General features: G+C 59.2%; 215 protein-coding genes, 1 other RNA gene and 3 pseudogenes (2 of these 219 cut by a window edge). 122 read left to right on the top strand and 97 right to left on the bottom strand.

Annotated features, from left to right (window positions below):
- Positions 1-247, bottom strand: the 5' portion of a protein-coding gene (locus H7698_RS06590; RefSeq protein ID WP_235992754.1) for a DUF6124 family protein. It extends 50 nt beyond the left edge of the window; the window shows 247 of its 297 coding nt (coding positions 1-247); it begins with the start codon at positions 245-247; the stop codon falls past the left edge of the window.
- A gap of 352 nt (positions 248-599) precedes the next feature.
- On the opposite strand from H7698_RS06590, the gene H7698_RS06595 reads away from it, so the two are divergent.
- Positions 600-983 (top strand): helicase, encoded by a 384-nt coding sequence (locus H7698_RS06595; protein ID WP_162436642.1) that lies wholly within the window; start codon positions 600-602, stop codon positions 981-983.
- 321 nt (positions 984-1304) lie between these two features.
- Here the strand turns inward: H7698_RS06595 and H7698_RS06600 are convergent, their stop codons facing one another.
- The 7 genes from H7698_RS06600 to exbB form a co-directional block, all read right to left on the bottom strand.
- On the bottom strand, positions 1305-1562 hold the full coding sequence (locus H7698_RS06600) for a hypothetical protein (RefSeq protein ID WP_194690915.1): 258 nt from the start codon (positions 1560-1562) through the stop codon (positions 1305-1307).
- A gap of 116 nt (positions 1563-1678) precedes the next feature.
- Positions 1679-3079, bottom strand: a complete 1401-nt coding sequence (locus tag H7698_RS06605) for an aminoacyl-tRNA deacylase and HDOD domain-containing protein (protein WP_194690916.1) — start codon at positions 3077-3079, stop codon at positions 1679-1681.
- A 78-nt stretch (positions 3080-3157) separates the two neighbouring features.
- Positions 3158-5233 carry an ATP-dependent DNA helicase RecG gene (recG, locus tag H7698_RS06610; RefSeq protein ID WP_162436644.1) on the bottom strand — a complete coding sequence of 692 codons (2076 nt, stop codon included), beginning with the start codon at positions 5231-5233 and terminating at the stop codon, positions 3158-3160.
- Positions 5234-5242: 9 nt separating this feature from the next.
- Entirely contained in the window at positions 5243-6172 is a 930-nt protein-coding gene (locus H7698_RS06615) for a hydrogen peroxide-inducible genes activator (protein WP_162436645.1), read from the bottom strand.
- A 259-nt stretch (positions 6173-6431) separates the two neighbouring features.
- Entirely contained in the window at positions 6432-7181 is a 750-nt protein-coding gene (locus H7698_RS06620; protein WP_162436646.1) for a TonB family protein, read from the bottom strand.
- Positions 7178-7606, bottom strand: coding sequence for a TonB system transport protein ExbD (exbD, locus tag H7698_RS06625; RefSeq protein WP_162436647.1), 429 nt, complete (start codon positions 7604-7606; stop codon positions 7178-7180). Before exbD ends, H7698_RS06620 begins: the two co-directional genes overlap by 4 nt.
- Before the next feature lie 6 nt (positions 7607-7612).
- The gene (gene exbB, locus H7698_RS06630; RefSeq protein ID WP_194690917.1) at positions 7613-8605 is read right to left on the bottom strand and encodes a tonB-system energizer ExbB; all 993 of its coding nucleotides are present in this window, start codon (positions 8603-8605) and stop codon (positions 7613-7615) included.
- Between the two features lie 189 nt (positions 8606-8794).
- Between exbB and H7698_RS06635 the strand changes: the two genes are divergently transcribed.
- Positions 8795-9652 carry an SDR family oxidoreductase gene (locus H7698_RS06635; protein WP_194690918.1) on the top strand — a complete coding sequence of 286 codons (858 nt, stop codon included), beginning with the start codon at positions 8795-8797 and terminating at the stop codon, positions 9650-9652.
- A gap of 76 nt (positions 9653-9728) precedes the next feature.
- Here the strand turns inward: H7698_RS06635 and H7698_RS06640 are convergent, their stop codons facing one another.
- The 6 genes from H7698_RS06640 to H7698_RS06665 form a co-directional block, all read right to left on the bottom strand.
- Positions 9729-10469 (bottom strand): hypothetical protein, encoded by a 741-nt coding sequence (locus tag H7698_RS06640; RefSeq protein WP_194690919.1) that lies wholly within the window; start codon positions 10467-10469, stop codon positions 9729-9731.
- Positions 10470-10524: 55 nt separating this feature from the next.
- Complete coding sequence (locus tag H7698_RS06645; RefSeq protein ID WP_025130815.1) at positions 10525-10905, bottom strand: RidA family protein; 381 nt, start codon at positions 10903-10905, stop codon at positions 10525-10527.
- Between the two features lie 24 nt (positions 10906-10929).
- On the bottom strand, positions 10930-13035 hold the full coding sequence (spoT, locus tag H7698_RS06650) for a bifunctional GTP diphosphokinase/guanosine-3',5'-bis pyrophosphate 3'-pyrophosphohydrolase (protein ID WP_162436651.1): 2106 nt from the start codon (positions 13033-13035) through the stop codon (positions 10930-10932).
- Between the two features lie 57 nt (positions 13036-13092).
- A complete protein-coding gene (rpoZ, locus tag H7698_RS06655) occupies positions 13093-13356 on the bottom strand; it encodes a DNA-directed RNA polymerase subunit omega (protein ID WP_007894670.1) in 264 nt (87 codons plus the stop codon).
- A 167-nt stretch (positions 13357-13523) separates the two neighbouring features.
- Positions 13524-14144: a guanylate kinase gene (gene gmk / locus H7698_RS06660; protein ID WP_194690920.1), complete on the bottom strand. Its 621-nt coding sequence runs from the start codon at positions 14142-14144 to the stop codon at positions 13524-13526.
- Between the two features lie 12 nt (positions 14145-14156).
- Positions 14157-15020 (bottom strand): YicC/YloC family endoribonuclease, encoded by an 864-nt coding sequence (locus H7698_RS06665; RefSeq protein WP_194690921.1) that lies wholly within the window; start codon positions 15018-15020, stop codon positions 14157-14159.
- 260 nt (positions 15021-15280) lie between these two features.
- Between H7698_RS06665 and rph the strand changes: the two genes are divergently transcribed.
- The 3 genes from rph (at position 15281) to gltS (ending at position 18045) form a co-directional block, all read left to right on the top strand.
- Entirely contained in the window at positions 15281-16003 is a 723-nt protein-coding gene (rph, locus tag H7698_RS06670; RefSeq protein ID WP_194690922.1) for a ribonuclease PH, read from the top strand.
- A 28-nt stretch (positions 16004-16031) separates the two neighbouring features.
- Positions 16032-16400 carry a DUF4870 domain-containing protein gene (locus H7698_RS06675; protein ID WP_162436655.1) on the top strand — a complete coding sequence of 123 codons (369 nt, stop codon included), beginning with the start codon at positions 16032-16034 and terminating at the stop codon, positions 16398-16400.
- A 439-nt stretch (positions 16401-16839) separates the two neighbouring features.
- A complete protein-coding gene (gltS, locus tag H7698_RS06680; RefSeq protein WP_194690923.1) occupies positions 16840-18045 on the top strand; it encodes a sodium/glutamate symporter in 1206 nt (401 codons plus the stop codon).
- A gap of 164 nt (positions 18046-18209) precedes the next feature.
- Here gltS and H7698_RS06685 read toward each other — a convergent pair whose 3' ends face one another.
- On the bottom strand, positions 18210-18989 hold the full coding sequence (locus tag H7698_RS06685) for an exodeoxyribonuclease III (RefSeq protein WP_007934608.1): 780 nt from the start codon (positions 18987-18989) through the stop codon (positions 18210-18212).
- A gap of 82 nt (positions 18990-19071) precedes the next feature.
- Between H7698_RS06685 and pyrE the strand changes: the two genes are divergently transcribed.
- Positions 19072-19716 carry an orotate phosphoribosyltransferase gene (gene pyrE, locus H7698_RS06690; protein ID WP_054048446.1) on the top strand — a complete coding sequence of 215 codons (645 nt, stop codon included), beginning with the start codon at positions 19072-19074 and terminating at the stop codon, positions 19714-19716.
- Between the two features lie 202 nt (positions 19717-19918).
- On the opposite strand, the gene argB is transcribed toward pyrE, so the two are convergent.
- The 4 genes and pseudogenes from argB to coaBC form a co-directional block, all read right to left on the bottom strand.
- Positions 19919-20824, bottom strand: coding sequence for an acetylglutamate kinase (gene argB / locus H7698_RS06695; protein ID WP_010465204.1), 906 nt, complete (start codon positions 20822-20824; stop codon positions 19919-19921).
- Between the two features lie 38 nt (positions 20825-20862).
- A pseudogene (locus tag H7698_RS06700) lies at positions 20863-22230 on the bottom strand (phosphomannomutase/phosphoglucomutase); the annotation flags it as partial.
- Between the two features lie 368 nt (positions 22231-22598).
- Positions 22599-23054: a dUTP diphosphatase gene (gene dut / locus H7698_RS06705; protein ID WP_194690925.1), complete on the bottom strand. Its 456-nt coding sequence runs from the start codon at positions 23052-23054 to the stop codon at positions 22599-22601.
- Between the two features lie 5 nt (positions 23055-23059).
- On the bottom strand, positions 23060-24268 hold the full coding sequence (coaBC, locus tag H7698_RS06710) for a bifunctional phosphopantothenoylcysteine decarboxylase/phosphopantothenate--cysteine ligase CoaBC (RefSeq protein WP_162436659.1): 1209 nt from the start codon (positions 24266-24268) through the stop codon (positions 23060-23062).
- A gap of 134 nt (positions 24269-24402) precedes the next feature.
- Here coaBC and radC point away from each other — a divergent pair, with 134 nt between their 5' ends.
- Positions 24403-25077 carry a RadC family protein gene (gene radC / locus H7698_RS06715; RefSeq protein ID WP_194690926.1) on the top strand — a complete coding sequence of 225 codons (675 nt, stop codon included), beginning with the start codon at positions 24403-24405 and terminating at the stop codon, positions 25075-25077.
- 66 nt (positions 25078-25143) lie between these two features.
- Here radC and H7698_RS06720 read toward each other — a convergent pair whose 3' ends face one another.
- Positions 25144-26730: an ABC transporter substrate-binding protein gene (locus H7698_RS06720; protein ID WP_194690927.1), complete on the bottom strand. Its 1587-nt coding sequence runs from the start codon at positions 26728-26730 to the stop codon at positions 25144-25146.
- Between the two features lie 446 nt (positions 26731-27176).
- Between H7698_RS06720 and rpmB the strand changes: the two genes are divergently transcribed.
- Both rpmB and rpmG read left to right on the top strand, forming a co-directional pair.
- Positions 27177-27410 carry a 50S ribosomal protein L28 gene (rpmB, locus tag H7698_RS06725; protein ID WP_007894701.1) on the top strand — a complete coding sequence of 78 codons (234 nt, stop codon included), beginning with the start codon at positions 27177-27179 and terminating at the stop codon, positions 27408-27410.
- Between the two features lie 11 nt (positions 27411-27421).
- Positions 27422-27577: a 50S ribosomal protein L33 gene (gene rpmG, locus H7698_RS06730; protein ID WP_007894709.1), complete on the top strand. Its 156-nt coding sequence runs from the start codon at positions 27422-27424 to the stop codon at positions 27575-27577.
- A gap of 82 nt (positions 27578-27659) precedes the next feature.
- Here the strand turns inward: rpmG and H7698_RS06735 are convergent, their stop codons facing one another.
- Together H7698_RS06735 and H7698_RS06740 are read right to left on the bottom strand one after the other, a co-directional pair.
- Positions 27660-27938, bottom strand: a complete 279-nt coding sequence (locus H7698_RS06735; protein ID WP_194690928.1) for a peptidase inhibitor — start codon at positions 27936-27938, stop codon at positions 27660-27662.
- A 193-nt stretch (positions 27939-28131) separates the two neighbouring features.
- Positions 28132-28494: a cupin domain-containing protein gene (locus H7698_RS06740; protein WP_194690929.1), complete on the bottom strand. Its 363-nt coding sequence runs from the start codon at positions 28492-28494 to the stop codon at positions 28132-28134.
- Between the two features lie 228 nt (positions 28495-28722).
- Between H7698_RS06740 and H7698_RS06745 the strand changes: the two genes are divergently transcribed.
- Together H7698_RS06745 and H7698_RS06750 are read left to right on the top strand one after the other, a co-directional pair.
- Positions 28723-30216, top strand: a complete 1494-nt coding sequence (locus tag H7698_RS06745; protein WP_162436664.1) for an aldehyde dehydrogenase — start codon at positions 28723-28725, stop codon at positions 30214-30216.
- A 262-nt stretch (positions 30217-30478) separates the two neighbouring features.
- Positions 30479-31621, top strand: coding sequence for an MFS transporter (locus H7698_RS06750; protein WP_194690930.1), 1143 nt, complete (start codon positions 30479-30481; stop codon positions 31619-31621).
- Between the two features lie 156 nt (positions 31622-31777).
- On the opposite strand, the gene H7698_RS06755 is transcribed toward H7698_RS06750, so the two are convergent.
- Positions 31778-33349 carry a phospholipase D family protein gene (locus H7698_RS06755; RefSeq protein WP_194690931.1) on the bottom strand — a complete coding sequence of 524 codons (1572 nt, stop codon included), beginning with the start codon at positions 33347-33349 and terminating at the stop codon, positions 31778-31780.
- A 60-nt stretch (positions 33350-33409) separates the two neighbouring features.
- A complete protein-coding gene (locus H7698_RS06760) occupies positions 33410-34843 on the bottom strand; it encodes an aminotransferase-like domain-containing protein (RefSeq protein WP_162436667.1) in 1434 nt (477 codons plus the stop codon).
- Positions 34844-35022: 179 nt separating this feature from the next.
- Between H7698_RS06760 and H7698_RS06765 the strand changes: the two genes are divergently transcribed.
- Positions 35023-35268, top strand: a complete 246-nt coding sequence (locus H7698_RS06765) for a DUF1127 domain-containing protein (protein WP_194690932.1) — start codon at positions 35023-35025, stop codon at positions 35266-35268.
- Positions 35269-35410: 142 nt separating this feature from the next.
- On the opposite strand, the gene H7698_RS06770 is transcribed toward H7698_RS06765, so the two are convergent.
- Positions 35411-36724: an NAD(P)/FAD-dependent oxidoreductase gene (locus H7698_RS06770; protein WP_194690933.1), complete on the bottom strand. Its 1314-nt coding sequence runs from the start codon at positions 36722-36724 to the stop codon at positions 35411-35413.
- A 147-nt stretch (positions 36725-36871) separates the two neighbouring features.
- Between H7698_RS06770 and H7698_RS06775 the strand changes: the two genes are divergently transcribed.
- A complete protein-coding gene (locus tag H7698_RS06775; protein WP_007947437.1) occupies positions 36872-37225 on the top strand; it encodes a YkgJ family cysteine cluster protein in 354 nt (117 codons plus the stop codon).
- A 44-nt stretch (positions 37226-37269) separates the two neighbouring features.
- Here H7698_RS06775 and H7698_RS06780 read toward each other — a convergent pair whose 3' ends face one another.
- Positions 37270-37758 (bottom strand): Lrp/AsnC ligand binding domain-containing protein, encoded by a 489-nt coding sequence (locus tag H7698_RS06780; protein WP_003177284.1) that lies wholly within the window; start codon positions 37756-37758, stop codon positions 37270-37272.
- Between the two features lie 156 nt (positions 37759-37914).
- Here H7698_RS06780 and dadA point away from each other — a divergent pair, with 156 nt between their 5' ends.
- The 6 genes from dadA to H7698_RS06810 all read left to right on the top strand — a co-directional run bounded on the left by dadA (position 37915) and on the right by H7698_RS06810 (position 44036).
- Complete coding sequence (dadA, locus tag H7698_RS06785) at positions 37915-39219, top strand: D-amino acid dehydrogenase (RefSeq protein WP_194690934.1); 1305 nt, start codon at positions 37915-37917, stop codon at positions 39217-39219.
- Positions 39191-39544, top strand: coding sequence for a RidA family protein (locus tag H7698_RS06790; RefSeq protein ID WP_194690935.1), 354 nt, complete (start codon positions 39191-39193; stop codon positions 39542-39544). The genes dadA and H7698_RS06790 overlap by 29 nt, the downstream gene beginning before the upstream one ends.
- 89 nt (positions 39545-39633) lie before the next feature.
- On the top strand, positions 39634-40707 hold the full coding sequence (alr, locus tag H7698_RS06795; RefSeq protein WP_194690936.1) for an alanine racemase: 1074 nt from the start codon (positions 39634-39636) through the stop codon (positions 40705-40707).
- 126 nt (positions 40708-40833) lie between these two features.
- Positions 40834-41382, top strand: a complete 549-nt coding sequence (locus tag H7698_RS06800; RefSeq protein WP_194690937.1) for a cupin domain-containing protein — start codon at positions 40834-40836, stop codon at positions 41380-41382.
- A 182-nt stretch (positions 41383-41564) separates the two neighbouring features.
- A complete protein-coding gene (locus tag H7698_RS06805) occupies positions 41565-41978 on the top strand; it encodes a c-type cytochrome (RefSeq protein ID WP_162436673.1) in 414 nt (137 codons plus the stop codon).
- A 135-nt stretch (positions 41979-42113) separates the two neighbouring features.
- Positions 42114-44036 (top strand): acetyl-CoA hydrolase/transferase family protein, encoded by a 1923-nt coding sequence (locus tag H7698_RS06810; protein WP_194690938.1) that lies wholly within the window; start codon positions 42114-42116, stop codon positions 44034-44036.
- A gap of 128 nt (positions 44037-44164) precedes the next feature.
- On the opposite strand, the gene H7698_RS06815 is transcribed toward H7698_RS06810, so the two are convergent.
- Complete coding sequence (locus H7698_RS06815; RefSeq protein ID WP_150745167.1) at positions 44165-44737, bottom strand: xanthine phosphoribosyltransferase; 573 nt, start codon at positions 44735-44737, stop codon at positions 44165-44167.
- A 69-nt stretch (positions 44738-44806) separates the two neighbouring features.
- On the bottom strand, positions 44807-46816 hold the full coding sequence (rep, locus tag H7698_RS06820; RefSeq protein WP_123367140.1) for a DNA helicase Rep: 2010 nt from the start codon (positions 46814-46816) through the stop codon (positions 44807-44809).
- A gap of 263 nt (positions 46817-47079) precedes the next feature.
- On the opposite strand from rep, the gene H7698_RS06825 reads away from it, so the two are divergent.
- On the top strand, positions 47080-48753 hold the full coding sequence (locus H7698_RS06825; protein WP_194690939.1) for a putative bifunctional diguanylate cyclase/phosphodiesterase: 1674 nt from the start codon (positions 47080-47082) through the stop codon (positions 48751-48753).
- A gap of 108 nt (positions 48754-48861) precedes the next feature.
- Here H7698_RS06825 and H7698_RS06830 read toward each other — a convergent pair whose 3' ends face one another.
- The gene (locus tag H7698_RS06830; protein WP_162436676.1) at positions 48862-50259 is read right to left on the bottom strand and encodes a NorM family multidrug efflux MATE transporter; all 1398 of its coding nucleotides are present in this window, start codon (positions 50257-50259) and stop codon (positions 48862-48864) included.
- Between the two features lie 158 nt (positions 50260-50417).
- On the opposite strand from H7698_RS06830, the gene H7698_RS06835 reads away from it, so the two are divergent.
- On the top strand, positions 50418-51338 hold the full coding sequence (locus H7698_RS06835) for a LysR substrate-binding domain-containing protein (RefSeq protein WP_194690940.1): 921 nt from the start codon (positions 50418-50420) through the stop codon (positions 51336-51338).
- 185 nt (positions 51339-51523) lie between these two features.
- A complete protein-coding gene (locus tag H7698_RS06840) occupies positions 51524-53500 on the top strand; it encodes a methyl-accepting chemotaxis protein (RefSeq protein ID WP_194690941.1) in 1977 nt (658 codons plus the stop codon).
- 129 nt (positions 53501-53629) lie between these two features.
- On the opposite strand, the gene H7698_RS06845 is transcribed toward H7698_RS06840, so the two are convergent.
- From H7698_RS06845 to H7698_RS06860, 4 genes are all read right to left on the bottom strand, one after another.
- Positions 53630-55123, bottom strand: coding sequence for a YifB family Mg chelatase-like AAA ATPase (locus tag H7698_RS06845; protein ID WP_194690942.1), 1494 nt, complete (start codon positions 55121-55123; stop codon positions 53630-53632).
- Positions 55124-55298: 175 nt separating this feature from the next.
- Positions 55299-55469, bottom strand: a complete 171-nt coding sequence (locus H7698_RS06850; protein WP_194690943.1) for a hypothetical protein — start codon at positions 55467-55469, stop codon at positions 55299-55301.
- A 405-nt stretch (positions 55470-55874) separates the two neighbouring features.
- The gene (locus tag H7698_RS06855) at positions 55875-56402 is read right to left on the bottom strand and encodes a BRO-N domain-containing protein (protein WP_194690944.1); all 528 of its coding nucleotides are present in this window, start codon (positions 56400-56402) and stop codon (positions 55875-55877) included.
- Positions 56403-56783: 381 nt separating this feature from the next.
- Entirely contained in the window at positions 56784-57044 is a 261-nt protein-coding gene (locus H7698_RS06860; protein WP_194690945.1) for an accessory factor UbiK family protein, read from the bottom strand.
- 417 nt (positions 57045-57461) lie between these two features.
- On the opposite strand from H7698_RS06860, the gene glnK reads away from it, so the two are divergent.
- The 4 genes from glnK (at position 57462) to sutA (ending at position 60240) form a co-directional block, all read left to right on the top strand.
- Complete coding sequence (gene glnK, locus H7698_RS06865; protein WP_002555808.1) at positions 57462-57800, top strand: P-II family nitrogen regulator; 339 nt, start codon at positions 57462-57464, stop codon at positions 57798-57800.
- Between the two features lie 39 nt (positions 57801-57839).
- The gene (locus H7698_RS06870; RefSeq protein WP_162436682.1) at positions 57840-59177 is read left to right on the top strand and encodes an ammonium transporter; all 1338 of its coding nucleotides are present in this window, start codon (positions 57840-57842) and stop codon (positions 59175-59177) included.
- Between the two features lie 211 nt (positions 59178-59388).
- On the top strand, positions 59389-59814 hold the full coding sequence (locus H7698_RS06875) for a secondary thiamine-phosphate synthase enzyme YjbQ (protein WP_046818495.1): 426 nt from the start codon (positions 59389-59391) through the stop codon (positions 59812-59814).
- A gap of 102 nt (positions 59815-59916) precedes the next feature.
- Positions 59917-60240 carry a transcriptional regulator SutA gene (gene sutA / locus H7698_RS06880; protein ID WP_094470027.1) on the top strand — a complete coding sequence of 108 codons (324 nt, stop codon included), beginning with the start codon at positions 59917-59919 and terminating at the stop codon, positions 60238-60240.
- A gap of 178 nt (positions 60241-60418) precedes the next feature.
- On the opposite strand, the gene H7698_RS06885 is transcribed toward sutA, so the two are convergent.
- The 6 genes from H7698_RS06885 to lptM are packed head-to-tail and all read right to left on the bottom strand — an operon-like array spanning position 60419 to position 65032.
- Positions 60419-61129, bottom strand: coding sequence for an HAD family hydrolase (locus H7698_RS06885; protein ID WP_194690946.1), 711 nt, complete (start codon positions 61127-61129; stop codon positions 60419-60421).
- Positions 61126-62025: a tyrosine recombinase XerC gene (gene xerC / locus H7698_RS06890; RefSeq protein WP_194690947.1), complete on the bottom strand. Its 900-nt coding sequence runs from the start codon at positions 62023-62025 to the stop codon at positions 61126-61128. Before xerC ends, H7698_RS06885 begins: the two co-directional genes overlap by 4 nt.
- A 2-nt stretch (positions 62026-62027) precedes the next feature.
- Complete coding sequence (locus H7698_RS06895) at positions 62028-62753, bottom strand: DUF484 family protein (RefSeq protein WP_162436685.1); 726 nt, start codon at positions 62751-62753, stop codon at positions 62028-62030.
- Between the two features lie 13 nt (positions 62754-62766).
- Positions 62767-63597 (bottom strand): diaminopimelate epimerase, encoded by an 831-nt coding sequence (dapF, locus tag H7698_RS06900; RefSeq protein ID WP_194690948.1) that lies wholly within the window; start codon positions 63595-63597, stop codon positions 62767-62769.
- A gap of 4 nt (positions 63598-63601) precedes the next feature.
- Positions 63602-64849 (bottom strand): diaminopimelate decarboxylase, encoded by a 1248-nt coding sequence (gene lysA / locus H7698_RS06905; RefSeq protein WP_052964521.1) that lies wholly within the window; start codon positions 64847-64849, stop codon positions 63602-63604.
- Between the two features lie 9 nt (positions 64850-64858).
- Positions 64859-65032, bottom strand: coding sequence for an LPS translocon maturation chaperone LptM (lptM, locus tag H7698_RS06910; protein ID WP_162436687.1), 174 nt, complete (start codon positions 65030-65032; stop codon positions 64859-64861).
- 387 nt (positions 65033-65419) lie between these two features.
- On the opposite strand from lptM, the gene cyaY reads away from it, so the two are divergent.
- The 3 genes from cyaY (at position 65420) to rnk (ending at position 66542) form a co-directional block, all read left to right on the top strand.
- On the top strand, positions 65420-65752 hold the full coding sequence (gene cyaY / locus H7698_RS06915) for an iron donor protein CyaY (RefSeq protein WP_194690949.1): 333 nt from the start codon (positions 65420-65422) through the stop codon (positions 65750-65752).
- Positions 65753-65756: 4 nt separating this feature from the next.
- Entirely contained in the window at positions 65757-65975 is a 219-nt protein-coding gene (locus tag H7698_RS06920) for a DUF1289 domain-containing protein (RefSeq protein WP_194690950.1), read from the top strand.
- Between the two features lie 156 nt (positions 65976-66131).
- On the top strand, positions 66132-66542 hold the full coding sequence (gene rnk / locus H7698_RS06925) for a nucleoside diphosphate kinase regulator (RefSeq protein WP_162436690.1): 411 nt from the start codon (positions 66132-66134) through the stop codon (positions 66540-66542).
- A gap of 6 nt (positions 66543-66548) precedes the next feature.
- Here the strand turns inward: rnk and H7698_RS06930 are convergent, their stop codons facing one another.
- From H7698_RS06930 to H7698_RS06940, 3 genes are all read right to left on the bottom strand, one after another.
- On the bottom strand, positions 66549-69386 hold the full coding sequence (locus H7698_RS06930) for a class I adenylate cyclase (RefSeq protein ID WP_194690951.1): 2838 nt from the start codon (positions 69384-69386) through the stop codon (positions 66549-66551).
- A gap of 207 nt (positions 69387-69593) precedes the next feature.
- Entirely contained in the window at positions 69594-69839 is a 246-nt protein-coding gene (locus H7698_RS06935) for a TIGR02647 family protein (protein ID WP_162436692.1), read from the bottom strand.
- A gap of 228 nt (positions 69840-70067) precedes the next feature.
- Entirely contained in the window at positions 70068-70352 is a 285-nt protein-coding gene (locus H7698_RS06940) for a hypothetical protein (RefSeq protein ID WP_008150274.1), read from the bottom strand.
- Between the two features lie 125 nt (positions 70353-70477).
- Here H7698_RS06940 and H7698_RS06945 point away from each other — a divergent pair, with 125 nt between their 5' ends.
- Positions 70478-71137, top strand: a complete 660-nt coding sequence (locus tag H7698_RS06945; RefSeq protein ID WP_194690952.1) for a glutathione S-transferase family protein — start codon at positions 70478-70480, stop codon at positions 71135-71137.
- Between the two features lie 107 nt (positions 71138-71244).
- Here H7698_RS06945 and argH read toward each other — a convergent pair whose 3' ends face one another.
- A complete protein-coding gene (gene argH / locus H7698_RS06950) occupies positions 71245-72639 on the bottom strand; it encodes an argininosuccinate lyase (RefSeq protein ID WP_194690953.1) in 1395 nt (464 codons plus the stop codon).
- Between the two features lie 461 nt (positions 72640-73100).
- On the opposite strand from argH, the gene H7698_RS06955 reads away from it, so the two are divergent.
- The 7 genes from H7698_RS06955 (at position 73101) to rsd (ending at position 79515) form a co-directional block, all read left to right on the top strand.
- Positions 73101-73847, top strand: a complete 747-nt coding sequence (locus tag H7698_RS06955; protein ID WP_162436695.1) for a LytR/AlgR family response regulator transcription factor — start codon at positions 73101-73103, stop codon at positions 73845-73847.
- Positions 73848-73985: 138 nt separating this feature from the next.
- Positions 73986-74927, top strand: a complete 942-nt coding sequence (gene hemC / locus H7698_RS06960; RefSeq protein ID WP_162436696.1) for a hydroxymethylbilane synthase — start codon at positions 73986-73988, stop codon at positions 74925-74927.
- Positions 74924-75691 (top strand): uroporphyrinogen-III synthase, encoded by a 768-nt coding sequence (locus tag H7698_RS06965; RefSeq protein ID WP_194690954.1) that lies wholly within the window; start codon positions 74924-74926, stop codon positions 75689-75691. The genes hemC and H7698_RS06965 overlap by 4 nt, the downstream gene beginning before the upstream one ends.
- 16 nt (positions 75692-75707) lie before the next feature.
- The gene (locus tag H7698_RS06970) at positions 75708-76862 is read left to right on the top strand and encodes a uroporphyrinogen-III C-methyltransferase (protein ID WP_162436698.1); all 1155 of its coding nucleotides are present in this window, start codon (positions 75708-75710) and stop codon (positions 76860-76862) included.
- Entirely contained in the window at positions 76859-78097 is a 1239-nt protein-coding gene (locus H7698_RS06975; RefSeq protein WP_194690955.1) for a heme biosynthesis protein HemY, read from the top strand. Before H7698_RS06970 ends, H7698_RS06975 begins: the two co-directional genes overlap by 4 nt.
- Positions 78098-78326: 229 nt before the next feature.
- Entirely contained in the window at positions 78327-78878 is a 552-nt protein-coding gene (locus H7698_RS06980) for a disulfide bond formation protein B (RefSeq protein ID WP_194690956.1), read from the top strand.
- 178 nt (positions 78879-79056) lie between these two features.
- On the top strand, positions 79057-79515 hold the full coding sequence (gene rsd, locus H7698_RS06985; RefSeq protein WP_162436706.1) for a sigma D regulator: 459 nt from the start codon (positions 79057-79059) through the stop codon (positions 79513-79515).
- 58 nt (positions 79516-79573) lie between these two features.
- Here the strand turns inward: rsd and H7698_RS06990 are convergent, their stop codons facing one another.
- A complete protein-coding gene (locus H7698_RS06990) occupies positions 79574-80239 on the bottom strand; it encodes an FKBP-type peptidyl-prolyl cis-trans isomerase (RefSeq protein ID WP_194690957.1) in 666 nt (221 codons plus the stop codon).
- Between the two features lie 192 nt (positions 80240-80431).
- On the opposite strand from H7698_RS06990, the gene H7698_RS06995 reads away from it, so the two are divergent.
- On the top strand, positions 80432-81532 hold the full coding sequence (locus tag H7698_RS06995; protein WP_194690958.1) for an AlgP family protein: 1101 nt from the start codon (positions 80432-80434) through the stop codon (positions 81530-81532).
- Here the strand turns inward: H7698_RS06995 and H7698_RS07000 are convergent.
- Entirely contained in the window at positions 81529-81993 is a 465-nt protein-coding gene (locus tag H7698_RS07000) for a TIGR02444 family protein (protein ID WP_194690959.1), read from the bottom strand. The genes H7698_RS06995 and H7698_RS07000 overlap by 4 nt on opposite strands.
- 50 nt (positions 81994-82043) lie before the next feature.
- Here H7698_RS07000 and H7698_RS07005 point away from each other — a divergent pair, with 50 nt between their 5' ends.
- The 5 genes from H7698_RS07005 to H7698_RS07025 all read left to right on the top strand — a co-directional run bounded on the left by H7698_RS07005 (position 82044) and on the right by H7698_RS07025 (position 88043).
- Positions 82044-83954 carry an ATP-binding cassette domain-containing protein gene (locus H7698_RS07005; protein WP_194690960.1) on the top strand — a complete coding sequence of 637 codons (1911 nt, stop codon included), beginning with the start codon at positions 82044-82046 and terminating at the stop codon, positions 83952-83954.
- Complete coding sequence (locus tag H7698_RS07010; protein ID WP_162440478.1) at positions 83954-84535, top strand: mechanosensitive ion channel family protein; 582 nt, start codon at positions 83954-83956, stop codon at positions 84533-84535. Before H7698_RS07005 ends, H7698_RS07010 begins: the two co-directional genes overlap by 1 nt.
- 239 nt (positions 84536-84774) lie before the next feature.
- On the top strand, positions 84775-85407 hold the full coding sequence (locus H7698_RS07015) for a LysE family transporter (protein WP_162440477.1): 633 nt from the start codon (positions 84775-84777) through the stop codon (positions 85405-85407).
- A gap of 252 nt (positions 85408-85659) precedes the next feature.
- On the top strand, positions 85660-87558 hold the full coding sequence (locus tag H7698_RS07020; protein ID WP_194690961.1) for an FTR1 family protein: 1899 nt from the start codon (positions 85660-85662) through the stop codon (positions 87556-87558).
- Between the two features lie 29 nt (positions 87559-87587).
- Positions 87588-88043 (top strand): YaiI/YqxD family protein, encoded by a 456-nt coding sequence (locus H7698_RS07025; RefSeq protein ID WP_075946435.1) that lies wholly within the window; start codon positions 87588-87590, stop codon positions 88041-88043.
- A 79-nt stretch (positions 88044-88122) separates the two neighbouring features.
- Here the strand turns inward: H7698_RS07025 and elbB are convergent, their stop codons facing one another.
- The gene (elbB, locus tag H7698_RS07030; protein WP_194690962.1) at positions 88123-88791 is read right to left on the bottom strand and encodes an isoprenoid biosynthesis glyoxalase ElbB; all 669 of its coding nucleotides are present in this window, start codon (positions 88789-88791) and stop codon (positions 88123-88125) included.
- A gap of 115 nt (positions 88792-88906) precedes the next feature.
- Between elbB and H7698_RS07035 the strand changes: the two genes are divergently transcribed.
- Positions 88907-90142 carry a sterol desaturase family protein gene (locus tag H7698_RS07035; RefSeq protein ID WP_194690963.1) on the top strand — a complete coding sequence of 412 codons (1236 nt, stop codon included), beginning with the start codon at positions 88907-88909 and terminating at the stop codon, positions 90140-90142.
- Here the strand turns inward: H7698_RS07035 and H7698_RS07040 are convergent.
- On the bottom strand, positions 90123-90755 hold the full coding sequence (locus H7698_RS07040; protein ID WP_194690964.1) for a DedA family protein: 633 nt from the start codon (positions 90753-90755) through the stop codon (positions 90123-90125). The two genes, H7698_RS07035 and H7698_RS07040, sit on opposite strands and share 20 nt — an antisense overlap.
- 208 nt (positions 90756-90963) lie before the next feature.
- Between H7698_RS07040 and hemB the strand changes: the two genes are divergently transcribed.
- Together hemB and ppk1 are read left to right on the top strand one after the other, a co-directional pair.
- Positions 90964-91977, top strand: a complete 1014-nt coding sequence (gene hemB, locus H7698_RS07045; RefSeq protein ID WP_194690965.1) for a porphobilinogen synthase — start codon at positions 90964-90966, stop codon at positions 91975-91977.
- A gap of 17 nt (positions 91978-91994) precedes the next feature.
- Positions 91995-94217 (top strand): polyphosphate kinase 1, encoded by a 2223-nt coding sequence (gene ppk1 / locus H7698_RS07050; RefSeq protein ID WP_194690966.1) that lies wholly within the window; start codon positions 91995-91997, stop codon positions 94215-94217.
- A 246-nt stretch (positions 94218-94463) separates the two neighbouring features.
- Here ppk1 and ppx read toward each other — a convergent pair whose 3' ends face one another.
- Positions 94464-95966, bottom strand: coding sequence for an exopolyphosphatase (gene ppx, locus H7698_RS07055; RefSeq protein ID WP_194690967.1), 1503 nt, complete (start codon positions 95964-95966; stop codon positions 94464-94466).
- A gap of 304 nt (positions 95967-96270) precedes the next feature.
- Here ppx and trxA point away from each other — a divergent pair, with 304 nt between their 5' ends.
- From trxA to H7698_RS07080, 5 genes are all read left to right on the top strand, one after another.
- Positions 96271-96600 carry a thioredoxin TrxA gene (gene trxA, locus H7698_RS07060; protein ID WP_003177349.1) on the top strand — a complete coding sequence of 110 codons (330 nt, stop codon included), beginning with the start codon at positions 96271-96273 and terminating at the stop codon, positions 96598-96600.
- A gap of 248 nt (positions 96601-96848) precedes the next feature.
- Complete coding sequence (rho, locus tag H7698_RS07065; protein WP_007942421.1) at positions 96849-98108, top strand: transcription termination factor Rho; 1260 nt, start codon at positions 96849-96851, stop codon at positions 98106-98108.
- A 138-nt stretch (positions 98109-98246) separates the two neighbouring features.
- Positions 98247-99713 (top strand): 4-hydroxy-3-polyprenylbenzoate decarboxylase, encoded by a 1467-nt coding sequence (gene ubiD, locus H7698_RS07070; protein ID WP_162440469.1) that lies wholly within the window; start codon positions 98247-98249, stop codon positions 99711-99713.
- Positions 99713-100681: a CDP-6-deoxy-delta-3,4-glucoseen reductase gene (locus tag H7698_RS07075; RefSeq protein ID WP_162440468.1), complete on the top strand. Its 969-nt coding sequence runs from the start codon at positions 99713-99715 to the stop codon at positions 100679-100681. Before ubiD ends, H7698_RS07075 begins: the two co-directional genes overlap by 1 nt.
- A 233-nt stretch (positions 100682-100914) precedes the next feature.
- Positions 100915-101583, top strand: coding sequence for a gamma-glutamylcyclotransferase (locus H7698_RS07080; RefSeq protein ID WP_162440467.1), 669 nt, complete (start codon positions 100915-100917; stop codon positions 101581-101583).
- Here H7698_RS07080 and glpT read toward each other — a convergent pair.
- Positions 101559-102908 (bottom strand): glycerol-3-phosphate transporter, encoded by a 1350-nt coding sequence (gene glpT, locus H7698_RS07085; RefSeq protein ID WP_162440466.1) that lies wholly within the window; start codon positions 102906-102908, stop codon positions 101559-101561. The genes H7698_RS07080 and glpT overlap by 25 nt on opposite strands.
- Before the next feature lie 324 nt (positions 102909-103232).
- On the opposite strand from glpT, the gene H7698_RS07090 reads away from it, so the two are divergent.
- The gene (locus H7698_RS07090) at positions 103233-103847 is read left to right on the top strand and encodes an energy transducer TonB (protein WP_194690968.1); all 615 of its coding nucleotides are present in this window, start codon (positions 103233-103235) and stop codon (positions 103845-103847) included.
- A 61-nt stretch (positions 103848-103908) separates the two neighbouring features.
- Here the strand turns inward: H7698_RS07090 and H7698_RS07095 are convergent, their stop codons facing one another.
- Complete coding sequence (locus H7698_RS07095) at positions 103909-104886, bottom strand: NADPH:quinone oxidoreductase family protein (RefSeq protein ID WP_162440464.1); 978 nt, start codon at positions 104884-104886, stop codon at positions 103909-103911.
- Between the two features lie 150 nt (positions 104887-105036).
- On the opposite strand from H7698_RS07095, the gene H7698_RS07100 reads away from it, so the two are divergent.
- A complete protein-coding gene (locus H7698_RS07100) occupies positions 105037-105444 on the top strand; it encodes a flagellar basal body-associated protein FliL (protein ID WP_162440463.1) in 408 nt (135 codons plus the stop codon).
- A gap of 59 nt (positions 105445-105503) precedes the next feature.
- On the opposite strand, the gene H7698_RS07105 is transcribed toward H7698_RS07100, so the two are convergent.
- From H7698_RS07105 to H7698_RS07120, 4 genes are all read right to left on the bottom strand, one after another.
- A complete protein-coding gene (locus H7698_RS07105) occupies positions 105504-106622 on the bottom strand; it encodes an ABC transporter permease (RefSeq protein WP_194690969.1) in 1119 nt (372 codons plus the stop codon).
- Positions 106622-109351 (bottom strand): ribosome-associated ATPase/putative transporter RbbA, encoded by a 2730-nt coding sequence (rbbA, locus tag H7698_RS07110; RefSeq protein ID WP_194690970.1) that lies wholly within the window; start codon positions 109349-109351, stop codon positions 106622-106624. The genes H7698_RS07105 and rbbA overlap by 1 nt, the downstream gene beginning before the upstream one ends.
- On the bottom strand, positions 109348-110313 hold the full coding sequence (locus H7698_RS07115; RefSeq protein WP_194690971.1) for an HlyD family secretion protein: 966 nt from the start codon (positions 110311-110313) through the stop codon (positions 109348-109350). Before H7698_RS07115 ends, rbbA begins: the two co-directional genes overlap by 4 nt.
- Before the next feature lie 132 nt (positions 110314-110445).
- On the bottom strand, positions 110446-110895 hold the full coding sequence (locus H7698_RS07120) for an EVE domain-containing protein (protein ID WP_194690972.1): 450 nt from the start codon (positions 110893-110895) through the stop codon (positions 110446-110448).
- Between the two features lie 194 nt (positions 110896-111089).
- Here H7698_RS07120 and H7698_RS07125 point away from each other — a divergent pair, with 194 nt between their 5' ends.
- A complete protein-coding gene (locus H7698_RS07125) occupies positions 111090-111242 on the top strand; it encodes a hypothetical protein (RefSeq protein WP_178114307.1) in 153 nt (50 codons plus the stop codon).
- 116 nt (positions 111243-111358) lie between these two features.
- Here the strand turns inward: H7698_RS07125 and H7698_RS07130 are convergent, their stop codons facing one another.
- From H7698_RS07130 to H7698_RS07145, 4 genes are all read right to left on the bottom strand, one after another.
- Positions 111359-111964 (bottom strand): 5-formyltetrahydrofolate cyclo-ligase, encoded by a 606-nt coding sequence (locus H7698_RS07130; RefSeq protein WP_194690973.1) that lies wholly within the window; start codon positions 111962-111964, stop codon positions 111359-111361.
- 85 nt (positions 111965-112049) lie between these two features.
- A non-coding RNA gene (gene ssrS / locus H7698_RS07135) (6S RNA) lies at positions 112050-112228 on the bottom strand.
- 30 nt (positions 112229-112258) lie between these two features.
- Positions 112259-112576 carry a cell division protein ZapA gene (locus H7698_RS07140; RefSeq protein WP_007942435.1) on the bottom strand — a complete coding sequence of 106 codons (318 nt, stop codon included), beginning with the start codon at positions 112574-112576 and terminating at the stop codon, positions 112259-112261.
- A complete protein-coding gene (locus tag H7698_RS07145; protein WP_003177365.1) occupies positions 112573-112782 on the bottom strand; it encodes a TIGR02449 family protein in 210 nt (69 codons plus the stop codon). Before H7698_RS07145 ends, H7698_RS07140 begins: the two co-directional genes overlap by 4 nt.
- Before the next feature lie 128 nt (positions 112783-112910).
- Here H7698_RS07145 and H7698_RS07150 point away from each other — a divergent pair, with 128 nt between their 5' ends.
- The 10 genes from H7698_RS07150 to gcvP all read left to right on the top strand — a co-directional run bounded on the left by H7698_RS07150 (position 112911) and on the right by gcvP (position 125310).
- Positions 112911-113471: a YecA/YgfB family protein gene (locus tag H7698_RS07150; RefSeq protein WP_162438430.1), complete on the top strand. Its 561-nt coding sequence runs from the start codon at positions 112911-112913 to the stop codon at positions 113469-113471.
- Positions 113472-113498: 27 nt separating this feature from the next.
- The gene (gene pepP, locus H7698_RS07155) at positions 113499-114833 is read left to right on the top strand and encodes a Xaa-Pro aminopeptidase (protein WP_162438429.1); all 1335 of its coding nucleotides are present in this window, start codon (positions 113499-113501) and stop codon (positions 114831-114833) included.
- On the top strand, positions 114830-116017 hold the full coding sequence (ubiH, locus tag H7698_RS07160; RefSeq protein ID WP_162438428.1) for a 2-octaprenyl-6-methoxyphenyl hydroxylase: 1188 nt from the start codon (positions 114830-114832) through the stop codon (positions 116015-116017). Before pepP ends, ubiH begins: the two co-directional genes overlap by 4 nt.
- Positions 116010-116495 (top strand): DUF4442 domain-containing protein, encoded by a 486-nt coding sequence (locus H7698_RS07165; protein ID WP_162438427.1) that lies wholly within the window; start codon positions 116010-116012, stop codon positions 116493-116495. The genes ubiH and H7698_RS07165 overlap by 8 nt, the downstream gene beginning before the upstream one ends.
- A 9-nt stretch (positions 116496-116504) precedes the next feature.
- Positions 116505-117722 (top strand): 2-octaprenyl-3-methyl-6-methoxy-1,4-benzoquinol hydroxylase, encoded by a 1218-nt coding sequence (locus H7698_RS07170; protein ID WP_194691117.1) that lies wholly within the window; start codon positions 116505-116507, stop codon positions 117720-117722.
- Positions 117723-117851: 129 nt separating this feature from the next.
- A complete protein-coding gene (locus H7698_RS07175) occupies positions 117852-118856 on the top strand; it encodes an extracellular solute-binding protein (RefSeq protein WP_162438425.1) in 1005 nt (334 codons plus the stop codon).
- Positions 118857-118996: 140 nt separating this feature from the next.
- The gene (locus H7698_RS07180) at positions 118997-120613 is read left to right on the top strand and encodes an ABC transporter permease (protein ID WP_162438424.1); all 1617 of its coding nucleotides are present in this window, start codon (positions 118997-118999) and stop codon (positions 120611-120613) included.
- A gap of 156 nt (positions 120614-120769) precedes the next feature.
- Positions 120770-121852, top strand: coding sequence for a glycine cleavage system aminomethyltransferase GcvT (gcvT, locus tag H7698_RS07185; protein WP_162438423.1), 1083 nt, complete (start codon positions 120770-120772; stop codon positions 121850-121852).
- 48 nt (positions 121853-121900) lie between these two features.
- A complete protein-coding gene (gene gcvH / locus H7698_RS07190) occupies positions 121901-122284 on the top strand; it encodes a glycine cleavage system protein GcvH (protein ID WP_162438422.1) in 384 nt (127 codons plus the stop codon).
- Positions 122285-122436: 152 nt separating this feature from the next.
- A complete protein-coding gene (gene gcvP / locus H7698_RS07195; protein WP_194690974.1) occupies positions 122437-125310 on the top strand; it encodes an aminomethyl-transferring glycine dehydrogenase in 2874 nt (957 codons plus the stop codon).
- Positions 125311-125386: 76 nt separating this feature from the next.
- Here gcvP and H7698_RS07200 read toward each other — a convergent pair whose 3' ends face one another.
- From H7698_RS07200 to H7698_RS07220, 5 genes are all read right to left on the bottom strand, one after another.
- Complete coding sequence (locus tag H7698_RS07200; protein ID WP_150712997.1) at positions 125387-125704, bottom strand: DUF2388 domain-containing protein; 318 nt, start codon at positions 125702-125704, stop codon at positions 125387-125389.
- 71 nt (positions 125705-125775) lie between these two features.
- Positions 125776-126222 carry an NfeD family protein gene (locus H7698_RS07205; protein WP_162438420.1) on the bottom strand — a complete coding sequence of 149 codons (447 nt, stop codon included), beginning with the start codon at positions 126220-126222 and terminating at the stop codon, positions 125776-125778.
- An 8-nt stretch (positions 126223-126230) separates the two neighbouring features.
- On the bottom strand, positions 126231-127151 hold the full coding sequence (locus H7698_RS07210; protein ID WP_008150402.1) for an SPFH domain-containing protein: 921 nt from the start codon (positions 127149-127151) through the stop codon (positions 126231-126233).
- Positions 127152-127261: 110 nt separating this feature from the next.
- A complete protein-coding gene (locus H7698_RS07215) occupies positions 127262-129046 on the bottom strand; it encodes a GspE/PulE family protein (protein WP_162438419.1) in 1785 nt (594 codons plus the stop codon).
- A 90-nt stretch (positions 129047-129136) separates the two neighbouring features.
- A complete protein-coding gene (locus tag H7698_RS07220; protein ID WP_194690975.1) occupies positions 129137-129475 on the bottom strand; it encodes a hypothetical protein in 339 nt (112 codons plus the stop codon).
- Between the two features lie 126 nt (positions 129476-129601).
- On the opposite strand from H7698_RS07220, the gene H7698_RS07225 reads away from it, so the two are divergent.
- The gene (locus tag H7698_RS07225; protein ID WP_162438417.1) at positions 129602-130066 is read left to right on the top strand and encodes an Lrp/AsnC family transcriptional regulator; all 465 of its coding nucleotides are present in this window, start codon (positions 129602-129604) and stop codon (positions 130064-130066) included.
- A gap of 52 nt (positions 130067-130118) precedes the next feature.
- On the opposite strand, the gene H7698_RS07230 is transcribed toward H7698_RS07225, so the two are convergent.
- Complete coding sequence (locus tag H7698_RS07230; protein WP_194690976.1) at positions 130119-131486, bottom strand: CYTH domain-containing protein; 1368 nt, start codon at positions 131484-131486, stop codon at positions 130119-130121.
- A 156-nt stretch (positions 131487-131642) separates the two neighbouring features.
- Between H7698_RS07230 and argE the strand changes: the two genes are divergently transcribed.
- Both argE and argA read left to right on the top strand, forming a co-directional pair.
- Positions 131643-132806 carry an acetylornithine deacetylase gene (gene argE, locus H7698_RS07235; RefSeq protein WP_194690977.1) on the top strand — a complete coding sequence of 388 codons (1164 nt, stop codon included), beginning with the start codon at positions 131643-131645 and terminating at the stop codon, positions 132804-132806.
- A 265-nt stretch (positions 132807-133071) separates the two neighbouring features.
- Entirely contained in the window at positions 133072-134370 is a 1299-nt protein-coding gene (argA, locus tag H7698_RS07240) for an amino-acid N-acetyltransferase (RefSeq protein ID WP_162438414.1), read from the top strand.
- Between the two features lie 123 nt (positions 134371-134493).
- Here argA and tauA read toward each other — a convergent pair whose 3' ends face one another.
- A complete protein-coding gene (tauA, locus tag H7698_RS07245) occupies positions 134494-135483 on the bottom strand; it encodes a taurine ABC transporter substrate-binding protein (protein WP_194690978.1) in 990 nt (329 codons plus the stop codon).
- A gap of 352 nt (positions 135484-135835) precedes the next feature.
- Here tauA and H7698_RS07250 point away from each other — a divergent pair, with 352 nt between their 5' ends.
- From H7698_RS07250 to H7698_RS07290, 9 genes are all read left to right on the top strand, one after another.
- Positions 135836-137164, top strand: coding sequence for an OprD family porin (locus H7698_RS07250; protein WP_194690979.1), 1329 nt, complete (start codon positions 135836-135838; stop codon positions 137162-137164).
- A 372-nt stretch (positions 137165-137536) separates the two neighbouring features.
- The gene (locus tag H7698_RS07255; RefSeq protein ID WP_194690980.1) at positions 137537-138898 is read left to right on the top strand and encodes an OprD family porin; all 1362 of its coding nucleotides are present in this window, start codon (positions 137537-137539) and stop codon (positions 138896-138898) included.
- Between the two features lie 184 nt (positions 138899-139082).
- Positions 139083-139721 carry a peroxiredoxin gene (locus H7698_RS07260; protein WP_162438410.1) on the top strand — a complete coding sequence of 213 codons (639 nt, stop codon included), beginning with the start codon at positions 139083-139085 and terminating at the stop codon, positions 139719-139721.
- 354 nt (positions 139722-140075) lie between these two features.
- Positions 140076-140669 carry an NADPH-dependent FMN reductase gene (gene ssuE, locus H7698_RS07265; protein ID WP_194690981.1) on the top strand — a complete coding sequence of 198 codons (594 nt, stop codon included), beginning with the start codon at positions 140076-140078 and terminating at the stop codon, positions 140667-140669.
- Positions 140670-140758: 89 nt separating this feature from the next.
- Positions 140759-141724 (top strand): sulfonate ABC transporter substrate-binding protein, encoded by a 966-nt coding sequence (locus tag H7698_RS07270; protein ID WP_194690982.1) that lies wholly within the window; start codon positions 140759-140761, stop codon positions 141722-141724.
- A 44-nt stretch (positions 141725-141768) separates the two neighbouring features.
- Positions 141769-142917, top strand: a complete 1149-nt coding sequence (ssuD, locus tag H7698_RS07275) for an FMNH2-dependent alkanesulfonate monooxygenase (RefSeq protein WP_194690983.1) — start codon at positions 141769-141771, stop codon at positions 142915-142917.
- An 8-nt stretch (positions 142918-142925) separates the two neighbouring features.
- A complete protein-coding gene (ssuC, locus tag H7698_RS07280; RefSeq protein WP_194690984.1) occupies positions 142926-143708 on the top strand; it encodes an aliphatic sulfonate ABC transporter permease SsuC in 783 nt (260 codons plus the stop codon).
- Positions 143705-144511, top strand: a complete 807-nt coding sequence (gene ssuB / locus H7698_RS07285) for an aliphatic sulfonates ABC transporter ATP-binding protein (protein WP_194690985.1) — start codon at positions 143705-143707, stop codon at positions 144509-144511. Before ssuC ends, ssuB begins: the two co-directional genes overlap by 4 nt.
- A gap of 35 nt (positions 144512-144546) precedes the next feature.
- Positions 144547-144762, top strand: a complete 216-nt coding sequence (locus H7698_RS07290; protein WP_003229256.1) for a TOBE domain-containing protein — start codon at positions 144547-144549, stop codon at positions 144760-144762.
- Between the two features lie 150 nt (positions 144763-144912).
- On the opposite strand, the gene H7698_RS07295 is transcribed toward H7698_RS07290, so the two are convergent.
- The 4 genes and pseudogenes from H7698_RS07295 to H7698_RS07310 form a co-directional block, all read right to left on the bottom strand.
- On the bottom strand, positions 144913-145551 hold the full coding sequence (locus H7698_RS07295; RefSeq protein ID WP_162438404.1) for a TetR/AcrR family transcriptional regulator: 639 nt from the start codon (positions 145549-145551) through the stop codon (positions 144913-144915).
- Between the two features lie 235 nt (positions 145552-145786).
- A pseudogene (locus tag H7698_RS07300) lies at positions 145787-146014 on the bottom strand (glutamine synthetase); the annotation flags it as partial.
- 181 nt (positions 146015-146195) lie between these two features.
- The gene (locus H7698_RS07305; protein ID WP_194690986.1) at positions 146196-147677 is read right to left on the bottom strand and encodes a hypothetical protein; all 1482 of its coding nucleotides are present in this window, start codon (positions 147675-147677) and stop codon (positions 146196-146198) included.
- 470 nt (positions 147678-148147) lie between these two features.
- Positions 148148-149524, bottom strand: coding sequence for a glutamine synthetase family protein (locus H7698_RS07310; RefSeq protein WP_194690987.1), 1377 nt, complete (start codon positions 149522-149524; stop codon positions 148148-148150).
- 278 nt (positions 149525-149802) lie between these two features.
- On the opposite strand from H7698_RS07310, the pseudogene H7698_RS07315 reads away from it, so the two are divergent.
- From H7698_RS07315 to H7698_RS07350, 8 genes and pseudogenes are all read left to right on the top strand, one after another.
- Positions 149803-150075 (top strand): annotated as a pseudogene (locus H7698_RS07315) (gamma-glutamyl-gamma-aminobutyrate hydrolase family protein); the annotation flags it as partial.
- Between the two features lie 127 nt (positions 150076-150202).
- Positions 150203-151561, top strand: coding sequence for a glutamine synthetase family protein (locus H7698_RS07320; RefSeq protein ID WP_162438403.1), 1359 nt, complete (start codon positions 150203-150205; stop codon positions 151559-151561).
- 58 nt (positions 151562-151619) lie between these two features.
- Positions 151620-152984 (top strand): aspartate aminotransferase family protein, encoded by a 1365-nt coding sequence (locus H7698_RS07325; protein WP_194690989.1) that lies wholly within the window; start codon positions 151620-151622, stop codon positions 152982-152984.
- Between the two features lie 196 nt (positions 152985-153180).
- Positions 153181-154278 (top strand): polyamine ABC transporter substrate-binding protein, encoded by a 1098-nt coding sequence (locus tag H7698_RS07330; RefSeq protein ID WP_162438434.1) that lies wholly within the window; start codon positions 153181-153183, stop codon positions 154276-154278.
- Between the two features lie 167 nt (positions 154279-154445).
- Positions 154446-155543 (top strand): polyamine ABC transporter substrate-binding protein, encoded by a 1098-nt coding sequence (locus tag H7698_RS07335; RefSeq protein WP_194690990.1) that lies wholly within the window; start codon positions 154446-154448, stop codon positions 155541-155543.
- Positions 155544-155616: 73 nt separating this feature from the next.
- Positions 155617-156759: an ABC transporter ATP-binding protein gene (locus tag H7698_RS07340; protein WP_162438400.1), complete on the top strand. Its 1143-nt coding sequence runs from the start codon at positions 155617-155619 to the stop codon at positions 156757-156759.
- Positions 156760-156794: 35 nt separating this feature from the next.
- Positions 156795-157676, top strand: a complete 882-nt coding sequence (locus H7698_RS07345) for an ABC transporter permease subunit (protein ID WP_178114308.1) — start codon at positions 156795-156797, stop codon at positions 157674-157676.
- Positions 157673-158563, top strand: a complete 891-nt coding sequence (locus tag H7698_RS07350; protein ID WP_194690991.1) for an ABC transporter permease subunit — start codon at positions 157673-157675, stop codon at positions 158561-158563. The genes H7698_RS07345 and H7698_RS07350 overlap by 4 nt, the downstream gene beginning before the upstream one ends.
- A gap of 149 nt (positions 158564-158712) precedes the next feature.
- Here the strand turns inward: H7698_RS07350 and H7698_RS07355 are convergent, their stop codons facing one another.
- Complete coding sequence (locus H7698_RS07355; RefSeq protein WP_194690992.1) at positions 158713-159354, bottom strand: HD domain-containing protein; 642 nt, start codon at positions 159352-159354, stop codon at positions 158713-158715.
- 321 nt (positions 159355-159675) lie between these two features.
- On the opposite strand from H7698_RS07355, the gene H7698_RS07360 reads away from it, so the two are divergent.
- Positions 159676-160641, top strand: coding sequence for a GlxA family transcriptional regulator (locus H7698_RS07360; protein WP_194690993.1), 966 nt, complete (start codon positions 159676-159678; stop codon positions 160639-160641).
- Positions 160642-160767: 126 nt separating this feature from the next.
- On the opposite strand, the gene H7698_RS07365 is transcribed toward H7698_RS07360, so the two are convergent.
- Positions 160768-163179, bottom strand: a complete 2412-nt coding sequence (locus H7698_RS07365) for a penicillin acylase family protein (RefSeq protein WP_194690994.1) — start codon at positions 163177-163179, stop codon at positions 160768-160770.
- A 114-nt stretch (positions 163180-163293) separates the two neighbouring features.
- Positions 163294-163875 carry a DUF6436 domain-containing protein gene (locus tag H7698_RS07370; RefSeq protein WP_194690995.1) on the bottom strand — a complete coding sequence of 194 codons (582 nt, stop codon included), beginning with the start codon at positions 163873-163875 and terminating at the stop codon, positions 163294-163296.
- Positions 163876-163971: 96 nt separating this feature from the next.
- On the opposite strand from H7698_RS07370, the gene H7698_RS07375 reads away from it, so the two are divergent.
- A complete protein-coding gene (locus H7698_RS07375; RefSeq protein ID WP_194690996.1) occupies positions 163972-164919 on the top strand; it encodes an alpha/beta hydrolase in 948 nt (315 codons plus the stop codon).
- A gap of 11 nt (positions 164920-164930) precedes the next feature.
- Here the strand turns inward: H7698_RS07375 and H7698_RS07380 are convergent, their stop codons facing one another.
- Positions 164931-165668, bottom strand: coding sequence for a DUF2059 domain-containing protein (locus H7698_RS07380; RefSeq protein ID WP_162438392.1), 738 nt, complete (start codon positions 165666-165668; stop codon positions 164931-164933).
- Positions 165669-165776: 108 nt separating this feature from the next.
- Between H7698_RS07380 and H7698_RS07385 the strand changes: the two genes are divergently transcribed.
- Together H7698_RS07385 and H7698_RS07390 are read left to right on the top strand one after the other, a co-directional pair.
- Positions 165777-166409, top strand: coding sequence for a 2OG-Fe(II) oxygenase (locus tag H7698_RS07385; RefSeq protein WP_162438391.1), 633 nt, complete (start codon positions 165777-165779; stop codon positions 166407-166409).
- A gap of 2 nt (positions 166410-166411) precedes the next feature.
- The gene (locus H7698_RS07390; RefSeq protein ID WP_194690997.1) at positions 166412-166900 is read left to right on the top strand and encodes a DUF523 domain-containing protein; all 489 of its coding nucleotides are present in this window, start codon (positions 166412-166414) and stop codon (positions 166898-166900) included.
- 124 nt (positions 166901-167024) lie between these two features.
- Here H7698_RS07390 and H7698_RS07395 read toward each other — a convergent pair whose 3' ends face one another.
- Positions 167025-167612 (bottom strand): transporter substrate-binding domain-containing protein, encoded by a 588-nt coding sequence (locus H7698_RS07395; protein WP_194690998.1) that lies wholly within the window; start codon positions 167610-167612, stop codon positions 167025-167027.
- A 133-nt stretch (positions 167613-167745) separates the two neighbouring features.
- On the opposite strand from H7698_RS07395, the gene H7698_RS07400 reads away from it, so the two are divergent.
- On the top strand, positions 167746-168171 hold the full coding sequence (locus tag H7698_RS07400) for a DUF4399 domain-containing protein (RefSeq protein ID WP_162438388.1): 426 nt from the start codon (positions 167746-167748) through the stop codon (positions 168169-168171).
- 63 nt (positions 168172-168234) lie between these two features.
- Here the strand turns inward: H7698_RS07400 and serA are convergent, their stop codons facing one another.
- Positions 168235-169464 carry a phosphoglycerate dehydrogenase gene (gene serA / locus H7698_RS07405; protein WP_162438387.1) on the bottom strand — a complete coding sequence of 410 codons (1230 nt, stop codon included), beginning with the start codon at positions 169462-169464 and terminating at the stop codon, positions 168235-168237.
- A 204-nt stretch (positions 169465-169668) separates the two neighbouring features.
- On the opposite strand from serA, the gene H7698_RS07410 reads away from it, so the two are divergent.
- The 4 genes from H7698_RS07410 to H7698_RS07425 all read left to right on the top strand — a co-directional run bounded on the left by H7698_RS07410 (position 169669) and on the right by H7698_RS07425 (position 173914).
- Complete coding sequence (locus tag H7698_RS07410; RefSeq protein WP_162438386.1) at positions 169669-171063, top strand: FAD-binding oxidoreductase; 1395 nt, start codon at positions 169669-169671, stop codon at positions 171061-171063.
- A 37-nt stretch (positions 171064-171100) separates the two neighbouring features.
- Complete coding sequence (locus H7698_RS07415) at positions 171101-171766, top strand: fumarylacetoacetate hydrolase family protein (RefSeq protein ID WP_162438385.1); 666 nt, start codon at positions 171101-171103, stop codon at positions 171764-171766.
- A gap of 180 nt (positions 171767-171946) precedes the next feature.
- Complete coding sequence (locus H7698_RS07420; RefSeq protein ID WP_194690999.1) at positions 171947-172879, top strand: SdiA-regulated domain-containing protein; 933 nt, start codon at positions 171947-171949, stop codon at positions 172877-172879.
- A 117-nt stretch (positions 172880-172996) separates the two neighbouring features.
- Complete coding sequence (locus tag H7698_RS07425; protein WP_194691000.1) at positions 172997-173914, top strand: SdiA-regulated domain-containing protein; 918 nt, start codon at positions 172997-172999, stop codon at positions 173912-173914.
- A 210-nt stretch (positions 173915-174124) separates the two neighbouring features.
- Here the strand turns inward: H7698_RS07425 and rpiA are convergent, their stop codons facing one another.
- Positions 174125-174799, bottom strand: a complete 675-nt coding sequence (gene rpiA, locus H7698_RS07430) for a ribose-5-phosphate isomerase RpiA (protein WP_162438382.1) — start codon at positions 174797-174799, stop codon at positions 174125-174127.
- 325 nt (positions 174800-175124) lie between these two features.
- Here rpiA and ilvA point away from each other — a divergent pair, with 325 nt between their 5' ends.
- Positions 175125-176639: a threonine ammonia-lyase, biosynthetic gene (gene ilvA, locus H7698_RS07435; protein WP_162438381.1), complete on the top strand. Its 1515-nt coding sequence runs from the start codon at positions 175125-175127 to the stop codon at positions 176637-176639.
- Between the two features lie 39 nt (positions 176640-176678).
- A complete protein-coding gene (locus H7698_RS07440) occupies positions 176679-177104 on the top strand; it encodes a DUF2269 domain-containing protein (protein ID WP_194691001.1) in 426 nt (141 codons plus the stop codon).
- 118 nt (positions 177105-177222) lie between these two features.
- Here H7698_RS07440 and H7698_RS07445 read toward each other — a convergent pair whose 3' ends face one another.
- Positions 177223-177879 carry an HAD family hydrolase gene (locus tag H7698_RS07445; RefSeq protein ID WP_194691002.1) on the bottom strand — a complete coding sequence of 219 codons (657 nt, stop codon included), beginning with the start codon at positions 177877-177879 and terminating at the stop codon, positions 177223-177225.
- Positions 177880-178022: 143 nt separating this feature from the next.
- Here H7698_RS07445 and H7698_RS07450 point away from each other — a divergent pair, with 143 nt between their 5' ends.
- Both H7698_RS07450 and ptsP read left to right on the top strand, forming a co-directional pair.
- Positions 178023-178502, top strand: coding sequence for an RNA pyrophosphohydrolase (locus tag H7698_RS07450; RefSeq protein WP_007945562.1), 480 nt, complete (start codon positions 178023-178025; stop codon positions 178500-178502).
- A 22-nt stretch (positions 178503-178524) separates the two neighbouring features.
- On the top strand, positions 178525-180804 hold the full coding sequence (ptsP, locus tag H7698_RS07455) for a phosphoenolpyruvate--protein phosphotransferase (protein ID WP_194691003.1): 2280 nt from the start codon (positions 178525-178527) through the stop codon (positions 180802-180804).
- A gap of 133 nt (positions 180805-180937) precedes the next feature.
- Here the strand turns inward: ptsP and H7698_RS07460 are convergent, their stop codons facing one another.
- Positions 180938-181684, bottom strand: coding sequence for an NRDE family protein (locus H7698_RS07460; protein WP_194691004.1), 747 nt, complete (start codon positions 181682-181684; stop codon positions 180938-180940).
- 134 nt (positions 181685-181818) lie between these two features.
- Here H7698_RS07460 and H7698_RS07465 point away from each other — a divergent pair, with 134 nt between their 5' ends.
- From H7698_RS07465 to H7698_RS07475, 3 genes are all read left to right on the top strand, one after another.
- Positions 181819-182601: a sulfite exporter TauE/SafE family protein gene (locus tag H7698_RS07465; RefSeq protein ID WP_194691005.1), complete on the top strand. Its 783-nt coding sequence runs from the start codon at positions 181819-181821 to the stop codon at positions 182599-182601.
- A gap of 83 nt (positions 182602-182684) precedes the next feature.
- The gene (lgt, locus tag H7698_RS07470) at positions 182685-183491 is read left to right on the top strand and encodes a prolipoprotein diacylglyceryl transferase (RefSeq protein WP_162438375.1); all 807 of its coding nucleotides are present in this window, start codon (positions 182685-182687) and stop codon (positions 183489-183491) included.
- A 48-nt stretch (positions 183492-183539) separates the two neighbouring features.
- Positions 183540-184511, top strand: coding sequence for a thymidylate synthase (locus H7698_RS07475; RefSeq protein ID WP_194691006.1), 972 nt, complete (start codon positions 183540-183542; stop codon positions 184509-184511).
- 126 nt (positions 184512-184637) lie between these two features.
- Here the strand turns inward: H7698_RS07475 and cadR are convergent, their stop codons facing one another.
- Entirely contained in the window at positions 184638-185087 is a 450-nt protein-coding gene (gene cadR, locus H7698_RS07480) for a Cd(II)/Pb(II)-responsive transcriptional regulator (protein WP_162438373.1), read from the bottom strand.
- 85 nt (positions 185088-185172) lie between these two features.
- Here cadR and H7698_RS07485 point away from each other — a divergent pair, with 85 nt between their 5' ends.
- From H7698_RS07485 to H7698_RS07515, 7 genes are all read left to right on the top strand, one after another.
- Positions 185173-187470, top strand: coding sequence for a heavy metal translocating P-type ATPase (locus tag H7698_RS07485; RefSeq protein ID WP_194691007.1), 2298 nt, complete (start codon positions 185173-185175; stop codon positions 187468-187470).
- 16 nt (positions 187471-187486) lie between these two features.
- Positions 187487-188350: a LysR family transcriptional regulator gene (locus tag H7698_RS07490; protein ID WP_194691008.1), complete on the top strand. Its 864-nt coding sequence runs from the start codon at positions 187487-187489 to the stop codon at positions 188348-188350.
- A 222-nt stretch (positions 188351-188572) separates the two neighbouring features.
- Positions 188573-189649 (top strand): putative 2-aminoethylphosphonate ABC transporter ATP-binding protein, encoded by a 1077-nt coding sequence (locus tag H7698_RS07495; RefSeq protein WP_194691009.1) that lies wholly within the window; start codon positions 188573-188575, stop codon positions 189647-189649.
- Positions 189649-191373, top strand: coding sequence for a putative 2-aminoethylphosphonate ABC transporter permease subunit (locus H7698_RS07500; RefSeq protein WP_162438369.1), 1725 nt, complete (start codon positions 189649-189651; stop codon positions 191371-191373). Before H7698_RS07495 ends, H7698_RS07500 begins: the two co-directional genes overlap by 1 nt.
- A 32-nt stretch (positions 191374-191405) precedes the next feature.
- Positions 191406-192431, top strand: coding sequence for a putative 2-aminoethylphosphonate ABC transporter substrate-binding protein (locus H7698_RS07505; RefSeq protein ID WP_162438368.1), 1026 nt, complete (start codon positions 191406-191408; stop codon positions 192429-192431).
- 124 nt (positions 192432-192555) lie between these two features.
- Positions 192556-193689 carry a TIGR03364 family FAD-dependent oxidoreductase gene (locus H7698_RS07510; protein ID WP_194691010.1) on the top strand — a complete coding sequence of 378 codons (1134 nt, stop codon included), beginning with the start codon at positions 192556-192558 and terminating at the stop codon, positions 193687-193689.
- Entirely contained in the window at positions 193689-194249 is a 561-nt protein-coding gene (locus H7698_RS07515) for a phosphonate degradation HD-domain oxygenase (protein ID WP_194691011.1), read from the top strand. Before H7698_RS07510 ends, H7698_RS07515 begins: the two co-directional genes overlap by 1 nt.
- Before the next feature lie 130 nt (positions 194250-194379).
- Here the strand turns inward: H7698_RS07515 and H7698_RS07520 are convergent, their stop codons facing one another.
- Positions 194380-195744, bottom strand: a complete 1365-nt coding sequence (locus H7698_RS07520) for a GTPase/DUF3482 domain-containing protein (protein WP_194691012.1) — start codon at positions 195742-195744, stop codon at positions 194380-194382.
- Positions 195737-197107 (bottom strand): DUF2868 domain-containing protein, encoded by a 1371-nt coding sequence (locus H7698_RS07525; RefSeq protein WP_194691013.1) that lies wholly within the window; start codon positions 197105-197107, stop codon positions 195737-195739. Before H7698_RS07525 ends, H7698_RS07520 begins: the two co-directional genes overlap by 8 nt.
- Positions 197108-197192: 85 nt before the next feature.
- Here H7698_RS07525 and H7698_RS07530 point away from each other — a divergent pair, with 85 nt between their 5' ends.
- Positions 197193-197705: a dihydrofolate reductase gene (locus H7698_RS07530; RefSeq protein ID WP_194691014.1), complete on the top strand. Its 513-nt coding sequence runs from the start codon at positions 197193-197195 to the stop codon at positions 197703-197705.
- A gap of 120 nt (positions 197706-197825) precedes the next feature.
- Here the strand turns inward: H7698_RS07530 and H7698_RS07535 are convergent, their stop codons facing one another.
- Positions 197826-199217 (bottom strand): L-cystine transporter, encoded by a 1392-nt coding sequence (locus tag H7698_RS07535; protein WP_194691015.1) that lies wholly within the window; start codon positions 199215-199217, stop codon positions 197826-197828.
- Positions 199218-199472: 255 nt separating this feature from the next.
- Here H7698_RS07535 and H7698_RS07540 point away from each other — a divergent pair, with 255 nt between their 5' ends.
- Positions 199473-200528, top strand: coding sequence for a haloacid dehalogenase-like hydrolase (locus tag H7698_RS07540; protein WP_162439385.1), 1056 nt, complete (start codon positions 199473-199475; stop codon positions 200526-200528).
- 187 nt (positions 200529-200715) lie between these two features.
- Here H7698_RS07540 and ilvD read toward each other — a convergent pair whose 3' ends face one another.
- From ilvD to H7698_RS07560, 4 genes are all read right to left on the bottom strand, one after another.
- Complete coding sequence (gene ilvD / locus H7698_RS07545) at positions 200716-202557, bottom strand: dihydroxy-acid dehydratase (RefSeq protein WP_162439384.1); 1842 nt, start codon at positions 202555-202557, stop codon at positions 200716-200718.
- 258 nt (positions 202558-202815) lie between these two features.
- Positions 202816-204015 carry an MFS transporter gene (locus H7698_RS07550; RefSeq protein ID WP_194691016.1) on the bottom strand — a complete coding sequence of 400 codons (1200 nt, stop codon included), beginning with the start codon at positions 204013-204015 and terminating at the stop codon, positions 202816-202818.
- Positions 204016-204321: 306 nt separating this feature from the next.
- Positions 204322-205518: a class I SAM-dependent rRNA methyltransferase gene (locus tag H7698_RS07555; protein WP_157712544.1), complete on the bottom strand. Its 1197-nt coding sequence runs from the start codon at positions 205516-205518 to the stop codon at positions 204322-204324.
- A 203-nt stretch (positions 205519-205721) separates the two neighbouring features.
- Positions 205722-206261, bottom strand: coding sequence for a type 1 glutamine amidotransferase domain-containing protein (locus H7698_RS07560; RefSeq protein WP_194691017.1), 540 nt, complete (start codon positions 206259-206261; stop codon positions 205722-205724).
- A gap of 207 nt (positions 206262-206468) precedes the next feature.
- Here H7698_RS07560 and H7698_RS07565 point away from each other — a divergent pair, with 207 nt between their 5' ends.
- From H7698_RS07565 to H7698_RS07575, 3 genes are read left to right on the top strand one after another with little or no spacing between them, the layout of a single operon-like run.
- Entirely contained in the window at positions 206469-207284 is an 816-nt protein-coding gene (locus tag H7698_RS07565; RefSeq protein WP_194691118.1) for an HDOD domain-containing protein, read from the top strand.
- 42 nt (positions 207285-207326) lie between these two features.
- A complete protein-coding gene (mutM, locus tag H7698_RS07570) occupies positions 207327-208139 on the top strand; it encodes a bifunctional DNA-formamidopyrimidine glycosylase/DNA-(apurinic or apyrimidinic site) lyase (protein ID WP_194691018.1) in 813 nt (270 codons plus the stop codon).
- A gap of 54 nt (positions 208140-208193) precedes the next feature.
- Positions 208194-208517 (top strand): multidrug transporter, encoded by a 324-nt coding sequence (locus H7698_RS07575; RefSeq protein ID WP_162439379.1) that lies wholly within the window; start codon positions 208194-208196, stop codon positions 208515-208517.
- 133 nt (positions 208518-208650) lie between these two features.
- Here H7698_RS07575 and H7698_RS07580 read toward each other — a convergent pair whose 3' ends face one another.
- The 5 genes from H7698_RS07580 to H7698_RS07600 form a co-directional block, all read right to left on the bottom strand.
- The gene (locus H7698_RS07580; RefSeq protein ID WP_162439378.1) at positions 208651-208902 is read right to left on the bottom strand and encodes a YfhL family 4Fe-4S dicluster ferredoxin; all 252 of its coding nucleotides are present in this window, start codon (positions 208900-208902) and stop codon (positions 208651-208653) included.
- 102 nt (positions 208903-209004) lie between these two features.
- Complete coding sequence (gene coaD / locus H7698_RS07585) at positions 209005-209484, bottom strand: pantetheine-phosphate adenylyltransferase (RefSeq protein ID WP_045059801.1); 480 nt, start codon at positions 209482-209484, stop codon at positions 209005-209007.
- A 115-nt stretch (positions 209485-209599) separates the two neighbouring features.
- Entirely contained in the window at positions 209600-211195 is a 1596-nt protein-coding gene (locus tag H7698_RS07590) for a GMC family oxidoreductase (RefSeq protein WP_194691019.1), read from the bottom strand.
- Between the two features lie 99 nt (positions 211196-211294).
- Complete coding sequence (locus H7698_RS07595; protein WP_194691020.1) at positions 211295-211840, bottom strand: twin-arginine translocation pathway signal protein; 546 nt, start codon at positions 211838-211840, stop codon at positions 211295-211297.
- Between the two features lie 28 nt (positions 211841-211868).
- The gene (locus H7698_RS07600; RefSeq protein WP_194691021.1) at positions 211869-213299 is read right to left on the bottom strand and encodes a coniferyl aldehyde dehydrogenase; all 1431 of its coding nucleotides are present in this window, start codon (positions 213297-213299) and stop codon (positions 211869-211871) included.
- A 148-nt stretch (positions 213300-213447) separates the two neighbouring features.
- On the opposite strand from H7698_RS07600, the gene H7698_RS07605 reads away from it, so the two are divergent.
- Positions 213448-214137 carry a TetR/AcrR family transcriptional regulator gene (locus tag H7698_RS07605; RefSeq protein WP_162439374.1) on the top strand — a complete coding sequence of 230 codons (690 nt, stop codon included), beginning with the start codon at positions 213448-213450 and terminating at the stop codon, positions 214135-214137.
- Between the two features lie 15 nt (positions 214138-214152).
- Positions 214153-215007 (top strand): sulfurtransferase, encoded by an 855-nt coding sequence (locus H7698_RS07610; protein ID WP_194691022.1) that lies wholly within the window; start codon positions 214153-214155, stop codon positions 215005-215007.
- A gap of 29 nt (positions 215008-215036) precedes the next feature.
- On the opposite strand, the gene H7698_RS07615 is transcribed toward H7698_RS07610, so the two are convergent.
- The 4 genes from H7698_RS07615 to H7698_RS07630 form a co-directional block, all read right to left on the bottom strand.
- Positions 215037-216026, bottom strand: coding sequence for a hydrolase (locus H7698_RS07615; RefSeq protein ID WP_194691023.1), 990 nt, complete (start codon positions 216024-216026; stop codon positions 215037-215039).
- A gap of 63 nt (positions 216027-216089) precedes the next feature.
- Positions 216090-216701: a 16S rRNA (guanine(966)-N(2))-methyltransferase RsmD gene (gene rsmD, locus H7698_RS07620; RefSeq protein WP_162439371.1), complete on the bottom strand. Its 612-nt coding sequence runs from the start codon at positions 216699-216701 to the stop codon at positions 216090-216092.
- Complete coding sequence (locus H7698_RS07625; protein ID WP_194691024.1) at positions 216701-218191, bottom strand: M16 family metallopeptidase; 1491 nt, start codon at positions 218189-218191, stop codon at positions 216701-216703. The genes rsmD and H7698_RS07625 overlap by 1 nt, the downstream gene beginning before the upstream one ends.
- Positions 218184-219539 (bottom strand): M16 family metallopeptidase, encoded by a 1356-nt coding sequence (locus tag H7698_RS07630; protein WP_162439369.1) that lies wholly within the window; start codon positions 219537-219539, stop codon positions 218184-218186. Before H7698_RS07630 ends, H7698_RS07625 begins: the two co-directional genes overlap by 8 nt.
- 344 nt (positions 219540-219883) lie before the next feature.
- On the opposite strand from H7698_RS07630, the gene ftsY reads away from it, so the two are divergent.
- The 4 genes from ftsY to rpoH all read left to right on the top strand — a co-directional run bounded on the left by ftsY (position 219884) and on the right by rpoH (position 224052).
- Positions 219884-221398, top strand: coding sequence for a signal recognition particle-docking protein FtsY (gene ftsY / locus H7698_RS07635; RefSeq protein ID WP_194691025.1), 1515 nt, complete (start codon positions 219884-219886; stop codon positions 221396-221398).
- Entirely contained in the window at positions 221395-222066 is a 672-nt protein-coding gene (gene ftsE, locus H7698_RS07640) for a cell division ATP-binding protein FtsE (protein WP_095164552.1), read from the top strand. Before ftsY ends, ftsE begins: the two co-directional genes overlap by 4 nt.
- Positions 222063-223085, top strand: coding sequence for a permease-like cell division protein FtsX (gene ftsX, locus H7698_RS07645; RefSeq protein ID WP_194691026.1), 1023 nt, complete (start codon positions 222063-222065; stop codon positions 223083-223085). The genes ftsE and ftsX overlap by 4 nt, the downstream gene beginning before the upstream one ends.
- Before the next feature lie 112 nt (positions 223086-223197).
- On the top strand, positions 223198-224052 hold the full coding sequence (gene rpoH, locus H7698_RS07650; RefSeq protein ID WP_007897890.1) for an RNA polymerase sigma factor RpoH: 855 nt from the start codon (positions 223198-223200) through the stop codon (positions 224050-224052).
- Positions 224053-224146: 94 nt separating this feature from the next.
- Here the strand turns inward: rpoH and mtgA are convergent, their stop codons facing one another.
- Complete coding sequence (mtgA, locus tag H7698_RS07655; RefSeq protein WP_162439366.1) at positions 224147-224869, bottom strand: monofunctional biosynthetic peptidoglycan transglycosylase; 723 nt, start codon at positions 224867-224869, stop codon at positions 224147-224149.
- A gap of 74 nt (positions 224870-224943) precedes the next feature.
- On the opposite strand from mtgA, the gene H7698_RS07660 reads away from it, so the two are divergent.
- The 4 genes from H7698_RS07660 (at position 224944) to trmB (ending at position 227321) form a co-directional block, all read left to right on the top strand.
- Positions 224944-225315, top strand: a complete 372-nt coding sequence (locus H7698_RS07660) for a DUF423 domain-containing protein (protein ID WP_162439365.1) — start codon at positions 224944-224946, stop codon at positions 225313-225315.
- A 215-nt stretch (positions 225316-225530) separates the two neighbouring features.
- Positions 225531-225731 (top strand): sulfur carrier protein ThiS, encoded by a 201-nt coding sequence (gene thiS / locus H7698_RS07665; protein WP_162439364.1) that lies wholly within the window; start codon positions 225531-225533, stop codon positions 225729-225731.
- Positions 225732-225791: 60 nt separating this feature from the next.
- Complete coding sequence (locus H7698_RS07670) at positions 225792-226586, top strand: thiazole synthase (RefSeq protein ID WP_162439363.1); 795 nt, start codon at positions 225792-225794, stop codon at positions 226584-226586.
- 9 nt (positions 226587-226595) lie between these two features.
- Positions 226596-227321: a tRNA (guanosine(46)-N7)-methyltransferase TrmB gene (gene trmB, locus H7698_RS07675; RefSeq protein WP_162439362.1), complete on the top strand. Its 726-nt coding sequence runs from the start codon at positions 226596-226598 to the stop codon at positions 227319-227321.
- Positions 227322-227451: 130 nt separating this feature from the next.
- Here trmB and H7698_RS07680 read toward each other — a convergent pair whose 3' ends face one another.
- Positions 227452-227500: the final stretch of a DUF3392 domain-containing protein gene (locus H7698_RS07680; RefSeq protein WP_162439361.1), read on the bottom strand. 275 nt of this gene lie beyond the right edge of the window; 49 of the gene's 324 nt are visible here — the last part of the coding sequence; its start codon lies off the right edge, out of view; its stop codon occupies positions 227452-227454.

A 227500-nucleotide genomic window follows, 5' to 3' on the forward strand; every position in this document is an offset into this window, starting at 1 on the left:
GTGTGCGTTCCACGAGTAGATATACCCCGTCGGCCATTCTGCTGATGGCCAAGGCCACAGAGCGGCTTCGTCCTTCCACATCGTCGGCCAGGTTGGCGGCGATGGCGCTTATGGACAGCAGGTCTTCGGAGGCGTTGGCGAGGAGGGCTTCGATGTTGATGTCGGGGGAGACGGTGAAAAGCTGGTCATTTCGGGTTTTGGGCTTGAATGACTTACGGTCGGGAGAATGCGGGTGTGATTTTTTCAAAGTGGTAAACCTCGTGGATTGACAAGTTTTCTCCCGATTTACGGACTTGCACATCCGGTCTTCGATTTCGCGATGACGGCCAAAGGTTAACGGCGAAGTAGAGGTGCGGACAGTTCATGGACACCGCCGCGTGTTGCGGGAAATGTCCGAGAGAGTGGAAGGGATCAGGTCAAAAGATCGCACCCTGCGACAGTTCCTACAGAAGGATCTGACGTTCTCGTCTCGCCAATGACTTGGTAGTCATCAGCGTCAAAAACAACGCCATCTTCCTCTAACGCTACGCGATGGTGGCGTTCCTGGATGAAGCCGCTACACTGCGCCGGCCGTTCATTTTTCTCTTGAGGCTGTGCGCATGAAATTTCGTTTTCTTCTGTGGATGCTGGGTTTGTTGATGGGTAAAGCCAGTCGGACTAATCCTGCGTTTCAGCAGCAGTTGGGTGACAAGGAGTTGGTGTTTCAGCTACAGACTCTGGATGGGAAAGTGGCGCGGCATTTCCGTGTGAAAGATCAACGCATCACTAGCAAGTCCGGCATGTATGCCGAGCCGGCGTTTGCGATTGCCTTTAAAGATGCCGCGTATGGCTTCGCCACAATGCAGGCGAAGAACAAGCAGTTGGCATTCATGACGGGGATTCAGGACAAGTCGATTCAGATCAAGGGCAACCCGGCGCTGGTGATCTGGTTCCAGGGGTTGACCAAGTATTTGAAGCCGAGGAAGGCCAAGCCTAAGGCTTGAAATCGGTTCTTAAATAGAAGCGCTATTGTGGCGAGGGAGCTTGCTCCCGCTGGGATGCGCAGCGTCCCCAAAGACCTTGATTATATCTCACGCACCTTGTTGGCTGATTTGCGGCTGCTGCGCAGCCGAGCGGGAGCGAGCTCCCTCGCCACAGGGTTTCGTATGTTTTTTAGTTGGCCTTATTGGAATGCTCTCAGTGCGAACTGAATTGCGAAGCGGAATCGCGGAGCAGCATTTCGGCTTCGAGCACTTTGCTGACCTCGTCATTGACTTAGTCGCGGCTCAGGCCAGGACGTTTTGACATCGCCGAACAGGTCAAAGTCATGTGCTGCGTTTCTGCGCACGCCTCTCCTGAAGGTAGCGTCCTTGGAGCACTAGAATCTCCGACTTGCTCAGAACGCCTTTTTTCTTGAGATTGACGAGCAACTGTTCGATGCCATCCAGCTCGACGACATCGCCAGCCAAACGGGTAATGCCTAAGGACATACGACTCATGCGGTCACGTTTAGCCGTGACATTGTGGTCTTTCGCAAGTTTGCGGACTTGGCTTGCAACACTGACTTCAGCTGTTTCGATCATCGGAACGTCCTTACTTGCCTTTGCCGTCAAATCATAACTGGGCCATGGTTCATGTTGTCGCGAGCTCGTAGCCGATGATCAGGGATAGAGCCTGCTTCTCGCACCGGTGTGTGCCGTTAGTGCGAACTGAATTGCGAAGCCAGTTCGCGCAGCAGCACTTCGGCTTCGAGGACTTTGCTGGCGACGTCGTTGGCTTTGTCGCGGCTCAGGCCGAGGCGTTCAAGCAGAGCGTCAGGGATGTCTTCGATCGGACCGGAGCCGATACCGCGGCTGCGCAGCAGGCGTACGGCCAGACACACAAGGTTCGGGTACTCGGCGTAATCGCCGTCGTAGGTCGGGTCGTGCTGGAAGCGCAGGGCAGTGGCCAGTTCATCGGGCATGTCCCAATAGCGCATCAGCCATGAGCCGATTTGCTCGCGGCTGATGCCCAGCAGGTGTTGCTCGACATAGCTGTGGCACAGGTGCGGGTTGACCTCCAGGTGGCGGCAGATCAGCGAAAAGTGCGGCGGGAATACGTGGGCCAGCAGCAGATAGCCAAAGTTGTGCAGCAGGCCGGCAAGGTAGGTCAGGCCAGCTTCGGGGCGCTGTGCGCGGGGCATGGCGCGGGTCAGGCCTTCGATGACGGCGGCGGTGTAGATCGACTGCTGCCAGTAAGGCGTCGTGTGTTGAGGGCGATCCTTGGGCAGGCTCAGGGTTTTGCCGAGGGCCAGGCCCAGGGCCAGGTTAATAACCAGGTCGAAACCCAGGACCCGGACGATGGCGTCTTCCACTGAACGAATCTTGCCCGGCGAGGCGTAATACGGCGAGGCCGCCCAGCTGACGACCTGTGCGGCCAGGGCGGGGTCGGTTTCGACGACGCCGGTGATGTCATCGATGGTGGCGTTGGGATCGACCCGCAGCTTGATGATTTTCTGCGCGGTGGCGGCCAGTGGTGGAATTTCGATGGTCGCTTCCAGACGTTGCTGAATGCGTCGCGCGGTGAAGGCCTGGACCGCCTGGGTGATTTCCTCGCGGTCATCGTCGGGGCGGTCGAGGTTCGGGCGAATGCTGGTCAGCGCTTCACCAAAGTTGGCGGCGCTGGCTTTGGTCAGCAGGTTCTTGAAGTCTTCGCGGGTAACTTCCAGCAACACCCCAAGCGTGTCTGAGTTGATCAGCAGCTTGGGCTCACGCAGCAGGCTCTCTTCGTAAAGGCAGGGTGCGGTGGTGAGCGATGGCAAACCCGGCAGCATGCTCAGATTGTGTTTGCCGAGCAGGCGCTCAAGGCGTTCCGTCGACACGGCCGTGAGGCGTCGACCGGTCAGTTCGGCGAGGCGATTGAGGTCCAGCAATTGGCTCTGCGGGAACAACACCATGAGTGAGCCGACGGCATCGTCCACCAGGACGGCCTGCACTTTGCGCGCAGCGTTTAAACCGTGGTGGTCGACGACTTCATCAAAGGCAATGCCCACCTTTTCCAGCAGCAGCCGAACGGCAGACGGAGCAGGCGTGGTTTCGGGAGCGAGGGCAGCGTCAGTCATGGGTTGGATCCGTTCTCGAACAGTTGCAGGAGTATAACCATCATGTTTAACACGGTGGTCCGGAAACTGCGACGGTGCTCACACTTGGCCGTATTGCTGCCCATGGCGAAGCCAGCGGTCGAGCAGCGGGCTGACATGATCCGGCCAGCGCTCGAGCAAGGCCTGGGCGGCGTCGCGCACGGCGGGCAACAAGTCGGCATCGCGCATCAGGTCGGCGACCTTGAATTGCAGCAGGCCGGTCTGACGGGTGCCGAGCATTTCGCCGGGGCCGCGCAGTTCAAGATCCTTTTCGGCGATGACAAAACCGTCGTTGGTTTCACGCATGATGCCCAGGCGCTGACGTCCAATCTGTGACAGTGGCGGATGGTAGAGCAGCACGCAATGACTGGCGGCACTGCCTCGGCCGACACGACCGCGCAATTGATGGAGTTGCGCGAGCCCAAGGCGTTCGGGGTTTTCGATGATCATCAGGCTGGCGTTCGGTACGTCGACGCCCACTTCGATCACGGTGGTGGCGACCAGCAATTGCAGGTTGCCGGCTTTGAATTCGGCCATTACCGCCGCTTTCTCGACAGGCTTCATGCGGCCATGAATCAGCCCGACTTTCAGTTCACCAAGGGCGGCAGTGAGGTCTTCATAAGTGGTCTCGGCAGCCTGGCAGGTGAGCTCCTCAGACTCTTCGATCAGCGTACAAACCCAGTAGGCCTGACGACCTTCAGCGCAGGCTCCGCGCACGCGTTCGATGACCTCGACGCGCCGGGTGTCGGTGATCAACACAGTGTTTACCGGTGTACGACCAGGCGGCAGTTCGTCGAGGATCGAGGTGTCGAGGTCGGCGTAGGCGCTCATGGCCAGCGTCCGGGGGATGGGGGTCGCGGTCATGATCAGTTGATGCGGACACATCCGCCCACCGACGCCTTTCTGCCTTAATGCCAGGCGCTGCTGCACACCAAAACGGTGTTGTTCGTCGATGATCACCAGCGCCAGATTCTTGAACTTCACTTCGTCCTGAAACAGCGCGTGCGTACCCACCACCATCGGTGTACCCCCGGCGATTTGCTCCAGGGCTGCCACGCGGTTCTTGCCCTTGAGTTTGCCCGCCAGCCAGGCGACTTCGATGCCCAAGGGTTCGAGCCAGCGCTTGAAGGTGATGAAATGTTGCTCGGCGAGGATCTCGGTGGGCGCCATCAACGCAACTTGATAGCCGGCCTCCAGCGCCTGTAACGCAGCCAGGGCTGCGACCACGGTTTTGCCCGCACCGACATCGCCCTGAATCAGCCGCAGCATGGGCTCGCGCTGACTGAGGTCGTAGGCGATTTCGTTGCCCACGCGTTGCTGGGCGCCAGTCGGTGCGAAGCCGAGATTGGCCAGGTATTTGGCTGGCAGTTTTGTCGCCTTGGGCATCGCCGGCGCGCGCAAGGAGCGCATGCTCTCGCGTAAACGCTGCTGGGACAGTTGATGCGTCAACAGCTCTTCGAAGGCCAGCCGGTGTTGCGCCCAGTGATGCCCGAGGGCGAGCTCGTCAACATCGGCATCGGCTGGCGGGTGATGCAGGTAACGGATCGCATCAGCCAGCGGCGCGAGTTGATAGTCGCGGGCCAGTTCGGTCGGCAACCAGTCGGGCAGGCTGGTGGGGCCGAGCAACGTCAGGGTCTGCATGCACAACTGACGCAAGCGCTGTTGGGTCAGGCCTTCGGTAAGCGGGTATACCGGGGTCAGGGTCTCATCCACCGGCGGCGGTTCGTCGCCTGTAATGGCGCGATATTCCGGGTGATAAATCTCAAGACCCGACGCGCCGGGCCGCGCTTCGCCGTAGCAGCGAATCCGCGTGCCGCGCTTAAGGCCTTCTTTCTGGGCGTTGCTGAAATGGTAGAAGCGCAGGCTGAGCCCGCCGGTTCCGTCCTGCAGGCGCACGACAAGGCTGCGGCGACGGCCCATGACCACGTCGGCGCCACTGACGGTGCCTTCGATCACGGCATCCTGGCCCGGTCGCAAATGACCGATCGGGACCACGCGTGTGCGGTCCTGATAACGCAACGGCAGGTGGAACAGCACGTCCTGGAGATTCTCCAGGCCGACCTTGGCCAGCTTCTCGGCCATGGCTTCGCCGACACCCTTGAGTGCCGTCACCGACACTTGCGACAACTCGGTCATGGCCGCAACTTAACCGGCAACCACCGGCGCTGGCGGCTTGGCCACCGAGCACAGGCGAATCGAGTCGGCGAGGATTTCAATGGCCTTGGGACGCGGAAAGCTGGCGCGCCAGGCGATGGCCACGGTGCGGAAGGGGACGGGCGGCGTCAGTGGACGCACTTCGAGCACGCCGGGGGCGTAGTGGTGACTGTCCACCGCCGAGAGCGGCAGGATCGAAATTCCGAGGCCGGAGGCGACCATGTGGCGAATGGTTTCCAGCGAACTGGATTCCACCGTGGTGTGCTTGGCGCCGTCCTTGCCGTTGGCCAGGGTCGGGCAGGCTTCCAGCACCTGATCGCGGAAGCAGTGACCTTCGCCGAGCAGCAGCAGGCTCTTGTCGTTGAGCAGGCTGGCGTCGATGGACTCTTTCTGTGTCCACGAATGTTGGGCCGGCATCAGGACGTAGAACGGCTCGTCATAGAGCTGCAACGTCAGCACGTCGGCTTCGTTGAACGGCAAAGCGATGATGATCGCGTCGAGCTCGCCGTTGCGTAGCTTGTCGCGCAGGATGTGGGTGAAGTTTTCTTCGATGTACAACGGCATCTGCGGGGCAACCCGGTGCAGTTGCGGGATCAGGTGCGGGAACAAGTAAGGGCCGACGGTGTAGATCGCGCCGACTTTCAGCGGGGCGGTCAGCTGGTTCTTGCCGGCCTGGGCCAGTTCACGGATGCCTTGGGCTTGCTCCAGGACTTTTTGTGCCTGGGCAACAATGCCTTCGCCGACCGGCGTCAGGCGCACGGCGCTCTTGCTGCGCTCGAAAATCAGCACACCGAGTTCGTCTTCAAGCTTTTTCACGCCCACCGACAGGGTCGGTTGACTGACGTGGCAACGCTCGGCCGCATGGCCGAAATGCTGCTCTTGGGCGAGGGTAACGATGTAGCGTAATTCTGTGAGAGTCATAGCGAGCGTCCATGAAGTTGCGAGCCAAGCATAACGGCTGCAATCGATAGACGCACGTTATCAGACTGAGTGTGCTGAGTGACACAGGGCAATGCAGTTTGCGGGTGGCGGATACGCAAAAGGCACCTTTCGGTGCCTTTATGGCTGGTGCATGACCTGTGGGAGCCGAGCGTGCTCGCGATAGTGGTATCACCGTCAACAAAGATGTTGAAATTGATGGCCTCATCGCGAGCAAGATCGGCTCCTGCAAGGGCAGTGTTTAACGCCGGCGTTTCTCCAGCGAGTAAACAAACGGTGCAACGATTTCGATGGAGCCGTTGTTCAGCATATCGGCCGGTGGCTTGGGCAGCGGCTGGGCGCGGCGGATCATTTCCATGGTCGCTCGGTCCAGATCGGCATTGCCGGAACCACCCACGAGTTCGAACGACAGCACGTTGCCTTCAGCATCGACCACGAAGCGCAGACGGTTCATGCCTTCCTTGCCCCGTGCCTGCGCACTGGCCGGGTACTTTTTGTACTTGGCCAAGTGAGCGAGCAGGGTGCCCTGCCAGCTGGCTTTCGCCGCCTGTTGCGCGGGCGATGGGCCGGGTGCCGGCTGAGCGGATTTATCCGTCGGTGCCTGGGTCGGTTGCGCGTCGCTTGGCTTCTCTTCCGACGGCTTCTCTTTCGGCGGCTCCGGTTTTTTCTCCACAGGCTTGGGCGGTTGAGGCTTTGGCTTGGGTTTGACCGGTTTCGGTACGGAGATCGTCGGTTTCGGCGCTTCAGCGAGTTTCGGCAACGGCAGTTCTTCCACCGGGGCCGGTGGCTGTGGCGGCGTTATCACCTTCGGCGGTGCCGGTGGTGGCGGGGCTGGAACGGGCGCCAACTCGACCATCATTGCCTGCGGTGGCAACTCGATCGGTGGGCGCGCGGTCCAGTTCAGCGCCAGCGCAATGGCCAGCGCATGGACGCCCAGCACCACGGCCAGGCTCCCGCTGTAACGCGTCAGCTTATGGCGCGTTGTGATCATTTTTTGGCTGCCGTCTCGAGTCCGACCAGGCCAACCTTCAGGTAACCGGCAGCACGCAGAGCATCCATCACGCTCATCAGGTCGCCGTAGTCCACGCCTTTATCGGCCTGGAAGAAGATCGTCGTGTCTTTCTTGCCTTGGGTCTTGGCGTCCAGCGTGGCGCCGAGTGATTCGGCTTTCACTTCGTCGTCACCAAGGAACAGACGCTGATCGGCTTTCACGCTGAGGAACACCGGCTTCTCTGGCCGCGGCGCCGGTTTGGCGCTCGAGGCCGGCAGGTCAACCTTGATGTCCACGGTTGCCAACGGAGCGGCCACCATGAAGATGATCAGCAGTACCAACATCACGTCGATGAACGGCGTGACGTTGATTTCGTGGTTCTCGGCGAGATCGTCGTCTGCGCCTTCTTTCAAATGCAAGCCCATGGCTGATTACCCTACTTTGACCACGTGGGGTTGCGCGGAGCGCTCGGTGGTCGGCAGGTGATCGAGGTCACGGCTAACCAGCAGCAGGACTTCGGCCGAGGCATCGGATACTTGCGCCTTGTAACCGGCGATGGAGCGGGCAAAGACGTTGTAGATCACAACGGCCGGAATCGCCGCCACCAGGCCCAGGGCAGTTGCCAGCAGCGCTTCGGCGATGCCGGGTGCCACGACTGCCAGGTTGGTGGTCTGGGTTTTAGCGATGCCGATAAAGCTGTTCATGATGCCCCACACGGTACCGAACAGGCCCACGAACGGCGCGGTGGAACCGATCGTTGCGAGAACGCCGGTGCCGCTGCTCATGTTGCGACCGCAGGCTGCAACCAGGCGCTCAAGGCGGAAGGCGACGCGTTCCTTGATGCCTTCTTTTTCGCGGCTGTTGACCGAAAGGCGCATTTCTTCCAGGGCGTCGTGCACCAGCACGTTGGCGAGTGTGCCTGGCTTGGTTGCCGTTGCGCTGGCTTCTTTAAGGGTTCTGGCTTTTTTCAGGTGGACGATTTCAGTGCGCAGACGACGCTTGGCGCCCATCAGCTCAAAGCCCTTGGCGATCCAGATCGTCCAGGTGATGATCGACGCGATGGCCAAACCGATCATCACGATTTTTACGATGATGTCGGCGTTCTGGTACATGCCCCAAGGCGACAGGTCATGGGCCATGCCCAGGGTGTTGTCGGCTTCGAGTGCTTCCGGCACGTCTTCGGCGTTGGTGTCGACTGCCTGGGCCGGGTCCGTTGCAACCGGCGTCACTGCAGGCGCCGCATTATCAGCTGGTGCTGGTGCTGGTGCTGGTGCTGGAGCTTCAGCAGCGGCCGGTGTGGCAGGTGCCTGTGCGTCGGCGAATGCGGAGGTCGGCGTCAGCATCAAGCTGAGCAGCAAGGCAGCCACAGCGCTCCAGGCGCGAGGTCGTTTGGTTGGCGAAGCGGGGGATTGATTGCGTGTCATGCTGGCCGGACCTGAGAGAAAAAGAAGGTAAATGTTCTTCCAGGCCTCGCAAGGCCGAGAACAAAAGTGGCGGGCATTATTGCAAGTAATTCTTGTTAACAAAAGTAATAGAGTATCTTTTTTTCCTTCATTGCTAGCCGCTCGTCCTTTGTCGACGCTAGTCTGTGCCTTTGCGAGAGGAGTTTTCTGATGTCCGCACCTTCTGTTTTGATTGCCGGTTGCGGCGATGTCGGCAGCCGTTTGGCCAAGCAACTATTGGCAAAAGGATGGCAGGTTCATGGCCTGCGTCGGGACGTTTCACGTTTGCCTGACGGTGTGATCGGTGTTGCCGGCGACTTGTTCAATGAAGACTGCCCTGAGACATGGCCGGTGGGTGCGGTGGATTACCTGGTGTATTGCGCGGCGGCCACCGATCACGATGAAGCCGGTTACCGCGCTGCTTATGTGCAGGGTTTGCAGCATGTGCTGGAGTGGCTGAGCGACTATGGGCAGGTGCCTGATCGGCTGCTGTTTGTTTCCAGCAGCAGTGTGTATGGACAGCAGGACGGTGAGTGGGTCGACGAGACTTCGCCGACCCTTGCAACAGGCTATTCGGGTCGACTGATGCTGGAGGCAGAGCAAGTAGCGCTGCAGAGCGGTATCCCGGCCAGCATCGTGCGCCTGACCGGCATTTACGGTCCGGGTCGTGAATGGCTGCTAACTCAGGTTCGTCGCGGTTATCGTGTGGCAGTCGATCCGCCGTTGTACGGCAATCGTATTCATGCGGATGACGCTGCAGGGCTGCTGGCGTACTTGCTGGACGCGGATAGCCGTGGTGTGGCGCTGGATGATGTTTACATCGGTGTGGACGACGCGCCTGCACCGCTGGCGGAAGTGGTGGGCTGGTTGCGTGAGTATCTGGGTGTGACTGAGTGGAGTGAGGAGGAGAGCGTGCGTCGCACTGGCAGTAAGCAGTGCAGTAATGCGCGGGCTAAAGCCTTGGGGTGGGAGCCGAAGTACCCAAGTTATCGCGAAGGTTACGCCGCCATTCTTGAAGGCCGCTGCTGAAATCCAGTAACACACGGACACTGTGGGAGCGGGCAAGCCCGCTCCCACAAAGATATCTGTCGGACTCAAATCCGGATTACTGTTTTTCCAGCAACCATTTACGATCGCCCGGCGTGAACTGCGGCATTTCGTCTGCCTGCGCGGTATTGGCGGCCTGGAAAATTTCCAGCTCCTTGCCCTTGCGCGCAAAAATCCAGGTATTGCCCTGGCCGTTCAGTTGCAGCCACATATTGTCGTTGCCGCCACTCATCGAGGCGCAATCGCCGGCCAGACACAGGGCATAGCGATCCGCTCCGGGCAGTCCGGCAACCTGGCCATCGGCCTGGAACTGTACGGTATTGCCTTCACCGGGGCCGCTGAGCACTTTCCAGCTACCGCCCATATAGGCCGAATACAGTGCGCGTTCGAAGCTGGCGCCCATCGGTGCGCCTTCCGGCACAGGGATCACTGCGCGGTCGAAAACCTGCTCGGGCTCATTGTCGCTGGCGGCCTGGGTCATTTGCTTGCCGTCACGCTTGAGCTCGCTGGCAGAACTGCCATAAAAGTCGACTTTCCAGGCGCCGGACTCTTCGCCCAGCAGCTTGCCTTCGACGTTTTCGAAACCGTTGGTGTAGCGGGCCTGCAGGGCCTTGGTATTGACGTCCCATTCCAGGTTCGGGCCATAGGCCTGGAGTGCTTCACGCAGGGGAGTGCCTTTGGAGGCAGCGTCGATCGCCACCTGATTGATCCAGGTGCCGCTGACGTCACGGTCGGCAGGGTTGCTGGCACATCCGCCCAAGAGTAGGGCGACCAGCGAAAGAGCTAGCGCGTGGCGCATTGTGAAATCCTTTCAGAACGAAGACGGCGCAGCCCTTGGGGCTGCGCCGGACGCATTACTCGATGACCAGAATGGCATCCATTTCAACCTGCGAACCCTTTGGCAGGGCGGCCACGCCGATGGCGGCGCGAGCAGGGTAAGGCTGTTCAAAGTACTTGCCCATGATCTCGTTGACCTTGGCGAAGTGGCTCAGATCGGTGAGGAAGATGTTCAGTTTGACGATGTCCTTGAAGGAGCCGCCGGCTGCTTCAGCCACGGACTTCAGGTTCTCGAATACCTGAACGGTCTGGGCTTCGAAGCCTTCAACCAGTTCCATGGTTTTTGGGTCCAGAGGGATTTGACCGGACATGTAGACGGTGTTGCCAGCCTTGATCGCCTGGGAGTAAGTGCCGATGGCGGCCGGGGCCTTGTCGCTGGTGATAACAGTCTTGGTCATGAATGACTCCTTGTAATGGGTGGGCTATGCACGCATGCGGGTGATGCGAATCACCCCGGTTAACGCGCGCAGTTTCTTGATCACACGGGCCAGATGCACGCGGTCGTGCACGCTGACCACCAGTTGGACCACGCTGATACGACCGTCGCGTTCGTCCATGCTGATTTTTTCAATATTGCCATCGGCCGCGTTGACGCTGCTGGCGAGCAGAGCGATCAGGCCGCGCTGGTGTTCCAGCTCGACGCGCAACTCGACGTTGAATTCGCCGGTGACATCCTTGGCCCAGGAGAGCTGGATGCATTTTTCCGGGTTGTGGCGGATTTCGCTGATATTGCGGCAGTTGTCCAGGTGCACAACCATGCCCTTGCCCGCGGACAGGTGACCGACAATCGGGTCGCCCGGGATCGGTGTGCAACACTTGGCGTAGCTGAGCACCAGTCCTTCGGTGCCGCGAATGGCCAGTGGGCCTTCCGCACTCGGCAACTGTTCGCCTTCGCCGAGCAAGCGTCGCGCGACCACGTAGGCCATCCGGTTGCCCAGGCCGATGTCTTCCAGAAGGTCTTCGATCAGTTCGAGGCGGTATTCGGCAAGCATTGCTTTGACGCGCTCGTCTGGAATTTTTTCCAGCGAGCTGTCGAAGCCGTTAAGGACCTTGTTCAGCAGGCGTTCGCCCAGGCTGATGGATTCTGAGCGACGTTGCAGTTTCAGCGCGTGACGAATGTGGGTACGCGCCTTGCCGGTGACCACGAAGTTGAGCCATGCCGGATTCGGTCGTGCGCCGGGAGCACTGACGATCTCGACCGTGGAGCCGCTTTGCAGCGGTTCGGACAGCGGTGCGAGGCGACGGTTGATCCGACAGGCAATGCAGCTGTTGCCGACGTCGGTGTGCACCGCGTACGCGAAGTCGACCGCCGTGGAGCCTTTTGGCAGCTCCATGATCCGGCCTTTTGGCGTGAAGACGTAGACCTCGTCCGGGAACAGGTCGATCTTGACGCTTTCGATGAATTCCAGCGAGTTGCCAGCCCGTTGCTGCATCTCCAGCACGCCTTTGACCCACTGGCGGGCGCGAGCGTGAGTGCCTTTGGGTTGCTCGTCGCCACTGGATTTGTACAGCCAGTGAGCCGCGATGCCGTTGTTGGCCATCTCTTCCATTTCACGGGTACGGATCTGAATCTCGATCGGAACACCGTGCATGCCGAACAGCGTGGTGTGCAGCGACTGATAGCCGTTGGCCTTGGGGATCGCGATGTAATCCTTGAATCGCCCTGGCAACGGTTTGTACAAATTATGCACAGCGCCTAGCACGCGGTAGCAGGTATCGACCTTGTCGACGATGATCCGGAACGCATAGACGTCCATGATCTCGTTGAAGGCCCGACGCTTGCCGCGCATTTTCTTGTAGATGCCGTAGAGGTGTTTCTGGCGACCGCTGACTTCGCCCTGAATCTCGTCGATGGCCAGGCAGTGGCTCAAGGACTCTTCGATCTTGTTGACGATTTCCTTGCGGTTGCCCCGGGCGCGCTTGACGGCCTGGTAGATCCGCGCGGAACGCATCGGGTGCATCGCTTTGAAACCCAGGTCTTCGAATTCTATGCGGATGGCGTGCATGCCCAGCCGGTTGGCGATGGGCGCATAGATTTCGAGGGTTTCTTTCGCAATCCGGCGGCGTTTTTCGCCGGACAGGACTTCCAGGGTGCGCATGTTGTGCAGGCGGTCGGCGAGTTTCACCAGGATCACGCGAATATCGCGCGCCATGGCCATCGCCATCTTCTGGAAGTTTTCAGCCTGGGCTTCGGCCTTGGTCTCGAAGTTCATCTGGGTCAGTTTGCTGACCCCATCGACCAGTTCGGCCACGGTTTCGCCGAATTGCGCTTGAAGCGCTTCCTTGGCAATACCGGTGTCTTCGATCACGTCATGCAGCATGGCCGCCATCAGGCTCTGATGGTCCATATGCATGTCGGCAAGAATATTTGCAACCGCGAGTGGGTGCGTGACATACGCCTCGCCACTGCGGCGGCGCTGGCCGTCGTGGGCTTGTTCGGCGTAGAAATACGCTCGGCGGACCAGGTTCACCTGGTCCTTGCCGAGGTAGGTCGATAAGCGATCGGCGAGGGCGTCTATGCTCGGCATGATGACTCCTGCCGTTCGCTGTGACCCCGCGCCGTGCTACGTCGACCAGGCATAGGCTTAGACGGCCTCGTTGGACTCGTCCTCGAACGCTGCGAACAGCGGTTCGTCTTCGACGATTTCAGCGTTGGCGATGAACTCGTAGCTCATCAGGCCTTCAGCGATTTCACGCAGGGCTACAACGGTAGGCTTGTCGTTTTCCCACTGGACCAGTGGCTCTTTGCCGCCGGTGGCCAGTTGACGGGCACGCTTGGTGGACAGCATGACCAGCTCAAAGCGGTTTTCCACGTGGTTCAGGCAGTCTTCAACGGTTACGCGGGCCATGGTATTCCTCGGAGCGAATGCAATATGCGCGCTGCCCGGTTGGGCGAGCGGACTCAACAGTTTAAAAAATCACCAGCGTTTAGGGAAGCGCTGATTTTTTGATCAGGCTCTTCAACGCGCTGCAAGTGCCAATGTAAAGCCCTTGCAGCTGTTTTGGGAAGAGCTGTTCAACCCAGTAATTCAGCCAGCAATTTGCCGTTAAGTTGCTGCTGGCGTTTCTGCTGGAGCTGATTTGCGCGGAAAATCGCCTGCAAATCGGCCAGCGCATGGGCGAAATTGTCGTTGATGATCAGGTAGTCGTAGTCGACATAGTGGCTCATCTCGCTGACGGCTTCACGCATGCGGCCATCAATGATCTCGTCGCTGTCCTGGCCGCGATGGGTCAGGCGCTGGTGCAAGGCCTGCAAAGACGGCGGCAAAATGAAGATCGAGCGGGCCTGGGGCATCAGTTTGCGCACCTGTTCGGCGCCCTGCCAGTCGATTTCCAGAATCAGGTCGTGGCCCTCATCGAGGGTCTGCTGCAGATGACTTTGCGAGGTGCCGTAGAGATTACCGAACACTTCGGCGCGCTCAAGGAAATCCCCGTGCTCGATCATCTTCACGAACTCGCTGCGTTCGACGAAGTGATAATTCACGCCGTTCGATTCGCCGGGGCGCATGGCGCGAGTCGTGTGTGAGACGGAGACGCGGATCTCCGGATCAGCGTCGGTCAGGGCTTTGACCAGGCTGCTCTTGCCCGCGCCAGAAGGCGCAGAAATGATATACAGGGTGCCGGTGCTGTGGGTCATGTCGGGTTTGCCTTACTCAATATTCTGCACTTGTTCGCGCATCTGCTCGATCAACACTTTGAGGTTGACCGCTGCTTGGGTGCTGCGTGGATCGAAAGCTTTGGAGCCTAATGTGTTGGCTTCGCGGTTGAGCTCCTGCATCAGGAAATCCAGACGCCGACCAGCAGCACCGCCGGATTTGAGCACCCGGCGAACTTCAATGATGTGCGTGCTCAGGCGATCCAGTTCTTCGGCAACGTCGCTTTTTTGGGCGAGCATGACCATTTCCTGCTCCAGACGCTGAGGGTCCATCTCGGCCTTCATATCGGCAAAGCGGTCGAGGACTTTCTGGCGCTGGGTCGCGAGCATCTGCGGAACCAGTTCACGCAGGGTGACCACGTCTGTTTCGATAGAGGTCAGGCGATCGTTGATCAATCGGGCCAGCTCTGCACCTTCGCGCTCGCGGCCGGCTTTGAGTTCTTTCAGGCCCTCGTTGAACAGCGCCAGCGCTTCGGCATTCAAGGCTTGCGGGTCGGACGCGTCGCCCACCAGTACACCGGGCCAGGCCAGAACTTCAAGCGGGTTCAGTGCCGCCGGGTTTTTGATCAGGCTGGCGATGGTCTCCGCGGCGGCGACCAATTGAGCGGCACGTGCGCGGTCGACTTGCAGGGCTTTGTCAGTGTTTTCTTCGGTGAAGCGCAGGGTGCATTCGAGCTTGCCCCGGGACAAGCCCTGGCGCAGCGCTTCGCGGACCGCGCCTTCTAGATCTCGAAAGGATTCCGGCAGGCGCAGGTGAGGCTCGAGGTAGCGGCTGTTGACCGAGCGCAGTTCCCAGCTCAGGGTGCCCTGGGTGCCGGCTTTTTCGACGCGGGCGAAGGCGGTCATGCTGTGCACCATGGAGGTACCTCGCAATGCAGATCCAGGCGTTACCCAAAATCCGCTATCTATAAATTTAAGCCCAGAGGCAGCAAAGGCGCAGGATTGTAGCTCAGTGGGGCGGATGCGCCCAAACACACGGCGTGACAAAGAGCTGCAGGCCGTCGGTAAAGCGGGTTTTAGCGGTCTCAGTCGTCGGGCGGATTTTTTAGAAGTGCCCAGTCCGGGCGTGCGGCTCTATAATGCTCGGCAGATTTCCGTCCTCCGTACAGGTATTCCCTATGAAACGTCCAAGTGGTCGCGCTGCCGATCAGCTCCGCTCGATCCGCATTACCCGCAACTACACCAAACATGCCGAGGGATCTGTACTGGTCGAGTTCGGTGATACCAAAGTCATCTGCACCGTCAGTGTCGAAAACGGCGTGCCGCGTTTCCTCAAAGGTCAGGGCCAGGGTTGGTTGACTGCCGAATACGGCATGCTGCCGCGCGCGACCGGTGAGCGTAACCAGCGTGAAGCGAGCCGTGGCAAACAAGGCGGGCGTACGCTGGAAATCCAGCGCCTGATCGGTCGTTCCCTGCGCGCTTCGCTGGACATGTCCAAGCTGGGCGACGTTACCCTCTACGTCGACTGCGACGTGATTCAGGCTGACGGTGGAACCCGCACCGCGTCCATCACCGGTGCGATGGTCGCGCTGGTCGATGCCTTGAAAGTGATCAAAAAGCGCGGCGGCCTCAAAGGCGGCGACCCGCTCAAGCAAATGATCGCTGCTGTCTCGGTCGGCATGTATCAGGGCGAACCTGTACTCGACCTCGATTACCCGGAAGACTCGGCTGCCGAAACCGACCTGAACGTGGTGATGACAAGCACTGGCGGATTCATTGAAGTTCAGGGTACTGCCGAAGGCTCGCCGTTCCAGCCTGAAGAGCTGAACGCCATGCTTGAGTTGGCGAAGAAGGGCATGACCGAAATCTTCGAATTGCAAAAGGCTGCACTGGCCGACTGATCGCAATCGCTCCAGCAAGGAGAACGCCATGAGTGACGAGCAACAGCTACTTCCCATCCCGAGCAAAGAGGTTCGACAGTGGGCGATGTTTTGTCATCTCTCGGCCTTGCTGGGGATCTGGATTCCGTTCGGTACGCTGATCGGCCCGCTGATTCTCTGGCAGATGAAACGCGAGATGGACCCGTTCGTCGATGCGCAGGGCAAGGAAGCGCTGAACTTTCAGATCACTGTCGCCATTGCTTCTGCCATTTGCTTCCTGCTTATGGTGGTGATCATCGGGTTCTTCATGTTGGGTCTGGTGGCGATTGGGGCGTTGGTGTTGACGATCATTGCGGGCGTCAAGGCTAATGAAGGAGTTCCTTATCGTTATCCCTTTACGTGGCGATTGATTAAGTAAGATTTCGTGTACTGGTGAGGCACGGTTCACCAGCCTTTCAAACAAATGCCCCGAATTTCACGGGGCATTTGTTTTTTTGAAATTGAATAAAATTCCGCAGTCAACTACAGCACCCGTTACTGGCGGTATTCGGTTATTGCAGATGTTTTCGGATTAGTCTTACAAGGCATTACCGTTAATTCCTCATATTAGAGCTGTTTTCGTTGTTCTTACACTTTTAGTCACAACTACGGCCCGCAGGTAGCCCCATAGGCTTGGCAATGAGACTGGGCGATTGATAAAGTTGCTCGACGTAATATTTATCAGCGGTATTACGCCTTGTTCACACCATTGACGGTCCCTGAATCTAAAATCAACCCGTGTTGATACGTCTCAACCAGTTCAACAGGCGTGCCCAGGTAAAAAGTTCGCCTCTGAATGTGCATGTAAGAATTTCTCAATGATTGAACTCGATTTTTACGGAACACTTGTGGCCGCCTCTTTAGTACTTTTACTGGGGAGAGGACTTGTTACTCGTGTCGGATTTTTACGCGCCTACAATATTCCTGAGCCTGTAGCCGGCGGGCTGGTGGTCGCTTTGGTTCTCTTGATTCTACGAGCCATCGAAGTTGAGGTCCGTTTCGATACATCGCTGCAGGCACCCTTGATGTTGGCGTTTTTTGCCACCATTGGCTTGAGCGCGGACTTCGCCAGCCTGAAGAAAGGCGGTCGTGTAGTAGGGATTTTCGTACTGGCAGTTACGGGACTCTTGGTGGTTCAGAACGCCATGGGTATCGGGCTCGCCACCCTGTTAGGGCTCGATCCATTGATGGGACTGTTGACCGGCTCAGTGACGTTGGCGGGTGGGCACGGTACCGGCGCTGCATGGAGTTCGACTTTCAGCGAGAAGTACGGCTTGGCTTCCGCCTCTGAACTGGCCATGGCTTCTGCAACGTTCGGTTTGGTGCTGGGTGGTTTGATTGGTGGTCCGGTTGCTCGCCTGCTCATCAAGCGTGTTCAAACCCCGGGTCTCGAACACGGAAAGCCTCAGTGTCCCAAAGGCTTTGAGCAGCCTAACAAGGAGCGCTCGATCACGCCTTTCTCGTTCATCGAGACGCTTGCTCTGATCGCCGTCAGCTTGCTGGCGGGTAATCTCTTGAATGGCCTGTTGCACGGAACTGCGTTTGAACTGCCGACCTTCGTTTGCGTTTTGTTTGTGGGAGTTCTGCTACGAAATGGCCTTTCAGCACTGGGTCTGTATCAGGTGTTTGAGCGTGAAGTGTCTGTGCTGGGGAATGTCAGCTTGTCGCTATTCCTCGCTATCGCTCTGATGTCACTCAAGCTGTGGGATCTGGCCGCACTGGCTTTGCCGATCTTTCTGATCCTGGCTGTGCAGACTTTAGTCATGGCGCTGTTTGCGATTTTCGTGACGTTCAGGGTTATGGGCAGGAACTACGACGCGGCCGTGCTGGCAGCGGGGCATTGTGGTTTTGGTCTGGGCGCGACGCCAACGGCCATTGCTAACATGCAGGCAGTGACACAGCGCTATGGACCTTCGCAAATTGCGTTTCTGGTGGTGCCAATGGTGGGGGCGTTCTTCATCGACATCATCAATGTGGTCGTGATCAAGTTGTACCTGGCGTTGCCGTTTTTCGCCGCGGGTTGACGCTCATGTCACGTGACCTTGTTGTGAAAGGGTCGAGCGCTCCAGCGCAAAAAAGCGTAAAAAAATGCCCGTATCATGCGATACGGGCATTTTTTCGTCCGGCAAACAGGCTGCTGAGTGTTCATGCAATCTGAGTAACGCCAGCTCTTGCGTTCGAATCGACGCTAGATGGTCAGCGTCCAGTCGTAGTCGACGATCAGCGGTGCGTGTTGCGAGAACCGTGGCTGACGTGGCAAGCGTGCACTGCGTACGAAGCGGCGCAGACCTGGCGTCAGCAACTGGTAGTCGAAACGCCAGCCGAGGTTAAGCATTTCAGCCTGTTCGTTGTCCGGCCACCAGCTGTACTGATCGCCCTCACGACTGACTTCGCGCAAGGCATCAACATAGCCCATGTTGCCGACAATCTCGTCCATCCAGGCACGTTCAGGTGCCAGGAAGCCCGGAGATTGCTGGCTGTCGCGCCAGTTCTTGATATCCAGCTTCTGTTGCGCCACGTACAGCGAGCCACAGTAAATGTACTCGCGACGTTTGCGTCGCTGTTTATCCAGATAACGGGCGAAATCGTCCATTAGCTTGAACTTCTGGTTCAAGTCTTCATCGCCGTTCTGCCCCGAAGGAAGCAGCAAGGTCGCGATGCTGACCTTATCGAAATCGGCTTGCAGGTAGCGCCCGTAGCGGTCGGCCGTCTCGAAGCCGAGACCGCTGATGACAGCCTTCGGTTGCAACCGCGAATACAAAGCCACGCCACCCTGGGCGGGAACTTCGGCTTCGCAGGCATAAAGGAAGTAGCCATCCAGTTGGAAGGCTGGATCGTCCAGTTCAAAGGCGGAGGCGCGGGTGTCCTGCAGGCAGATGACGTCGGCATTCTGTGCTTGCAGCCAACTGAGCAAACCTCGCTCCACTGCAGCCTGAATACCATTGACGTTCACACTGATGATCCGCATAAATGGCCCCAAAAATCGCGTGCGTGTATGATACACGGCGTCAACCTAATTAGCTAAATCCGTGGTATTTGGGGTTTTTTTCATGCAAGCGTATCAGCGCGATTTCATTCGTTTTGCCATCGATCGCGGCGTTTTGCGCTTCGGTGAGTTCACCCTGAAGTCCGGACGCACCAGTCCCTACTTCTTCAATGCCGGCTTGTTCAACTCGGGTTCGGCGCTGGCGCAACTGGGTCGTTTCTATGCGGCAGCCATCGTCGAGAGCGGTATTTCCTTCGACGTGCTGTTCGGCCCGGCCTACAAAGGCATTCCGTTGGCAGCGACTACAGCGGTAGCCCTGGCTGAGCACCATGAGCGTGATTTGCCATGGTGCTTCAATCGCAAAGAGGCCAAGGCCCACGGCGAAGGCGGCAGCCTGGTCGGCGCGCCATTGACTGGCGATGTGTTGATCATCGACGACGTGATCACCGCCGGCACCGCGATTCGTGAAGTGATGCAGATTATCGCTTCTCAGGACGGCGCCAAGGCGGCAGGCGTGCTGATCGCCCTGAACCGACAAGAGCGCGGCAACGGCGAGCTGTCGGCGATCCAGGAAGTGGAGCGTGATTTCGGTATCCCGGTCATCAGCATCGTTTCCCTGAACCAGGTACTCGAGTTCCTGGCAGACGATCCGCAGCTCAAGCAACACCTGCCGGCGGTTGAAGCCTACCGCGCCCAGTTCGGCGTATAGCACCGATCTCCCTGTGTGGAGGGCTTGTGTGGCGAGGGAGCTTGCTCCCGCTTGAGTGCGTAGCGCTCACAGCTCTTGGGACTGCTGCGCTGCCCAGCGGGAGCAAGCTCCCTCGCCACAAATAGATGGGCTCCCCGCAGGAATCGCAGACAAAAAAGACCCCGCTCAGCCAGGCTGAGCGGGGTCTTTTTACATCCAGTGCTTAGTGGCGCTTGCGGTTGCTGATCAGTGTACCCACACCGGTATCGGTGAAGATTTCCAGCAAAATCGCATTCGGCACGCGCCCGTCAATGATCAACGAGCTGCCCACGCCGCCCTGTACCGCTTCCAGCGCGCAACGGATCTTCGGCAGCATTCCGCCGTAGATGGTGCCGTCGGCGATCAGTTCGTCGACCTGCTGAGTGGTCAGGCCCGTCAAGACGGTGCCCGACTTGTCCATCAGGCCGGCGATGTTCGTCAGCAGCATCAGCTTTTCAGCCTTCAATGCTTCGGCAACTTTGCCGGCGACCAGGTCGGCATTGATGTTGTACGACTCACCATTGGCGCCGACGCCAATCGGCGCGATCACCGGAATGAAATCGCCTTTTACCAGCAGGTTCAGCAGGTCGGTGTTGATCCCGACCACTTCGCCGACCTGGCCGATGTCGATGATTTCCGGTTGGGTCATCTCCGGCGTCTGGCGCGTGACGGTGAGCTTTTTCGCGCGAATCAACTCGGCGTCTTTACCGGTCAGGCCGATGGCGCTGCCGCCATGACGGTTGATCAGGTTAACAATGTCCTTGTTCACTTGGCCACCCAGGACCATTTCCACCACGTCCATGGTCTGTGCGTCAGTGACACGCATGCCATCAATGAAGTGGCTCTCGATCGACAGTCGCTTGAGCAGGTCGCCGATTTGCGGGCCGCCGCCGTGCACCACCACCGGGTTGATACCCACGGCTTTCATCAGGACGATGTCGCGGGCGAAGCCGGTTTTCAGCTCCTCGCTTTCCATCGCGTTGCCGCCGTATTTGATCACCAGCGTCTTGCCGACATAGCGGCGAATGTAAGGCAGCGCTTCGGACAGGACCTTGGCGGTGTTGGCGGCGGCTTCGCGTTCGAGGGTCATTCAGGGCTCCGGCACTTCAATAAAGGCGCTTCGTTAAATCAAAACGGTAGTTGGAGATCAGGTGCAACACGCTTCAACTGGACTTTGAATACATCCTTGATGCGCTGCAACTCAGCCTCGTCATCGGCCTCGAAACGCAGTACCAGCACCGGTGTGGTGTTGGACGCGCGAACCAGGCCCCAGCCTTTGGCGTAATCGACTCGCACGCCGTCAATGGTGGTCAGGTCAGCGCCTTCGCCCCACTTGGCATCGTGCAGAGCATCAATGATGCTGAATTTGCTCTCTTCGGTCACATGGATATTGATTTCCGGCGTAGAAATATCATTCGGGAAGGTCGCAAACAGCTCTTCCGCGGTGGATTTTTCTTTGCTGAGGATCTCCAGCAACCGCGCGGCGCTGTAAATGCCGTCGTCGAAACCGAACCAGCGCTCCTTGAAGAAGATATGGCCGCTCATTTCGCCGGCCAGCAGGGCGCCGGTTTGTTTCATTTTCTTTTTGATCAACGAGTGACCGGTCTTCCACATTAGCGGGCGACCGCCATATTCCTTGATCAGTGGCGTCAGGCGACGGGTGCACTTAACGTCGAAGATGATTTCTGCATCCGGGTTGCGCGCCACGACGTCGCGGGCGAAGAGCATCAGCAAGCGGTCCGGGTAGACGATGCTGCCGGTGTTGGTCACGACGCCCACGCGGTCACCGTCACCGTCGAACGCCAGGCCCAAGTCAGCGTTGGTTTCCTTGACCTTGGCGATCAGGTCGACAAGGTTTTCGGGTTTGCCCGGGTCCGGGTGATGGTTCGGGAAGTTGCCGTCGACTTCGCAGAACAGCGGAATGACTTCGCAGTTCAGCGCTTCGATCAGTTGTGGGGCAATCACGCCGGCAGCGCCGTTGCCACAGTCAACGACGACTTTGAGGCGGCGAGCCAGTTTGACGTCCTGAACGATTTCAGTGTTGTAGCGGTCGAGAATCTCGACCTTGGTGATGCTGCCCTTGCCGCTGCTCAAGTTGTTGGTCTTGAGGCGTTCGTGCAGGGCCTGAATTTGTTCGTTGGCCAAGGTGTCGCCAGCGATAACGATCTTGAAACCGTTGTAGTTTGCAGGATTATGGCTGCCGGTCAGCATCACGCCGGATTTACCGGCCAGGACGTTGGCGGCGTAGTAAAGCGCAGGCGTTGGCACCAGGCCGACGTCGCTGACGTGGCAACCGCTGTCGGCCAGGCCTTTGATCAGTTGCTCGACCAGCTCGGGGCCTGACAGGCGACCGTCACGGCCGACGGAAACATTCGGTTCATCCTGTGCCAGGCTCTGGGAGCCAATGGCGCGACCGAGCCAATAAGCGGTCTCAGCATTCAAGAATTCCGGGACGGTGCCGCGAATGTCATAGGCGCGGAAAATGCTGTCGGGGAACTTGGGTGGGACTTGGGCTGGGTTGCTCATTACTGGAAATGCTCCATCTTGAAAGTGATTGGGCTTGCCGGCGAAGAACTCGCCGGCAGTCTCAAACTGAAGGGTATGACGGCGTTTTCCACAGAGAGTTCGTGGTGCGAAAAGGCCATGACGCCGGTTTTGCTGAGCATTTGGCCGTCCATTGCCTTGATTTCCAGTGTTAAAACTGTCGCCGATCCTGATGCAATCTTTGTGGCAAGCCAGCTCTACTGTAGGAGCTGCCGCAGGCTGCGATCCTTTGATCCTGTTCTTGATCTTGAGAAAACTAGATCAAGAGATCGCAGCCTCGTTTCACTCGACAGCTCCTACAGGAATGTGGCGTTTATCGATCAATGGCTGCCTGAATGCCCAAAACCACCCGCGCCGCGCTCGGTTTCGACAAATTCTTGGACCATCTCGAAATGCGCCTGCACGACTGGTACCAGAACCAGTTGAGCCAGACGTTCGCCGACAACCATATTGAAGTCGGTCTGGCCGCGGTTCCAGCAGGACACCATCAGCGGGCCCTGGTAGTCGGAGTCGATCAGGCCAACCAGGTTGCCCAGCACGATGCCGTGTTTATGACCCAGGCCCGAACGCGGCAGAATCAATGCGGCGAGGCCAGGATCGCCGATGTACACCGACAGTCCGGTGGGGATCAGCAACGTTTCACCTGGTTTGATGACGGTGTCTTTTTCCAGCATGGCGCGCAGGTCCAGGCCGGCGGAACCTGGGGTGGCGTACTGTGGCAGCGGGAATTCGCTGCCGATGCGTGGGTCGAGGATCTTGGCTTGCAAAGCGTGCATGTAAATTAAACCTGGTTCAGACGTTCGGCGATAAAAGTGATCAGCTGGCGGGCAATTTTGCTCTTGCTGGTCTGGGCGAAAAGTGTGGCGTGGAGTTCACGGTCGATCACGCTGCAGGCGTTTTCTTCGCTGTTGAAACCAATACTCGGGTTGGCGACGTCGTTGGCGACGATCAAATCGAGATTCTTGTCTTTCAGCTTGCGTGCGGCGTAATCGAGCAGGTGTTCGGTTTCGGCGGCGAAACCGACACTGAACGGACGGTCGGGACGGGTAGCGATGGTGGCCAGGATGTCCGGGTTACGCACCATTTGTAGCAACAAGCCGTCGCCGCTCGTAGGATCTTTCTTGAGTTTCTGTGGCGCGACGACTTCCGGGCGGTAGTCGGCAACTGCGGCGGAGGCAATAAACAGATCGCACGGGATTGCGGCTTCGCAGGCGGAGAGCATATCGCGGGCGCTGACCACGTCGATTCGCGTCACGCGATCCGGCGTTGGCAGGTGGACCGGGCCCGTAATCAGGGTCACTCGGGCACCCGCTTCAACCGCTGCTTCGGCCAGGGCAAAGCCCATTTTCCCCGAACTATGGTTGGTGATGTAGCGAACCGGATCAATGTTTTCCTGGGTTGGGCCGGCCGTAATAAGCACGTGCTTGCCGGTCAACGCCTGACGCTGGAAGCAGTCCGCCGCGCACTGGGCGAGGTCGTTGGCTTCGAGCATGCGACCCATGCCGACATCGCCGCAAGCCTGACTGCCGGAGGCAGGGCCGAAGACTTTCAGGTCGCGACTTTCGAGGGTCTGCAGGTTGGATTGGGTTGCCGGGTCGCGCCACATGGCTTGATTCATGGCGGGCGCCACAGCAACAACCGCGTCAGTGGCCAGCACCAACGTGGTCAGCAGGTCGTCGGCAATCCCCTGTGCCAAGCGGGCGATCAGGTCTGCGGTAGCGGGGGCGATCAACACCAGATCGGCCCATTTCGCCAGCTCGATGTGGCCCATTGCGGCTTCGGCTGCCGGGTCCAGCAGGTCCAGATGCACCGGGTGTCCGGACAATGCCTGCATGGTCAGCGGCGTGATGAATTCGCTGCCACCCCGGGTCATGACCACGCGCACTTCGGCGCCCTGGTCGATCAGTCGGCGAACCAGCTCAGCGCTCTTGTAGGCCGCGATGCCGCCGCCGACGCCCAGAACAATGCGTTTCCGATACAGCCGCTGCATAGGTCTGCCTTTCAATTCGTTGGTGACTGCATGGCGAAACCCCCTCCCCAGGGTGAATTCGCCTGCAAAAAAGATGGGCTAAGATATCACAGCGACCGCTATGGAGCAGCGGCGCCCACAGACAGGGAGGTGCTATGAGTATTCGCGATTGGCCGGCGGCCGAGCGACCGCGGGAAAAGCTTCTTGAACAGGGCTCGGCGAGCCTTTCAGACGCAGAGTTGCTGGCAATTTTTCTACGAACCGGTGTCTCCGGCAGGAGTGCAGTGGACGTTGCGCGTCACTTGCTGAGCAAGTTTGGCAGCCTGCGTGCGTTGCTGGAGGCGGATCAGTCGACGTTCAGCAGGGAGTTGGGGCTCGGTCCCGCCAAGTTCGCACAGCTGCAAGCGGTTCAGGAAATGGGTCGACGGCACATGGCCGAGCGTTTGCGCAACAAGTCGGTGCTGGAAAATCCTCAAGCTGTTCGTGAGTACCTCAAAGCCTTGCTGCGCCATGAGCTGCATGAGGTATTCGGTTGTCTGTTTCTGGACTCCAGGCATCAGGTGCTGACCTTTGAAGCGCTGTTTCACGGCTCCATCGACAACACCAGCGTGCATCCCCGGCAGGTGGTCAAGCGTGCGTTGGCCAACAATGCCGCAGCACTGATCCTCTGCCACAACCACCCATCGGGTAACTCCACTCCCAGCCAGGCCGACCGAAAATTGACCAAACGTCTGCAAGAGGCGTTGCTGCTGGTGGATGTGCGAGTTCTTGACCACTTCATCGTCGGTGACGGCGACCCGCTGTCCATGGCCGAGTACGGCTGGATGTGACTGTGGCGAAAATGAGATTCCTGTAGGAGGGAGCGCGCTCGCTCCCACAGGTCGTCTCGAAGTGGATTACTTCAGATTGACCTTCGAGTAGTCCTGGCGACCAAACGGGCTGACAGCGTATCCCTCGACTTGCTTGCGCATCAGGGCGAATGCAGTGGGGTGCGCCAGCGGCAGCCATAGCGCTTGTTGCTGGATCTGCGCCTGAGCCTGCTCGTAGAGCTTGGTGCGCACGCCTTGCTCCCCGGTGGTCTTGCCGGCGCTGATCAGCTTGTCCAGATCCTGGTTGCAGTAGCGCGCAAAGTTGGTGCCCGACTTGACCGCGGCGCAGGAAAACTGCGGGGTGAGGAAGTTATCGGGGTCACCGTTGTCGCCGGCCCAGCCCATGAACAGCAGGTCATGTTCGCCCGCTTTGGCGCGGCGGATCACTTCACCCCATTCGATCACGCGGATCTCGGCCTGAATGCCGATTTGAGCCAGGTCGGATTGCAGCATTTGCGCGCCGAGACTTGGGTTCGGGTTAAGCAAGCTGCCGGAAGGGCGGGTCCAGATCGTGGTCTGGAAACCGTCCTTGAGACCTGCCTTGGCCATCAGGGCGCGGGCTTTTTCAACGTCGTGAGCGTAGCCGGGCAAGCCTTTGGCGTAGCTCCAGGTGTTGGGCGGGTAAGGCCCGCTGGCAGGCTCGGCAGTGTCTTCGAACACCGCTTTGATGTAGTTGGCCTTATCGAAGGCCAGGTTGATTGCCTGGCGTACTTCCGGCTTGTCCAGCGGGGGATGCTGGCTGTTGATAGCGACGAACGCGGTCATGAACGCGTCAGTCTTTTCGACTTTCAGTGTCGGCTCTTTCAGCGCTGCCTGTACGTCCAGAGGCTTGGGCGACAGGGCGATCTGGCATTCGTTGCGACGCAATTTCTGCAGGCGCACGTTGGCATCCGGGGTAATGGCGAAGATCAGCGGGTCGACCGCAGGCTTGCCGCCGAAGTAGTCCGGATTGGCCTTGTAGCGAATTGACGCATCTTTCTGAAAGCGCGTGAAAATGAACGGCCCCGTGCCGACTGGCTGACTGTTGAGCTTTTCCGGGGTGCCGGCCTTCATCAGTTTGTCAGCGTATTCAGCGGGATAGATCGAAGCGAAGCCCATGCTCAAGGTCGGCAGGAAGGTCGAGTCAGGGTGATCAAGCGTGAAGCGCACCGTCAGTGGGTCCAGCGCATCGATCTTCTTGATCAGCGCAGGCAGCTGCATCGACTGAGCATGCGGGAAGCCGCTCTGGGCAACTTTGTGCCAAGGGTTGGCCGGGTCGAGCATGCGGTCGAAGCTGAACTTCACGTCCTCTGCGGTCAGGTCGCGGGTAGGGGTGAAGTAGTCCGTTCGATGGAATTTCACATTGGGGTGCAATTTGAAGACGTAGGTCAGACCGTCGGGTGTGACTTCCCAGCTGTCCGCCAGGCTGGCGACCACTTTGCCGCTGGCTGTATCGAAGTCCACCAGCCGGTTCATCAGCACATCAGCGGAAGCGTTGGTGGTGGTCAGCGAGTTGTACTGCACCACGTCAAACCCTTCAGGGCTGGCCTCGGTGCAGACGCTCAGGGCTGCGGCCATTGCCTGCGGGCTGAGCAGAAGCGGGGCGAGTAACAGGGGTAGGGCAGCGAGGCGCATGGTCGGATTCCTTTACAGATCGAAGGCCCATCTGCAAGTGCAGTCTGGAAAAGGCTTACCCTAGATGGCTCTTTTGCAAATGACTATCCCCTTTTTCATTTTGGGGGGACTATGTGCGACTGATTTCCGTGTGCACAGATCGAGAAAATGTGGAATTGGCCCATTGGCCGATTCTCTGCGACGAGCGGTCGATATCGGTCACAGCCTTTATCCAAAGCGCTCACCGCCCGAAAAATGGGGTTTTTATCAACTCAACGCACACAGAATGTTGTTGCTCTGTGGTCTTTCTGGTATAAAGCAGCGCTCTTTTCTAGGGGCCCGGTTCCTTCACCTGGAGGTGTAGCCGGTAAGACCTCTAAAGAAACGCGGCGCCTGGCGCCAAATGACTGAGAGATTAAGCGGCCAACCCATGCCGGGTTGGGCATGTGGTTTTAGAGGGCTGAGGCATGTCGAGAGTATGTCAAGTTACCGGTAAGGGTCCGGTGACTGGGAATAACATTTCCCACGCAAATAACAAAACCCGTCGTCGTTTCCTGCCGAACCTGCAGCATCACCGCTTCTGGGTTGAAGAAGAGAAACGTTTCGTGCGTCTGCGCGTATCTGCCAAAGGCATGCGTATCATCGACAAGCGTGGCATCACTGTCGTGCTGGCCGAAATCCGCAAAGCTGGCAAGATCTAAGGGAGCTAATCATGCGTGAATTGATTCGTTTGATTTCGAGCGCCGGTACTGGTCATTTCTACACTACCGACAAGAACAAGCGCACTACTCCGGACAAAATCGAGATCAAGAAATTTGATCCGGTTGTTCGCAAGCACGTGATCTACAAAGAAGGCAAAATCAAGTAATTGATTTTTCTCTCTTACGAAAAAGGCCCGTATCGCGAGATACGGGCCTTTTTTGTTGCCAGTTTTCCGGTGTTACGCCGAATCAGCCGCAGTACATCCGGATGACCACGCCGTTGATATCGGTGAAAATTCGCAAGCGTGTGGGCTCGAATTCCGGAGTATTACGATTGACCACGACACTGGCCGCGCGCGAATCCACGCGGGCCTTCTCCTTGTTTTGCTGAGTGAGGTACTGGCCGATCAGGTCTTCTTGCGCCCACCGTGTATTGCATTGCTGCGGTGAAGCATCGGCCTGAGCCGACGTCAGGGTGGCTGCAAAAGTGAATCCAGCCAGCAGGCTCGCAGTGAAAAATGTGCTCATGTTAATTCGCTTCCCTGTGAATAATGAGGTTCTGGCTACTGGTGCCAGTAGCTGAAACAGCATCCGGTATGGTCCGTAACCGAGTGCAGTAACTATGTATGCCACTCGACGCAGGCCGGTCCGGATTCACGCGACAGGTTCACGAAAAAAGCCCGTCGCGACGGACGGGCTTTTTGGGAAAGCGGGGCTGGTGTCAGGCTTTTGGTTCAAACGCCACATAGATCTTGCGGCACGGCTCCAGCACTTCCCAAGTGCCGCGGAATCCGGCCGGAATGACAAAGCGATCACCCGCCCGCACCGTTTTGCTGTTGCCGTCGTTGTCGCGCAACACTGAAACACCCTGAACAATTTCGCAGTACTCATGCTCGGTGAAATTCACATGCCACTGGCCAACCGCGCCTTCCCAAACACCCGCATTCAGCTGGCCACAGGGACTGTTGTAGTGGTTGTACACCGCTTGCTCAGGATCGCCCTTGAGGATTTTTGCCGGGTCTGGCCGGTAACGATCGGGCTGAGTGTTGGCTTGGCTGAAATCGACGATGTCCTGGATGCTCATTGTTGTAATCCCCAGTGATTGCGTTGGAAAGCGCAAAGTCTATGTTTATTAAAATGAACATCGCAAGGCCGTTTGCCGGCCTTATGTCAAATATATTGAAACTTCACCTGTCGCTGGTTTAGGGTGGCGGTTGCCTTTGGCCGAACACGCTGGCTGGCCGGGCAGAATTCCTGTGAGCGTCTGCGAAGAACGCTGGGCGCTCGTATTCAACAAGAGGAGGACACTCGTATGACCACCCTGACTCGTGCCGATTGGGAACAACGTGCTCGCGATCTGAAGATCGAAGGCCGCGCCTACATCAATGGCGAATACACCGATGCTGTCTCCGCCGAAACCTTCGAGTGCATCAGCCCGGTCGATGGTCGTCTGCTGGGCAAGATCGCCAGCTGTGACGCCGCCGATGCCCAGCGCGCTGTTGAAAACGCCCGCGCCACGTTCAATTCCGGCGTCTGGTCGCGCCTGGCGCCGACCAAACGCAAAGCCACGATGATTCGTTTCGCCGGCCTGTTGAAACAGCACGCCGAAGAGTTGGCGCTGCTTGAAACGCTGGACATGGGCAAGCCCATCAGTGATTCCCTGTACATCGACGTTCCAGGCGCGGCGCAAGCCCTGAGCTGGAGCGGTGAAGCCATCGACAAAATCTACGACGAAGTTGCCGCTACCCCCCATGATCAGTTGGGTCTGGTTACGCGCGAGCCGGTCGGTGTTGTGGGCGCGATCGTGCCGTGGAACTTCCCGTTGATGATGGCCTGCTGGAAACTCGGCCCGGCCCTGTCCACCGGTAACTCGGTGATCCTCAAGCCGTCCGAAAAATCCCCTCTGACTGCCATTCGCATCGCTGCGCTGGCCGTGGAAGCCGGTATTCCAAAAGGCGTGCTGAACGTCCTGCCAGGCTACGGTCACACCGTCGGCAAGGCCTTGGCCCTGCATAACGATGTCGACACGCTGGTGTTCACCGGCTCGACCAAGATTGCCAAGCAACTGTTGATCTACTCCGGCGAGTCGAACATGAAGCGCGTCTGGCTGGAAGCCGGCGGCAAGAGCCCGAACATCGTGTTCGCCGATGCCCCGGACCTGCAAGCGGCCGCCGAATCGGCTGCCGGCGCCATCGCCTTCAACCAGGGTGAGGTCTGCACCGCCGGTTCCCGTCTGTTGGTCGAGCGTTCGATCAAGGACAAATTCCTGCCGCTGGTGATCGAGGCACTGAAAACCTGGAAGCCGGGCAATCCTCTGGACCCAGCGACCAACGTTGGCGCGCTGGTGGATACCCAGCAGATGAACACCGTGCTGTCGTACATCGAATCCGGTCATGCCGACGGCGCCAAACTGGTCGCCGGTGGCAAGCGCATTCTTCAGGAAACCGGTGGCACCTACGTTGAACCCACGATTTTCGATGGCGTCAGCAATGCGATGAAGATCGCCCAGGAAGAGATTTTCGGCCCGGTACTGTCGGTGATCACCTTCGACAGCGCTGAAGAAGCGGTCCAGATTGCCAACGACACGCCGTACGGTTTGGCCGCTGCCGTGTGGACTGCCGACATCTCCAAGGCGCACCTGACCGCCAAGGCGCTGCGCGCCGGTAGCGTCTGGGTCAACCAATACGATGGCGGCGACATGACCGCGCCGTTCGGTGGCTTCAAGCAGTCGGGCAACGGTCGCGACAAATCGCTGCACGCCTTCGACAAATACACCGAACTGAAGGCGACCTGGATCAAGTTGTAAGCCAGTTGGGGAGTCTGCACTAAAGCAGACTCCCCTCAGGACGCGAATCCCCTGTGGGAGCGAGCCTTTGTGGTGAGGGGATTTAGCCCCGTTCGGCTGCGAAGCAGTCGCAAAACCAGTGCACGCGGTGTAATTGACACTGCGTTGTTAAAGGTTTTGGGGTCGCTGCGCGACCCAGCGGGGGATAAATCCCCTTGCCACAAAGGCTCGCTCCCACAGTGTTTTGTGGTCTGTGAAAATATTATCCACAGGAGCGTGGAGCATGCGTTGGGCGACGTATTTCGCCGTGTTGGCGTCTGTCTTGAGTGTTGGCCTGGCCTTGGGCGTCAGTATGCCGTTGGTGTCGTTTCGCCTGGAAAACTGGGGTTACGGCTCGTTCGCGATCGGTGTCATGGCAGCAATGCCGGCGATTGGCGTATTGCTGGGGGCGAAGATTTCCAGCCATCTGGCGGCGCGTCTGGGTACGGCCAATCTGATGCGTCTTTGCCTTTGGGCCGGTGCGCTGTCCATCGGTTTGCTGGCGGTATTGCCCAGTTATCCCGTCTGGCTGGTGCTGCGGCTGATGATCGGGGTGATCCTGACCCTCGTGTTCATCCTTGGCGAAAGCTGGATCAATCAACTCGTGGTCGAGCAATGGCGTGGACGTCTGGTGGCGCTCTATGGCAGCGCCTACGCACTAAGTCAGCTGGCAGGGCCGTTGTTGCTGGGCGCTGTGGGGACTGATCACGATTATGGTTTCTGGGTCGGCGTCGGCCTGCTGACAGCGGCACCGTTCCTGTTGCTGGGCCGTAGCGGGGCGCCCACCAGCGAAGCATGCAGCGTGACCTTCAAGGATTTGCTCGGCTTCTGTCGCGGATTGCCTGCGATCGCCTGGGCGGTTTCACTGTTTGCGGCGTTCGAAGCGATGATCCTGACCTTGTTGCCGGTTTATTGCCTGCGGCAGGGGTTCACAACCGAAATCGCCCTGGCGATGGTCAGCACCGTGGTCGTGGGCGATGCCCTGCTGCAGTTGCCGATTGGCGCGCTGGCGGATCGCTTGTCGAGGCGCACGTTGTTCACCGGTTGTGCGGTGATTCTGTTGGTGTCCAGCCTGGCGATCCCGCTGTTGATCGATACGCTGCTGATCTGGCCGTTATGGGTACTGTTTGGTGCCAGCGCGGGCGGTCTGTTCACCCTGTCGCTGATTCTCATCGGTGAACGCTATCGTGATGATGCGCTGGTCCGCGCTAACGCCCATATCGCGCAATTGTGGGGGATCGGTTGCCTGATCGGGCCACTGGCCGCGGGTGCGGGCAGCCAGTGGATCAGCGGCCACGCGCTGCCGTTGTTAATGGCGGCGGGGGCTTTCGGATTAGTGATTCTACTGTTGCGACAAGGTGCATTTGGCGCCGTACAGCCCGCGTAAACCCGTACCAGCTGGCGTCCGGCTGCTATGTGGTGAGGGGATTTATCCCCGTTCGGCTGCGCAGCAGTCGTAAGATTTTGGGGCCGCTGCGCGACCCAACGGGGATGAATCCCCTCGCCACATAGCGGCCAAGCGCAGGCTGTTACAGGGCTGCGGTCACAACATCCGCTCAAGGCCGACTGCCGTACTGAACCAGGCGTTGAAGCGGCGCCACCAACTGCCCGGTTCCTTGGTCAGGACGTGCATCTTGCCATCGTCTTCTGTCACCCAGACGAGATGATCATCGACCAGTTTCACCTGATAACTCAGGGGCGGCGCCATCCCTTCCAGTGCTGATTTGCGCACATGTGCGGCGAGCTCGGGGCTGTCCACCAACACCCCGACTTCGGTGTTCCATAACACCGAGCGCGGATCGAAGTTGAACGAGCCGATAAAGGATTTCTGCTGATCGAAAATCATCGCCTTGCTGTGCAGGCTGGAGTCAGAGCCCCGATAGGATTTGCTGTAGAAAATATGCGGTCCGCTGCCGCCACCTTCGCCAGGCTGGCGGCGCAATTCATACAGCTTCACGCCGTGCTCCAGCAGCGCCTTGCGATAAGGCGCATAACCGCCATGCACCGCCGGTACGTCAGTGGCCTCCAATGAGTTGGTCAGCAGGCTCACCGAGACGCCGGCATCGGCACGGCCGGTCAGGTACACCAATCCAGGCTGGCCCGGAACGAAGTAAGCCGAAATCATGATCAGTTCTTTGCTCACACCCCTGAGCTCGGGTGCCAACTGAGTGGTCAGCAGCAGATGCGGGTCGGGGTCTCCCTTGGCCAGGACCTTGCTTGGTGCGTCCCACAATGCCTGGTTCCAGGCCCAGATCAGCTCCCGACGCCAGATATCCAGACGCGGATGGGTGGTGTAGGTCATCAGTTGCTGATACAGCGCATGGTTCTGCTTGCGGGTTTCCTGCAGCGATGCTTCCAGTTGCATCCGGGTATCTTGCAGGTCTTTCTGCGTCGGTTTGCTGGACAGGAATGCCTCGATGGGTTTGCTCAGCGCGCTGTTCCAGTATTGATCGAAGCTGTGACCGAGCTGTTCGGCAACCGGGCCGACGCTGAGCATGTCGATGTCGGTGAAATTCAGATTGGGCTCGGCGTCGAAATACTCGTCACCCAGATTGCGACCGCCAACGATGGCCACGCTGTTGTCCGCCAGCCACAATTTGTTGTGCATGCGTCGGTGTTGCTGCGACAGATTGAGCAGCCGGCCCATGGCCCGCGTGACGCCTGTTGCACGCCCCAGGTGCAGCGGATTGAACAGGCGGATCTGGATGTGTGGATGCGCTGCCAACGTGGCAATAGTCCAGTCCAGACCATCGCTGGTGGTGTCGTCGAGCAGGATTCTCACCCGCACGCCACGGTCGGCCGCCTTCAACAATTCCTCCACCTGCATGCGGGTGCTGATGCCGTCATGGACGATGTAGTACTGCAGATCAAGACTGCTCTGGGCGTTGCGGATCAGCTCGGCGCGGGCCATGAAGGCTTCGCTGCTATTGGTGAGCAAACGAAAGCCCGACTTCCCTTCGTAGGGCGCGGCCTGAGCCTGAATTGAACGACCAAACGACGAATCGCTTGCGGGCAGCGCCTGGCTTGGTTCGCGTTGAACATCGAAGCTGGTACAGCCGCTCAGGAGCAGCAAGGCGAATATCAGAAAAGCGAGCAGAGGCTGTCTGGCTCTCACGTAGGGTCGTTCCGTTTGGCGGCTGGGGTCGGCATATGGACGCTGGTTTCCGGATAAAGGTCAGTCGTTGTTGCCGTCAGTTTCTGCCAGCAGCTTGATGGCCGCCGCGCCCACCTTGCGAACAGCTTCTTCGATCAGGGGCGTCGGTTTGGCAGCGTAGTTCATCCGCAAACAATTGCGGTATTTGCCCGAGGCGGAAAAAATGCTTCCGACGGCAATCTGTACGCCTTCATCGTGCAGCGCGCGATTCAGTTTCAGGGTGTCGAACCCCTCCGGCAATTCGACCCAGAGCATGAAGCTGCCCTGGGGCCGACTGGCGCGTGTACCGGCCGGGAAATAGCGTGTGACCCAGTCAATCATCAAGTCGCGATTGCGTTGATATTGGGTGCGCATCCGCCGCAAATGCGGCTCGAAGTGTCCAGCCTTGAGGAATTCTGCTATCGCGATTTGCGGCTGCGGAGCCGTGGAACCGGTGCTGATGTATTTCATGTGCAGCACGCGTTCCAGATAGCGGCCCGGCGCCACCCAGCCGATGCGCAATCCGGGTGCCAGGGTTTTGGAAAACGAACTGCACAGCAGGACGCGGCCGTCTTCGTCGAAGGATTTGATCGTGCGCGGACGTGGATAGGTGTAGGCCAGTTCGCCATACACATCGTCCTCGATGATTGCCACGTCGAAACGCTGTGCGAGGGTCAACAACGCCCGTTTGCGTGACTCCGGCATGATGTAGCCCAGCGGGTTGTTGCAGTTGGGGGTCAGCTGTATGACCTTGATCGGCCATTGTTCCAAAGCCAGTTCGAGCGCATCGAGGCTGATCCCGGTGAGCGGATCCGTGGGAATCTCCAGGGCCTTCATGCCCAGACCCTTGAGGGTTTGCATGGCGCCATGAAAGCTCGGCGAATCCACCGCCACGATGTCACCCGGCTCGCAAATCGCGCGAATGCTGGTGGACAGGGCTTCGTGGCAGCCAGTTGTCACTACCAGCTCGGCGGCACTTAACTGGCAGCCGGAGTCGAGCATCAGGCGTGCAATCTGCTCGCGCAATTCGAGCGTGCCGTGAATGTTGTCGTAGTACAGGCCGGGCATGTCCTGTCGACGGCTGATTCGGGCGAGGCTGCGCAGCAAGGGTTTCATGGTCGGGGTGGTGATATCGGGCATGCCCCGGCCCAGTTGCACCACATCCTTTCGCGGTACTGCGCGAATGAGCTCCAGCACCTGATCCCACTGGGAGATATCCACCGGGCGCTGAGCAGGTCGGCCAATCGCCGGCAGCTCCGGCAGGTCACGACTGACTGGGACGAAGTAGCCGGATTTGGGTTTGGGCATTGCCAATCCGCTGTCTTCCAGCACCCGATAGGCTTGCTGCACCGTGCTCAAGCTCACGCCGTGCTCGACACTCAATGCCCGCACCGACGGCAGCCGGTCACCGGGGCGATAGAAGCCCTGTTCAATACGCGTGCCGAGCAATTCGGCGAGGTTGACGTAAAGGGTCATGGCGCAGTCTCGGTGTGGGTGATTCGGTTAACCAGTACAGATGAGACGAAAATATTGGATTCAGACGCTTAAATGCGAAATCTGTATGGAGTTAATACAGGGTCGCTGAATCTGTATTGCTTTTCGCCTCCCGCGCATCATGAAAGCTCTGGCTACCCAAGTAAACAGGAGCAATCAAAATGAACGGCTTGAGCGATGTGCGGCTGACGTTACACAGTCAGGAACTGGCGGCAGGGCAAAAAAACGGCACACGCGAGGCGATGATGCGCAATGCGCCGTCCTGCCTGAGTCGCTGGAACTTGTTCTGGCACCGTTTGCACACGCGCAAGGCGTTGCTGGACTTGACGCCGGAGCAGTTGAAGGATGTCGGGCTGAGTCGGGAGCAGGCGCGGGAGGAGGGGCTTAAACCCTTCTGGCGGATCTGAGTTTTGTGCTGTTCTTCCGGTCGCCATCGCGGGCAAGCCCGCTCCCACAAGAATTTGCGGCGTACACATATTATGTGAACAGCTCTGAAGCTGTGGGAGCGGGCTTGCCCGCGATGAGGCCGGTAAGTCTGCAGCTAACCAATCAAACCAACTCTTTAAGTCGATGCCATATCATTCCCAGCGCCAACAACGGTGAGCGCAAATGCTTACCGCCCGGGAACGTGATATGCGGCACCTTGGCAAACAGATCGAACCCACCACCCTGTTGACCACTGATCGCCTCAGCCAACAACTTGCCCGCCAGGTGCGTGGCATTCACTCCATGCCCCGAGTAAGCCTGGGCGTAATACACATTCGGCTGCTCCTTGAGCCGGCCGATCTGCGGCAGGCGGTTGGCGCCGATGCCAATCATGCCCCCCCATTGAAAGTCGATCTTCACATCGCCCAATTGTGGAAACACCTCGAGCATCTTCGGTCGCATGTACGCGGCGATGTCCTTCGGATCGCGTCCTGAATAGTGGCAGGCGCCGCCAAACAGCAAGCGCCTGTCCGCCGAGAGTCGGTAGTAATCCAGCGCCACCCGCTGATCACACACCGCCATGTTTTGCGGCAGCAGCGCATGGGCCTGTGCTTCGCTCAAGGGTTCAGTGGCGATGATGTAGCTACCGGCGGGCAACACTTTGCCGCTGAGATCGGGACTCAAATCATTGAGGTAGGCATTGCAGCCCAGCACTAGCGTTTTGGCGCGGACTGAGCCGTGGGCGGTATGGACCTTCACTTGCGGACCGTACTCGATGCGCGTCACCGTCGATTGCTCGAACAGCTTCACTCCGAGTTGCTGTGCGGCCGCCGCTTCGCCAAGCGCCAGATTGAGTGGATGCAAATGCCCGGAGCCCATGTCGATCAGGCCGCCGACGTAGCGGTCCGACCCTACCACCGAGTGCATTTCATTGGCTTGCAGCAGGCGGGTTTCGTAGCGATAGCCGAGGCTGCGCAATTCCGCGGCGTCTTCAGCGAAACCTTCCAGATCACCTGGCTTGTTCGCCAGATCGCAATAGCCCCAGGTCAGGTCACACGGAATCTGGAAGCGCTCGACGCGTTGACGGACGATTTCCACGGCTTCCAGCCCCATGAGCTTCATCTGGCGCACACCGTCCGCGCCGATTACGTTGGTAAATTGATCGAGGCCGTGGCCGACGCCGCGAATCAATTGCCCACCGTTGCGTCCGCTGGCACCCCAGCCAATCTTGCGGGCTTCAAGCAGCACCACATTGAAGCCCCGATCTGCCAGTTCAAGCGCGGTGTTCAACCCGGAAAACCCGCCGCCGACCACGCACACATCGGTGACCACTTCGCCTTCGAGCATCGGTAGATCAGGCTGCGGCAGGCTGCTGGCGGCGTAGTAAGAGGCCGTGTGCTGATGGCCAGGAGCAGGTTGCTGGGCACGGGCATTCATGTGCGTGTTCCTGATTCTTGTGTTTGGAAAATTTGACGGAGCATAAGCCGGACCTTCAAGCACGGGCAACACTGGTCGGTTGCTGCTGTCTGGATCGGGGTTTTTGCGTCAGAATTGCGCTCTATTTCGCAATCGGTCATCGCTTCGATGAGCTGCAACAGTCAGAAAATTCGCACCCTGCGACAGCAGATACCCTCTTTCGAGTGCGTGCCCGGCTGTCATGATTGCTGCGGTCCGGTGACTACTTCGCCGGAAGAAATGTCCCGCCTGCCGCGCAAGACCCGTGCGGAGCAGGATGCGGCGATGGATGAGCTCAACTGTGTGCACCTCGGTCCGAATGGCTGCACGGTGTATGACGAGCGTCCGTTGATTTGCCGACTGTTTGGTACTACCAAAACCTTGCCGTGCCCCAATGGGCGCGGGCCGGTGGAGCTGATTCATCCGCGGGTCGAGAAGCAGATTCATGAATACATGGCGTCGACCCGGCAGGTCTTGGTTTAGGCATTGATCGTCCCACGCAGAGCGTTGGAACGAACAGTGGGAGCTCAATCCGGAATCGGCAAACTCAAGCTCTCTTTAACCTCTTCCATCACGATATAACTCTTGGACTCGCGCACATGCGGCAGTTTGAGCAGGATGTCGCCCAGCAATTTGCGGTACGAGGCCATCTCGGAAATTCGCGCCTTCACCAGATAGTCGAAATCCCCTGACACCAGGTGGCACTCCAATACGTGGGGCAGCTTCAGCACCGCACGCCGGAATTCTTCGAACGTATCGCCGGATTTGTAATCGAGGCTGATCTCTACGAACACCAGAAGACTCCCCTTGAGGTGTTGCGGATTGAGTCGGGCGTTGTAGCCCATGATGATCCCTTCGCGCTCCAGCCGCCGGACCCGCTCGGTACAGGGCGTGGTCGAGAGCCCGACCTTTTCCCCAAGCTCCGTAAACGAGATGCGTCCGTCCGCTTGCAGGATCCGCAGGATGTTGCGATCTATCTTGTCCAGCTCACGTTTGGTCTGAGTGTTGGTACGCATAGGGGATGCGCCTCCGTGAAAAGGGTTTTTGCCGAGAATTGTCGCCAAATATAGGCACTTATATAGTGAAATGCACTGCCTAAACTTTTTTACACTGCGCACATCAATGCTGAATACAACAAACGTCAGCGGTAAACCGCGATGAGGGATATGAAAATGCGCGTTATGGTCTTGGGTAGCGGCGTCATCGGTACAGCCAGTGCTTATTATCTGGCCCGTGCCGGGTTTGAAGTGGTGGTGGTGGACCGTCAGCCGGCCGCTGCGATGGAGACCAGTTTCGCCAACGCCGGGCAGGTATCGCCAGGTTATGCCTCGCCGTGGGCTGCACCAGGCGTTCCGCTCAAGGCCATCAAGTGGCTGTTGGAGCGTCACGCACCGCTGGCGATCAAAGCCACCGCCGACATCGATCAGTACCTGTGGATGGCGCAAATGCTGCGCAACTGCACCGCCAGCCGTTACGCGGTGAACAAGGAGCGCATGGTTCGCCTGTCCGAGTACAGCCGTGACTGCCTCGACGAATTGCGCGCCGAAACCGGCATCGCCTACGAAGGCCGCAGCCTGGGTACGACCCAACTGTTCCGCACCCAGGCCCAGCTCGATGGCGCCGCAAAAGACATCGCCGTGTTGAAAGAGTCCGGCGTGCCGTTCGAATTGCTCGATCGCGCCGGTATTGCTCGGGTCGAACCGGCCCTGGCCAGCGTCACCGACATCCTTGCCGGTGCACTGCGCCTGCCGAATGACCAGACCGGCGACTGCCAGATCTTCACCACCCGCCTGGCTGAGATGGCCGTGAAATTGGGTGTGGAATTCCGCTTTGGCCAGGACATCCAGAAGCTCGACCACGCCGGTGATCGCATCAACGGCGTATGGATCGACGGCAAGCTGGAAACTGCTGACCGCTACGTGCTGGCCCTCGGCAGCTACTCGCCACAACTGCTCAAGCCGCTGGGCATCAAAGCCCCGGTGTATCCGCTCAAGGGTTACTCCCTGACTGTGCCGATCACCAACCCGGCGATGGCCCCGACCTCGACCATTCTCGACGAGACCTACAAGGTCGCGATCACCCGTTTCGACAACCGCATCCGCGTGGGCGGTATGGCTGAAATAGCCGGTTTTGACCTGTCGCTGAACCCGCGTCGACGCGAAACCCTGGAGATGATCGTCAACGACCTCTATCCTCAGGGCGGTGATCTGGCCCAGGCGAGCTTCTGGACCGGCTTGCGTCCAACCACGCCGGACGGAACGCCAATCGTGGGTGCCACCCCTTTCAGCAATCTGTTCTTGAACACCGGTCACGGCACGCTTGGCTGGACCATGGCGTGTGGTTCCGGTCGCTTGTTGGCCGACCTGATGGCAAAGAAAACGCCGCAGATCAGCGCCGAAGGTCTCGATATTTCCCGTTACGGCAAAAAAATTCAGGAGTCCGCAAAACATGGCAATCCAGCGCCAGCTCACCAATGAGCGCATGAGTCAGATCGTCGCTCATAACGGCACCGTGTATCTGTCGGGGCAGGTCGGCGACGATTTAAACGCCGGGATTGAACAGCAAACCCGTGAAATACTCGCCAACATCGAGCGTCTGCTGGATCTGGCCGGGACCGACAAGGGCAACCTGCTGTCGGTGACGATTTACCTGAAAGACATTGATGCGCACTTCCAGGGCATGAATGCGGTGTGGGACACGTGGCTGCCAAAAGGCGTCGCTCCGGCCCGTGCCACCGTCGAATCGAAGCTGTGCAACCCGCAAATCCTGGTTGAGCTCTCGGTTGTAGCCGCTCTGCCATAAGCAAGATCCCTCTCCCGGTGCTACTGGCGGTTTACGCCGTCAGCCAGCGCCGGTTTTTTATTCCATTGACCGACCAGAAGTCTGCCGCCATGCGACCTGCCCGTGCCCTGATCGACCTTCAAGCCCTGCGTCACAATTACCAGATTGCCCGCGAAATCACCGGGGCCAAGGCCCTTGCCGTGATCAAGGCCGATGCCTACGGTCATGGCGCGGTGCGTTGTGCCCAGGCGTTGGAGGCCGAGGCGGACGGGTTTGCCGTGGCCTGTATCGAAGAAGCGCTCGAACTGCGTGCTGCGGGTATTCGTGCCCCGGTGTTGCTGCTGGAAGGTTTTTTCGAGGCTGATGAGCTGGCGTTGATCGTCGAGCATGATTTCTGGTGTGTCGTGCATTCGTTGTGGCAGCTTGAAGCCATCGAAAAAGCGGCACTGGGCAAGCCCATCACCGTCTGGCTCAAGCTTGATTCGGGCATGCACCGGGTCGGCCTGCATCCGGCGGATTATCAGGCGGCGTATCAACGGCTCCTGGCCAGTGGCAAAGTCGCGAAGATTGTCCTGATGAGCCACTTCGCCCGTGCCGATGAGTTGCACGATCAAAGCAGCGCTGACCAGGTCGCTGTATTTGAAGCCGCGCGCAAAGGGTTGTCGGCCGAAATCAGCTTGCGTAACTCGCCGGCGGTGATGGGTTGGCCTCAGGTGCCAAGCGATTGGGTACGCCCCGGCATCATGCTCTACGGAGCGACGCCGTTCGAAGAAGCCAACACCGTAGCTTCGCGCCTGCAACCGGTCATGACGCTCGAATCCAAGGTGATCTGCGTACGTGAGCTTCCCGCTGGCGAACCGATTGGTTACGGCGCCAAATTCATCACGCCAAAACCGATGCGTGTGGGCGTGGTTGCCATGGGTTATGCCGATGGTTATCCACGTCAGGCGCCCACCGGCACGCCGGTGATGGTTGCCGGGCAGCGCAGCCAATTGATCGGCCGGGTTTCGATGGACATGCTGTGCATCGATTTGACCGATGCGCCGCAAGCCGGGCTGGGTTCGACTGTCGAGTTGTGGGGGAAAAACATCCTCGCCAGTGAAGTGGCCGCAGCCGCCGACACTATTCCTTACCAGATATTCTGCAACCTGCGCCGAGTGCCGAAGCTCTATTCCGCGGTTTAAAGCGCCAACAGGCCTGCCAGGAATGACGTCGTCGAACCGGATTCAGGACCAAGTGTTGTAAATACTGAACGCTGTCGCCATGATAACGCTCAATATTTCAACAACCTGAATTCTGGAGGCGCAAGCTTGGACGTCGGTGAACGACTGCAATCTATCCGAAAGCTCAAAGGCCTTTCCCAGCGTGAGCTCGCCAAACGTGCGGGCGTCACTAACAGCACCATTTCGATGATCGAGAAGAACAGCGTCAGCCCCTCGATCAGTTCGCTGAGGAAAGTACTGGGCGGAATTCCCATGTCCATGGTCGAGTTCTTTTCCGAAGAAATCCTGCAGGAAAAACCGACTCAGATCGTTTACAAAGCCAACGAGCTGATCGATATCTCCGATGGTGCAGTGACCATGAAACTCGTCGGCCGGGCTCACCCGAGTCGCGCCATCGCCTTCCTTAATGAAATCTATCCACCAGGCGCCGATACCGGTGAAGAGATGCTCACCCATGAGGGCGAGGAAACCGGAATTTTGCTGGAGGGGCGGCTGGAACTGGTGGTCGGGCTTGAAACTTTTTTGCTCGAAGCTGGCGACAGCTACTACTTTGAAAGTACCAAGCCGCACCGTTTCCGTAATCCGTTCGATGCGCCGGCGCGACTAATCAGCGCAGCGACACCCGCGAACTTTTAAGAGAAGAGGCGCCCTGCCAGCATCGCCGAGGCGCCCGAACTGTTTTAACGCCGTGCGACAAGACCCCTTCGACTTTGGGGTTGTTTCAGTGTGACGGGCTTACCGTTATACTTGCGCCCGCCTGCGAACCGTGGCCGTAGGCGTGACTAGCCACCATTGAGGGTGAACGCGTGAATCTAATTATGAAAATGCTGGCTGCACCAGCAACTGTATTGGCCCTATGGGCTGTCAGCGCTCAAGCTGCGACCTCCGACGATATTGCCAAGCGCCTTGCGCCAGTTGGCCAGGTCTGTGTAGCAGGTCAAGAATGTAAGGGTATGGAAGTTGCGGTTTCTGCCGGCGGCGGTGATGCCAAGACCCCTGACTCGATCATTGCAAAGCATTGCAATGCTTGCCACGGCACCGGTCTGCTGGGCGCGCCAAAAATTGGTGACACTGCAGCCTGGAAAGAACGTGCTGATCACCAGGGCGGCCTCGACGGTATCCTGGCCAAAGCGATCACCGGGATCAATGCAATGCCGCCAAAAGGCACCTGTGCCGATTGCTCGGATGCGGATCTCAAAGGCGCCATCGAGAAAATGTCCGGCTTGAAATAAGCGTTCATTTTTCAGCAAAAAGCCGCTTTCGAGCGGTTTTTTTGTGACTGCGATTTACGTTCCGAGACTGTTCATTGCAGCAAAGACGCGGCAAGCTCGGTCCAACCCAATTCACGGAATGTAAGGGAGGATCAGATGGTGCAGCTGTGTTCTATCGAGCAAGCGGTCGATGATGTCCTGGCGCGGTTGCCGGCACATATCCACATGGGCCTGCCTTTGGGGTTGGGTAAGCCCAACCACTTCGTGAACGCGCTGTATCGGCGCGTCGCGCAACTGCCTGAGCGCCAGCTGACGATCTATACCGCGCTGTGCCTGGGTCGGCCTTCTTTGGGCGACGGCTTGCAAAAGCGTTTCCTTGAACCCTTTATCGAACGGGTTTTCGGGGACTATCCGGAATTGGCATTTCTCCCTGACCTGCAAAAAGACAACTTGCCGCCCAACATTCATATCCAGCAATTCTTCATGCAACCCGGCAGCCTGCTTCACAGTGCATCGGCGCAACAGGACTATGTCAGTAGCAATTACAGCCACGCAGCGCGCGACATCAATGCCGCCGGGTTGAATCTGATCGCCCAGCTGGTGGCCAGCCACAGCGAACACCCTGATCGTATGAGCCTGAGCTGCAACCCGGATATCACCCTCGACTTGTTTCCGATGATCGCCAAGCGCCGAGACGCCGGAGAGACGATCCTGATGGTAGGTCAGGTGCACAACGACTTGCCCTACATGCCCGGCGACGCAGAAATCGGCATCGATGCGTTCGACTTTTTGATCGACGCAAAGGACAGCACTACCCTGTTCTCGACGCCCAACATGCCGGTGGGTTTTCAGGATCACTTCATCGGGTTGCATGCCAGCACGCTGGTGCGCGATGGCGGTACCTTGCAGATTGGTATCGGCTCCATGGGGGACGCGCTGACCGCCGCACTGCTGGCGCGGCAAGCCGACAACGACGGTTACAAGGCACTGCTGGCGGATATCAATCTCAGCCAGTGGGCGCAACTCATCGACCGCGAAGGGGGTGTCGAGCCATTCGCGAAAGGGCTGTACGGTTGCAGTGAAATGTTCGTGAACGGCTTGCTGGTATTGGCCGACGCCGGGATCGTACGGCGCAAGGTGTATCCCGACGTACCGACGCAGCAACAGGCCAATGCCGGCACCCTGGATGAGGCCGCACAGAGTGACGGTATCTCGGTGCATGGCGGATTTTTCCTCGGGCCGCGCAGCTTCTACGAGCGTTTGCGTGAATTGCCGCAAAGTAAACGGCTCGAATTCAACATGACCCGCATCAGCTACATCAACGAACTCTACGGCCAGGAAGAACTCAAGCGCTTGCAGCGCCTGGACGCGCGTTTCATCAACACGGTGTTCACCATGACCCTGATGGGCGCCGGTGTAGCCGATCAGCTGGAAGACGGGCGGGTGCTCAGCGGGGTGGGCGGGCAATACAACTTCGTCGCCCAGGGCCATGCGCTGGAAGGGGCGCGTTCGGTGCTGATTTTGCGCAGCTGGCGGGAGGCGGGCGGAGAGGTCAGCTCAAACATCGTCTGGGAGTACGGCCATTGCACCATCCCACGGCATCTGCGCGACATCGTGGTCACCGAGTACGGCATCGCTGATCTGCGCGGCAAAACGGATGCGGCGGTCATCGAGTCGCTGCTGAACATCTGCGATTCTCGCTTTCAGGCGGACTTGATCGAGCAAGCGCAGAAGGTCGGGAAATTGCCCAAGGATTTCCGCATGGATCCGCGATTCACCGACAACACTGCGCAGCGTTTGCAGGACATTCAGGCACGGCATCCGCAGCTGTTTCCCGAATATCCGCTGGGGTGTGATTTCACCGCGCAGGAACGGGATGTGTTGCGGGCGCTGAACTGGTTGAAGAGCAAGTTCAAGCTCACGGAGATACTGGAACTGGGCAAGGCTGCGCTGGATGCGCCGCCAGCGTCGGAATTTCCCGCGCATCTGGAGCGGATGCAGCTGACGAGTCCGGAGGGGTTGAAAGAGGATCTGTTTCAGCGGCTATTGCTCACCGGCCTGAAAGCCACCGCTATCTAAAAGCCAACAAAAAACCTGTGGGAGCCGGGCTATCCCGCGATGAGGCCGTAACATTCACCACAGATGTTGAATGTTCAGCCGCCATCGCGGGCAAGCCCGGCTCCCACAGGCTCGGTGGTGCAACGGATTTATTCGATGAACGTTACAACGCCATCTTTCAACGACAGCACCCGGGCCAGGGATTCAACGCGATACCCCTGCGCATCCAGCTCGGCACGGCCACCCTGGAACGACTTCTCGATCACGATCCCCAAACCGGCCACGGTCGCGCCGGCCTGTTTGATGATCGAGATCAGCGCCTGGGACGCCTTACCGTTGGCCAAAAAGTCATCGATGATCAGTACGCGGTCGCTGCTGGTCAGGTGACGCGGCGAGATCGCTACCGTGCTTTCGGTCTGCTTGGTGAACGAGTACACGGTCGCCGACAGCAGGTTTTCGGTCAGGGTCAGGGACTGATGTTTGCGCGCAAAGATCACCGGCACGCCAAGGTTCAGGCCCGTCATGATGGCCGGAGCAATGCCCGAGGCCTCGATGGTCACGATCTTGGTGATGCCCGAGTCCTTGAACAGCGTGGCGAACTCGTCGCCAATCAGCTTCATCAGGGCCGGGTCGATCTGGTGGTTCAAAAAGGCGTCGACCTTCAGGACCTGATCGGAAAGCACGATGCCTTCTTCGCGAATTTTCTTGTGCAGTGCTTCCATGAAGCTTTCCTCTACTGACGCGGTATGCGCCTAGCTTGTAAAAAGTGTTTGGTTAAAAAGTGCTCAATTCTAGCGCTTTAACATCGCGCGTATATCCGCCAGTGCGGTATTACCGCGAACGGCTTTGACTTCAACGGGCGTGTCGTCGTTGCCTTCCCACGCCAGGTCGTCCGGCGGCAGTTCATCGAGGAAGCGGCTCGGTGCGCAATCGATGATCTCGCCGTACTGCTTACGCTTGGCCGCGAAGGTGAAGGCCAGAGTCTGACGCGCGCGGGTAATGCCAACGTAGGCCAGGCGGCGTTCTTCTTCGATGGTGTCGGCTTCGATGCTGGAGCGGTGCGGAAGGATTTCCTCCTCCATGCCCATGATGAATACGTAGGGAAATTCCAGGCCCTTGGAGGCGTGCAAGGTCATCATCTGCACACCTTCGGCACCGTCTTCCTCTTCCTGCTGCCGTTCCAGCATGTCGCGCAGCACCAGTTTGCCGATGGCATCCTCGACGGTCATTTCGCCTTCCTCGTCCTTCTCGAGGGTGTTTTTCAACGCCTCGATCAGGAACCAGACGTTACCCATGCGGTAATCGGCGGCCTTGTCGCTGGAACTGTTGGTGCGCAGCCAGTTCTCGTAGTCGATGTCCATGACCATGCTGCGCAGCGCGGAGATCGGGTCTTCGCCCGCGCACTGCTCGCGGACCTTGTCCATGAAGCGCTTGAATCGCGACAGGCGATCGGTGAAACGGGTGTCCAGATGCTCGCCCAGGCCGATTTCATCGGTGGCGGCGTACATCGAGATCTTTCGCTCGGTGGCGTAGTTACCCAGCTTCTCCAGCGTGGTCGAACCGATTTCCCGGCGCGGGACGTTGATCACCCGCAAGAAGGCGTTGTCGTCGTCCGGGTTCACGATCAGGCGGAAGTAGGCCATCAGGTCTTTCACTTCCTGACGTCCGAAGAAGCTGTTGCCGCCAGACAGACGATAGGGAATCTGGTGGTGCTGCAGCTTCAGTTCGATCAACTTGGCCTGGTAGTTACCGCGGTACAGGATCGCAAAGTCGCTGTAAGGCCGGTCGGTGCGCAAGTGCAGGGTCAACAGCTCAACGGCCACACGCTCGGCTTCGGCGTCTTCGTTGCGGCAACGGATCACGCGGATTTCATCGCCGTGACCCATCTCGCTCCACAGCTGCTTTTCGAATTCGTGCGGGTTATTGGAGATCAGCACGTTCGCGCAACGCAGGATGCGGCTGGTGGAGCGATAGTTCTGCTCCAGCATTACCACTTTCAGGGACGGGTAATCGTCCTTGAGCAGCATCAGGTTTTCCGGACGCGCGCCACGCCAGGCATAAATCGACTGGTCATCGTCGCCCACCACGGTGAACTGGTTGCGCGTGCCGATGAGCAGTTTCACCAGCAAATACTGGCTGGCGTTGGTGTCCTGGTATTCGTCCACCAGCAGGTAGCGGACCTTGTTCTGCCACTTTTCGAGAATGTCGGCGTGTTCCTGGAACAGCTTTACCGGCAGCAGGATCAGGTCGTCGAAGTCCACCGCATTGAACGCCTTGAGCGTGCGCTGATAGTGGGTATAGACGATGGCGGCGGTCTGCTCCTTGGGGTTGCGCGCGTTTTCCAGGGCTTCGGGCGGCAGGATCAGGTCGTTTTTCCACGAGCCGATCATGTTCTTGATCTCGTCGACGCCGTCGTCGCCCGAGTATTCCTTCTGCATGATGTCGGTCATCAAGGCTTTGACGTCGGTCTCGTCAAAGATCGAAAAACCCGGCTTGTAGCCCAGGCGAACGTGTTCCTTGCGGATGATGTTCAAGCCCAGGTTGTGGAAGGTACACACCGTCAGGCCGCGGCCTTCGCCGCCCTTGAGCAGGGTGCCGACCCGTTCCTTCATCTCGCGCGCGGCCTTGTTGGTAAAGGTCATGGCGACGATGTACTGGGCGCGAATGCCGCAGTTCTGGATCAAATGCGCGATTTTGCGCGTGATCACACTCGTCTTGCCGGAGCCAGCGCCGGCGAGCACCAAAAGAGGGCCGCCGACGTAGCTCACGGCTTCTTGCTGCCGGGGATTGAGTCGGGACATACGGAATCAGGGAGTCGTTTGCGAAATGGGCCGGCATTTTAACAGGCTCAGCGAATTGTGCTGCTCTCTCCGACTTGTGACGTAACACGCGATCTCTATTTGCCGGTTTTGATACTTTCACGCAGGATGCATGATTAATTTGCGTCTAATGTTCGTAATTCCTGATACAAAAGCCTCGTTTGATAACTGATGTCATTTGGTCATTGGTTATCGGCGCGGCATAATGCCCGTCGCCACCTCTTTGCAGAGTCTAGGGAGCTAGCTTGTCTACGCCTGTCGAACCCTTGCGTTTGCTGCTACTGGCCGAAGAGCCAGCGTGGGCAGCGTTGTTGCGCGAGTGTCTGGCTCCGATGGGGAGCTCGGCCGTGCTGATCAGCGCGCCGAGCTGGGAGTCGGTCAGCAGTCTGTTCGATGACAACCGCAATGCGGTGTTGTTGACGATTCCTGCACTGGCGCCGCTGCCTGGCCAATGCACTCTGCCGACTGTATTGCTGCTCGAACACGAACCCGTTTCGCCACCCGATGGTGTGAGTGACTGGTTGGTGCGCGACGTGCTGGATTCGGGCATGTTGCGTCGCTGCCTGCGCCATGTGCGCGAACGCGGTCTGCTGGAAAACACCCTGCAGCGCCTGGCCGAGCAAGACCCGCTGACCGGTATCGCCAACCGGCAGGGGTTCCAGACGTTGCTGGCGGCGCGGCTGGTGGAAAACGACGGCCGTGGCCTGGCGCTCGGTCACCTGGATCTCGACAACTTTCGCCATGCCAACGACGCCCTTGGCCATCAGGCTGGCGACCGGTTGATCCTGCAAGTCGTCGCGCGATTGAAAAGCCAGCTTGAAGCCGGTGATCAGCTGGCGCGGCTGGGCAGCGATGAATTTGCCTTGCTGATCGACACCCGTCGCGCCCCTCAACGCGCGGAATGGATGGCGGAACGAATCACTGAAGCCCTGGCCGAGCCCTATTGGGTTGACGGCGAAAGCCTGTTGATCGGTTCCAGCCTGGGCATTGCCCACGCCCGGGCCCAGGCCGGCGCCGATCCGCTGATGTGGCATGCCCACATCGCGATGCAGCAGGCCAAGAGCACGCAGGGCTGCACCTTCCACATCTTCAACGAACGCATCAACCGCAATGCTCGCAGCATGGCCGACCTCGAAAGCGAGCTGCGCCGGGCGTTGCGTCGGGATGAACTGGAGCTGCATTACCAACCCAGGCTGAATCTCGAAGACGGGCAAATCGTCGGCCTCGAAGCCTTGGTGCGCTGGCGGCATGCCGAGCGTGGCTTATTGCCTCCGAGCGAATTTGTCCCGCTGGCCGAGCAAAGCGGTTTGATTGTGCCGCTGGGTTACTGGGTTATTTCCCGTGCGTTGCGTGACATGCAGGCGCTGCGCGAGCGCGGTCTGCCGGCGTTGCACATGGCGATCAACCTGTCATTCCGGCAGTTTCAGGACAGCCAGCTGCTGCCGACATTGAGTCGCTTGATCGTCGAGCGCGGCGTCGAGGCGCAGTGGCTGGAGTTCGAGTTGACCGAAACGGCAGTCATGCGCCGCAGCGATCTGGTGAAGCAGACCATGGATGCCCTCGGGCGCCTGGGTGTGCGCTTCTCACTGGATGATTTCGGGACCGGATTTTCGTCGTTCGTGCACCTCAACAGCCTGCCGATTGCCTTGCTGAAGGTCGACAAAAGCTTTGTCGGTGGAATGGAAGAGCGTGAGGAAAATCGCAAACTGGTCCACGCGATGATCAACCTCGCGCATAACCTCAACCTGGAAGTGGTTGCAGAAGGGGTGGAAACCGCGGCACAGCTGGATCTGTTGCGCGGGTTTGGTTGCGATCAGGTGCAGGGATACCTGATCAGCAAGCCGCTGCCGTTGGCGGAACTGGTTGAGTATTTGACGTTTGGTTCGAGCCAGCAGCCTGCATTGGAAGTCGTGAGTTAGCCGATAATCAACTGTGGGGGCGAGCCTGCTCGCGATAGCGATGTATCAGTGGCATTGATGTTAACTGATACGACCTCATCGCGAGCAGGCTCGCTCCTACAGGAAACTTCAGTCAGGCTGGGCGATCTGGAAACTTTCCGCCGAAGACGGCTCCCGCCGGATCATCCGCTTCATCTTCCATTCAAACGCCAGCGTCAGACCCACCGCCGCGCAAGCCAGGCCCAGCGCCAAACCCCACCAGACTCCCGTCGGCCCCCAGTCCAAATGGAAGGCCATCCACCAAGCGGCCGGTGCACCGATCAGCCAATAGCAACCCAGTCCGACAAGGAATGTAGTCTTGGCGTCCTTGAGCCCACGGATGCAGCCCATGGCAATGGTTTGCGTACCGTCGAACAGCTCGAACCACGCCGCCACCGCCAGCAGACTCACGGCGAGCTCAATGACCGGGCGAAACGCCGGGTCGTTGTGGTCCAGAAACAAACCAATCAACTGATTTGGCAGTAGCCAGAACACCATCGCGAAACCCAGCATCGCTATCGCTCCGAAGGCCAGGCCGACCCTGCCTGCCAACCGCGCATCCAGCAGTTGCCCCGCGCCGTAATGCTGGCCGATGCGCATGGTGATCGCATAGGAGAGTCCCGCCGGAATCATGAACGCCACCGAAACGATTTGCAGCGCGATCTGATGCGCCCCCAATTGCGTGCTTCCCATCGTGCCCATGCACAGCGCGGCAAAGGCAAATAGCCCGACTTCCACCGCATAGGTGCCGCCAATGGGCAGGCCCAGGCGCCAAAGCTCTTTGAGGTACTGACGATTGGGCCGCGACAGGCCCGCGCGCAACGGATAAGCGTCGTACGCGGGATGCCGGCGGATGTGCAACGCGAGTGCCACTGCCATGAGGTTGGCGACAATGGCCGTGACCAGTCCGATCCCGACCAGGCCCAATTTCGGCAAGCCAAACATGCCGGTGATCAACGCATAGTTGAGCAGGAAGTTAGCGACCGTACCGGCGAGGCTGATGACCATGACGGGCGTCGCCCGGCCGATCGCACTGGTGAAACCGCGCAGGGCCATGAAGCTCAGATAGCCGGGCAGGGCGAACGGCAGGATCAACAGAAACTGCCCAGCCATCTGGACGTTGGTTTCGGTCTGACCGAACAGCAACAACACCGGCTTGAGGTTCCACAACAGCAAGCCCGCCACCAGCGCCATCAACCACGCCAGCCACAACCCCGCCTGGGTCAGTCGCGCCGCCCCAACGGTATCGCCTGCACCTTTGCGGATAGATACCAGGGTGCCGACCGCAGCAATTACACCGATGCAGAAAAACGCCACGAAGGAATAGGCCGCCGCCCCCAGACCGCCGCCGGCCAGCGCCTCGGGGCTGAGGCGGGCCATCATCAACGTATCGGTAAGAACCATCAGCATGTGCGCCAACTGTGAGGCAATCAACGGCCCCGCCAGCCGCAGAATGGCCCAGAGTTCAACACGTGCTGGATGCTTCATGATCATCACGCTCAATTTTCAAGGGGAACAGTAGACCGTCGATTCTCGGCGCTCTCAGGGGATTGCACAAAGGGATAAAAAGGATGGGTCGCATGATTCAAACTCATGCAGAATAGTTTGCGTCTGGTTCATGTTGCGCAGTTGCAGGAGCGTTCCCGATGTCCCGTCGTCTTCCTCCCTTGTATGCCCTTCGCGCATTCGAAGCAGCAGCGCGCCACAGTTCGTTCACCCGAGCCGCAGAAGAGCTGTCGATCACGCAGAGCGCTGTCAGTCGGCACATTCGTACGCTCGAAGAGCATTTTGCCTGTCGACTGTTTCACCGCAGTGGCCGAAACCTGCAGTTGACCGAATCAGCCCGTTTGCTATTGCCGGGGATTCGCGAAGGCTTCACTGCGCTTGAACGGGCGTGCAATACCTTGCGCGCGGAAGACGACGTCTTGCGCATGAAGGCCCCCTCGACCTTGACGATGCGCTGGCTGTTGGCACGACTGAGTCGCTTCCGTCACCTGCAACCGGGCAATGAAGTGCAGCTGACCAGCGCCTGGATGGACGTCGACTCGGTGGATTTCAACGACGAGCCCTTCGACTGCGCCGTATTGCTGAGCAACGGGCATTTCCCGCCTGACTGGGAGGCGAGCTACCTGTTTCCGGAAGAGTTGATCCCGGTCGGCGCGCCGAACCTTTTGAACGATCAACCCTGGGATGTCACGCGCCTGGCCAACACTGAATTGCTGCACCCGACCCCGGATCGTCGCGACTGGCGCAACTGGCTGGAACGCATGGATATGGCCGATCAGGTGTCGCTCAAGGGTGGGCAGGTGTTCGATACGCTGGAGCTGGGCATGATCGCCGCTGCGCGCGGGTACGGTGTGTCGATGGGCGATCTGCTGATGGTGGCCGAGGATGTGGCGCAAGGGCGCCTGAGTTTGCCGTGGCCGACGGCTGTCGCCAGCGGTGAGAAATATTACCTGGTCTGGCCGAAAACCCGCCCCGGCGGCGAACGAATGCGCCGACTCAGTGATTTCCTGCAAGGCGAAGTTCGGGCAATGGAGTTGCCCGATGTCGAGCATTTGAGCTGAATCGATAGAGCCGTCGCAATGACGGCTTTGAGCTATCTCCCGGTGAATCACTCAAGTATTCAGCTTTGCCGCCGAAAGTCTGCAGGTGGAACCTTCGTGCAGGTTCGACCGAATTCCCATTATTAGAAATTTTGCTGAGTGTGCGTCGCGATCAGGATGATCCGGTCACTCGGCCAGGAGCAGTCATGTCTCAACCTCGTGCCCGGATCGCCTCACAACTGGGGCTAGCGCTGGCCGTGATACTGGCGGTGGTCATCAGCGGCAGTACGCTGTTCGCGTTGCGCTCGCTGGATACAGCCAACCTCGCCACCCGCGAAGAACATCTGGCCAGTGAAGCCCGGCTGCTGGCCGATCAGTTGAGCACCTTCCACGGTACGTTGCGCGAAAGCACCCAGCGCCTCAGCGGATTGTTCGAAAAGCGTTTCAGCGTCGGCCTTAGCCTGCATCCTGATGAGCCGGTGACAGTGGCCGGCGTACAGACTCCCGGCCTGCACCTGGGCAGCGAAGTGCTGAACAACAACTTCAGCGAAGTGGACGAGTTCAAGCAAATGACCGCCGGCGTCGCCACGTTGTTCGTGCGCAACGGCGATGACTTTATCCGCGTCAGTACGTCCCTGAGCAAACAGGACGGCACGCGGGCCATCGGTACGCTGCTCGATCACGCGCATCCGGCTTATGCACGCCTGATGGCGGGGCAGAGCTACGTCGGTCGTGCCTTGCTCTTCGAACGGTCCTACATGACGCAGTACACCCCCGTACGTGACAGTGGCGGCAAGGTCATCGCCGTGCTGTTTGTAGGATTCGATTACACCGATGCGCAGAATGCGCAATTTGCCAACCTCAAGCGTTTCCGTATTGGTCAAACCGGCTCGTTGGCGTTGCTGGATGAGCAGGGCAAGTGGCTGGTGCCGATCGCTGGCGTGCAAGCGCTGGATCAGGCCGTTCCGGCCATCCTTGCACTGTCCAAGACACCGGGAACGGGCGATTTCTGGAGCGACAAGTCCGAAGCGTTCTACAGCGTGGCGGTGCCGTTTGAGGGCGGCCCCTGGTCGGTGGTCGCGAGCATGCCGAAAGCTGAAATCAACGCGGTGACCTGGAGCGTCGGGATTCGATTGGCAATTGGCAGCCTGCTGGCCATGTTGATTGCGGTGGGTTCGGCAGTCTGGCTGTTGCGTAGCAAGCTCGCGCCGCTGGGCGATCTGGTGCGTCAGGCCGAAGCCTTGGGTGCAGGTGACTTGAGCGTGCGCCTGAACGTGTCGAGCCACGACGAAATCGGTCAGTTGGCCCGGGCTTTCAATCAGATGAGTCAGGCACTGTCGACCATGGTGGAACACATCCGCAAAGCCTCGGAAGAGGTCAACAGGCGCGCACAGGCGTTGTCCGGGTTATCTGGCGGCGCATACGAAGGAATGGAGCAGCAGTCGGGTGAAATCACCAGCATGGCCGGTGCTGTGGAGGAGTTCAGTGCGACCTCGTTGAACATTGCCGACAACATGGGCAGCACCGAGCGCCTGGCTCAAGAGAACGCACAACAAACGCGGATCGGTCGTACATCGATGGAGGAAGCGTCCTCGTCTCTGGAACAGATCGCTGGCGCACTGAACAGCACCGCGACCGTGATCAACACCCTGGGTCAGCGTTCGCAGGAAATCGGCGGCATCGTCGGGGTAATTACTTCGATTGCCGAACAGACCAACCTGCTGGCGCTGAACGCGGCGATCGAAGCTGCCCGTGCCGGTGAGCAGGGCCGTGGATTCGCGGTGGTGGCGGATGAGGTTCGCAATCTGGCTTCGCGTACGCGTCAGGCCACGGATGAAATATCGGTGATGATCCAAAGCATCCAGCAAGAGACGGGCAACGCCATCAGCACCATGGAGCAGGGCAATGTGCTGATGCAGGAGGGCTTGTCACGTAACGCCAATGTCGCCACGGCGCTGGCGCGGATCGATGAGCAGAGCCGCTCGGCGGGTCAGCAGTTTGCCGCCATCACGACGGCGACCCAGGAGCAGAGCAGCACGGCAACGTTGCTGAGTAGCAATTTGCAAAGCATTGCGTTGGCGAACAGTGAGCAGCGCGAAGTGGTGTCGAACCTGGCTGTGACGGCTAAAGAGTTGGAAAGCCTGGCAGCGGAGTTGCGTTCCGAGGTTGACCGGTTTCGGTGAGTCGTCTCTGAGATCGCCATCGCGAGCAGGCTCACTCCCACAAGGTGTGCGCCGTTCGCAAATCTTGCAAACAACACAAACCCTGTGGGAGTGAGCCTGCTCGCGATGGGGACGACTCGGTTTCGGCATTTACTGAGTGGCCGGCCGATACTGCAACGCTTCCGCCAAATGCCCCCGTGTAATCTCATCGACCTGCTCAAGGTCCGCCAACGTGCGCGCTACCTTCAACAACCGATGGGCCGAACGCAGCGACAATGTCAGCCGTTCGCAGGCAGATTCCAGCCAGTGTTCATCCGCTGTGGATAACGTGCAGTGAGCGCGCAAACCCGGCAGATCGAGGAACGCATTCGCGCAGCCCTGACGCTTGTGCTGTCGCTCCCGAGCTTCGGCAACCAGAGCGGCCGCCGTTGCGGTGTCATCGCCTGGTTTAGGTGCTGGATTCAGCGCGGTGGCTTCCCGGGCGACGGTCAGGTGCAGGTCGATACGATCCAGCAGCGGGCCTGACAATTTGTTGCGATAGCGTTGAATCATGTCCGGCGTGCAGGAGCAGCGGCCCGTGGGCTCGCCAAGATATCCACAGGGGCAAGGATTCATCGCCGCCACCAATTGGAAGCGAGCCGGAAACCTCACCCGGTCTTTGGCCCGGGAGATCACGATATGTCCCGACTCCAGCGGCTCCCTCAGCACTTCCAATACTTTGCGATCAAACTCGGGAAGTTCGTCCAGAAACAGTACGCCGTGATGGGCGAGGGTGATTTCGCCGGGTTGCGGTTTCGAGCCGCCGCCGACCAATGCAGGGCCGGAAGCCGAGTGATGGGGCTGCCGGAACGGGCGCTGTGGCCAGTGACTCAAGGGGACGCAACTGACCACCGACTTGATGGCCGCGACTTCCAGTGCTTCGCTCTCGGCCAGCGGTGGCAGCAAGCCTGGCAGGCGGCTCGCGAGCAACGTCTTCCCCGTCCCCGGAGGTCCGCTGAATAACAGGTTATGCGCACCCGCCGCGGCAATCAGCAAGGCACGCTTGGCCGCCATTTGGCCCTGCACCTCGTTTAAATCCGGGTAGGGCCTGCTGGCATGCATTAAGCCATCTGAAACGTAAGGCGCAATGGGCAGGTGCCCATTGAAATGCGAAACGGCTTCCAGCAGGTGATCCACCGCGATCACCTTCAACCCTGACGCCAGACAGGCCTCCTCGGCATTCGCCCGCGGCACCATCAACGAACGACCGGCCTTGCGCGCCGCCAGTGCTGCCGGTAGCACGCCTCGCACGGCCCTTACTGCCCCCGACAGCGCCAACTCTCCCAGACACTCGATGTCATCCAGTGTGAGCGCCGGCACCTGGACACTGGCCGAAAGAATCCCCAAGGCAATCGCCAGATCAAACCGTCCGCCATCTTTGGGAAGATCCGCCGGCGCGAGATTCAGCGTGATGCGCCGCGCCGGAAATTGCAGCCCTGAATTGATGATCGCGCTGCGTACACGGTCCTTGCTTTCCTTCACCGCTGCCTCAGGCAAGCCGACCATTGTCAGTGATGGCAAGCCATTGGCGAGGTGGACTTCGACGGTAACGGCAGGTGCTTCCACGCCAACCTGGGCACGGCTGTGGACGATGGAGAGGGACATGGTCGTTCCTTGAGCTGACAGAGGACCGCTTCCTGCGGCTTTTCAAGGGTAGTCGCGAGTAGATGGTTTAGCCTGTTGGCGCAGGCGTCAAACTTTCGCAGGATGTTGCGATTGTTGGTGAGCTATGTGGATCCGAAAAAAAACCGCCTCTCGGCGGTTTATTTAGGTATCACGGTCAGGCTCGTGCACCTGCCAGCAAGCCATCAGGTTCAAGCTCTTTGCCATACATTGCTGCTACTTTGAAAAAGCGATGTTGGCTGGTAGAAACGCTCCCGGCCAAACGGAGCGCCTCGGCATGATAGTCAGCAATCATTAGCGGCTTCGCTTTTTGCTTTTTACGTTTCATAGACATCTCGCATGCCTGGATGAGTAGATTGATCTTATTGGTCGTCTATAGAAATGACAAGGCGGTTGGTCTTGTCAAAAATGATTCCAAGTTTTTGATAATAGGAGATGGCACCCGGGTCGGGTTCTTGCACCTCGATCTCAACGCAACCGAGCATCAGACTTGAATATCTGATTGCGGAGTTCTGTGCCTTTTCCCTTTCTTCTCATCGCGTTTGTACTATTAAGGTCGAGCCAAAAAAGGTAGCGGACGTAGGTATGGTCACGTAATCAGTTGCAGGAGTTGGCTAATGTAGGACCGTGCCGAGATCAATGAAGGGCGTCAGAGCGTGGCGGGTGAACTTGGGTTTGGTTATGGAAAAGGACTACGTCTTTTACGGGAAAACGTAGTCGTTGAAAGTGAGTGTCAAAACGATTGCAGCGCCCGCGAAGCTCGCTTCCACCACGGCGTAAGGAGTGCCGGCCTTGGTGCCGTGCGATCAGGCAGTACGTGCGGCACGTCTTGTAATCGAATCCACGGCTGGTTGTTCCAGTGCAGCAGGCTCAATGACATCCCCGGCCAATTGATCAGGCTTAGTTGCGGGCGTTCTGTTGAGGTCGGTTGCTCTGCGTCTCGGAGTGCTGGCACCACGTCGTGGGTGAGCCATTCGCGCAGGCTTCGGTATTCGGGGCAGTAGTGGTAGACGAGCAGTGCGTAGACGCCGGATTCGCTGATCAGCAGGGTGTTTTCCAGGCTGCCGTGGATGAGCGTTCGAGCGGATTGGTGTTGGTCCGGGTCGAGTTTTCGAAGGGTGCGCTCGTCGATGTAGAGGCGGATGAGGCGGCCCAAGTCGCGGGCGCTGAACCAGGGTTGGTTTTCGAGTAGAAGGGCGTGGAGGTGGAGTTTGTGGCGGGTGAAGACGTGCGGGGTTAGATAATCGTCATTGCAATTCATTGATACAGCTCCTTTTGCCTAAAGGGCTGCCAGTAATTGTCGCCAAACAATTGGGTGGCAGTTGTGCGCGGGTTGGCGAGCCGGAGCAAAAGGAACCCGGCAGACCCGAAGGTCTCCCACGCACAACCGCCATGACTCGAGTCGATGGTCGTCGCGCTCCTTAAACTTCCAGGTCGCCAAACCCAGTGCTGAACATTCAGCAGTGGGTGAGCTTAGGAACCGGAGTTGTGCGGCGCAATCGGACGGCGGATGAGAATTTTGTAGGACGTTGCCGGGATGTTTGCAGGCTTCAAGATCAAAAGATCGCAGCCTGCGGCAGCTCCTACAGGTCGTGCTGACCTTCAATCGCGGGCAAGCCCGCTCCCACAGGGTTTGAAGCGTTTATTCGGCTGGCGGGGTTAGCTTCGCTTCCATCTCGGCGACTTTCGCCTCAAGGCTTTCCAGCCGTGCACGGGTGCGTGCGAGTACGACCATCTGACTATCAAACTCTTCCCGGCTCACCAGGTCCAGCTTGCTGAAGCCGCTCTGCAACAACGCCTTGAACTGGCTTTCGATTTCGCTTTTCGGCAGCGGGGTGTCGCCGCTGAAGAGGCGGGAGGCGGTGCCTGTCAGGGCGTCGAGGAAGTCTTTAGGCGCGAGCATGGGAAAGGTCCTGGAAACAATGGCGGGCAGTGTATCACGCAGTGTCTATAGTCAATCTCGATGGCAGGGATGCACGCTTTTCGCGCATGCGGACGGACGGCAGCGCACCGTTGTTGTGCGTATACAGCGGGCCATTCGGGTGAAGTGGTCGGTCGTCGAGGCCAATGGATTGAATTCAGTGGTTTTTGTGGAGATGGCAAGCTTTCTGCTTAGTGCCTAGTGACCCATGCACTGATGCAGTCGCTGTGACGAATGCAGTGCGCCGAGCGGAACGGGGAAGTGTTTCGTCAGGAGCGGTTAACTGGCGTCGGACGGGCAGGTAAGGCCGACGATGCGTTACAAAGCCAGGCACTGCGCTTAGACTTGAGTCGGGTTTGTTTTCCTGGGGCAAGTCCACCAATTCGGGAGAGAGTTTTCATGAAGCTAGTCACTGCCATCATCAAGCCGTTCAAACTGGACGACGTGCGCGAGTCGCTGTCCGAGATCGGCGTGCAGGGCATTACCGTTACTGAAGTCAAAGGCTTCGGTCGGCAGAAGGGTCACACCGAGCTGTATCGCGGCGCGGAATACGTGGTCGATTTCCTGCCAAAGGTGAAGATCGACGTCGCCATTGACGACAAGGATCTTGATCGGGTTATCGAAGCGATAACCAAGGCAGCCAACACCGGCAAGATCGGTGACGGCAAGATCTTCGTGGTTAATCTGGAACAGGCGATTCGCATCCGTACCGGCGAAACCGATACCGACGCAATCTAAAAAAGCCGCCACAAACCCAACGCCCCAGGAGAAAACAATATGACTCTGCGTAAATTCGCAGGGCTAGGAGCCCTGTTGTCCCTCGTAATGCCCAGCCTGGCTATGGCGGCAGACGAAGTGGCGGCCCCAGTCCTCAACTCCGGCGACACCGCCTGGATGTTGACCTCGACAGCCCTCGTGCTGTTCATGACCATTCCCGGCCTCGCGCTGTTCTACGGTGGCATGGTTCGGTCCAAAAACATTCTTTCCGTGATGATGCAGTGCTTCGCCATTACCGGTCTGATCAGCATTCTGTGGGTCATTTATGGCTACAGCATTGCGTTCGACACTACCGGCATGGAGCAGGGCGTCGTCAACTTCAACTCGTTCTTTGGCGGCATGGGCAAGGCGTTCCTCGCCGGTGTCACGCCATCGAGCCTGACCGGTCCTGCGGCACTGTTTCCTGAGGCGGTGTTCATCACCTTCCAGATGACCTTCGCCATCATTACCCCTGCGTTGATCGTCGGTGCTTTCGCCGAGCGGATGAAGTTCTCCGCCATGCTGATCTTCATGGGCATCTGGTTCACCCTGGTTTATGCGCCGATCGCGCACATGGTCTGGTCCGGTAACGGTGGCCTGATGTGGGACTGGGGCGTGCTGGACTTCGCTGGCGGCACCGTTGTGCACATCAACGCCGGTGTGGCTGGTCTGATTTGCTGCCTGGTACTGGGCAAGCGCAAAGGCTTCCCGACCACGCCAATGGCTCCGCACAACCTCGGTTACACGCTGATGGGTGCTGCAATGCTGTGGGTAGGCTGGTTCGGTTTCAACGCCGGCTCTGCTGCTGCAGCAAACGGCACTGCAGGTATGGCGATGCTGGTCACCCAGATCGCAACCGCTGCCGCTGCATTGGGCTGGATGTTCGCTGAGTGGATTACTCACGGCAAACCAAGTGCTCTGGGTATTGCATCGGGTGTTGTGGCCGGTCTGGTTGCAATTACCCCTGCCGCTGGCACCGTGGGCCCGATGGGTGCACTGGTGATTGGTCTGGCAGCGGGCGTCGTGTGCTTCTTCTGCGCGACCACGCTGAAACGCAAACTCGGTTATGACGATTCCCTGGACGCATTTGGCGTACACGGCATCGGCGGTATCCTCGGCGCGATCCTGACCGGTGTGTTTGCCGCACCGTCCCTGGGTGGTTTCGGCACTGTGACCGACATTGCCGCACAAGTCTGGATTCAGTGCAAAGGCGTCGGCTTCACGGTGATCTACACCGCGATCGTCACCTTCATCATCCTCAAGGTCCTGGATGCCGTCATGGGTCTGCGCGTGACCGAGGAAGAGGAAGCGGTCGGTCTCGATCTGGCACTTCACAACGAACGCGGCTACAACTTGTAAGTACGCGCAAAAAAATGCCCGGTTCGCCGGGCATTTTTTTGTCCGGGATTTGTCATTGAAGGTGAGGCTGAAAGGTTTTTTCTGTCAGCTTTCGACACCTTTTCAACAGGCAATTTTGTACGGCCAATCGCTTACAACGTTGAAGGAATATTAGGGCCTTTGTTTTTTCCCAGAGCGCGCTAGAATGCGCCCCGAACGTGCGGAGAACTGTATGTGGCAACAGACTCTGATTACCTTGCGGGCAAGGCCCCGAGGCTTTCATCTGGTAACGGACGAGTTACTCGCCGGCTTGCCTGAACTCAAGGCATGTCGGGTCGGTCTGTTGCACTTGTGGCTGCAGCATACCTCGGCGTCGTTGACCATCAACGAGAACGCCGATCCGGCGGTACGTCGCGACTTCGAACGATTTTTCAATCGTCTGATCCCACAAGGAACAGACGGCTATGAGCATAACGACGAAGGCCTGGACGACCTCCCGGCGCACTTCAAGGCCAGCGTACTTGGCTGTCAGCTCAGTTTGCCGATTTCGGCAGGCCGACTGGCGTTGGGCACCTGGCAAGGCGTTTATCTGGGCGAGCACCGTGATCATGGCGGTGCCCGTAAAGTCCTTGCCACCTTGCACGGTGAAGGGGCATAAGCCGTTGGTCACCAATGGCGGTGGAATTTTTTCTGGCAGCCGTCGACAGACGGTGAAGCTGGGCTATAACTAATCTGCTTTTCGCAAGTCATGAGGTAGAACATGAGCGACGATGATCTGGAAAACGACGACCTCGAAGTAGGCGACGACGACGAAACCGAAGAAGGTCTGGAAGCAGCGGCGGAAGACGTCGCTGAAGACGATGGCGGTGAAACGCCCGTTCCGACCGCCAAAGGCAAAGCCAAGGCTGCGGTTTCGGTCGATGAGCTGCCGAGCGTCGAAGCGAAGAATAAAGAGCGCGATGCGCTTGCGCGGGCAATGGAAGAGTTCCTGGCCAAGGGCGGCAAGGTGCAGGAAGTGGAGGCCAATGTGGTCGCCGATCCTCCCAAGAAGCCTGATAACAAGTACGGCAGCCGGCCTATCTAAGCGTCTGCCCTTGCTTGCTGAAAAAGCCCGCCGTCGCTGCGGGCTTTTTCATGGGTTAAACAAAGATCCCCTGTAGGAGTGAGCCTGCTCGCGATTGCGGTGTGTCAGGCAACATAAATGCTGAATGTCACACCGCAATCGCGAGCAGGCTCACTCCTACAAGGGGATATCGGTGATATCAGGACGGGTGTCGGGAGTTCCAGCGAGCCAGCAACGCCGGCAATTCGGTCAGGCTGCGAATTTCGGCATCAGGCGAGTGATCGGCCTCCCAGATTTTACCCGCCGGATTAAACCAGATCGCCCGCAAGCCAGCCCGCTGTGCCCCCGCGATGTCATCACCCGGATGATCACCGATGTGCACCGCCGTCTCAGCCGTGGCGCCACCGCGCTGCAAGGCTTCATGAAATAACCGGGCATCGGGTTTGGCGATGCCGATGTCTTCGGCGCACAACGCGAACTTGAAGTAGTCCGCCAGCCCTAAACGACGCACGTCAGCGTTGCCATTGGTGACCACGCCGAGAGCGTAATGGTTGGCCAGCAGTTCCAGGGTGGGTTGCACCTCAGGGAAGATTTCCAGCTGGTGCCGGGCATGCAGGAACACTTCAAAACTCTGATCGGCCAGTTCAGACGCCTCTGCGTGAGGGTAGCCGGCTTCTTCCAGCGCCTGGAACAACACGCGTCGACGCAGGGCACTGATGCGGTGCTTGAGGTTTGGCTCGATGCTCAGGATGCGTTCGCGAATGGCCCACAGATGTTCCACCGGCACCGCGCCCAGGTTGGGCGCATGATCGGTGAGCCAGGTGCGCAGTATCGCTTCAGCGCTGATGATCACCGGGGCGGTGTCCCAGAGCGTGTCGTCGAGGTCGAAGGTGATCAGTTGGAGAGTCATGAATCATCGCCCTTAATGCGTTTGGCCCGTGGATGGGCACTGTCGTAGACCGTCGCCAGGTGCTGGAAGTCCAGGTGGGTGTAGATCTGCGTCGTCTTGATGTCCGAATGGCCGAGCAATTCCTGCACCGCGCGCAAGTCCTGGGAGGACTCCAGCAAGTGGCTGGCAAAGGAATGTCGAAGCATGTGTGGGTGCAGGTTCTGCCCCAGCTCGCGTTCACCGGCGGCCTTGACCCGTACCTGAATCGCGCGCGGACCCAGGCGCCGACCTTGCTGGCTGACAAACACCGCATCGTCCGCCGGGTTGGTCATGGCCCGCAACGGGAGCCACAGCTCCAAGGCTTCGCGGGCTTTTTTACCCACTGGCAACAATCGCGTCTTGCTGCCCTTGCCCAGGACCTGAACCATGCCGTCAGCGAGGTCCAGCTGATCGAGATTGAGGCCGGTCAGCTCCGAAAGTCGCAGCCCGGAAGAATAGAACAGCTCCAGAATGGCCTGATCCCGACGCGCCAGGAAATCATCCTCCACCGCGCCTTCAAGCAGCTGTAGCGCGCGGTCAGTATCGAGGGTTTTGGGCAGACGGCGTTCACCCTTGGGCGGTGCCAGGCCGTTGGCCGGATCGTGGTCGCACAAGCCTTCGCGATTCAGATAATGGTACAGCCCGCGCACTGCGGACAGCAGTCGCGCCAGGCTGCGGGACGATTGGCCCTGAGCGTGCAAACGAGCGATCAAGCCGCGCAGGCGCTGGATGTCCAGGGCCGCCCAGCTGCCGATGTTCTGTTTGATGCACCAGCCCAGAACCTTGTCGAGGTCGCGGCGATAGGCATACAGCGTGTGAGGCGACACCTGCCGCTCACTGCGCAGGTGTTCGCAGTAAGCGTCCAGTTGCCGTTCCATGGTTAACGTACCGAGCGCAGGGAGTTGTTGACCCGTGGCAGCACGCGACCCATGACTTCAGCGATGTAGCTCAGGAACAGCGTACCCACGGAGCTCTTGTAGTGCTGTGGGTCGCGGCTGGCAATCGCGAGCACACCGTGGATGCCTTGATAGCTGATGGCGACGACGGCGGTGGAGCCGATCTGCTTGCGCTGTTCTTCACCGAACAGGAAGTCCAGCTCATGCTCGCGCAGGCTGCCGCTGACACTTTTGTCTTCCGAGAGCAGGCCGCCAATGGCTGTCTGCGCGTCGGCATGAGTGACCCAGCGGCCGACCGGCATCGGGTTGTCACCGAGCAGGATCAGGCTGACAAAGGGCACCTGGAAGTCCTGGCGCAAGCTGTCTTCGACGCTGATCACCACGTCTTCAAGGCTGTTGGCGTCCATCAGCGCGAGTATCAGGCGGCGGGTCTTGTCGAAGAGGCGATCGTTGTCGCGGGCGACGTCCATCAAATGCGAGAGGCGGTGACGCAACTCGATGTTGCGGTCGCGCAGGATGGTCATCTGGCGTTCGACCAGCGAGATGGTGTCCCCTCGCTGATGCGGAATGCGCAAGGACGGTAGCAGTTCTTCGTGCGCGACAAAAAAGTCCGGATGAGCCTCCAGGTACGCGGCAATCGCCGCCGCCTCAAGGCTTTCGGAAGGGGATTCGTCGGGCTGTAGGGCGGGAACCTGGGGTTTGTCGGTCATGGGTTTGACTCACTCAAAGACGTACTTGTCCTTCATAAACACGAACTGCCGGGCCGGTCATCATCACCGGTTGGCCAGGGCCTGCCCATTCAATGGACAGACGCCCGCCGGGCAGGTCGATCAATAGCGGCGAATCCATCCACCCCTGGCTGATCGCGGCCACTGCGGCCGCACACGCGCCGGTTCCGCAAGCCTGGGTTTCCCCGGCGCCACGTTCCCAGACACGCAGTTGTGCGCGGTTGCGGTCGATGACCTGGAGAAAACCGACATTGACCCGTGCCGGGAAGCGCGGGTGGTGTTCGATTTTCGGTCCCAGCTCATGCACCGGCGCATTGTTGATGTCGCTGACCCGCAGCACCGCATGGGGGTTACCCATGGACACGGCGGCCAGTTCGACCGGCGTGCCATCGACATCGATCTGGTAGCTCACGGCCTGTTCTGGCGCATCGAACGGGATGTCGGCCGGCACCAGGCGTGGCGCACCCATGTTCACACCAATCTGGCCGTCGCTGCGGATATCCAGTTCGATGATGCCGCTTTTGGTCTCGACGCGGATCTGCCGTTTCGCGGTCAGGCGCTTGTCGAGTACGAAGCGGGCGAAACAGCGCGCGCCGTTGCCGCACTGTTCCACTTCGGAGCCGTCTGAATTGAAGATCCGATAACGGAAATCCACATCCGGATTGCTCGGTGCTTCGACAATCAGCAATTGGTCAAAACCGATACCGGTGTGCCGATCGCCCCATTGCTTGGCATGCTTGGGCAGGATGTGCGCGTGCTGGCTGACCAGGTCGAGGACCATGAAGTCATTACCCAAGCCGTGCATCTTGGTAAAACGCAGCAGCATGGTTTTACTCCGGCAGCAGGCTTTCGCCAGCAAACAACTCGGCTACCGTCTCACGGCGACGCACTTCGAATGCCTGATCACCGTCCACCAGCACTTCTGCGGCGCGGCCGCGAGTGTTGTAGTTGGAACTCATGACAAACCCATAGGCGCCGGCCGAATGCACAGCCAGCAGATCGCCTTCCTCCAGCGCAAGCTGACGGTCCTTGGCCAGGAAATCGCCGGTCTCGCAGATCGGGCCAACGATGTCGTAGGCACGCGCAGCGGAGTCGCGAGGGCGCACGGCGGTGACGTCCATCCAGGCCTGATACAGCGCCGGGCGGATCAGGTCGTTCATGGCCGCATCGACGATGGCGAAGTCTTTGTGTTCGGTGTGCTTGAGGTACTCGACCTGGGTCAGCAGCACGCCGGCGTTGGCGACGATGAAGCGGCCCGGCTCGAACACCAGCGCCAGGTCACGACCGTCAAGACGCTCGCGCACGGCTTTGATGTAGTCGGCAGCCAATGGCGGCTCTTCATCGCGATAACGCACGCCCAGTCCACCACCGAGGTCGATGTGGCGCAGGTAGATGCCGCAATCGCCGAGACGGTCGACCAGGCCCAGCAGGCGGTCGAGTGCATCGATGAACGGCGGCAGGGTGGTCAGTTGCGAACCGATGTGGCAATCGACGCCGACCACTTCCAGGTTAGGCAGTTGCGCGGCGCGGATGTACACGTCTTCGGCGTCGGCGATGGCGATGCCGAACTTGTTTTCTTTAAGACCGGTAGAGATGTACGGGTGAGTGCCGGCATCGACGTCCGGGTTGACGCGCAGCGAGATCGGCGCGCGAACGCCCAGCTCGGCGGCCACGACCTGAAGGCGTTCCAGTTCGTCGGTGGATTCGACGTTGAAGCAATGCACGCCGACTTCCAGGGCGCGACGCATGTCGTCACGGGTCTTGCCGACGCCGGAAAACACGATCTTGTCAGCGCTGCCGCCAGCGGCCAGCACACGTTCCAGCTCGCCACGGGAGACGATGTCAAAACCGGCGCCGAGGCGCGCCAGGACATTCAGTACCCCCAGGTTGGAGTTGGCTTTGACTGCAAAGCAGACTAGGTGCGGCATGCCGGCCAGTGCATCGGCGTAAGCCAGGTACTGGGCTTCGATGTGTGCGCGCGAGTAAACGTAGGTCGGTGTGCCAAAGCGCTCGGCGATGGCGGACAGGGCAACACCTTCCGCGAACAGTTCACCGTCACGGTAGTTAAAAGCGTCCATGGCGTTCCCTTAGTAGACGTCGTGCTTGTGTGCTTTGGATGCAGGCTGCTGCTGCGACGACTTGGCCTGCTCGACCGGGTCCTGGCTATCGTCAGGCAGGTACAACGGGCCTTTTTGACCGCAGGCCGATACCAGGCAGGCAACCGCGAGGAGCGCAGCAAGGGAAGAGATCAGGCGCTTCATGGCGAAATCCTTGAAAATGCTTTAATTGCGCCGGAGTATACCGGCCACCCGTCAGCTTGCCTATGCGACGGGGCTCCCGTCCGGCGGGGCTTGTGCTTGGTGCCTGTCAGTTATGCGCAACCCCGTTGGAGCGGGCCTGTGGCGAGGGGATTTATCCCCGTTCGGCTGCGAAGCAGTCGCAAAACCGGTGAGTGCGATTTTTCTGATACACACCGGAGCCCGAAAATCAGGGCCGCTTCGCGACCCAACGGGGCGGTGCGACGTTTCGTTAAATCCCCTCGCCACAGGCTCGTTCCCACAAGTTCCGCGTTATCCTTTGCATTCACCGGGGCTCGGCCGTATCGTGCGGCGCTTGAGCCTGATCAGACACTTTTTGAGGTTGCCGTAATGAGTTTGACCGAAGCCCGTTTCCACGATCTGGTCGATGCTACCCAGCAAACGCTGGAGGATATTTTCGACGAGAGCGACCTGGATATCGACCTGGAAAGTTCGGCCGGTGTACTGACCGTGAAGTTCGAAAATGGCAGCCAGTTGATCTTCAGCCGTCAGGAACCTTTGCGTCAGTTGTGGGTGGCGGCCGTGTCGGGTGGTTTTCACTTTGACTACGACGCCGAGAGCGAGCGCTGGATGTGCGACAAGAGCGAAGAGCAGCTAGGCGAAATGCTGGAGCGCATCGTGGTCCAGCAGGCCGGTGTCGAACTTGATTTCGAAGGCTTGTGAGATCGTGACCCAACCCGCCCCTGTTCGTCCGCCCAAGCCGCTTTACAGCAATGTCAGCCCGGCGGTGGCTTCGCCGTGCAGCGGTGTCTGTCGGCTGGACGAGCAAAAGGTCTGCCTGGGATGTTTTCGCCATGTCGAAGACATTCGCGAATGGCGCTCGGCAGACGACGACCGTCGCCGTGTCATTTGCGCCCAGGCGGCACAGCGCAAAACCTTGGCGTAATGATCCGCGTCGGGCCGTGGTCGCCCCTGGCTTGTATATTTATTGAGCTGTGATAGTGTCCGGATACACCTCAACTCATCGAGGTTCGTGAAAACCCCGCCTTTTTCTGGCGGGGTTTTGCTTTTTTCGTGCAGAAGAAAGGAGTCTGCCCTGATCATGACCGCACCTTCCATCACCCTTACCCGACTGGACGTACAACGTCTGGAGCGCCTGATCGACAGCCTGGATGACTCGCTGCCGGGCGTTATCGCGCTGCAAACCGAGCTGGATCGCGCCGATACTCTGGTCGGCCACGAAGATGTGCCCGCCGATGTCGTGACCATGAACTCCAAAGTCCATTGCCGTGAAGAAAGCAGCGGCAAGGACTATCACCTGACGTTGGTCTATCCCAAGGATGCCAATGCCGACGAAGGCAAGATCTCCATTCTGGCGCCTGTTGGCAGCGCGTTGCTCGGCCTCAAGGTCGGGCAGCACATCGATTGGCCAGCGCCTGGTGGCAAAACGCTGAAACTGACACTGCTTGAAGTCGAATCTCAGCCTGCCAATGGCGGCGACTTCCCGGAGTAAAACCGTTCAAAACTGCTCGAGCGCCTCGTTCAATGCGCGCTCCAGGTCAGACTTGTAGCGCAGATACACATTGCTTGAGCTCTGCCCGTCACCGAGCAGGCCCGTCAGGTCCAGATCGGTGATGTAGCAGCGATAGCGCTCCGTTTCGCGTCGCTGCTCGACAATCTCTCGGGCGACCACTTTGAACAATTGGTCGCCATGTTCCAGCTCTGAAAACTCCCGCTGATTGCAATACAAGGTGATGTGCACTTTCCCCGGCGCAGCTTTGCCGACGATGGCCTGCACGTCGTAGAACGGTTTGTTGGCGGGGGTTTGTGGGGCGGGTCGTGCTTCAACACGGCGAGCCCTGACCGGGCCCGATGGCAGCAATTGGTAATAAATGATATCCATCGGTTGAACGGTGTTCAGTGGCTGCAACGCGTCACGTCGATACAGAATCGCCTGCAAGAACCGTTGCACCGGCACCAGCAAGCTTTGGTCGTCGTGATAGGGCAATCGCTGTTGCCACAGGGCATCGAATTCATCCAGCACGTACACATCGGCCTGATCGTCGTGAACCCGGTAAAACACCTGGATACAATCCGGCTGACCCATCGGCAGAATCAAGGCCAGATCCTGGTCTTCCAGCGCCATCGGATCCAGGTGCAGCGGGCTGTAGCGAGTTCGCTCGGCACCCAGGTAGTCGACCAGTGCCGGTAGCGTAGCGAGGGCGATGTGCTTGACCTGGCCGGGCACCAGTTCCATGACGTGGTAATGCTGCTGCACCTGAATCAGGTAACGATGATTGAGCTGGCTCAGCAGCAGGTTCTGCGCAGTGTCGAGGATGTCCTCAACCCGCTGCGCAATGAACTGCGCGCGGTTATGGCAGAAACAGCGTACGCGCAACTTCGGTTGTCGCGGCCCGTTCGGCAAGTTGTTGAGGTAATCGCGCAGGCAGTCGAGCAGCGCGTGGGGGCCATCGAAGCGGTTGACCAGCACTTCATTCCAGCTGTTCAGCGTGATCTGGTCCAGGGTTAACACCAGGTTTTCCCGGACACCGGCGTAACTCAGTGAGTCGGTGCGTTCGGTGGTCATCAGAATGTTCAGGTCGCGATGGTGCTTGAGCGGGTCAACGCCGACGTTGACCAGAATCAGCACCTCGCTGGGCACGCTGGCGCGCAGCAGCGGTTCTTCGGCGACGGTGGTCAGGGGCAGGGCGATGCTCTGTTGAAGGCTGCCAAGCAGGTTGAACAACTCGAACTCGCTCATATCGCTGCTGCCCGGATGCAAGGCCAGACGGGTGCTGCTGTCGATCACGCCGTTACGGTGACACCAGGTCAACAGTTCCAGCAATTGGCGGCTGCGCTTGATCGGGGCGAAATGCTCCCACTCATGGGCAGTCAGGCTGCCGTTGTACAAGCCCCATTGGGTTTGTCCTGGTTCTTTCTTGTTCGCCGCGTACACCAGGGTGAGCGTGTCTTCGGCCAGGTCCGGTGCGATGCCCGGGTTGACGAATTCGACCTTGTTCGCCTTGCGCTCAAACGCTGCGTACAACCGTCGTCCCAGTACGTTAAGGTCACGCTTGTTGATCAGGCTGACGGTTTGTTCAGTGCGCGCGAATTGGGTCAGAAAGCGGTAGCTGTAATTCAACTCGCTCACCAGCGCCCGCCGCTCAGCGCTGACCTGGCGGACTTTCCACTGGCTACGGCTATCGAGCAAGGCCAGCTGGCGAGCGTCCCATTGCCATTCACGGGCCAGGCGTTCGAGCAGGGAACGCTGCCAGCTCGGGGTGCGGCTGCTGCCGGTGAGCTTGCGATTGACCTTCAAATACAGCGCACGGCGCACCAATTCCAGGCGTTCCAGCTCGCCACGGGCTGTAAGGTATTCCTCGATGCGTCGGTAGACCACGACATAAGGGTCCAGCTCGTCCAGGTCGAGCTGATTGGCGAAAACCGCTTGCTTGAAACGCAGGCTGAGGCAATGAACCCTGGGGTGTTCGCTGGCGTAGACCTCGATCAACAGCAGCTTGAGCACTGATTTGTAGGGCGATTCGATGCCCTTGAACAGCTGCCAGAGCCCGGCACCGATGAATTCGCCGGGAGGGATGTAGGCCAAGTGCCCGAGGTCCAACGTTTCATCGGCGCGAATGAATCGCTTCGACATCAGCGTGCGGGTATACCGGTCGTAACTCGCTTCTTCGTAGACCGGCACCAGCCACCAGATCGGCGTACGTCCGGCCAGCCAGATCGCGGTGCGGTAAAACTCGTCGAGCAACAGGTAGTGCTGGCTTGTGCCGCAATCCTCGGAGCTGAGTTGTGTGTCACGCTCGCCGCGAACAAAGCGCGCCGCGTCGATTAAAAAGAAGTGCGCCTCGGCACCCTGGCTGGCTGCCCAGACCTCCAGGAGTTGGCATTTTTTGCGCAGCTCGTTGAGTTCGTTCTCGCCGAGATCCGTTGCGTGGCAGACCCAGACGTCCATATCGCTCTGATCAGCCTGAGCCAGCGTGCCGAGGCTGCCCATCAGGAACAGGCCGTGAATCGGTCGCGGCGGGTTGCTGCCATGACGCGGCTTGTAGGAAAACGATCGGGTCAGGCGCTGGGCTTCTGCGAGGGTATTGGCCTCAGGTTCGTAGTTCGATAAACCGGCCGGTGTACTGCTGGAGACATAACCGGGCAGCAGCGGATGATTAACGTGGAAGAACAGCGGCAGGAGTGCCAGCACGGTTTGTTGGCGGGTCGACAAACCTTCCATGGCGCGGGCCATGCGGCCTTCGTTGAGCTTCAGAAAACGGGCGCGCAGCTGGCTCAATACCTTGCGGTCGATTCCTTCGTCCAGGTCGGGGCGGATTTCATGGTTGCGGGTCATGTCAGCTCAAACCGGCTCGCGAGGCACGGACGTAGGTGGTCTCAAGGATGAGGGGCAGTTTAGCGCCTCGGTCCCGGGACTTTTTAGCTGATTTTGTATTTCTGGCGTCAGATTTTTATCGCAGGGCGACGGCAAATAACAGGGCAGGTACGAAACAGGCCCGCGGAAATCCCGTGACAGGGGTTCCCGTGGGCGATGCAGTGCGTATCAGGCAGTTTCTTCTACGTTCAAAATCGTCAGTACGGTTTGCACATTTTGCGCAGCGTCACGACCCAGGCTGGTCAGATAACCGCCATCGGGTTGGTCGATCAGGTCTTTTTCATACAGGCGTCGAGCAGCGGCGATGGCTTTCGGGGCAGCGGTCTGATGGATTTTCAAACCTTCCTGGGAGCTGTCCAGGGGGAAGAGTGCGAGGATTTCCAGTTCGGCAACCAACTCAGGGGTAAACGACATAAGGACTCCAGACTTTCTAGGAATTGGACGACAGCGCCCCTAAGGTGATCCCACTCGTGCGGCATGTCCAGTGCTCGCGACAGGGTTTTTCACCTGGGGCAGCATTCCCCGGCAGGTAGGGCGGCAGCGGGGTGCGTACCAGTGTAGTCAGGGTCTTGGGGAAGGCAGGTTTGATTGGTGACAATCTGTGTGGGAGCGGGCATTTGCCGCGCCCACACGGGGATTGGCTTACTTCTTTTCTGGCGGCAATTCCGGCAATGCACGCAACGCTGCTTCGTACCATTCGGTATTGAACGCGCGGTCTTCTTCGAGGATTGCGTCGATTTCTACCGCCAATACGTGGGCCATCAAGTTCAGGATTTCTTCACGCTCGTAACCCACCAGGGTCAGTTTGTTGAAGGTTGCTTTGGCCGCCGGCGGGTTGTCGCTTTCGATCTGGTTTTCGATTGCTTCAACCAGGGTGTTCTCGGCGAACTCTTCTTCGTCAATCTCGATATCAGTTGGCTCGCTCATGGCAGGCTCCTCAAGTTAAGACGGGCAGTTTACCTGCATTCAGCGTCGTGATGCTGCTGGCAGAAACAGCTTCGGCGTTCTATAAAACAGGCACTGCCAACCCCGCACGGCCTGGAGGCTTTGTGATGCTCAAGCTTTATGGATTTTCCGTCAGCAACTACTACAACATGGTCAAACTGGCACTGCTGGAAAAAGGGCTGCCGTTTGAAGAAGTACCGTTCTATGCGGGCACCAGCCCCGAAGCGCTGGCGATCAGCCCGCGTGGCAAGGTACCTGTTCTGGAGGTCGAGCAAGGTTTCATCAATGAAACCAGTGTGATTCTCGAATACATCGAGCAAAGCCAGGCAGGCGTGCCGCTGTTACCGACCGATCCTTTTGAGCGGGCGCAGGTGCTGGCCCTGGCCAAGGAAATCGAGCTGTACATCGAACTCCCGGGGCGAGCCTCCTACGGCGAGGCATTTTTTGGCATGCCCCTGCCGGATGCGATCAAGGAGAAGACCAAGGCTGAGCTACTGCTGGGATTCGCCTCGTTGGGCAGGCATGGCAAGTTCGCCCCTTATGTCGCAGGGGAAAGCTTGAGTGTGGCGGATTTGTATTTTCTGTACAGCGTGCCGCTGGCTTGCGCGGTTGCGAAGAAGCTGTTTGATCTGGATCTGCTGGCTGAGATGCCGGCGGCGAAAGCGCTGCTGGAGCGTTTGGAGCAGAACCCGAACGTGCAGCGGATCGCGAAAGACAAGGAAGCGGCGATGCCGGCGTTTATGGCGATGGTTGCGTCCAAGAAATGAGTTTTGCCGTGTTGTGAAGTCAGCCATCGCGAGCAGGCTCACTCCCACACTGGATTCAAGGTGTTCACCATCAATCCAATGTGGGAGTGAGCTTGTCCGCGATGCTTTTAGCGGCTGGCGAGTAGTGCCTGACCGCGTGCCACAGCCTTCTTGACCTGCGCCGGCGCAGTACCGCCGATATGGTCACGGGCATTCACCGAGCCTTCCAGGGTCAGCACCGCGAACACGTCCTGGTCAATCTGGTCGCTGAACTTGCGCAGTTCTTCCAGGCTCATTTCCGCCAGGTCTTTCCCGCTTTCCACGCCGTACTTCACGGCATGGCCAACGATTTCGTGGCAATCGCGGAACGGCAGGCCACGGCGAACCAGGTAGTCGGCGAGGTCGGTCGCGGTGGAGAAACCGCGCAACGCCGCTTCACGCATGATGGCGTGTTTCGGTTTGATCGCCGGGATCATGTCGGCAAACGCCCGCAGCGAGTCGCGCAACGTGTCGGCGGCATCGAACAGCGGCTCTTTATCTTCCTGGTTGTCCTTGTTGTAGGCCAATGGCTGGCCTTTCATCAGGGTCAGCAAGCCCATCAGGGCGCCGAATACGCGGCCAGTCTTGCCTCGCACCAGCTCAGGAACGTCCGGGTTTTTCTTTTGCGGCATGATCGAGCTGCCGGTGCAGAAGCGGTCTGGCAGATCGATGAACTGGAACTGGGCGCTGGTCCACAGGACCAGTTCTTCGGAGAATCGCGACAAGTGCATCATCGCGATACTCGCAGCCGAGCAGAATTCGATGGCGAAGTCGCGATCCGACACGTTGTCCAGAGAATTGCCGCCGACCGCGTCGAAGCCCAACAGCTGAGCCGTGTACTCACGGTCGATCGGGTAGGTGGTGCCCGCGAGTGCAGCGCTGCCCAGCGGCATGCGGTTGGTGCGTTTGCGGCAGTCCACCAGGCGCTCATAGTCGCGGCTGAGCATTTCGAACCAGGCCAGCATGTGGTGCCCGAAGGTCACTGGCTGGGCGGTTTGCAGGTGAGTGAAGCCCGGCATGATGCTGCCGGCTTCGCGTTCGGCTTGTTCCAGCAAACCTTGCTGCAGGCGAGTGATCTCGGCCAGGATCAGGTCGATTTCATCCCGCAGCCACAGGCGGATATCGGTAGCGACCTGGTCGTTACGGCTGCGGCCGGTGTGCAGTTTTTTACCCGTCACGCCGATCCGGTCGGTCAGGCGCGCTTCGATGTTCATGTGCACGTCTTCGAGGTCGATGCGCCAGTCGAACTGGCCGGCCTCGATTTCACCCTGAATGGTTTTCAGGCCATCGGTGATGCTGTCGCGCTCGGCATCGGTCAGCACGCCGACTTTGGCCAGCATGGTTGCGTGGGCGATCGAGCCCATGATGTCGTGGCGATACAGGCGCTGGTCGAAGGTGACGGAGGCGGTGAAGCGGGCGACGAAGGCGTCGACGGGTTCACTGAAGCGGCCGCCCCAGGACTGATTGGTCTTGTCAGTGCTCATGAATTCGCTCGTATCGGCTGGAAAAAAGTGACGTTGAAAGCTGTCGCGGATAATAACAGGGTTGCCAATCCTGTCGTTGACGCTGGTCGACAGGTTTTTTTCTCTCAGAGCGGTCCATACTCGGATCAGGGGTTGTCGTGATTTGCGCAACGATATTTTTCGATTGAGCAATATCGTCCCGGCAACCGTCTACAGTTGGACAGAAGGATCAGCGCACTTCCGGGCGCTGGAAAACGACTATAAGAAGAGGGGGTGTTCGTATTGTGTATCAGCAAACCCTACGGCGATGCCTCGCCAACGCGGGCCTGGGCCGCCAAACGCCCGGCAGATGAAAATTTAGCCGTCGTTCCAGCGGCACTTTTTGGCCCTCGCGCTAGTCTTAGCGTGGATCGCGGTGACGGACGTCACTTCACCTGTCTACGCTATCCTTGTGCGAGACTCACGCAGGAATCCAGCGCAATATGAATGTCCTGATCGTTGATGACGAACCCTTGGCCCGCGAGCGCCTGAGCCGAATGGTCGGCGAACTCGAGGGATACAGCGTCCTGGAGCCCAGCGCCACGAACGGCGAAGAGGCGTTGGCACTGATTGACAGCCATAAACCGGATATCGTGTTGCTCGATATCCGGATGCCAGGCCTCGATGGCCTGCAAGTGGCTGCGCGATTGTGCGAACGCGAAACCCCGCCCGCCGTGGTGTTTTGCACAGGGCCCGATGAATTTGCCGTGGAAGCCTTACAGGCCAGCGCCGTAGGCTATGTGGTGAAACCTGTGCGCACAGAACAACTTCATGAAGCATTAAAAAAAGCCGAGCGACCCAATCGCGTTCAGCTTGCAGCATTGACCCGTCCCGCCGCCGAAACTGGCAGTGGTCCACGCAGCCATATCAGCGCTCGCACTCGAAAGGGCATCGAGCTGATTCCGCTGGACCAGGTGGTTTATTTTATTGCGGATCACAAGTACGTGACCTTGCGCCACGAAGGCGGCGAGGTGTTGCTGGATGAGCCGCTCAAAGCGCTCGAGGATGAGTTTGGCGACCGATTTGTGCGTATTCATCGCAACGCACTGGTTGCCCGTGAACGCATCGAGCGTTTGCAGCGGACACCTCTGGGGCATTTTCAGCTGTTCCTCAAAGGCTTGAACGGTGATGCCTTGATCGTCAGTCGCCGCCATGTGGCAGGCGTTCGAAAGATGATGCAACAGCTTTAATCCGCTGCTCGCCGGCGTGTTGTGTACCCCATTGCAGGACATCCAGGGCCAGGGAGGCCACGCTGTTTCTGATACAAGTCAAAGCGGATTTGGCTGAGCTGTTATTATCCGCCGTATCTATTCAGTACGGATTGATCCATGTCCTCTCGCGAAATCCGCATCGCCACCCGCAAAAGTGCTCTCGCCCTGTGGCAGGCCGAATACGTCAAAGCCCGTCTGGAAGAAGCCCATCCGGGTCTGCTTGTGACGTTGGTACCCATGGTCAGTCGCGGCGACAAGCTGCTCGACTCGCCACTGTCGAAGATCGGTGGCAAAGGCCTGTTCGTCAAAGAACTGGAAACCGCGCTGCTGGAAAACGAAGCCGATATTGCCGTGCACTCCATGAAGGATGTGCCAATGGACTTCCCGGAAGGTCTTGGGCTGTTCTGCATTTGCGAGCGTGAAGATCCACGCGACGCATTCGTTTCCAACACTTTCGCCAGCCTTGAAGAACTCCCGCCAGGCAGCATCGTCGGTACGTCCAGCCTACGCCGCCAGGCTCAATTGCTGACCCGTCGCCCGGACCTGGAAATCCGTTTCCTTCGTGGCAACGTCAACACTCGGTTGGCCAAGCTCGATGCGGGTGAATACGACGCCATCATCCTTGCCGCTGCCGGCCTGATTCGCCTGGGCTTCGAAGACCGCATCACCTCAGCGATCAGTGTCGACGACAGCCTGCCCGCCGGTGGCCAGGGCGCAGTGGGCATTGAATGCCGCAGCGTCGATAGTGAGATTCACGCGCTGCTGGCCCCGCTGCATCATCTGGACACCGCCACCCGCGTGACCGCGGAACGAGCTCTCAACAAACATCTGAATGGCGGCTGCCAGGTGCCGATCGCCTGCTACGCCGTGCTTGAAGGCGAGCAGATCTGGTTGCGTGGCCTGGTGGGTGATCCGAGCGGCGGGCTGCTGCTCAGTGCCGAAGGCCGTGCACCGCGCAGTGATGCCGAGAACCTGGGCGTACGAGTCGCTGAAGACCTCTTGAGTCAGGGCGCCAACGACATTCTCAAGGCAGTCTACGGCGAGGCAGGTCACGAGTGACTGGCTGGCGCCTGCTGCTGACGCGTCCGGCGGATGAGTCGGCGGCGCTGAGCAGCGTTCTTGCCGACGCGGGGATTTTCAGCAGCAGCTTGCCGCTTCTGGACATAGCGCCGATGCCGGTCTCGGACACAATGCGCGAAGTGATTCAGGATCTGGATCGCTTCTGCGCAGTGATCGTAGTCAGCAAGCCCGCAGCCCGGATCGCGGTGAATCTGGTCAACCAGTGTTGTCCACAGACGCCCGCCTCGAAGTGGTTCAGCGTGGGGGCCGCGACTGCCCGGATTCTGGAAGACCATGGACTGGACGTCAGCTTCCCGCAGGAAGGTGATGACAGTGAAGCCTTGCTCGGGCTGGCCTCGTTGTCCGAGGCAATCACCCGGAACAATCCTCGTGTGTTGATCATGCGCGGGGAGGGCGGTCGGGAGTTGCTGGCTGAGCGTTTGCGCGAGCTTGGTGCTAGTGTCGAGTATCTGGAGTTGTACCGCCGCGAGCTGCCTCACTACCCACCGGGAACGCTTGCCGACCGGATTCAGGCGGAACGCTTGAACGGGCTGGTGGTCAGCAGTGGACAGGGTTTTGAGCACCTGCACCAATTGGCTGGCGATGCATGGCCGCAATTGGCGAGGTTGCCGTTGTTTGTTCCAAGCCCCAGGGTCGCCGAGCTGGCGTGCGCCGCCGGGGCCCAAATAGTTGTGGATTGTCGTGGCGCCAGTGCCGCGGCTTTGCTGACGGCGTTGCGGGAGCATCCCGAACCCGTTCTCTAATGCAAAGGATGGACACGTGAGCGAAACAGCCTTGCCAAAAGATGACGTCCTGCCGGTGCTCGACGCGCCAGGAGAAGCACCGGTTCAAACTGAACCACCCGCGCCAGTGGAGCGCCGTAGCAATGGGTTGGCAATCGTCGCTCTGCTGTTGGGCGCCGCCGGTGTCGCCGTCGGCGGCTGGGGAGTCTGGCAGGTGCGTCACCTGCAAGCCAACAACCAGCAGCAGCTTAGTCAGGTGCAGGCGTTGAACGATCAGGCCCAGAGCCTGAAACTCAATGAGCAGCGTCTGAGCGCCCGGCTTGAGCAGCTTCCCCCTGCTGACGAACTTGAAGCTCGCAACCGGCTGGTGACTCAGCTGCAAGGCGATCAGCAACGCCTGAACCAGCGCCTGGAAACAGTGCTCGGTGCCAGTCGCAAGGATTGGCGTCTGGCGGAGGCGGAGCACTTGCTGCGCCTGGCCAGCCTGCGTCTTTCTGCACTGCAAGACATCAGCAGCGCCCAGGCCCTGGTCCAGGGAGCGGATGAGATTTTGCGCGAGCAGAACGATCCGGGTTCCTTTGCAGCTCGTGAGCAAGTGGCCAAAACGCTGGTGGCGCTGCGCAGTACCGAGCAGCCTGATCGCACCGGTTTGTTCCTGCGCCTGGGGGCTCTGCGTGACCAGGTCATCAGCCTTACCGAGCTGGCGCCCGAGTACAAGGACCGTGGCGAATCGCTGCTGGGGCTGACCGCCGATGGCGATGGCGCCAGTCGCTGGGCTCAATGGTGGGACCAGATTTCGCGTTACATTCGCATCGATTTCAATGCCGACAAAAATGTCCGGCCGTTACTCGCAGGTCAGAGCCTGAGCCAGGTTCGCCTGGCGTTGAGCCTGGCGCTGGAGCAGGCACAATGGGCGGCGCTCAATGGTCAGGCGGCGGTTTACACTCAGGCGCTGGCCGAAGCGCGGGATGTCCTCAAGGGTAATTTCAACCCGGATAATCCCCAGAGCAAAGTGATGCTTGAGCAGGTTGGCGAACTGAGCAAGCAACCTGTCACTGTCGTCACACCGGACCTGACCGGCACACTGAGCGCAGTCCAGGGGTATCTGGAGCGGCGTAATGTGAACGCGGAGGACTCGATCAAACCGATGCCCAAGCCTGCCGCAGACACCGCGCAGGAGGCCACACCATGAAACGCCTCTATGTGATCGTGTTTCTGGTGATCGCTGCGGCGGCGGCACTTGGGTTGGCCATTGCCGAGCATTCCGGCTATGTCCTGATCGCCTACAAAAGCTTTCGTTTCGAGTCGAGCCTGTGGGCGACCCTGGCGCTGGTTGCGGTGCTCTGGCTGGTGTTCTGGGGCATCAAGGCGTTGATCGAGCTCGTGATGACCTCCAGTGGCGTGGTCAACCCGTGGTCGCGGCGTAATCGCAGCCGTCGGGTTCAGGTGGCCATCGAACACGGTCAACTTGATCTGGCGGAGGGTCGCTGGGCCAGCGCGCAGCGTCACCTTCATCGCGCTGCGGAAGCTGAGCGTCAACCGCTTCTTTACTACCTCGGCGCTGCCCGCGCCGCGAACGAGCAGGGCAAGTACGAAGAGAGCGATAACCTGCTCGAGCGCGCGCTGGAGCGTCAGCCTCAGGCAGAGTTGGCAATTGCCCTGAACCATGCGCAACTGCAAACCGACCGTGGAGACACCGAAGGCGCACTCGCCACCCTGCAAGCCATGCACGAACGCCATCCGCATAACGTCCAGACTTTGCGTCAGTTGCAACGCCTGCATCAACAGCGCGGCGATTGGTCCGCAGTAATTCGTCTGTTGCCAGAGCTGCGCAAGGACAAGGTTCTGCCCCCCCCCGAACTCGCAGAACTGGAGCGCCGAGCCTGGGGAGAAAATCTCTCGCTGGCCGCGCATCGGGAGGAAGACGGAACCGTCGGCTTGCAGTCACTCAATCGCGCCTGGCAGCAACTGACCTCGGCTCAGCGTCAGGAGCCGCAGTTGGTGCTCGCCTACGCAGAGCAATTGCGTCAACTGGGTGCTCAGGCTGAAGCCGAAGAAGTTTTGCGTACAGCGCTCAAGCGTAGCTATGACAGCCATTTGGCCAGATTGTATGGACTTGTTCGAGGCAATGATCCGGCGCGTCAACTGCAAACAGCCGAGGGCTGGCTGAAGGACCATCCGGCTGACCCGAGCCTGCTCCTGACGCTGGGACGCCTGTGTCTGCAAAGCAGTCTGTGGGGTAAGGCCCGGGACTATCTTGAGAGCAGTTTGCGAGTGCAGCGCAACCCTGAGGCCTGCGCTGAACTGGCGCGGCTGCTGGCACAGTTGGGCGATACCGAACGCAGCAATCAACTGTTCCAGGAAGGTTTGGGTTTACTGGATGAACGCTTGCTGGCAGCACCGCTCCCGGTACCAGTACACGCATGATTTTGTGATGAGGGAGTCCGCTCCTTCTCCGAAAAAGTACCCTCAGCTGTCAGATTTATTCCCTTGTAGCCCTTTGTAGGAAGCATCCTACAAAGGGCTACACCTGATCCTCCAGATCCTGTCGGCAATTCCCTCGACCTCTATAGACCTCTCCCTGCTGGCATCCCTTGAAAGGCCGGCTCGCTTTCCCTTAACGTAAACGCTTGTCTCTTACTGTTACGGAAATGCCATGTCTTTGGCCTGCTCACGATCCTTGTTCTTCATGGCGTTTATCGCAGGTGCTCTGGCCTTGGGCGTTTCCTATTACCTGGAATATGCGGTCGGCCTCAAGCCTTGCGGTTTGTGCCTCTTGCAGCGAGGCAGCCTGGCGTTACTGACCGGCTTTTGTCTGCTGGCTGCGGTGCAGGGTCCCGGGCGCCTCGGCACTTTCCTGTATTGGCTGCTTGTATCTATCTGCAGCTTGGGGGGGATGGTCACGGCTTGGCGGCAAGTGGTTTTGCAGAGTGATCCGCTGCGTTACTTGTCCGATTGCTCGACCGGTCTGTCTGAGGTTTTCAAGGACGCGTCCTGGTTGAGCAGGGTGGAGCAATTGTTCAAAGGCACCGCCGAGTGCGCGCAAATGTCCTGGACATTGTTCGACTTGAGCATCCCGGAATGGAGTTTATTGTTCTTCGTCGCCGTGATGGTTTTAGCGGGCGCGCAGATGCAGCGGCTGCTCTGGATCGCGTTTCGTCGACCACTCAGCGGCGAGTCGTCGCACCGGGCCCTGGCGGGCGATTAAACACTTGTATGAACTTTCTCTCCTGCGTACCTTGAAGCGATAGTCGCGCGGGCATAATCTGGCCCGCACGTGTCATTGGAATTATGTTGCTCGAATGACGCTCTGCCTGGCCGATCCTTGATCTTCAAGTGTGCGACAGGTGTAGGGCAGCATGACCCACAAGGGAAGAGAGATCACCATGCTCGAAAGTTGTCAGAATGCTCAAGAACGATGGGGTGGAGTGCATCTGCTGATCGATCGCTGGTTGCAGGAGCGTCACGAACTGGTTCGGGCCTATGATGCTCTCGGCGCCAAGCCAGAGGCTCTGGGCGAGAACCGAAAGCCGTTGCAGGAGTTCTGCGGAGTGCTGGTCGATTACGTATCGGCGGGGCATTTCGAGATCTACGAACAGTTGACCGGTGAGGCCAAGGCATTTGGCGATACTCGTGGGCTGGAGTTGGCCGAGACCCTCTACCCTCGTATCGACGTCATCACCGAGAAGCTGCTCGCGTTCAACGACCTGTGTGATGCCGGTCAATGTGTCGCTGAGAAATTCAAAGAGCTGGGTGGCTTGTTGCATGAACGCTTCGAACTGGAAGACTGCCTGATCGAAGTGCTGCACACCGCTCACAAGGAAGAGGATTCGGTTCAGGCCTGAATCTCTTCCCGCAAGATAAAACGGTGCGCTTTGCGCGCCGTTTTTTTGTGCCCGCCGTTTAACCCGTGGCGCCGCGTAATTCTACTTCGAACACCAAAGGAGTGAACGGCGCGATCAAGTCGCCGGCACCGTCCGCGCCATAGGCTTGGGCCGACGGAATCACCAGACGCCATTTCGCGCCCACCGGCATATTCTGCAGGGCAGTGCGCCAACCGGTGATCACGCTGTCGAGACTGAACCATTGCGGCTGACTGTTCTGATCGAACACCGAGCCGTCTGGAAGGCGTCCGATATACAGCACCTGAACTTTGCCATTCGGTCCGGCTTTGGCGCCGGTGCCGGATGTCAGCTCCGTCAGCAAAATTCCGTTCGCCAGCTCACGAACACCCGGCTTGGCTTTTTCTTCGGTGAGAAATCGCTGCTCACTTTCCAGTGCGACTTCGTTTTGCGGTATGGCCGGTTGCTCCGCGATCTGCGCTTCGTGCTCGGCCAGAATCTGATCGATCTGCTCGTCTTTCAATGCCAGCGGCTTGCCTTGATACGCTTGCTGCAAGCCTTCCAGCAGCGCCTGCAACTGCAAGTCCGGAACCTCTTGGCGAAGGCGTTCACCGAGGCTCGCACCCAGGCTGTACGCGAGATCATGGGCGTCATTTCCTGCGGGTTTTTCGGCAGCTTGCGCGACGGAAAAAAACACGCACAACGATAAAAAAAGGTGACGCGACATGGGCACTCTCCGGCCTGAGATGCGGCAGATTATGCCAGCGTAAATACGCTTAACGGTGAACTGGTTTTGCGTGGGCGCAGAAGATTTTCGATCCTTTGCAACGTAGTGCTTTCGATACTGTCAAGATGACCTAGCGGCGGTGTCTGCAGAGGTCTAGTATGAGCCGCACCCACGTCAGCCAGGAGGTAAACCATGTCGGCCACCAAGAAGCCAGTAAATACCCCGTTGCACTTACTCCAACAACTCTCGGGCAGCCTGCTCGAACATTTGGAAACCGCTTGTTCACAAGCCTTGGCTGATGCTGAAAAACTGCTCGCCAAACTGGAAAAGCAGCGCGGAAAAGCGCAGGAAAAACTGCACAAGTCCCGCACCAAATTGCAAGATGCGGCGTCCGCCGGAAAGGCCAAGGCACAGACCAAAGCCAAGGGTGCGGTGAAAGAACTTGAGGACCTGCTCGATGCTCTCAAGGATCGTCAATCCGAAACGCGCACCTACATTCTGCAACTCAAGCGCGATGCTCAAGAAAGCCTGAAACTGGCCCAGGGCGTCGGTCGTGTGCAAGAGGCTGTCGGCAAGGCGTTGTCCCTGCGTTCAGCCAAGCCTGCTTCTGCACCTGCCAAGAAAGCCGCTGCCAAACCAGCTGCTGCAAAAGCACCGGTTAAAGCTGCCGCGAAAGCACCAGTGAAAGCTGCAACAAAACCTGCCGCCAAAACTGCTGCCGCCAAACCAGCTGCAAGAACTGCCGCTGCCAAACCTGCTGTGGCGAAAACAGCTGCTGCCAAACCAGCGGCCAAGCCAGCTGCAAAACCTGCTGCCAAACCAGCGGCTAAAACCGCTGCTGCGAAGCCGGCTGCCAAGGCCGCTGCAAAACCGGTAGCCGCAAAAACCGCTGCCAAGCCAGCGGCGAAACCGGCCGCTAAAACTGCTGCTGCGAAACCGGCTGCCAAGCCTGCCGCGAAACCTGTAGCGGCAAAAACCGCAGCCAAGCCGGCGGCAAAACCAGCTGCTAAACCTGCTGCAAAAGCTGCGGCCAAGCCTGCCGCCAAGCCGGCTGCAAAAACTGCTGCTGCGAAACCGGCCGCCAAACCGGCCGCCGCCAAACCGGCTGCAAAACCTGCAGTGAAAAAACCGGCTGCTGTGAAACCGACCGTTGCTCCTGCTGCCAAACCAGCAGCTGCAGCACCGTCTGCTTCGGCTTCGACTGCTCCAGCCGCCACTACCTCGACTACCTCGCCGGCGCCAACGCCAGCCGCTTCGTCGAGCACCAGCACCACGCCGACCAGCGCTTCCTAAGTGCCGGTCGCCGCGACGCGCAGCTGATGCAGCGCGTCGCGGTCCAGGTTGGCGGTGTCCGCCGCGACACCTTCCAGCCAGGCCGATAAATCGGTCACCTCATCTTGCGGCCATCGCTGCGCCGTTTGCTCCAATCGCAGCAACAGGCGTCGCTCGGCTTCCAGTTCCAGCGCCTTCACTTTCTCGCGTAACGCATCCAGATCGGCATCTTCGGCCGCGGCGGCCTTCCATTGAGTACGCAAAGCACGAAGTGGCTGCACGACATCTGCGTCCCAATCCTCGGCTACGCGTCCAAGCTGCTGCAATCGCTGCTCACTGCATGCGACTTTCCGTTGATCCAGCCACAGCCCACAAAGCAGCAGGCACACGTTCGCACCCGCCGCCTGCAATTGCAGGCATGCCTGTTCAACGCCGGGTCGGGCGTACGTGGTAAGGGAAAAGCTCCACAGGTCAGAGGACATAGTGCTACTCGCGCCAGTTGCGAGCGAAGCTGGTAGACTCCGCCGCCATTATGATTCGACTTCAGAACCTGACTTTACAGCGTGGCCCTCAACGTCTGCTAGAAGACGCCGAGCTGACCCTGCACGCCGGCCACAAAGCCGGCCTCATCGGTGCCAACGGCGCCGGCAAATCGAGCCTGTTCGCCTTGCTACTGGGCGACCTGCACCCGGATTCGGGTGATTGCTTCTTGCCGGCGGACTGGCGCATCGCCCACATGCGCCAGGAGATCGACACCCTCGATCGCATCGCGGTCGACTACGTGCTCGATGGTGACCTGCGCCTGCGTGAGGTGCAACGTGACCTCGCTGCGGCCGAAGCGGCCCATGACGGTGCCGCTCAGGCCCGCCTGCACGCTGAACTCGACAGCGCCGACGGTTACACCGCCGACGCCCGGGCGCGCAAGCTGCTGGCCGGTCTGGGGTTCACCAACGATCAGATGGATCGTCAGGTTGGGGATTTCTCCGGTGGCTGGCGGATGCGTCTGAACCTGGCGCAGGCATTGATGTGCCCATCGGACCTGTTGTTGCTCGACGAACCAACCAACCACTTGGACCTCGACGCCATTATCTGGCTCGAAGAATGGCTGAAAAGCTATCCAGGCACCTTGATGCTGATTTCCCACGACCGGGATTTCCTCGATGCCGTGGTCGATCACGTGGCGCACGTCGATCAGCGCAAGATCACCTTGTATCGCGGTGGCTACAGCGCCTTCGAACGCGCCCGTGCCGAGCGTCTGGCTCAGCAGCAGCAGGCGTACGAGAAGCAGCAGGCGCAACGTGCGCACATGGAAAGCTACATCGCCCGCTTCAAGGCCCAGGCCACCAAGGCCCGTCAGGCGCAGAGCCGGATCAAGGCGCTGGAGCGGATGGAGGAATTGTCCGCCGCACACGTTGATTCGCCGTTCGACTTCGTTTTCCGCGAGTCGCACAAGATTTCCAGCCCGTTGATTGACATCTCCGACGCTCGATTGGGTTACGGCGAGCGAGCCGTGCTGGAGAAGGTCAAGCTGCAACTGACCCCCGGTGCGCGTATCGGTTTGCTCGGTCCCAACGGTGCCGGTAAATCGACCCTGATCAAAAACCTTGCCGGTGAGCTCGAGCCGTTGTCCGGGCGCCTGACCCGTGGCGAGAACACCGTGGTTGGTTATTTTGCCCAGCATCAGCTGGACTCGCTCGACTCCAAGGCCAGCCCATTGCTGCACATGCAGCGACTGGCGCCGACCGAGCGCGAACAGACCCTGCGCGATTTCCTCGGTGGTTTCGACTTCCGTGGGGCGCGTATCGACGAGCCCGTCCTGAATTTCTCCGGTGGTGAGAAAGCCCGTCTGGCTTTGGCGTTGATCGCCTGGGGCCGGCCGAACCTGCTTCTGCTCGACGAACCCACCAACCACCTCGATCTGGAAATGCGTCTGGCACTGACCATGGCGCTGCAAGAGTTCTCGGGCGCGGTACTGGTGGTCTCCCACGATCGTCATCTGCTCAAAAGCACCACCGACAATTTCTACTTGGTGGCGGATGGCAAGGTCGAGGAGTTCGACGGCGACCTTGAGGACTACACCCGTTGGCTGGTGGATTATCGTCAGCGCAATGCGCCGGTCAGCAACACACCGGTCAATCCGGACAAGACCGACAAGAAGGCCCAACGTCAGGCTGCCGCCGCATTGCGTCAGCAACTGGCGCCGCACAAGCGCGAAGCGGACAAGCTTGAAGTCGAGCTGGGCAAACTTCACGAGAAACTGGCGAAGATCGATACCAGCCTTGGTGACAGTGATATTTACGAGCCGGCGCGCAAGAACGAATTGCGAGATCTGCTGGCTGAACAAGCCAGGCTGAAGGTGCGTGAAGCCGAGCTGGAGGAAGCCTGGATGGAAGCCCTCGAATTGCTCGAAAGCATGCAGGCGGAGCTGGAGGCGCTGTCCTGATGGAAGCGTTCAGGGTACCGCTGTCGGCTGTGTGGATCGAACCGATCTGGCTGGTTGTGCAGATTCTTCTGATCCTGTTGGCGGGTTACATCGCCCAGCGTTTTGTCGCCAAATGCCTGAACCGTCTGGGCGAGCGTTATCCGTTTCCACCACAGTTGCTGTTGCCGCTGCGGGGCGGTCTGCGCTGGCTGATCATGGGCAGTGCGCTGATCTTCGTGCTGGAACGACTCGGGGTATCGGCCACGGTGCTCTGGACGGCATTGTCCGGTTTCGTTGCCGTAGCAGCTGTGGCGTTCTTTGCCATGTGGAGCGTGCTCTCCAATCTGCTTTGCGCCATTTTGATCTTTACGGTCGGCCCGTTTCGCATCGGTGATGTGGTCGAGTTGGTGGACACCACCGACAAGCCGGGCGTCAAAGGTCGGGTGGTGGCAATCAACCTGCTCTACACCACGCTGATCGAGGCCGAAGAACTCGGTACCGGCAGCGCAATGGTGCAAGTACCCAATAGCCTGTTCTTCCAGCGCTCGGTTCGACGCTGGCGCGGAAGCGATGTGTTCCCTTCGAGCGGGTTTGAAAAATAGCTTTTCCGTTGCATGACATTTCGTCATCGCGAGCAGGCTCGCTCCCTCAAAGGGAGCGCGTCGATCACACATCCGCAATCCAACCGCAAACCTTCGCGATCACGGTCTTTCAGACGACGCCCGCTCCAGGCCCTCAGCACGTCCCGTAGTCGCAACATCCTTCAAAAAAAATCATTAGTCATCGGCCCAGCGCCGCATTAGCTTAGACGTCTGTCAACGAGTTCAAGTCGAGGTGCGCAATGGAGCTTCAAACATGGCTGGCGTTCTTTGCCGCCTGCTGGGTGATCAGCCTGTCCCCCGGTGCCGGCGCTATTGCGTCGATGTCCAGTGGTCTGCAATACGGTTTCTGGCGCGGTTACTGGAACGCACTCGGCTTGCAGCTGGGCCTGGCGGTGCAGATTGCAATCGTCGGTGCGGGTGTAGGCGCGATCCTCACCGCATCAGCCACGGCGTTCTATGCCATCAAATGGTTCGGCGTTGCCTACCTGGTTTACCTCGCGATCAAGCAATGGCGCGCGCTTCCCAGTGACATGAGCGACGATGCGGCGATACGTCAGATCGGCAAGCCGATGGCTCTGGTGTTCCGCGGCTTCCTGGTCAACATCAGCAACCCCAAGGCACTGGTATTCATGCTGGCGGTGCTGCCGCAGTTCATTGACCCGCATGCGCCGCTGTTGGCTCAATACCTGATCATCGGCGTCACCATGGTCTGTGTGGATCTGATTGTCATGGCCGGCTACACAGGCCTGGCATCGAAGGTGCTGCGTCTGCTGCGCACACCCACGCAGCAAAAACGCATGAACCGTACGTTTGCCGGACTGTTCATCGGTGCGGCGGCGTTTATGGCGACATTGCGCAAGGCGGCGGTGTAAATCATCCAACATCCAGGAATACGGGGTCCATGTAGCAGCTGCCGAGGCACGAGGCTGCGTCGGGCTGCGTAGCGGCCCCTGAGGGCGGTTCTGCGGACACGCAACGCAGCCTCGTACCTCGGCAGCTGCTACAGAGGACTCAACAGGGTTCCGTCATCTGCGCAGAACGTCCGGTATCAGCGAACAAAGCTTGAGTGAATGGGATTCGAAGTGAACAATGTGTAACTTCGTATTTCCAATTGAGATTCATTCATGATTGCCCCGTCACGACTACTGGCTTGGCTCGTGTTGCCGCTCGCTGCGCTCGGCAGTTTCCAACTGCTGGCCGACACGGTGGAAGGCGCGCCACAAGCGCTGCACATGCTTGATTACATTGGCGCCGACTATCCGCAAGCGGTCCAGGCGGGCAAGGTCATCAATGAATCCAAATACCAGGCGCAGCTGGATTCCATAAAAGCGCTACAAGGCCTGATCGTCGCGATGCCCGCCAAGCCGGAGCAAGTCGGGCTGGAGCAGGGCGTCAGCGCATTGCGCAGTGCCGTTACCGAACACCGGAACGGCGCGGACGTCACCCGTCAGGCGCGGCAGCTCGGTGCAAAACTCGCCGTCGCTTACGAAGTCAGTCAGGCGCCGATCATTACGCCCGACCCGACCCGGGGTGCGCCGCTGTATGCACAGCATTGTTCGGTCTGCCACGGTGATGCGGGCGCAGGCGACGGCCCGGCTGGCGTTGGCCTGACGCCGCCGCCATCCAATTTGCGCGACAGCGCACGCATGGATCACCTGAGTCTCTACGCGATCTACAGCACGCTGGGCCTGGGTATCGAAGGCACCGATATGCCAGCCTTTGCAGATCAACTGGACGATCGTCAGCGCTGGGACCTGGCGACCTATATCGCCAGCTTCAGCGCCGATCCGGCTGCTGCGGCATCTGAGAAAACCTACAACATTGCGGACCTGTCCCGACAAACGCCTGCTGAAGTGCAGGCCGCCGAAGGACAGCAAGCCGCCGGGGTCTATCGTGCGCAGCGAGCTCAGCCACCCCAGGCCAAGCGCGGCCCGGCGCAACTGCTCGACTACACGGCAGCGACTCTGGACAAGAGCATCGCGGCCTATCGAGCCGGCGATCACGATCAGGCATATGACTTGTCGGTAGCGGCTTACCTGGAGGGCTTCGAACTGGTCGAGAGCTCCCTGGACAACGTCGACGCCAACGTCCGCAAGGACACTGAAAAATCGCTGATGGCGTACCGTCAGGCATTGCAGGATGGTCTGCCAGTAGCCCAGGTTCAGCAACGACTGGACACGGCGAAAACCAAATTGAAGGAATCGGCCGGTCTGTTGGGCAGTGACGGCCTGAGTTGGTCCCTGAGTTATATTTCCGGTCTGTTGATTCTGTTGCGTGAAGGCCTGGAAGCGATTCTGGTGCTGGCGGCGATCCTTGCGTTCCTGCGTAACACCGGCCAGCAATCCGCCGTGCGCAGCGTCAACGCGGGTTGGGGCCTGGCGCTGCTGGCAGGTCTGGCCACCTGGGCGCTGGCGGCGTATGTGATCGATGTCAGCGGTTCCCAGCGCGAATTGCTCGAAGGCGCGACGGCACTGTTTGCCAGCGTCATGGTGCTATGGCTCGGCGTCTGGATGCACGATCGCCGTCATGCGGCGGCCTGGCAGGATTACATCAAGAGCAGCCTGGTGGGCGGTGGTGGGCGTTTCGGGTTCGCGACGCTGGCATTTTTCTCCGTCTACCGCGAGTTGTTCGAGGTCATCCTGTTCTACGAAACCTTGTGGTTGCAGGCGGGCCCGGCCGGTCATAACGCGGTGTTGGCCGGCGGAGCAACGGCGTTGGTGCTGCTGGTCGGTTTGGCCTGGGTGATCCTGCGAGGCTCGGCAAAACTACCGTTGTCGTTGTTCTTCGGCATCAACGCTGGACTGCTGTGCGCGTTGTCGGTCGTGTTCGCCGGGCATGGCGTGAAGGCATTGCAGGAAGCCGGCATCTTTGGCACCCATCCCGTGCCGTTCTTTGACTTCGACTGGCTGGGCATCCACGCTGATGCCTATTCGCTGAGTGCGCAGGCGGCGGCGATCATTGCGATCATTGTCTTGTATGGCCGTAGCCGGTTGGCGGAGAAGCGGCGGGTTCAGGTTTCCTGACCTGATTGGTGTTTAAAGAGGAAACATTCATGCGTGTGTGGATCGATGCCGATGCCTGCCCTCGGGCGGCGAAGGACCTGGTCGTGAAGTTCGCCCTCAAGCGCCAGTTCGAAGTGGTGCTGGTGGCCGGGCAGCCGCAAATCAAACCGGGTCTGGCCCTGGTGAAATTGATTGTGGTGCCCAGCGGGCCGGACGCGGCAGACGACTATTTGGTGGAACACGCGGTGCCTGGCGAGCTGGTGATCTGCAGTGATGTACCGCTGGCCGATCGTCTGGTGAAGAAGGGCGTTGCTGCGCTGGATCCCCGTGGCAAGGAGTTCGATGCACAGAACATGGGCGATCGACTGGCGGTGCGTAACCTGTTCACCGATCTGCGTGAGCAGGGTCAGATGAGCGGTGGTCCAGCGCCGTTTGGCGAGCGCGAGAAGCAAGCGTTTGCCAATGCGCTGGACCGGATACTCACACGGCTTTCCCGCAAGCCCTGAAACGATCGCAGGCTCTTAAAAAGGTGCGCATCCAGTCCACGTAGGAGCTGGCGCAGCCTGCGATCTTTTGATCTTTACTTTACACGTCGTTTTCGTGGGTCAGTTCGAGCACGCGGTCGACCAGTTTATTGATCCCCGATGCCGCCTCACCGATGCTCTGAGCAAGCATGTAAGCCGGGGTGCTCACCAATTTGCGCGCCTTGTCTTCAACGATGTCAGTCACCGCGCAATCCGCATGAGTAGCCCCCATTTTGTTCATGGCGGCAGCTGTCTCGGCATCGTTGCCGATGGTGCAGGTCACGCCAGGACCATAGATTTTCGCCGCAAGTGCCGGAGAAATGCAGATCAGCCCGACCGGCTTACCCGCTTCGGCGAAGGCTTCGGTCAGCGCCAGAACGTCCGGATGCACCGAGCAGCCGGCGCCTTCGATGGCAAAGTTCGACAGATTCTTCGCCGCGCCGAAACCGCCCGGCACGATCAGTGCGTCGAAGTCATCGACACTGGCTTCGCGAATGTCCTTGATATTGCCCCGTGCGATTCGCGCGGACTCCACCAGCACATTGCGCGACTCGGGCATTTCTTCCCCCGTCAGATGGTTGATCACATGCAGCTGCGCGATGTTTGGGGCAAAGCACTGCACCTGAGCGCCGCGCTGGTCCAATCGCAGTAGAGTGATCACGCTCTCGTGGATTTCGGCGCCGTCGTAAACGCCACAGCCGGAAAGGATCACTGCAATTTTTTTGCTCATGGGCTTTTCTCCTTATTTATGGCGCTAAATGTCCACTAATTTGTCATCGGTTGCCATAGGGATAATGGGCGGCTACACCTAGGATCTGTGTTCAAGATCCCGATCAGGACGCGTCATGGACCTCATTCTGTATGCCGTTCCGTTTTTCCTGGTGCTGATCGCTGTAGAGCTGTTGGCTGACCGTTGGCGCGGGATGAGCAATTACCGGATCGCCGACGCGATCAACAGCATCAGCACCGGTGTCTTGTCGACCACCACGGGACTGCTGACCAAAGGTGTCGGGTTGCTGACCTATGCCTATGCGCTCAAGCATCTGGCGCTGTTCGAGCTGTCTGCCGACAGCGTCTGGGTCTGGGTGTTTGCCTTTGTCCTTTACGATTTCTGCTACTACTGGCTGCATCGTATGGGCCATGAACGCAACATTCTCTGGGCCGCGCATTCGGTGCATCACCAGAGCGAGGACTACAACCTCTCCACGGCTTTGCGCCAAACCAGCACCGGCTTCTTGCTGAGCTGGATTTTCTACCTGCCCATGGCCGTGCTGGGTGTACCGCTGCTGGTGTTCATCAGCGTCGCGGCGCTGAACCTGCTTTACCAATTCTGGGTGCATACCCGACACATTCCCAAACTTGGCTGGTACGAGTGGTTTTTTGTCACGCCATCCAATCATCGGGCTCACCATGCACAGAACGCTCTCTACATGGATCGCAACTATGGCGGTGTGTTCATTATTTGGGACCGTCTGTTTGGCTCGTTCCAGGAAGAAGACGACAACGAGCCGGTTATCTTCGGCGTGACCACACCGCTCGCGAGCTGGAACCCACTGTGGGCGAACGTGCAGTTTTACGTGCAGTTGTGGGATGACGCGCGACGGACGCAGAGCAGATGGGACAAGCTGCGCATCTGGTTCATGCGCACCGGATGGCGCCCGGCAGATGTCGCGGCAAGCTACCCGATGAGCAAGCCGGACCTGAGTCAGTTCCGCAAGTTTGAAGTGCCTCTGGACGGGCGTCAGCAGGTGTATGTGGCGCTGCAGTTTTGCGTCTACATCGCGCTTGGCAGCTATTTGATGAATATGGAGCGAAGCCTGTCGAGCGCCGCACTGGTGCTCGGCTGGGGCGCGGTGGCGTTGGGATTGTTCACGTTGGGCGTCGCCCTGGAGAATCGGCCGTGGGCGGTGAAGCTCGAGCTGCTGAGGCTGGCTTCGAACGTGCCGCTCGTATGGCTGGCGCCGATGGTCGGGCTGTGGCCTGCCAGTGCGGTGGGCTGGATCGCGTTGCTGAGTTACAGCCTGCTGAGCGGGATCGGCCTCTACTGCTGCAGAGACCGGGTTACTCGGTTGGCGTCTTAGTCGCGTCAGCTTTGGCCTGTTCGGCCTTCAGGGCTTGCTCGTCAGCGTAGACTTTCCTGGCCAGGCGAGCGTTCTTGAAGCGCCGGCGCAGCCACAGGCCGACACCCAGCACCAGCAGGGCGCCGAGCACCCATAGCTCGTATTTCTTGACGCTGCCGAGCATGCCTTCAAGCACCGCGCCAAAGTGATAAGCCGCCGCTGCCAGCGCGCTTGCCCAGATCGCCGCGCCAATGCCGTTCAGCAACAGATAGCGTCCCGGCGGATAGCCCGACAGGCCAATCGCCACGGGCATGACGGTGCGCAAACCGTAGACAAACCGAAAACTCAGGACCCAGATGTCAGGGTGCTTGCGGATATGCTCCAGCGCCCGATCACCCATCAACTGCCAGCGTGGTTTGCGCGCGAGCAACTTGCGCCCGTGCTTGCGACCCAGGAAGTACCACAGCTGGTCACCCGCGTAACTGCCACAGAACGCCACGATGGTGACGATCTTGATGTCCATGTATCCGCGAAACGCGAGGAAGCCCGCGAGCACCAGAATGGTTTCGCCTTCGAAGAACGTGCCGAGAAAGAGGGCGAAATACCCGAATTCCTGAAGAAATTGCTGGAGCATTGTCTGGGTGCTGGCGAAATGAACGCGCAGCCTAACCCTTCGTGCACATTCATGAAAGTGTCCAAATGTGTCTCGACGTGAACATTTCCTACAAGGACAATGGAATGTGGCTACAGAATATGGGAGTGCACATAACTGTCACACGACGGTCATAATGCCCGCTTATAACTGTCACGCTCGCCCGTCAGCACGGGCTCAGGAGTCTGCCGTGAGTTTCACCCCCGCCAATCGTTTGTTTCCTGCAACCCGCCTGCGTCGCAACCGTCGTGATGATTTTTCGCGTCGACTGGTCCGTGAAAACGTTCTGACCGTCGATGACCTGATCCTGCCGGTGTTTGTGCTGGACGGTGAAAACCGTCGTGAAGCGGTGGCCTCGATGCCGGGTGTCGAACGCCTGACCATCGACTTGTTGCTGGAAGAAGCGGCGAAGTGGGTCGAGCTGGGCATTCCGGCCCTGGCACTGTTTCCGGTGACCCCGCCGGAACTCAAGTCCCTGGACGCCGCCGAAGCCTGGAACCCCAACGGTATTGCCCAGCGCGCCACGCGAGCGCTGCGAGCGCAGTTCCCCGAGCTTGGCGTGATCACCGACGTCGCCCTGGACCCGTTCACCACCCACGGGCAGGACGGTATCCTCGACGAAGAAGGCTACGTGCAGAACGACATCACCGTCGATGCGCTGGTCAAGCAGGCCTTGTCCCATGCCGAAGCAGGCGCTCAGGTGGTGGCCCCCTCGGACATGATGGACGGTCGGATCCAGGCGATCCGCGAAGCACTGGAACTGGCCGATCACGTCAACGTGCGGATCATGGCCTACTCGGCGAAGTACGCCAGTGCGTACTACGGGCCGTTCCGCGATGCGGTCGGTTCGGCGCTGAACCTGGGCAAGGCCAACAAGGCCTCCTATCAGATGGACCCGGCGAACAGCAACGAAGCCCTGCACGAAGTGGCGGCAGACTTGTCAGAAGGCGCGGACATGGTCATGGTCAAGCCAGGCATGCCGTACCTGGACATCCTTTGCCGGGTCAAAGAAGAATTCAAAGTGCCGACGTTTGTTTACCAAGTCAGCGGCGAATACGCCATGCACATGGCGGCAATCCAGAATGGCTGGTTGAGCGAAGGGGTTATCCTCGAATCCCTGACCGCTTTTAAACGTGCAGGCGCCGATGGCATCCTGACTTACTTTGCCGTCCGTGCCGCTCAATTGCTACGAGAGCAAAAATAGCCCTCCAGGAAAAGGTCATGAATACCGAAGGACTCACTGAAGTTGCCGTAAAAGAAGCTCAACCCGTGGTGGAGCAAATCGCCGAAACGCCACCGGAACTTGAGCCTGCTCCCCCCACGGTAGTGGCCGAGCCCGTTTCGGCGGCGCCGGCGATTGCCATTCCCGGCCTGGATGACAGCAGCCTGTACATCCACCGCGAGCTCTCGCAACTGCAGTTCAACATCCGCGTGCTGGAGCAGGCGCTGGATGAGTCCTACCCCTTGCTGGAGCGGCTGAAGTTCCTGCTGATCTTCTCCAGCAACCTGGACGAGTTCTTCGAGATTCGTGTGGCTGGCCTGAAGAAGCAGATCACCTTCGCCCGTGAACAAGCCGGTGCCGACGGCCTGCAACCGCATCAGGCTCTGGCGCGCATCAGTGAGCTGGTACACGGCCACGTCGACCGCCAGTACGCGATCCTCAACGACATTCTGTTGCCGGAACTGGAAAAGCATCAGGTCCGCTTCATCCGTCGGCGTCACTGGACTACCAAGATCAAAACCTGGGTGCGCCGTTATTTCCGCGACGAGATCGCGCCGATCATCACCCCGATCGGCCTCGACCCGACGCACCCGTTTCCACTGTTGGTGAACAAGAGCCTGAACTTCATCGTCGAGCTCGAAGGCATCGACGCTTTCGGTCGCGATTCCGGTCTGGCGATCATTCCGGCCCCGCGTCTACTCCCGCGCGTTATCAAGTTGCCGGAAGAAGTGGGCGGCTCTGGCGACAATTATGTGTTCCTGTCGTCAATGATCCACGCGCACGCCGATGACCTGTTCCAGGGCATGAAGGTCAAGGGCTGCTACCAGTTCCGCCTGACCCGAAACGCCGACCTCGCGGTGGATACCGAAGACGTGGAAGACCTGGCCCGCGCCCTGCGCGGCGAGCTGTTTTCCCGTCGCTACGGTGACGCGGTGCGTCTGGAAGTGGCTGACACTTGCCCTAAACACCTGTCCGACTACTTGCTCAAGCAGTTCAACCTGCACGAAACCGAGCTGTATCAGGTCAACGGCCCGGTGAACCTGACCCGTCTGTTCAGCATCACCGGCCTGGACAGTCAGCGCGAGCTGCAATACATGCCGTTCACGCCGCAGATCCCGAAGCTGCTGCAGAACAGCGAGAACATCTTCAGCGTGATCAGCAAGCAGGACATCCTGCTGCTGCACCCGTTCGAGTCCTTCACCCCGGTCGTCGACCTGCTGCGTCAGGCCGCGAAGGACCCGCATGTACTGGCGGTCCGTCAGACGCTGTACCGCTCCGGCGCCAACTCGGAAATCGTCGATGCACTGGTCGATGCCGCGCGCAACGGCAAGGAAGTCACTGCGGTAATCGAATTGCGTGCGCGGTTCGATGAAGAGTCCAACCTGCAACTCGCCAGCCGTCTGCAGGCAGCCGGCGCAGTGGTGATCTACGGTGTGGTCGGCTTCAAGACGCACGCCAAGATGATGCTGATCCTGCGCCGCGAAGCCGGTGAGATCGTGCGTTACGCGCACTTGGGCACCGGTAACTACCACGCGGCCAACGCCCGTCTGTACACCGACTACAGCCTGCTGACGTCGGACGACGCCTTGTGCGAAGACGTCGGCAAGTTGTTCAGTCAGTTGATCGGCATGGGTAAAACCCTGCGCATGAAGAAGCTGCTGCACGCACCCTTCACGCTGAAGAAGGGCATGCTCGACATGATTGTCCGGGAGACCCAGTTCGCCCTCGACGGCAAACCGGCGCACATCATCGCCAAGTTCAACTCGCTGACCGATCCGAAGATCATTCGCGCGTTGTACAAGGCCAGCCAGTCCGGGGTGCGTATCGATCTGGTGGTGCGCGGCATGTGCTGCCTGCGTCCTGGTATCGCCGGGGTTTCGCACAACATTCACGTGCGCTCGATCATCGGTCGCTTCCTGGAGCACACCCGGGTCTTCTACTTCCTCAATGGCGGCGAAGAACAGATGTTCCTGTCCAGCGCCGACTGGATGGAACGCAACCTCGACAAGCGCGTCGAGACCTGTTTCCCGGTGGAGGGCAAGAAGCTGGTCATGCGGGTCAAGAAAGAGCTGGAGCTTTATCTCACCGATAACACTCACAGCTGGAGCCTGCAGTCTGACGGTCGCTACATCCGCAACACGCCGACCGGCAACCAGAACCCACGCAGTGCCCAGGCCACGCTGCTGGAGCGGTTGGGCAGTCCGATTCTGGCAGTGCGTTAAGCAGCATTAGTCGAAGCAAAAAAATGGCGATCCCTGCGGATCGCCATTTTTTTTCGCCTCAGCTAAATATCCTGTGGCGAGGGGATTTATCGGAATGCCGCACCACCCCGTTCGGCTGCGAAGCAGTCGTGAAATCACTGCATGGGATCTGCCTGATACACCACGGTGGCAGATTTGGGGCCACTTCGCGCCCAACGGGGATAAATCCCCTCACTACAGACAAACCCATTCACCACAGAGTTGGTGTTAGCGGACGTTTAGGATGAACCCTACTCGCGTCAGCCATTCCGCTTCCAGCGCGAAATCAGCCTGGGTCAGCTGGTTTTCGTCCAGCCAGTTGGCCGGGAACAACACATCCAGACTGTCGCGATTGGCGCGCAGTATCACCTGAGGCATTTCCTGTGTGCCGCGGATGTGATGGAACAGGATTGCAAAGCGCAACAGAACGCACAGGCGAATCAGCTTGATGCCGTCATCACCAAACTCGGCAAACTTGTCTTTTGGAATGTTGCGTCGATGACCACGCACCAGCAAAGCGAGCATTTGCTGGTCTTCTCGGGAGAATCCGGCAAGGTCGGAGTGCTCGATCAGGTAGGCGCCGTGCTTGTGGTAATGATAGTGAGCAATGTCCAGGCCCACTTCATGGACCTTGGCTGCCCAGCCGAGCAATTCACGCCAGACGCCCTCGTCCAGGTCCCAATCTTCGGCAACTTGATCGAACGCGTGCAGCGCTTTGCGTTCAACCCGTGCAGCCTGTTCCAGATCGACGTGATAACGCTCCATCAACGAGCTGAGCGTACGCTCGCGGACGTCTTCGTGATGATGACGGCCCAGCAGGTCGTACAGCACGCCTTCGCGAAGGGCGCCTTCACAGTGGTCCATGCGCTGCAGTTCGAGGGCATCGAAGATTGCTTCAAGAATCGCCAGGCCGGCCGGGAAAATCGCCCGACGATCAGGCTTGATGCCTTCGAAATCGATTTTCTCGACGTCGCCCAGTTTGAACAGCTTGCGCTTGAGCCAGGCGAGGCCTTCGGCATTCACCTCGCCGGTACCATGACCGCCAGCCTTCAGCGCTAGGCCGATGGCGCGGATGGTGCCCGAGGAGCCGATGGCTTCATCCCAGGTCAGGCGGTGCAGGGCGTGTTCGATGCTCATGATTTCCAGGCGTGCCGCCGTGTACGCCTGGGCGTAGCGGGCCGGAGTGATCTTGCCGTCCTTGAAATAGCGCTGGGTGAAGCTCACGCAGCCCATTTGCAGGCTTTCGCGCAGCAGCGGTTCGAAACGCTGGCCGATGATGAATTCAGTACTGCCGCCGCCGATGTCCGCCACCAGACGTTTGCCCGGGGTGTCGGCGAGGGTGTGGGAAACGCCGAGGTAAATCAGGCGCGCTTCTTCGCGGCCGGAGATGACTTCCACGGGGTGTCCGAGAATGGCTTCGGCGCGGCGGATGAATTCGCCGCGGTTGCGGGCTTCACGCAGGGCGTTGGTGCCAACGATTCGCACGGCACCCAAAGGCATACCGTTGATCAGTTGGGCAAAGCGCTTCAGGCAGTCCAGGCCGCGTTGCATGGATTCTTCGTTGAGCTGGCGTTCATCGTCGATGCCGGCGGCCAGCTGAACCTTCTCCCCGAGACGTTCGAGAATACGGATTTCGCCGTTCTGGGCTTTGGCCACGACCATGTGAAAGCTGTTAGAGCCCAGGTCGATTGCGGCGATCAGGGACAGATTCTTGGCTTGGGATTGCGGCATGGTCAGGGGGTCTCGGTCGATAACCTCGACATCGTGCCACGATCAAACGCTGCCGCCAACGCGCAGTGTTCAAAGCATTGATCCGGCGCAGGAAAGCCGGTGACTGCTCGCGATGGCTGCGTTGAAAGCACCCAATGTCGGATTACGCACCGAATTTCTCTCCTCCAGCCCCGTCACTCCTTGACTTGAGCTATACCCAAACTCATGCAGCACCATAGCGAGACTCAATCATCTGCACCTTCCTGAACGAGGGAAGGGCAGCTATGATGGGCCACGTTTTTTTGCTTACAACCTGGAGACTTCCATGAGCAGCGATCTTATCAAACACGTTAGCGACGCTAGCTTCGAGGCCGATGTACTCAAGGCCGAAGGCGCTGTACTGGTCGACTACTGGGCTGAATGGTGCGGCCCTTGCAAAATGATCGCTCCTGTTCTGGACGAGATTGCAGAAACCTACAAAGGCAAGCTGACTATTGCCAAGCTGAACATCGACGAGAACCAGGAAACTCCGGCCAAGCACGGCGTGCGTGGTATCCCTACGCTGATGCTGTTCAAGAACGGAAACGTTGAAGCGACCAAGGTCGGCGCGCTGTCGAAGTCGCAACTGGCTGCTTTCCTCGACGCCAACATCTAAGTGTCGATGTAAAGTGTCCGAAAAAAGGCCCCGCTAATTGCGGGGCTTTTTCGTTATTGAGGGCTAGACGCTCCGAAACTCAGGTGGTACATTCGGCCCCGCACTGGTTTCTCCATTGCCCCCTGCTAGCCGTCGCCGACGCACTCCTTTTCGAATAAGTACGCGATCCTGTCGCCTTCTCTGCGGCGCGGCCTCATTAAGCCAAAAGCTTAATTTCCCCCCTCCATAAATGATTACGTCATTCCTATATGAATCTGACTGAACTCAAGCAAAAGCCGATTACCGAACTGCTCGAATTGGCCGAACAGATGGGCATAGAAAATATGGCCCGTTCGCGCAAGCAGGACGTGATTTTCTCCCTGCTCAAAAAGCACGCTAAAAGCGGCGAGGAAATCTCCGGTGATGGCGTGCTGGAGATTCTCCAGGACGGCTTCGGCTTCCTTCGCTCCGCTGACGCTTCCTATCTCGCTGGCCCTGACGATATCTACGTCTCGCCAAGCCAGATTCGTCGTTTCAACTTGCGCACCGGTGACACCATCGTTGGCAAGATCCGCCCTCCAAAGGAAGGCGAGCGTTATTTCGCGCTGCTCAAGGTCGACACGATCAACTACGATCGTCCCGAGAACGCGAAAAACAAGATTCTCTTCGAGAACCTGACCCCGCTGTTCCCGACTGTGCGCATGAAGATGGAAGCCGGCAACGGTTCCACCGAAGATTTGACCGGTCGTGTGATCGACCTGTGCGCCCCGATCGGCAAAGGCCAGCGCGGTCTGATTGTTGCACCGCCGAAAGCCGGTAAGACGATCATGCTGCAGAACATCGCGGCGAACATCGCTCGTAACAACCCTGAAGTTCACCTGATCGTCTTGCTGATCGATGAGCGTCCGGAAGAAGTAACCGAAATGCAGCGCACCGTGCGTGGCGAAGTGGTTGCCTCGACGTTCGACGAGCCACCAACCCGCCACGTGCAGGTTGCCGAAATGGTGATCGAAAAGGCCAAGCGCCTGGTCGAACACAAGAAAGACGTGGTGATCCTGCTTGACTCCATCACCCGTCTGGCTCGCGCCTACAACACCGTGATCCCGAGCTCCGGCAAGGTACTCACCGGTGGTGTCGATGCCCACGCCCTGGAGAAACCGAAACGTTTCTTCGGTGCCGCGCGGAACATCGAAGAAGGCGGTTCGCTGACCATCATCGCCACGGCGCTGGTTGAAACCGGCTCGAAGATGGACGAAGTGATCTACGAAGAATTCAAAGGCACCGGCAACATGGAATTGCCTCTGGACCGTCGTATCGCTGAAAAACGCGTTTTCCCGGCCATCAACATCAACCGTTCCGGCACCCGCCGTGAAGAGTTGCTGACGGCCGACGACGAGTTGCAACGCATGTGGATTCTGCGCAAGCTGCTGCACCCGATGGACGAAATCGCTGCCATCGAGTTCCTGGTCGACAAGTTGAAGACGACCAAGACCAATGATGAGTTCTTCCTGTCGATGAAACGCAAGTAAGTCGATAGACCAGCAAAAGCCGGGGAAACCCGGCTTTTTGCTATCTGATTTTTGATGAACGGCAGTTCGTTGTTCTGAACAGAAGGGTTCGGCGCTAAACTGCCAACCCCGAACGCCACGGCAATACGAGGCTCACGCATGCAGTATCGCGACTTGCGCGACTTTATCAGCGGTCTGGAAAAGCGCGGCGAACTCAAGCGCATCCAGGTTCCGGTGTCCCCAGTACTCGAAATGACCGAAGTGTGCGATCGCACCTTGCGCGCCAAAGGCCCGGCCCTGCTTTTCGAAAACCCGACGGGCTACGACATTCCTGTACTCGGTAACCTGTTCGGCACACCTGAGCGCGTCGCGCTGGGTATGGGCGCCGAAGCGGTCAGCGAGTTGCGCGAAATCGGTAAGCTGCTGGCGTTCCTCAAGGAACCCGAGCCACCGAAGGGCCTGAAAGACGCCTGGTCCAAACTGCCGATTTTTCGCAAGATCATCGCCATGGCACCCAAAGTCGTCAAAGACGCGGTGTGCCAGGAAGTGGTCATCGAAGGCGACGACGTCGACCTTGCGATGCTGCCCGTGCAGACCTGCTGGCCCGGCGACGTCGGTCCGCTGATCACGTGGGGCCTGACGGTTACCAAAGGTCCGAACAAAGATCGCCAGAACCTGGGTATCTACCGTCAGCAAGTAATCGGCCGCAACAAGGTCATCATGCGCTGGTTGAGCCACCGTGGCGGCGCGCTGGATTATCGTGAGTGGTGCGAGAAGCATCCTGGTCAGCCGTTCCCGGTGTCTGTGGCCCTGGGCGCTGATCCGGCAACCATCCTCGGTGCCGTGACGCCTGTCCCTGACAGCCTCTCCGAATACGCCTTCGCCGGTCTGCTGCGGGGCAACCGCACCGAACTGGTGAAATGCCGCGGCAACGATCTGCAAGTACCGGCCACCGCCGAGATCATTCTTGAAGGCGTGATTCATCCGGGTGAAATGGCCGACGAAGGTCCGTATGGCGACCACACCGGTTACTACAACGAAGTCGACAGCTTCCCGGTGTTCACCGTCGAGCGCATCACCCACCGGATCAAACCGATCTACCACAGCACTTACACCGGCCGTCCGCCAGATGAGCCGGCGATTCTGGGTGTCGCCCTGAACGAAGTGTTCGTGCCGATCCTGCAGAAGCAGTTCCCGGAGATCACCGACTTCTACCTGCCGCCTGAAGGCTGCTCGTACCGCATGGCCATTGTGACCATGAAGAAGTCCTATCCCGGCCATGCGAAGCGGGTAATGCTGGGTGTCTGGTCGTTTTTGCGACAGTTCATGTACACCAAGTTCGTTATCGTCTGTGACGACGATATCAACGCCCGTGACTGGAACGACGTGATCTGGGCCATCACCACGCGCATGGACCCCAAGCGCGACACGGTGATGATCGATAACACGCCGATCGACTACCTCGACTTCGCCTCGCCGGTATCCGGCCTGGGATCGAAGATGGGGCTCGATGCCACGCATAAATGGCCGGGCGAAACCACCCGCGAGTGGGGCCGGGTCATCGTCAAGGACGAAGCCGTGACCCAACGGATCGATGCCATCTGGAATCAGTTAGGAATAGATTGATGCGTGTAACCTTGCAGCCTTCCGGAGCAGTGCTTGAGATTCTGCCCGGCGAGCGGATTCTTGATGGAGCGCGGCGCCTGGGCTATGAGTGCCCGCAGAGCTGCCGCAACGGCAATTGCCATGTGTGCGCTGCACTGTTGGTGGAAGGTCGGGTCGAGCAGGCCGGCAATGTGCGCGACCACGGCGAGTTCTACACTTGCATAGCAGAGCCGCTGGAAGACTGCATCGTGCTGTGGGATGGCGTGCTCGCGCTGGGAGAATTGCCGGTGCGCAGTTTGGCGTGTCAGGTCATTGAATGCAGGGACGTCGGCGGTGACACCTGGCGAGTCAGCCTGCGAGCGCCCGCTGGTAAACCACCTCGCTATCATGCCGGTCAGTATTTGATGATCGAGCGCGAGAACGGCGAAAAATCCGCATTTTCCCTGGCCTCGGCACCCCACGCGGGACGAGACCTGCAAATCCATGTGCTGGCGCGCGAAAGTAGTGCGCTCAGCCTGATCGAACAGCTGCAACGCAACCCGTTAGTGCGCATCGAGATGCCGTTCGGCGATACCCATCTGGCGGAATTGCCGGACGGTCCACTGGTGCTGATTGCCGCTGGCACGGGCATGGGTCAGATCCATAGCCTGATCGAGCATTGCCGGGCTGCGGGTTTCAAACATCCGGTCCATCTGTATTGGGGTGTGCGTCGTCCTGAAGATTTCTATGAAATCGAGCATTGGGATGAATGGCGGAAGCTGCCTAACCTGTTTTTGCATAAAGTCGTAAGCGATCAATGTGGCTGGGAAGGGCGTTGCGGCATGTTGCATGAGGCGGTATGCGAGGACTTTCAGGACCTGAAGCCACTTCATGTGTACGCGAGCGGCTCTCCGGCGATGGTCTACGGCACGCTGGATGCGCTGGTCGAAGCGGGTATGGATGCTCATCAGATGCGTGCCGACGTATTTGCGTACGCGCCGCGATCTTGATCCGCGATCTTGATCCACGATCTTGATCCTCGCTCTATTCGTTATAACTCTCCATATAGCCGATCGGTATTTATAGAATCTTATAAATACCGGTAGGTTATATCTCTCAAAGGCAACTTTTAAAGAACTGTGCCATGGCACTTAAATTGCCTTGAAACTTATGTGCCTTATTGTTACAGCGGTGCGTTCTATTAAGTAATTCTTCACTCGCGGGGAGCTGAACGCTAATCGCCATGAGCGCCATTGAATCTGCTTTTTTGAATCTGGCTTACCCTCCGCGGCTCGATCTGGGGCCGCAGCTCACTCACGAACAATTGCTTAGCTCGATGCAGTCGACCATGGCGCGCCACAAAGGTGGGCCGGTCTGGTTGTTCGCTTATGGTTCGTTGATCTGGCGCCCTGAATGCCCGGCCGTTGAACGTGTGCGCGGCCGAGTGCATGGCTATCACCGCGGCCTGTACCTGTGGTCCCACGAACATCGCGGCACACCGGAAGTGCCGGGTCTGGTCTTTGGTCTGGATCGTGGCGGCTCTTGCAGCGGTTTTGCCTATCGCTTGCCCGAAGAGCAACTTGATGCCTCGCTTTACGCCCTGTGGCAACGCGAAATGCCATTCCCGTCCTATCGCCCGCACTGGCTCAACTGCCGTCTCGAAGACGGCAGTCAGGTTCAGGCATTGGGCTTTGTGTTGGAGCGACACCTGCCCAGCTACGCCGGCAACTTGCCGGATCATGTGCTGAGCCAGGTGTTCGAAAGCGCTTGCGGGCGTTACGGCACGACTCGCGATTATGTCGAGCAAACCGCACACGCCCTGCGCAGCCACGCCATGCCAGACCGAAATCTGGAGGCGCGGCTCAAGCGCTGCAGGTCATCGGGCGATCAGGCAACCGCTTCACGGCCCTGACTGGCCACTTGTTTGTGCCACAGCGTGGGGGCGAGGAACGCCATTGCCAGCAGACACGAGCCGATCAGCAGCACGAAGCCGCCATCCCAACCGAAGTGGTCCACGGTGTAGCCCATCGCTGCACTGGCCGCGACCGAACCGCCCAGATAGCCGAACAGCCCCGTGAAACCTGCCGCAGTACCCGCCGCTTTTTTCGGCGCGAGTTCCAGTGCCTGCAAACCGATCAGCATGACCGGGCCGTAGATCAGGAAGCCAATCGAAACCAATGCGATCATATCCACCGTCGGGTTGCCGGCCGGATTCAGCCAGTACACCAGTGTCGCCACGGTCACCAGGGCCATGAACACCATGCCGGTCAGGCCACGGTTGCCACGGAAGATCTTGTCCGACATCCAGCCGCACAGCAGCGTGCCCGGAATACCGGCCCACTCGTAGAAGAAATAGGCCCAGGAGGTTTTATCCACGGAGAAGCCCTTGGCTTCCTTCAGATAGGTCGGCGCCCAGTCCAGTACGCCGTAGCGCAACAGGTAAACAAAAACGTTGGCCAAGGCGATGTACCAGAGCATTTTGTTACGCAGCACGTACTTGACGAAGATTTCCTTGGCGCTGAATTCTTCTTCGTGGCTGGCATCGTAGCCTTCCGGGTAATCGTTCTTGTACTTCTCAATGGGCGGCAGGCCGACCGATTGCGGGGTATCGCGCATCGTAGCGAAGGCAAATACCGCTACCGCCAATGCGACCGCGGCGGGCACATAGAATGCAGCGTGCCAGTCATTGAACAGGCCCATGCCGAGCAGGAACAGCGGGCCAATCAGGCCTCCGCCAACGTTATGCGCCACGTTCCACAGTGACACCACGCCACCGCGTTCCTTCTGCGACCACCAATGAACCATGGTTCGTCCGCTCGGCGGCCAGCCCATGCCCTGCGCCCATCCATTGATGAAGAGCAGGATGAACATGATGGTCACGCTCGACGTCGCCCACGGAGCGAAACCGAAAATGAACATGACCCCCGCCGACACCAGCAGGCCGAACGGCAGGAAAAAGCGCGGGTTGGAGCGGTCGGAAACGATGCCCATCAGGAACTTGGACAAGCCGTAAGCGATGGCAATGGCCGACAACGCCAGGCCCAATTCACCGCGGGTGTAACCCTCTTCGATGAGATAGGGCATGGCCAGGGAGAAGTTTTTACGCAGCAGGTAATAACCTGCATAGCCGATGAAAATCCCGGCAAAAATTTGCCAGCGATGACGTCGGTACGTGCTGTCTATTTTTTCGTCAGGCAATGGAGCCTGATGTGCGGCAGGACGAAAGAAAGCAAACATTCAAGAGCTCCAGTTTTCTTGTTTTGACTGCGGATGCGAATGTTACAGTTTCGTTACCGAAAATAGCACCGGTTCGCATCGGTCAAACAGCGGAAATATTGAAGATCGCATGTTCTTTTACGAACATGTCGCTCAGACGTAAGTACAGGACGTTGTGGGAAACGTTACCTTGGCGTCATTCAGTGCTGCATCTTCTCGTTTTAACGGAAGGCTCTCGGAAGGATCCTTCGTTCAAACAGGAAGTCGTGACGTTCTGTTTCAGGGCGTTGAGCCGTAACCTTTGCAGGAAGCAGTGTTGGAGTTTTGTTCATGGAGGAGAGCGGTATGCGGCGGTTAGCCATTTTGCTTTTGCTGGTGTTGGCAGTAGAGGTCAAGGCGCAGGAAGTGCTTCTGATACCGGAGGATAATCCCCGGCCGACGTACCCCAGGAACCTCCAGCGGGCCGGGTTCACCGGTGATGTTCGGGTCAGCTTCTATGTCAATGCCGATGGATCGGTTAACCGGGTGAAGATTCTGGAGTCCGACCACCCGGACCTGGCTGAAGCTTCTAGAGTGACGATTGAGAAGTGGCGGTTCAAACCGTGGGTTGTCAAAGACGATCGACCATCTGAGCTGGAAGTGGTCGCGCCGCTGGTATTCCGACTGGATCTGACTTCGCCCATTCATACCAATCAGTGGATCAAAGGACTGAAGTGCCGTGACATTAACGAAGAGTTGCTCCATGCACCGGAGTACGCCTGGATTGATGCCAGACCGTTTCATTACACCCGCGCATATCTGTCGAACGTCTTTCACACCACCCAGTTGCCGAAGGAACAACGGCTGGAATGGATCGCAAAGCTGAACAAGCGTGTGCCGACGATTGTCCAGCAGTGCAGGGCGAGCCCTGTGCGCAAGTACATGAGTTTGCTGCCGGAGGAGATTCGACAGTTGCTTTAATCACGTCGAAGGCGTGATCTGGACAGCGTTGCTGGAGCCCGGATCACCGCCTTCGAGTCACTCAGCGAACCTGCACCACCACTTTCCCGACGGCCTTGCGCTGGCCGAGATCATTGATTGCCTGCGCGGCATTGCTCAGTGGGTAAACCTGCGACACCAACGGCTTTAACTTGCCTTCCGCGAACCAGCCGAACAACTGCTGGAAGTTCGCCGCGTTGTCCTGTGGCTGACGTTGCGCGAACGAACCCCAGAATACGCCGACGACCGCGGCGCCCTTGAGCAATGCCAGATTCACAGGCAATTCCGGAATGCGTCCGCTGGCGAAGCCGACTACCAGCAGACGGCCGTTCCAGGCGATGGCGCGCACAGCCTGGTCAAACAGGTCGCCGCCGACCGGGTCGTAGATCACGTCGGCGCCCTGGCCATCGGTCAGGCGCTTGATTTCGTCCTTGAGGCTGGTTTCACTGTAATTGATCAGTTCATCGGCACCGGCCGCCTTGGCCACGGCCAGTTTCTCCGCGCTGCTGGCGGCGGCAATCACACGAGCGCCCATGGCTTTACCGATTTCCACAGCGGCCAGCCCGACACCGCCGGATGCGCCTAGCACCAGCAGGGTTTCACCCGGTTGCAGGTTGCCTCGTTGTTTGAGCGCATGCATCGACGTGCCGTAGGTCATGCTGAAGGCGGCGGCGGTGTTGAAGTCCATGGACGGTGGAATCGGTAGCACGTTGTAGCCGGGAACGGCCACCTGTTCGGCGAAGCTGCCCCAGCCGGTCAGGGCCATGACGCGATCACCGACCTTGAGGTGGCTGACCTTTTCGCCCACCGCGCTGACCACACCTGCTGCTTCACCGCCCGGGGAAAACGGGAAGGGCGGCTTGAACTGGTATTTGCCCTCAATGATCAGCGTGTCGGGAAAATTCACCCCGGCGGCATGTACATCCAGCAGGATTTCATTCTTCTTCGCGACAGGACTGGCGACGTCTTCCAGCACCAGCGATTCGGCAGGGCCGAAGGCTTTGCACAGTACGGCTTTCATCAGGGCTATTCCTTTGGGAGTGATGGCCGATAAGTGTAGGTGTGTGAGTCGATGGGTCAACGAGCATGCCCGACCCTGATAGTCAGCCATAAGCTTGTGCTTGAGGAGGGGGTCGTTATGCTAGGCCGCAAACCGGATAAGGAGCGAATTGTGAAAGCGTGGATCATGTTGATGTTGGCCTTGTCGCTGCCTGTTGCAGCCATTGCCGAAGAAGCCAAGGAAGAGGCAGCGCCGAAGGTTAACTACATCACCCTCAGCCCGCCGTTCGTGGGCAATTATGGGTTGGACGGGACGCCGAAGCTCAAGGTTTACAAGGCTGATGTAGCGTTACGCGTGACCGGTGATGAGGCGACCAAGCTGGTCAAGGCCAATGAACCGTTGATTCGTAATCAACTGGTGGCGTTGTTTGCCCAGCAAACGACTGAGGCGATGAACAATGTGGATGCCAAGGAAAAGCTTCGTCAGGAAGCCTTGAGACAGACCCAGCAAATCATGAATGACGAGACCGGCAAGCCGGTGGTCGAGGATTTGTTGTTCAATAACCTCATCATTCAGTAAGTCATTGTTGTCCGGGCTGGCCTCATCGTCGGAACGCCGCCCGTAGCAAGCTCGCTCCATCAGGACGCCAGGCTCTTGCGAAACCGCATCAGCGCTATCGCAAAGAACACCAGCCCAATGGCGGTCAGCGCGAGCAAGTCCGGCCAGACAACGCTCAGTCCGGCGTCGCGAAACAGAATCGCGGCGCTCAGGCTGACAAAATGTGTCGACGGTGAGCCCTGCATGACCCATTGCAGCCATTGCGGCATGCTATCCAGTGGCGTGCTGCCGCCGGACAGCAGCAACATCGGGATGATCACCGGAATCGCTAACAGACCGAACTGCGGCGTCGAGCGGGCCAGCGTCGCGAGAAAAATCCCCAGCGCCGTACTGGCGAACAGATACACCGCAGTCACCAGCAAAAACAACGTCATCGATCCCGCCAACGGCACGCCCAGTGCACCTTTGACGATGACTTCCAGCGAGATCCAGGTGCAAAGCACCACCACCAGCATGTTGCTCCAGATTTTCGCCAACATGATTTCCAGCGCGGTCAGTGGTAGCACCAAGAGATGGTCGAGGGTGCCGTGTTCCCGTTCCCGCAGCAGCGCCGTACCGGTGAGGATGATGGCGAGGATGGTGATGTTGTTGACGATCTGAATCACCGCCAGGAACCAGCCTCCTTCCAGATTGGTATTGAACAGCGAGCGAGTGGTCAGCAGCGCTGGCGCCTTGCTGGCTGGATCGGTCTGGCCGCTGTAGGTCAGCAGTTCGCGCTGGAATATCCGTCCGATGTAGCCCGCGCCCATGAATGCCTGGCTCATTGCCGTGGCATCGACGTTGACCTGCACCGCCGGTTGGCGACCGGCCAGCAGATCTGTCTGGAAATTCGCTGGCACGTTGATCACGAACGTGTACTGGCCGCTGTCCATGACCTGATCGAGTTGCCCGTAAGGCAGCAATACCGGGTGCTGGAACTCTGGGGGTTGCAGGGCCTGGGCCAGCTCCCGCGAGAGTTGGCTGTGATCTTCATCGACGATGGCCACGCTGGCGTTGTGCACGCCAATAACGGAGCCGGCGGCGGGCATGTAGATCGCCACGGTAAAGGCGTAGAACAGAAACAGCAGTAACACACTGTCGTGGCGCAGGCTGGTCAGTTCCTTTAGGCCCAGCCGCAAAATATGCGCAAGCTTATGCATCAGGCCTCCTGCTTTTTCAGCATGACCAGGCTGAGCCCGGTGAACCCGAGAAAGAACCCGAACAGCGCCAGGCATTGTGGCCATAACTGTCGCAGGTCCAGCGCTTTGGTGAAGGTGCCAACGGCGATGTCGAGGAAGTAACCAGCCGGGAACAGCATGCCCATCACGGCCGCTGCGCCTTCGAGGGATGAGCGCGGTACTATCAGCCCGGAAAACTGGATGGTCGGCAGGCTGGTGATGATCATGGTGCCGAGGATCGCGGCGATCTGGGTGCGGGTGAACGCCGAAATCAACAAGCCCATGCTGGTGGTGGCCAGCACGTAAAGCAAACCGCCGAAGGCCAGGGTCACGCCGCTGCCCTTGAACGGCACGCCAAACAGCCAACGGTTCATCGCCACCAGCACCGCCAGATTGACCAGGCTAATCGCCAGATACGGCGCCTGTTTGCCCAACAGGAATTCCAGCCGGGTTAACGGTGTGGCGTAGAAATTGGTGATCGAGCCCAACTCTTTCTCACGCACGATCCCCAGCGCGGTGAGCATCGCCGGGATGAAGGCGAGGATCAGCGCCATCACCCCAGGGCCGATGGCGTTAACGCTGACCACGTCCTGGTTGTAGCGGAAACGGGTTTCCAGTTTCGCCGCTGGCGGCCGGTTCAGCGCAGGGCTGCTTTGCTCGGCTAACTGCTCGATGTTCGCTTGGTGCACCGCTTCCACATAGTTGCGGCTGGTCTCGGCGCGAAACGGCATGCCGCCATCCAGCCACGCAGCCACGGTCGGTTGGAGTCCGGCGTACAAGTCGCGGCCAAAGCCTGGTGGAATCTCCAGCGCCAGTTTGATTTCCGAGCGTTGCAGGCGTCGGTGCAGTTCTTTGCTGTCGCGAATCAGTGCCTGTTCGGCGAAGTAGCGTGAGCTGCGGAACGCCTCCAGGTAGGTGCGACTTTGCGGCGTCTGGTCTTGATCGAACACAGCGAAGGCGAGTTTTTCCACGTCGAGGGAAATCCCGTAGCCGAAGATCACCATCATGAAAATGGCCCCCAGCAGGGCGAAGGCCATTCGCACTTTATCGCGTAGCAGTTCCTTGCCTTCGCGACTGGCCACCGCCACCAGGCGCCCGACACTGAAACCACGTTCCTTCATCGGCGCGGCGGGCGTGACAAGTGCGTCGGCGGACGCTGCGGGCGTGGGCGTGGGCGTTTCTGCCGGGCCCTGGGCTTGCTCCAGGCAGATAACAAACGCCGCCTCCAGAGTCTCACCCTTGAACTGCTCTTGCAGCGCCGCCGGGGTATCACAGGCCAGCACCTTGCCGGCGTGCATCAGCGAGATGCGGTCGCAGCGCTGGGCCTCGTTCATGAAGTGGGTGGAGAGAAAAATCGTCACGCCTTGCTCGCGGGACAACTCGATCAGCAATCGCCAGAAGTCATCCCGCGCGGCGGGGTCGACGCCGGAGGTCGGTTCATCGAGGATCAGCACTTCCGGGCGATGCAGCACCGCGACTGCCAAGGATAGGCGTTGACGCAAACCCAAGGGCAGGCCGCCGGCCTGTTGATCGGCAACGTTGACCAGGTTGAAGCGCTGGATCAGTTCATCGATGCGCTGGTCACTGTGGGCCTTGGGCAAATCGAACAGTCGCGCGTGCAAATCCAGGTTTTGCCGCACGCTCAACTCGCCATACAGCGAGAAGCTCTGCGACATGAAACCGACCCGTTTGCGGGTGGTCAGGTCCTTGGCGTTCACCGGTTTGCCGAGCAGCGTGGCGGAACCTTCGCTGGCCGGTATCAGTCCGGTGAGGACTTTCATGGTGGTGGTCTTGCCGCAGCCGTTGGAGCCGAGAAAGCCGAAAATTTCCCCGCGACCGATGGCGAAGCTGACTTTGTCCACTGCCGTGAAGTCGCCGAAGCGGAGTGTAAGGTCGTGGGCTTCGATGGCGATGTCGGTATTGGCGCCGGTTCGCGGCGGGATCACCAAGGCTTGGTTGTCGTGTCCGCTGTCGCCCTGGAAATGGGTAAAAGCTTCGTCGAGTTTAGCGCTGGGGGTCACCGCGGCCAGTTCGCTGCTCAGGCCTGTGGCGATTAGTTTGCCACCGTCGAGCATCAGACAATGTTCGAACTGCTCGGCTTCTTCCATGTATGCCGTGGCAACCAGCAGCGTCAGTTGCGGGCGCTGGCGGCGCACATCGTCCACCAGTTCCCAGAAGCGCCGCCGGGACAACGGATCGACGCCGGTGGTCGGCTCATCGAGGATCAGCAGGTCCGGCTCATGGATCAGCGCACAGCAAAGCCCGAGCTTCTGCTTCATGCCGCCCGAAAGCTTGCCGGCCGGGCGATCGGCGAAGTGCAGCAGATCGGTGGCCAGCAGCAGGCTGTGCATGCGCTGATCGCACTCGGCTCTCGACAGGCCGAACAAGGTGGCGAAAAAGTGGATGTTCTCGCTGATCGACAACTCGGGATACAGGTTGCCGCCCAAACCCTGAGGCATGAAGGCGATACGCGGGTAGAGGCTGTTGCGATGGCGGCGATCCTGGATTGAGCCGCCCAACACGTCCAGTTGACCTTGTTGCAGGCTTTTCACCCCGGCGATCAGCCCCAGCAAGCTCGACTTGCCGGCGCCGTCCGGGCCAATCAATCCGCAACGGGTGCCGGCGGGAAGGCTGAAAGTGATGTCGGCCAGGGCCTGTTGTTTTCCGTAACGGTGATTGACGCCGGTGGCTTGCAGCGCCAGGCCAGTCATTGCAGATTGGCCGGCCAGCTAACAGGCGCGGTGCGCACGTAACCGGCGCCAGGCATGCCCGGTTTTGCCTGGGGCAGAGCGCTGGGGTCGGTCAGGCGCAGTTTGACGCGGAACACCAGTTTCTGCCGCTCATCGCGGGTCTCGACTTCTTTCGGCGTGAATTGCGACTTGCCGGCGACGAAAGTGATTTTGGCGGGTAATGGCTTGTCGGGCAGGGCATCGAGCAGGATACGTGCTTCATCGCCAACGGCTACGCGCCCGGTGACGGAGGCCGGGAGGTAGAGGTTCATGTATTGGTCGTTGGGGTCGATCAGCAACAAAACCCGTCCGCCTGCACCGAGCACTTCGCCGGGTTCGGCCATGCGCAACTGGATCACTCCTTCGATGGGCGCCCGCAGGCTGCTGTCGTCGATTTCACTGGCCAACATCGCGACTTGGGCCTGTGCCGCACCAATCGCTGCGCCGACTGCCGAGACCTGGGCTCGGGCCGCGGCGACCGCTGCGCCGCCGGTGTCCCGCCGCGCCTGCTGTTGATCGATGATCTGGCCACTGACGAAACCGTGCTTGAACAGTTCCTGGGAACGCTTGAGCTCTTGTTGCGCGAGCAGTTGTTCGCTCTGGCGCAATTGCACGTTGGCCTGGGCGGCGGCGAGATTCTCCCGGGCGCGCAATACTTCGGCTTCGGCCTGATTGCGTTGGGCTTCAAGGGTGCGGGTGTCCATGCGGGCCAGGAGTTGGCCTTTGCTGACCTTGTCGCCTTCATCGACGAGTACTTCGGCCAGTCGCCCGGGTGTTTTACTGGCGATCTGTACTTCGGTGGCTTCGAGGCGGCCATTGCCGACGTACAAACCTTCGGGCAAGCGGTCATGCGTCGACTTCCAGTAGCCAAAGCCCCCGGCACCCAGCAGCAGTATCACTAAAGCACTGACAAACAATATTGAAGAGCGACTGTGCGTAGACATGCGGGCATCCTGCGGCTGTTGCGTCCTAGTCTGGTTGATCTAACGCCGGGGCGAGTTGATACCAGTCAACTGAGGGGGCAAGCCTAACTCTATTGAGCGCAGAAAAGAGGATGACCGGGTGGTTCTGCCTATTTAACGTAAATCGAGTACCGCCGCCCATTGCTCGGCCGTCACCGGCATCACCGACAATCTCGAACCCTTCTGCACCAGCGGCATCTGCGCCAACGCTGTCTGCTGCTTCAGGTAATCCAGCTTAAGCACCTTGGGAAACGTCTCGACATGCGCGACATCAATCGCACTCCAGGCGTTTTTCTCAGGCGTGGCCTTCGGATCGTAATAATGACTCTCTGGCTCCAGCGCCGTCGGGTCCGGATACGCCGCTTCGACAATCTTTCCGATCCCGGCAATACCGGGCTCAGGGCAACTGGAGTGATAAAAGAAAAACTCGTCACCCACCGCCATGGCTCGCAGGAAATTGCGCGCCTGGTAGTTGCGAACACCATCCCAGCGCGCGCTGCCAAGCTTCTCCAGATCTTTGATCGAGAGCTCGTCGGGCTCGGATTTCATCAGCCAATAGGCCATGGTTTTGCTCCTTGCGGGTTGAGTGGGCAAGTTGTCAGGCAATTTTATGACAAACCGACAGTCGGTTGACGCCAGCGTTTGCGTGTAGGGTCACGTTGTCGCAAAATGCCGGCCTTCTTAGCTTGACGCTGCTGCACGGCCTACAACGGAAACCGCTGCTGTCATCGTGTTGATGTGCCTTTGGGGGGCAATCGATGAAACGCAAACCGGATTTACTATGGATATTGGTTATTTTGTTCGGTCTCGGCGTCGTGACCACCGGCTATGCCCAAAGCCTGTGGAACAACAACCCCGATGCGCCGATTGAAATCGCTCAGCAACAACAGCCGTCGGCTTACAAACGCTAAACCTGTCTTTCGACGCCGCACCTGTAGGAGCAAAGCTTGCTCGCGATGACGGCGTCACATTCAACATCGATGTGCCTGAAAACCCCCTGCCGCGAGCAAGCTTTTCCTTTGCAGGGCTAACCTGCGAAATACCACGCCTTGTCTGTCACCGTTCCTTGCAACGGCACATCCCAGCTCGCCTGAGCCAGCCGCTCGACCTTCTGACATTCATGGGCCAGTCCCAACAGCGTCGGCTTGCGCCAGTTTTTGCGTCGGGCCATGTACGCCAGGCTTCGATCGTAGAAGCCGCCACCCATCCCCAGTCGTCCACCGACATCGTCAAACCCCACCAAGGGCAACAGCACAAGGTCCAGCGTCCAGACTTTTCGTTGGCGGGCAACGTTGTGCCGGGGTTCAAGGATGCGGAAGCGGTTGGGTATGAGCTTTTCGCCCGGACGGATCCGCTGGAACACCATTTTGGTTCGCGGCCAGGCACTGAGCACCGGCAGGTACGTCGCTTTGCCCCGACGTTGAGCGGCACGCAGCAGCAGGCGCGGGTCTATTTCACCGTCGGTGGGCAAATAAAAGGAGAGGTGTCTGGCGCGGCGAAACAGCGGGTGCTGGGCCAATTGCTTATACAGCCCGCGAGCGGCCTGGCGTTGCTGACTGGGTGTGAGTGCGCGGCGGGCCTTGCGCAGCATGCGTCGAAGTTGCGGGCGGGGAAGCAGCGCAGGTTCGGTCATGAATTCGGGCTCGGGAGGGCGGGTACTCAAATCGTACCCGTAAAAAAGCCGATGCCGGTATTTAAACCGGCATCGGACTGGAATCAGGCTCCCCGGATGAACCGCTGCTGACTTAGCCCTTGAACCCGAAAGTTCAAGGTGGAAGATGCAGTAGGCTTTAAGGCTTTCCGTCTAGCGGACATGCACACCAGCCCAACGTGCAACCTCCAGGGTAGTGCGAATCGGCTCAGGGACGTGGTCAACTGGCAAGCACCCCAGGGAGTGATGCGAGTATACCTCAAGCTGTTTCGCGTTTCAGCCCTTGGTGACGTCCGGATCGGTCGCGAGCACCAGATCGACACGATCCAGAAGGTCGCGAACTTGCTCTCGCGTCGAGCCGCTGGCCTGCACATCCGGGCGTTCTTCCTTGTGCAGAAGATCGTGGGTGATGTTCAGCGCAGCCATCACGGCAATGCGGTCGGCGCCGATGACTTTGCCGCTGCTGCGGATTTCGCGCATCTTGCCGTCCAGGTAACGGGCGGCGCTCACCAGATTGCTGCGCTCTTCCTGGGGGCAGATGATCGAATATTCTTTATCGAGGATCTGCACGGTAACGCTATTGCTTGAACTCATGAGTCTTGCTCCAGGGCCTTGAGGCGCGAAATCATCGATTCGACCTTACGCCGGGCGATTTCGTTTTTTTCAATGAGGTGCGCGCGTTCTTCGCGCCAGGTCTTTTCCTGAGCTAATAGGAGTCCGTTTTGGCTCTTTAGTTGCTCGACTCGGTCAATTAGCAACTCGAGTCTCGCCATCAGCGCTTGCAGGTCTGTGTCTTCCATTGTGTCCACTGAGATTGTGTCTAGTGTGTGGTAGCTGGCGGACAGCCTTTAATAGTCTTGGCGAGTCTGTCGATGTAGGATACAAGGCCTTCATTCTAGACATAGCGCCGTCTGGCGCCTAGCTGCCCATGCCCATTCAGAATTCCCCGTACCAAGCCTTCACCACCCTGCTGACTTCCAGCGGTCATAACGTCTCGCCTGCCGAACTGCATGGCCTGTTGCTCGGGCGCAGTTGCGCCGGTGCCGGCTTCGATGCCGAGGGCTGGCTGGTCGATGCCGCCGAGCTGCTCGAAAGCGAGCCGCAGGATAACGTCCGCAATGCCTTGATCGGCTTGCAGGAGATGGTCAAGGGCGAGCTTACCGGTGACGACGTGACCGTCGTACTGTTGCTGCCCACCGATGACGAGCCTCTGGCTGACCGTGCCGCTGCACTGGGCCAATGGTGCCAGGGCTTCCTCAGCGGTTTCGGCCTGAACTGCCGTGACAGCAGCATGTTGAGCCCCGAAGCCACGGAAGTCCTGCAGGATCTGGCGGCCATTTCCCAGGTGCAAGACGCCCTGGAAGAGTCCGACGACGGTGAAAGCGACTACATGGAAGTGATGGAGTACCTGCGCGTTGCACCGCTGCTGCTGTTCAGCGAAACCAAAAAGCCGGATGCGCCTGCTGCTGCCAAGCCGTCACTGCATTAATCGACTGCCAGGGAACGCCATCTGCCCATGATTCATATCCCGAAATCGGAATACAGCCGTCGCCGCAAGGCCTTGATGGCGCAGATGGAACCCAACAGCATCGCCATTCTGCCCGCCGCCGCGGTTGCTATCCGCAATCGCGACGTCGAGCACGTCTACCGTCAGGACAGCGATTTTCAGTACCTGAGCGGTTTTCCCGAACCCCAGGCTGTTCTCGTGTTGATGCCCGGACGCCTGCATGGCGAATACATCCTGTTCTGCCGTGAGCGCAATGCCGAACGCGAGTTGTGGGACGGTCTGCGTGCCGGTCAGGAAGGCGCCATTCGCGACTTCGGTGCTGACGATGCCTTTCCCATCACCGACATCGACGACATCCTGCCGGGCCTGATCGAAGGCCGCGACCGGGTCTATTCGGCCATGGGCAGTAACCCTGAGTTTGATCGGCACCTGATGGACTGGATCAACGTGATCCGCTCCAAAGCGCACCTTGGCGCCCAGCCGCCGAACGAATACGTTGCCCTGGATCATCTGCTGCACGACATGCGCCTGTATAAATCGGCGGCAGAAGTGAAGGTGATGCGCGAGGCCGCGCGGATTTCCGCCCAGGCGCACATCCGCGCGATGCAGGCCAGCCGGGCAGGGTTGTATGAGTTCAGTCTCGAAGCCGAGCTTGACTACGAGTTCCGCAAAGGCGGGGCCAAGATGCCGGCCTATGGTTCGATTGTCGCGGCGGGGCGCAATAGCTGCATCCTGCATTACCAGCAAAACGACGCGGTGCTCAAGGATGGTGACCTGGTGCTGATCGATGCAGGTTGTGAAATCGATTGCTACGCCAGCGATATCACCCGCACCTGGCCGGTCAACGGCAAGTATTCAGCGGAACAGAAGGCAATCTACGAGTTGGTGCTGGCCTCACAAGAAGCCGCATTTGCCGAAATTGCCCCGAACAAGCACTGGAACCAGGCCCATGAAGCAACGGTCCGGGTGATTACTTCGGGCCTGGTTGAACTGGGTCTGTTGCAGGGTGACGTAGACGAGCTGATCGCCAGCGAGGCGTACAAGGCGTTCTACATGCACCGCGCCGGTCACTGGCTGGGCATGGATGTGCATGACGTGGGCGAGTACCGGGTCGGCGGTGAATGGCGGGTGCTTGAGGTCGGTATGGCGTTGACGGTGGAGCCGGGTATCTACATCGCTCCGAACAACCAGAACGTAGCGAAAAAATGGCGTGGCATTGGCGTGCGCATCGAGGACGACGTAGTGGTGACCAAAACCGGTTGTGAAATCCTGACCCAAGGCGTACCGAAAACAGTCGCCGAGATCGAGGCCCTGATGGCCGCAGCAAGGACACAGGCGGCATGAGTCGGGTCAATCTGGCAATCATCGGGGGCGGTCTGGTCGGCGCCAGTCTGGCGTTGGCATTGCAGGCCGGGGCCAAGGCGCGAGGCTGGAAGATCGTGCTGATCGAGCCATTCGCTCCAGGTGACACCTACCAACCGAGCTATGACGCCCGTTCTTCGGCGCTGTCCTTCGGCGCCCGACAAATTTATCAACGGCTGGGCGTGTGGCAGGAAATCTCCCGCCGCGCCGAGCCGATCAAACAGATTCATGTTTCCGATCGCGGGCGTTTTTCCACCGCGCGGCTGTCGGCGATGGAAGAGGGCGTTCCGGCGCTCGGGTATGTGGTGGAAAACGCCTGGCTCGGTCAATGCCTCTGGCAAGGTCTGGACAAGGACGTGATCAGTTGGCGTTGCCCAGCGGAAGTCACCCGGATGGAACCGCTGACTGACGGCTACCGCCTGACCCTCAACGATGAAACCACCCTGGAATGTGACCTTGCGGTGCTGGCCGATGGCGGTCGTTCCGGGCTGCGCGAGCAACTGGGCATCGGCATCAAGAAGCGTCCGTACAACCAGAGTGCGCTGATCGCCAACATCACCCCGAGCGAATCCCACAACGGCGTGGCCTTCGAACGTTTTACCGACGATGGCCCGATGGCGTTGCTGCCGCTGCCGGACAATCGCTGCGCCCTGGTCTGGACCCGTCTGGGCATGGATGCGCAACGGCTGGCGGCGCTGGACGATCGTGACTTCCTCAGCGAATTGCAGGGTGTGTTCGGTTATCGTCTCGGCACCCTGAAACAAGTCGGCGCACGGCATTTGTACCCGCTGGCGTTGATCGAAGCCGAAGAACAGGTGCGCCCGCATCTGGCGATTCTCGGCAACGCCGCTCACAGCCTGCACCCGATTGCCGGACAAGGCTTCAACCTGTCGCTGCGTGATGCCCAGGCGCTGGCCGATGCGTTGCTGGCGAGCGAGACAGCGCCTGGCGACTTCGCGACGTTGCAGGCATACCGCGAGCGCCAGCGTCTGGATCAAAACCTGACCGTAGGCTTCTCCGATCAAGTGACCCGTCTTTTCGGCAGCACCCAGCCACTGGTTTCCCTGGGCCGTAACCTCGGCCTGCTCGGTCTCGATCTGTTGCCGCCAGCCAAGCGCTGGTTTGCCCGGCAGGCCATGGGTTTGGGTACCCGTCCCGATGCTTAAGTGGCTCACCAGCAGGTTCGCAAAAGCGCGGTTGATGCGTTGGGCCATGACTTTCTACCCGCCGTATCTCGGCGCCGGTGTGCGGGTGCAGCACATCAGCGAAGATTTTCGCGATGTCCGGGTGTCCATGGGTCTGAGCTGGTACAACCGCAATTACGTTGGCACCCAGTTCGGCGGCAGCCTGTACTCGATGGTCGACCCGTTTTTCATGCTGATGCTGATGGAAAACCTGGGCCACCGTTACATCGTTTGGGACAAGGCCGCCGACATCGATTTCATTTCGCCGGGCAAAGGTCCGGTGTTCGCCCGCTTCACCATCGACGACACCTTGCTCGATGAGATCCGCCGGCAGACCGCCGATGGCGAAAAATACCTGCCGCAGTTGCAGGTCGATATTCACGACGGCGCGGGTCACTTGGTGGCGCGCGTCGGGAAAACCCTTTACGTGCGGCTCAAGCCGCAAGCGAGACAGGCTTAAAGCATGGACATGCGCGCAGATCTGCTGATTGTCGGGGCCGGAATGGTCGGCAGCGCCCTGGCGCTCGCGTTGCAGGACAGCGGGCTGCAAGTGCTGCTGCTGGACGGCAGCCCCATGAGCGTCAAACCGTTCGATAGCGAGACACCGTTCGAGCCGCGAGTGAGTGCCTTGTCGACGGCCAGCCAGCGGATTCTGCAGCGTTTGGGTGTCTGGGAAGGCATCGAAAACCGACGCAGCAGTCCTTACTCCGACATGCATGTCTGGGACGGCAGCGGGACCGGGCAAATTCACTTCTCGGCCGCCAGTGTGCATGCCGAAGTACTCGGGCACATTGTCGAGAACCGCGTGGTTCAGGACGCTTTGCTCGATCGCTTGCATGACTGCGACCTGGGCATGCTGGCCAATGCTCGCCTGGAACAGATGCGTCGCTCCGGGGATGACTGGTTGCTGACCCTTGCTGATGGCCGCACGTTGCGGGCTCCCCTGGTAATCGCTGCCGATGGTGCCAACTCGGCCGTGCGGCGCCTGACCGGCATGGCGACGCGGGAATGGGATTATATGCACCACGCCATCGTCACCAGCGTACGCAGTACCCAGCCTCATCAGATGACCGCCTGGCAGCGCTTCACCGATAACGGGCCGCTGGCGTTTCTGCCGCTGGAGCGCGATGGACAGCAGGGCTGGTGCTCGATCGTCTGGTCGACCACCCCAAGTGAAGCCGAACGCTTGATGGCGCTGGATGAAGAAGTCTTTTGCCGGGAGCTCGAGCGGGCCTTTGAAGGCCGGCTTGGCAAGGTGATAAGCGCTGATCCGCGTCTGTGCGTTCCGCTGCGCCAGCGCCATGCCAAGCGTTATGTCCAGCAAGGCCTGGCGCTGATCGGCGATGCGGCCCACACCATTCACCCGCTGGCGGGGCAGGGCGTGAACCTTGGGTTCCTTGATGCCGCCGTGCTGGCCGAAGTACTGCTGCAAGCGGCCGCTCGCGGCGAACAACTGGCGGATGTCAAAGTGCTGAGCCGATACGAGCGTCGACGCATGCCTCATAACCTGGCGCTGATGGCGGCGATGGAAGGTTTCGAGCGATTGTTCCAGGCCGACCCGTTGCCGATGCGCTGGCTGCGCAACGCCGGGTTGAAGCTGGTTGATCAAATGCCCGAGGCCAAGGCGCTTTTTGTGCGTGAAGCGCTGGGCTTGACCGGGGACCTTCCGGCCTTAGCCAAACCCTAAGATCTACACAACCTTGGGGCGATTTCCGTCTGTGCAACATCTGGTAACGCCTCCGCGAACTGATCGATTGAGATGGTAAATGTGAGTCCTTATCATTTGCCCTCACTTTTCTATCGAGGGATCGCTCCCATGTTGGCACCGAAGCGTCTACTGACCGCAATCGCCCTGACCCTGATTGGCAGCACTGCCGCCCAGGCCGCCGACGAAGTGGTGGTTTACTCCTCCCGGATCGACGAGCTGATCAAGCCGGTCTTCGATGCCTACACCGCCAAAACCGGGGTGAAAATCAAATTCATCACCGACAAGGAAGCGCCGCTGATGCAGCGCATCAAGGCCGAAGGCGAGAACGCAACCGCCGACCTGCTGCTCACCGTCGATGCCGGGAACCTCTGGCAGGCCGAGCAGATGGGCATCCTCCAACCGTTCACCTCCAAGGTGATCGACGCCAATATTCCGCTGCAATACCGCTCTTCCGCCCATGCCTGGACCGGCCTGAGCCTGCGCGCCCGGACCATCGCCTATTCCACCGACCGCGTGAAACCGGGCGAGTTGACCACGTACGAGGGCCTGGCCGACAAAAACTGGGAAGGTCGCTTGTGCTTGCGTACAGCGAAGAAGGTCTACAACCAGTCCCTGACCGCCACCATGATCGAAGTCCACGGTGCCGACAAAACCGAGAAAATTCTCAAAGGCTGGGTGAATAACCTGTCCACCGACGTGTTCTCCGACGACATCGCGGTGCTGGAAGCGATCAACGCTGGCCAATGCGACGTCGGCATCGTCAACACTTACTACTACGGCCGCCTGCACAAGCAGAAGCCGGATCTGGCGGTGAAGCTGTTCTGGCCAAACCAGGGTGACCGTGGTGTGCACGTCAACTTGTCGGGCATCGGCCTGACCAAGCATGCGCCGCATCCAGAAGCAGCCAAGGCGTTGGTTGAGTGGATGACCACACCTGAAGCGCAGAAGATCTTTGCCGACGTAAACCAGGAATTCCCGGCCAACCCGGCTGTTCAGCCCTCCGCTGAAGTGGCGAGTTGGGGCAAGTTTGTCGCGGACACCTTGCCGGTGGAAATCGCGGGCAAGCGTCAGGCTGAAGCGATTCGCATGATGGATCGCGCTGGCTGGAACTGAGTCGCAACGTTCGAAGATCAAAAGATCGCAGCCTTCGGCAGCTCCTACAGGGTGATGAGTTTCAATGTAGGAGCGGCCGCAGGCTGCGATCTTTTTGCGTTTCACGTACATTTCGTTGATTTACCTCAGAGAGCTTTTCCTTGGCCCACCCCGCCCAACGCCGCTGGTATCCCCTGGTCTTCGCCATCGCTGCGCTGGTCCTGCTGCCACTAAGCGTCCTGTTTCTCTCCTGGCAAACCCTCGACACTCAAATCTGGTCCCACCTCTGGGAAACCCAGATGCCACGGCTGCTGGCCAACACATTAACCCTGGTGGTCGGTGTGGGTGTCGGCGTGACCTTGCTCGGTGTCAGCCTCGCCTGGCTCACCAGTCTTTGCGAATTCCCCGGTCGGCGCTGGCTGGATTGGGCATTGATGCTGCCGTTCGCGATTCCCGCGTATGTTCTGGCATTTGTCTTTGTTGGCTTGCTGGATTTCGCAGGCCCTGTGCAAACCCTGCTGCGCGAATGGTTCGGCACGGGGCTGCGGTTGCCTCGAGTTCGTTCGACCGGTGGCGTGATTCTGGTGCTGGTGCTGGTTTTCTATCCTTACGTTTATCTGTTGGCGCGCACGGCGTTCCTCGCCCAAGGTAAAGGCCTGATGGAAGCGGCCCGTGTCCTCGGACAATCGCCGTGGCAGGCGTTCTGGCGAGTCGCGTTGCCGATGGCGCGACCTGCCATCGGAGCAGGCGTGGCGTTGGCGTTGATGGAAACCCTAGCGGATTTCGGTGCGGTGTCGGTGTTTAACTTCGATACGTTTACCACCGCCATCTACAAAACCTGGTACGGGTTCTTCAGCCTTTCCACGGCGGCGCAACTCGCCAGTCTGTTGCTGCTGGTGGTGATGGTCGTGCTGTACGGCGAGCGTCGTGCACGCGGGGCGAACAGGGCGAGCAACGAACGACCACGCGTCAAAGCGCTGTACCACCTGCGCGGATTCAAAGCCGTGGCGGCCATGAGCTGGTGCGGTCTGGTGTTCGCGTGCGCCTTTGTCATTCCTATGCTGCAACTGGTCGTGTGGTTCTGGCAGCGCGGACGCTTTGACCTGGATGAGCGATATGCCGGGCTGATCCTTCATACCCTCTACCTGGGCGGCATCGCTGCATTGATCACCGTCAGCGTGGCCCTGGTGTTGGCATTTGCCCGTCGACTGGCACCCACGCAGGCGATCCGTTCCGGTGTCAGCCTGGCCAACCTCGGCTATGCGCTGCCAGGTTCGGTATTGGCCGTCTCGATCATGCTGGCATTCAGTTACCTGGATCGTGAACTGGTGATTCCGTTGTCAGGCTGGTTGGGAGGCGCTGGCAAGCCTTTGCTGCTGGGCAGCCTGTCGGCACTGTTGCTGGCCTATCTGGTGCGGTTCATCGCGGTGGCCTACGGACCGCTTGAAAGCAGCCTGGCGCGAATACGGCCATCTTTGCCCGAAGCGGCACGTAGCCTGGGCGTCAGTGGACCTCGACTGTTTTTCAAAGTGTATCTGCCGTTGCTGCTGCCCGGAACGTTGAGTGCTGCGTTGCTGGTGTTCGTCGATGTGCTCAAGGAGATGCCCGCAACCCTGCTGATGCGCCCGTTTGGCTGGGATACGCTGGCGGTTCGCATCTTTGAAATGACCAGCGAGGGTGAGTGGGCGCGTGCGTCGTTGCCGGCACTGACCCTGGTTTTGGTCGGGTTGTTACCGGTCATCGGATTGATCCGACGTTCAGCGCATCGAAACGCCTAGGTGTCAGTCCTACACCTTGCAGCTACAATGCGCGGCATTCGGTGCGGCACGTCCTACAGACCAGGTCGCTGAAATCGGCTGAAAGCCCTCTATTTCAAGGCTTTCACTCCGTGCAGTACTTGCCCGCACCTTCGCCACGCCCGGAAGGAGAAACCCATGGGACAGCGTACGCCTCTGTATGACCTTCATCTCGCCCTCGGCGCGAAGATGGTCGATTTTGGCGGTTGGGATATGCCTCTGCATTACGGCTCGCAGGTCGAGGAACACCATCAGGTGCGCCGCGATTGCGGGGTTTTCGATGTATCCCACATGACCGTGATCGATATCGGCGGCCCCCAGGCCAAAGCCTGGCTCCAGCATTTGCTGAGCAATGACGTCGGACGACTGCACAGCCCGGGACGTGCGCTGTACAGCACTATGCTCAATGAGCATGGCGGTATCGTCGACGACATGATCGTCTACCGTCTTGAAGACGGTTATCGTCTGGTGGTCAATGCGTCCACTCGCGATCAGGACCTGGCCTGGATGCAGTCACATCTCGGCAGCTTCGATGTCACGCTCAATGAGCGCGCGGAGCTGGCGATGCTGGCCATTCAGGGACCCCAGGCCCGACACAAGATCTCTGAACTCGTCACCCAGTCTCGCGGCAACCTGATCCAGATGCTCAAGCCATTCGAAGGTTTGCCGGACGGTGACTGGTTCATCGCGCGCACCGGCTACACCGGCGAAGACGGTCTGGAAATCATCCTGCCAGCGCATCAGGCCCCCGGATTCTTCAACGATCTGGTTGGCGCGGGGATTTCGCCGATCGGCCTTGGCGCGCGGGATACCCTGCGGGTCGAAGCCGGGATGAACCTGTATGGCCAGGACATTCACCAGGATGTTTCGCCGCTGGCGTCCAATATGGCCTGGAGCATTGCCTGGGAGCCGGCCACGCGCCAGTTCATCGGCCGTACTGCTCTGGAAGCCGAGCGAGCGGGTGGTATTCAGCACAAATTGGTCGGTCTGGTGCTTGAAGAACGCGGGGTATTGCGCGCTCATCAAGTGGTTCGGATCGCAGATGTTGGCGAAGGAGAGATCACCAGTGGTAGTTTCTCTCCTACGCTAAGCAAGTCTATTGCACTGGCGCGCGTGCCGATGGCGACAGCCGACCGCGCAGAAGTGGAAATCCGTGGCAAGTGGTACCCGGTCCGAGTGGTCAAACCGACCTTCGTACGCCACGGCAAAACCTTGATTTAACCTTTTCCGGCGGGCATGACCGCTGACCATTTTTTGAGGACACAGAACATGAGCGATATTCCTGCCGACCTGCGTTTTGCCGAAAGTCACGAATGGGCCCGTCTTGAAGCCGATGGTACTGTCACCGTGGGCATCAGCGATCACGCGCAGGAAGCGCTGGGCGATGTGGTGTTTGTAGAGCTAACCGAAGTCGGAACCGTCTTCGCTGCGGGTGATCAATCCGGTGTCGTTGAGTCGGTAAAAGCCGCCTCCGACATTTACTCCCCGGTGGCCGGTGAAGTGGTCGCAGTCAACGAAGAGCTGAGCGCCAACCCGGAGCTGCTGAACTCCGACCCGTACGGCGCCTGGATCTTCAAGCTCAAGCCAAGCAACGCTGCCGACCTGGACAAGCTGCTCGACGCGGCTGGCTACAAGGCTGCCATCGGCGAGTAAGCGTTTAGCGTCACCCCCAAAGCCCCGACCTGTCGGGGCTTTTTTGTGTCAGGCTGCGATCTTTTTGATCTTCAAGGCCCCCCGACTTCGGCTGCTATGCTGGTTTGACCGTGTTGCATCGACGCAGAGCGCCAGTCAAGAGAGAGCCCGTCATGTCCCAGTTGCCGTCCTTGAGCCAGTTACGCGATCCCAATGCCTTTCTTCGTCGCCACTTAGGGCCCGATGCCGCCGAGCAGCAGGCGATGCTCGACAGTCTGGGCGTGGGCAGTCGGATTGAGCTCATCGAACAGACGGTGCCACCGGGAATTCGCCTGAACCGTGAGCTCGATCTGCCGCCTGCCCTCGACGAAGAGGCCGCCCTGGCCAAGCTTCGGGGTTACGCCGAACAGAACCAGGTCTGGACCAGCCTGATCGGCATGGGCTACCACGGCACCCTCACGCCGGCCGTGATTTTGCGAAACGTGCTGGAAAATCCTGGCTGGTACACCGCCTACACGCCGTATCAGCCAGAGATTGCCCAAGGACGTCTGGAGGCGCTGCTTAATTTCCAGCAATTGATCATCGACCTCACGGGTCTGGAGCTGGCCAACGCTTCACTACTGGATGAAGCAACCGCCGCAGCAGAAGCCATGGCGCTGGCCAAACGCGTGGCCAAGTCCAAAAGCAATCTGTTCTTCGTTGACGAAAACTGCCATCCGCAGACCATTTCTGTGGTGCAGACCCGTGCAGAAGGCTTCGGTTTCGAGCTGATCATCGACGCGGTGGACAACTTGAAGCAGCACCAGGTGTTTGGCGCGCTGCTGCAGTATCCCGACACCCATGGCGAAATTCGCGATCTGCGGCCGGTGATCGACCAGTTGCATGCCCAGCAAGCGCTGGCTTGCGTCGCAACCGACCTGCTAAGCCTGCTGCTGCTGACGCCGCCAGGGGAATTGGGTGCAGACGTGGTCTTCGGCTCCTCCCAGCGATTCGGCGTGCCCATGGGGTACGGCGGACCACACGCGGCGTTCTTCGCCAGTCGTGATGAATACAAGCGCGCAATTCCGGGGCGGATCATCGGTGTCTCCAAAGACGCTCGCGGCAACGTCGCGTTGCGCATGGCCCTGCAAACCCGCGAACAACATATCCGACGAGAAAAAGCCAACTCGAACATCTGCACTGCCCAAGTGTTACTCGCCAATATCGCCAGCTTTTACGCGGTCTACCATGGTCCGGAAGGCCTTAAACGAATTGCCCAGCGAGTTCATCGGCTGACCGGCCTCCTGGCGACGGGGCTTGAGCGAAATGGAATCACGAGAATCAATCAACACTTCTTCGACACTCTGACGTTGGAAGTCGGTGGCACTCAAACCGCGATCATTGAAAGTGCCAACGCCGCCCGGATCAATTTGCGCATTCTGGGGCGAGGGAAACTGGGCCTGAGCCTGGACGAAACTTGCGACGAATCCACCGTGGCCAAACTGTTTGACGTGTTTCTAGGTGCCGATCATGGGCTCAAGGTCGACGAACTGGATGCTGAAACGCTCTCGGTCGGCATTCCGGACGCATTGCTGCGCACTTCGCCTTATCTGCGCCACCCGGTGTTCAGCGCCCATCACAGCGAAACCGAGATGCTGCGCTATCTCAAACAGCTGGAAAACAAGGACCTGGCGCTCAACCAATCGATGATTCCGCTGGGTTCCTGCACCATGAAACTCAATGCCACCAGCGAGATGATCCCGATCACCTGGCCGCAGTTCGCCAATCTGCACCCCTTTGCGCCCAAAGAGCAGGCCGTCGGTTATTCGCTGATGATCGAGGAGCTGGAGCGCTGGCTCTGCGCAATTACCGGTTTCGATGCGATTTGCATGCAGCCCAACTCCGGCGCTCAGGGCGAGTACGCAGGCTTGCTGGCGATTCGCAAATACCACGAGAGCCGCCATGAGGGCGCACGGGATATTTGCCTGATTCCTTCCTCGGCACACGGCACCAACCCCGCGTCGGCGCAAATGGCCGGCATGCGTGTGGTGATCGTCGAGTGTGACCAGGCGGGCAACATCGATCTGGATGACCTGAAGGACAAAGCAGCGACCGCCGGCGATAAACTCGCCTGCCTGATGGCGACTTATCCGTCGACCCACGGCGTGTATGAGGAGGGCATCAGCGAGATCTGCGAGGTTGTCCACAGCCAGGGTGGCCAGGTGTACATGGATGGCGCCAACCTGAACGCTCAGGTCGGGCTGGCACGGCCGGCGGACATTGGCGCTGATGTTTCTCACATGAATTTGCACAAAACCTTTTGCATCCCGCACGGCGGTGGCGGCCCGGGCATGGGGCCGATTGGTGTGCGGGCGCATCTGGCGCCGTTCGTGGCCAACCATCCGGTGATACCAATTGACGGTCCTCTGCCGCAGAACGGCGCGGTAAGTGCCGCGCCGTGGGGCAGCGCAAGCATTCTGCCCATCAGCTGGATGTACATCGCCATGATGGGGCCGCAACTGGCGGATGCCAGCGAGGTGGCGATTCTCGCGGCCAATTACCTGGCTCGGCATCTGTCCGGTGCCTTTCCAGTGCTTTACACCGGACGCAATGAGCGTGTGGCTCACGAATGCATCCTCGATTTACGACCACTCAAGGCGCTGACCGGGATCACCGAAGAGGACGTCGCCAAGCGGCTGATGGACTATGGCTTCCATGCGCCGACCATGTCGTTTCCGGTCCCGGGGACCTTGATGGTCGAACCGACCGAAAGCGAGTCGAAAGCCGAGCTGGACCGGTTTATCGGCGCGATGTTGAGCATTCGCGCGGAAATCACCGAAGTGCAGAACGGCAACTGGCCGGCCGAAGACAACCCACTCAAAGGTGCGCCGCATACGTTGGCGGATGTCACAGGGGTGTGGGAACGGCCCTATACCATTGAGCAGGCAGTAACGCCGGATGCACACACCAAGGCTCACAAGTATTGGCCGGCAGTGAACCGGGTGGACAACGTCTATGGCGATCGAAACCTGTTCTGCGCCTGCGTTCCGGTGGATGAATACCGCTGAATTTGCAGCCCGCAGGGGTTTATGGCAGGCAAAAAAATGCCGCTCACTGAGCGGCATTTTTTATTGGGACATTTACTTATTCTGAAGCTACGGCATTTTTCGCCAGGATCGCATTGGCCAGTTCCATGTCCGTGGCCTGGAGGCCAGGGTTGTCGGCCCGGACTTTTTGCATGGCGGCTTCCAGGTACGGGCCGCGGATGCCGCCGTCGCTGGCGACGAAGCTGCCAGCATCGTCCTGGGCTGCAATGATCAGCTTGTGATCCTTGAACGTCAGGTAGGTCGAGCCGGTGGTGGCACCGGACGAGAGAACGTTACGCCAAAAGCTGTCAGCCATCGCTGAACCGACTGGAAGGGACAACAAAGCGATGGTAGCGACAGCAAGTTTGAGACGCATGATGGGTGACTCCACAGGATTAACTACGGCGTTGGATTGCCATTTAGGCAATCGAGTTCCATAGCGGCCTATTACTCCGGTTCGACCAGCAAAATGGCGCCTTGCTGGCCGATCACCCGAACACGGCTGCCGAGAGCGGCGTCTGCCCCGCTGGCCATCCACACGCCATCGGCAACCTTGATCTTGCCGCGTCCGTCGACAATCGCCTCATGCACCACAAAGGTTTTACCGATCAGTTCCTGACCCCGCAGATTCAGATTTGGCTGATCACTCTGGCGCACTGCGCTGCGCTGGCGGTGCCACCAATACAGTGCCGTGGCGATCGAGAGCAGCCCAAACAGCAAAAACTGCATTTCCCAGGTCATCCCCGGCAATAGAAAGGTCAGTACACCGACTGCGGCTGCGGCCATACCGATCCACAGCAGGTAGCCACCCGCGCCGAACACTTCAAGAATCAGCAGCAACGTGCCTAATGCCAGCCAGTCCCAGAACGATAGATGTTGCAGGAATGCCCACATAGCGCGCCTCAGGCTTTCTTGTTGTCGAACGTGGCCTTGACGATTTCGCCGATGCCGCCGACTGCGCCGATCATCGAGCTGGCCTCGAGTGGCATCAGGATCACTTTGCTGTTGTTGGCCGAGGCCAGTTTACCCAGCGCATCGATGTACTTCTGAGCGACGAAATAGTTGACCGCTTGCACGTTCCCACCGGCGATGGCTTCCGAAACGACTTTAGTGGCCTGGGCTTCGGCTTCGGCTTGACGTTCGCGGGCTTCGGCTTCGAGGAATGCGGCCTGACGACCCCCTTCGGCTTCCAGGATCTGCGCCTGCTTCTTGCCTTCTGCAGTCAGGATCGCCGCGGCGCGCAGGCCTTCGGCTTCAAGAATCTGCGCACGCTTGATTCGTTCAGCTTTCATCTGCCCCGACATTGCCGCCATCAGGTCCGCAGGTGGACTGATGTCCTTGATCTCGATCCGGGTGATCTTGATGCCCCACGGCGCAGTGGCTTCATCGACGGTGCGCAGCAGCTTTTCATTAATGCCATCACGTTGGCTGAGCATCGCGTCCAGCTCCATGGAACCCAGCACGGTACGGATGTTGGTTTGCAGCAGGTTGCGAATCGCGTGTTCGAGGTTGTTCACCTCGTAGGCGGCCTGGGCGGTGTTGACCACCTGAAAGAAGCACACCGCATCGATTTGCACCGTGGCGTTGTCGGCGGTGATGACTTCCTGGGGCGGGATATCCAGCACGCTTTCCATCACGTTGATCTTGCGACCGATGCGGTCCATGACCGGGATGATGATGTTCAGGCCGGGTTTGAGGGTGTTGGTGTAACGGCCGAAACGCTCGACCGTCCATTGATAACCCTGGGGCACGACCTTGAAACCCATGAACAGAATGGCGACCACCAGGCCGACAAAAAGTAAAAGCACGCTACCGATCTGCATAACGATTCCCTGTTGAGTGAAGCAACGAAGTTACGATCGCAGAAGTGTAGCGGTGCCGGGTCGGGATAAGTACCGTAAGTCGGCCGTTGCATCATCAAGCGACAAAGGATTTATTTTTGCTCGCTCTGCGGGGTGACTCGAAGCACTTCCTCGATGGTCGTCAAGCCTGCTGCCACCTTCTGCGCGCCCGACAGTCGCAAGCTGCGCATCCCTTCCTTGAAGGCCTGGCGCCGAATGGCCAGCAAATCTGTGTCGGGGTTGATGAGGGCTTTGACGCCGTCGGTCAATTGCATGATTTCATACACCCCGGCACGCCCGCGGTAACCGGTGTCGCGACATTCGAGGCAGCCGATGGCGCGCTGCGCATTCCCCGGTAACGGCGCCTGCCAGGGTTTGGTCAAGGTCTGCCAGTCTTCTTCACTGAGGGTCAGCGGTGCCTTGCAGTGCGAGCACAAGGTTCGCACCAGGCGCTGGGCCATGACGCCAAGCACCGTGGCTTTGATCAGGTAGTGCGGCACACCGAGTTCAAGCAGGCGGCTGATGGCGCTGGGTGCATCGTTAGTGTGCAGCGTCGACAGCACCAGGTGGCCGGTGAGGGCGGCCTGGATCGCCATTTCTGCGGTTTCGAGGTCGCGGATCTCGCCGATCATGATGATGTCCGGGTCTTGCCGCATCAGCGCACGAACACCGGCGGCGAAGGTCAGGTCGATGTTGTGTTGGACCTGCATCTGGTTGAACGCCGGCTCGACCATCTCAATCGGGTCCTCGATGGTGCAGAGGTTGACCTCGGGCGTCGCCAGTTTCTTGAGGGTGGTGTAGAGCGTCGTGGTCTTGCCGGAACCGGTCGGACCGGTCACGAGGATGATGCCGTTGGGCTGGCGGGTCATGTCCTGCCAGCGGCGCAAGTCCTCGGCGGAAAACCCCAGCTGGTCGAAATCCTTGAGCAGTACTTCGGGGTCGAAGATTCGCATGACCATCTTTTCGCCGAACGCCGTCGGCAACGTCGACAAGCGCAGTTCGACTTCGCCGCCGTCCGGCGTCTTCGTCTTCACTCGCCCGTCCTGGGGTTTGCGTTTTTCCGCAACGTTCATCCGCCCGAGGCTTTTCAGCCGGCTGACGATCGCCATGGTCACCTGCGGCGGGAATTGATAGACGTTGTGCAGTACGCCGTCGATGCGGAAACGTACCGTGCCTTGCTCGCGCCGGGGTTCGATGTGGATATCGCTGGCGCGCTGCTGGAAAGCGTACTGGAACAGCCAGTCGACGATGTTGACGATGTGCGCGTCATTGGCATCCGGTTCCTGATCGCTGGCACCGAGATTGAGCAACTGTTCGAAGTTGCCCAGGGTGTTTGACTGTGCATCGCCTGTGCTCGCGCCGCTGACTGATTTGGCCAGGCGGAAAAACTCCACGCTGAAGCGCTGGATGTCGACCGGGTTGGCGACAACACGCTTGATCGGCAATTTCAGCACATGGGTCAGGTCGGCTTCCCAGCCATTGACGTAAGGCTGGGCGCTGGCCACGGTCACGGCGTCGCGGTCGATGGAAACCGCAAGGATCTTGTGGCGTTGGGCGAAGGCATAGGACATCAGCGGTGTAATGGCCGCGACATTGATTTTCAGCGGGTCGATGCGCAGGTAAGGCTGGCCGGCCTGCTGCGACAACCAAAGGGTCAGGCCTTCCAGATCGAGGTGTTTGCCGGGACGGCTGAGATCGTCGAGGTGTTGGCTGGCGATGAATTCCAATGGATGCAGTTGACCATTGGCAGCATGGCGACGTCGGGCATTGAGCGCGTGCTCGGCCGAGTCCTGGCTGATAAAGCCTTGGGCGACCAGTTCGCGCAGCAAATCATTGAGATCCAGCCAGCGGTCCTGAATGGCGAGTTGAACGGACATGCGGGCTCCTCATGAACAACAGTGCGCAAAGGATAGTCGCGCTGCCGCCGACCGTTGGGCCACTACCCGACGAAGCCGTATCGAGTTCTTTCAACCTGTCGCTTGAGCCGGCGCTTCCCAGACCGAATCAGCCCTTTGCAGATCGACCGAACACACACTGATCAGGTTGCGTAATTTTTCCGCAATTACCTGGGCGCGATGCCAGCTGAGACCTTCCATGACGATGTCGATGGACAGCAGGTCGTCGGTCCGTTGCACATTGACCTGTTCAGGCGTCAGAAACTGCAAGGCGAACAGATTCAGCGCGCGACACAGCAAATCCGGTTCGGCCTCGGCCAGCAGTTGGTAGTGGACGCGGCAATGAGCGTTGCCGACGTTCCAGACATCGGCTCGAGCGCAAGGGGTGTTGACGGCTTCCAGATGCGGCATGTTATTTCTCCAAAATCACTGGGGAAATTTTTACATTCGAAGCGGGGCATTTCTTATCTATGATGGGGCTTATTTGAGAATGATCGAATCGAACAATTCAAGAACATAGTGAGATCAGGTTTTTTTATGCACAGCGATCTGGATGGGTACGACCGCAAGATTCTCGCGTTGCTGCAAGAAGACGCCTCCCTGTCGAGTGCGCAGATCGCCGAGCAGGTGGGGCTGTCGCAATCGCCGTGCTGGCGGCGGATACAGCGGATGAAAGAGGAGGGGATCATTCGGGGGCAGGTGACGCTGCTTGATCGAAAGAAGATCGGGCTGAATACGCAGATTTTTGCCGAGATCAAACTCAACGCCCATGGGCGTTCGAACTTCACTGAGTTCACTGAAGCGATTCGGGGCTTTCCCGAGGTGCTGGAATGTTATGTGCTAATGGGGTCGGTGGATTTTTTGCTGAGGATCGTCACGGCGGACATTGAAGCGTACGAGCGTTTCTTCTTCGAAAAACTATCGATGGTGCCGGGGATACAGGAGGTGAACTCGATTGTGGCGTTGTCGGAGATCAAGTCGACTACCAGCCTGCCAGTTTAAGACTGGCAGAGCGCTTATGTGGCGAGGGAGCTTGCTCCCTCGCCACAAAGTATTACACCCGCAACAGCATCTTCCAGGCACGGTTCTGATACACCGCAATCGCCTGCTGCTTGCGCGCATCCAGCGATTCATCGGTAATCGGCTCGTTAGCCAGTTGCGCGAGTTTGTTCAGTTCACCGTACAGACGATCCATTTCCGGGATCTCCAGCACACCGCGGGCATGGTGCATCCAGGCCTGGATACGTTCGATGCGCGGCAATTGTTCGGCCAGGTCTTCCGGTTGTTGCTGGTAGCGCTGCAACTGGAGGGAGGTTGCCTCTTCACCTAACAAGCGCGGCAGCCAGCTACCCAGTTGCGCAGCGCCCTGGCGATTGCCGCGAACATTGCGATCAGTCGTCCAGGTACGCGCAAGCAACCATCGCGACGTGTTCAGCGAGAACAAGCCCCAACGCGGATCTTCCAGTTCTTCGAGGAACTGCTCCGGAGCCGCTTTGCGCACGTCTTTGTCATCCTGACCTGCTTGTACCAGCGGACGCCAGTCTTCCAGCAAGGCATCCAGGGCCACGCGCAGATCGTGAGTCGACTGACGCGGAGCGGCTTGGCCCAGGCTGCTGAGCAACGCGCGCATTTCAGCGAGGTTCTCGACCCAGTCCTGCAGCAGTCGCCAATGACCATTGAAGCGATACTGCTCAGCCAGGCGCTGGCTGCTGCTCAGCAAATGCCAGCTCAGGGCGGCAAACGCGTCATCCAGCGGAGTTTCGGCAGTGATCTGCGGTGCCGGCAGGCTCAGCGAATAGCTGTTGGCATCGTACAAACGATAACCACGCTCGGCCTTGCTGATGTCACACGGCATCAGTGCCAGGGTGGCGGCCAGCTCGGCGGCCAGTTCCAGCAGGGCAGCCGGTTCGCCTTCGCGCAATTCAAGTTCCAGCTCGCAGATTTCTTCTTTCTGCTTGCCGACAACCACATGGCCCAGGTCCAGTGCGGCTTCGATGACCACTTTGGTCTTGCCACGGCCCCACGCAATCTCGGCGCGCTCGCGGACGAAATCGGTGGTGAAAATCGGCTTCAGGGTTTTCTTGTCCAGCTCGGCCAGTTCCTCGGGCCAGCATTCGCCGTCGAGTTTCTTCACGTCGAGCTTGGCTTTGGGCAGGTTCCAGTCGTACTCGTTGCGCTCGGACAGGCCGGCAACGCTTTGGCCGCGAGTCTTGAGCGTCTGAATCACTTCTTCGCCATCGCGGCGCAGGCGCAGGGCAACCTTGGCACGGGCCAGGTCGCGCTCAGGCGTGTCGAAGTACTGGTTCATCAGTTCACGGCGTTCCCAGCCACTTTTGTTGCGTTTTTTCAGTAGCGGGTGCTCGCGCAGAGCAGCGAGGGTTTCGCGGCTGACGCGGAGTTTGATTTCGGTTTCTTTCTGCATGGCCGGAAAATCCAGGATCGGGAGCGCAGCCGGGGGAATGTGTGGCTGCCAAGGCCGTGCAGTGTACAGGAGTGAGAGTTGGTACGTGCCGCGACGGTTTATTCCTGTCGCCGGATGGTTCTATGATGGATATCAATTCGGGAGTTGGAGTCAGCGATGCCTTTGCCGTCCATGAAAGATCAATTCGCCGCGTTGATCGCTGCACCGTCTGTCAGCTGCACCCAGCCCAGGCTCGATCAAACCAACCGCCCGGTGATCGATTTGCTCGCGACATGGCTGGGCGACCTGGGTTTCGCCTGCGACATTCAACAGGTCAGCCCCGGTAAATTCAATTTGCTCGCCAGTTTTGGCTCCGGCCCCGGTGGGTTGGTATTGGCCGGGCACAGTGACACCGTGCCGTACGACGAGGCGCTATGGCAGACCGATCCGTTGAAGCTGACCGAAGTCGATGGCCGCTGGGTCGGACTTGGCAGTTGCGACATGAAAGGGTTTTTCGCTTTGGCCATCGAGGCGGTCCTGCCGTTGCTCGACCAGCCATTCAAGCAACCGCTGCTGATTCTTGCCACGTGCGATGAAGAAAGCTCGATGTCTGGCGCTCGCGCCCTGGCAGCAGCCGGACGCCCATTGGGTCGTGCCGCGGTTATTGGCGAGCCGACCGGGCTGAAGCCGATCCGGATGCACAAAGGCATCATGATGGAGCGCATCGATATCCTCGGCCAGAGCGGCCACTCCTCCGACCCGCGTCTGGGTCACAGTGCCCTTGAAGCCATGCACGATGCGATTGGCGAACTGCGTGGCCTGCGCCTGCTGTGGCAGCGTGAGTTCCGTAATCCGCAATTTGGCGTGCCAACCCCGACGATGAATTTCGGCTGCATTCATGGCGGCGACAACCCGAACCGTATTTGCGGCCAATGTTCGCTGGAATTTGATCTGCGACCGCTGCCGGGCATGGACCCCAAAGCCCTGCGTGCTGAAATCCTGGCGAGGCTCAAACCGGTCGCCGAACGCCATCAGGTGAAGATCGACTACGCACCGCTGTTCCCTGAAGTGCCGCCCTTTGAGCAGGACGAGGACGCCGAGTTGGTCCGGATTGCACAAAAGCTCACCGGTCATCAGGCCGAAGCAGTAGCGTTCGGCACCGAAGCGCCTTATCTTCAGCGCCTTGGCTGCGAAACATTGGTGCTGGGCCCGGGTGATATCGCCTGCGCACACCAGCCGGGGGAATACCTCGAAATGTCACGTTTGCAGCCTACGGTGCATCTATTACGTCAACTGATTGAACATTACTGCCTGACACCGGCCAAAACGCCAGTCAGTTGAGCGCAATCCCTGTAGGAGTGAGCCTGCTCGCGATAGCGGTACATCAGTCGTCATTTCAGTGGCTGTTACACCGCTATCGCGAGCAGGCTCACTCCTGCAGGTTTTGTGTTTTGGCGGACTAACCGTATAAATTGCCAGTGTCCCAACCCGTATTTTTGAGGAGAGCGCGCGTGTCGCCAAGCCTGTTCCGACGATAACCACCAGCCCGCTGTGCGTTTTCAGTTTCGCCCATTTTTTGGCTGCTATTTATTACAGGCCCAGGTTCATGCCCGAATACGTTAATTGGCTCCGTCACGCTTCGCCTTACATCAATGCCCACCGCGATTGCACCTTTGTCGTCATGCTGCCCGGCGATGGCGTTGAACACCCCAACTTCGGCAACATCGTCCACGACCTGGTGCTGTTGCACAGCCTGGGCGTGCGATTGGTGCTGGTCCACGGTTCCCGCCCACAGATCGAAACCCGCCTTGCCGCGCGTGGCCTGACGCCGCATTACCACCATGGGATGCGCATCACCGATGCCGCGACCCTTGAGTGTGTGATCGATGCCGTTGGTCAATTGCGCATCGCCATCGAGGCGCGGTTGTCCATGGACATGGCCTCATCGCCGATGCAGGGTTCACGTCTGCGGGTCGCCAGCGGGAATCTCGTCACGGCACGGCCGATCGGTGTACTGGAAGGCGTGGACTATCACCACACCGGCGAAGTGCGCCGGGTCGACCGCAAAGGCATCAATCGTCTGCTGGACGAGCGCTCCATCGTGCTGCTGTCGCCGCTGGGCTACTCGCCGACTGGCGAGATTTTCAACCTCGCTTGCGAAGACGTCGCGACGCGCGCGGCTATTGAGCTGGCCGCAGACAAGCTGCTGCTGTTCGGCGCCGATCTGGGCTTGATCGATGAAAACGGTCGTCTGGTGCGTGAATTGCGTCCACAACAAGTGCCGGCGCATCTGCAGCGTCTGGGCAGCAACTATCAGGCTGAGTTGCTCGATGCCGCCGCCGAGGCTTGCCGTGGCGGCGTGGCGCGCAGTCATATCGTCAGCTACGCCGAAGACGGTGCGCTGCTGACCGAACTGTTTACCCGGGACGGCGGCGGTACGCTGGTGGCCCAGGAGCAATTCGAGATCGTGCGCGAAGCGGCGATTGAAGACGTTGGCGGTTTGCTGGACCTGATCAGTCCGCTGGAAGAGCAGGGGATTCTGGTGCGTCGTTCCCGCGAGGTGCTGGAGCGCGAGATCGAGCAATTCAGCGTGGTCGAGCGCGAAGGCATGATCATCGCGTGCGCGGCGCTGTATCAGATTGCCGATTCGGATGCGGGAGAGTTGGCGTGTCTGGCGGTGAACCCGGAGTACCGTCATGGCGGTCGCGGTGATGAACTGCTGGAACGCATCGAAACCCGTGCCCGGGACCAGGGACTGAAAACCTTGTTCGTTCTCACGACCCGGACCGCTCACTGGTTCCGTGAACGGGGCTTTGTACCGAGCAGCGTAGAGCGCCTGCCCTCGGCGCGGGCGTCGCTGTACAACTATCAGCGTAATTCGAAGATCTTCGAAAAAACCCTCTGACGAAGTCGTGGAGGCAAGACTTGCTGTGGGAGCAAGGCTTGCCCGCGATGCAGGCGCCGGGATCTTCCGGTCGTACTGTATGGCGCAATCGCGAGCAAGCTTTGCTCCTACGGGTCGAGGGGGTTACTCGGTAACGTACTTCGAGCTGACGTATCCGGAGTAATCCGGCAGTACCGTTTCAACCTTTCCTTGTTCCTTCAAAAACTTCGCCGTCTCGCCAATTGCCTTGGCTGTGCCGCCATCCAGCAGCGCAGTGGTTTGTTGAGCCTTGGCGTCCGGGAACGCCGAGCCGGCCAGCAACTCCGGAACGTCGGCGGCATTGGCACCGGTCAGTTTGGCGATTTTTTGTACAGGCACCGAGTCAACCGTCCAGCTGTCTTTGTGCGCGGCATAATCAGCGAACGCGTCCAGGGTGACCTTGGCGAATTTCGCGATGACGTCAGGATGCTTCTCCGCGTAGTCCTTGCGTGCAACCCACACTTCGAAGGTCGGCGCGCCCCATTGGCCGACCTGTGCCGCATCCGTCAACGTCTTGCCGGTCTTGCGGATTTCACCCAAGGCCGGCGACCAGACGAACGCGCCGTCGATGTCACCCCGTTTCCAGGCGGCGGCGATTTCCGCGGGTTGCAGGTTCACCACTTTGACCTGCGATGTGTTCAGCCCCCAGTGTTTCAACGCGCCGAGCAAGCTGTAGTGGGATGTGGAAACGAATGGCGTGGCGATGGTCTTGCCGATCAAATCTTCCGGTTTGTTGATGCCGCTGCCGTTGCGTACGACCAACGCCTCAGCCGCATTGATCTGGGCAGAAACAATGAACGCCACGATCGGCAGGTTGCGCGAAGCAGCGGCCGCCAGCGGACTGGAGCCGAGGTTGCCGATCTGCACGTCACCGGACGCAATGGCGGTGACGACTTCAGGGCCGCTGTTGAAACGACGCCAGTCGATTTTCTGGCCGATGGTCTTCTCATAAACGCCATCCGCCTGAGGCACTTTGCTTGGGTCGATACCGGTCTGGTAGCCGACCGTGAGGTCCGCAGCCAAGGCGCTGAAAGAAAACAGCGTCGATACACAAACTGTAACAATTCGATTGGATAGTGCGCGCTTGATGGTCATGGCCGGGTCTTCGATGAGAGGAAATACGGATTTCCGTTAAATCTAATCGATCTAAAAAACAGCCAATAAATATCATTTAGGAATTAGCTTATAGGCTTGCTTTCACTGAGCCGCGCGCACTGCGCTCAATTCCTAAAAGATATAAAAAACCATCAGATGCTTCCTGTTGGATTTATGCACGACGCATCAATTAGCAGACACCGGATTTACGGGGATTAGACCATGGTCGTAGTCACATACGGTTACGATTGACTTGCAGGTCACGGTCTGGCGCTAATCGCAAATCCTAGGATCTCGGGCAATTGACCCAGGGCCAGGAATACAACAATTAGAAACGAGAGGAGCTTAAAAAATGAACAAGTCCACCTTGGCCCTGGCCGTGGCCGTAGGGGTAATGGCGCAGCAGGCAGGCGCCGCCGGTTTCATTGAGGACAGCAAGGCTTCCGTCAGTTCTCGCACCATGTATTACAACGCTGACACCCGCGAAGGCACTGCCAACGACCAACGTGAAACTGCTCAGGGCTTCAAATTCGATTACCAGTCGGGTTTCACTCAAGGCTCGGTCGGCTTCGGCTTTGACGCTCAGGCATTGGTGGGCATCCATCTGGACGGTGGTCGCGGCCATCACCCGGATAACAACTCATTCTTCCCCAGTGACACTGACGGTTCGGCATCCGATCCGTGGAGTCGCGTAGCCGGTAACGTCAAGGCACGCATCTCGAAAACCGAGGCCCACCTCGGTGGCGCCCTGCAACCGAACATGCCGGTACTGATCGCGAACGACAGTCGTCTGCTGCCACAGACCTTCGAAGGCGGCACCATCACCTCGAAGGAAATCGACAACGTCACGTTCAACGTCGGCCAGCTTGAGCATGCGGCGGGTCGCGCGTCGTCGAATACCACTGGCCTGGCGGTGGCTGGTGGTACAGAAGAAAGCAACAAATTCCAGTACGGCGGTGCGGACTGGAAGGTCACCAAAGACCTGATGCTGCAGTACTACTACGCGAATCTGGAAGACTACTACAAGCAGCACTTCCTGGGTCTGGTACACGTCTACCCAATCAGCGCCAACCAGTCGTTCAAGACTGACCTGCGTTATTTCGACAGCAGCTCCGACGGCAAGAACGGTGATGCGGGTTACCGCTTCAACAATAACGGCGGTTACGCGAAGAACCCGGGCGAGGTGGATAACCAGACCTGGAGTGCCATGTTCACCTATACCCTGGGTCCGAACGCTTTCTTGCTGGGTCATCAGCGTGTCAGCGATGACGGTGGTTTCGTCTACCTGAACCAGGGCAACGTAGTCGACGGCAACGGTCGCAACGAAGGCGCCGGCGGTGCCAGCTTCTACTCGTTCACCGACGCTATGATCAACGGCTTCGTGCGTGCAGGCGAGAACACGACATTCGGCCAGTACACCTTTGACTTCGCTTCCCTGGGTGTTCCAGGCCTGAAGGCCTCGGCGGCTTATCTGCGTGGTGAGGACATCAAGGCCACCAACGGCGTTGGCAAAGACCAGACCGAGTGGGAACGTGACCTGCGGGTGGATTATGTGATCCAGACCGGTGCACTCAAAGGATTTGGTACTACCCTGCGTCACGGGACCTACCGCGGCGATACCAATATTTCCGCACAAGACCAGACTCGTCTGATCTTCAACTACACGTATAGCTTCCTGTAATCGAATACGGGAAAAGCCCTGCCTCACGGCGGGGTTTTTTTCGGCTTTTTTTTATTATTCCAATTTGATCTTGTTATGGAATTTATTATTCTTTTTAGCTTTTAGTGCAAACCCCTAAAGTGCATCCCTCCGGGGCCGATAGAGGGTGTCCTGACGCTATTAAATGCCATGCTTTAATTCCGAAATGGCATGAAAAAGAATGAAATAAATTATTATCCGTTTACCATGCGGGCCCATTTTCCTTGGGCGAACGCCCGAGTTAGACGCATCAGAGCGTTGACCTGTGTTTTTGCGGTTTGCGGTCACCGTGCACTTCAGGATTCAGAGCATTCGATTCTGGACCGAAAAAATTAGAACGAGAGGAGCGAAACAATGAACAAGTCGACCTTGGCCCTGGCCGTGGCCGTAGGGGTTGTGGCGCAGCACGCAGGCGCCGCTGGTTTCATCGAAGACAGCAAGGCCACCTTGGGGCTGCGTAACTTCTACATCAACACGGATAACCGTGATTCTGCTGCCAGAACTGCTGCGGGCGTCCAGAGCAAGAACGAAGAGTGGGGCCAAGGCTTTGACCTGCGCTTCATCTCCGGCTACACCCAAGGTACTGTTGGTTTCGGTCTCGACGCTATCGGCCTGCTGGGTATCAAGCTGGATTCCGGTGGTGGTACCAACGGCGCGACGGCTACCTCTTATGGCGGCACCGTATTTCCAAGCAAGTCCAACGGCGAAGCGGTTGATAACTTCTCCAGCCTGGGCCTGACTGCCAAAGCCAAGATTTCCCAGACCGAACTGAAGCTGGGTACCTTGCAGCCGAAGAACCCGGTGATCGCGACCAACGACGGTCGTCTGTTGCCACAAACCTGGCAGGGCGGTCAGCTCACTTCCGCCGAGATCAAAGACCTGACGCTGGTTGGCGGTCAGATCGAAGCGGTGAAGGGTCGTAACTCGAGCAACAATGAGCAACTGTCGATTGGCGGCGCGAACAGCCCGACCATCAGCGGTCGCGACAGCAACAAGTTCATCTACGCCGGTGGTGACTACAAAATCACCAAAGACCTGACTGCCCAGTACTACTACGGCAACCTGGAAGACTTCTACAAGCAGCACTTCCTGGGTCTGGTCCACAACTGGGCAATCGGCCCGGGCGTTCTGAAGTCGGATTTCCGTTACTTCAACAGCTCTGATGATGGTGCCAATGGTAATACCCCTGCTTACTACAGCAGCGGTAACTACACCGGCTCCGCCAGCGGTCGCGGTAAAGTCGACAACAACCTGTACAGCGGCCTGTTCCTGTACACCGTTGCCGGCCATACATTCGGCGGCGGTTACCAGGTCAGCAACGGCAGCAGCGACTTCCCTTGGCTGAACCAGGGTGACGGTTCGTCGAACTACACCATCACCGACTCGCAGATCCAGAAGTTTGGCCGTGCCGGTGAGAAAACCTGGCAAGCACGCTACTCGTATGACTTCGCCAAGGTTGGCCTGCCAGGCGCAACTGCCGGCATCGTTTACCTGCGTGGCGACAACATCGACACCGTGGGTAGCAACGGCGCTGAAAACGGTTCGGGTCGCTCCGAGTGGGAACGCGACCTGACCCTGGCTTACGTAGTGCCAGAAGGTCCGCTGAAAAACCTCGGCCTGATGTGGAAAAACGCCAGCTGGCGCAACGACATCCCGGGTCAACGCGACCAGGATGAAAACCGCTTGATCGTCAGCTACTCGATCCCGCTGCTGTAATAGCGCTCGCGTTTCCTGACGAATAAAAAGCCCTGCCTGGCATTACGCCGGGCGGGGCTTTTTGCGTTTTTCAAACGGGAATTTATATGCTTTCAAGATCTAAACAAATCGATATTTATTCTTTTTAATGAATAAAAAACCCAGGCACAGTTGAGCTCATCAAGCACTCACCAGGAGCAGCACCATGAGCCTCAGACTTGGCGACATCGCCCCCGATTTCGAACAGGATTCCAGCGCCGGCACCATTCGCTTCCACGAATGGCTGGGTGATAGTTGGGGCGTGCTGTTCTCCCATCCGGCGGACTTCACCCCGGTGTGCACGACCGAGCTGGGCTTCACCGCCAAGTTGAAAGACGAGTTCGCCCAGCGCGGCGTCAAGGCCATCGCGCTGTCAGTGGACCCTGTGGACTCACACCACAAATGGATCGAGGACATCAACGAGACCCAAAATACCCTCGTGAACTTCCCGATTCTTGCCGACGCGGACCGCAAGGTGTCGGACCTTTACGACCTGATCCATCCGAATGCCAACGACACACTGACCGTGCGCTCGCTGTTCGTGATCGACCCGAACAAAAAAGTGCGACTGACCATCACCTACCCGGCGAGCACCGGTCGCAACTTCCATGAAATCCTGCGGGTCATCGACTCGCTGCAACTCACCGATAACTACAAAGTCGCGACCCCGGCCAACTGGCAGGACGGTGATGAAGTGGTGATCGTGCCGTCGCTCAAGGACGAAGATGAGATCAGGAAACGCTTTCCCAAGGGCTATCGCGCGGTGAAGCCGTACCTGCGACTGACGCCGCAACCGAACAGGTAAATATCTGCAGCGCTGCTGATATCGGCATCGCGGGCAAGCCCGCTCCCACAGTGGATTGGGGTGAATCACAGATATTTGGCAATCCACACACCTCTGTGGGAGCGGGCTTGCCCGCGAAGGCGATCTACCAGACGCCACAGCACCAGGATTGAACAGCATCCATCAAGCAGGGGATTTCGGGCCGTTTCGACGGCCTTTTTTTTCGTCTGGCTTTAGTGTTTCTGTATATCTCTTAATAGCATAACCAAATGAATAAATATGATTTATAGATATAACAATCGCCTGTTAAGGTCACCCCCATCAAAGCGAGATCGCACACTGTGAATCGCCAATAACGCTCAAGGAATCATCCGAATGCTGGTCGTCTCACTCGGTGGCAGTCCGAGCCAACGCTCCCGTTCCGGGGTGCTGCTGAACCGCTCTCAACGTTGGTTGCAGGAGCAGGGTGTGGAAGTGGTGAGTTACCAGGTACGGGACTTCCCGGCCGAAGACTTGCTGCACGCACGCTTCGACAGCCCGAAGGTGATCGACCTGCTGCAACAGATTGAAAACGCCGACGGCCTGTGGATCGCCACACCGGTCTACAAGGCATCGTTTTCCGGTGCGTTGAAGACCGTATTGGATCTGCTGCCCGAACGCGCCCTGGCCCATAAAGTGGTGTTGCCGATGGCCACGGGCGGCAGCATCGCTCACATGCTGGCGGTGGACTACGCGCTCAAGCCGGTGCTTTCCGCGTTGAAAGCCCAGGAAATGCCCCACGGAATTTTCGCCGAAGACAGCCAGATCGCTTACGGCGAAGGCAGCGCTCAGGCGCAGCTGGCACCGGAACTGGAACAGCGCCTGAATGAGTCGCTGGAACTGTTTTTCAGCGCCATGGCGCGACGCCCGAAGCCCATTGATCCGAACTTGCTGAATGAACGTTTGTTGAGTGCTCGCTGGAGCATTTAAGCCCCATCTGAATTTGATGTACTCACCTTACTCAGCCGCTAACGGCCAAGCAGGTGCAGCCAAAACCCAACTGCAAAAAGGAGAGCGCTATGCGCACTGTCATTTTGCGTCGTGGTCTGGTCGCTCTGTTTGCTGCGGCTGTTACCTTCGGCGCCATTACTCAAGCTCAGGCCGAGACGCTTCGCATCGGTTATCAGAAGTACGGCACCCTGGTGCTGCTCAAAGCCAAAGGCACGCTTGAAAAACGCCTCGCGGCCCAAGGTGTGGACGTGCAATGGACTGAATTTCCCGGCGGCCCGCAGCTGCTTGAAGGGCTGAACGTCGGCTCCATCGACTTCGGCGTGACGGGCGAAACCCCGCCGGTTTTCGCCCAGGCTGCCGGTGCTGATCTGCTCTACGTCGCCTATGAACCACCAGCGCCGCACAGTGAAGCGATCCTGGTGCCGAAAGATTCGCCGATCAAATCGGTGCAGGACCTCAAGGGTAAGAAAGTCGTCCTGAACAAAGGCTCCAACGTCCACTACCTGCTGGTTCGTGCACTCGAAGACGCCGGCCTCAAATACACCGACATCCAGACCGTATTCCTGCCGCCTGCCGACGCCCGCGCTGCGTTCGAGCGTGGCAGTGTCGATGCCTGGGTGATCTGGGACCCGTACCAGGCCGCTGCTGAACAGCAACTGCAAGCGCGCACCCTGCGTGATGGTCAAGGCATCGTCGACAACCATCAGTTCTACCTCGCGACCAAGCCTTATGCACAGAAAAATCCTGAGGTGATCAAGACCCTCGTGGAAGAAGTGCGCGCCGTCGGCGAGTGGTCCAAAGCCAATCCTGAAGACGTGACCAAACAGGTTTCGCCACTGCTCGGCTTGCCGGCAGACATCACCCTGACCTCGGTGAAACGCCAGGGCTACGGCGCCTTGTTCCTGACCCCGGAAGTGGTCGCGGCTCAACAGAAAATCGCCGACAGCTTCTATCAGCTCAAGCTGATTCCCAAGCCGTTGAGCATCAAAGACGTGATCTGGACGCCACCGGCGGCCGTTGCCAAAGCCCAGTAACCCACGCACAGAAACTTAAGCCGATTCCCCAAGGAGACCACTCCATGAGCCTCAATATCTTCTGGTTCCTGCCTACCCACGGCGACGGCCATTACCTTGGCACCGCTGAAGGCGCTCGCGCCGTTGACCACGGTTACCTGCAGCAAGTCGCTCAGGCGGCGGACCGGCTGGGCTTCGGCGGGGTGCTGATTCCTACCGGTCGCTCCTGCGAAGATTCGTGGCTGGTGGCCGCGTCGCTGATTCCGGTGACCCAGCGTCTGAAATTCCTCGTCGCCCTGCGCCCCGGGATCATTTCCCCGACGGTGGCGGCGCGACAGGCTGCCACGCTGGATCGCCTGTCCGGCGGTCGTGCGCTGTTCAACCTGGTGACTGGCGGCGATCCGGAAGAATTGGCCGGCGATGGTCTGTTCCTCAGCCATGAAGAGCGTTATCAGGCTTCGGTGGAATTCACCCGTATCTGGCGTCGAGTGCTGGAAGGCGAAACCGTCGATTACGACGGTCAGCACATCAGCGTGAAAGGCGCCAAATTGCTCTATCCGCCGATCCAGCAACCGCGTCCACCGCTGTACTTCGGTGGCTCGTCGGAAGCGGCACAAGACCTCGCCGCAGAACAGGTCGAAATGGTGCTGACCTGGGGCGAGCCACCGGCCGCCGTTGCCGAGAAGATCGAACAGGTGCGCGCCAAAGCCGCCAGGCTCGGTCGGACCGTGCGCTTCGGTATTCGTCTGCATGTGATTGTTCGTGAAACCAATGCCCAAGCCTGGCAAGCAGCTGACCGCCTGATCTCACACCTGGATGACGAAACCATTGCCCGCGCTCAGGCTTCGCTCTCGCGTTTTGATTCGGTCGGCCAGCAGCGCATGGCCGCCCTGCACGGCGGCAGTCGCGACAACCTGGAAGTCAGCCCTAACCTCTGGGCCGGTGTTGGCCTGGTGCGTGGCGGGGCCGGCACGGCGCTGGTCGGTGATGGTCCGACCGTGGCCGCTCGCGTGAAGGAATACGCGGACCTGGGCATCGATACGTTCATCTTCTCCGGTTATCCACACCTGGAAGAATCCTACCGGGTCGCGGAATTGTTATTCCCGCACCTGGACATCGAGCGTCCGCAGGCGCCTCAGGGTGCCAACTACGTCAGCCCGTTTGGCGAGATGGTGGCCAACGATATCCTCCCTAAAGCCGCGTCCCAGAGCTGAGGCGCGCCATGAAGAAAATTATCCACAACCTGGCGCCCTGGGCGTTGCCGGTGTTGCTGCTGGCGGTATGGCAGTTGTCGGTGTCGGCGGGCTGGTTATCGACGCGGATTCTGCCGGCGCCCATTGCCGTCATCGAAGCCGGCGTGAGCCTGGTTCGCAGTGGCGAAATCTGGACGCATCTGGCGATCAGCGGCTGGCGTGCGGCGCTGGGCTTCACCATTGGCGGCAGCATCGGCCTGGTGCTGGGTTTCATCACCGGCCTGTCGAAATGGGGTGAGCGCCTGCTCGACAGTTCGGTGCAGATGATCCGCAACGTGCCACATCTGGCGCTGATTCCGCTGGTGATCCTGTGGTTCGGCATTGACGAGTCGGCGAAGATTTTCCTGGTGGCGTTGGGCACGTTGTTCCCGATCTACCTCAACACCTATCACGGTATCCGCAACGTCGACCCGGCGCTGGTGGAGATGGCGCGCAGTTATGGCTTGTCGGGTTTCAGCCTGTTCCGCCAGGTGATCCTGCCGGGCGCATTGCCTTCGATTCTGGTCGGCGTGCGCTTCGCCCTGGGCTTCATGTGGTTGACGTTGATCGTGGCAGAAACCATTTCCGCCAGCTCCGGTATTGGCTACCTGGCCATGAATGCCCGGGAATTCTTGCAGACTGACGTGGTGGTGCTGGCGATTCTGTTGTACGCGGTGCTTGGCAAACTCGCTGACCTCGCGGCCCGTGGACTTGAACGTGTCTGGCTGCGCTGGCACCCGGCCTATCAGGTCCATAAAGGAGGCGCCGCATGACTGCTCAACAACCACCACGCCTGCTGCGCGGTATTCCGCTGGCGGTGCGCAAGCTGCAGAAAACCTTCGGTTCGCGGCAAGTATTGCGCGAGATCGACCTGCACATACCGGCAGGTCAGTTTGTGGCCGTGGTCGGTCGCAGCGGCTGCGGTAAAAGCACCTTGCTGCGACTGCTCGCCGGTCTCGACAAGCCTACCGGTGGTGAGCTGCTGGCAGGCTCCGCACCGCTGAGCGATGCACGGGAAGACACTCGATTGATGTTCCAGGAAGCGCGTCTGCTGCCATGGAGGAAGGTGATTGATAACGTCGGCCTCGGGCTGAGAGGCAACTGGCGGCCGCAGGCACTGGAAGCCCTGGAGTCGGTGGGCCTGGCGGACCGCGCCAATGAGTGGCCGGCGGCCCTGTCCGGTGGTCAGAAGCAACGTGTGGCACTGGCCCGTGCGCTGATCCATCAACCGCGTTTGCTGTTGCTGGACGAACCCTTGGGCGCACTGGATGCGCTGACGCGAATTGAAATGCAGCAACTGATCGAGCGGCTCTGGCAGAAGCATGGATTCACTGTGCTGCTCGTCACCCATGACGTCAGTGAAGCGGTGGCGATTGCCGAACGGGTGATCCTGATCGAAGACGGTGAAGTCGGCCTCGACCTGCATGTGGAACTGCCGCGACCTCGCGTCCGCGGCTCCCATCGGCTGGCGGCGCTGGAAACCGAAGTCCTCAATCGTGTGCTCGCACTGCCCGGCGAACCGCCGGAACCGGAACCCGTTTCACCATTGCCCACGCAACTGCGCTGGGCGCAATAACTCACATTTCACCTCAACTGACAGGAATCAACATCATGACTATTAAAGCCATCAACGTTCGTAACCAGTTCAAAGGCTCGATCAAGGAAATCGTGCTGGGTGACGTGCTGTCGGAAATCGACGTGCAGACAGCGTCGGGCATTGTCACGTCGGTGATCACCACGCGCTCCGTGAAAGAGCTGGAGCTGGTGGTCGGCAGCGAAGTGATCGCGTTCGTTAAATCCACCGAGGTGTCGATCGCCAAGTTGTAAGGGTGTCGGCAGTCAGTGAGATCGGCAGCGCGGCCATCGCGAGCAGGCTCACTCCTACAGGGGATTTTGTCGAGCACAAATGTTGTGTTCGCCTCAGATCAAATGTAGAAGTGAGCCTGCTCGCGATGGGGTCAGTGAGGCGGATGAATTTCAGGCAAGTACAGCGCGCTTGTGCAGATACGGCGGCAAATACAGCCCCAGATACGCATCAAACACCCGCATCCCTTCCTCAGCCATGCGCGGGGTGATCTGCCCATGCTGCTGCACCGAGCGGGCATACACCCGATCCCCCAGCTCCATCGCCAGTGCAAACACATCGACATCGGTGGGCAACTTCGGCAGCTCGAAGTGATGGTCGAACAGCTTGTGCATCAGGTCGCCGAGTTCGATGTCGTGCTGACGGTCAGCCTGGGTGACTTCGGTCAAGCCGTGTTGCGCGAGGATCAACTGGCGCGCGGCGGCGTCTTCGTCGTAGATCGCGAGCATGCGTTGTTCCACCAGCCGTGACAGGTCCCGCCAGCCGTTGAGGGCCTGGTGGTCGATGGGCTCCTGCAGGCAGGCTCGGAAGGCGGCGTGAACGTCCGCGGTCAACGCTTCGAGCAGGGCCGGGACGCTGGCGAAGAAGTGGTACACGGAAGAGGGCGGGATTTCTGCGCGATCGGCAACGCTGTAAATCGACAAGCTGGCCACGCCCTCGGCGGCCAGCAGCGTACGTGCGGCATCGAGGATCGAATCGATCCGCGCCTGGCTGCGTGCGCGGGGTTTGCGGATGGTGGCGGGGCGCGTCATTGAAGTCCTCCTGCGGGGCAGCGGGCATTGTACGCAGAGCGGGCAGATGTTCCATATCCCCTGTGGCGAGGGGATTTATCCCCGTTGGGTCGCGAAGCGGCCCCGAAGTCTGTATTACGTCATGAGGTTTTGCGACTGCTTCGCAGCCGAACGGGGATAAATCCCCTCGCCACAGGGCCATAAAAAAAACGCCGCTGGCTGTGAGACCGGCGGCGTTCTTGTTTGCTGCAACCACTTAAACGGTATGCAGGTACCAGTTGTACTCAAGGTCGGAGATGGAGTGTTCGAACTCCTCCAGCTCACTTTCCTTACAAGCCACGAAGATATCGATGTATTTCGGATCGATGTACTTGGCCATGACTTCGCTGTCGTCCAGCTCGCGCAGGGCATCACGCAGGTTGTTCGGCATGCTTTGCTCGTTCTGCTCGTAGGAGTTGCCTTCCACCGGCGCGCCAGTTTGGATATTGGCAAACTTAATCATTTGCCTGAATAAATCGACGTCAGCGCTTCTCTCAAGTAGCTCGCTCAGTGTGATAGCAGGGTGGGTCATCGTGGTTCTATCGGTTCCGGTAAGTCTTCGCAAACTTGAACTTAACCAAAAAACACAGTGACCCACCTTCGTCGCAAAACGCCTTCGGCTGGCCTCACGCGACCGGGGAAGTCCCGTTTCGCCTACTTTCAGTTACAATACGCATAGTTATAAGGTCAGTTGCCTCATTTTCAAAGCTCTTCCACAAAACATCATCGTTCAGTAGCTCTGTCTTGAGCTTGCTCATTTTTTCATAGTAGTTCATGTTTTGGCCCCCTATATGTATGTCGAAGAACTCCTCCAAAGCGAACTCAAATGGCGTCGGAACGTTATCAAGGTGGGTGGCAATGTTTTGCCTGAATTCATAATAGGTTTTGTCGTAAATCCTGATCTGATCTTCAAGTGCGGTGTTGTTAGAGTTAAGGATATTACTGTCTACACCGGTGTAAAGTGGATCACCGAATCCGGCAGAGTGTATTAGTTCGTGAACTATCATGTGTGTCAATAGAAGCGGATAGCGGATCAGGTTTGTCAAGTGGGTAGTAAATACTAATGGTACTTGTGGGCTTTCTATCAAAGCAGGCAGAGGGGGCGGATTTATTGCGTAAGTTGTTGGGCGATTTGCAGCCTTGTCCTTGTCTAATCCTGCCTCGCTTTGCTCCATTAGTACGTATTGGATGCATTGTCGAGAAAAACTATTTGCATGGCATGGATTTTCTGCCAGTTCAATCAAGAAATCTATTAATGTCAGATTGCCGATATACGAATCTCTACTTTCAAAGTCAGCCTGATTGACATTCATTTCAGAGAGTAGGTTAGTGTATACGGTGTCGGTTGCAAGACCGCGTTCCGAGGACGTTAAATTGGTTGTTTGTTCAAGCATCCATCCGGTGAAAGCTTTCAGGTATTCCCCCGATCCGCCTTCGCTCACTGGCGGCAAGGGGATGTCGCAATTTTCTACGCACTCATCCCGAAAGCTTTTCAAATAGGAAACTGCGTCTTTACGACCTTGCTCGAGAGCATTGAATATCTCTGGAAATTTTATTTGTATCTCGCTGTCACGGGCCACCTCATGCCCGTCTATGTCATCTACTGCAAGTTGGATAAAAAATTCATTAATAGACTCTCGAGTGATGTTCGATGCAGCACCTACATTAATTTCTTGACCAAGCCAATTCTTTAAGTTTAATACTGGACCCACCCAATCATCATGACCGATCAGCGGTTCAGCCCTCGGAAATTGAGCGAGATTGTTCTCGCGTATAGCTCCAGGGTTGGTTGTCCCTGAGCCAGATAAATATCGGATCGCAATCGGGATGCCCAGAAGCATTCCTATCCCTGCCACGATGCCAGTCGCTTTGGCGCACGTTATAAGCCTGCTCTTAATCGAGGATTCAGCGGTGCTGTTGGTTCTCGGCTCCTCCACATTTTGAATGTCTCTCGTCCGAGATGTTCCCATCGGCTGCAATTCGAACTCAGTTGGCGTGTTGCGGGCGTCATTGAGTGAAGACGCAGTTCTTGAAGGGGGTCTATTTGTCTCGTCAACAATGTGGTATTTGCAACTTTGCAGTGCTGGTGAGTTGACTGCGATTGGCATGCTTGCTCCTTTAACCTTTTACATGTGGAAATTCACCGAGTTACTTCACAATATTTAAGTAACCGTCTGCTGCGTCGATCAAGTATCGCGCACCGCTAGCAGCATGCTGCTCAATTCGACACCGAAGCCCTGAACAGCAGAAATAGCCGTAGAATTGTTCATAATCACTGACATCAAATAACCATTCGCGCACTCCACAAGAGTACCGGCCACACCCAGTGACACTCGCCGCGCCAGCTTTTGAGTGTGACATCAACGCGATAACTGGTTTTTCAAATTCCGCTCATCGAGAGGGATAACTTGCTGCCCCACTTCTTCAGCAGGGCCTGTCGCAACAACCGCTGGTCGGCGCTTTTACCGCAAAGGCGTCGCCATGGCCGGGTTTTGTCTGTCTCGGCCGGCAGAACAAACCGCATAAAAAAAACGCCGCAGGCTGTGAGGCCGGCGGCGTTTTTGTTTGCTGCAACCACTTAAACGGTATGCAGGTACCAGTTGTATTCAAGGTCGGAGATGGAGTGTTCGAACTCCTCCAGCTCACTTTCCTTACAGGCCACGAAGATATCGATGTATTTCGGATCGATGTACTTGGCCATGACTTCGCTGTCGTCCAGCTCGCGCAGGGCATCACGCAGGTTGTTCGGCAGGCTTTGCTCGTTCTGCTCGTAGGAGTTGCCTTCTACGGGCGCGCCCGGCTCGATCTTGTTGGTCAGGCCGTGATGCACGCCTGCCAGAACCGAAGCCATCAACAGATACGGATTGGCATCGGCGCCCGCAACGCGGTGTTCGATACGTACGGCATCGGAAGAGCCGGTCGGTACGCGAATCGCTACGGTACGGTTGTCCAGGCCCCAGCACGGCGAGTTCGGCACGTAGAACTGTGCGCCGAAACGACGGTAGGAGTTGACGTTCGGGCAGAGGAAAGCCATCTGCGCCGGCAGGGTCTCGAGCACACCGCCGATCGCGTGACGCAGTGCGGCGTTCTGCTCGGGATCCTCGCTGGCAAAAATATTCTTGCCATCTTTATCAAGAATCGAGATGTGGACGTGCAGACCATTGCCCGCCTGGCCTGGATAAGGCTTGGCCATGAACGTGGTATCCATCTCATGGTCGTAGGCGATGTTCTTGATCAGGCGCTTGAGCAATACAGCGTAATCGCACGCTTTGATCGGGTCAGCCACGTGGTGCAGGTTCACTTCGAACTGCGCCGGAGCACTTTCCTTGACGATGGCGTCGGCAGGGATGCCTTGCTCTTTCGCACCTTCCAGAATGTCCTGGAGGCAGTCGACGTATTCGTCGAGGTCGTCGATCAGGTAGACCTGTGTCGAGTGCGGACGTTTGCCGGAGATCGGCGAACGAGGAGGCTGTGGGCGACCGTTAACGTTTTCCTGGTCGATCAGGTAGAACTCAAGCTCGAATGCGGCACAGATCGTCAGACCCATCTCGTTAAACTTGGTAACAACCTGGCGCAGGACTTCACGGGGATCCGCGAAAAAAGGTTCACCTTCGAGTTCGTGCATGGTCATTAACAGTTGCGCGGTAGGGCGCTTCTGCCAAGGCTCGTTGCACAGGGTGTCAGGGATTGGATAGCAGATTCGGTCAGCATCGCCGATGTCCAGACCCAGACCGGTGCTTTCCACCGTCGAGCCATTGATATCCAGAGCAAATAGAGAGGCCGGCAGGTTGATGCCTTTCTCGTAAACCTTGTGGAGACTGGTGCGTTCAATGCGCTTGCCGCGCACCACACCATTCATATCTGCAATCAGAAGGTCAACGTACAGAACCTCAGGATGTTCCTTAAGGAACGCGTTCGCTTCGTTAAGCTGAACGGCACGCGGGGGTACCGACATGATGCAACACCTTTGTTGTTAAAAATATCAATCATTGATCTCTTCGGGTTTCAGTCAACCCGAACGGCATGCCGAAGTCAAGCGAGGCCTTTTTTGCCCTAAAAAAGCGCTCGAAAGGCATTTTTGAGGCACTTTGGGGCGTTTTTTGGCCTTTGGACGTCTTGGCGTCCGCAGGCTTGAGCGGGCCGTGTTGTATTTTTTACGGGGGTGTTGTGTAAAAAAATGAACAAGGCTAAGCTCGAATCAAACCCATAACAGCAATAATACCGGGGTGCTTCATGTCTCGCCTGCCGTTAATCGGCGTCACCGACTGCTCTGCGCATATCGGTCTGCATGCTTATCACATCAGTGGCGATATTAACGTCCGCGCCGTAGCCCCAGCGGCTTCAGGTCTGCCGATGATTCTTGCGTCCATGGCGAACCGGCTGTTCCCGTCCGATATTCTGGACAGCCTTGATGGCACCCCCATTACGGTTACTTCATTCAATATAGATCCGATTCACAATAGCGGCCCGGCTTTCATGCAGGGCACCGCTGGCGATTCTGCACGCCTGGTATTTGCCGCGCGATACGGAAAAGCACGATAGCCTGTCGCAGACACACATTTCAACGCGACGCCGATGCGTCAAACATCGCCTGACTTACAAGAGTCAGGAAACTCAAAGCCTAGAGGCATTTATGAGTAACAACCTCGACCAGCTCACCGATTGGTTGAAAGACCACAAGATCACAGAAGTCGAATGCATGATCGCCGACTTGACCGGGATCACCCGGGGCAAGATTTCGCCGACCAACAAGTTCATTGCTGAAAAAGGCATGCGACTGCCCGAGAGCGTTCTATTGCAGACCGTGACCGGTGACTATGTCGAAGACGACATCTATTACGAACTGCTCGACCCGGCGGACATCGACATGATCTGCCGCCCCGATCAGAACGCGGTGTTCCTGGTGCCTTGGGCCGTCGAGCCGACCGCCCAGGTGATCCACGACACCTATGACAAGCAAGGCAATCCGATCGAGCTGTCGCCGCGCAACGTGCTCAAGAAGGTCCTCAAACTCTATTCCGACAGAGGCTGGCAGCCGATTGTGGCGCCGGAGATGGAGTTCTACCTGACCAAGCGCAGTGACGACCCGGACTACCCGTTGCAACCGCCTATCGGGCGTTCAGGTCGCCCGGAAATCGGCCGTCAGTCGTTCTCTATTGAAGCCGCCAACGAATTCGATCCGCTGTTCGAAGATGTCTACGACTGGTGCGAACTGCAGGAGCTGGACCTCGACACGCTGATCCACGAGGACGGCACGGCGCAGATGGAAATCAACTTCCGTCACGGTGATGCCCTGTCTCTGGCTGACCAGATTCTGGTGTTCAAACGCACCATGCGCGAAGCCGCGCTCAAGCATGACGTGGCCGCGACTTTCATGGCCAAGCCCATGACCGGCGAGCCAGGCAGTGCGATGCACTTGCACCAGAGCATCATCGACATCGAGACCGGCAAGAACGTCTTCTCCAATGAAGACGGGACCATGAGCCAGTTGTTCCTGCACCACATCGGAGGCTTGCAGAAGCTGATCCCCGAGTTGTTGCCGCTGTTCGCGCCGAACGTCAACTCGTTCCGCCGCTTCCTGCCGGACACTTCGGCACCGGTGAACGTGGAGTGGGGCGAAGAGAACCGTACCGTGGGCCTGCGGGTTCCGGATGCCGGTCCGCAGAACCGTCGGGTGGAGAACCGCCTGCCGGGCGCTGACGCCAACCCGTACCTGGCGATCGCCGCGAGCCTGCTCTGCGGTTATATCGGCATGGTCGAGGGGCTGAACCCGAGTGCGCCGGTGGTAGGACGTGGCTATGAACGCCGCAACTTGCGCCTGCCGCTGACCATCGAAGACGCGCTGGAACGCATGGAAAACAGCGCGACTGTCGAGAAGTACCTGGGCAAAAAATTCATCACTGGCTACGTCGCGGTCAAGCGGGCCGAGCATGAAAACTTCAAGCGCGTGATCAGTTCGTGGGAACGGGAATTCCTGCTCTTCGCCGTCTGATGCGCTGCGGCGCGACAGGAAATAGTCGCGCCTTCACTGCAAACTTAGGAGAATTCGCATGACCAATAACAATCCGCAAACCCGTGAGTGGCAAGCACTGAGCAACGACCACCACCTGGCCCCGTTCAGTGACTTCAAGCAACTGAAAGAGAAAGGCCCGCGCATCATCACCAGCGCGAAGGGCGTTTACCTCTGGGACAGTGAAGGCAACAAGATCCTCGACGGCATGGCCGGCCTGTGGTGTGTAGCCATCGGTTACGGTCGCGATGAACTGGCCGATGCCGCCAGCAAGCAAATGCGTGAACTGCCTTACTACAACCTGTTTTTCCAGACCGCTCACCCGCCTGTGCTGGAGCTGGCCAAAGCCATCGCCGACATCGCGCCTGAAGGCATGAATCACGTGTTCTTCACCGGTTCCGGGTCCGAAGGTAACGACACCATGCTGCGTATGGTTCGTCACTACTGGGCGATCAAGGGGCAGCCGCAAAAGAAAGTCATCATCAGCCGCAAGAACGGTTATCACGGTTCCACCGTGGCCGGCGCGAGCCTGGGTGGCATGACCTACATGCACGAACAAGGCGACTTGCCGATCCCGGGCATTGTCCACATCGCCCAGCCTTACTGGTTCACTGAAGGCGGGGACATGACGCCGGAAGAGTTTGGTGTATGGGCCGCCAATCAGCTGGAAGAAAAGATTCTGGAAATCGGCGTTGATAACGTCGGTGCCTTTATTGCCGAGCCGATCCAGGGTGCCGGTGGCGTGATCATTCCGCCAGACACCTACTGGCCGCGCATCAAGGAAATCCTCGCCAAGTACGACATCCTGTTCGTGGCGGACGAAGTGATCTGTGGTTTCGGCCGCACGGGTGAGTGGTTCGGTTCCGATTTCTACGACCTCAAACCGGACATGATGACCATCGCCAAAGGCCTGACGTCGGGCTATATCCCGATGGGTGGCCTGATCGTGCGCGACGACGTGGTCGCGGTGCTCAACGAGGGTGGCGATTTCAACCACGGTTTCACCTATTCCGGTCACCCGGTGGCCGCTGCGGTGGCGCTGGAAAACATCCGCATCATGCGCGACGAAAAAATTATCGACCGCGTTCGCGAAGAAACGGCACCTTACTTGCAGAGTCGCCTACGGGAATTGAGCGATCACCCGTTGGTGGGTGAAGTGCGCGGTGTAGGGCTGTTGGGGGCAATCGAACTGGTTCAGGACAAGGCCACTCGCAAGCGTTACGAAGGCCGTGGCGTCGGCATGATTTGCCGGACATTCTGTTTTGAAAATGGCCTGATCATGCGCGCCGTGGGCGACACCATGATCATTGCTCCGCCGCTGGTCATTACCAAGGCGGAAATCGATGAGCTGGTGACCAAGGCTCGCAAGTGTCTGGACCTGACCCTGAGTGCGTTGCAAGCCTAAGTGCTAGGCTCTGAGCGGGGTGTGAAATTCGCATTTCGCTCAGAGCAAACAAAGGATGGGTCTTTCCTTGAAAGCCTGCCTTGTATCTTGCCAGACTACCCGTTGTTTTAGTTGCCCAGGAAAGGCCGCTGGCTCTTGGTTAACAAGAACGTGGTTAAAAAGAATAATTGGAGCATTACCCATGAAGGCATTAGGTATGAAGATAGCTGGCAAGACCCTCCTCGCCATGTCCCTGATGGGCGTGATGGCAGGCGCAGTTCAGGCGGACGACAAGGTTCTGCACGTGTACAACTGGTCCGATTACATCGCACCGGATACCGTCAAGAAGTTCGAAGCCGAGTCGGGGATCAAAGTGGTCTACGACGTATTCGACAGTAACGAAACCCTTGAAGCCAAGTTGCTGGCAGGCAAGTCCGGCTACGACATCGTCGTACCGTCGAACAACTTCCTGGCCAAGCAAATCAAGGCCGGCGTCTATCAGACACTCGACAAATCCAAACTGCCTCTGTGGAAAAACCTGAACCCGGATCTGCTCAAAGCGGTATCGGTCAGTGACCCGGGCAACGAACACGCGTTCCCGTACATGTGGGGTTCGATCGGTATCGGTTTCAACGCCGAGAAGGTCAAGGCTGCACTGGGGGCTGATGCACCTACAAATTCCTGGGACCTGATTTTCAAACCTGAAAACGCCGCCAAGTTGAAAGCGTGCGGGATCAGCGTCCTCGATTCGCCAACCGAGATGATTCCGGTGGCGCTGCACTACCTGGGCTATCCGACCGACAGCCAGGACAAGAAGCAATTGGCTGAAGCCGAAGCACTGTTCCTTAAAGTCCGTCCTTCGATTGGCTACTTCCACTCGTCCAAGTACATCTCTGACCTGGCCAACGGCAACATCTGCGTAGCCATCGGTTACTCGGGTGATATCTACCAGGCCAAGTCCCGCGCAGCTGAAGCCGGTGACAAGGTGAAAGTCAGCTACAACATTCCGAAAGAAGGTGCCGGCAGCTTCTATGACATGGTCGCCATCCCTAAAGATGCCGAGAACGTCGAAGGTGCCTACAAGTTCATGACCTTCCTGATGAAGCCGGAAATCATGGCTGAAATCACTAACGCCGTACGCTTCCCGAACGGTAACTCCGCGGCAACACCGTTGGTTGATAAAGACATCACCAGCGACCCGGGCGTTTATCCGCCAGCGGATGTTCTGGCCAAGTTGTACGCGATTGCCGACTTGCCGGCCGCCACGCAGCGGATCCTGACCCGCAGCTGGACCAAGATCAAATCGGGTAAATAAGTAATAACCCTGTAGCAGCTGCCGCAGGCTGCTACAGGTATCTGCATAAAAGTTTTGCTGGAACGGTTTTTCGAGGGTAAGTTGCGCGCCGGTTTTGTTGCAGGGCTGCTAATGCTGTCATGTAACACGGGGCAACTTGGGCCCAACTAATTTTAGAGGACCTCCACTTGCCTATTTTTTCTTTGTTGCGCAATGCCCTGCTGGTTGGTGCCGGACTGACACTCGCTGTCAGTGTCCAGGCTGCCGGTACGGTGCATATTTATAACTGGTCGGACTATATCGGTCAGACCACCCTGGCGGACTTCCAGAAAGAAACCGGCATCAAACCGGTGTATGACGTCTTCGATTCCAACGAAACCCTGGAAGGCAAATTGCTGGCCGGGCGTACCGGTTACGACGTCGTTGTGCCGTCCAACCACTTCCTCGGCAAGCAGATCAAGGCCGGCGCTTTCCAGAAGCTCGACAAGTCCCAACTGCCCAATTATTCGAACCTCGACCCGGTGCTGCTCAAGCGCCTGGAACAGAACGATCCGGGCAACCTGTATGCCGTGCCGTACCTGTGGGGCACTAACGGCATCGGTTACAACGTCGACAAGATCAAGGCAGTGCTGGGCGTCGACACGATCGATTCGTGGGGCGTGCTGTTCGAACCGGAGAACATCAAGAAGCTGCAAAGCTGCGGTGTAGCCTTCCTGGATTCCGCCGATGAAATGATGCCGACGGTCCTCAACTACATGGGTCTGAACGCCAACAGCACTAACCCCGAAGATTACAAAAAGGCTGAAGCCAAGTTGCTGGCTGTGCGGCCGTACGTCACGTACTTCCATTCTTCCAAATACATTGGGGACCTCGCCAACGGCGACATCTGCATCGCGATCGGTTTCTCCGGCGACATGTTCCAGGCCAAGAACCGCGCCGACGAAGCGAAGAAAGGCGTGAACATCGCCTACTCGATTCCGAAGGAAGGTGGCGCGCTGTGGTTCGACATGCTGGCGATTCCAAAGGACTCGTCCAACGTCAAGGAAGCTCACGCATTCATCAACTATCTGCTGAAACCTGAGGTGATCGCCCAGGTCAGTGATTACGTCGGCTACGCCAACCCTAACCCGGGGTCGGACAAGCTGATGGAGCAATCCATTCGCACCGACGAAGCGGTTTATCCACCGCAAGCCGTCCTCGACAAGACCTATGTGTCCATCGAGTTACCACCAAACATTCAACGTTTGATGACCCGCAGCTGGACCAAGGTCAAGTCGGGTAAATAGCTTCAAGGCTCAAACTATCCAAGGTTGGCTCACCTTGAGCGAACTGCACTCTTTTTTTCTGGGAGTTTCGTAAATGGCAGTTGCCTCCGGCGCCTATAAGAAAGCCCTCGAGGGCGACCAGACACCTAAACAGGTGTTGGTCAAAATCGACCGGGTCACGAAGAAGTTCGACGAGACGATTGCCGTGGACGATGTGTCCCTGGAGATCAAGAAAGGCGAGATTTTCGCCTTGCTCGGCGGTTCGGGATCGGGCAAATCCACGTTACTGCGCATGCTCGCGGGTTTCGAGCGGCCTACGGAGGGGCGCATTTTCCTCGATGGCGTAGACATCACCGACATGCCGCCTTACGAGCGGCCGATCAACATGATGTTCCAGTCCTACGCCTTGTTCCCGCACATGACCGTGGCGCAGAACATCGCCTTCGGCCTCAAGCAGGACAAGATTCCCGCCGCTGAAGTCGATGCTCGCGTGGCTGAAATGCTCAAGCTGGTACAGATGAGCCAGTACGCCAAGCGCAAGCCGCACCAATTGTCCGGCGGTCAGCGTCAGCGTGTGGCACTCGCCCGTTCCCTGGCCAAGCGCCCGAAACTGTTGCTGCTCGACGAACCGATGGGTGCGCTGGACAAGAAGCTGCGTTCGCAAATGCAGCTGGAGCTGGTCGAGATCATCGAGCGCGTCGGCGTAACCTGCGTCATGGTGACCCACGACCAGGAAGAGGCCATGACCATGGCCGAGCGTATCGCGATCATGCACCTGGGCTGGATCGCCCAGATCGGCAGCCCGATCGACATCTATGAAACCCCGACCAGCCGCCTGGTCTGCGAATTCATCGGCAACGTCAACATCTTCGAAGGCGAAGTGATCGACGACGCGGAAGGTCACGCGATCATTACCTGCAAGGACCTGGACCGGAAAATCTACGTCGGCCACGGCATCAGCACCTCGGTGCAGGACAAGTCGGTCACCTACGCAATCCGTCCGGAAAAACTGCTGGTCACTGCAGACATGCCGACTTGCGAATACAACTGGTCCAGCGGCAAGGTCCACGACATCGCCTACCTCGGCGGTCACTCGGTGTTCTACGTCGAATTGCCAAGCGGCAAGCTGGTGCAGTCCTTCGTGGCGAATGCTGAGCGCCGTGGCCAGCGTCCGACCTGGGGTGATCAGGTCTACGTGTACTGGGAAGACGACAGCGGCGTGGTGCTTCGCTCATGAACATGCGCAAATTCAAACGCCGCCTCAATCGAATAATTCCCGGTGGCCGCCAGTTGGTCATCGGGGTTCCGTTCATTTGGCTGTTCCTGTTCTTCATGCTGCCGTTCTTCATCGTTCTGAAGATCAGCTTCGCCGAAGCCGACGTGGCCATCCCGCCGTACACCGAGATCTACAACTTCGTTGACCAAAAGCTGCAGGTGCTGCTCAACCTGGGCAACTACGCGATGCTCGGCGACGACGAGTTGTACATCGCCGCGTACCTGGGCTCGTTGAAGATGGCGCTGATCAGCACCGTCCTCTGCCTGCTGATCGGTTATCCAATGGCCTACGCCATCGCCAGTGCCCGCAAAGAAATGCAAACGGTGCTGGTGCTGCTGATCATGATGCCGACTTGGACCGCGATCCTGATTCGCGTGTATGCGTGGATGGGCATCCTCAGCAACAACGGTCTGCTCAACGGTTTCCTGATGACCATGGGCTGGATCAATGAACCGCTGCAGATCCTCAATACCAATCTCGCGGTGTATATCGGCGTGGTGTATTCCTATCTGCCGTTCATGATCCTGCCGCTCTACGCCAACCTGGTGAAGCACGACAACAGCCTGCTGGAAGCCGCGTCCGACCTCGGTTCGAGCACCTTCAACAGCTTCTGGAAAATCACCATTCCCCTGTCCAAGAACGGCATTGTCGCTGGCTGCATGCTGGTGTTCATTCCCGTCGTGGGCGAGTTCGTGATCCCGGAACTGCTGGGCGGTCCGGAAACCCTGATGATCGGTAAAGTGCTCTGGCAAGAGTTCTTCAATAACCGTGACTGGCCGGTGGCGTCTGCCCTGGCGGTGGTGATGCTGGCGATCCTGATTGTGCCGATCATTCTGTTCAACCGTAGCCAGGCCAAAGAAATGGAGGGCAAAGAATGAAGCGCTTCCGTTTCTCAAGCTTCATGTTGGTAGTGGGTCTGCTGTTCATCTACGCGCCGATGCTGATCCTGGTGATCTACTCGTTCAACGCTTCCAAACTGGTAACGGTGTGGGGCGGCTGGTCGATCAAGTGGTACGTCGGCCTGATGGATAACACCCAACTGATGGGCTCGGTGGTGCGCTCGCTGGAAATCGCCTGCTACACGGCGATTGCGGCAGTCGCGCTGGGTACACTGGCAGCTTTCGTGCTGACCCGTATCACCCACTTCAAGGGTCGCACGCTGTTCGGTGGCCTGGTCACCGCGCCGCTGGTAATGCCTGAGGTGATCACCGGTCTGTCGCTGTTGCTGCTGTTCGTGGCGATGGCGCAGATGATCGGCTGGCCGCAGGAACGCGGCATCGTCACCATCTGGATTGCCCACACGACGTTCTGTGCGGCGTACGTGGCGGTCGTGGTGTCGGCGCGCTTGCGTGAGCTGGACCTGTCCATCGAAGAGGCAGCCATGGACCTGGGGGCGCGGCCATGGAAGGTGTTCTTCCTGATCACCATCCCTATGATCGCGCCTTCGCTGGCGGCGGGCGGCATGATGTCCTTCGCGTTGTCGCTGGATGACCTGGTGTTGGCGAGCTTCGTGTCCGGCCCGGGCTCGACGACCTTGCCGATGGAAGTGTTCTCGGCGGTGCGTCTGGGCGTGAAGCCTGAGATCAACGCCGTGGCCAGCCTGATTCTGCTGGCGGTGTCGCTGGTGACGTTCCTGGTCTGGTTCTTCAGCCGCCGTGCCGAAGAGTCGCGCAAGAAGGCGATTCAGCAAGCGATCGAAGAAAGTGCTGCGGATTCGTGGAAGCAACCGGACGTGCGTCGCGCGCAGGCACCGGAAGCGGTTTGAGTCTGACGTCGGGTTGACCACGATCTTGTGGTTAACCCTAAAACCATGTGGGAGCGGGCTTGCCCGCGATGACGTCAGCACATTCAACTTCATAGTTGTGTGTTATTCCGCCATCGCGGGCAAGCCCGCTCCCACAGGTTTTTCAACAGTCAGGAAACCCAAGGCGACTTGCGAATAATCTCGACAAAGTTCATCGGCTTGAAGCCCGGCTCACTGTCCACCAGCACGTCCGCGTTCACGGTGCCGAACGTCGTGTCCGGTTTGTGTTTGAAGCCGTTGGCGAAGGCGCACAGGATGCACTCCTTGAACCCGTCACCCCGTGGATGCGCATGCACCACTGCCTCTCGCTGCACGTTGGAAAACGCCGCGTAGTCGATACCCAGCACATCCATCTCGACCCCGGCAGTGACCAGCGCCACGTTGGGCCGCAAGTGTTGCGGCACGCCCGGTGTGGTGTGCAGGGCAATCGACAGCCACACTTGTTGGATATCGTCATCCGAAAGACCGTAAGGTTTCAGGAATGCCTTGGCGGCGTTGGCGCTGTCGACTTCAAAGCGTTCATCGTCAGTGCGATGACCTTCCACCAACCCCAGATCATGGAACATCGCGCCGACGTAAAGCAGCTCGGGATTGTATTCAAGCTGCTTGCGTTCACCGCTAAGGGCGCCAAATAAAAACACCCGGCGGGAGTGGTGGTACAGCAAGTCGGATTCGACGTCGCGGATGTACTCGGTAGTGGCCCTGGCCAATGCGCTGTCGGGGATTTTGATACCGGCGATGATGCTGCTCATGGGTGCTTTCCTCGTGGGGAACGCCGTGGCGGCGCTGATGGAACAAGTCTGTTCCCGCCACCCTGAGCGGACAATCGATGCATGGCTGCGATCCTTGCCAATGAGCATGCATATCGCGCCAACCTCGCTTGTCAGGTCGGGATTGGCTAACGTGGAAGCCAGATCACGCACACATCCCTGTCGCAGCTGCCGAGGCACGAGGCTGCGTTGGGCTGCGTAGCGGCCCCGAAGGCGCTCCTGCGGACACGCAACGCAGCCTCGTGCCTCGGCAGCTGCTACAGGTATTACGTGCAATCAGGGCCTTTGAGGGCGTTTCCCGCCATGAGTAAAACCGTTGCCATCGTGGTATTCGCCGGTGTTCAGTCGCTGGACGTTACCGGCCCCATGGATGTGTTTTCCGAGGCCAATCGCTTCCTGCCTCCTCAGGATCACTATCGGCTGGATGTCATCGGCGTCGAGCGCGGGATGATGCCTTGTTCCAATGGCTTGTCGCTCAATGCCCATCGCCATTTCAGCGAGGCGCTGGAAGCTTACGACCTGTTGCTGGTGGCCGGTGGGCCGCAGTTGCCCTTCATGAATTTCAGCCCGACTTTCGATGCCTGGCTGCGTGACGCCTGCGCGCGGGCGAAACGCTTTGGTTCGATCTGCAACGGCGCCTTCATGCTCGCCCGGGCAGGGTTGCTGGAGAGGCGGACCGTGACGACGCATTGGGGCGATGCGGCGGCATTGGCTGCGTTGTATCCGTCGACACAGGTGGACGCCGATCGTCTTTACGTGCAGGACGCCGAGCTCTTTACGTCGGCAGGGGTCACGGCAGGGATCGATTTGTCGCTGTATCTGCTGGCCCAGGATCACGGCCCGGAAATCGCGTTGAGTGTGGCGAAGCGACTGGTGGTGTTCACGCAGCGCTCGGGCGGGCAATCGCAATTCAGCCCGTTCCTGACCCCGCACGCTGAACCGACGTCGGCGGTGGCGTTGGTTCAGCTTTACGTCCTGGCGAATCTCAATGGCGATCTGACCCTCGCCGACCTGGCCAATGCAGCCAACATGAGCGCCCGCAACTTTTCCCGGGTGTTTGCCAAGGAAGCAAAAATCACCCCGGCGGAGTTTGTCGAGCGGGCGAGGGTGGATGCAGCACGGGTGATGCTCGAAAGCACCGCTTCGCCACTCAAGACAGTGGCGTATCAGTGCGGTTTCCGCGATGCGCAACACATGCGCAGTGTGTTCAATCGTCGGCTTGGGGTAACGCCGCAGCAGTTCAGGTTGAATTTTGCGGCGATGGTTTGATCCGGAATGTGTGTTGTTCTTATGGGCCCCATCGCTAGCAGGCTAGCCCCCACATTTGGTTCGGTGCGCGCAGTTCCATTGTGGGAGCTAGCCTGCTAGCGATGGGGCCAGTCCAGTCCGAAGATTTTACTGGGCACCCCGCGCCGGCAACAGCTTCAGCGTACTGCGCGTATTCGCCGTCACTTCCTCATCACTGAGATGGGCCTGGAAGTAGAGCCCTTCGATGTACGCCTCAGCCTGATCCTCATAATGACCATCGAACGGCACGCCGCTCTGGCCGACCGGGTTGATGGTCAGGCTGTGGGCCGGGTCGGCGAAGTCGATCAGCCGGCGGGTCGAGGGACCATAAGTGACCGGCCACGGCGCCGGCCCGATCTTGGCGGAAAGATTGTTCGGTACTTCATGGCTGCCCGGTGCTGCGAACGGGCCGACATTGAAGATCCGGTCCAGTGGTTTCTGCTGCCCCAGCGGATGCCCGTGAGTCAGCGTGTGCGCCTTGCCCCACTGCCATTGCGTGACATCCGTGCCGAGGGTTGTGTTGAGGTGAGCAAGGCTCGCCTGCCACGCCGTCTTGACCGTGTCGGCGCGGGTTTCCTTGCCAAGGGTGGTGCGGTTGTCCCACCACGGCGAGTCGGCAGTCGCGGCCAGGCGCGGCAGTGCGGCATCGATCACCCGAGTCGAGAGTAGAGTTTCGAAGAAAGCATCTCCCAGCTCGTCGTGCATCGCCGCGTCAGCGAGGTTGAACAGGAACTGGTTGAACAGCGTGGCACTGGTGGAATCGAGCGGGTAATCGCCTTTCCACTGCGCCAGTTGCTCCACCAACTTGAGTTCGGCGGGACTACTCACGACTTCACGCAACACCGGCAGCAACGGCGCCAACAGTCGCGGACCGTAGCCGGTGGTGGTGCCCAGCTGCAGCTTCTGGCTGGTGTCCAGATCCCACTTGATGGCTTTGTCGCTGAGCTGGCGATTGAGCTGCTGCCCACGGTCGGGCAGGTTGTAGTAGCCGGGAATCTCCATGCCGGTCGGTGATACGGGCTGGAAGTTGGCGGAGACGATGTAGCCGCGCGCCGGGTTTTCTTCCTGCGGGTTGGCGCTGAACGGGTAAAAACCATCCTTGTCCGACTCGACGGTGCTGCCGTCGAGAATGAAATTTCCGTTGACGCCGGCAGGTCGCTTGGGCAGTTGCGCCGCTGCCCACCAACCGATGTCGCCCTTGGCATTGGCCCACACAACGTTCAGGCCCGGTGCCTGGATCTTGGCAGCGGCACTGCGTGCCTTGGCCAGGGTGTCGGCGCGGTTGAGCTGGTAGAAGCCTTCGAGGATCGGGTTCTGGCTTTCCAGGAATCCCCACCACATGGCGATCGGGGTTTTGCCGACGCTGGCGCCCAGGGCATCGTTGACGATCGGACCGTGGGGCGACTGGCGCAGCACCAGGGTAACCGGCGCCTGACCCTTCACGGCGATCTGTTGTTCGCTGGTCACCATGTCGACCCATTTGCCGCGATACCAGACCTGATTGGGATTGTCCGGATTGACCTTCTCGGCGATCAGGTCCATGTCATCGTTCTGGAACATGGTGATGCTCCAGCCGAAATCGCGGTTCATCCCCAGCGAGGCAAATGGCATCAAGGCCTGATAGTGACCGTAGAGGTCGAAACCGGGGGCCGAGAGTTGCGCCTCATACCACACCGACGGCGCGGAGAAGCGGATGTGCGGATCACCTGCCAGTAATGGCTTGCCACTTTTGGTGCGGTTGCCGGCGACGACCCAGGCGTTACTGCCCTCGAACTGAGGCAAACCGTTATCGGCCAGTGCTTGTTCGCTCAAGCGGGCGAGGGTATTGAGGTCTTTCCAGTCCGCGCTGCCAAGGGCCGGCGCCGCGCCACCGTGACTGTTCGCCAGCACGCCTTTGGGCTGCCAGTCGAGGTCGAAGACGTTCAGGTAATTGGGCCCGAGTTGATCGCGCACGTAGGTCAGCAACGGCTCGGTGCGAAACGCGACGGCAAAGCTGTACGCCATGTAGCCGGCGATGCTGATGGTGTCCTGGGCTGTGAACGGACGCTTTTGAATGCCCAGCACGTCGAACTCTGCAGGTTTCGCATGGGTGTCCTGATACTGGTTGATTCCGTCCAGATAGGCCTGCATGGCAATGAACGCCGGTGACTGTTTATCCAGGTTGGCGAGGTAGGTTTCGGCGCGTTCGCGAATGCGCAGGCTGCGCATCAGCTTGTCGGTATCGAGCAGTTTCGGGCCGAGCACTTCAGCCAGTTCGCCACGGGCGAGTCGGCGCAGGATTTCCATCTGGAACAGACGGTCCTGGGCATGCACATAGCCGAGCGCGCGGTAGAGGTCTTTTTCATTTTCGGCGCGGATGTGCGGGATGCCGCGCTCGTCGTAACGCACGGTGACTGAACCCTGCAGGTGTTGCAGTTCAACCACGCCCTGGCGTGTCGGCTGCTTGCTGTAGACGTACCAGCCAGCGCCCGCGGCAAGCACGACTATGAGCAGGACGAGGGCAGTCAGTAGACGTTTCATGGTGGTTCCTTGTTCTTGTTATTAGTGGCAGCTATTCCCTGGCGTCACTGTTTAACACGGCTTACTGAATAGGCCCATCGCCCGTAGGAGGGATTCGTGTTGCCTGGTTTGTCCCTACTTCGGTGTATCGACCGGCCATGGGCAGTAACACCCCACCGCCAGTGTGTGCGTGGCACTCACCGGGCGGCCTTCGTTCAATGCCTGGAGAATCGGTTCGATGAAGCTGTTACTTGAATTGCACGTCAGGCCTTCGCTGTAGGGGCCGAAATACGCCAGCTTGCCGGTGCGATCCCAGATCGCCACGGCCGGGCTGGCGGGGATCTGTTCGGAGCCGGGCAGCACGGTGATGGTCTTGAGGCTGCTCAATGTGCTCGGTAACTGGCCGTGACTGCCGGGCTTTTGCACCGAGTAAAATTCGACACCTTGCGGCACATAGCGAGCCACCAGTTCGGTGAGGTGCTGTTGATTGCCGACGTTGCAGGGGCAGGCCGGGTCCCAGAAGTGCACCAGGCGAATGGCGCCGGGACCGGCGAGGTCGTCAGGCAGGTGCAGCGGGTCGCCGGAGAACACGGCGGTGTGCTCGCTGAACGCACGCAGGTAGCGCCCCTGAAACCAGTCGTAGGCAGCCCACAACACGGCGGCACACACGAGGGCGAGCAAGCTGGCGAACAGTGTGGTGCGGTAGACCGGGCGCATGGGTATCATCCTTAGAGATCGGCTAGCTTGCCATGCTTGCCGCGACAGATGAATATCGCAGCCCCATAAAGTCCGTTTCACCTGCTGGAATTACTCATGTCTGCCACTTTCGCCCCCGATCATTTGCGCGACAGCCTGCGGCCATTGGCCGAGGGGCAGCCGTTGTCGGTGGAAGCGCTGGCCTATCAGCGTTTTTATGGCCTCGATTTCCCGGGGCGGGAACTGCGCAGTGGCTTGGGCCGTTTTGCGGTCGATGGGTATCAGGTGGTCAGCCAGTTCTGGTGGCCAGCACGGGCGAAGGCGACGCTGTTTCTGTTTCACGGTTTCTACGATCACACCGGGCTGTATCGGCATGTGATCGAGTGGGCGCTGGATCAGGGCTTCGCGGTGATTGCCTGCGATTTGCCGGGGCATGGCCTGTCCAGTGGCGAGCGGGCGAGCATCATGGATTTTTCGGAGTACCAGGACACGCTGCAAGGGCTTTTCGCGGAGGCACTGTCCCTTGATATGCCGCAGCCGTGGCACCTGTGCGGGCAAAGCACGGGAGGAGCGATCGTGATCGATCATGTGCTCAATCAGGGTGCTGACAGCCCGGCGCAGGGCCAGGTAATCCTGCTGTCGCCGCTGGTCCGGCCGCGCGCCTGGGGCTGGTCGCAATTGAGTTACTACCTGCTCAGACCCTTCGTTAAAGCCATCGCCCGGCGCTTCAGCGAAAACTCCAACGACCCGGATTTCTTACCCTTCCTGCAAGCCGATCCGCTGCAACCGCTACGTCTGCCGACCGCCTGGGTGGGGGCGTTGGCGCGTTGGATCAAGCGTATCGAGGCGGCACCCAACAGCTTGCGTCGGCCGCTGATTGTGCAGGGGCAGGCGGACATGACGGTGGATTGGGAACACAACCTTGGGGTGTTGAAGGCCAAGTTCGATCGGCCGCAGGTGTTGATGTTGCCGCAGGCGCGGCATCACCTGGCGAATGAGACGCTGGCATTGAGAGCGGAGTATTTCGGGTTTTTGACGAAGCGGATCAAGGGGCGAAATCTATAGCGTCCTGGATGCTAAGGATTCTGCCCCACCGCCAACCCCGCCCGAATCGCCGCCAGCGCCGCCTGATAGTAAGCCTTGCCTTCAGCTGACTCGGCAAAGGTGGCGAACTCTTCCAGTTCGTTATCCGACAGGTCGCGATAAACGTAGAGCAGCGTGTTGTTCAGGTCGCTGCCAATTTGTTCCATCAAGCGCTGGCGCTGACCATTCAACATGCCTTGAGCCTGACCGCCACCGAGCAAACCCGGAATCATCGAACTCAGACTGTCGGCCGCGACACCGGCAATTGCCAGGCTGACCTCGGCGCCGGCTTCGCGGGCGGGCAGTGCCTGAGCCAGGTGGCCGATGATGAGCAAGCGGCTGTCGCTGGCCTCGATTTTCGGTAAACCCTTGGCGTTTTTTGCCAGTTGATCACGACGGGTCGCGAGTAACTCGGCGGCGACGATTTTCTTGCCCAGCGGCGACTGGAAAAAGGTTAGCGCGGGCTTGGGGTCGGCCAGCACCTTGCGCAGTTGTGCCTCTGCGCGCTGATCGACAGCCTGGGGGGCGAAACGCTGATTGCTGTTGTTGACCAATGCCTGAAACACCGCCGGTGGCAGGCTGTTCTGGTAACGCTGCTGGGCGGCCGAGAGGGCGTCGTTAAAGTGCGCGCGTTGTTCCGGCCAGCCGGCGACCTTGTACAGCTGATCGTGGCCGTCTGCCCAGGCGGGCATTACGCAGAACATCAACAGTGAGAAAAGCAAACGGCGCATAGGGACTCCTGTCAGCAGGCGACTATTCTCCGTGTGGTATCCGGACTTGTCGAGAATTCGTATCAAGCCGCTGCGCGGCTCTGTCGGATTTGCAGGCACAGGAATACTATGCGCGCCATGCAAATACCCTCTGATCATCCGCTGCTGTTACGTATCGTCGACGACCTGGCTACACAGGGTTGGTCACAGCAGAATATTTTCCTGCCTCTGGGTCTGACCCGGGAACTGGCGGCTGAGTGCCATAAACGTGCGGCCGAAGGTGAATTGGCCCCGGCAGCCGTGGGACGCGGACCGACATCGGAGATTCGCGAGGGCATCAGGGGTGACCGTATCCAGTGGATCGAGCCCGGTCAGGCATTGGCGTGCGACAGCTATTTGCAATTGATGGACAGCCTGCGCGAAGCGTTGAATCGGGGCCTGTACCTGGGGCTGGAAGACTTCGAAAGCCATTTCGCGCTGTACCCGCCCGGTGCTTTCTACCTCCGGCACGTGGATCGCTTTCGCGACGATGATCGCCGCATGGTCTCGGCGGTGGTCTACTTGAATGACGCCTGGCTGCCAGAGCACGGCGGTCAGTTGCGCATGTACCTGAATGGAGGCACCGAACACGATGTGGTGCCGGTCGGCGGATGCCTGGTGGTGTTCCTGTCGGGTGAAGTCCCTCACGAAGTGATGCCCGCCACCCGAAATCGCCTGTCTTTGACGGGCTGGTTCCGACGTCGCGGCAACGAGCCTTTCTAATCATGCAAAAGATACTGGTAAGCCGTTGCCTGCTGGGTCACCGGGTTCGTTATGACGGCGGCGCCAGCGGGCCTTTCGATCAGCTTCAACAATGGATCGACGAAGGTCGGGTCGTACCCTTGTGTCCGGAAGTCGCCGGAGGATTGCCGACCCCGAGGGCGGCGGCGGAAATCCCGGGCGGACAGGGCGCTCAAGTGCTCGATGGACAAGTGTCGGTTATCACCACCGAGGGCGAGGACGTCGGCGCGCAGTTTTTGTCTGGGGCCTATCAGGCGCTGGAGCTGGTGCAAAAGCACGGTATCCGTATTGCCGTGCTAAAAGCGAACAGCCCGTCCTGTGGGAATTTGCTGACTTATGACGGGACGTTCAGTGGGGTGAAGTTCAGTGGCGAAGGGGTGACGGCCGCGTTGCTGAAGCGCCATGGCGTTCAGGTCTTCAGCGAGCTGGAATTGCCACATGCGGCGCAAGCTCTGGCCGCGCAGGACCAGTAATCACCACATACCCTGTGGGAGCGGGCTTGCCCGCGATGAGGCCATGTCAGTCAACAAAGATGTTGGATGACAGACCGCTATCGCGAGCAGGCTCACTCCTACAGTGGTGCGCATCAGTCTGAAATTATGGCTTCGGCGCGACGCTCGTGTCCGACTCCAACCACTTCTGCTCCAACGCCTCCAGTCGTCCATCGGCCTTGATCCGCGCCAGTGCATTCTCCAGGCTGGCATGAAACGCCGGATTTCCCTTCTGAAACGGAATCGCCAGGCTCACCGGCGCAGCTGCTTTGGGCTTCTCCTGCGCCAGTGTCTGCACCAGCAGCATCGAGCGCGGCTCTTCTTCTTTCTGCGCGATCAAATCCGCTTTGGCGTAACTGTAAGGTTCGCTGAAGTCGAAACGATCCTTGAGTTCCGGGGTCACTGCTATGTGATTGATGGCGACGTCGTACTTGCCGCTCTCGACGCCGGGCAACAGATCGTTGGAGTCGACGACGACGAAATCGGCACGCACGTCCAGCTCATTCGCCAGCAGCTGACCCAATTCGACTTCAAAGCCTGTTAGTTTGCCGTCATCCTTGAAATTGAAGGGCGGTGTATTAGCCTCAAGGGCAATGCGCAATTCGCCGCGGTCGTTCACGTCGTCAATCAGTTCGGCATGAGCCAGCGGGCTCAGAAGAGGTAACAGGCAGATCAGGCCAGGCAACAAGCGCATGGTCACTCCTTGAATTCATTATCGCGAGTCTTTGGTTTGGCTCGCTTTGCTATGGTTGTCGAGTGCCTTCGACAACAAATGGTCATGAAGTTGTCATGACTGCACGGATTTTACGAAAAAACTGGAGAAGAGAATGAAAACCTTTATGTCACGAGCAGCATTCGCCGGCCTGTTGTTGAGTGCTTCGATGATGGCAATGGCTGCGACTCCGGCCCCCAAGGGTGCAGAAGTGTTTATCGTATCTCCCGAAGACGGTGCCACCGTCCCGGAAACCTTCACCGTCAAGTTCGGCGTCAAGGACGTGTCCCTTGCCCCTGCCGGCGACGTTACCAAAAACACCGGTCACCACCATTTGCTGATCGACGTCGACAAACTGCCAGCCGCCGGCGCACCGATTCCGCTGGACGCCAACCACATGCACTTCGGCAAGGCGCAAACCCAGGCCGAGATCAAACTGGCACCGGGCAAGCACACCTTGCAGCTGGAACTGGGTGACAGCGGCCACATGCCGTTCGATCCGCCAATCGTGTCGAAGAAGATCACCGTGACTGTGAAGTAACTGTTTCACGGTCATGAAAAAGGGAGCTCCGAGGAGCTCCCTTTTTTGTCACTCAAGTCACTATCAGAACAACACACGGCAACGAATGGTGCCGTTGATGTGCTGCAGTTTCTCTTGGGCGATTTCCGAGTAGTCTGCATCGACGTCGATCACGACGTAACCGACTTTCTCGTTGGTCTGCAGGAACTGACCGGAAATGTTGATGCCGTTTTCGGCGAAGACCTTGTTGATCTCGCTCATCACACCCGGAATGTTCTCGTGGATGTGCAGCAGACGGTGCTTGCCAGGGTGAGCCGGCAGGGCCACTTCCGGGAAGTTGACGGACGATACCGAGGTACCGTTGTCGCTGTACTTCACCAGTTTCTCAGCGACTTCCAGACCGATGTTGGCTTGCGCCTCTGCGGTGGAACCACCGATGTGCGGGGTCAGGATCACGTTGTCCAGGCCACGCAGCGGGCTTTCGAACTCTTCGTCGTTGGAGCGAGGCTCCACCGGGAATACGTCGATGGCCGCGCCGATCAGGTGCTTGTCCTTGATCGCGTCCGCCAGTGCATCGAGCTCGACCACGGTACCGCGAGCCGCGTTGATCAGGATGCCGCCCTTCTTGATGGCGCGGATTTCCTTCTCGCCGATCATCCACTGGGTCGCAGCGGTTTCCGGAACGTGCAAGGTGACGATGTCGGACATGCCCAGCAGTTCGGTCAGGCTGGCAACTTGCGTTGCGTTGCCCAATGGCAGCTTGGTCACGGTGTCGTAGAAGTACACCTTCATGCCCAGGCCTTCAGCCAGGACCGACAGTTGAGTACCGATCGAACCATAACCGACGATACCCAGCTTCTTGCCCCGGATTTCGAAGGAGTTGGCCGCGCTCTTGATCCAGCCGCCACGGTGGCAGGAAGCGTTTTTCTCAGGGATGCCGCGCAGCAACAGGATCGCTTCGGCCAGCACCAGCTCGGCAACGGAACGGGTGTTGGAGTACGGGGCGTTGAACACCGCGATGCCGCGTTCGCGAGCTGCGTTCAGATCGACCTGGTTGGTGCCGATGCAGAAACAACCGACAGCCACGAGCTTCTTCGCGTGATCGAAGATCTCTTCGGTCAATTGAGTGCGGGAGCGAATGCCGATGAAGTGCGCATCAGCGATCTTTTCCTTCAGCTGGGCTTCCGGCAGAGAACCCGTGAGGTACTCGATGCTGGTGTAGCCCGCCGACTTGAGAACGTCGACAGCCGATTGGTGGACGCCTTCGAGAAGAAGGAACTTGATCTTGCTCTTATCGAGAGAAGTCTTGCTCATCTGCGTAAACCTGTATCCCGGAGAAAATTGGCAGGAAGTAGCCAGCAGATGCTGACCCGGACGGCAACAATGCCGTCACCGCAGAATGGCCGTTGGGCACTACCCTGCGGGGTCGGTATGCTAGCATATGCACCCCGCTAAACACTCATTCCTGCGACGTGAAGCGTTCTCAGGATGACCATGAATTGTTCGAGAGTTCTGTCGATGACCAATCCTGCCCTGATTGATGAGCTGAAGACCCTGGTTGAGCCTGGCAAGGTGCTGACCGATGCCGACTCCCTGAATGCTTACGGTAAGGATTGGACCAAGCATTTCGCCCCGGCCCCGACTGCCATCGTTTTTCCCAAGACCACCGAACAGGTTCAGGCCATTGTCCGTTGGGCCAATGAGCGCAAGGTGGCGCTGGTACCGTCCGGAGGTCGTACCGGGCTTTCCGCTGCGGCAGTGGCCGCGAATGGCGAAGTGGTCGTGTCGTTCGACTATATGAACCAGATCCTCGACGTGAACCTGACCGACCGCACCGCGGTTTGCCAGCCAGGTGTGGTGACCGAACACCTGCAGAACGTTGCCGAAGAGAACGGCCTGTACTACCCGGTGGACTTCGCTTCGGCAGGTTCGAGCCAGATTGGCGGCAATATCGGCACCAATGCCGGCGGGATCAAGGTGATTCGCTACGGCATGACCCGCAACTGGGTGGCCGGCATGAAGGTCGTCACGGGCAAGGGCGATCTGCTGGAGCTGAACCGCGACCTGATCAAGAACGCCACCGGTTACGACATGCGCCAGTTGTTTATTGGTGCTGAAGGCACGCTCGGTTTTGTGGTTGAAGCAACCATGCGCCTCGATCGGGCACCTAAAAACCTGACCGCGATGGTGCTCGGCACGGCGGATTTCGACTCGATCATGCCGGTTCTGCACGCGTTTCAAGGCAAGCTCGACCTGACCGCGTTTGAATTCTTCTCCGACAAGGCACTGGCCAAGATCATGGCCCGCGGTGATGTACCGGCCCCGTTCGAAACCGATTGCCCGTTCTACGCGCTGCTGGAATTCGAAGCGACCACTGAAGAAGTGGCCAACCACGCCCTGGAAACCTTCGAGCATTGCGTTGAGCAGGGCTGGGTGCTGGACGGCGTGATGAGCCAGAGCGAAACCCAACTGCAGAACCTCTGGAAGCTGCGCGAATACATCTCCGAAACCATCTCTCACTGGACGCCTTACAAGAACGACATTTCGGTCACCGTCTCGAAAGTCCCGGCGTTCCTCAAGGAAATCGACGCGATCGTCGGCGAACATTACCCGGACTTCGAAATCGTCTGGTTCGGCCACATCGGCGACGGCAATCTGCACCTGAACATCCTCAAACCGGAAAACCTGAGCAAGGACGAGTTCTTCGCCAAGTGTGCGACCGTGAACAAATGGGTGTTCGAAACCGTCGAGAAGTACAACGGTTCGATTTCCGCCGAGCACGGCGTGGGCATGACCAAGCGGGATTACTTGACCTACAGCCGTTCTCCGGTCGAGATCGAGTACATGAAAGCCGTCAAGGCAGTGTTCGACCCGAATGGCATCATGAACCCGGGCAAAATCTTTGCTGTTTGACTTTCGAACTTAAGCGCTACGAATCAGGAGTCGGTCCATGAGCTATCAGCACCAGTATCTCGACGGTACGCGTATTCACTTCCCGTTGGGCAAAGTCGTGTGCATCGGACGCAATTACGCCGAACATGCCAAGGAGCTGGACAACCCGGTTCCTACCGAGCCGCTGTTGTTCATCAAGCCGGGCAGTTGCGTGGTCCCGTTGGAAGGCGGTTTCAGCATTCCGACCGAGCGCGGTTCAGTGCATTACGAGGCGGAAATTGCTGTGTTGATCGGCAAGCCGTTGTCGACCAAGCCGAGTCGTGAAGAAGTGCTCGATGCGATCTCTGGCTTCGCCCCGGCCCTGGACCTGACCCTGCGTGACAAGCAGGCCGAACTGAAATCCAAAGGCCTGCCGTGGGAAATCGCCAAGTCGTTCGACGGCGCGGCGGTGATCGCTCCATTCGTGTCTGGCAGCACGTTCGCTGACCTGACCGACATCGGCATTCGCCTGACCATCAACGGTGAAGTTCGCCAGGACGGCAACAGCAGCGCGATGCTTAACCCGATCGTGCCGATGATTCAGCACATGGCAGGCTGCTTCTCGCTGCAGGCCGGTGATGTGATCCTGACCGGGACTCCGGTGGGTGTGGGGCCGCTGAATGTTGGTGATGAACTGGTCATCGAATTGCCGGGCGCGAGCAGTTTCAGTACCAGCGTTCGCTAATTCACGCTGACCTCTTGTAGGAGTAGAAGCTTGCTCGCGATGAGACCTTCACATTCAACAGTGATGTTGGATGACAGAAGGTCATCGCGAGCAAGCTTTGCTCCTACTGGGTGGTGGGGCCTCTCGAGCAGGGATTGCCTGCTACTTCCTATTTCCTGAATTTCCGGAACACAACCATCAATGGCCATCCAACCGCTGCCCACGCTAAAACCTGCCCGCCGCCCGCGCTTTTTCATGCGTTGGTACTCCTGGCTTTTGCTGGTCGCGGCCGCCGCCTATGGCCTCGCCTTTGCCATGCATTGGGATGACCGGGGCTTGCTTTGGGTGATGGAGCGCTTCGAGAGCCCGACCGAGCGTCAGGAGAGTATCTGGCTGCCGGATTACCAGGCGGTGATCGACGCCAAGTTGCTGCCAGGCATGGAAAAGGACGAGGCATCCGATCTGGCCTACAACCCGCAAACCAAGACCCTGTTCTCGGTCATGGGCAAGAACCCCTTCCTGGTCGAACTGACGTTGCAGGGCGATGTGTTGCGCAAAATGCCGTTGGTGGGCTGGAGCAATCCAGAAGGCCTGACGGTGATGGATAATGGTCTGCTGGCTATTGTCGATGAGCGCGAGCACTTGCTGTCCATCGTCAAAGTCGATGCGCAAACCCGTGAATTGAACATTGCCGATTTCCCGAAGTACGACCTTGGCCCTTCCAAAGATCAGAACAAAGCCTTCGAAGCCATCGTCTGGGATGCGCGCAATCAGCAGATGCTGTTGGGTGAAGAACGTCCGCCGGCGTTGTTTACCTGGAAAAGCAACGACAACGGCCAAACCCTTGCTGGCGATAAACAGAAGCTCGACAGCGACGAACTGGACATCCGCAATCTGTCTGCGCTGGCCATCGATCCCCGCACCGGGCATACCCTGGTGCTGTCAGCCGATTCCCACTTGTTGCTGGAACTGGACGAGAAGGGTGAGCAGGTCAGTTTCATGACGTTGCTGGGCGGCTTCAATGGTCTGAAGAAGACCATCCCGCGGGCTGAAGGCATGACCATGGATGAAGCGGGCAACCTGTATATGGTGAGCGAGCCCAACCTGTTTTATCGCTTCGAGAAGCAACGCTGATAACCGAGCGTGTAGGAATGCTTCTGTGTGGTTGTGGGACAGGGCAAGTGGCCATTAAGCTTCAGTTCAGACAGGCGTGGTATTTCATCCGCCTGTTTTGAATCCGAGCACACCAGAATGCGTCGATTGGCCCGTCCCAAACCTCTAATCCTGATCTTCTCAGTCATTGCGCTGATCGTCCTGGTCGCAATCGGCCAATACCTGCGTTTGTTCGAGCGCGGCTGGTTCAACCTGCACACACTTTGGCAGCCGGAGAGCGAGCTCTCCATCGGTCTGGATCGCTATCAGGTGACGGTCGAGGCGCGGGTCATCGATGGTCTGGACGACGATGTGTCGGCGCTCACCTTCGATCCCATCCGTAAAAGCCTGTTTACCGTCACCAACAAGAATTCCGAACTGATCGAGCTCTCGCTGGATGGCCAGATCATCCGGCGCATCGCGCTGGTCGGTTTTGGTGATCCGGAAGCGGTGGAATTCATCAGCGCCGACACCTATGTGATCACTGACGAGTACGAACAGCGGTTGATCAAGATTCATCTGGAGCCCAGTACCACCTTCCTTGATGCGGCAGATGCCGAACAGATAACCCTTGGCGTCCACATGAGCGGCAACACGGGTTTCGAAGGGCTGGCTTACGATTCGGTGGGCAAACGACTGTTCGTCGCGAAGGAACGCAACCCGATGCTGATTTACGAAGTGCAGGGTTTTCCCCATTACGATCCGGAAAAGTCCTACGCAGTGCACGTGGTCAACAACCCGAAACGCGATGCGGGGATGTTTGTGCGAGACCTGTCGAGCCTGCAATACGACGAGCGCAGCGGTCACTTGCTGGCATTGTCCGACGAGTCGCGGCTGATTCTGGAGCTGGACGTGGACGGGCGACCGCTGAGCACCATGTCGCTGAACAAGGGGCGTCAGGGCCTGAAGAAGTCGGTGCCGCAGGCAGAAGGGATCGCCATGGATGACGACGGCACGATGTACCTGGTGAGCGAGCCGAACCTGTTTTACGTGTTCAAGAAGCCGATACAACCCTGAGCAACACAAATCCCCTGTAGGGGCCGGCATTGTGGTGAGGGGATTTATCCCCGTTCGGCTGCGCAGCAGTCGTAAACCAGTGCGTGTGGTGTGTCGGAGCTATGGGATTGCAAGCGTTGGGTCGCTGCGCGACCCAACGGGGCGGTGCGACGTTCGCTAAATCCCCTCGCCACAAAAGCTCGCTCCCACAGGTTTTGTGCTGTGTCTGAATTACTGGGCGCGCAGGGTCTTCACACCTTCACTGGTCCCCAGCAACAACAGGTCCGCCGGGCGCGCCGCGAACAAGCCATTGGTGACCACGCCAACAATCGCATTGATCTGTTTTTCCAGTTCCACCGGATTAGTGATCTGCATGTTGAACACGTCGAGGATGATGTTGCCGTTGTCGGTCAGCACGCCTTCACGGTAAACCGGGTCGCCGCCAAGCTTGACCAGCTCGCGAGCGACGTGGCTGCGGGCCATCGGGATCACTTCCACCGGCAGCGGAAACTCGCCGAGTACCGGCACCAGTTTGCTGGCGTCGGCGATGCAGATGAAGGTCTTGGCCACGGCCGCAACAATCTTCTCGCGGGTCAGCGCCGCGCCGCCACCCTTGATCAGGTTCAGGTGCTCGTCACTTTCATCGGCGCCGTCGACGTAGAACTCCAGGTCGCTGACCGTGTTCAGTTCATACACGGGAATACCGTGGCCTTTGAGGCGGGCGGCGGTGGCTTCGGAGCTGGCAACCGCGCCGTCGAACGCACCTTTATGTTTCGCCAGGGCGTCGATGAAGCAGTTCGCGGTGGAGCCGGTGCCGACCCCGACGATGCTTTTGTCGTCGAGTTTCGGGAGGATGAAGTCGACGGCGGCTTGAGCCACTGCCTGTTTGAGTTGATCCTGGGTCATGCGGGCTCCGAGGTGCCGAAGAGGGGAACGAAAGGTCGGCATTATAGGCTTGGCTATGTGGCAGGTCATTGCCCGATTGGCGGGCGGAGCAGAATTGCTTTTGTGGCGAGGGGATTCATCCCCGTTCGGCGGCGCAGCCGTCGTAAAAACAGAGAATGCGGTGTGTCTGGGGGAATGCCGGGGAGTGCTTCGCACTCCAGCGGGGATGAATCCCCTCGCCACAATGGATCTGTACGACCTAAAACCACCTGTTTAGTGTGGTCGCCCGCCCGAAAGCCGGGTTAGACTCCTTGGCCCTGCCCAACCCGCTCAGTGATGCTTTCCGATGCTCGAACAGTACGTCAAAAAGATCCTCACCTCGCGCGTTTATGACGTTGCCGTAGAAACCCCATTGCAGACTGCTCGCCAGCTCTCCGAGCGGCTGGGCAACAACATTTGGCTCAAGCGCGAAGACTTGCAGCCGGTGTTCTCGTTCAAGATTCGCGGCGCCTACAACAAGCTGACCCAACTGAGCGACGAAGAACGCGCTCGTGGCGTGGTGACGGCTTCTGCGGGCAATCACGCTCAGGGACTGGCGCTTGCAGCCAAAGTGCTGGGCGTGAAAGCGACGATCGTCATGCCCAAGACCACCCCGGAAATCAAAGTGGAAGGCGTGCGCTCGCGAGGCGGCAAAGTGGTGCTGCACGGGGATTCGTTCCCGGAAGCCCTGGCCTACTCGCTGAAACTGGTCGACGAAAAAGGCTACGTCTATATCCACCCCTATGACGATCCCCACACCATTGCCGGGCAGGGCACGGTGGCCATGGAAATCTTGCGCCAACACCCGGGGCGTCTGGACGCGATATTCGTTCCAGTGGGCGGTGGCGGGCTGATCGCCGGGATCGCGGCGTACGTGAAGTACCTGCGACCTGAAATCAAAATCATCGGCGTGGAACCGGACGATTCCAACTGTCTGCAAGCGGCAATGGCAGCCGGTGAGCGTGTGGTTCTGCCGACCGTGGGCATCTTCGCCGACGGCGTCGCGGTGGCGCAGATTGGTCAGCACACCTTCGAGATCTGCAAGGATTACGTCGATGACGTGATCACCGTCAGCACCGATGAAATCTGTGCGGCGATCAAGGACATCTACGATGACACTCGCTCGATCACCGAGCCTGCAGGTGCGTTGGGCGTGGCCGGGATCAAGAAGTATGTCGAGCTGAACGGTGTGACCGGTCATACCTTCGTGGCCATCGACTCCGGTGCCAACGTCAATTTCGATCGTCTGCGTCATGTCGCCGAACGCGCCGAACTGGGTGAGGGCCGTGAAGCGATCATTGCCGTGACCATCCCCGAGAAGCCAGGCAGCTTCAAGGCGTTCTGCGAAGCCGTCGGCAAACGTCAGATCACCGAGTTCAACTACCGCTACAACACCGGCAGTGAAGCCCATATCTTCGTTGGCGTGCAGACGCATCCGGACACCGACCCGCGCAGTGCATTGATCGCCAGTCTCAGCGATCAGGGTTTTCCGGTACTCGACCTCACCGACAACGAACTGGCGAAGTTGCACATCCGTCATATGGTCGGCGGCCGTGCGGCACAGGTCGTCGATGAAGTGATTCTGCGCTTCGAATTTCCGGAACGTCCGGGCGCGCTGTTCAACTTCCTGAACAAGCTGGGCGGGCGCTGGAACATCTCGATGTTCCACTATCGCAACCACGGCGCGGCCGATGGGCGTGTGGTCGCAGGTCTGCAAGTGCCTCACGACGAGCGCCATCTGGTACCGGCGGCACTGGAAGAGATTGGTTACCCGTACTGGGACGAAAGCGACAACCCGGCCTATCTGCTGTTTCTGGGCTGAACGGCTACGCTGATGGGCAGATCATAAGGAAATCGAACAATGGAAACGTTAACCGCCCTGAAGATGGCGCACACCGCGGCGACGGCCATTTTGTTGGGTTGCGCGCTCGGCTTGGGAATATGGGTGTGGCAAACGCGGCGTAACGGTGACGCGACGGCACCCGCCCGCACATTGCAGCGACCACGGGTTTTCGTGTGGGTCTTGATGGGACTGGCGCTGTTGAGCATGCCGTTCACCGGCTGGTGGATGGTGCATCTGGTGGGCTGGCCACTGGGGCAGACGTGGCTGCTGGCGTCGAGCGTGCTTTATACCGTGGCAGCGTTGGCGTGGTTCTGGCTGCTGGTGCGGCTGAACATGCTGCGCAAGGCACCGGGAGGGGGCGGCAAGTTCACCTTCGCTCTCGCATTGTTCAGCTTTACGTGTCTCGTCGCCATCGCTGGTTTGATGGGCGCCAAACCGGTTTAGCGCGAAACCTGTAGCAGCTGCCGAGCCACGAGGCTGCGTTGCGGTCCGCAGGAGCGCCCATAGGGGCCGCTTCGCAGCCCAACGCAGCCTCGTGCCTCGGCAGCTGCTACAGATGGTTTCAGTCGCGCAGACTAATCACCGGCCAGCCACGCTTCTCGGCTTCGGCCCGCAGATTCGGATCCGGGTCGACAGCAATCGGATTCGTCACCTGCTCCAGCAGCGGCAAATCATTCATCGAGTCGCTGTAGAAGTAACTGTCTTCCAGCGAATAGCCGGTCTCTTCCAGCCAACGATTCAGCCTCGTCACCTTGCCGTCACGGAAGCACGGCACGTCGGTGCTGCGTCCGGTATATCGGCCGTCCGCCAATTCGCATTCGGTTGCGATCAGGGTTTCAACGCCCAGGCGCTGGGCAATCGGTGCGGTCACAAAGCGGTTGGTCGCGGTGATGATCACCAGTTTGTCGCCAGCGTCGCGGTGCTTGGCCAGCAACTCGATGGCCTGGGGCAGCACGATGGGTTCGATGCAATCGCGCATGTAATCGAGATGCCATTGGTCCAGCGTGGCCATCTCGGTGCGGCCGAGGATTTCCAGGCAAAAGTTCAGGTACGCGTCGTTATCCAGCTTGCCCGCCAGGTAATCCTGATAAAACTCATCGTTGCGCGCCTTGTAGGCAACGGCATCGAGGAAACCGCGTTCGCACAGGTAATCGCCCCAGGCGTGGTCGCTGTCGCCGCCCAGAAGGGTGTTGTCCAAGTCGAATAAAGCCAGCCGCATTGCAGTTACTCGCTGAAAAGTCTGTAGAAAGGCGTCCAGAATACGGACTTTTCACAAGAGTGCACATAAGGTAGGCCGGCTCGTTGCTGCCTTCACAACCTTTGTGGAACAATGCGGCGACATGCGTTTGCGAGGTTGTTGCCGTGATCGACCCCGATGGTTTCCGCCCCAATGTCGGGATCATTCTCACGAATGATGCCGGACAGGTGCTATGGGCTCGCCGTATCAATCAAGATGCCTGGCAGTTTCCACAGGGAGGGATCAACCCCCAGGAGACGCCGGAAGACGCCTTGTATCGCGAGTTGAACGAAGAAGTGGGCCTGGAGCGCGAAGATGTTGAAATTCTCGCCTGCACCCGGGGCTGGTTGCGCTATCGTTTGCCGCAACGTCTGGTCAGGACTCACAGCCAACCGCTGTGCATCGGCCAGAAACAGAAATGGTTTCTCCTGCGCCTGATCTCCAACGAGCAGCGGGTGCGGATGGATTTGACCGGTAAACCGGAATTCGATGGCTGGCGTTGGGTCAGTTATTGGTATCCGTTGGGCCAGGTGGTGACATTCAAGCGCGAGGTGTATCGACGCGCTCTCAAAGAGCTTGCCCCGCGCCTTTTAACGCGCGACTGACGACGGAGTTCGACCCCGAGCCATGCTCAATACGCTGCGCAAGATCGTCCAGGAAGTTAACTCCGCCAAGGATCTCAAGTCGGCGTTGGGGATTATTGTGTTGCGCGTCAAAGAGGCCATGGGCAGCCAGGTCTGTTCGGTCTATCTGCTTGATCCCGAGAGCAACCGCTTTGTGCTGATGGCCACCGAGGGCTTGAACAAACGCTCGATCGGCAAGGTCAGCATGGCGCCGAACGAAGGTCTGGTTGGCCTGGTCGGCACGCGTGAAGAACCCCTGAACCTCGAAAATGCAGCGGATCACCCGCGCTATCGCTACTTTGCCGAGACCGGGGAAGAGCGTTACGCCTCGTTCCTCGGTGCGCCGATCATTCACCACCGCCGCGTTGTCGGCGTGTTGGTCATTCAACAGAAAGAACGTCGTCAGTTCGATGAGGGTGAAGAAGCCTTCCTCGTGACCATGAGCGCGCAGCTCGCCGGCGTTATCGCCCACGCCGAAGCCACCGGTTCGATCCGTGGACTTGGCCGTCAGGGCAAGGGTATCCAGGAAGCAAAGTTTGTCGGCGTACCGGGTTCGCCGGGTGCGGCGGTCGGTACCGCGGTGGTCATGTTGCCTCCGGCGGATCTGGACGTAGTGCCAGACAAGACCATCACCGACATAAACGCCGAACTGGGCCTGTTCAAGACCGCCATCGAAGGCGTTCGCGCCGACATGCGTACCTTGTCCGCCAAGCTTGCGACGCAGCTGCGCCCTGAAGAGCGTGCGCTGTTCGATGTCTACCTGATGATGCTTGACGATGCCTCGCTGGGCAGCGAAATCACCACCGTGATCAAGACCGGCCAGTGGGCCCAGGGCGCGCTGCGCCAGGTGGTCACCGAGCACGTCAACCGTTTCGAACTGATGGACGACGCCTACCTGCGCGAGCGTGCTTCGGACGTCAAAGACCTTGGCCGCCGCCTGCTCGCCTATTTGCAGGAAGAGCGCCAGCAGACCCTGGTCTACCCCGATAACACCATTCTGATCAGCGAAGAACTGACGCCGGCCATGCTCGGCGAGGTGCCGGAGGGCAAGCTGGTGGGTCTGGTCTCGGTGCTGGGTTCCGGCAACTCCCACGTGGCGATCCTGGCTCGCGCCATGGGCATCCCGACGGTGATGGGCCTGGTCGACCTGCCGTACTCCAAGGTCGACGGCATCCAGATGATCGTCGACGGTTACCACGGCGAGGTCTACACCAACCCCAGCGACGTACTGCGCAAGCAGTTCGCCGAAGTGGTCGAAGAAGAGAAGCAACTGGCCCTCGGGCTCGATGCGCTGCGGGACCTGCCGTGCGTAACGCTCGATGGCCACCGCATGCCGTTGTGGGTCAACACCGGCCTGCTGGCGGACGTGGCTCGGGCGCAGAAGCGGGGTGCCGAAGGCGTCGGTCTGTACCGCACCGAAGTGCCGTTCATGATCAACCAGCGCTTCCCGAGCGAAAAAGAGCAGTTGGCGATTTACCGTGAACAGCTCGCCGCGTTCCATCCGCAACCGGTGACCATGCGCAGCCTGGACATCGGCGGTGACAAGTCGCTGTCGTACTTCCCGATCAAGGAAGACAACCCGTTCCTCGGCTGGCGCGGCATTCGCGTCACCCTCGACCACCCGGAAATCTTCCTGGTGCAGACCCGTGCAATGCTCAAGGCCAGCGAAGGCCTGAACAACTTGCGGATTCTGCTGCCGATGATCTCCGGCACCCACGAACTCGAAGAAGCCCTGCACCTGATTCATCGGGCCTGGGGTGAGGTCCGCGACGAAGGCACCGACGTGCCGATGCCGCCGATTGGCGTGATGATCGAGATCCCGGCAGCGGTGTATCAGACCAAGGAACTGGCGCGGCAAGTGGATTTCCTGTCGGTCGGCTCCAACGACCTGACCCAGTACCTGTTGGCCGTCGACCGTAACAACCCCCGGGTAGCCGACCTGTACGACTATCTGCACCCGGCCGTGCTTCAGGCATTGCAGAACGTGGTCCGTGATGCCCATGCCGAAGGCAAGCCGGTGAGTATCTGCGGTGAAATGGCCGGTGATCCGGCCGCGGCGGTGCTGCTGATGGCGATGGGTTTCGACAGCCTGTCGATGAACGCCACCAACTTGCCGAAAGTGAAGTGGATGTTGCGTCAGATCAACCTGAGCAAGGCCAAGGAGTTGTTGGCCGAGTTGATGACTATCGACAACCCGCAAGTTATCCACAGCTCGTTGCAGTTGGCGCTGAAAAACCTCGGGTTGGCGCGGATGATCAATCCGGCTTCGGCGAAAACCCTCTGAAACGCTGATGGCCCCATCGCGAGCCAGCTCGGCTCCTACAATTGTGCTCCGGCGTACACAAAGGTGTGTTCACTGAAGATCAACTGTTGGAGCCGAGCTGGCTCGCGATGAGGCCAGACCTCACAACGCCCCTTTAAACTTTGACCTCCACTTCCCCAAGATGCCCGCCATACGGCCCGAAACTCCTTTCGACCATCACCCGCGTCCCGTCCGCCTGAACAATCAACGCCGTACTTGCCCGCGTTCCGTAAGTCGGGCTGGCAATAAATACGCTCGACAGCAACGTTTCGGTGGCAAGCCCGACCCCTGTGTCCGGCAATTCGGCGAACGCCGCCGTCTGCGAATCGTTCAACAGCGCCAGTAATGCCTTTGGCTGCGGATCATTGAGCGCGTCCTCCAGCGCCGCCCGCGCCTTCAGCAACTTGGGCCAGGGCGTATCCAAACCAGCATTCGACAACCCGTAGACACCCGGCTGCAGCATTACCGCTTCAGTTTCCCGCGAGTTGAAATGCCAGAGCTCGTGAGTGTTGCCGACGAGCAGGTTGAACCCGGCATATTCGACCGAACGTCCTACAACGTCGGTTAAATAGTCATCAATTGGCATGTCGCCATTGATAAAGCGCGCCACCAGTTCACCGCGGGATTTGCGTGCTGGCGGTTGATGAGGATCGCGAATGTTCGTCAGCGCGGCGAATCGGCCGTTGGCACCGACGCCAAGCCAGGTGCCCCCGGCCTCTAGATCGCGCCCGGCATGCACGTGCGGTGATTCCGGCCATTGGGCCAGGGGCAGGCTGGGACGGGCGTAGAATTCGTCGCGGTTGGCCGCCACGATCAACGGCTGGGCGTGACCTGGGCGCCAGGCGAAAACAATCAGGCACATAAGGTGGTCCTTGTGTGTTTTTTGCCCACTCTACGCAGTCATCGTCTGTCGATCCATCGCCTTGCACAGTGGAGCCCAAGGGCATCCATCCGTTACCATGCCGCTCCTATTTTCGGGATGTGCGGGAAACGGCCATGGAATTTCTGCTCTACCTGGCGCTGGGCGCCTGCGCAGGTGTGCTGGCCGGGCTGTTCGGGGTCGGTGGCGGGATCATTATTGTCCCGGTGCTGGTGTTCAGCTTTACCTTGCAGGGCTTCGATACGTCGATCCTGACCCATCTCGCCGTCGGCACATCGCTGGCGACCATTATTTTCACCTCGGTCAATGCGATACGTGAGCATCACCGTCGCGGGGCGGTGCGCTGGCCGATCTTTGCGTGGATGACCCTCGGTATTCTCATCGGCGCCGGTTTCGGCGCGCTGACGGCCGAAGCGATTTCCGGCCCGAACCTGCAGAAGATCATTGGCGTGTTCGCGCTGATCATCGCCGTGCAGCTCGCCCTGGACGTCAAACCCAAGGCCAGCCGAACGGTGCCCGGCAAAGTCGGTCTGACCGTAGCCGGTAGCATCATCGGCTGGGCCTCGGCGATTTTTGGCATTGGTGGCGGTTCGCTCACGGTGCCGTTTCTGACCTGGCGCAGCGTACCGATGCAGCAGGCGGTGGCGACATCGTCTGCATGCGGTCTGCCGATTGCGTTGGCCAGTGCGTTAAGTTTCATGATTCTGGGCTGGCACGATCCGTTGCTGCCGGCCCATAGTCTCGGTTTTATTTATTTGCCGGCGCTGCTCGGGATTGCCCTGACCAGCATGTTTTTCGCCCGCGTCGGCGCTCGATTGGCACACAAGCTTTCGCCGAAGTTGCTGAAAAGACTGTTTGCCGCTTTGCTGTTCTGCGTCGGTTTGAGCTTTCTGCTCTGACGCATTCCGCAATACTGGCTTAATCCTGGCGTGACAGCGTCGCCCGGGAATTTCGAACGTTTCAACTCTAACGAGGAGTCGCAATGCTGCCTTACCCGCAGATCGATCCGGTGGCCCTGGCCATCGGTCCGCTGAAAATCCACTGGTACGGCTTGATGTACCTGATCGGCATTGGCGGCGCCTGGCTGCTGGCGTCCCGTCGCCTGAACCGGTTCGACCCGACCTGGACCAAGGAGAAACTCTCCGACATGGTCTTCTGGATGTCGATGGGTGTCATCGTCGGTGGCCGGCTGGGCTATGTGCTCTTCTACGACCTGAGTGCTTATCTGGCCAACCCGACACTGATTTTTGAAGTGTGGAAGGGTGGCATGTCGTTCCACGGCGGGTTCATCGGCGTGATGCTGGCGGCATTGTGGTTCGGTAAAAAGAACGGCAAGTCGTTCTTCCAGCTGATGGACTTCGTCGCGCCGATGGTCCCGATTGGTCTCGGCGCCGGGCGCATCGGCAACTTCATCAATGCCGAACTGTGGGGCAAGGCAACCGACGTGCCATGGGCAATGGTCTTCCCGACCGATCCGGCACAACTGGCGCGCCACCCGTCGCAGCTGTATCAGTTCGCGCTCGAAGGCGTGGCGCTGTTCCTGATCTTGTGGCTGTACTCGCGCAAGCCTCGGCCGACCATGGCGGTGTCCGGCATGTTCGCACTGTTCTATGGCATCTTCCGTTTCATCGTCGAATTCGTCCGCGTTCCGGACGCTCAACTGGGCTATCTGGCCTGGAACTGGCTGACCATGGGCCAGGTACTGTGCGTACCTATGATCCTCGCCGGGTTGTTCCTGATCTGGCTGGCGTATCACCGCGCTCCGGCAACGCCAGCGGCGGCCGTATAAATTCGAACCCCGGGGCGACGGCTCCGGGTTCAAGGACACAGGTAATTCATGAAGCAATATCTCGAACTGGTCGCCCACGTCATCAAGAACGGCACCAAGCAGGCCAACCGCACTGGCGTGAACACCATCAGCTTTCCTGGCGCGATGCTGCGTTACGACCTGAAGGAAGGTTTCCCGGCGATCACCACCCGCAAGATGGCGTTCAAATCGGCTATCGGTGAAATGTGCGGTTTTCTGCGTGGCGTGAACAACGCCGCCGAATTCCGTGCATTGGGCTGCAAGGTCTGGGATCAGAACGCCAACGAAAACGCCCAATGGCTGGCTAACCCGTTCCGTCAGGGCGAAGACGACCTCGGCGAGATCTACGGCGTGCAATGGCGCAAATGGCCGGCGTACAAGCAGATCCCGGTCAGCAATAAAGCCGCTATCGAACAGACCTTGAGCCAGGGCTATCGCCAGATCGCCGAAGGTGAAGAAGACGGACAGGCCTACGTGGTGCTGTACAAGGCGATCGACCAGATTCGCCAGTGCGTCGACACCATCATCAAGGACCCGGGTAGCCGTCGTATCCTGTTCCATGGCTGGAACGTCGCCCAACTCGATGAAATGGCCCTGCCGCCGTGCCACCTGCTGTATCAGTTCCACCCGAATGTCGAGACCAAAGAGATCTCTCTGACCCTCTACATCCGCTCGAACGACCTGGGCCTTGGCACGCCGTTCAACCTCACTGAAGGCGCCGCGCTGCTGAGCCTGATCGGTCGCCTGACCGGTTACACACCGCGCTGGTTCACCTATTTCATCGGCGACGCCCACGTCTACGAAAACCACCTGGACATGCTGAACGAACAGCTCAAGCGCGAGCCGTTCCCGATGCCGAAGCTGGTCATCAGTGATCGTGTGCCGGAGTTCGCCAAAACGGGTGTTTATCAGCCGGAGTGGCTGGAGCAGATCGAGCCGAGTGATTTCTCGCTGGAAGGCTACGAGCATCACCCGCCGATGACCGCGCCGATGGCGGTCTGACAATCTGCACGCAGTCCCCTGTGGGAGCTAGCCTGCTAGCGATAGCGCCGGTACATCCAACACTGATGTGACTGAAAAACCGCTATCGCTAGCAGGCTAGCTCCCACATTGGGATCTGTGGAGTATTCAGTGGCCGTGACTGCGGCCCACATGCGAATGCTCAACTTCCGTCGCCACAACCCCGCCACTCACTTCCAGCCGCTGCAAAATCCCGCACTGTTCACTGTCCGGCCCCTCACCACAGCGTTGGCGCAGGTCGATCAGTTGTGCCTGTAACGCCATCAGCCCGTCGATCCGCGCCTTGACGTGATGAATGTGTTCATCGACCAGCGCATTCACGCTTTGGCACTGGTCCTGCGGACTGTCGCGCAAGGCGAGCAGGCTGCGGATCTCTTCGAGGGTCATGTCGAGGGTGCGGCAATTGCGGATAAAGGTCAGTCGCTCGGCGTGGGCCTGGGTGTAAACGCGATAATTGCCATCGCTGCGGGCCGGCTCTGGCAGCAGGTGTTCGCGCTCGTAGTAGCGGATGGTCTCCACGGCGCAGTCAGTGAGTCTGGCCAGTTCTCCGATCTTCATGATGGCAATCTCCAAAAGGGTGCTTGACCCTATAGTGGCTACAGGGTTTTTACTTGGCAACAGGCACCTTCATGGACGCGACCCGATGAGCGATTCCCTTCACACCCACAAACACAAGACTGATCACGATCACGATCACGATCACGATCACGATCACGATCACGATCACAGCCACAAGCTGCAGCCTGCACAGAAGCATGACCACGGCGGCCACGGCGATTCCTGCTGCTCCTCGAAAGTGGCCCCCCCGTCGCTGATCAGATTGAGCGAAACACCGACCGACGGCGCACGACTGAGCAATTTCCGCATCGACGCAATGGACTGCCCGACCGAGCAGACGCTGATCCAGAACAAGCTGGGCAAGCTCGCTGGCGTCCAGCAGCTGGAATTCAACCTGATCAACCGGGTGTTGGGCGTGACGCACGACCTGCCGAGCACCGCGCCAATCATCGACGCGATCAAGTCGCTGGGCATGGTGGCCGAACCGCTGGAGCAGGGCACCGAAGCGCCAGCTCCCATCGCCGTGAAAAAACACTGGTGGCCGCTGGCCCTGTCCGGCGCTGCCGCCCTGGCGGCAGAAGTCATCCACTTCACTAGTGCTGCACCGGACTGGGTCGTGGCGGTCATCGCGCTGATTTCGATCCTCAGCGGCGGCCTGACCACTTACAAGAAAGGCTGGATCGCCCTCAAGAACCTCAACCTGAACATCAACGCGCTGATGAGCATCGCGGTAACGGGTGCGATCCTGATCGGCCAGTGGCCGGAAGCGGCCATGGTGATGTTCCTGTTTACCGTGGCCGAATTGATCGAGGCCAAATCTCTCGACCGCGCGCGTAACGCCATCGGCGGCTTGATGCAGATGACGCCTGAAAAGGCCACGGTGCAACAGGCGGACGGTAGCTGGATGGAGCAGGACGTCAAAGCCATCGAACTGGGTGCGCGAGTACGGGTGCGTCCCGGCGAGCGAATCGGGCTGGACGGTGAAGTGGTTTCCGGCAGCTCTACCATCGATCAGGCGCCGATCACCGGCGAAAGTCTGCCGGTGGAGAAGACTGTCGGCGATAAGGTGTTTGCCGGCACGATCAATCAGGCAGGCTCTCTCGAGTATGCCGTGACCGCCGCCGCCAACAACTCGACCCTGGCGCGAATCATTCATGCCGTCGAACAGGCCCAGGGCTCGCGGGCGCCGACTCAGCGGTTTGTCGACCAGTTTTCTAAAATCTATACCCCGGCTGTGTTCATCTTCGCCCTGGCGGTCGCGGTCATTCCGCCGCTGTTCATGGGGGCGCTGTGGTTCGACTGGATCTACCGGGCATTGGTGCTGCTGGTCGTTGCCTGTCCATGTGCACTGGTGATTTCTACACCGGTGACCATCGTCAGCGGCCTTGCGGCGGCGGCGCGCAAAGGCATTCTGGTCAAGGGCGGCGTTTACCTCGAAGGTGGTTACAAGCTCGATTACCTGGCGCTGGACAAGACCGGCACCATCACCCACGGCAAGCCGGTGCAGACCGATTATCTTTCGCTTGATCCCACTGCCGATCGCACCGCCCCGGCGATTGCGGCCGCATTGGCCGGTCGTTCGGACCACCCGGTCTCGCTGGCGATTGCCAACGCTGCTGTGGATAAACAATTTGCAGCGCTGACTGTGGATAACTTCGAAGCGTTGGCCGGTCGCGGTGTACGCGGTGAGATCGACGGTCAGACGTACCACTTGGGCAACCATCGCCTGGTGGATGAGTTGGGCCTTTGCTCGCCCGAACTGGAAGAGAAGCTGTTCGCGCTGGAAAAGCAGGGTAAGTCCGTGGTGCTGTTGCTCGACAAGTCCGGGCCACTGGCGTTGTTTGCCGTAGCGGATACGGTCAAGGAGTCCAGTCGCGAAGCTATTCAGCAACTGCACGACCTGGGCATCAAAACCGTGATGCTGACCGGGGATAATGTCCACACCGCGCAAGCGATTGCCACTCAGGTGGGCATTGATCAAGCCCAGGGCGATCTGCTGCCGACCGACAAACTGCACGCTATCGAAGCGCTTTATGCGCAGGGGCATCGAGTCGGCATGGTGGGTGACGGTATCAACGATGCGCCGGCCCTTGCGCGGGCCGAGATCGGTTTTGCCATGGCGGCCGCCGGCACCGATACAGCTATTGAAACCGCTGATGTAGCCCTGATGGACGACGATCTGCGCAAGATCCCGGCGTTCATCAGCCTGTCGCGGCAGACGTCGACCATCCTTAAACAAAACATTGCGCTGGCATTGGTCATCAAAGCGATCTTTCTTGGGGTAACCTTCGCCGGGATCGCCACCATGTGGATGGCGGTGTTCGCCGACATGGGCGTCAGCCTGTTGGTGGTATTCAACGGTTTGCGCCTGTTGCGCAAGTAAGCGATGAGGAAAGGGTGTGCTGAGTGCCGATCTGAAGGCGTTTTACATGGTGGCCCGTCTGGGCAGTATTACCCTGGCGGCGAAAAAGCTCGGCCTGAGTCAGCCAACGGTGACGACCCAGATTCGGCATCTGGAAAGCCAATACTCGGTTGAGCTGTTTTACCGTGGCGGTCGCCGCCTCAGCGTCAGCGAGGAAGGTGCGCGGCTGCTGCCCATGGTCAAGGCGCTCATGCAGCAAGAGGCTGACATCGAGTTCTTCCTGCGCAACAGCGGTCAGGTGCAGGGCACGTTGCGCATCGCAGCTACCGCGCCGTATTACATTCTCGATCTGGTGAAAACCTTCCGTGCGCGCTTGCCCCAGGTGGAGGTGTCGGTAGAGATCGGCAACTCCCAGCAGGTGCTTGAAGCGCTGGAAGAGTATCGGGTGGATGTCGCAGCGTCATCGCAGTTGCTCGATGATGCGCGGCTGATTCGCCGGGTGCTCGGTAGCGACCCGCTGGTGCTGGCGGTGCATCGCAATCATCCGCTGGCCGTGCATGACCATGTGCCGCTGAGTGCGCTGGCCGGGCACACCTTGCTGATGCGCGAGTCCGGGTCGACCACTCGGCGATTGACCGAAGAACTGCTGTCCAGCGCCGGGGTGAGCTTCGGACCGCTGCTGGAGATCGGCAGCCGGGAATCAATCCGTGAGGCGGTACTGCGCAACATCGGCATCAGCATCATTGCCCGCCAGGAAGTGCCCCATGATCCACAATTGCGCGTGTTGACCATCGAGAATGCACCGCAGATTTCCGAGTATTTGTATTGCCTCAAGGAACGCAAAGGCGCGCGGTTGCCGGCGGCGTTTCTGGGGTTGGCGCAGGAAATGGCCCCGGCCTGAAATCTTCATTTCCTTTGATTGCCTCATCGCGGGCAAGCCACGCTCCCACAGGTTTTTCACATTCCTGTGGGAGCGGGCTTGCCCGCGCTGACGTCAGTCCAGACAACACATCGTTTCAACCAAAATCCCCGAATACCACTATCAGCCGTTTTTGCCTCACTGCCACATGACGGACGCATTACATCCCTAGGATGGCCCTCATCTGCTTGATGAGGTCTGTCCATGAACAACGCGATCGCAACTGCCCTGACCAACCCCGGCGCCCCGATGAAAGTGCGCGGCGTGCAGAAACGCTTCGGCGCTTTCACTGCACTGGATAACGTTTCCCTCGACGTCGCTGCGGGTGAATTGGTCTGCCTGCTCGGCCCGTCGGGCTGTGGCAAAACCACCTTGCTGCGTTGCATCGCCGGCCTTGAAAAACAGGACAGCGGTGAGCTGTACCTTGGTGATCGCGACGTGTCCCACCTGGCACCGCAAGCTCGTGACTACGGCATTCTGTTTCAGTCCTACGCGTTGTTCCCCAATCTCACCGTCGAAGCGAACATTGCCTACGGCCTTGCGGGCAGTGGTCGCGACGAAGTGCGCAAGCGCGTCGGTCAGATGCTGGAACTGGTCGGCCTGCTCGGCAGTGAGAAAAAATACCCCGGCCAATTGTCCGGCGGCCAACAGCAACGTGTCGCCCTGGCCCGAGCCCTGGCGCCGGCACCTTCGTTGCTGCTGCTGGATGAGCCAATGTCAGCCCTTGACGCCCGGGTTCGCGAGCACCTGTGCACCGAGCTGCGCCAGCTGCAACGCAACCTCGGCGTCACCACCTTGATGGTCACGCACAATCAGGACGAGGCCATGCTGATGGCCGATCGCATCGCTGTGATGAACAACGGCAAGGTCGAGCAGTACGCCACCCCGCAGGAAATCTACGATCGCCCGGCGACGCCGTTTGTGGCGGAGTTCGTCGGCCAGGGTAACTGGCTGCCGTTCAGCCGCAGCAGTGACAGCCATGCGCAGGTTGGCGGGATGAACATGCGCCTGGCCGCCGGCAGCGCGAAAACCGCGTCGGGCCGTCTGTTCTGCCGCCCTGAAGCCATCAACGTCAACCCGCCGGTGCATGAGGAGAACCTGTTTCCGGCCAAGGTTCGCGAAATCACCTTCCTCGGCAACCGTTGCCGCATGAGCTTCGAGCTCGATCAACTGCCGGGCCACGCGCTGCTGGCGGAGCTCGCGCCGGAAGCCATGCCGCGTCTCGGCGCGCAACACATCATGGTCGCCTTGCCTCCACGCAGCCTGCAGGTGTTTGCCTGATGAGCGCGAACATCGCGCTGCCGATACCGCACAAGCAGGTTCGGCAGACCTCCCGTGCCGAGATCGGCGACCGGGTGTTCGTGGTCGGCGGCAAAGTGCTGTTGCTGGTGCTGCTGGGTGTCGCGGTATTGATGCCATTGCTGGCAATCTTCTGGCGCGGGTTCAGTGCTGAAGCCGGGCAGGGCGGCGGTCTGGTCGCTGCTCGCGAGTTGGTGACCAGTGCCAACTTTCATTGGCTGCTGGGCAATAGCCTGAAGGTTTCCCTCAGCGTCGCGGCCATTGTCGTCCCGCTGGCTTACCTGTTTGCCTACGCCCTGCAACGCACATTGATTCCAGGCAAGGGCATCTGGCGCGGCATGTCGCTGCTGCCGTTGATGGCGCCGTCGATGCTGCCGGGCATTGCGCTGGTTTATCTGTTCGGCAACCAGGGCATGCTGCGCGGCCTGCTCTCGGACAACATCTACGGTTTCTGGGGCATTGTGCTGGGCGAGGTCATCTACACCTTCCCGCACGCCTTGATGATTTTGCTGTCAGCCCTTTCTCTTGCGGATGCGCGCCTGTTCGATGCCGCTTCCAGCATGGGCGCCAGCCCTGCCAAAGCCTTTCGCAGCATCACCTGGCCTGCGACCCGTCAGGCGGTGTTCGCCGCGTTCTGCCTGGTGTTCACCCTGACCATTACCGATTTCGGCGTGCCTGTGGTGGTCGGTGGTGACTATCAAGTGCTGGCGCTGGAAGCCTACAAAGCGGTGGTCGGCCAGCAGCAGTTCGGTCGCGGCGCTTTGATCGGCATGGTCCTGCTGTTGCCGGCGCTGTTCAGCTTTGGTGTCGACGCCTGGCTGCGTCGACGTCACGGCGACTCCATGAGCGGCCGCGCGCAGGTCTTCCAGCCGGCGCCGTCGAAGCTGCGGGACGGCTGCTACCTGGCGATCGTGATGCTGATCTGCGCGGTGTTGCTGCTGGTGTTCGGCATGGCGGTGTACTCGTCGCTGGTGAAATTCTGGCCTTACAACCTGTCGCTATCCCTCAACCATTACCAGTTCAATGACACGGCGGGCGGCGGCTGGCTGGCCTATGGCAACAGCGTGAAGATGGCGCTGTGCACGGCATTGATCGGCAGCGTACTGATCTTCACCGGCGCCTACCTGATGGAAAAAACCAAGGGTCAGCGTGGCCTGAATCTGGCGTTGCGCATGCTCAGCTTCGTGCCGATGGCGGTGCCGGGCCTGGTGTTGGGTTTGGGTTATGTCTTCTTTTTCAACCTCACCGGCAACCCGCTGCACGTGCTCTACGGAACCATGACCTTGCTGGTGGTCTGCACCATTGCTCACTATTTGACCACTGCGCAAATGACCGCGACCACTGCGCTGCGCCAACTCGACGCCGAGTTCGAAGCCGCCGCGCTGTCGCTCAAGGCGCCGCTGTATCGGCACTACCTGCGGGTCACCGTACCGATCTGCCTGCCGGCGCTGCTGGACATCGTGCGCTACCTGTTTGTCTCCGCCATGACCACCGTTTCGGCCGCCATCTTCCTCTACAGCCCCGACACCATCCTCGCGGCGGTGGCGGTGCTGAACATGGATGACGCCGGCAATGTGGGCGGCGCGGCAGCGATGTCGACCCTGATTCTGTTCACCTCGGCGGGCGTGTCCCTGCTGCTGGCCTGGGCTTCGCGCGGCTTGCTACGCCGCTCCCAGGCCTGGCGGCAGACCGCGCCTGGTCATTGATTCATACCCTCAACTCACACAGGAATTGCACCATGTTCAAGCCTTTGGCCCTGGCCGCTGCTGTCCTCACCGCTTTTAGCCTGAACGCCTTCGCGGCGAAAACCGAGTTGACGGTGTACACCGCACTCGAAGCCGAGCAACTGAAGACTTACAAAGAGGCTTTTGAAAAAGCCAATCCAGACGTCGAGATCAAGTGGGTGCGTGATTCCACCGGCATCATCACCGCCAAACTGCTGGCCGAAAAAGCCCGCCCGCAGGCTGACGCCGTGTGGGGCCTGGCCGCGTCGAGCCTGGCGATTCTCGATCAACAAGGCATGCTGCAAAGCTACGCACCCAAGGACCTGGGCAAGATCGGCGTCAATTACCGCGACGCCGCCAACCCACCGGCCTGGGTCGGCATGGACGTCTGGGCCGCGACGATCTGCTTCAACACCGTCGAGGCCGAGAAGCAGGGTTTGACCAAGCCTGTGAGCTGGCAGGACCTGACCAAGCCTGAATACAAAGGCAAGATCGTCATGCCTAACCCGGCTTCGTCCGGCACCGGTTTCCTCGACGTCAGCGCCTGGCTGCAAACCTTCGGCGAGAAGCAGGGCTGGCAGTACATGGACGACCTGCACCAGAACATCGGTCAGTACGTTCACTCCGGTTCCAAGCCGTGCAAGCTGGCGGCATCGGGTGAGTTTCCGATTGGTATCTCCTTCGAATATCCGGCCGTTCAGTTGAAGCGCCAGGGCGCGCCGCTGGACATCATCCTGCCGAAAGAAGGCCTTGGCTGGGAGATCGAAGCTACTGCGGTGATCAAGGGCACGCAGCATGAAGACGCGGCGAAGAAGCTTGCTGACTTCTCCGCCAGCCCGGCGGCAATGGAGCTTTATAAAGAGAACTTCGCGGTGCTCGCTCAGCCAGGCATTGCCAAGCCGCAAACCGAACTGCCAGCGGATTATGAGCAGCGTCTGATCAAGAATGACTTTGCCTGGGCCTCGAAGAACCGCGATGAAATCCTGACCGAGTGGCGCAAGCGGTATGACGGCAAGTCCGAGAAAGTGGCTGCCAAGTAAGATCTTCATTGGCTGATGGGGCCTCATCGCGGGCAAGCCCGCTCCCACAGGTTTTGTGAACACCAAGGACCCTGTGGGAGCGGGCTTGCCCGCGATGGCGATTCCAAACTCAAGGCATCTCTTCATGACACACCAAGACGACATACTGATCGTAGGCGCGGGCATCCTCGGCCTGTCCCACGCTTACGCCGCTGCCAAGCGCGGCCTCAAAGTCCGTGTTTTCGAACGCAGCGCTACACCCATTGGCGCCTCGGTGCGCAACTTCGGCCAGGCGCTGGTCACCGGCCAGCCACCGGGCCCGATGCTTGAACTCGCAAAGGCCAGCCGCGAGATCTGGGGCCAATGGGCCAAAGTGGCTGGCTTGCAACTCAAGCGCAACGGCTCATACCTGTTCGCTCGTACCGAAGCGGAAGAACACCTGCTGGAAGTCTTCTGCGAAGGCCGCGCCATCGAGCATGATTACCGCGTTGACCTGCTACGCGGCGCGGCATTGCGTGACCTCTACGGTGGCCAGTTCCGCCATCACCGAGCCGCGTTGCACGGTCTGGACGATCAGCAGCTGTATTCCCGCGAAGCGATTCCGGCCCTGATCGATTACCTGCGCCGCGAACTCAGCGTCGAATTTCATTTCTCCACACTTGTGCGCGACATCGAACCGGGGCGCTTGCACAGCACCGCCGGGACCTTCACTGCGCAACAGATCATCGTCTGCTCCGGTCATGACTATCAGACCCTGCTGGCTGAGCCGATCGCCGCGCTCAACCCGCAGATCTGCCGCTTGCAGATGCTCCGCGCCCGACCGCAGATCAACCTCAACTTGCAGCACGCGGTGCTCACTGGATTGAGTTGCGTGCACTACGGCGCCTTTGCCGATCTGCCGGAAGCGGCGGCGGTGCAGGCGCAGATCTTGCGGGACGAACCACACCTGCATGAGAACGGCATTCACCTGCTGATCAGCCCGACGCCTTACGGCGAACTGATCATTGGCGATTCGCACCATTACGGCAGTGACCCTTCACCGTTCAACGCCGAGCAGGTGGACAACTGGATGATCGAACTGGCCGAGCAAACGTTGGCCTGCAAGATCCAGGTGGTCGAGCGCTGGCAAGGAGTCTACGGTGCGCGCGGGCCGGGGCCGTTCTCGTTCTTGCGGCCGGCACCCGGTGTGAGTGTGGCGTTGATGCACACGGGCGTCGGCATGAGCGTCGGTCCGGCGATGGCCGAGCGTAACGTCGCGACGTTGTTGGGAGAGGACTGATGGACCGCCATGAACAGGTGATCGCCGAGGTATTTGCGCTGTACGAGCGCTTTGGCGGCAGCGATTACATTGGTGAGCCGGTGTCGCAGATCGAGCACATGTCCCAGGCCGCCGAGCTGGCAACAGCTGAAGGCTACGATGATGAAGTGGTGCTGGCGGCGTTCTTCCATGACATCGGGCATATCTGCGCTGCCGGAAGCGCCGAGAACATGGCTGGTTTCGGCGTGGTGAGTCATGAATGCCTCGGCGCGGATTATCTGCGACGCGCCGGGTTCAGTGAGCGCATGGCGCGGCTGGTGGAGTACCACGTCCAGGCCAAGCGCTATCTGACGCTCAAGGAGCCTGGGTATTACGAACGCTTGAGTGAAGCCAGTCGTCGTACTCTGGACTATCAGGGCGGGGTGATGACCGCTGAAGAGGCGCAGGTTTTCGAGCGAGATCCGTTGTGCGCGATCAGTGTGCGCATGCGGCAGTGGGATGAGATGGCCAAGGAGATGAATGTGCCAGTGATCGATCTGGATTTTTTGAAGGAGAAAGCGTTGCGCCTGTTGGCGGCGTAAAGACTGGAGTCCGTGTTGCTGCCATCGCGAGCAGGCTCACTCCCACAGGGAATGTGTGTTCATCACAGATCCATGTGGGGGCGAGCCTGCTCGCGAAGGCCCAGCCCAGGCAATACAAATGCTTGAGCTTCTACAACTGTCCCGCCAGCACCTCAATCTGCTCCTGCCTGTCCGCCTGATTCAGCTTCGCCTGCGGGTTCAACGACGACCACTGCGGATGCGCCCGAGCCTTGGTCAGGGCTTCGGGCAGTTTGCCTTCGCGCCAGGTTTTGTCCTGGGGCGTAGCGACCTGGATGCTGTCCATCGCCGCGTGTCCGCGCTGGTTCAAGGCGAGCACCAGCTGACGCTGACGCAACGCCAGCAATCGCAGCACGCTGTCGTCGACGGTCAGTTCGCGCTGTCCTTTGATTTTGCCCATTAACCGACTGCCATAACTGCGGGCGGTTTGCAGGGCGCCGCCGGCAATGGCCCCGGCCAGCGCGGCTGCGCCGAGGGTCAGGCCGCCGACCAGCAGGTCTACGCCAGCCCCTGCTGCCGCGCCGGCTGCGATGCCGCCGCCCACGCGCACACCCAACTGCTTGAGGGTTTCGGGGTTGAACAAGTCATCGCCCCAACGGCCATCGAGCAGCGGCAAATCACTGGCCGCCGCGTCCTGCGGGCGAAAGGCGTAGAGCTTGAGGAGCGCCTCGACGCAACGTTGCTCACGTTGGCGTACTGCTTTGCGCAGTTCGCTGATCGCCTGTTGTTCCTGCTCGGGCTCACTGACCACACTGCGTCGGCAGGCGGCGCAATCGATCAACAATTCGGCAATCAACCGCGCTGCACTTTGCTGACGGGCCAGGCGCTGAGCCTGCTGATCGGCGATCAATCGCTCGAGCTGGGGGCGAGCATTTTCAAGCAGTAGCGCGAGACTTTCATACAGCCGACGTTCGCCATCTTCCGGCGGCGCGACACTGTCGAAGCGTACCAGGGCGTGCAATCCAAGGCGCGCCAACGCTTCACGCCAGTCCGGTTCGCGATGGTTGGCGCTGCTGACAAAGTTCAGCACTGGCAGCAGCGGTTTGCCGCAGCTGGCCAGTACTTCCAGTTCGTCGCGGTACTTGGACAGCACCGGCTCGCGGGCGTCGATCACGTAGAGGCCAGCGTCGCAGGTGAGCAGTTGGCGCAATACTTTGGCTTCCTGTTCGAAACGCTGCCGGGCTTCGCTGCCTTCCAGGAAACGGGCCAGTCGCGCGGGGCCGTCGAGGCGTTCGCCGGGGCGTTCAATGCGCTCCAGAAAATCGAGCAGGGCGATGGCGTCTTCCAGCCCGGGGGTATCGAAAAGGTCGAGCAGCGGCTCGCCATCCACTGACAGGCGTGCGCCTTCGACGTGTCGTGTCGTGCTTGGTCGATGGGAGACTTCACCGAATCCGACATCGCGGGTCAGGGTGCGCAGTAACGAGGTTTTACCAACGTTGGTGTGGCCCACGACTGCCAATTTCAAAGGTTTAGTCACGACCGTTCTCCAACCAATTCATCGGCGCGCTGTCAGCGTACGGCAGCTCCAGCTGATGCAGCGCGGTGTGCCAGTCGCCCAGACGCTCGGCATCCAGTGCTTCACCGGGCGGCGCCTGCAACAACCAGACGCGCGTCTCGCTGGCATTGCGCGCGAGTTCGGCGATCAGCGCCAGGCTGCCACGATCCGGCGAGCGCCGAGGGTCGCACGCAATGGCCAGGCGCGCGGGTGGAAAACGGCTCAGTTGTTCAAGAAGTTTGTGGCGCGATTCACGACTGTCGAGGATGCCCGCGTCGCTGACATTCTTCGGCAGTGGCGGCGGCCACGGGCGCTGATCATCCAGCTCAATGGCGACCAACAGCGCACCGTCGCTTTGCAGGTCGCTGACGCCGCTTTCCACACGATGCAAATGCTCGGGCGCGGCATCGCTGATGCCCAAACGCTCGCTGGTGGGCATCAACCTTTCGCGCAGTTGAGCGTAACCGGGGAGGTTCAGATCGAGGCGTAATTTTGCCTGACCGGTTTTCCAGCGCCACAGGCAGAACAACGCCAGTAACAGGCGCGGCAACACGCCATAAACCACCAGCACACCGACCAGCCATGTGGCCCAGGCCTGGCGCGCGCTTTCGATGTTCAGTGCCGCATCGCCGCTGGCGCGAATCATGTCCACTGTCGGAATAGTGAAGCCGAACAAGGCAGGCAGGGCGCCAAGGGTGCGGGTCATGGCGACAAAAGTGTCGGCGCTGAGCAGGGTGGTTTCCCAGACGAAGCCGTAACGCCGGGTCGCCATCAATGTCAGCAGCATCATCAGGGCACTGAGCATCGCCAGTAACCACAAGCCGTTGACCAGCACGCCGATCGCCCAGCGATTGAGTTTCTGCCGTTGCAGTAACAGCAGCAGGGCGGGTGCGAGTTGTGCGGCTTTAGCGTCGCGGGCAAGTTTTTCACTGAGCCATAACCACAAGCGCCCGAGGCTGGCACCGTGTTCACCGGCAAACACCAGGCCCAGCGCCCAGCTCAGCAACAAAATCAGATTCAGCCCGAGCAGGCTGCCCAGGGCCCAGAACACATTGACCGGGGTTTGCCCGTCGCCCAGTGCTGCAAACGCCAGCCCGGTGCCGCTGATCACGGCCAGTACGGCGAGAACAATCAGCGCCAATCGTGCGCCTTGCAGCCAATGCTTGAGGGCGTTGGCCAGTCCATCGCGTTCAGCCAGCCACAGGGCCCGGCGTTGAATCCGTGCCGGCAAGTCGCCGCCAGCACTGCGGGCCAGTCGATTGGCTTCCAGATCATCCAGAGGACCAGCGTGTTCTTCGCGCAGACGAATGGTTTCCGTCAGCCAGAGGTTATTCAGTTCAGTCACGCGGCATCCCGTCGCTTCATTGAACGGTGAGCATAACCGCTGTGGCGCTTATCGGGGTATGGGACGCTCTGGTATCCTCGCTGGCATGACTAAATCACTCCCCCTCAGCCTGATCGCAGCCCTCGGTGAAAACCGCGTGATCGGCGTCGACAACAGCATGCCCTGGCACTTGCCGGGGGACTTCAAATACTTCAAGGCCACCACCCTGGGCAAGCCGATCATCATGGGTCGCAAGACCTGGGATTCCCTGGGTCGTCCACTGCCGGGACGATTGAACATCGTGGTCAGCCGTCAGACTGATCTGCAGCTGGAGGGCGCGGAGGTATATCCGTCGCTTGAGGCGGCCGTCGTACGCGCAGAAGAATGGGCCAGAGAGCAGGGCGTCGATGAGGTGATGCTGATTGGCGGGGCGCAGTTGTATGCACAGGGGTTGGCGCAGGCTGATCGGTTGTATCTGACGCGAGTGGCGCTGAGCCCGGAAGGGGATGCGTGGTTTCCGGAATTCGATTTGGAGCAGTGGAAACTGGTGTCCAATATCGAAAATCCGGCGGTGGACGATAAGCCGGCGTACAACTTCGAAGTCTGGGAAAAAGCCTGATCTGTGGCGAGGGGATTTAGCGAAACGTCGCACCGCCCCGTTGGGTTGCGCAGCGACCCCATTATTTTGGGGCTGCTGCGCAACCCAACGGGGATGAATCCCCTCGCCACGAAGTTATGTTTAAGCCTGCACCAACTCCGAATGCTCATCCGCATCCAGCAGTGCTTTGTCCGTCTGCTGCATCACCTGGCTGGTAATCGCACCGGCCGCAATCGACCCGCTGACGTTCAATGCCGTACGACCCATGTCGATCAGTGGCTCAACCGAAATCAGCAACGCCACCAGTGACACTGGCAAGCCCATCGCCGGCAGCACGATCAGCGCGGCGAACGTTGCGCCACCTCCGACACCCGCCACACCGGCCGAGCTCAGCGTCACAATCGCCACCAGCGTCGCGATCCACAGCGGATCCAGCGGGTTAATGCCCACGGTCGGTGCAACCATCACCGCCAACATCGCCGGGTACAGACCGGCACAACCGTTCTGGCCGATGGTCGCGCCGAACGAAGCGGCAAAACTGGCGATGGCGTGTGGAATGCCCAGGCGGCTGGTCTGCGCTTCGATGCTCAGGGGAATGGTCGCGGCGCTGGAACGGCTGGTGAAGGCGAACGTCAGCACCGGCCAGATCTTGCGGAAGAAGCGCAGCGGGTTGATCCCGGCTGCCGAAACCAGCAGGCCATGCACCACAAACATCAGGCCCAGGCCGATGTAGGACACCACCACGAAACTGCCGAGCTTGATGATGTCTTGCAGGTTCGAACCGGCGACCACTTTGGTCATCAGCGCCAACACGCCATACGGCGTCAGCTTCATCACCAGACGCACCAGACGCATCACCCAGGCTTGCAGGGTGTCGATGGCGTTGATCACTTTCTGACCTTTTTCGACGTCATCCTTCAGCAACTGCAGCGCAGCGACGCCAAGGAATGCGGCGAAAATCACCACGCTGATGATCGATGTCGGCTTGGCGCGCGCCAGGTCGGCGAACGGGTTCTGCGGGATGAACGACAGCAGCAACTGCGGCACATTCAGGTCCGCGACCTTGCCCGCGTAGTCGGTCTGAATGGTTTGCAGACGGGCGATTTCCTGCGTGCCAGCCACCAGACCTTCTGCGGTCAGGCCGAACAGGTTGGTCAGGCCGATACCGATCAACGCGGCGATGGCGGTGGTGAACAGCAGCGTGCCGATGGTCAGGAAGCTGATCTTGCCCAGCGACGACGCGTTGTGCAGACGGGCCACTGCACTGAGGATCGAGGCGAACACCAGCGGGATGACGATCATTTGCAGCAGCTGCACGTAACCGTTGCCCACCAGATCGAACCAGCCGATCGAGGCTTTCAGCACCGGGTTGCCGGCACCGTAAATGCTGTGCAAAGCCACACCAAACGCCACGCCCAGTACCAGCGCGAGCAGGACTTTTTTGGCCAGGCTCCATGTAGTGTGGCGGGTTTGTGCCAGGCCAAAGAGCAGGGCGAGGAACACCAGCAGATTGAGGATCAGCGGCAGATTCATTGAGACTCCGATAAAGACTTGTGCCAGCAGCCTTCCGGGGCAGCTGCGAACCGGCAAGCCTAACAGCTTGAAAACTAATGATTTAATACCAAAAACGTATGGCAACTGTCGTTTTTGGAATAAGCGCGCGTCGCTCTCAGGGATGCATCTGGCGCAATGGGTGCGGTAACGGTCGCTGACAGACGAGGACCGTCATATTTATTTGTTAGCGTCGGTTTCTTTGACTCAGGGTCTTTTGATAAGGAATGCATGCCGATGAAGCTCGCACCGAAATTTCTACTCGCCGCACTCTGCCTTGGCCTCGCCGGCCAGGCATTCGCCACGGATTTGAAGCATTGGCCCGCCGATCAGGCCAAGGCGCTGGACGCCATGATTGCCGCCAACGCCAACAAAGGTAATTACGCGGTGTTCGACATGGACAACACCAGTTACCGCTACGACCTCGAAGAATCGTTGCTGCCGTACATGGAAAACAAGGGCCTGATCACCCGTGAAAAGCTTGATCCTTCCCTGAAACTGATCCCGTTCAAAGACACGGCTGACCACAAGGAAAGCCTGTTCAGTTACTACTACCGCCTCTGCGAACTCGACGACATGGTGTGCTACCCATGGGTCGCGCAGGTGTTCTCGGGTTTCACGCTCAAAGAGCTCAAAGGCTATGTCGATGAATTGATGGCGTCCGGCAAACCGGTGCCGGCGACTTACTTCGAAGGCGATGTCGTCAAGAAAATGGACGTCAACCCGCCGAAAATCTTCACCGGTCAGCAAGAGCTCTACAACAAGCTGATGGAGAACGGTATCGAGGTCTACGTCATGACCGCCGCCTCCGAAGAACTGGTGCGCATGGTCGCTTCCGACCCGCAGTACGGTTACAACGTCAAACCGCAGAACGTGATCGGCGTGAGCTTGCTGCTCAAGGACACCAAGACCGGCGAATTGACCACGGCGCGCAAGCAGATCACGGCAGGCAAGTATGACGAGAAGGCCAACCTGGGCCTTGAGCTGACCCCGTACCTGTGGACCCCGGCGACCTGGATGGCCGGCAAGCAGGCGGCGATCCTGACCTACATCGATGAATGGAAAAAACCGGTGCTCGTTGGCGGCGATACCCCGACCAGCGACGGTTACATGCTGTTCCACAGCGTCGACGTGGCCAAGGGCGGCATTCACTTGTGGGTCAACCGCAAAGACAAATACATGACCCAGATTAACGGCATGATGGCCAAGCACGCAGCGGCGCAGGCCAAGGAAGGGTTGCCGGTGACGGCAGACAAGAATTGGGTGATCGTGAAGCCTGAAGAAATCCAGTAAGCACCGAAAAAACCAGTGTAGGAGTGAGCCTGCTCGCGATAGCAGTGTGTCATTCACATTTATGTTGCCTGACACTCCGCTATCGCGAGCAGGCTCACTCCTACAGTAGATCTCCAGCATTTGGGGGGAGCGCAAGCAAAAAAATACCCCGCACTTGGCGGGGCATTTTTTGTTCGACAGTTAAGCCTTACAGCCCGTCAAGCATCGCCTTGTTACGCACAGCGCCCTTGTCGGCACTGGTCGCCAGCAGGGCGTAGGCCTTGAGAGCGGTGGTCACTTTACGTGGACGCTTCTCGACCGGTTTCCAGCCTTTCTGGTCCTGTTCGGCACGGCGGCCGGCCATTTCTTCGTCGCTGATCATCAGGTTGATCGAACGGTTCGGAATGTCGATCAGCACCTTGTCGCCATCCTGCACCAGACCAATCGCGCCGCCAGCAGCGGCTTCCGGCGAAGCGTGGCCGATGGACAGGCCAGAGGTGCCGCCAGAGAAGCGACCGTCGGTGAGCAGAGCACAGGCTTTGCCCAGGCCTTTGGATTTAAGGTAGGACGTCGGGTACAGCATTTCCTGCATGCCCGGGCCGCCTTTCGGGCCTTCGTAACGGATGATCACGATGTCGCCGGCCTTCACTTCATCTGCGAGGATGCCGCGTACCGCGCTGTCCTGGCTTTCGAAGATCTTCGCGTTGCCTTCGAACACGTGGATCGACTCGTCGACGCCGGCGGTTTTCACGACACAACCGTCCAGCGCAATGTTGCCGTAGAGAACGGCCAGGCCGCCTTCTTTCGAGTAAGCATGTTCGACGCTACGGATGCAGCCGTTTTCGCGGTCGTCATCCAGGGTTTCCCAACGGGTCGACTGGCTGAACGCGGTTTGCGTCGGGATGCCCGCCGGACCGGCCTTGAAGAAGTGGTGCACGGCTTCGTCGTCGGTCTGGGTGATGTCCCACTTGGCGATGCCTTCGGCCAGGGTCTTGCTGTGCACGGTCGGCAGGTCGGTGTGCAGCAGACCGCCACGGGCCAGCGAGCCGAGGATACTGAAGATCCCGCCGGCCCGGTGCACGTCTTCCATGTGGTACTTCTGGATGTTCGGCGCGACTTTGCACAGTTGCGGCACGTGGCGGGAGAGACGGTCGATATCGCGCAGGTCGAAATCGATCTCGGCTTCCTGGGCCGCAGCCAGCAAGTGCAGGATGGTGTTGGTGGAACCGCCCATGGCGATGTCCAGGGTCATGGCGTTTTCGAACGCCTTGAAGTTGGCGATGTTGCGCGGCAACACCGACTCATCGTTCTCGGTGTAGTAGCGCTTGCACAGCTCGACGATGGTGCGGCCGGCCTGCAGGAACAGCTGTTCGCGGTCGCTGTGGGTAGCAAGAGTCGAACCGTTGCCCGGCAATGCCAGGCCCAGGGCTTCAACCAGGCAGTTCATCGAGTTGGCGGTGAACATGCCGGAGCACGAACCGCAGGTCGGGCAGGCGCTGCGCTCGTACTCAGCGACTTTCTCGTCAGAAGCGCTGGAGTCGGCGGCGATCACCATGGCGTCGACGAGGTCGAGGCCGTGAGACGCGAGTTTGGTCTTGCCGGCTTCCATCGGGCCGCCGGAAACGAAAATCACCGGGATGTTCAGGCGCAGGGACGCCATCAGCATGCCAGGGGTGATCTTGTCGCAGTTGGAGATGCAGACGATAGCGTCGGCGCAGTGGGCGTTGACCATGTACTCGACGGAGTCGGCGATGATCTCGCGGCTCGGCAGCGAATACAGCATGCCGTCGTGGCCCATGGCGATGCCGTCATCCACGGCGATGGTGTTGAATTCTTTTGCCACACCGCCAGCGCGTTCGATCTCGCGGGCGACCAGTTGGCCCAGGTCCTTGAGGTGAACGTGGCCCGGTACGAACTGGGTGAAGGAGTTGGCAATGGCGATGATCGGCTTTTTGAAGTCGTCATCTTTCATCCCCGTGGCGCGCCACAGTGCGCGGGCGCCGGCCATGTTGCGGCCGTGGGTGGATGTTTTCGAGCGGTAATCAGGCATGAAGCACTCCGGGCGGCTAATCAGGTATCAAAAGGGAAGTGAGCTTCTATTGACGTCTGGAACACTCAGAAATGGCCGTGTGTCCGGAAGTTGCCGATAACTTTGCGGGATCGCCGCGCGCTTCAGCTTGAGCTCATAAACCCGCCGGGGGATGACTGGCGATGAATGTGGCGATTCTACACGGCTGGCAGCGGGAGGGAATGCCGGGAAGCGCTGATCCAGCGCTCACGGGACGTGTTGAATGACGATCGGCGTGTGTCAGCTCGCTGTCAGGGCAACATTGCGCCGCACGATCAGCGCGTTCAAGGCGAGCCCCGCGGCACTCAGGATCAAAAAACATAAGGAGAGGGCAGTGGTCAGGTCGTCGGACACGAGGTTGATCACCACGCTGATTACGCCGCCGCACATGAAGATCATCACACCGCCGACGGAAGAGGACGTACCCGCATCTTCCGGATGAAGAGTCATGGCTCTGGAATTGGCGATGGGCCTGGCAATGGTGGTGCCGGCCGTACAGATGAGCATGGGGATCAGCACGGCCGTCGCCGTGAGCCCGAACTGATTCGCCAGCCACAACATGACCACCCCCGACAGGGCAATCAGCCCGAGGCCGACAATGATCTGGGTGTTGGCCTGTAAGCGCCGATGCAGTGCGCTCGCGACGATTCCGCCAAACACATACGCCACGCCGTACAGCAACAAGGCCCAGGCAAATTCGTAGGGCGAGAGTGCCAGGCGCTCCATGAAAATGATGGGCGAAATGACGATGAATGAAAAATGGCAGGCGAACGCCAGGCCCGAAATAAGCCAGTAACCCATGAAGCGTACGTCGGAACAAAGTCGCCAGTAAGCGCTGAAAAAGCGTCCTGGTGATGCATCGCGACGGGGTGGCGTGTCCCGCAGCAGCGCGCTGGCCTTCACCCAGACGACGGCAGCCAGCGCGATGAAAACATAGAAGCTGCCTTCCCAACCCAGGTGCAATTGCAACCAGGTTCCCAGCAGCGGCGAGATGGAAATGAACACGCCGCCGGCGGTGGTCATCCAGATCCTCATTCGCTCCTGCTCCTTGCCGACGAACAAGTCCTGGATCAGCGCCTGTGAGAGCACAAAGGATCCGCAACCCACGGCCTGTATGACCCGGAACAGCAGGAACCAGCGGTAATCGCTGGAAACCAGGCAGCCGGCCGCACCGATCATCGAGATGGCGATGCCCATCAGCAAAAGCCTCTTGCGCCCCCATAAATCCGACAGCGGCCCGACAAGCACCACCGATAACGCAAGGCCAATGGCGAACAGGCTTACGGAGAGGGCAATGTCCGAGGCTGAGGTCTGGAAGTAGTCAGAGAGCGCGGGAAAAGAGGGGAGTACGACGTCCAGCGGAAAAACGCCGAGAAGCGTCATGCCCATCAATAGCAGGATGAGCGACGATTTGTTCGTGGTGTGCGGGGAGGGGGTCATCGACAACGCTCTCGATCCGTGAGGGGTGGCCGAGAGTTGACTTGCTGAAGAGGGAAGTCAATGCAGAAGGTGTGTGGCTTTTGTGAATCTGTCGCCGGAGCGATTTGACTCGCTCCCGCAATCAGGTTGATCGACATGCACCTTGATGGTGACTGCTTCGCAGCCGAACGCAGCCTTCGGCAACTGCTACAGGAACCGCGATAGGTGGCCGTGCAGGCTTTATGTAGCAGCTGGCGCAGCCTGCGTCGGGTTGCGCAGCGACCCCGGTTTTCAGGGCCGACAACGCAACGTCCGCAGGGCGACCGATTAGCTGTTCGGCAACAACCGGCAGGTGATGCTCTTGATGTAGCGCGTTTCAGCAATCGCCGGGTGAACCGGATGATCCGGGCCCTGGCCGCCACGTTCCAGCATCTGGATATTGCGGTCCAGGTGGCGGGCGCTGGTCAGCAGGATGTTCTGCAGATCGTCTTCCGGCAGGTGCATCGAGCACGAAGCGCTGACCAGGATGCCGTCCTTGCTGAGCAGGCGCATGGCTTGCTCGTTCAGGCGACGGTAGGCGCCTTCGCCGTTTTTCATGTCTTTCTTGCGTTTGATGAACGCCGGCGGATCAGCCACGATCACGTCGAAACGTTCTTCGCTGGCTTTCAGTTCTTTCAGGGCTTCGAAAACGTCGCCTTCGATGCAGGTCATTTTTTCGGCGAAGCCGTTCAGGGCGGCGTTACGCTCGACACCGTCAAGGGCGAAGGCCGAAGCGTCGACGCAGAACACTTCGCTGGCGCCGAACGCGGCAGCTTGTACGCCCCAGCCGCCGATGTAGCTGTACAGGTCGAGTACGCGTTTGCCTTTGGCGTACGGCGCCAGGCGAGCGCGGTTCATGCGGTGGTCATAGAACCAGCCGGTTTTCTGGCCCTGAATGACCGGCGCTTCGAATTTCACGCCGTTCTCTTCCAGCGCAACCCACTCCGGCACCAGGCCGAAAACGGTTTCGACGTAGCGGTTGAGGCCTTCGGCATCGCGTGCAGCGGAGTCGTTCTTGAACAGGATGCCGCTTGGCTTGAGCACTTGGGTCAATGCTGCGATCACGTCTTCTTTATGGGCTTCCATGGTCGCCGAGGCGATCTGGACGACCAGGATGTCGCCGAAACGGTCGACCACCAGGCCCGGCAGCAGGTCGGAATCGCCGTACACCAGGCGATAGAACGGCTTGTCGAACAGGCGATCACGCAGGGACAGGGCAACGTTCAGGCGGTGCACCAGCAGTGATTTGTCCAGCGGCAACTTGATGTCGCGCGACAGCAGACGGGCGCAGATCAGGTTGTTCGGGCTCATGGCAACGATGCCCAACGGCTTGCCGCCGGCGGCTTCGAGGATCGCCTGATCGCCGGCCTTGAAGCCGTGCAACGGGGTGGCGGCCACGTCGATTTCGTTGCTGTAGACCCACAGGTGGCCGTTTCGCAGGCGACGGTCGGCGTTGGCTTTGAGGCGCAGGCTAGGCAGGGACATGACGTCGCTCCGGAAAAAAGAGCGGGAGTATAGCGTGTTGTACAGCGCCTCTGTTCCACGGATAGACCTGTGGCGAGGGGATTTATCGGAATGCCGCACCACCCCGTTCGGCTGCGAAGCAGTCGCAAACATTTTGGGGCCGCTTCGCTGCCGAACGGGGTGGTGCGGCATTCCGATAAATCCCCTCACCACATGGGTAAGTATCAGGCCGACAACGCGCCGATCAACTCCCGATTAAACGCCGGAATATCGTCCGGCTGACGGCTGCTGATGAGATTGCCGTCCTTGACCACCTCCTTGTCCACCCAGTTCGCGCCGGCGTTCACCAGATCATCCTTGAGCGTCTTGTAGCTGGTCATGGTCTTGCCGTTGACCAATCCGGCCGATATCAGCAACCAGCCGCCATGACAGATCACCGCAATGGGCTTGCCGGCCGATGTACCGGTCTTGACCAGGTGTTGGGCGTCCTGGTCGATACGGATGGTGTCGGAGTTCTGTACGCCGCCCGGCAGAACGACGGCGTCGTACTGATCGATGCTGGTGGCCTTGAAGGTACCGTCAACCTTGAAATCGTCCGCGGGTTTGTCGTGATTCCAGCCTTTGACCTGGCCTTCCTCGGCCGACAGGATATCGACCTGAGCCCCGGCCTCTTCCAAAGCCTTCTTCGGCCCGGTGAGCTCGACCTGCTCAAAACCATCGGTCACCAGAATTGCGACACGTTTGCCATTCAGGGAATTGGACATGAATACAGCTCCTGACGTGAGTAAGTGGATGCCCGAGGGCATTACTCAGTCCGAAGCCTGCGCCTGAATGAAAGTTCCTCCGATGTGCCGGCTGGTGTGTCGGATCCAACTTCATAAAGGTTAGAATCGCCGCCTGTCCAAGAGCGTGTACTTATGTCCCAAGAGCTGACCACCGAACAAATTCAACAGTCCCTGCAAGGCATCAGCGTGCCGGCCCAGCCGCAGATCATGGTGGATTTGCAGATGGAGCAGTACATGCCGGACCCGGACCTGGAGGTGATCGCCAAGCTGATCTCCCAGGATCCCGGCCTGTCCGGTTCCCTGTTGAAAATCGTCAACTCGCCTTATTACGGTCTTTCCAACAAGATCGCCTCGATCCAGCGCGCAGTGAACCTGCTGGGCAGCCGGTCCGTCATCAACCTGATCAACGCCATGTCGATCAAGGGCGAGATGAACGATGACACCATCGTGACGTTGAACCGTTTCTGGGATACCGCTCAGGACGTGGCGATGACCTGTCTGACCCTCGCCAAACGCATCGGTGGCCAGGCCGGTGACGAGGCCTATGCGCTGGGTTTGTTCCACGATTGTGGCGTGCCGCTGATGCTTCAGCGCTTCCCTGACTACATGAGCGTTCTGGAAAAGGCCTACGCCAATGCCAGCCCGGAATGCCGGGTAGTGGACACCGAGAACAGCCTGTTCAATACCAACCATGCAGTTGTCGGTTACTACACGGCCAAATCCTGGCGTTTGCCGGAACACGTCAGCCACGCCATCGCCAACCACCACAACGCCCTGGCGATTTTCAGTGACGAGTCCTCACGCAACAGTCAGCTGAAAAATCTGTTGGCGATTCTGAAAATGGCCGAGCATATTTGCGCGTCCTACCGAGTGCTGGGCAATCAGAAGATTGACCATGAGTGGAACAGCATCAGCCATCTGGTGCTCGATTATGTCGGCCTCTCGGACTACGACTTCGAAACCCTCAAACAAACGATTCGCGACCTCGGCAATCACCGCTGAGTATTGAACCTCCTCTGATCCAGAGCCTGATTCGAGAGCGCCATGCCTGAACTGCCGGAAGTCGAAACCACCCGCCGCGGGATTGCCCCGCACCTGGAAGGACAGCGTGTCAGTCGGGTCATTGTGCGTGATCGCCGGTTGCGTTGGCCGATTCCCGAAGACCTGGATGTTCGGCTGTCCGGCCAGCGCATCGTGCTGGTGGAGCGCCGTGCCAAATACCTGCTGATCAATGCCGAAGTCGGCACTTTGATAAGCCATTTGGGCATGTCCGGGAATCTGCGTCTGGTGGAAGCCGGTTCGCCGGCGGCCAAGCATGAGCATGTGGACATCGAGCTGGAGTCCGGTCTGGCGCTGCGTTACACCGATCCACGGCGCTTTGGTGCAATGCTCTGGAGTCTTGATCCGCTCAATCACGAACTGCTGATTCGCCTGGGGCCGGAGCCGTTGACCGACCTTTTCGACGGCGAGCGTTTGTTTCAGCAGTCCCGCGGGCGCTCGATGGCCGTGAAACCGTTCATCATGGATAACGCGGTGGTGGTGGGCGTGGGCAATATCTACGCGACCGAGGCACTGTTCGCTGCCGGTATCGACCCGCGGCGCGAGGCCAAGAGCATTTCCCGGGCGCGCTATTTGAAACTCGCGATCGAGATCAAGCGCATCCTCATCCATGCCATCGAACGTGGCGGCACGACGTTGCGGGACTTCATCGGCGGTGACGGTCAGCCCGGCTATTTTCAGCAAGAACTGTTCGTCTACGGCCGAGCGGGCGAGCACTGCAAAGTCTGCGGGACCGGGCTGCGGGACGTGAAGCTGGGTCAGCGCGCCAGCGTCTTCTGCCCACGCTGCCAGACCTGAAAACGTCAACGGTCTATAGTCACAGTTCTCACTGCCTAGCCGAAGGACCGTGCCATGAATTCGTTTCGAACCCTTGCCGTCGTTTTACTGCTGAGCATCGCCGCGCCGGTGCTGGCGGACAGTAGCGGCAGCGGTGACCCCCGTTACACCATCCAGAATCCCCCGGCTTACGCCATGATCGGTGACTTGCTGATCGCCCGGCCTTTGCTGGTTGTGGCGACGGTCATCGGTGCAGGAGCGTTTGTGCTGTCGTTGCCGTTCACCGCGCTGGGTGGCGGGATTGGCGATGCGGGGCAGGCGCTGGTGGTTGATCCGGCTAAGGCGGCGTTTGTGCGGTGTCTGGGGTGTATCGGGGAGGGGTTCGAGCAGCGGGAGTGACTTCAGTTACCTCAGCGGTGTACCTGATGGCCCCATCGCGAGCAGGCTCACTCCTACACTTGATCTGCGTCGTCCGCGAGACCCTGTGGAAGCGAGCCTGCTCGCGATGGCGTCAGGACAGACGCCGTAATATTCAGGCCTTACCGGTAATTACCCGATACTTCTCCATCAACTGTTCTTCAGTCTCCGGATGCGCCTCATCCAGTGGAATGCAATCCACCGGGCAGACTTGCTGGCATTGAGGTTCGTCGTAGTGGCCGACGCACTGCGTGCACAGGTTCGGATCGATCACATAGATCTCTTCGCCTTGGGAAATGGCGGCGTTCGGGCACTCGGGTTCGCAGACGTCGCAGTTGATGCAATCGTCGGTGATGATCAGGGACATGCTAACTCCAGCCAGGGCGGACAGCCCGGGCGCTATAAACCAATGCGCGCAATTGTGCCGCATTGGCGCCCGTAGTGCACGCGGGCGCCGCTTGAGCGGTCGTTACTTCTTGAAGCGTTCGGTCAGGGCATCCGCGACGGCGGGGTGCACAAACTTGGTGATGTCGCCACCGAGCGCTGCGATTTCACGGACCAGCGTCGAGGAAATAAACGAATAACGCTCGGACGGTGTAAGGAAAAGACTTTCCACATCCGGAGCCAGTTGGCGGTTCATGTTGGCCAGCTGGAACTCGTATTCGAAGTCCGACACCGCGCGCAAACCACGCAGGAAGACGTTGGCGTTCTTCTCTTTGGCAAAATGCGCCAAGAGCGTCGAAAAGCCGACAACTTCAACGTTCGGCAGATGTTTGGTGACCTCGCGGGCCAGCTCCACACGTTGTTCCAGGGGAAACAACGGGTTTTTCTTCGGGCTGGCAGCGACGGCAATGATCACGTGATCGAACAGGCGCGAGGCGCGTTCGACCAGATCGCCATGGCCCTTGGTAATAGGGTCGAAGGTACCTGGGTACAACACTCGGTTCATCGCGTCGTCCTGGCGGGAGTCCGTTGGGGAGTCGGATGGTATCGCAGCATTCCCGGTCGGCCAAGTCGCCTGTTCGGTAAGAAAGCACTATAGACGATGGGAATATTCCTCGTTTTCATGGGTTTTTTAAACGATCCGCCAATGAAGTCGCCAATTGCGCCGTCAACCCGTAGACCGATAACTGCGGGTTTGCGCCAATGCTGGTGGGGAATAGCGAACCGTCATGGATCGACAGATTGCTGATCTGGTGATGACGACCCAGGCTGTCGGTCACGGCGTTTTTCGGGTCTTCGCCCATGGCGCAACCGCCCATCACATGGGCGCTGCCCAATCGCGTGCGATACAGCTCAAGGCTCAAGCTGTCGATCAGCGTGCGCGCTTCGGCCAGGGTTTTCACGTAGCGAGCGTCGGCGTGCATGGGCATGACGGCCTTGGCGCCACCGGCAAACTGGATCTCGGCCATGCTATGGAATGCCCGGCGTAACCCGTCCCAGGCATAGGCTGAAACCTGGTAGTCGAGCACCGGCGTGTCGTCACCGCGCAGTTCGACGCTGCCCCCGGGGCTGTCCGGGTGAAAGCCATCGCGCAGCAGTGCGAGCATGGCGTGGGTGTGCGGCAGGTTTTCCATGTGTTGCGCGCTTTCCTTGCCCAAGCCACCGAGCAGGGTGGCGGCCAGCGCCGGGTGCAATGGCGGTACTTCGAGTTTGTAGGACATCTTGCCGGTGGCGCCGTCCGGCCACTGGAAATGGTCGGAGTAAATTGACTGCGGCGCGCCGTAGAACGGGTTGATCACCTCGTCAAACAACCCGGCGGACATGTTGACCAGATGCAGGAAGGTGCGTTTGCCCAAACGCTTGTGGGGATCGGGTACGTCTGAGCGCAGCAGTAGGGCGGGGCTGTTGATTCCGCCGCCGGCCAACACGTAATGCCGGGCCTTGACCGTGATGGTTTTGCCGGTTGGCGCGACGCAACGATCATCCATCGCGACGCACGTGAGGCCGGTGACTTTGCCATCCTTGATCGACAGTTTCTCTGCGCGGGCGAGATACAGCAGTTCCCCACCTTTTTCGAGGGTCGCGGGAATGGTCGTCACCAGCATCGATTGTTTGGCATTGGTGGGGCAGCCCATGCCGCAGTAACCGAGGTTCCAGCAGCCACGCACATTTCGCGGGATCACATGCCAGGCGTAGCCGAGTTTTTCGCAGCCTTTGCGTATCACGTCATTGTTGGCGTTGGGTGGCACCATCCACGGGGCAACCCCCAGGCGCTGCTCCATTTTTTCAAACCACGGGGCCATCTCGGCCGGGCTATGGCCTTTGACGTCGTGTTCCTTGGCCCAGTGGTCGAGCGTCGGGGCAGGGGTGCGGAAACTCGATGTCCAGTTGATCAGCGTGGTGCCACCGACTGCGCGGCCCTGAAGGATGGTGATGGCGCCGTCCTTGCTCATGCGACCGATACCTTCCTGATAAAGGCTGGTGTAGGCCTGGTCTTCGAGCATTTTGAAGTCGCTGCTGGTCTTGAGCGGGCCTTCTTCGATGAGCAATACCTTGTAGCCTGCAGCGCTGAGGATTTCTGCGGTGGTGCCGCCGCCCGCGCCGCTGCCGATGATCGCCACGTCGGCTTCGAGGGTCAGGTCCTGGGTCAGTTGCGCGCCGTTGTAGGTTTTCCAGCCGCGGGCCAGGCCTTCACGGAACGGATCGGGTACGGGCATGTTCAGGTTCTCGTTATTATTTTAAGTTCGGTGGTGTGGCGGCTGACGCTATCGTCGGAATGCCGCCCAGACCAAGCCCGCGATGGGGTCGCCTCGGTTTCAAACGGCAGGCGGTCCTGGATACCCGCAATGCGCCCAGGATTCCCGCCGGCTGTACCAGGCCATCATCACCAATTGCAGCAGCGAGCTGTGCCCCATGCGCAACAGGCTTAAAGAACTGTTTTCCCAGCGATGGAGAAACTGCCGAATCTCATCTGCGCTGGCGTTTTCCCAACTTCCCCAGATCCCGGTCAGCGGTCCGCGAGTGACCGACATTCCGAGCACATCGAACAGCTGCTGAGTCAACTTGAGCATTTCCGGCGACAGGTGATTCAGGCCGTTATCCAGGGTCTTGAGGGTGCTATCGACGGCGGCTGGCATGTGTTCGGCGGCTACCGCGCCGTCGAGCATCACCGGGATCAGCGCCCGTAAAAACAGCAGGTCACCGCGACGCAATATGACGAAACCGCTGGCGGGGGTGCTTGAGGAGCAGCCGCTGAGGCTCGCGCCCAATCCAGCCGTAGCCAGAAAGGCGCTGGCGCCCAGGCTGAATTTAAGCAGCCCGCGTCGTGACAGGGCGGGTGTATCGGAAAGGCTGGGGCTCATTGTTTTTATTACCCGGCGGTGATGATCGTTAGCGAATAAACAATTTCTGGATCAGTTTCTGAATGGCTTTTCCGTACGGCGGATAAATCAGCTTCGCCGCGTTGAAGCGCTGTTTGATCAGCACACCCTTGGCTTTGCTGAAGGTCAGGAAACCCTCGTGGCCGTGGTAGTGCCCCATCCCGGAAGCGCCAATCCCGCCGAACGGCATATCGTCCTGGGCGACATGCAGCAACGTGTCGTTCAAGCAGACACCGCCGGAATGGGTTTCGTGGAGCACGCGATTCTGTTCGCGCTTGTTGTAGCCGAAGTAGTAAAGCGCCAGTGGGCGCGGGCGCTGGTTGATGTAGGCAAAGGCTTCATCAAGGTCGGTGTAAGGCACAACCGGCAGCAACGGACCGAAGATCTCGTCCTGCATCACGGTCATGTCGTCGCTGACGTTAAGCAGCAAGCTATGACTCATGCGGCGCGCCTGACCCTGGTCGAACAACGGAATCAGCAGCGCACCCTTGCTGGTGGCATCGCTGATGTAGCCGTTGAGCCTGGCCAGCTGTCGGTCATTGATAATCGCGGTGTAGTCCGGGTTGTCGGTCAGTGTCGGATAGAACCCACGCACTGCCTGACGATAAGCTTCGACGAACGCCCCGACGCGCGCTTCCGGTACCAATACATAGTCCGGGGCCACGCAGGTTTGTCCGGCATTGAGGGTTTTGCCGAAAGCGATGCGTTCCGCAGCGTCCTTGAGCGGGACGTCGTGGGAAACGATAGCCGGGGATTTGCCGCCCAGTTCCAGGGTCACGGGCGTCAGGTTTTCCGACGCCGCACGCATCACATGTTTGCCGATGCTGGTGGAACCAGTGAACAACAGGTGATCAAAAGGTAGCCGGGAGAACGCCACGCCGACGTCAGCCTCGCCCAGCACGACGCCCACCAGGTCCTGTGGAAAAATCCGGCCCAGCAGTTCCTTGAGCAGTAATCCGGTGGCGGGTGTCGATTCGCTCAGCTTGAGCATCACCCGATTGCCTGCCGACAGCGCCCCCACCAGTGGCCCGATGGCCAGGTACAGCGGGTAGTTCCACGGCACGATCACACCGACCACGCCCAGCGGTTGATAAACGACTTTGGCCGATGCGGGCTGAAAGGCAACCCCGACTTTTCGCCGCGAGGCTTTCATCCAGCCTTTGAGGTGCTGGCTGGCGTAATGAATGCCATGCAGGCTTGGCATCAGTTCGGCGAGCAGGGTTTCATCGGCGCTGCGGTGGCTGAAGTCCTGGCTGATGGCGTCGATCAGTGCCTGGCGTTCGTCGCTCAACAGGTCCCGCAGTGCTTTGAGCCATTGCTGGCGCTGGGCTGCCGGCGGCATCGGGTTGGCTGCGTAGGCGGCGCGCTGAGCGTCGAACAGGGTTCGAAGTTCATCCAGCGGCTGCTGTAAGTCTTGCAGGTAAGCGATGTCAGCGGTCATGGCCAGCTCCGGATTTTTATTGTACTGAAACACTTTTTAGAGTCTATGCTCTATAAAGTCAAATGACATCCTGGCGCAGCTTTGTTTTATCCCATCGTGGATAGGTCGTAAGATGCCCTTCATCGCACTCTGAATTTAAGCTCAAGCCATGGCCCCTCGAATAAAAACCAGCGAGCGCATCGTGCAGAACAGCCTGGAGCTGTTCAATCAGCAAGGCGAACGCAGCATCAGCACCAATCACATTGCCGCCCACATGGAGATCTCTCCGGGCAACCTGTACTACCACTTCCCTAACAAGCAGGCGATTATCGCCGTGCTGTTCAGCGAGTATGAAAGCCTGGTGGACAGCTTCCTGCGTCCGCCTCAGGGCCGTGCTTCGACGGTGGAAGACAAGCGCTTCTATCTGAAGGAACTGCTCGCGGCGATGTGGCGCTACCGGTTTCTACACCGCGACCTCGAGCACTTGCTCGACAGCGATCCGGAACTGGCCGCCCGTTATCGGCGCTTTTCCCAGCGCTGCCTGATTTACGGCACGCACATCTACGCCGCCTTCGTCGACGCCGGCATCCTGCGCATGGACAAGGTGCAGATCGAATCCCTGACCCTGAATGCCTGGATCATCCTCACGTCGTGGGTGCGTTTTCTGTGCACCACGCGGGAAAACTCCAATCACTTGAGCGAGCAAGCCATCAAGCGTGGCGTGTATCAGGTGTTGGTGCTTGAAGCCGGTTTTGTCACGGATGAGGCGCGCGACGCGGTCAACGCGTTGTATGAGGAGTTTTACGTGCCGCTGGGTCAGGCGCTGGAAGAAGTGCAACCGGAATCAGAACCGCTTTAATCACAGGAGCCTGTTATGCCTATTGCGCAGTTGATCAGCCCGCAAGCGTTGGACCTGAAAAAGGAGCAGCCGGGGCTGGTAATCCTGGATTGCCGTTTCGCCCTTGAAGACCCGGATTACGGTCAGCGCAGCTATGCCGAAGGGCATATTGCCGGGTCGAGTTTTGCCGACCTGGAACGTGATTTGAGTGGGACGGTGGTCAAAGGCGTGACCGGGCGCCATCCGTTGCCGGAGCCTGAAGACCTGATCGAACGGCTGCAATCCTTCGGCATCAATGCCGACAGCGACGTGGTTTTGTACGACGATGGCCCCGGCGCCTTTGCGGCACGCGCCTGGTGGTTGCTGGCCTGGCTGGGCAAACGTGACGGTGTGTTCATTCTGGATGGCGGGCTAAAAGCCTGGCACGCGGCGGGTCTGCCACTGAGCCTGGATGCCTGCAATAACAAGCGCGGTACCTTCACTGGAGCGCCGGACGATTCGTTGACCCTGACCGCCGAAGAGCTTCAACAGCGTCTCGGCCAGCCATCGCTGACGTTGCTCGATGCCCGCGCGTTGCCGCGATTCAAAGGTGAGGTGGAACCGATCGATCCGGTCGCTGGGCATATTCCTGGCGCGCAATGTGCGGCGTTCACCGACAACCTGGACAGCGACGGGCGTTTCCTGCCGGCCGATCAGCTCAAGCAGCGATTCGCCGCGAAGCTCGGTGAGCGCTCGCCGGTGGAGTTGGTGGCGTATTGCGGTTCTGGCGTGACGGCTTGCCATAACCTGTTTGCGTTGAGCCTGGCGGGATATCCGTTGGGTGCGTTGTATGCAGGGTCGTGGAGCGAATGGATCAATGAGCCTGCGCGGGGCATTGCGAAAGGCGAGTAGAAGATCAAAAGATCGCAGCCTGCGATCTTTCAATGGTTGGCCAACCACTGCGGAATACGTCGTTCCAGGTAGTAACCCGGCCGCCGGAACGTGCCATCCACAAAGCCGACATGCCCACCTTTGGCCTGCAATTCAAATTCAGTGCATGCGGACAATTCGTCCGCTTGCGGCAGGCTGTGCGGGAACACAAAGGGGTCGTCGGCCGCCTGAATGATCAACGTCGGTGTGCGAATTTCGCTCAGGAAATATCGGCTTGAAGCACGGCGATAGTAATCCTCGGCATCAACGAAACCATGCAGTGGCGCGGTCACCCGACCGTCGAAATCCCAGAAGGTGCGCATGTTTTCCAGCGAACCAAGGGCCGCTAACGCTGCGATGCCATCCTCCCGGCCATCATGCTGAAACTGGCGCTGCTTGTTCTTGATGTAGCCGACCATCTCGCGCATGAAGTGCGCCTGATAGACCTTTGAGAATCCCTGGCCGATACGGTCGGCGCACTGATCCAGACGAAAAGGCACGGACACCGCCACCGCGCCGAGCAGCCCGCTTTCACTGCCCGTCTCACCCAGATGCTTGAGCAGGACATTACCGCCCAACGAGTAACCCACCGCGTACAAGGGGGCCAGCGGCCGTTTGGCTCGCAGGTGCTTGATGGCTTCGGCCAGGTCTTCGCTGGCGCCGGAGTGATAGCTGCGCGGTAGCAGATTCGGTTCGCCCGAGCAGCCTCGCCAGTTCAGCGCCACGCTCGCCCACCCTTGGGCCGCCAGCGCTTTTTGCACGCCGGCCACGTACGGCGAGTTCGATGAACCGGTCAGACCGTGCAGCACCAATACCAACGGCGCATCGGCACTGTGCGGGCCGTGCCAGTCCAGGTCGAGGAAGTCACCATCCTCGAGCCACAGGCGCTCACGCTCCCGAGTGATGTGTGTGGTTTTGCGCCATAGCGGTCCCCACAAGGTCTGCAGGTGCGGGTTGCCAAGGCCGAAGGCGGGGGAAAAGCGTTCTGAAGAAAGGGGCACAATTGTTCTCGATGCAGCGGTGCGCGCCTTGAGCAAGGTGCGCACCTTTTTCAGGCCAGTCGATTAACCGGCGATCTCTGCCATACGTTGCCACAACGCGTAGTACACCCGCCCGGATTTTTGCTCCCGGTGGAGGCGCCAGTTACCGGGCAGGCCCAGGGCAGAAGGCGCATTTTCGCTTTCGGTGTAGATCCAGGCTTCATTGGCCAGCCATTGGCGCTCTTCCAGCAGCGTGCAGACGGTTGGCAGCAGATTCTGGTTGAACGGCGGATCCAGGAATACCAGGTCGTATTCAACCGCGGTCTGGGTTTCCAGATAGCGCAAGGCATCGGCCGTCTGGATCTGGCCAGTGGTGCAGCGCAGGGTGCCCAGGTGTTCCTTGATGCTCGCTACCGCGATGTTGCTGGCGTCCAGGGCCTGGCCCATCGCTGCGCCACGGGACAACGCTTCGAGAAAAAGCGCGCCACTGCCGGCGAACGGATCAAACACTTTGGCGCCAGCGACATAGGGCGCGAGCCAGTTGAACAGGGTTTCACGCACCCGGTCAGGCGTCGGACGCAAGCCCGGCGCATCGGGGAAGCTCAGCTTGCGGCTGCCCCATTCACCGCCAATGATACGAAGTTGGTTCACACCGTTGTGCACGTTGTGTACGGGTTTTTTAGCACGAGTGGCCATTAATGCTCCGGAACCCCGAGCGGTTGCTCGGCAGGTTTATCAGATGGGGCCGGTAACGGCTTTTGCGGCACGGTCGGGCCAGCGCTGACGATGACCAGTTTGTCCGTGCTCAAGTGTTTGTTCAGTGCAGCTTTGACCTGTTCCACCGTCAGGCTCTGGGACTCGCGCATGAAGTCATCCAGGTAGTTCAACGGCAGGTTGTAGAAGCCCATTGCACCCAGTTGCCCGACGATATCGGCGTTGCTGGCGGTGGACAGCGGGAAGCTGCCCGCCAGTTCACGCTTGGCGTCGTCGAGTTCTTTTTCGGTAGGACCGGTTTTAAGGTAGTCGGCGAGCACGTCCTGTACCAGTTTCAGCGTGCCTTCGCTCATCTCGGCGCGGGTCTGCAGGTTGATCATGAACGGGCCGCGCGCCTGCATCGGGGTGAAGCCCGAATAGACACCGTAAGCCAGGCCGCGCTTCTCGCGCACTTCGCTCATCAGTCGGGTGCCGAAGCCACCGCCGCCGAGGATCTGGTTGCCCATGGACAGTGCGGCATAGTCCGGATCGTCCCGGTCGATGCCCAGTTGCGCGAGCATCAGGTTGGTCTGTTTGGACGGGAATTCGATATGACCAACGCTGGCCTTCGGATCAGCCGGTTGCGGGATTTTTGCCAGGGCCGGGCCTTTTGGCAGCGCGCTGGAAACCTGCGAAGCAATGGCCTCGGCTTCCGCGCGGGACAGGTCCCCCACCAATGCGATCACGACGTTGCCGGCGGCATAGGCTTTCTCATGAAACGCCTTGAGCTGCGCCAGCGTGATAGCCGGTATGGATTTCGCCGTGCCGTCGCTGGAGTGCGCGTAAGGGTGATCGCCGTACAGGCGATTCATCAGCTCCAGGCTCGCCAGTTTGCCGGGGTTCTGTTTCTGATATTCGAAGCCGGCGAGCATCTGGTTCTTGATGCGCGCGAAGGAGTCGGCCGGAAAGGTCGGTTGACCCGCGACTTCAGAGAACAGTTTAAGCGCAGGCTCTCGTTTATCCGTCGCGCTAAGGCTGCGTAGCGAAAGGAGCGCCATGTCCTTGAACGCGCCGTTGCCAAAATCTGCACCCAGGCCTTCGAAGCCCTGGGCGATGGCGCCGACATCCTTGCCCGCAACACCTTCGTTAAGCATCGCGTTGGTCAGCAACGCCAGGCCCGGTGCGTTGCCGTCCTGGCTGCTGCCGGCGGCGAAGATCAGACGCATGTCGAACATCGGCAGCTCGCGGGCTTCGACGAACATCACCTTGGCGCCTTCCGCCGTGTTCCAGGTTTGCACGTTGAGTGTGCGATGACTTGGGGCTTTGCCGTCGAGTTCGGCTAGCGATTGCAGCTTTTGGCTGGATTTGGCTTTGTCGAGGGCTTCGCTGGCGGTCGACTCGTCGGGCCGGAACAGGTAGGCGACGGCGGACCCGATCAGGGCGACAACGATCAAGCCGATCAGGGCTACGCGTGGTTTTTTACGCTCACTCATGAGTCGTCTCCAATGGCAGTACATGGGCGACGCTGAGACGTTCGCGTGTGAAGTACAACTTGGCGGCGTTCTGGATATCTTGCGGGGTCACGCTTTCCAGGTCGGCGAGTTCCGTGTCCATCAGCTTCCAGGACAGGCCCACGGTCTCCAATTGACCGATGGCAGTGGCCTGGCTGGTGATCGAGTCGCGCTCGTAGACCAGGCCGGCGATGACTTGAGCGCGCACGCGTTCCAGTTCTTCGGCAGTTGGCGCGGTGGTTTTCAACTGTTCGAGCAGTTTCCACAAGCCGGCTTCGGCTTGGGCGATGGTTTTGTTTTTCTGAGTGTTGGGCGTTGCCGACAGGGTGAACAGGCTGTCGCCACGGGTATAGGCGTCGTAACTCGACGCGCCACCGGACACAAGCTCTTCGCCGCGTTCCAGCTGAGTCGGGATGCGTCCGCTGTAGCCGCCATCGAGCAGGGCTGAAATCAGGCGCAAGGCGTTTACCGAGCGTTTGTCTTCAGCAGTAGCGATGCTCGGTACGTTGAAGCCCAGCATCAGGCTCGGCAATTGAGTCTGCACGTGCAGGGTGATCTGCCGTTCGCCGGGCTCTGCCAACTCAAGCGGGATTTTAGCGGGCGGCACGTCGCGCTTGGCGATCGGGCCGAAATAGCGCTGGGCCAGGGTTTTCACTTCGTCCGGGGTCACGTCGCCGACCACCACAAGGGTGGCATTGTTCGGCACGTACCAGGATTGATACCAGTGGCGCAGTTCTTCGACTTTCATGCGGTCCAGGTCAGCCATCCAGCCGATGGTCGGCGTGTGGTAACCGCTGGCCGGATAGGCCATGGCCTTGAAGCGCTCGTACGCCTTGGACATCGGCTTGTCGTCAGTGCGCAGGCGGCGTTCTTCTTTAATGACCTCGATTTCGCGGGCGAACTCGTCAGCCGGCAGGCGCAGGCTGGCCATGCGGTCGGCTTCGAGCTCAAACGCCACGCCCAGACGGTCACGGGCCAGTACCTGGTAGTACGCGGTGAAGTCGTCGCTGGTGAAGGCATTCTCTTCGGCACCGAGGTCGCGCAGGATCAGCGACGCTTCGCCGGGGCCGACTTTTTCGCTGCCCTTGAACATCATGTGTTCCAAGGCGTGGGACAAACCGGTCTGGCCTGGGGTCTCGTAGCTGGAGCCGACCTTGTACCAGACCTGGGAAACCACGACGGGGGCACGATGGTCTTCGCGCACAACGACCTTCAGGCCGTTATCAAGGGTGAATTCGTGGGTGGGTTGCGGGTCGGCAGCCAAGGCTGAAAGTGGCAGACAAACTGTGCTGAGCAGCAGGCCTGCAGCGCGGCGGGCTAGAGCATTCATTCGTTTTTAAACCTGTTGGGCTGCCCGCTTGGTCTTAGCGTCAGCGGGCGAGAGGGTGCTAGGATACTGATCCGTTTTACTGGCGGCCACGCCTATGAGGCCTTTGATCGGTCAGCAGGTTGCTTGGGTTTGCGGCGTGAACTTTGAGTTTGTCAGCTAAACTCTGCGTTTTCGCCGACGATGCCGTTCCAGTCCTTCGTATTAGTCGACTTTTGAGGTGCCGTTGGCACCTCGACAAAATGTTGCGCGTGAACAAGCTGGATCAATCGCAGTCTGTTCTGCATCGAATATTTATTTGCCGGGGCGCCCTTAGGCGCGTCGCTACCGTGAGATAGCCGTCCTCCATGTTTGGTTCCAACGACGACAAGAAGACCCCAGCTGCGGCTGGTGAGAAGAAAAGCCTGTTCGGATGGCTGCGCAAAAAGCCGCAGGAACCCGTCGTCGAACAGCCACAGCCCATTCCTGAGCCAACGCCTGCGCCTTTAATAGAAGAAGAGCCCGCGCCGATTGTCCTGCCGATAGCCGAGCCGGTACTTCAGCCAGTGGTTGAGGCTGAGCCGGAAGTGGTGGCTGAGCCATCGAAGCCAGCTGCCGAACCGTGGCTGACGCTGCCAGTGGCGGAAGAGCCGGTGGCGCTGGTCGAGGATGATGTGGCGCCGCACGTGACGCCACCGATCCCTGCGCCAACTTCATTTACGCCTGAGCCTGTCCAGGCGCCAGTGATTGAGCCAATCGTCGAGCCTGTTTTGGTTGTGGCCGAGCCTGCGCCTGTTGCCCCGGAACCTGTCATCCCTGCGTTCGTTGCGCCCGCCGCTCCGGTGGTTCAAGCGCCTGAGCCTGCGCCGATCGTTGCTCCGGTTCCTGCTGTTGAAGTGCCTGTCGTACCGGTCGAAACCCCAGCTGAACCTGCGCGCACTGAAGAAACCAAAGCCGGTTTCTTTGCCCGCCTCAAGCAAGGCCTGTCGAAGACCAGCGCCAGTATCGGCGAGGGGATGGCCAGCCTGTTCCTGGGCAAGAAAATCATCGATGACGAGTTGCTCGAAGACATCGAAACCCGTTTGCTGACCGCTGATGTCGGCGTGGAAGCCACCTCGGTGATCATCCAGCGCCTGACCCAAAAGGTTGCGCGCAAAGAACTGGCTGATGCCGATGCGCTGTACAAATCCCTTCAGGCTGAACTGGCTGCAATGCTGAAGCCTGTCGAACAGCCGCTGAAAATTGCCTCGCAGAACAAGCCGTTCGTGATTCTGGTTGTCGGCGTCAATGGCGCCGGCAAGACCACCACCATCGGCAAACTCGCCAAGAAACTGCAGCTGGAAGGCAAGAAAGTCATGCTCGCCGCAGGCGACACCTTCCGTGCGGCGGCGGTCGAGCAATTGCAGGTCTGGGGTGAGCGCAACAAGATCCCGGTCATCGCCCAGCACACCGGTGCCGATTCCGCTTCGGTTATCTTCGATGCCGTGCAGGCCGCCAAGGCTCGTGGCATCGACGTGCTGATCGCGGATACCGCCGGTCGTCTGCACACCAAAGACAATCTGATGGAAGAGCTGAAAAAGGTTCGTCGGGTGATCAGCAAGCTCGACGCTGATGCGCCCCACGAGGTGCTGTTGGTCCTCGACGCTGGCACGGGTCAGAACGCGATCAGCCAGGCTAAACAGTTCAACCAGACCGTTGAATTGACCGGTCTGGCACTGACCAAGCTCGATGGCACCGCTAAAGGCGGGGTGATTTTTGCCCTGGCCAAGCAGTTTGGTTTACCGATTCGCTACATCGGCGTCGGTGAAGGCATCGACGATTTGCGTACTTTTGAAGCAGAACCCTTTGTCCAGGCACTGTTTGCCGAGCGGGAGCGTTCATGATTCGTTTCGAACAGGTCGGTAAGCGCTACCCGAACGGTCACGTCGGCTTGCATGAGCTGAGCTTTCGAGTCCGTCGGGGTGAATTCTTGTTTGTAACCGGGCATTCCGGCGCCGGTAAAAGCACGCTGTTGCGCCTGTTGCTGGCCATGGAGCGTCCGACCACAGGTAAATTGCTGCTGGCCGGGCAAGATCTGGCCACCATCAGCAATGCGCAGATTCCATTCCTGCGGCGGCAGATTGGGGTGGTGTTCCAGAATCACCAGTTGCTGTTCGATCGCACGGTGTTCAACAACGTCGCGTTGCCATTGCAGATCCTGGGCCTGTCCAAGGCCGAGATCGTCAAGCGTGTGGATTCGGCTCTGGAGCGCGTGGCGCTGTCGGACAAGACCGACCTGTATCCGGGTGACCTGTCTACCGGCCAACAGCAGCGGGTGGGCATCGCCCGTGCCATTGTTCACCGTCCGGCCTTGCTGCTGGCGGACGAACCCACCGGTAACCTCGACCCGCGTCTGGCGGCCGAGATTATGGGCGTGTTCGAAGACATCAACCGCCTGGGTACCAGCGTGTTGATCGCCAGTCACGACCTGGCACTGATCGCCCGCATGCGTCATCGCATGCTGACCCTGCAGCGTGGCCGATTGATCGGCGACGGGGAGGCCGGCGTATGAGTGCGACACGCACCCCCAAGGTTTCCGAGCGCGTGGCCCCGAAGGCCGCCGACCCGCAGCCGCAGAAGAAGAAACGTAACGATGATGATGGTCCGGATTTCGCGACATTGTTTCGTGCCTGGGTAGAGAGCCACCGTGCCAGCTTGCTGGACAGCTTGCGTCGATTGGGCAAGCAACCGATCGGCAGCTTCTTTACGTGCATGGTGATGGCGGTTGCCCTCAGCTTGCCTATGGGCCTGTCACTTTTGCTAAGCAACGTGGAGCGGCTGGGCGGGTCCTGGCAGCGTGCAGCGCAGATTTCCCTGTACCTGCAACTCGACGCCAGCCCGACCGAGGGTGAAGCGCTGCGCGAGCAGATCAAGGGCATGCCCGGTGTCGCGGAGGCCGAATACGTTGGCCGTGATCAGGCGCTGGAAGAGTTCCAGCAGCAGTCCGGTCTGGGTGACGCGCTCAAGGAGCTACCGGAAAACCCCTTGCCGGGCGTGGTTCTGGTGACGCCCAACGAAGTCGACAAGCCCGCGCTTGAAGCATTGAGACAAAAACTTTCCGAGTTGCCGAAGGTACAGCAGGCGCAACTTGATCTAGTCTGGGTCGAGCGTTTGGCGGCGATTCTCAAGCTGGGTGACCGATTTGTCTTCGGGCTGACCGTGCTTCTGGTTTCTGCATTACTTTTGGTGATAGGCAATACCATTCGTCTTCATATTGAAAACCGCCGCACAGAGATAGAAGTGATTAAACTCGTCGGCGGCACTGACAGTTATGTGCGCAGGCCTTTTCTGTATATGGGTGCGTTGTATGGCTTCGGTGCGGGGATTTTTTCATGGGGCGTTCTGGCGTTCGGCCTGGACTGGCTGAACGATGCAGTCGTCGGTCTGGCCGGTTTGTACGGCAGTAATTTTGCGCTGGCGGGAGTGCCAGTAGCCGACGGTCTGTCTCTCTTGCTTGGCGCTGTGCTGTTGGGGTATATCGGTGCATGGATTGCAGTCGCACGCCACCTGCGGGAGCTTGCGCCAAAGTAATATCATTTTGCTCGTATTGACCTTTCAGCGTTTATGGGAACTTGTTCTTCGGTTTCCGGTCAATTTTCGCAGTGCTGAACTGCACGAGTTTGTAAGTCGGAGGTTTTTTCGTATGACCAATTCTTTGCAACCTGCATATGCTCTAGTCCCAGGCGCGAACCTGGAAGCCTATGTGCACACGGTGAACAGCATTCCATTGCTGACGCCGGAGCAGGAGCGTGAACTGGCCGAGAGTCTCTATTATGAGCAGGATTTGGGGGCGGCTCGGCAGATGGTGCTCGCCCACCTGCGTTTTGTTGTGCATATCGCCCGTAGCTATTCCGGCTACGGTTTGGCTCAGGCTGACCTGATCCAGGAAGGCAATGTCGGCTTGATGAAAGCCGTGAAGCGCTTCAACCCGGAAATGGGCGTGCGCCTGGTGTCCTTTGCCGTGCACTGGATCAAGGCGGAAATCCACGAGTTCATCCTGCGTAACTGGCGCATTGTGAAAGTGGCGACCACCAAGGCTCAGCGCAAGCTGTTCTTCAACCTGCGCAGCCAGAAGAAACGTCTGGCTTGGCTGAACAACGAGGAAGTCCACCGTGTGGCGGAAAGCCTTGGGGTAGAGCCGCGGGAAGTGCGTGAGATGGAAAGTCGCCTGACCGGCCACGACATGGCATTCGACCCGGCTGCGGAAGCGGACGACGACAGTGCTTTCCAATCGCCGGCCAACTACCTGGAAGACCACCGGTACGATCCGGCTCGTCAACTGGAAGATGCCGACTGGAGCGACAACTCCAACCATAACCTGCACGAAGCGCTGGAAGTGCTGGACGACCGTAGCCGTGACATCCTCTATCAGCGCTGGTTGGCTGAAGAGAAAGCCACGCTGCACGACCTCGCGCAGAAGTACAACGTGTCGGCCGAGCGTATTCGTCAGCTTGAGAAAAGCGCGATGAACAAGCTCAAATTGTCGATTGCTGCCTAACCGGCGAACCGGCAATAAAAAACGCCCCGATCATTGATCGGGGCGTTTTTGTTTTGTACGACACAATCCCCCTGTGGGGGAGTCAGTGTCTGAATTACTGCGCCCAAGGCGCCCGACGGGAATCGTTCAGCCCCACCAGGTAGCTATCGCCCCCCAGCTGGCTCATCTGCTGCCGAATCCAGCCTGCCCGCCGCGCAACATAGTTGGTTGGATGGCTCGCGCTCCACACCCGAGGATTTGGCAACACGGCAGCCAGCAAGCTAGATTGCTGACGGCTGAGGCCTTTGGCGCTGACGCCAAAATGATGCCTGGCTGCGGCTTCCGCACCAAACACGCCCTCATCCCATTCGACGCTGTTCAGGTAAACCTCAAGAATCCGCTGCTTGGGCCAGAGCACTTCGATCAATCCGGTAAACCAGGCTTCGAGCCCTTTACGCAGCCAGCTGCGGCCAGACCACAGGAACAGATTTTTCGACACCTGTTGACTCAAGGTGCTGGCACCGCGAATAGACCCGCCAAGCTCGTTATGGGCAAGGGCTTTCTGGATCGCGCCAAAATCAAACCCCCAGTGTTCCGGGAATTTCTGGTCTTCACCGGCAATGACCGCCACTTTCAGGTCATCGGAGATTTCATCCCAGGGTTTCCAGGTGCGCTGCAGGTCGATGGGTTCGCCGTCGAACCAGGATTCGACTTTGCGCTCGACCATCAAAGCCGTTCCGGGGGGCGGCACGACGCGAAAGATCAGCACCAGCAATACGCTGCCGCCCGCGAACCAGAGTACGGCCTTGGTAAATCGTCGTAGAAATAAACGCAGCATAGAGATGGCTTGGCCGAACCCATTGAGCGGGCCATTATACAGACCCTGTTGATCGAGAATGACTGGAGTTCTTCATGCTGCGTGGCTTTCTGATGCTGGCCGCTTTTTTCGGCTTCACCGGTGTCGCCCTGGGGGCGTTTGCGGCCCATGGCCTGAAAAACCGGCTGACGCCCGAGTACCTGGCGATTTTCCACACCGGTGTCACCTATCAACTGGTGCACACCTTGGCGTTGCTGGGCGTGGCTTTGCTGGCCACACAGATTCCAGGTCGCTTGATCACCTGGGCAGGCGCCTCGTTCTGCATCGGCATTCTGCTGTTTTCCGGCAGCCTGTACCTGTTGACCATGACGGGCGTCAGCAAACTAGGAATCATCACGCCGTTTGGTGGCCTGGCCTTCCTGGTCGGCTGGTTCTGCCTCGGGCTCGCTGCCTGGAGGTTGAGCTGATCCGGGACATTGCCAAATAGCCTGAACTTGTCCCGCAGGAGTTGCCGCAGACCCGGGCCGCGCTCGGACGATCTTCTGATCTTTAAAGAACAGGATCAAAAGATCGCAGTCAGCGGTAGGTCCAACAGGGGGGAGCATTTCAAGACGAATGGCTTGGGTCGCCAAGTCTGATCGGGCTAGAATGCCTGCCCCTAAAAATGATGGCGGCATTCAGTATGCGCATTCAGTTGAACGGCGAATCCCTTGACCTGCCCGACGGTGAAACCGTTGCGGCCCTGCTGACCCGTCTGGAATTGACCGGACGCCGGGTGGCGGTCGAACTCAATCTGGACATCGTCCCGCGCAGCCAGCATGAACAGACCACGCTCAACGACGGCGATTCAGTCGAAGTGGTACACGCCATCGGCGGCGGCTAGTCACCGGGTCCGCAAGGGCACAGAATTTCGCAAGAACCTCACCCCAACAGAGGATTTCCCATGAGCAACGTTCGTAGCGACAAGCCCTTCGTCCTGGCCGGTCGTACTTACCAGTCGCGTTTGCTGGTAGGCACCGGCAAGTACCGCGACATGGAAGAAACCCGTCTGGCCATCGAGGCCTCGGGTGCCGAAATCGTCACCTTCGCCGTGCGTCGCACCAACCTTGGCCAGAATCCGGGTGAACCGAACCTGCTCGAAGTCCTTTCGCCGGATCGCTACACCTTCCTGCCTAATACTGCCGGTTGCTTCGACGCTACCGAGGCCGTGCGCACTTGCCGCCTGGCCCGTGAGCTGCTCGGCGGGCACAACCTGGTGAAACTGGAAGTGCTGGCGGATCAGAAAACCCTGTTCCCCAACGTGATCGAAACCCTCAAGGCCGCCGAAGTGCTGGTCAAGGAAGGCTTCGACGTGATGGTCTACACCAGCGATGACCCGATCATTGCCCGTCAACTGGCGGAAATCGGCGTTATCGCGGTGATGCCGCTGGCCGGCCTGATCGGCACGGGCCTGGGAATCTGCAATCCGTACAACCTGCAGATCATCCTCGAAGAAGCCAGGATTCCCGTGTTGGTGGATGCGGGTGTGGGTACCGCCTCGGACGCCACCATCGCCATGGAACTGGGTTGTGAAGCGGTGCTGATGAACTCGGCCATCGCCCATGCCCAGCAGCCGATCATGATGGCTGAAGCCATGAAACATGCCATCGTCGCGGGCCGTCTGGCCTACCTCGCTGGTCGCATGCCGAAAAAACTCTATGCCAGCGCCTCTTCGCCGCTGGATGGTCTGATCAAGTAAGAGCCATTGATGACTGAATCGAACGACACGCCTATCCAGCCGGAAGAAGGCGACGAGCGCCAACACCGCCGCATCAAGAGTTTCGTGATGCGCGCCGGTCGCATGACTGAAGGCCAGCAGAAAGGTCTGGAGCAAGGCACACCGCTGTTCGTGCTGCCGCTGGCCGATGCCCCGGTGGACTTCGATCAGGTGTTTGGGCGCTCTGCACCACGCTCGCTGGAAATCGGTTTCGGCATGGGCCATTCGCTGCTGGAAATGGCCGCAGCCTCGCCGGAACAGGATTTCATTGGCGTGGAGGTTCACCGTCCGGGTGTCGGTGCGCTGCTCAATGGCGTGCTGACTCAGGGGCTGACCAATCTGCGCGTTTACGATTGCGATGCGATCGAAGTACTCACCCAGTGCGTGGCGGACAACAGCCTCGATCGCCTGATGCTGTTTTTCCCGGACCCGTGGCACAAGAGCCGTCACCATAAGCGTCGTATCGTTCAGGCGTCTTTCGCCGAACTGGTACGCAGCAAGTTGAAGGTTGGCGGTGTGCTGCACATGGCCACGGATTGGGAGCCGTACGCCGAGTACATGCTGGAAGTGATGAACGTTGCACCGGGTTATCGCAACCTGGCAGAAGACGGCAAATGCGTCCCGCGTCCGACCGAGCGCCCGATCACCAAGTTCGAACGCCGCGGCGAACGCCTTGGGCATGGCGTTTGGGATTTGAAGTTCGAAAAACAGTCCTGAGCCCTACGCAATACCAACTGTAGGAGTGAGCCTGCTCGCGATTGCGATCTGACATTCAACATCTTCGTTGACTGTCAGATCGCAATCGCGAGCAGGTCACTCCTACAGTTGTTTTGTATGTTCCGTAAAATCAGCGTCGGTCGGCGACCACACCGATAAGCACCAACACCACCACCAAC

Origin of the sequence: Pseudomonas sp. p50(2008) (assembly GCF_015351605.1) — a bacterium.
Taxonomy (GTDB): Bacteria; Pseudomonadota; Gammaproteobacteria; order Pseudomonadales; family Pseudomonadaceae; genus Aquipseudomonas.

Coding starts and splice junctions, on each gene's coding strand:
- H7698_RS06595 (WP_162436642.1), top strand. CDS start 600: ATGAAATTTCGTTTTCTTCTGTGGATGCTGGGTTTGTTGATGGGTAAA.
- H7698_RS06600 (WP_194690915.1), bottom strand. CDS start 1,562: ATGATCGAAACAGCTGAAGTCAGTGTTGCAAGCCAAGTCCGCAAACTT.
- H7698_RS06605 (WP_194690916.1), bottom strand. CDS start 3,079: ATGACTGACGCTGCCCTCGCTCCCGAAACCACGCCTGCTCCGTCTGCC.
- recG (WP_162436644.1), bottom strand. CDS start 5,233: ATGACCGAGTTGTCGCAAGTGTCGGTGACGGCACTCAAGGGTGTCGGC.
- H7698_RS06615 (WP_162436645.1), bottom strand. CDS start 6,172: ATGACTCTCACAGAATTACGCTACATCGTTACCCTCGCCCAAGAGCAG.
- H7698_RS06620 (WP_162436646.1), bottom strand. CDS start 7,181: ATGATCACAACGCGCCATAAGCTGACGCGTTACAGCGGGAGCCTGGCC.
- exbD (WP_162436647.1), bottom strand. CDS start 7,606: ATGGGCTTGCATTTGAAAGAAGGCGCAGACGACGATCTCGCCGAGAAC.
- exbB (WP_194690917.1), bottom strand. CDS start 8,605: ATGACACGCAATCAATCCCCCGCTTCGCCAACCAAACGACCTCGCGCC.
- H7698_RS06635 (WP_194690918.1), top strand. CDS start 8,795: ATGTCCGCACCTTCTGTTTTGATTGCCGGTTGCGGCGATGTCGGCAGC.
- H7698_RS06640 (WP_194690919.1), bottom strand. CDS start 10,469: ATGCGCCACGCGCTAGCTCTTTCGCTGGTCGCCCTACTCTTGGGCGGA.
- H7698_RS06645 (WP_025130815.1), bottom strand. CDS start 10,905: ATGACCAAGACTGTTATCACCAGCGACAAGGCCCCGGCCGCCATCGGC.
- spoT (WP_162436651.1), bottom strand. CDS start 13,035: ATGCCGAGCATAGACGCCCTCGCCGATCGCTTATCGACCTACCTCGGC.
- rpoZ (WP_007894670.1), bottom strand. CDS start 13,356: ATGGCCCGCGTAACCGTTGAAGACTGCCTGAACCACGTGGAAAACCGC.
- gmk (WP_194690920.1), bottom strand. CDS start 14,144: ATGACCCACAGCACCGGCACCCTGTATATCATTTCTGCGCCTTCTGGC.
- H7698_RS06665 (WP_194690921.1), bottom strand. CDS start 15,020: ATGGTGCACAGCATGACCGCCTTCGCCCGCGTCGAAAAAGCCGGCACC.
- rph (WP_194690922.1), top strand. CDS start 15,281: ATGAAACGTCCAAGTGGTCGCGCTGCCGATCAGCTCCGCTCGATCCGC.
- H7698_RS06675 (WP_162436655.1), top strand. CDS start 16,032: ATGAGTGACGAGCAACAGCTACTTCCCATCCCGAGCAAAGAGGTTCGA.
- gltS (WP_194690923.1), top strand. CDS start 16,840: ATGATTGAACTCGATTTTTACGGAACACTTGTGGCCGCCTCTTTAGTA.
- H7698_RS06685 (WP_007934608.1), bottom strand. CDS start 18,989: ATGCGGATCATCAGTGTGAACGTCAATGGTATTCAGGCTGCAGTGGAG.
- pyrE (WP_054048446.1), top strand. CDS start 19,072: ATGCAAGCGTATCAGCGCGATTTCATTCGTTTTGCCATCGATCGCGGC.
- argB (WP_010465204.1), bottom strand. CDS start 20,824: ATGACCCTCGAACGCGAAGCCGCCGCCAACACCGCCAAGGTCCTGTCC.
- dut (WP_194690925.1), bottom strand. CDS start 23,054: ATGCACGCTTTGCAAGCCAAGATCCTCGACCCACGCATCGGCAGCGAA.
- coaBC (WP_162436659.1), bottom strand. CDS start 24,268: ATGCAGCGGCTGTATCGGAAACGCATTGTTCTGGGCGTCGGCGGCGGC.
- radC (WP_194690926.1), top strand. CDS start 24,403: ATGAGTATTCGCGATTGGCCGGCGGCCGAGCGACCGCGGGAAAAGCTT.
- H7698_RS06720 (WP_194690927.1), bottom strand. CDS start 26,730: ATGCGCCTCGCTGCCCTACCCCTGTTACTCGCCCCGCTTCTGCTCAGC.
- rpmB (WP_007894701.1), top strand. CDS start 27,177: ATGTCGAGAGTATGTCAAGTTACCGGTAAGGGTCCGGTGACTGGGAAT.
- rpmG (WP_007894709.1), top strand. CDS start 27,422: ATGCGTGAATTGATTCGTTTGATTTCGAGCGCCGGTACTGGTCATTTC.
- H7698_RS06735 (WP_194690928.1), bottom strand. CDS start 27,938: ATGAGCACATTTTTCACTGCGAGCCTGCTGGCTGGATTCACTTTTGCA.
- H7698_RS06740 (WP_194690929.1), bottom strand. CDS start 28,494: ATGAGCATCCAGGACATCGTCGATTTCAGCCAAGCCAACACTCAGCCC.
- H7698_RS06745 (WP_162436664.1), top strand. CDS start 28,723: ATGACCACCCTGACTCGTGCCGATTGGGAACAACGTGCTCGCGATCTG.
- H7698_RS06750 (WP_194690930.1), top strand. CDS start 30,479: ATGCGTTGGGCGACGTATTTCGCCGTGTTGGCGTCTGTCTTGAGTGTT.
- H7698_RS06760 (WP_162436667.1), bottom strand. CDS start 34,843: ATGACCCTTTACGTCAACCTCGCCGAATTGCTCGGCACGCGTATTGAA.
- H7698_RS06765 (WP_194690932.1), top strand. CDS start 35,023: ATGAACGGCTTGAGCGATGTGCGGCTGACGTTACACAGTCAGGAACTG.
- H7698_RS06770 (WP_194690933.1), bottom strand. CDS start 36,724: ATGAATGCCCGTGCCCAGCAACCTGCTCCTGGCCATCAGCACACGGCC.
- H7698_RS06775 (WP_007947437.1), top strand. CDS start 36,872: ATGAGCTGCAACAGTCAGAAAATTCGCACCCTGCGACAGCAGATACCC.
- H7698_RS06780 (WP_003177284.1), bottom strand. CDS start 37,758: ATGCGTACCAACACTCAGACCAAACGTGAGCTGGACAAGATAGATCGC.
- dadA (WP_194690934.1), top strand. CDS start 37,915: ATGCGCGTTATGGTCTTGGGTAGCGGCGTCATCGGTACAGCCAGTGCT.
- H7698_RS06790 (WP_194690935.1), top strand. CDS start 39,191: ATGGCAATCCAGCGCCAGCTCACCAATGAGCGCATGAGTCAGATCGTC.
- alr (WP_194690936.1), top strand. CDS start 39,634: ATGCGACCTGCCCGTGCCCTGATCGACCTTCAAGCCCTGCGTCACAAT.
- H7698_RS06805 (WP_162436673.1), top strand. CDS start 41,565: ATGAAAATGCTGGCTGCACCAGCAACTGTATTGGCCCTATGGGCTGTC.
- H7698_RS06810 (WP_194690938.1), top strand. CDS start 42,114: ATGGTGCAGCTGTGTTCTATCGAGCAAGCGGTCGATGATGTCCTGGCG.
- H7698_RS06815 (WP_150745167.1), bottom strand. CDS start 44,737: ATGGAAGCACTGCACAAGAAAATTCGCGAAGAAGGCATCGTGCTTTCC.
- rep (WP_123367140.1), bottom strand. CDS start 46,816: ATGTCCCGACTCAATCCCCGGCAGCAAGAAGCCGTGAGCTACGTCGGC.
- H7698_RS06830 (WP_162436676.1), bottom strand. CDS start 50,259: ATGAAGCATCCAGCACGTGTTGAACTCTGGGCCATTCTGCGGCTGGCG.
- H7698_RS06835 (WP_194690940.1), top strand. CDS start 50,418: ATGTCCCGTCGTCTTCCTCCCTTGTATGCCCTTCGCGCATTCGAAGCA.
- H7698_RS06840 (WP_194690941.1), top strand. CDS start 51,524: ATGTCTCAACCTCGTGCCCGGATCGCCTCACAACTGGGGCTAGCGCTG.
- H7698_RS06845 (WP_194690942.1), bottom strand. CDS start 55,123: ATGTCCCTCTCCATCGTCCACAGCCGTGCCCAGGTTGGCGTGGAAGCA.
- H7698_RS06850 (WP_194690943.1), bottom strand. CDS start 55,469: ATGAAACGTAAAAAGCAAAAAGCGAAGCCGCTAATGATTGCTGACTAT.
- H7698_RS06855 (WP_194690944.1), bottom strand. CDS start 56,402: ATGAATTGCAATGACGATTATCTAACCCCGCACGTCTTCACCCGCCAC.
- H7698_RS06860 (WP_194690945.1), bottom strand. CDS start 57,044: ATGCTCGCGCCTAAAGACTTCCTCGACGCCCTGACAGGCACCGCCTCC.
- glnK (WP_002555808.1), top strand. CDS start 57,462: ATGAAGCTAGTCACTGCCATCATCAAGCCGTTCAAACTGGACGACGTG.
- H7698_RS06870 (WP_162436682.1), top strand. CDS start 57,840: ATGACTCTGCGTAAATTCGCAGGGCTAGGAGCCCTGTTGTCCCTCGTA.
- H7698_RS06875 (WP_046818495.1), top strand. CDS start 59,389: ATGTGGCAACAGACTCTGATTACCTTGCGGGCAAGGCCCCGAGGCTTT.
- sutA (WP_094470027.1), top strand. CDS start 59,917: ATGAGCGACGATGATCTGGAAAACGACGACCTCGAAGTAGGCGACGAC.
- H7698_RS06885 (WP_194690946.1), bottom strand. CDS start 61,129: ATGACTCTCCAACTGATCACCTTCGACCTCGACGACACGCTCTGGGAC.
- xerC (WP_194690947.1), bottom strand. CDS start 62,025: ATGGAACGGCAACTGGACGCTTACTGCGAACACCTGCGCAGTGAGCGG.
- H7698_RS06895 (WP_162436685.1), bottom strand. CDS start 62,753: ATGACCGACAAACCCCAGGTTCCCGCCCTACAGCCCGACGAATCCCCT.
- dapF (WP_194690948.1), bottom strand. CDS start 63,597: ATGCTGCTGCGTTTTACCAAGATGCACGGCTTGGGTAATGACTTCATG.
- lysA (WP_052964521.1), bottom strand. CDS start 64,849: ATGGACGCTTTTAACTACCGTGACGGTGAACTGTTCGCGGAAGGTGTT.
- lptM (WP_162436687.1), bottom strand. CDS start 65,032: ATGAAGCGCCTGATCTCTTCCCTTGCTGCGCTCCTCGCGGTTGCCTGC.
- cyaY (WP_194690949.1), top strand. CDS start 65,420: ATGAGTTTGACCGAAGCCCGTTTCCACGATCTGGTCGATGCTACCCAG.
- rnk (WP_162436690.1), top strand. CDS start 66,132: ATGACCGCACCTTCCATCACCCTTACCCGACTGGACGTACAACGTCTG.
- H7698_RS06930 (WP_194690951.1), bottom strand. CDS start 69,386: ATGACCCGCAACCATGAAATCCGCCCCGACCTGGACGAAGGAATCGAC.
- H7698_RS06935 (WP_162436692.1), bottom strand. CDS start 69,839: ATGTCGTTTACCCCTGAGTTGGTTGCCGAACTGGAAATCCTCGCACTC.
- H7698_RS06940 (WP_008150274.1), bottom strand. CDS start 70,352: ATGAGCGAGCCAACTGATATCGAGATTGACGAAGAAGAGTTCGCCGAG.
- H7698_RS06945 (WP_194690952.1), top strand. CDS start 70,478: ATGCTCAAGCTTTATGGATTTTCCGTCAGCAACTACTACAACATGGTC.
- argH (WP_194690953.1), bottom strand. CDS start 72,639: ATGAGCACTGACAAGACCAATCAGTCCTGGGGCGGCCGCTTCAGTGAA.
- H7698_RS06955 (WP_162436695.1), top strand. CDS start 73,101: ATGAATGTCCTGATCGTTGATGACGAACCCTTGGCCCGCGAGCGCCTG.
- hemC (WP_162436696.1), top strand. CDS start 73,986: ATGTCCTCTCGCGAAATCCGCATCGCCACCCGCAAAAGTGCTCTCGCC.
- H7698_RS06975 (WP_194690955.1), top strand. CDS start 76,859: ATGAAACGCCTCTATGTGATCGTGTTTCTGGTGATCGCTGCGGCGGCG.
- H7698_RS06980 (WP_194690956.1), top strand. CDS start 78,327: ATGTCTTTGGCCTGCTCACGATCCTTGTTCTTCATGGCGTTTATCGCA.
- rsd (WP_162436706.1), top strand. CDS start 79,057: ATGCTCGAAAGTTGTCAGAATGCTCAAGAACGATGGGGTGGAGTGCAT.
- H7698_RS06990 (WP_194690957.1), bottom strand. CDS start 80,239: ATGTCGCGTCACCTTTTTTTATCGTTGTGCGTGTTTTTTTCCGTCGCG.
- H7698_RS06995 (WP_194690958.1), top strand. CDS start 80,432: ATGTCGGCCACCAAGAAGCCAGTAAATACCCCGTTGCACTTACTCCAA.
- H7698_RS07000 (WP_194690959.1), bottom strand. CDS start 81,993: ATGTCCTCTGACCTGTGGAGCTTTTCCCTTACCACGTACGCCCGACCC.
- H7698_RS07005 (WP_194690960.1), top strand. CDS start 82,044: ATGATTCGACTTCAGAACCTGACTTTACAGCGTGGCCCTCAACGTCTG.
- H7698_RS07010 (WP_162440478.1), top strand. CDS start 83,954: ATGGAAGCGTTCAGGGTACCGCTGTCGGCTGTGTGGATCGAACCGATC.
- H7698_RS07015 (WP_162440477.1), top strand. CDS start 84,775: ATGGAGCTTCAAACATGGCTGGCGTTCTTTGCCGCCTGCTGGGTGATC.
- H7698_RS07020 (WP_194690961.1), top strand. CDS start 85,660: ATGATTGCCCCGTCACGACTACTGGCTTGGCTCGTGTTGCCGCTCGCT.
- H7698_RS07025 (WP_075946435.1), top strand. CDS start 87,588: ATGCGTGTGTGGATCGATGCCGATGCCTGCCCTCGGGCGGCGAAGGAC.
- elbB (WP_194690962.1), bottom strand. CDS start 88,791: ATGAGCAAAAAAATTGCAGTGATCCTTTCCGGCTGTGGCGTTTACGAC.
- H7698_RS07035 (WP_194690963.1), top strand. CDS start 88,907: ATGGACCTCATTCTGTATGCCGTTCCGTTTTTCCTGGTGCTGATCGCT.
- H7698_RS07040 (WP_194690964.1), bottom strand. CDS start 90,755: ATGCTCCAGCAATTTCTTCAGGAATTCGGGTATTTCGCCCTCTTTCTC.
- ppk1 (WP_194690966.1), top strand. CDS start 91,995: ATGAATACCGAAGGACTCACTGAAGTTGCCGTAAAAGAAGCTCAACCC.
- ppx (WP_194690967.1), bottom strand. CDS start 95,966: ATGCCGCAATCCCAAGCCAAGAATCTGTCCCTGATCGCCGCAATCGAC.
- trxA (WP_003177349.1), top strand. CDS start 96,271: ATGAGCAGCGATCTTATCAAACACGTTAGCGACGCTAGCTTCGAGGCC.
- rho (WP_007942421.1), top strand. CDS start 96,849: ATGAATCTGACTGAACTCAAGCAAAAGCCGATTACCGAACTGCTCGAA.
- ubiD (WP_162440469.1), top strand. CDS start 98,247: ATGCAGTATCGCGACTTGCGCGACTTTATCAGCGGTCTGGAAAAGCGC.
- H7698_RS07075 (WP_162440468.1), top strand. CDS start 99,713: ATGCGTGTAACCTTGCAGCCTTCCGGAGCAGTGCTTGAGATTCTGCCC.
- H7698_RS07080 (WP_162440467.1), top strand. CDS start 100,915: ATGAGCGCCATTGAATCTGCTTTTTTGAATCTGGCTTACCCTCCGCGG.
- glpT (WP_162440466.1), bottom strand. CDS start 102,908: ATGTTTGCTTTCTTTCGTCCTGCCGCACATCAGGCTCCATTGCCTGAC.
- H7698_RS07090 (WP_194690968.1), top strand. CDS start 103,233: ATGCGGCGGTTAGCCATTTTGCTTTTGCTGGTGTTGGCAGTAGAGGTC.
- H7698_RS07095 (WP_162440464.1), bottom strand. CDS start 104,886: ATGAAAGCCGTACTGTGCAAAGCCTTCGGCCCTGCCGAATCGCTGGTG.
- H7698_RS07105 (WP_194690969.1), bottom strand. CDS start 106,622: ATGCATAAGCTTGCGCATATTTTGCGGCTGGGCCTAAAGGAACTGACC.
- rbbA (WP_194690970.1), bottom strand. CDS start 109,351: ATGACTGGCCTGGCGCTGCAAGCCACCGGCGTCAATCACCGTTACGGA.
- H7698_RS07115 (WP_194690971.1), bottom strand. CDS start 110,313: ATGTCTACGCACAGTCGCTCTTCAATATTGTTTGTCAGTGCTTTAGTG.
- H7698_RS07120 (WP_194690972.1), bottom strand. CDS start 110,895: ATGGCCTATTGGCTGATGAAATCCGAGCCCGACGAGCTCTCGATCAAA.
- H7698_RS07125 (WP_178114307.1), top strand. CDS start 111,090: ATGAAACGCAAACCGGATTTACTATGGATATTGGTTATTTTGTTCGGT.
- H7698_RS07130 (WP_194690973.1), bottom strand. CDS start 111,964: ATGACCGAACCTGCGCTGCTTCCCCGCCCGCAACTTCGACGCATGCTG.
- H7698_RS07140 (WP_007942435.1), bottom strand. CDS start 112,576: ATGAGTTCAAGCAATAGCGTTACCGTGCAGATCCTCGATAAAGAATAT.
- H7698_RS07145 (WP_003177365.1), bottom strand. CDS start 112,782: ATGGAAGACACAGACCTGCAAGCGCTGATGGCGAGACTCGAGTTGCTA.
- H7698_RS07150 (WP_162438430.1), top strand. CDS start 112,911: ATGCCCATTCAGAATTCCCCGTACCAAGCCTTCACCACCCTGCTGACT.
- pepP (WP_162438429.1), top strand. CDS start 113,499: ATGATTCATATCCCGAAATCGGAATACAGCCGTCGCCGCAAGGCCTTG.
- ubiH (WP_162438428.1), top strand. CDS start 114,830: ATGAGTCGGGTCAATCTGGCAATCATCGGGGGCGGTCTGGTCGGCGCC.
- H7698_RS07165 (WP_162438427.1), top strand. CDS start 116,010: ATGCTTAAGTGGCTCACCAGCAGGTTCGCAAAAGCGCGGTTGATGCGT.
- H7698_RS07170 (WP_194691117.1), top strand. CDS start 116,505: ATGCGCGCAGATCTGCTGATTGTCGGGGCCGGAATGGTCGGCAGCGCC.
- H7698_RS07175 (WP_162438425.1), top strand. CDS start 117,852: ATGTTGGCACCGAAGCGTCTACTGACCGCAATCGCCCTGACCCTGATT.
- gcvT (WP_162438423.1), top strand. CDS start 120,770: ATGGGACAGCGTACGCCTCTGTATGACCTTCATCTCGCCCTCGGCGCG.
- gcvH (WP_162438422.1), top strand. CDS start 121,901: ATGAGCGATATTCCTGCCGACCTGCGTTTTGCCGAAAGTCACGAATGG.
- gcvP (WP_194690974.1), top strand. CDS start 122,437: ATGTCCCAGTTGCCGTCCTTGAGCCAGTTACGCGATCCCAATGCCTTT.
- H7698_RS07200 (WP_150712997.1), bottom strand. CDS start 125,704: ATGCGTCTCAAACTTGCTGTCGCTACCATCGCTTTGTTGTCCCTTCCA.
- H7698_RS07205 (WP_162438420.1), bottom strand. CDS start 126,222: ATGTGGGCATTCCTGCAACATCTATCGTTCTGGGACTGGCTGGCATTA.
- H7698_RS07210 (WP_008150402.1), bottom strand. CDS start 127,151: ATGCAGATCGGTAGCGTGCTTTTACTTTTTGTCGGCCTGGTGGTCGCC.
- H7698_RS07215 (WP_162438419.1), bottom strand. CDS start 129,046: ATGTCCGTTCAACTCGCCATTCAGGACCGCTGGCTGGATCTCAATGAT.
- H7698_RS07220 (WP_194690975.1), bottom strand. CDS start 129,475: ATGCCGCATCTGGAAGCCGTCAACACCCCTTGCGCTCGAGCCGATGTC.
- H7698_RS07225 (WP_162438417.1), top strand. CDS start 129,602: ATGCACAGCGATCTGGATGGGTACGACCGCAAGATTCTCGCGTTGCTG.
- H7698_RS07230 (WP_194690976.1), bottom strand. CDS start 131,486: ATGCAGAAAGAAACCGAAATCAAACTCCGCGTCAGCCGCGAAACCCTC.
- argE (WP_194690977.1), top strand. CDS start 131,643: ATGCCTTTGCCGTCCATGAAAGATCAATTCGCCGCGTTGATCGCTGCA.
- argA (WP_162438414.1), top strand. CDS start 133,072: ATGCCCGAATACGTTAATTGGCTCCGTCACGCTTCGCCTTACATCAAT.
- tauA (WP_194690978.1), bottom strand. CDS start 135,483: ATGACCATCAAGCGCGCACTATCCAATCGAATTGTTACAGTTTGTGTA.
- H7698_RS07250 (WP_194690979.1), top strand. CDS start 135,836: ATGAACAAGTCCACCTTGGCCCTGGCCGTGGCCGTAGGGGTAATGGCG.
- H7698_RS07255 (WP_194690980.1), top strand. CDS start 137,537: ATGAACAAGTCGACCTTGGCCCTGGCCGTGGCCGTAGGGGTTGTGGCG.
- H7698_RS07260 (WP_162438410.1), top strand. CDS start 139,083: ATGAGCCTCAGACTTGGCGACATCGCCCCCGATTTCGAACAGGATTCC.
- ssuE (WP_194690981.1), top strand. CDS start 140,076: ATGCTGGTCGTCTCACTCGGTGGCAGTCCGAGCCAACGCTCCCGTTCC.
- H7698_RS07270 (WP_194690982.1), top strand. CDS start 140,759: ATGCGCACTGTCATTTTGCGTCGTGGTCTGGTCGCTCTGTTTGCTGCG.
- ssuD (WP_194690983.1), top strand. CDS start 141,769: ATGAGCCTCAATATCTTCTGGTTCCTGCCTACCCACGGCGACGGCCAT.
- ssuC (WP_194690984.1), top strand. CDS start 142,926: ATGAAGAAAATTATCCACAACCTGGCGCCCTGGGCGTTGCCGGTGTTG.
- ssuB (WP_194690985.1), top strand. CDS start 143,705: ATGACTGCTCAACAACCACCACGCCTGCTGCGCGGTATTCCGCTGGCG.
- H7698_RS07290 (WP_003229256.1), top strand. CDS start 144,547: ATGACTATTAAAGCCATCAACGTTCGTAACCAGTTCAAAGGCTCGATC.
- H7698_RS07295 (WP_162438404.1), bottom strand. CDS start 145,551: ATGACGCGCCCCGCCACCATCCGCAAACCCCGCGCACGCAGCCAGGCG.
- H7698_RS07305 (WP_194690986.1), bottom strand. CDS start 147,677: ATGCCAATCGCAGTCAACTCACCAGCACTGCAAAGTTGCAAATACCAC.
- H7698_RS07310 (WP_194690987.1), bottom strand. CDS start 149,524: ATGTCGGTACCCCCGCGTGCCGTTCAGCTTAACGAAGCGAACGCGTTC.
- H7698_RS07320 (WP_162438403.1), top strand. CDS start 150,203: ATGAGTAACAACCTCGACCAGCTCACCGATTGGTTGAAAGACCACAAG.
- H7698_RS07325 (WP_194690989.1), top strand. CDS start 151,620: ATGACCAATAACAATCCGCAAACCCGTGAGTGGCAAGCACTGAGCAAC.
- H7698_RS07330 (WP_162438434.1), top strand. CDS start 153,181: ATGAAGATAGCTGGCAAGACCCTCCTCGCCATGTCCCTGATGGGCGTG.
- H7698_RS07340 (WP_162438400.1), top strand. CDS start 155,617: ATGGCAGTTGCCTCCGGCGCCTATAAGAAAGCCCTCGAGGGCGACCAG.
- H7698_RS07350 (WP_194690991.1), top strand. CDS start 157,673: ATGAAGCGCTTCCGTTTCTCAAGCTTCATGTTGGTAGTGGGTCTGCTG.
- H7698_RS07355 (WP_194690992.1), bottom strand. CDS start 159,354: ATGAGCAGCATCATCGCCGGTATCAAAATCCCCGACAGCGCATTGGCC.
- H7698_RS07360 (WP_194690993.1), top strand. CDS start 159,676: ATGAGTAAAACCGTTGCCATCGTGGTATTCGCCGGTGTTCAGTCGCTG.
- H7698_RS07365 (WP_194690994.1), bottom strand. CDS start 163,179: ATGAAACGTCTACTGACTGCCCTCGTCCTGCTCATAGTCGTGCTTGCC.
- H7698_RS07370 (WP_194690995.1), bottom strand. CDS start 163,875: ATGCGCCCGGTCTACCGCACCACACTGTTCGCCAGCTTGCTCGCCCTC.
- H7698_RS07375 (WP_194690996.1), top strand. CDS start 163,972: ATGTCTGCCACTTTCGCCCCCGATCATTTGCGCGACAGCCTGCGGCCA.
- H7698_RS07380 (WP_162438392.1), bottom strand. CDS start 165,668: ATGCGCCGTTTGCTTTTCTCACTGTTGATGTTCTGCGTAATGCCCGCC.
- H7698_RS07385 (WP_162438391.1), top strand. CDS start 165,777: ATGCGCGCCATGCAAATACCCTCTGATCATCCGCTGCTGTTACGTATC.
- H7698_RS07390 (WP_194690997.1), top strand. CDS start 166,412: ATGCAAAAGATACTGGTAAGCCGTTGCCTGCTGGGTCACCGGGTTCGT.
- H7698_RS07395 (WP_194690998.1), bottom strand. CDS start 167,612: ATGCGCTTGTTGCCTGGCCTGATCTGCCTGTTACCTCTTCTGAGCCCG.
- H7698_RS07400 (WP_162438388.1), top strand. CDS start 167,746: ATGAAAACCTTTATGTCACGAGCAGCATTCGCCGGCCTGTTGTTGAGT.
- serA (WP_162438387.1), bottom strand. CDS start 169,464: ATGAGCAAGACTTCTCTCGATAAGAGCAAGATCAAGTTCCTTCTTCTC.
- H7698_RS07410 (WP_162438386.1), top strand. CDS start 169,669: ATGACCAATCCTGCCCTGATTGATGAGCTGAAGACCCTGGTTGAGCCT.
- H7698_RS07415 (WP_162438385.1), top strand. CDS start 171,101: ATGAGCTATCAGCACCAGTATCTCGACGGTACGCGTATTCACTTCCCG.
- H7698_RS07420 (WP_194690999.1), top strand. CDS start 171,947: ATGGCCATCCAACCGCTGCCCACGCTAAAACCTGCCCGCCGCCCGCGC.
- H7698_RS07425 (WP_194691000.1), top strand. CDS start 172,997: ATGCGTCGATTGGCCCGTCCCAAACCTCTAATCCTGATCTTCTCAGTC.
- rpiA (WP_162438382.1), bottom strand. CDS start 174,799: ATGACCCAGGATCAACTCAAACAGGCAGTGGCTCAAGCCGCCGTCGAC.
- ilvA (WP_162438381.1), top strand. CDS start 175,125: ATGCTCGAACAGTACGTCAAAAAGATCCTCACCTCGCGCGTTTATGAC.
- H7698_RS07440 (WP_194691001.1), top strand. CDS start 176,679: ATGGAAACGTTAACCGCCCTGAAGATGGCGCACACCGCGGCGACGGCC.
- H7698_RS07445 (WP_194691002.1), bottom strand. CDS start 177,879: ATGCGGCTGGCTTTATTCGACTTGGACAACACCCTTCTGGGCGGCGAC.
- ptsP (WP_194691003.1), top strand. CDS start 178,525: ATGCTCAATACGCTGCGCAAGATCGTCCAGGAAGTTAACTCCGCCAAG.
- H7698_RS07460 (WP_194691004.1), bottom strand. CDS start 181,684: ATGTGCCTGATTGTTTTCGCCTGGCGCCCAGGTCACGCCCAGCCGTTG.
- H7698_RS07465 (WP_194691005.1), top strand. CDS start 181,819: ATGGAATTTCTGCTCTACCTGGCGCTGGGCGCCTGCGCAGGTGTGCTG.
- lgt (WP_162438375.1), top strand. CDS start 182,685: ATGCTGCCTTACCCGCAGATCGATCCGGTGGCCCTGGCCATCGGTCCG.
- H7698_RS07475 (WP_194691006.1), top strand. CDS start 183,540: ATGAAGCAATATCTCGAACTGGTCGCCCACGTCATCAAGAACGGCACC.
- cadR (WP_162438373.1), bottom strand. CDS start 185,087: ATGAAGATCGGAGAACTGGCCAGACTCACTGACTGCGCCGTGGAGACC.
- H7698_RS07485 (WP_194691007.1), top strand. CDS start 185,173: ATGAGCGATTCCCTTCACACCCACAAACACAAGACTGATCACGATCAC.
- H7698_RS07495 (WP_194691009.1), top strand. CDS start 188,573: ATGAACAACGCGATCGCAACTGCCCTGACCAACCCCGGCGCCCCGATG.
- H7698_RS07500 (WP_162438369.1), top strand. CDS start 189,649: ATGAGCGCGAACATCGCGCTGCCGATACCGCACAAGCAGGTTCGGCAG.
- H7698_RS07505 (WP_162438368.1), top strand. CDS start 191,406: ATGTTCAAGCCTTTGGCCCTGGCCGCTGCTGTCCTCACCGCTTTTAGC.
- H7698_RS07510 (WP_194691010.1), top strand. CDS start 192,556: ATGACACACCAAGACGACATACTGATCGTAGGCGCGGGCATCCTCGGC.
- H7698_RS07515 (WP_194691011.1), top strand. CDS start 193,689: ATGGACCGCCATGAACAGGTGATCGCCGAGGTATTTGCGCTGTACGAG.
- H7698_RS07530 (WP_194691014.1), top strand. CDS start 197,193: ATGACTAAATCACTCCCCCTCAGCCTGATCGCAGCCCTCGGTGAAAAC.
- H7698_RS07535 (WP_194691015.1), bottom strand. CDS start 199,217: ATGAATCTGCCGCTGATCCTCAATCTGCTGGTGTTCCTCGCCCTGCTC.
- H7698_RS07540 (WP_162439385.1), top strand. CDS start 199,473: ATGAAGCTCGCACCGAAATTTCTACTCGCCGCACTCTGCCTTGGCCTC.
- ilvD (WP_162439384.1), bottom strand. CDS start 202,557: ATGCCTGATTACCGCTCGAAAACATCCACCCACGGCCGCAACATGGCC.
- H7698_RS07550 (WP_194691016.1), bottom strand. CDS start 204,015: ATGACCCCCTCCCCGCACACCACGAACAAATCGTCGCTCATCCTGCTA.
- H7698_RS07555 (WP_157712544.1), bottom strand. CDS start 205,518: ATGTCCCTGCCTAGCCTGCGCCTCAAAGCCAACGCCGACCGTCGCCTG.
- H7698_RS07560 (WP_194691017.1), bottom strand. CDS start 206,261: ATGTCCAATTCCCTGAATGGCAAACGTGTCGCAATTCTGGTGACCGAT.
- mutM (WP_194691018.1), top strand. CDS start 207,327: ATGCCTGAACTGCCGGAAGTCGAAACCACCCGCCGCGGGATTGCCCCG.
- H7698_RS07575 (WP_162439379.1), top strand. CDS start 208,194: ATGAATTCGTTTCGAACCCTTGCCGTCGTTTTACTGCTGAGCATCGCC.
- H7698_RS07580 (WP_162439378.1), bottom strand. CDS start 208,902: ATGTCCCTGATCATCACCGACGATTGCATCAACTGCGACGTCTGCGAA.
- coaD (WP_045059801.1), bottom strand. CDS start 209,484: ATGAACCGAGTGTTGTACCCAGGTACCTTCGACCCTATTACCAAGGGC.
- H7698_RS07590 (WP_194691019.1), bottom strand. CDS start 211,195: ATGCCCGTACCCGATCCGTTCCGTGAAGGCCTGGCCCGCGGCTGGAAA.
- H7698_RS07595 (WP_194691020.1), bottom strand. CDS start 211,840: ATGAGCCCCAGCCTTTCCGATACACCCGCCCTGTCACGACGCGGGCTG.
- H7698_RS07600 (WP_194691021.1), bottom strand. CDS start 213,299: ATGACCGCTGACATCGCTTACCTGCAAGACTTACAGCAGCCGCTGGAT.
- H7698_RS07605 (WP_162439374.1), top strand. CDS start 213,448: ATGGCCCCTCGAATAAAAACCAGCGAGCGCATCGTGCAGAACAGCCTG.
- H7698_RS07610 (WP_194691022.1), top strand. CDS start 214,153: ATGCCTATTGCGCAGTTGATCAGCCCGCAAGCGTTGGACCTGAAAAAG.
- rsmD (WP_162439371.1), bottom strand. CDS start 216,701: ATGGCCACTCGTGCTAAAAAACCCGTACACAACGTGCACAACGGTGTG.
- H7698_RS07625 (WP_194691024.1), bottom strand. CDS start 218,191: ATGAGTGAGCGTAAAAAACCACGCGTAGCCCTGATCGGCTTGATCGTT.
- H7698_RS07630 (WP_162439369.1), bottom strand. CDS start 219,539: ATGAATGCTCTAGCCCGCCGCGCTGCAGGCCTGCTGCTCAGCACAGTT.
- ftsY (WP_194691025.1), top strand. CDS start 219,884: ATGTTTGGTTCCAACGACGACAAGAAGACCCCAGCTGCGGCTGGTGAG.
- ftsE (WP_095164552.1), top strand. CDS start 221,395: ATGATTCGTTTCGAACAGGTCGGTAAGCGCTACCCGAACGGTCACGTC.
- ftsX (WP_194691026.1), top strand. CDS start 222,063: ATGAGTGCGACACGCACCCCCAAGGTTTCCGAGCGCGTGGCCCCGAAG.
- rpoH (WP_007897890.1), top strand. CDS start 223,198: ATGACCAATTCTTTGCAACCTGCATATGCTCTAGTCCCAGGCGCGAAC.
- mtgA (WP_162439366.1), bottom strand. CDS start 224,869: ATGCTGCGTTTATTTCTACGACGATTTACCAAGGCCGTACTCTGGTTC.
- H7698_RS07660 (WP_162439365.1), top strand. CDS start 224,944: ATGCTGCGTGGCTTTCTGATGCTGGCCGCTTTTTTCGGCTTCACCGGT.
- thiS (WP_162439364.1), top strand. CDS start 225,531: ATGCGCATTCAGTTGAACGGCGAATCCCTTGACCTGCCCGACGGTGAA.
- H7698_RS07670 (WP_162439363.1), top strand. CDS start 225,792: ATGAGCAACGTTCGTAGCGACAAGCCCTTCGTCCTGGCCGGTCGTACT.
- trmB (WP_162439362.1), top strand. CDS start 226,596: ATGACTGAATCGAACGACACGCCTATCCAGCCGGAAGAAGGCGACGAG.